General features: G+C 52.4%; 206 protein-coding genes, 7 tRNA genes and 1 other RNA gene (1 of these 214 cut by a window edge). 140 read left to right on the top strand and 74 right to left on the bottom strand.

Annotated elements, in window-relative coordinates; all coding sequences use genetic code 11:
- The 11 genes from ACZ5PT_RS01070 to ACZ5PT_RS01020 all read left to right on the top strand — a co-directional run.
- Window positions 1–183, top strand: the 3' end of a protein-coding gene (locus tag ACZ5PT_RS01070) for a CvpA family protein (RefSeq protein ID WP_464264959.1). It extends 303 nt beyond the left edge of the window; 183 of the gene's 486 nt are visible here — the last part of the coding sequence; the start codon falls outside the window, past its left edge; it ends in the stop codon at window positions 181–183.
- A gap of 7 nt (window positions 184–190) precedes the next feature.
- Window positions 191–2,560 (top strand): endonuclease MutS2, encoded by a 2,370-nt coding sequence (locus tag ACZ5PT_RS01065; RefSeq protein ID WP_464264958.1) that lies wholly within the window; start codon window positions 191–193, stop codon window positions 2,558–2,560.
- Window positions 2,557–4,392, top strand: a complete 1,836-nt coding sequence (gene dnaG / locus ACZ5PT_RS01060; RefSeq protein ID WP_464264957.1) for a DNA primase — start codon at window positions 2,557–2,559, stop codon at window positions 4,390–4,392. Before ACZ5PT_RS01065 ends, dnaG begins: the two co-directional genes overlap by 4 nt.
- A gap of 46 nt (window positions 4,393–4,438) precedes the next feature.
- Complete coding sequence (gene rpoD / locus ACZ5PT_RS01055) at window positions 4,439–6,199, top strand: RNA polymerase sigma factor RpoD (RefSeq protein ID WP_464264956.1); 1,761 nt, start codon at window positions 4,439–4,441, stop codon at window positions 6,197–6,199.
- A gap of 71 nt (window positions 6,200–6,270) precedes the next feature.
- A tRNA-Ile gene (locus tag ACZ5PT_RS01050) sits at window positions 6,271–6,347 on the top strand.
- 206 nt (window positions 6,348–6,553) lie between these two features.
- Window positions 6,554–7,687, top strand: a complete 1,134-nt coding sequence (locus ACZ5PT_RS01045; RefSeq protein WP_464264955.1) for a Nif3-like dinuclear metal center hexameric protein — start codon at window positions 6,554–6,556, stop codon at window positions 7,685–7,687.
- Window positions 7,688–7,727: 40 nt separating this feature from the next.
- Window positions 7,728–8,441, top strand: coding sequence for a zinc ribbon domain-containing protein (locus ACZ5PT_RS01040; protein ID WP_464264954.1), 714 nt, complete (start codon window positions 7,728–7,730; stop codon window positions 8,439–8,441).
- A 15-nt stretch (window positions 8,442–8,456) separates the two neighbouring features.
- Window positions 8,457–8,842: RNase P RNA component class A (gene rnpB / locus ACZ5PT_RS01035), an RNA gene on the top strand.
- A 127-nt stretch (window positions 8,843–8,969) separates the two neighbouring features.
- The gene (locus ACZ5PT_RS01030) at window positions 8,970–9,464 is read left to right on the top strand and encodes a hypothetical protein (RefSeq protein WP_464264953.1); all 495 of its coding nucleotides are present in this window, start codon (window positions 8,970–8,972) and stop codon (window positions 9,462–9,464) included.
- A 12-nt stretch (window positions 9,465–9,476) separates the two neighbouring features.
- On the top strand, window positions 9,477–10,505 hold the full coding sequence (locus tag ACZ5PT_RS01025; protein ID WP_464264952.1) for an LOG family protein: 1,029 nt from the start codon (window positions 9,477–9,479) through the stop codon (window positions 10,503–10,505).
- Between the two features lie 10 nt (window positions 10,506–10,515).
- A complete protein-coding gene (locus tag ACZ5PT_RS01020) occupies window positions 10,516–11,631 on the top strand; it encodes an ATP-grasp domain-containing protein (RefSeq protein ID WP_464264951.1) in 1,116 nt (371 codons plus the stop codon).
- A 21-nt stretch (window positions 11,632–11,652) separates the two neighbouring features.
- Here ACZ5PT_RS01020 and ACZ5PT_RS01015 read toward each other — a convergent pair whose 3' ends face one another.
- A complete protein-coding gene (locus ACZ5PT_RS01015) occupies window positions 11,653–12,102 on the bottom strand; it encodes a DsrE family protein (RefSeq protein WP_464264950.1) in 450 nt (149 codons plus the stop codon).
- Window positions 12,103–12,228: 126 nt separating this feature from the next.
- The gene (locus tag ACZ5PT_RS01010; RefSeq protein ID WP_464264949.1) at window positions 12,229–12,666 is read right to left on the bottom strand and encodes an SH3 domain-containing protein; all 438 of its coding nucleotides are present in this window, start codon (window positions 12,664–12,666) and stop codon (window positions 12,229–12,231) included.
- A gap of 182 nt (window positions 12,667–12,848) precedes the next feature.
- Between ACZ5PT_RS01010 and ACZ5PT_RS01005 the strand changes: the two genes are divergently transcribed.
- Window positions 12,849–13,703, top strand: a complete 855-nt coding sequence (locus tag ACZ5PT_RS01005) for a GerMN domain-containing protein (RefSeq protein ID WP_464264948.1) — start codon at window positions 12,849–12,851, stop codon at window positions 13,701–13,703.
- Window positions 13,704–13,722: 19 nt separating this feature from the next.
- Here the strand turns inward: ACZ5PT_RS01005 and ACZ5PT_RS01000 are convergent, their stop codons facing one another.
- Window positions 13,723–14,079 carry a translation initiation factor Sui1 gene (locus ACZ5PT_RS01000; RefSeq protein ID WP_464264947.1) on the bottom strand — a complete coding sequence of 119 codons (357 nt, stop codon included), beginning with the start codon at window positions 14,077–14,079 and terminating at the stop codon, window positions 13,723–13,725.
- Between the two features lie 29 nt (window positions 14,080–14,108).
- Window positions 14,109–14,312: a hypothetical protein gene (locus ACZ5PT_RS00995; RefSeq protein WP_464264946.1), complete on the bottom strand. Its 204-nt coding sequence runs from the start codon at window positions 14,310–14,312 to the stop codon at window positions 14,109–14,111.
- Between the two features lie 738 nt (window positions 14,313–15,050).
- Between ACZ5PT_RS00995 and phnD the strand changes: the two genes are divergently transcribed.
- Together phnD and ACZ5PT_RS00985 are read left to right on the top strand one after the other, a co-directional pair.
- Window positions 15,051–15,899: a phosphate/phosphite/phosphonate ABC transporter substrate-binding protein gene (phnD, locus tag ACZ5PT_RS00990; RefSeq protein ID WP_464264945.1), complete on the top strand. Its 849-nt coding sequence runs from the start codon at window positions 15,051–15,053 to the stop codon at window positions 15,897–15,899.
- 43 nt (window positions 15,900–15,942) lie between these two features.
- A complete protein-coding gene (locus ACZ5PT_RS00985; RefSeq protein WP_464264944.1) occupies window positions 15,943–17,697 on the top strand; it encodes a methyl-accepting chemotaxis protein in 1,755 nt (584 codons plus the stop codon).
- Between the two features lie 228 nt (window positions 17,698–17,925).
- Here ACZ5PT_RS00985 and ACZ5PT_RS00980 read toward each other — a convergent pair whose 3' ends face one another.
- From ACZ5PT_RS00980 to ACZ5PT_RS00940, 9 genes are all read right to left on the bottom strand, one after another.
- Window positions 17,926–18,453 carry a phosphoribosyltransferase family protein gene (locus ACZ5PT_RS00980; protein WP_464264943.1) on the bottom strand — a complete coding sequence of 176 codons (528 nt, stop codon included), beginning with the start codon at window positions 18,451–18,453 and terminating at the stop codon, window positions 17,926–17,928.
- Window positions 18,450–19,370 (bottom strand): ABC transporter permease, encoded by a 921-nt coding sequence (locus ACZ5PT_RS00975; RefSeq protein WP_464264942.1) that lies wholly within the window; start codon window positions 19,368–19,370, stop codon window positions 18,450–18,452. The genes ACZ5PT_RS00980 and ACZ5PT_RS00975 overlap by 4 nt, the downstream gene beginning before the upstream one ends.
- Window positions 19,363–20,433 carry an ABC transporter permease gene (locus ACZ5PT_RS00970; protein WP_464264941.1) on the bottom strand — a complete coding sequence of 357 codons (1,071 nt, stop codon included), beginning with the start codon at window positions 20,431–20,433 and terminating at the stop codon, window positions 19,363–19,365. The genes ACZ5PT_RS00975 and ACZ5PT_RS00970 overlap by 8 nt, the downstream gene beginning before the upstream one ends.
- Complete coding sequence (locus ACZ5PT_RS00965; RefSeq protein WP_464264940.1) at window positions 20,424–21,947, bottom strand: ABC transporter ATP-binding protein; 1,524 nt, start codon at window positions 21,945–21,947, stop codon at window positions 20,424–20,426. Before ACZ5PT_RS00965 ends, ACZ5PT_RS00970 begins: the two co-directional genes overlap by 10 nt.
- A 117-nt stretch (window positions 21,948–22,064) precedes the next feature.
- The gene (locus ACZ5PT_RS00960) at window positions 22,065–23,144 is read right to left on the bottom strand and encodes a BMP family ABC transporter substrate-binding protein (RefSeq protein ID WP_464264939.1); all 1,080 of its coding nucleotides are present in this window, start codon (window positions 23,142–23,144) and stop codon (window positions 22,065–22,067) included.
- Window positions 23,145–23,251: 107 nt separating this feature from the next.
- Window positions 23,252–24,556, bottom strand: coding sequence for a M23 family metallopeptidase (locus ACZ5PT_RS00955; protein WP_464264938.1), 1,305 nt, complete (start codon window positions 24,554–24,556; stop codon window positions 23,252–23,254).
- A gap of 120 nt (window positions 24,557–24,676) precedes the next feature.
- A complete protein-coding gene (lpdA, locus tag ACZ5PT_RS00950) occupies window positions 24,677–26,089 on the bottom strand; it encodes a dihydrolipoyl dehydrogenase (protein ID WP_464264937.1) in 1,413 nt (470 codons plus the stop codon).
- Window positions 26,090–26,140: 51 nt separating this feature from the next.
- Window positions 26,141–27,334, bottom strand: a complete 1,194-nt coding sequence (odhB, locus tag ACZ5PT_RS00945; protein ID WP_464264936.1) for a 2-oxoglutarate dehydrogenase complex dihydrolipoyllysine-residue succinyltransferase — start codon at window positions 27,332–27,334, stop codon at window positions 26,141–26,143.
- Window positions 27,335–27,345: 11 nt separating this feature from the next.
- Complete coding sequence (locus ACZ5PT_RS00940; protein ID WP_464264935.1) at window positions 27,346–30,015, bottom strand: 2-oxoglutarate dehydrogenase E1 component; 2,670 nt, start codon at window positions 30,013–30,015, stop codon at window positions 27,346–27,348.
- Between the two features lie 257 nt (window positions 30,016–30,272).
- On the opposite strand from ACZ5PT_RS00940, the gene ACZ5PT_RS00935 reads away from it, so the two are divergent.
- Window positions 30,273–30,455 (top strand): hypothetical protein, encoded by a 183-nt coding sequence (locus ACZ5PT_RS00935; RefSeq protein ID WP_464264934.1) that lies wholly within the window; start codon window positions 30,273–30,275, stop codon window positions 30,453–30,455.
- A gap of 70 nt (window positions 30,456–30,525) precedes the next feature.
- Here the strand turns inward: ACZ5PT_RS00935 and ACZ5PT_RS00930 are convergent, their stop codons facing one another.
- From ACZ5PT_RS00930 to ACZ5PT_RS00910, 5 genes are all read right to left on the bottom strand, one after another.
- Window positions 30,526–30,897: an acyl-CoA thioesterase gene (locus tag ACZ5PT_RS00930; protein WP_464264933.1), complete on the bottom strand. Its 372-nt coding sequence runs from the start codon at window positions 30,895–30,897 to the stop codon at window positions 30,526–30,528.
- The gene (lipA, locus tag ACZ5PT_RS00925) at window positions 30,890–31,771 is read right to left on the bottom strand and encodes a lipoyl synthase (RefSeq protein ID WP_464264932.1); all 882 of its coding nucleotides are present in this window, start codon (window positions 31,769–31,771) and stop codon (window positions 30,890–30,892) included. Before lipA ends, ACZ5PT_RS00930 begins: the two co-directional genes overlap by 8 nt.
- 127 nt (window positions 31,772–31,898) lie before the next feature.
- A complete protein-coding gene (gene rd, locus ACZ5PT_RS00920; protein WP_464264931.1) occupies window positions 31,899–32,057 on the bottom strand; it encodes a rubredoxin in 159 nt (52 codons plus the stop codon).
- 95 nt (window positions 32,058–32,152) lie between these two features.
- The gene (gene elbB / locus ACZ5PT_RS00915; protein ID WP_464264930.1) at window positions 32,153–32,812 is read right to left on the bottom strand and encodes an isoprenoid biosynthesis glyoxalase ElbB; all 660 of its coding nucleotides are present in this window, start codon (window positions 32,810–32,812) and stop codon (window positions 32,153–32,155) included.
- A gap of 87 nt (window positions 32,813–32,899) precedes the next feature.
- The gene (locus ACZ5PT_RS00910) at window positions 32,900–33,493 is read right to left on the bottom strand and encodes a helix-turn-helix domain-containing protein (RefSeq protein ID WP_464264929.1); all 594 of its coding nucleotides are present in this window, start codon (window positions 33,491–33,493) and stop codon (window positions 32,900–32,902) included.
- A 173-nt stretch (window positions 33,494–33,666) separates the two neighbouring features.
- Between ACZ5PT_RS00910 and ACZ5PT_RS00905 the strand changes: the two genes are divergently transcribed.
- The 4 genes from ACZ5PT_RS00905 (at window position 33,667) to pgeF (ending at window position 36,623) form a co-directional block, all read left to right on the top strand.
- Window positions 33,667–34,407, top strand: a complete 741-nt coding sequence (locus tag ACZ5PT_RS00905) for an HAD family hydrolase (RefSeq protein ID WP_464264928.1) — start codon at window positions 33,667–33,669, stop codon at window positions 34,405–34,407.
- Window positions 34,408–34,555: 148 nt separating this feature from the next.
- Window positions 34,556–34,825 carry a hypothetical protein gene (locus tag ACZ5PT_RS00900; RefSeq protein ID WP_464264927.1) on the top strand — a complete coding sequence of 90 codons (270 nt, stop codon included), beginning with the start codon at window positions 34,556–34,558 and terminating at the stop codon, window positions 34,823–34,825.
- Window positions 34,826–35,809: an RluA family pseudouridine synthase gene (locus tag ACZ5PT_RS00895; protein ID WP_464264926.1), complete on the top strand. Its 984-nt coding sequence runs from the start codon at window positions 34,826–34,828 to the stop codon at window positions 35,807–35,809.
- Window positions 35,810–35,831: 22 nt separating this feature from the next.
- Entirely contained in the window at window positions 35,832–36,623 is a 792-nt protein-coding gene (pgeF, locus tag ACZ5PT_RS00890) for a peptidoglycan editing factor PgeF (RefSeq protein WP_464264925.1), read from the top strand.
- A gap of 271 nt (window positions 36,624–36,894) precedes the next feature.
- Here pgeF and ACZ5PT_RS00885 read toward each other — a convergent pair whose 3' ends face one another.
- Both ACZ5PT_RS00885 and trkA read right to left on the bottom strand, forming a co-directional pair.
- The gene (locus ACZ5PT_RS00885; protein WP_464264924.1) at window positions 36,895–38,340 is read right to left on the bottom strand and encodes a TrkH family potassium uptake protein; all 1,446 of its coding nucleotides are present in this window, start codon (window positions 38,338–38,340) and stop codon (window positions 36,895–36,897) included.
- Window positions 38,341–39,693, bottom strand: a complete 1,353-nt coding sequence (trkA, locus tag ACZ5PT_RS00880; protein WP_464264923.1) for a Trk system potassium transporter TrkA — start codon at window positions 39,691–39,693, stop codon at window positions 38,341–38,343.
- 117 nt (window positions 39,694–39,810) lie between these two features.
- On the opposite strand from trkA, the gene ACZ5PT_RS00875 reads away from it, so the two are divergent.
- Entirely contained in the window at window positions 39,811–40,107 is a 297-nt protein-coding gene (locus ACZ5PT_RS00875; RefSeq protein WP_464264922.1) for an HNH endonuclease, read from the top strand.
- A gap of 58 nt (window positions 40,108–40,165) precedes the next feature.
- Here the strand turns inward: ACZ5PT_RS00875 and glgA are convergent, their stop codons facing one another.
- From glgA to ACZ5PT_RS00850, 5 genes are all read right to left on the bottom strand, one after another.
- Window positions 40,166–44,809 (bottom strand): glycogen synthase GlgA, encoded by a 4,644-nt coding sequence (gene glgA, locus ACZ5PT_RS00870; protein ID WP_464264921.1) that lies wholly within the window; start codon window positions 44,807–44,809, stop codon window positions 40,166–40,168.
- A gap of 6 nt (window positions 44,810–44,815) precedes the next feature.
- Window positions 44,816–45,856, bottom strand: coding sequence for a galactose-1-phosphate uridylyltransferase (locus ACZ5PT_RS00865; protein WP_464264920.1), 1,041 nt, complete (start codon window positions 45,854–45,856; stop codon window positions 44,816–44,818).
- 21 nt (window positions 45,857–45,877) lie between these two features.
- A complete protein-coding gene (locus ACZ5PT_RS00860; RefSeq protein WP_464264919.1) occupies window positions 45,878–48,019 on the bottom strand; it encodes a glycoside hydrolase family 57 protein in 2,142 nt (713 codons plus the stop codon).
- Window positions 47,989–50,508, bottom strand: a complete 2,520-nt coding sequence (locus ACZ5PT_RS00855; RefSeq protein WP_464264918.1) for a sugar phosphate nucleotidyltransferase — start codon at window positions 50,506–50,508, stop codon at window positions 47,989–47,991. Before ACZ5PT_RS00855 ends, ACZ5PT_RS00860 begins: the two co-directional genes overlap by 31 nt.
- A 111-nt stretch (window positions 50,509–50,619) precedes the next feature.
- A complete protein-coding gene (locus ACZ5PT_RS00850) occupies window positions 50,620–50,976 on the bottom strand; it encodes a response regulator (protein WP_464264917.1) in 357 nt (118 codons plus the stop codon).
- A gap of 135 nt (window positions 50,977–51,111) precedes the next feature.
- On the opposite strand from ACZ5PT_RS00850, the gene mnmL reads away from it, so the two are divergent.
- The 3 genes from mnmL (at window position 51,112) to ACZ5PT_RS00835 (ending at window position 54,929) form a co-directional block, all read left to right on the top strand.
- On the top strand, window positions 51,112–52,029 hold the full coding sequence (mnmL, locus tag ACZ5PT_RS00845; protein WP_464264916.1) for a tRNA modification radical SAM protein MnmL/YtqA: 918 nt from the start codon (window positions 51,112–51,114) through the stop codon (window positions 52,027–52,029).
- A gap of 392 nt (window positions 52,030–52,421) precedes the next feature.
- Window positions 52,422–54,467, top strand: a complete 2,046-nt coding sequence (locus tag ACZ5PT_RS00840; RefSeq protein WP_464264915.1) for an ATP-dependent helicase — start codon at window positions 52,422–52,424, stop codon at window positions 54,465–54,467.
- A gap of 60 nt (window positions 54,468–54,527) precedes the next feature.
- Window positions 54,528–54,929, top strand: a complete 402-nt coding sequence (locus ACZ5PT_RS00835) for an OsmC family protein (protein WP_464264914.1) — start codon at window positions 54,528–54,530, stop codon at window positions 54,927–54,929.
- A 10-nt stretch (window positions 54,930–54,939) separates the two neighbouring features.
- On the opposite strand, the gene nudC is transcribed toward ACZ5PT_RS00835, so the two are convergent.
- Both nudC and ACZ5PT_RS00825 read right to left on the bottom strand, forming a co-directional pair.
- On the bottom strand, window positions 54,940–55,818 hold the full coding sequence (gene nudC, locus ACZ5PT_RS00830) for an NAD(+) diphosphatase (RefSeq protein WP_464264913.1): 879 nt from the start codon (window positions 55,816–55,818) through the stop codon (window positions 54,940–54,942).
- Window positions 55,809–56,345, bottom strand: a complete 537-nt coding sequence (locus ACZ5PT_RS00825; RefSeq protein ID WP_464264912.1) for an NUDIX hydrolase — start codon at window positions 56,343–56,345, stop codon at window positions 55,809–55,811. The genes nudC and ACZ5PT_RS00825 overlap by 10 nt, the downstream gene beginning before the upstream one ends.
- 247 nt (window positions 56,346–56,592) lie before the next feature.
- Between ACZ5PT_RS00825 and ACZ5PT_RS00820 the strand changes: the two genes are divergently transcribed.
- Entirely contained in the window at window positions 56,593–56,973 is a 381-nt protein-coding gene (locus tag ACZ5PT_RS00820; protein WP_464264911.1) for a response regulator, read from the top strand.
- A 79-nt stretch (window positions 56,974–57,052) separates the two neighbouring features.
- Here the strand turns inward: ACZ5PT_RS00820 and ACZ5PT_RS00815 are convergent, their stop codons facing one another.
- Genes ACZ5PT_RS00815 through speE form a run of 3 tightly spaced genes read right to left on the bottom strand, consistent with a single transcriptional unit; the run spans window position 57,053 to window position 60,186 of the window.
- A complete protein-coding gene (locus ACZ5PT_RS00815; protein WP_464264910.1) occupies window positions 57,053–57,367 on the bottom strand; it encodes a cytochrome b5 domain-containing protein in 315 nt (104 codons plus the stop codon).
- Between the two features lie 16 nt (window positions 57,368–57,383).
- A complete protein-coding gene (gene speA, locus ACZ5PT_RS00810; RefSeq protein ID WP_464264909.1) occupies window positions 57,384–59,309 on the bottom strand; it encodes a biosynthetic arginine decarboxylase in 1,926 nt (641 codons plus the stop codon).
- A gap of 28 nt (window positions 59,310–59,337) precedes the next feature.
- Window positions 59,338–60,186 (bottom strand): polyamine aminopropyltransferase, encoded by an 849-nt coding sequence (gene speE / locus ACZ5PT_RS00805; RefSeq protein WP_464264908.1) that lies wholly within the window; start codon window positions 60,184–60,186, stop codon window positions 59,338–59,340.
- A gap of 245 nt (window positions 60,187–60,431) precedes the next feature.
- Between speE and proC the strand changes: the two genes are divergently transcribed.
- The 3 genes from proC (at window position 60,432) to ACZ5PT_RS00790 (ending at window position 62,525) form a co-directional block, all read left to right on the top strand.
- Window positions 60,432–61,244, top strand: coding sequence for a pyrroline-5-carboxylate reductase (gene proC, locus ACZ5PT_RS00800; protein WP_464264907.1), 813 nt, complete (start codon window positions 60,432–60,434; stop codon window positions 61,242–61,244).
- Window positions 61,245–61,318: 74 nt separating this feature from the next.
- Window positions 61,319–61,948, top strand: coding sequence for a LysE family translocator (locus ACZ5PT_RS00795; RefSeq protein ID WP_464264906.1), 630 nt, complete (start codon window positions 61,319–61,321; stop codon window positions 61,946–61,948).
- A gap of 106 nt (window positions 61,949–62,054) precedes the next feature.
- A complete protein-coding gene (locus ACZ5PT_RS00790) occupies window positions 62,055–62,525 on the top strand; it encodes an RT0821/Lpp0805 family surface protein (RefSeq protein ID WP_464264905.1) in 471 nt (156 codons plus the stop codon).
- Between the two features lie 239 nt (window positions 62,526–62,764).
- Here ACZ5PT_RS00790 and ACZ5PT_RS00785 read toward each other — a convergent pair whose 3' ends face one another.
- From ACZ5PT_RS00785 to ACZ5PT_RS00750, 8 genes are all read right to left on the bottom strand, one after another.
- Window positions 62,765–65,371 (bottom strand): PAS domain S-box protein, encoded by a 2,607-nt coding sequence (locus tag ACZ5PT_RS00785; RefSeq protein ID WP_464264904.1) that lies wholly within the window; start codon window positions 65,369–65,371, stop codon window positions 62,765–62,767.
- A 194-nt stretch (window positions 65,372–65,565) separates the two neighbouring features.
- Window positions 65,566–65,883: a c-type cytochrome gene (locus ACZ5PT_RS00780; RefSeq protein WP_464264903.1), complete on the bottom strand. Its 318-nt coding sequence runs from the start codon at window positions 65,881–65,883 to the stop codon at window positions 65,566–65,568.
- Between the two features lie 32 nt (window positions 65,884–65,915).
- Complete coding sequence (locus ACZ5PT_RS00775) at window positions 65,916–66,794, bottom strand: c-type heme family protein (protein ID WP_464264902.1); 879 nt, start codon at window positions 66,792–66,794, stop codon at window positions 65,916–65,918.
- A 36-nt stretch (window positions 66,795–66,830) separates the two neighbouring features.
- Window positions 66,831–67,400: a DUF8082 domain-containing protein gene (locus ACZ5PT_RS00770; protein WP_464264901.1), complete on the bottom strand. Its 570-nt coding sequence runs from the start codon at window positions 67,398–67,400 to the stop codon at window positions 66,831–66,833.
- Window positions 67,400–67,768 (bottom strand): response regulator transcription factor, encoded by a 369-nt coding sequence (locus tag ACZ5PT_RS00765; protein WP_464264900.1) that lies wholly within the window; start codon window positions 67,766–67,768, stop codon window positions 67,400–67,402. Before ACZ5PT_RS00765 ends, ACZ5PT_RS00770 begins: the two co-directional genes overlap by 1 nt.
- A 260-nt stretch (window positions 67,769–68,028) precedes the next feature.
- The gene (locus tag ACZ5PT_RS00760; protein ID WP_464264899.1) at window positions 68,029–68,844 is read right to left on the bottom strand and encodes an inositol monophosphatase family protein; all 816 of its coding nucleotides are present in this window, start codon (window positions 68,842–68,844) and stop codon (window positions 68,029–68,031) included.
- Between the two features lie 2 nt (window positions 68,845–68,846).
- A complete protein-coding gene (locus ACZ5PT_RS00755) occupies window positions 68,847–69,977 on the bottom strand; it encodes an AI-2E family transporter (protein ID WP_464264898.1) in 1,131 nt (376 codons plus the stop codon).
- A complete protein-coding gene (locus ACZ5PT_RS00750; protein WP_464264897.1) occupies window positions 69,974–70,504 on the bottom strand; it encodes a cyclic nucleotide-binding domain-containing protein in 531 nt (176 codons plus the stop codon). Before ACZ5PT_RS00750 ends, ACZ5PT_RS00755 begins: the two co-directional genes overlap by 4 nt.
- Window positions 70,505–70,657: 153 nt before the next feature.
- Between ACZ5PT_RS00750 and uvrC the strand changes: the two genes are divergently transcribed.
- Both uvrC and ACZ5PT_RS00740 read left to right on the top strand, forming a co-directional pair.
- Window positions 70,658–72,484, top strand: coding sequence for an excinuclease ABC subunit UvrC (gene uvrC / locus ACZ5PT_RS00745; RefSeq protein WP_464266779.1), 1,827 nt, complete (start codon window positions 70,658–70,660; stop codon window positions 72,482–72,484).
- Window positions 72,485–72,687: 203 nt separating this feature from the next.
- Window positions 72,688–74,082, top strand: coding sequence for a tetrathionate reductase family octaheme c-type cytochrome (locus ACZ5PT_RS00740; RefSeq protein WP_464264896.1), 1,395 nt, complete (start codon window positions 72,688–72,690; stop codon window positions 74,080–74,082).
- Between the two features lie 89 nt (window positions 74,083–74,171).
- Here ACZ5PT_RS00740 and ACZ5PT_RS00735 read toward each other — a convergent pair whose 3' ends face one another.
- From ACZ5PT_RS00735 to rlmD, 11 genes are all read right to left on the bottom strand, one after another.
- The gene (locus ACZ5PT_RS00735; protein ID WP_464264895.1) at window positions 74,172–75,347 is read right to left on the bottom strand and encodes a cytochrome-c peroxidase; all 1,176 of its coding nucleotides are present in this window, start codon (window positions 75,345–75,347) and stop codon (window positions 74,172–74,174) included.
- Between the two features lie 379 nt (window positions 75,348–75,726).
- Window positions 75,727–77,541 carry a methyl-accepting chemotaxis protein gene (locus ACZ5PT_RS00730; RefSeq protein WP_464264894.1) on the bottom strand — a complete coding sequence of 605 codons (1,815 nt, stop codon included), beginning with the start codon at window positions 77,539–77,541 and terminating at the stop codon, window positions 75,727–75,729.
- 45 nt (window positions 77,542–77,586) lie between these two features.
- On the bottom strand, window positions 77,587–77,973 hold the full coding sequence (locus tag ACZ5PT_RS00725) for a hypothetical protein (RefSeq protein ID WP_464264893.1): 387 nt from the start codon (window positions 77,971–77,973) through the stop codon (window positions 77,587–77,589).
- Between the two features lie 250 nt (window positions 77,974–78,223).
- A complete protein-coding gene (locus ACZ5PT_RS00720) occupies window positions 78,224–79,630 on the bottom strand; it encodes a sigma-54-dependent transcriptional regulator (protein ID WP_464264892.1) in 1,407 nt (468 codons plus the stop codon).
- Window positions 79,631–79,633: 3 nt separating this feature from the next.
- The gene (locus ACZ5PT_RS00715; protein ID WP_464264891.1) at window positions 79,634–81,640 is read right to left on the bottom strand and encodes a hybrid sensor histidine kinase/response regulator; all 2,007 of its coding nucleotides are present in this window, start codon (window positions 81,638–81,640) and stop codon (window positions 79,634–79,636) included.
- A gap of 140 nt (window positions 81,641–81,780) precedes the next feature.
- The gene (locus ACZ5PT_RS00710) at window positions 81,781–82,575 is read right to left on the bottom strand and encodes a hypothetical protein (protein WP_464264890.1); all 795 of its coding nucleotides are present in this window, start codon (window positions 82,573–82,575) and stop codon (window positions 81,781–81,783) included.
- A gap of 92 nt (window positions 82,576–82,667) precedes the next feature.
- Entirely contained in the window at window positions 82,668–84,188 is a 1,521-nt protein-coding gene (malQ, locus tag ACZ5PT_RS00705; protein WP_464264889.1) for a 4-alpha-glucanotransferase, read from the bottom strand.
- A 111-nt stretch (window positions 84,189–84,299) separates the two neighbouring features.
- Complete coding sequence (locus tag ACZ5PT_RS00700; protein ID WP_464264888.1) at window positions 84,300–84,674, bottom strand: response regulator; 375 nt, start codon at window positions 84,672–84,674, stop codon at window positions 84,300–84,302.
- A 143-nt stretch (window positions 84,675–84,817) separates the two neighbouring features.
- The gene (gene yedF, locus ACZ5PT_RS00695; RefSeq protein ID WP_464264887.1) at window positions 84,818–85,405 is read right to left on the bottom strand and encodes a sulfurtransferase-like selenium metabolism protein YedF; all 588 of its coding nucleotides are present in this window, start codon (window positions 85,403–85,405) and stop codon (window positions 84,818–84,820) included.
- Between the two features lie 45 nt (window positions 85,406–85,450).
- Window positions 85,451–85,798 carry a hypothetical protein gene (locus ACZ5PT_RS00690; protein WP_464264886.1) on the bottom strand — a complete coding sequence of 116 codons (348 nt, stop codon included), beginning with the start codon at window positions 85,796–85,798 and terminating at the stop codon, window positions 85,451–85,453.
- 74 nt (window positions 85,799–85,872) lie between these two features.
- Complete coding sequence (gene rlmD / locus ACZ5PT_RS00685; RefSeq protein ID WP_464264885.1) at window positions 85,873–87,252, bottom strand: 23S rRNA (uracil(1939)-C(5))-methyltransferase RlmD; 1,380 nt, start codon at window positions 87,250–87,252, stop codon at window positions 85,873–85,875.
- 210 nt (window positions 87,253–87,462) lie between these two features.
- Here rlmD and ispG point away from each other — a divergent pair, with 210 nt between their 5' ends.
- Entirely contained in the window at window positions 87,463–88,533 is a 1,071-nt protein-coding gene (gene ispG, locus ACZ5PT_RS00680) for a flavodoxin-dependent (E)-4-hydroxy-3-methylbut-2-enyl-diphosphate synthase (RefSeq protein ID WP_464264884.1), read from the top strand.
- A 6-nt stretch (window positions 88,534–88,539) separates the two neighbouring features.
- Window positions 88,540–89,649, top strand: coding sequence for a tRNA-queuosine alpha-mannosyltransferase domain-containing protein (locus ACZ5PT_RS00675; RefSeq protein WP_464264883.1), 1,110 nt, complete (start codon window positions 88,540–88,542; stop codon window positions 89,647–89,649).
- 37 nt (window positions 89,650–89,686) lie between these two features.
- On the opposite strand, the gene ACZ5PT_RS00670 is transcribed toward ACZ5PT_RS00675, so the two are convergent.
- Both ACZ5PT_RS00670 and ACZ5PT_RS00665 read right to left on the bottom strand, forming a co-directional pair.
- Entirely contained in the window at window positions 89,687–92,113 is a 2,427-nt protein-coding gene (locus ACZ5PT_RS00670; protein ID WP_464264882.1) for a cache domain-containing protein, read from the bottom strand.
- Between the two features lie 243 nt (window positions 92,114–92,356).
- Entirely contained in the window at window positions 92,357–93,130 is a 774-nt protein-coding gene (locus tag ACZ5PT_RS00665) for an AMP nucleosidase (protein ID WP_464264881.1), read from the bottom strand.
- Between the two features lie 197 nt (window positions 93,131–93,327).
- Here ACZ5PT_RS00665 and ACZ5PT_RS00660 point away from each other — a divergent pair, with 197 nt between their 5' ends.
- The 61 genes from ACZ5PT_RS00660 to ppdK all read left to right on the top strand — a co-directional run bounded on the left by ACZ5PT_RS00660 (window position 93,328) and on the right by ppdK (window position 143,044).
- A complete protein-coding gene (locus ACZ5PT_RS00660; RefSeq protein WP_464264880.1) occupies window positions 93,328–94,221 on the top strand; it encodes an MBL fold metallo-hydrolase in 894 nt (297 codons plus the stop codon).
- A gap of 149 nt (window positions 94,222–94,370) precedes the next feature.
- Entirely contained in the window at window positions 94,371–96,083 is a 1,713-nt protein-coding gene (locus ACZ5PT_RS00655; protein WP_464264879.1) for a proline--tRNA ligase, read from the top strand.
- Between the two features lie 25 nt (window positions 96,084–96,108).
- The gene (locus tag ACZ5PT_RS00650; RefSeq protein WP_464264878.1) at window positions 96,109–97,338 is read left to right on the top strand and encodes a DUF4388 domain-containing protein; all 1,230 of its coding nucleotides are present in this window, start codon (window positions 96,109–96,111) and stop codon (window positions 97,336–97,338) included.
- Window positions 97,335–98,066, top strand: a complete 732-nt coding sequence (gene pyrF / locus ACZ5PT_RS00645; protein ID WP_464264877.1) for an orotidine-5'-phosphate decarboxylase — start codon at window positions 97,335–97,337, stop codon at window positions 98,064–98,066. Before ACZ5PT_RS00650 ends, pyrF begins: the two co-directional genes overlap by 4 nt.
- Window positions 98,066–98,803: a 23S rRNA (guanosine(2251)-2'-O)-methyltransferase RlmB gene (gene rlmB / locus ACZ5PT_RS00640; RefSeq protein ID WP_464264876.1), complete on the top strand. Its 738-nt coding sequence runs from the start codon at window positions 98,066–98,068 to the stop codon at window positions 98,801–98,803. The genes pyrF and rlmB overlap by 1 nt, the downstream gene beginning before the upstream one ends.
- 100 nt (window positions 98,804–98,903) lie before the next feature.
- Window positions 98,904–99,473 carry a lipid-binding SYLF domain-containing protein gene (locus tag ACZ5PT_RS00635; RefSeq protein WP_464264875.1) on the top strand — a complete coding sequence of 190 codons (570 nt, stop codon included), beginning with the start codon at window positions 98,904–98,906 and terminating at the stop codon, window positions 99,471–99,473.
- Window positions 99,474–99,779: 306 nt separating this feature from the next.
- Complete coding sequence (locus tag ACZ5PT_RS00630) at window positions 99,780–101,360, top strand: ATP-binding protein (protein WP_464264874.1); 1,581 nt, start codon at window positions 99,780–99,782, stop codon at window positions 101,358–101,360.
- Window positions 101,361–101,645: 285 nt separating this feature from the next.
- A tRNA-Thr gene (locus tag ACZ5PT_RS00625) sits at window positions 101,646–101,721 on the top strand.
- 51 nt (window positions 101,722–101,772) lie between these two features.
- A tRNA-Tyr gene (locus ACZ5PT_RS00620) sits at window positions 101,773–101,857 on the top strand.
- A 120-nt stretch (window positions 101,858–101,977) separates the two neighbouring features.
- Window positions 101,978–102,054, top strand: a tRNA-Gly gene (locus ACZ5PT_RS00615).
- A gap of 26 nt (window positions 102,055–102,080) precedes the next feature.
- Window positions 102,081–102,156: transfer RNA gene (locus tag ACZ5PT_RS00610), tRNA-Thr, on the top strand.
- A 99-nt stretch (window positions 102,157–102,255) separates the two neighbouring features.
- Entirely contained in the window at window positions 102,256–103,449 is a 1,194-nt protein-coding gene (gene tuf, locus ACZ5PT_RS00605) for an elongation factor Tu (protein ID WP_464264873.1), read from the top strand.
- 65 nt (window positions 103,450–103,514) lie between these two features.
- Window positions 103,515–103,664: a 50S ribosomal protein L33 gene (rpmG, locus tag ACZ5PT_RS00600; RefSeq protein WP_072910163.1), complete on the top strand. Its 150-nt coding sequence runs from the start codon at window positions 103,515–103,517 to the stop codon at window positions 103,662–103,664.
- A gap of 32 nt (window positions 103,665–103,696) precedes the next feature.
- A tRNA-Trp gene (locus ACZ5PT_RS00595) sits at window positions 103,697–103,773 on the top strand.
- Between the two features lie 41 nt (window positions 103,774–103,814).
- A complete protein-coding gene (gene secE, locus ACZ5PT_RS00590) occupies window positions 103,815–104,000 on the top strand; it encodes a preprotein translocase subunit SecE (RefSeq protein WP_464264872.1) in 186 nt (61 codons plus the stop codon).
- A gap of 19 nt (window positions 104,001–104,019) precedes the next feature.
- Window positions 104,020–104,553 carry a transcription termination/antitermination protein NusG gene (gene nusG / locus ACZ5PT_RS00585; RefSeq protein WP_464264871.1) on the top strand — a complete coding sequence of 178 codons (534 nt, stop codon included), beginning with the start codon at window positions 104,020–104,022 and terminating at the stop codon, window positions 104,551–104,553.
- Between the two features lie 41 nt (window positions 104,554–104,594).
- Window positions 104,595–105,017 carry a 50S ribosomal protein L11 gene (rplK, locus tag ACZ5PT_RS00580; protein WP_464264870.1) on the top strand — a complete coding sequence of 141 codons (423 nt, stop codon included), beginning with the start codon at window positions 104,595–104,597 and terminating at the stop codon, window positions 105,015–105,017.
- 25 nt (window positions 105,018–105,042) lie between these two features.
- On the top strand, window positions 105,043–105,744 hold the full coding sequence (gene rplA / locus ACZ5PT_RS00575; protein WP_464264869.1) for a 50S ribosomal protein L1: 702 nt from the start codon (window positions 105,043–105,045) through the stop codon (window positions 105,742–105,744).
- A gap of 178 nt (window positions 105,745–105,922) precedes the next feature.
- Window positions 105,923–106,441, top strand: coding sequence for a 50S ribosomal protein L10 (rplJ, locus tag ACZ5PT_RS00570; RefSeq protein ID WP_464264868.1), 519 nt, complete (start codon window positions 105,923–105,925; stop codon window positions 106,439–106,441).
- A 55-nt stretch (window positions 106,442–106,496) separates the two neighbouring features.
- Window positions 106,497–106,874, top strand: coding sequence for a 50S ribosomal protein L7/L12 (gene rplL, locus ACZ5PT_RS00565; protein WP_464264867.1), 378 nt, complete (start codon window positions 106,497–106,499; stop codon window positions 106,872–106,874).
- 248 nt (window positions 106,875–107,122) lie between these two features.
- A complete protein-coding gene (gene rpoB / locus ACZ5PT_RS00560) occupies window positions 107,123–111,229 on the top strand; it encodes a DNA-directed RNA polymerase subunit beta (RefSeq protein WP_464264866.1) in 4,107 nt (1,368 codons plus the stop codon).
- A gap of 77 nt (window positions 111,230–111,306) precedes the next feature.
- Window positions 111,307–115,461 carry a DNA-directed RNA polymerase subunit beta' gene (gene rpoC / locus ACZ5PT_RS00555; protein ID WP_464264865.1) on the top strand — a complete coding sequence of 1,385 codons (4,155 nt, stop codon included), beginning with the start codon at window positions 111,307–111,309 and terminating at the stop codon, window positions 115,459–115,461.
- Between the two features lie 172 nt (window positions 115,462–115,633).
- Window positions 115,634–116,005, top strand: coding sequence for a 30S ribosomal protein S12 (gene rpsL / locus ACZ5PT_RS00550; protein ID WP_464264864.1), 372 nt, complete (start codon window positions 115,634–115,636; stop codon window positions 116,003–116,005).
- A gap of 15 nt (window positions 116,006–116,020) precedes the next feature.
- Window positions 116,021–116,491: a 30S ribosomal protein S7 gene (gene rpsG, locus ACZ5PT_RS00545; RefSeq protein ID WP_464264863.1), complete on the top strand. Its 471-nt coding sequence runs from the start codon at window positions 116,021–116,023 to the stop codon at window positions 116,489–116,491.
- 26 nt (window positions 116,492–116,517) lie between these two features.
- The gene (gene fusA / locus ACZ5PT_RS00540) at window positions 116,518–118,596 is read left to right on the top strand and encodes an elongation factor G (RefSeq protein ID WP_464264862.1); all 2,079 of its coding nucleotides are present in this window, start codon (window positions 116,518–116,520) and stop codon (window positions 118,594–118,596) included.
- Window positions 118,597–118,619: 23 nt separating this feature from the next.
- Window positions 118,620–119,813, top strand: coding sequence for an elongation factor Tu (gene tuf, locus ACZ5PT_RS00535; RefSeq protein ID WP_464264861.1), 1,194 nt, complete (start codon window positions 118,620–118,622; stop codon window positions 119,811–119,813).
- A 17-nt stretch (window positions 119,814–119,830) separates the two neighbouring features.
- The gene (gene rpsJ, locus ACZ5PT_RS00530; RefSeq protein WP_464264860.1) at window positions 119,831–120,139 is read left to right on the top strand and encodes a 30S ribosomal protein S10; all 309 of its coding nucleotides are present in this window, start codon (window positions 119,831–119,833) and stop codon (window positions 120,137–120,139) included.
- Window positions 120,140–120,174: 35 nt separating this feature from the next.
- Window positions 120,175–120,798 (top strand): 50S ribosomal protein L3, encoded by a 624-nt coding sequence (rplC, locus tag ACZ5PT_RS00525; RefSeq protein WP_464264859.1) that lies wholly within the window; start codon window positions 120,175–120,177, stop codon window positions 120,796–120,798.
- Window positions 120,799–120,822: 24 nt separating this feature from the next.
- A complete protein-coding gene (gene rplD, locus ACZ5PT_RS00520; RefSeq protein WP_464264858.1) occupies window positions 120,823–121,446 on the top strand; it encodes a 50S ribosomal protein L4 in 624 nt (207 codons plus the stop codon).
- Complete coding sequence (locus tag ACZ5PT_RS00515; protein WP_464264857.1) at window positions 121,443–121,730, top strand: 50S ribosomal protein L23; 288 nt, start codon at window positions 121,443–121,445, stop codon at window positions 121,728–121,730. Before rplD ends, ACZ5PT_RS00515 begins: the two co-directional genes overlap by 4 nt.
- A gap of 34 nt (window positions 121,731–121,764) precedes the next feature.
- The gene (gene rplB / locus ACZ5PT_RS00510; RefSeq protein ID WP_464264856.1) at window positions 121,765–122,592 is read left to right on the top strand and encodes a 50S ribosomal protein L2; all 828 of its coding nucleotides are present in this window, start codon (window positions 121,765–121,767) and stop codon (window positions 122,590–122,592) included.
- Between the two features lie 29 nt (window positions 122,593–122,621).
- On the top strand, window positions 122,622–122,903 hold the full coding sequence (rpsS, locus tag ACZ5PT_RS00505; protein ID WP_464264855.1) for a 30S ribosomal protein S19: 282 nt from the start codon (window positions 122,622–122,624) through the stop codon (window positions 122,901–122,903).
- A 31-nt stretch (window positions 122,904–122,934) separates the two neighbouring features.
- Entirely contained in the window at window positions 122,935–123,267 is a 333-nt protein-coding gene (gene rplV / locus ACZ5PT_RS00500; RefSeq protein WP_464264854.1) for a 50S ribosomal protein L22, read from the top strand.
- Between the two features lie 17 nt (window positions 123,268–123,284).
- Complete coding sequence (gene rpsC / locus ACZ5PT_RS00495) at window positions 123,285–123,935, top strand: 30S ribosomal protein S3 (protein ID WP_464264853.1); 651 nt, start codon at window positions 123,285–123,287, stop codon at window positions 123,933–123,935.
- 16 nt (window positions 123,936–123,951) lie between these two features.
- Window positions 123,952–124,374 (top strand): 50S ribosomal protein L16, encoded by a 423-nt coding sequence (rplP, locus tag ACZ5PT_RS00490; RefSeq protein WP_464264852.1) that lies wholly within the window; start codon window positions 123,952–123,954, stop codon window positions 124,372–124,374.
- Window positions 124,364–124,555 (top strand): 50S ribosomal protein L29, encoded by a 192-nt coding sequence (gene rpmC / locus ACZ5PT_RS00485; RefSeq protein WP_464264851.1) that lies wholly within the window; start codon window positions 124,364–124,366, stop codon window positions 124,553–124,555. Before rplP ends, rpmC begins: the two co-directional genes overlap by 11 nt.
- A 16-nt stretch (window positions 124,556–124,571) precedes the next feature.
- On the top strand, window positions 124,572–124,838 hold the full coding sequence (gene rpsQ, locus ACZ5PT_RS00480) for a 30S ribosomal protein S17 (protein WP_464264850.1): 267 nt from the start codon (window positions 124,572–124,574) through the stop codon (window positions 124,836–124,838).
- 9 nt (window positions 124,839–124,847) lie between these two features.
- Window positions 124,848–125,216, top strand: coding sequence for a 50S ribosomal protein L14 (rplN, locus tag ACZ5PT_RS00475; protein WP_464264849.1), 369 nt, complete (start codon window positions 124,848–124,850; stop codon window positions 125,214–125,216).
- 26 nt (window positions 125,217–125,242) lie between these two features.
- Window positions 125,243–125,572, top strand: coding sequence for a 50S ribosomal protein L24 (rplX, locus tag ACZ5PT_RS00470; protein WP_464264848.1), 330 nt, complete (start codon window positions 125,243–125,245; stop codon window positions 125,570–125,572).
- A gap of 12 nt (window positions 125,573–125,584) precedes the next feature.
- Window positions 125,585–126,124 (top strand): 50S ribosomal protein L5, encoded by a 540-nt coding sequence (gene rplE / locus ACZ5PT_RS00465; protein WP_464264847.1) that lies wholly within the window; start codon window positions 125,585–125,587, stop codon window positions 126,122–126,124.
- Between the two features lie 20 nt (window positions 126,125–126,144).
- Complete coding sequence (locus tag ACZ5PT_RS00460; protein ID WP_464264846.1) at window positions 126,145–126,330, top strand: type Z 30S ribosomal protein S14; 186 nt, start codon at window positions 126,145–126,147, stop codon at window positions 126,328–126,330.
- 21 nt (window positions 126,331–126,351) lie between these two features.
- Window positions 126,352–126,750: a 30S ribosomal protein S8 gene (gene rpsH, locus ACZ5PT_RS00455; RefSeq protein WP_464264845.1), complete on the top strand. Its 399-nt coding sequence runs from the start codon at window positions 126,352–126,354 to the stop codon at window positions 126,748–126,750.
- A gap of 16 nt (window positions 126,751–126,766) precedes the next feature.
- A complete protein-coding gene (rplF, locus tag ACZ5PT_RS00450; protein WP_464264844.1) occupies window positions 126,767–127,303 on the top strand; it encodes a 50S ribosomal protein L6 in 537 nt (178 codons plus the stop codon).
- Window positions 127,304–127,330: 27 nt separating this feature from the next.
- Entirely contained in the window at window positions 127,331–127,693 is a 363-nt protein-coding gene (gene rplR, locus ACZ5PT_RS00445; protein WP_464264843.1) for a 50S ribosomal protein L18, read from the top strand.
- 11 nt (window positions 127,694–127,704) lie between these two features.
- Window positions 127,705–128,196 carry a 30S ribosomal protein S5 gene (rpsE, locus tag ACZ5PT_RS00440; protein WP_464264842.1) on the top strand — a complete coding sequence of 164 codons (492 nt, stop codon included), beginning with the start codon at window positions 127,705–127,707 and terminating at the stop codon, window positions 128,194–128,196.
- Window positions 128,197–128,218: 22 nt separating this feature from the next.
- Complete coding sequence (gene rpmD, locus ACZ5PT_RS00435; RefSeq protein ID WP_464264841.1) at window positions 128,219–128,401, top strand: 50S ribosomal protein L30; 183 nt, start codon at window positions 128,219–128,221, stop codon at window positions 128,399–128,401.
- Window positions 128,402–128,417: 16 nt separating this feature from the next.
- Complete coding sequence (gene rplO / locus ACZ5PT_RS00430; protein WP_464264840.1) at window positions 128,418–128,858, top strand: 50S ribosomal protein L15; 441 nt, start codon at window positions 128,418–128,420, stop codon at window positions 128,856–128,858.
- Between the two features lie 3 nt (window positions 128,859–128,861).
- Complete coding sequence (gene secY, locus ACZ5PT_RS00425) at window positions 128,862–130,169, top strand: preprotein translocase subunit SecY (protein WP_464264839.1); 1,308 nt, start codon at window positions 128,862–128,864, stop codon at window positions 130,167–130,169.
- 10 nt (window positions 130,170–130,179) lie between these two features.
- Complete coding sequence (locus tag ACZ5PT_RS00420) at window positions 130,180–130,827, top strand: adenylate kinase (RefSeq protein ID WP_464264838.1); 648 nt, start codon at window positions 130,180–130,182, stop codon at window positions 130,825–130,827.
- A 1-nt stretch (window position 130,828) separates the two neighbouring features.
- Window positions 130,829–131,581, top strand: a complete 753-nt coding sequence (map, locus tag ACZ5PT_RS00415; protein ID WP_464264837.1) for a type I methionyl aminopeptidase — start codon at window positions 130,829–130,831, stop codon at window positions 131,579–131,581.
- A gap of 56 nt (window positions 131,582–131,637) precedes the next feature.
- Window positions 131,638–131,751 (top strand): 50S ribosomal protein L36, encoded by a 114-nt coding sequence (gene rpmJ, locus ACZ5PT_RS00410; RefSeq protein ID WP_464264836.1) that lies wholly within the window; start codon window positions 131,638–131,640, stop codon window positions 131,749–131,751.
- A gap of 20 nt (window positions 131,752–131,771) precedes the next feature.
- On the top strand, window positions 131,772–132,140 hold the full coding sequence (gene rpsM / locus ACZ5PT_RS00405) for a 30S ribosomal protein S13 (RefSeq protein ID WP_464264835.1): 369 nt from the start codon (window positions 131,772–131,774) through the stop codon (window positions 132,138–132,140).
- Window positions 132,141–132,151: 11 nt separating this feature from the next.
- Window positions 132,152–132,547: a 30S ribosomal protein S11 gene (rpsK, locus tag ACZ5PT_RS00400; RefSeq protein ID WP_464264834.1), complete on the top strand. Its 396-nt coding sequence runs from the start codon at window positions 132,152–132,154 to the stop codon at window positions 132,545–132,547.
- A gap of 19 nt (window positions 132,548–132,566) precedes the next feature.
- Complete coding sequence (rpsD, locus tag ACZ5PT_RS00395) at window positions 132,567–133,196, top strand: 30S ribosomal protein S4 (protein ID WP_464264833.1); 630 nt, start codon at window positions 132,567–132,569, stop codon at window positions 133,194–133,196.
- Window positions 133,197–133,239: 43 nt separating this feature from the next.
- The gene (locus ACZ5PT_RS00390; RefSeq protein WP_464264832.1) at window positions 133,240–134,250 is read left to right on the top strand and encodes a DNA-directed RNA polymerase subunit alpha; all 1,011 of its coding nucleotides are present in this window, start codon (window positions 133,240–133,242) and stop codon (window positions 134,248–134,250) included.
- Between the two features lie 34 nt (window positions 134,251–134,284).
- Window positions 134,285–134,758, top strand: coding sequence for a 50S ribosomal protein L17 (gene rplQ, locus ACZ5PT_RS00385; RefSeq protein WP_464264831.1), 474 nt, complete (start codon window positions 134,285–134,287; stop codon window positions 134,756–134,758).
- Window positions 134,759–134,925: 167 nt separating this feature from the next.
- Window positions 134,926–136,284, top strand: a complete 1,359-nt coding sequence (gene mgtE / locus ACZ5PT_RS00380) for a magnesium transporter (RefSeq protein ID WP_464264830.1) — start codon at window positions 134,926–134,928, stop codon at window positions 136,282–136,284.
- 8 nt (window positions 136,285–136,292) lie between these two features.
- The gene (gene recO, locus ACZ5PT_RS00375; protein WP_464264829.1) at window positions 136,293–137,054 is read left to right on the top strand and encodes a DNA repair protein RecO; all 762 of its coding nucleotides are present in this window, start codon (window positions 136,293–136,295) and stop codon (window positions 137,052–137,054) included.
- 89 nt (window positions 137,055–137,143) lie between these two features.
- A complete protein-coding gene (gene glyQ, locus ACZ5PT_RS00370) occupies window positions 137,144–138,013 on the top strand; it encodes a glycine--tRNA ligase subunit alpha (protein WP_464264828.1) in 870 nt (289 codons plus the stop codon).
- Window positions 138,014–138,062: 49 nt separating this feature from the next.
- Window positions 138,063–140,126, top strand: coding sequence for a glycine--tRNA ligase subunit beta (gene glyS, locus ACZ5PT_RS00365; protein ID WP_464264827.1), 2,064 nt, complete (start codon window positions 138,063–138,065; stop codon window positions 140,124–140,126).
- A 311-nt stretch (window positions 140,127–140,437) separates the two neighbouring features.
- Complete coding sequence (ppdK, locus tag ACZ5PT_RS00360; protein WP_464266778.1) at window positions 140,438–143,044, top strand: pyruvate, phosphate dikinase; 2,607 nt, start codon at window positions 140,438–140,440, stop codon at window positions 143,042–143,044.
- A 56-nt stretch (window positions 143,045–143,100) separates the two neighbouring features.
- Here the strand turns inward: ppdK and ACZ5PT_RS00355 are convergent, their stop codons facing one another.
- The 3 genes from ACZ5PT_RS00355 to ACZ5PT_RS00345 form a co-directional block, all read right to left on the bottom strand.
- Window positions 143,101–145,275, bottom strand: a complete 2,175-nt coding sequence (locus ACZ5PT_RS00355) for an EAL domain-containing protein (RefSeq protein ID WP_464264826.1) — start codon at window positions 145,273–145,275, stop codon at window positions 143,101–143,103.
- 9 nt (window positions 145,276–145,284) lie between these two features.
- A complete protein-coding gene (locus tag ACZ5PT_RS00350; protein WP_464264825.1) occupies window positions 145,285–147,381 on the bottom strand; it encodes an HDOD domain-containing protein in 2,097 nt (698 codons plus the stop codon).
- 558 nt (window positions 147,382–147,939) lie between these two features.
- The gene (locus ACZ5PT_RS00345) at window positions 147,940–148,296 is read right to left on the bottom strand and encodes a hypothetical protein (RefSeq protein WP_464264824.1); all 357 of its coding nucleotides are present in this window, start codon (window positions 148,294–148,296) and stop codon (window positions 147,940–147,942) included.
- 503 nt (window positions 148,297–148,799) lie between these two features.
- Here ACZ5PT_RS00345 and ACZ5PT_RS00340 point away from each other — a divergent pair.
- Both ACZ5PT_RS00340 and ACZ5PT_RS00335 read left to right on the top strand, forming a co-directional pair.
- Window positions 148,800–149,030 carry a hypothetical protein gene (locus ACZ5PT_RS00340; protein WP_464264823.1) on the top strand — a complete coding sequence of 77 codons (231 nt, stop codon included), beginning with the start codon at window positions 148,800–148,802 and terminating at the stop codon, window positions 149,028–149,030.
- A 96-nt stretch (window positions 149,031–149,126) separates the two neighbouring features.
- Window positions 149,127–149,372, top strand: a complete 246-nt coding sequence (locus ACZ5PT_RS00335) for a hypothetical protein (RefSeq protein WP_464264822.1) — start codon at window positions 149,127–149,129, stop codon at window positions 149,370–149,372.
- A 350-nt stretch (window positions 149,373–149,722) separates the two neighbouring features.
- Here the strand turns inward: ACZ5PT_RS00335 and ACZ5PT_RS00330 are convergent, their stop codons facing one another.
- From ACZ5PT_RS00330 to ACZ5PT_RS00315, 4 genes are all read right to left on the bottom strand, one after another.
- On the bottom strand, window positions 149,723–150,889 hold the full coding sequence (locus ACZ5PT_RS00330) for a rhodanese-like domain-containing protein (protein WP_464264821.1): 1,167 nt from the start codon (window positions 150,887–150,889) through the stop codon (window positions 149,723–149,725).
- Between the two features lie 295 nt (window positions 150,890–151,184).
- Window positions 151,185–152,069 (bottom strand): Rossmann-like and DUF2520 domain-containing protein, encoded by an 885-nt coding sequence (locus ACZ5PT_RS00325; RefSeq protein ID WP_464264820.1) that lies wholly within the window; start codon window positions 152,067–152,069, stop codon window positions 151,185–151,187.
- Window positions 152,066–152,722: a fumarylacetoacetate hydrolase family protein gene (locus ACZ5PT_RS00320; protein ID WP_464264819.1), complete on the bottom strand. Its 657-nt coding sequence runs from the start codon at window positions 152,720–152,722 to the stop codon at window positions 152,066–152,068. The genes ACZ5PT_RS00325 and ACZ5PT_RS00320 overlap by 4 nt, the downstream gene beginning before the upstream one ends.
- A gap of 38 nt (window positions 152,723–152,760) precedes the next feature.
- Entirely contained in the window at window positions 152,761–153,363 is a 603-nt protein-coding gene (locus ACZ5PT_RS00315; protein WP_464264818.1) for a trimeric intracellular cation channel family protein, read from the bottom strand.
- Between the two features lie 159 nt (window positions 153,364–153,522).
- Between ACZ5PT_RS00315 and ACZ5PT_RS00310 the strand changes: the two genes are divergently transcribed.
- The 19 genes from ACZ5PT_RS00310 (at window position 153,523) to ACZ5PT_RS00220 (ending at window position 178,122) form a co-directional block, all read left to right on the top strand.
- Window positions 153,523–154,692, top strand: a complete 1,170-nt coding sequence (locus ACZ5PT_RS00310; RefSeq protein ID WP_464264817.1) for a rhomboid family intramembrane serine protease — start codon at window positions 153,523–153,525, stop codon at window positions 154,690–154,692.
- A 7-nt stretch (window positions 154,693–154,699) separates the two neighbouring features.
- Window positions 154,700–155,587 carry a radical SAM protein gene (locus tag ACZ5PT_RS00305; RefSeq protein ID WP_464264816.1) on the top strand — a complete coding sequence of 296 codons (888 nt, stop codon included), beginning with the start codon at window positions 154,700–154,702 and terminating at the stop codon, window positions 155,585–155,587.
- 114 nt (window positions 155,588–155,701) lie between these two features.
- Window positions 155,702–157,234 carry an aldehyde dehydrogenase (NADP(+)) gene (locus tag ACZ5PT_RS00300; protein WP_464264815.1) on the top strand — a complete coding sequence of 511 codons (1,533 nt, stop codon included), beginning with the start codon at window positions 155,702–155,704 and terminating at the stop codon, window positions 157,232–157,234.
- Between the two features lie 402 nt (window positions 157,235–157,636).
- Window positions 157,637–158,224, top strand: coding sequence for a Pvc16 family protein (locus ACZ5PT_RS00295; RefSeq protein WP_464264814.1), 588 nt, complete (start codon window positions 157,637–157,639; stop codon window positions 158,222–158,224).
- A complete protein-coding gene (locus ACZ5PT_RS00290; RefSeq protein WP_464264813.1) occupies window positions 158,221–159,288 on the top strand; it encodes a hypothetical protein in 1,068 nt (355 codons plus the stop codon). The genes ACZ5PT_RS00295 and ACZ5PT_RS00290 overlap by 4 nt, the downstream gene beginning before the upstream one ends.
- A gap of 26 nt (window positions 159,289–159,314) precedes the next feature.
- Window positions 159,315–161,315: a phage tail sheath family protein gene (locus tag ACZ5PT_RS00285; protein WP_464264812.1), complete on the top strand. Its 2,001-nt coding sequence runs from the start codon at window positions 159,315–159,317 to the stop codon at window positions 161,313–161,315.
- Between the two features lie 100 nt (window positions 161,316–161,415).
- The gene (locus ACZ5PT_RS00280) at window positions 161,416–161,847 is read left to right on the top strand and encodes a phage tail protein (protein ID WP_464264811.1); all 432 of its coding nucleotides are present in this window, start codon (window positions 161,416–161,418) and stop codon (window positions 161,845–161,847) included.
- Window positions 161,848–161,851: 4 nt separating this feature from the next.
- Complete coding sequence (locus ACZ5PT_RS00275; RefSeq protein ID WP_464264810.1) at window positions 161,852–162,298, top strand: phage tail protein; 447 nt, start codon at window positions 161,852–161,854, stop codon at window positions 162,296–162,298.
- Window positions 162,299–162,347: 49 nt separating this feature from the next.
- Complete coding sequence (locus ACZ5PT_RS00270; protein ID WP_464264809.1) at window positions 162,348–162,503, top strand: DUF5908 family protein; 156 nt, start codon at window positions 162,348–162,350, stop codon at window positions 162,501–162,503.
- 6 nt (window positions 162,504–162,509) lie between these two features.
- Complete coding sequence (locus ACZ5PT_RS00265) at window positions 162,510–163,193, top strand: CIS tube protein (RefSeq protein ID WP_464264808.1); 684 nt, start codon at window positions 162,510–162,512, stop codon at window positions 163,191–163,193.
- Window positions 163,186–164,931 (top strand): type VI secretion system tip protein VgrG, encoded by a 1,746-nt coding sequence (vgrG, locus tag ACZ5PT_RS00260; RefSeq protein ID WP_464264807.1) that lies wholly within the window; start codon window positions 163,186–163,188, stop codon window positions 164,929–164,931. The genes ACZ5PT_RS00265 and vgrG overlap by 8 nt, the downstream gene beginning before the upstream one ends.
- A 32-nt stretch (window positions 164,932–164,963) precedes the next feature.
- Complete coding sequence (locus ACZ5PT_RS00255; protein ID WP_464264806.1) at window positions 164,964–165,242, top strand: PAAR domain-containing protein; 279 nt, start codon at window positions 164,964–164,966, stop codon at window positions 165,240–165,242.
- A gap of 7 nt (window positions 165,243–165,249) precedes the next feature.
- Window positions 165,250–165,669 carry a GPW/gp25 family protein gene (locus tag ACZ5PT_RS00250; protein WP_464264805.1) on the top strand — a complete coding sequence of 140 codons (420 nt, stop codon included), beginning with the start codon at window positions 165,250–165,252 and terminating at the stop codon, window positions 165,667–165,669.
- Entirely contained in the window at window positions 165,666–168,794 is a 3,129-nt protein-coding gene (locus ACZ5PT_RS00245; RefSeq protein WP_464264804.1) for a hypothetical protein, read from the top strand. Before ACZ5PT_RS00250 ends, ACZ5PT_RS00245 begins: the two co-directional genes overlap by 4 nt.
- A gap of 10 nt (window positions 168,795–168,804) precedes the next feature.
- Window positions 168,805–171,432 carry a diguanylate cyclase gene (locus ACZ5PT_RS00240; protein ID WP_464264803.1) on the top strand — a complete coding sequence of 876 codons (2,628 nt, stop codon included), beginning with the start codon at window positions 168,805–168,807 and terminating at the stop codon, window positions 171,430–171,432.
- A 16-nt stretch (window positions 171,433–171,448) separates the two neighbouring features.
- Entirely contained in the window at window positions 171,449–174,091 is a 2,643-nt protein-coding gene (locus ACZ5PT_RS00235; protein WP_464264802.1) for a hypothetical protein, read from the top strand.
- 9 nt (window positions 174,092–174,100) lie between these two features.
- Complete coding sequence (locus tag ACZ5PT_RS00230; RefSeq protein WP_464264801.1) at window positions 174,101–175,564, top strand: contractile injection system tape measure protein; 1,464 nt, start codon at window positions 174,101–174,103, stop codon at window positions 175,562–175,564.
- Window positions 175,565–175,572: 8 nt separating this feature from the next.
- Window positions 175,573–176,922, top strand: a complete 1,350-nt coding sequence (locus ACZ5PT_RS00225; protein ID WP_464264800.1) for an ATP-binding protein — start codon at window positions 175,573–175,575, stop codon at window positions 176,920–176,922.
- A 72-nt stretch (window positions 176,923–176,994) separates the two neighbouring features.
- Entirely contained in the window at window positions 176,995–178,122 is a 1,128-nt protein-coding gene (locus tag ACZ5PT_RS00220) for an eCIS core domain-containing protein (protein WP_464264799.1), read from the top strand.
- A gap of 105 nt (window positions 178,123–178,227) precedes the next feature.
- On the opposite strand, the gene ACZ5PT_RS00215 is transcribed toward ACZ5PT_RS00220, so the two are convergent.
- Both ACZ5PT_RS00215 and ACZ5PT_RS00210 read right to left on the bottom strand, forming a co-directional pair.
- Window positions 178,228–179,310 (bottom strand): diguanylate cyclase domain-containing protein, encoded by a 1,083-nt coding sequence (locus tag ACZ5PT_RS00215; RefSeq protein ID WP_464264798.1) that lies wholly within the window; start codon window positions 179,308–179,310, stop codon window positions 178,228–178,230.
- Between the two features lie 126 nt (window positions 179,311–179,436).
- Window positions 179,437–180,702 (bottom strand): acetate kinase, encoded by a 1,266-nt coding sequence (locus ACZ5PT_RS00210; protein ID WP_464264797.1) that lies wholly within the window; start codon window positions 180,700–180,702, stop codon window positions 179,437–179,439.
- A 298-nt stretch (window positions 180,703–181,000) separates the two neighbouring features.
- On the opposite strand from ACZ5PT_RS00210, the gene ACZ5PT_RS00205 reads away from it, so the two are divergent.
- The gene (locus ACZ5PT_RS00205) at window positions 181,001–181,171 is read left to right on the top strand and encodes a DUF362 domain-containing protein (RefSeq protein WP_464264796.1); all 171 of its coding nucleotides are present in this window, start codon (window positions 181,001–181,003) and stop codon (window positions 181,169–181,171) included.
- Between the two features lie 122 nt (window positions 181,172–181,293).
- Here ACZ5PT_RS00205 and ACZ5PT_RS00200 read toward each other — a convergent pair whose 3' ends face one another.
- Both ACZ5PT_RS00200 and hpt read right to left on the bottom strand, forming a co-directional pair.
- Window positions 181,294–182,451, bottom strand: coding sequence for a DUF3426 domain-containing protein (locus ACZ5PT_RS00200; protein WP_464264795.1), 1,158 nt, complete (start codon window positions 182,449–182,451; stop codon window positions 181,294–181,296).
- A 60-nt stretch (window positions 182,452–182,511) separates the two neighbouring features.
- Window positions 182,512–183,042: a hypoxanthine phosphoribosyltransferase gene (gene hpt, locus ACZ5PT_RS00195; RefSeq protein ID WP_464264794.1), complete on the bottom strand. Its 531-nt coding sequence runs from the start codon at window positions 183,040–183,042 to the stop codon at window positions 182,512–182,514.
- A 163-nt stretch (window positions 183,043–183,205) separates the two neighbouring features.
- On the opposite strand from hpt, the gene ACZ5PT_RS00190 reads away from it, so the two are divergent.
- The 4 genes from ACZ5PT_RS00190 (at window position 183,206) to ACZ5PT_RS00175 (ending at window position 186,473) form a co-directional block, all read left to right on the top strand.
- The gene (locus ACZ5PT_RS00190) at window positions 183,206–183,886 is read left to right on the top strand and encodes a DUF1573 domain-containing protein (RefSeq protein WP_464264793.1); all 681 of its coding nucleotides are present in this window, start codon (window positions 183,206–183,208) and stop codon (window positions 183,884–183,886) included.
- A gap of 237 nt (window positions 183,887–184,123) precedes the next feature.
- Complete coding sequence (locus ACZ5PT_RS00185; RefSeq protein WP_464264792.1) at window positions 184,124–184,558, top strand: Rieske 2Fe-2S domain-containing protein; 435 nt, start codon at window positions 184,124–184,126, stop codon at window positions 184,556–184,558.
- 11 nt (window positions 184,559–184,569) lie between these two features.
- Window positions 184,570–185,670 (top strand): cytochrome b, encoded by a 1,101-nt coding sequence (locus ACZ5PT_RS00180; protein WP_464264791.1) that lies wholly within the window; start codon window positions 184,570–184,572, stop codon window positions 185,668–185,670.
- Entirely contained in the window at window positions 185,667–186,473 is an 807-nt protein-coding gene (locus ACZ5PT_RS00175; RefSeq protein WP_464264790.1) for a cytochrome c3 family protein, read from the top strand. The genes ACZ5PT_RS00180 and ACZ5PT_RS00175 overlap by 4 nt, the downstream gene beginning before the upstream one ends.
- Window positions 186,474–186,742: 269 nt before the next feature.
- Here ACZ5PT_RS00175 and ACZ5PT_RS00170 read toward each other — a convergent pair whose 3' ends face one another.
- The 3 genes from ACZ5PT_RS00170 to ACZ5PT_RS00160 form a co-directional block, all read right to left on the bottom strand.
- A complete protein-coding gene (locus ACZ5PT_RS00170; RefSeq protein ID WP_464264789.1) occupies window positions 186,743–187,612 on the bottom strand; it encodes a chemotaxis protein CheX in 870 nt (289 codons plus the stop codon).
- Window positions 187,613–187,647: 35 nt separating this feature from the next.
- A complete protein-coding gene (locus ACZ5PT_RS00165; protein WP_464264788.1) occupies window positions 187,648–188,007 on the bottom strand; it encodes a response regulator in 360 nt (119 codons plus the stop codon).
- Window positions 188,008–188,121: 114 nt separating this feature from the next.
- Window positions 188,122–188,961 (bottom strand): MBL fold metallo-hydrolase, encoded by an 840-nt coding sequence (locus ACZ5PT_RS00160; RefSeq protein WP_464264787.1) that lies wholly within the window; start codon window positions 188,959–188,961, stop codon window positions 188,122–188,124.
- Window positions 188,962–189,023: 62 nt separating this feature from the next.
- Here ACZ5PT_RS00160 and ACZ5PT_RS00155 point away from each other — a divergent pair.
- Together ACZ5PT_RS00155 and galE are read left to right on the top strand one after the other, a co-directional pair.
- Window positions 189,024–189,100, top strand: a tRNA-Arg gene (locus ACZ5PT_RS00155).
- A 783-nt stretch (window positions 189,101–189,883) separates the two neighbouring features.
- Window positions 189,884–190,897, top strand: a complete 1,014-nt coding sequence (gene galE, locus ACZ5PT_RS00150; RefSeq protein ID WP_464264786.1) for a UDP-glucose 4-epimerase GalE — start codon at window positions 189,884–189,886, stop codon at window positions 190,895–190,897.
- 73 nt (window positions 190,898–190,970) lie between these two features.
- On the opposite strand, the gene ACZ5PT_RS00145 is transcribed toward galE, so the two are convergent.
- Window positions 190,971–191,147 (bottom strand): hypothetical protein, encoded by a 177-nt coding sequence (locus tag ACZ5PT_RS00145; RefSeq protein ID WP_464264785.1) that lies wholly within the window; start codon window positions 191,145–191,147, stop codon window positions 190,971–190,973.
- Window positions 191,148–191,374: 227 nt separating this feature from the next.
- Between ACZ5PT_RS00145 and ACZ5PT_RS00140 the strand changes: the two genes are divergently transcribed.
- The 10 genes from ACZ5PT_RS00140 (at window position 191,375) to ACZ5PT_RS00095 (ending at window position 207,703) form a co-directional block, all read left to right on the top strand.
- A complete protein-coding gene (locus ACZ5PT_RS00140; RefSeq protein ID WP_464264784.1) occupies window positions 191,375–192,721 on the top strand; it encodes a PAS domain-containing sensor histidine kinase in 1,347 nt (448 codons plus the stop codon).
- Window positions 192,722–192,728: 7 nt separating this feature from the next.
- Window positions 192,729–194,942, top strand: a complete 2,214-nt coding sequence (locus ACZ5PT_RS00135) for an ATP-binding protein (protein ID WP_464264783.1) — start codon at window positions 192,729–192,731, stop codon at window positions 194,940–194,942.
- Between the two features lie 199 nt (window positions 194,943–195,141).
- Window positions 195,142–195,960 (top strand): response regulator, encoded by an 819-nt coding sequence (locus ACZ5PT_RS00130; protein ID WP_464264782.1) that lies wholly within the window; start codon window positions 195,142–195,144, stop codon window positions 195,958–195,960.
- Between the two features lie 61 nt (window positions 195,961–196,021).
- Window positions 196,022–197,362, top strand: coding sequence for a response regulator c-di-GMP phosphodiesterase, NosR family (gene nosR / locus ACZ5PT_RS00125; RefSeq protein WP_464264781.1), 1,341 nt, complete (start codon window positions 196,022–196,024; stop codon window positions 197,360–197,362).
- A gap of 67 nt (window positions 197,363–197,429) precedes the next feature.
- On the top strand, window positions 197,430–198,551 hold the full coding sequence (locus ACZ5PT_RS00120) for a response regulator (RefSeq protein ID WP_464264780.1): 1,122 nt from the start codon (window positions 197,430–197,432) through the stop codon (window positions 198,549–198,551).
- Window positions 198,552–198,572: 21 nt separating this feature from the next.
- Window positions 198,573–199,850, top strand: coding sequence for a PAS domain-containing protein (locus ACZ5PT_RS00115; protein ID WP_464264779.1), 1,278 nt, complete (start codon window positions 198,573–198,575; stop codon window positions 199,848–199,850).
- Window positions 199,847–203,266, top strand: a complete 3,420-nt coding sequence (locus ACZ5PT_RS00110) for an ABC transporter substrate-binding protein (RefSeq protein WP_464264778.1) — start codon at window positions 199,847–199,849, stop codon at window positions 203,264–203,266. The genes ACZ5PT_RS00115 and ACZ5PT_RS00110 overlap by 4 nt, the downstream gene beginning before the upstream one ends.
- A 1-nt stretch (window position 203,267) precedes the next feature.
- On the top strand, window positions 203,268–203,705 hold the full coding sequence (locus ACZ5PT_RS00105) for a response regulator (protein WP_464264777.1): 438 nt from the start codon (window positions 203,268–203,270) through the stop codon (window positions 203,703–203,705).
- A 36-nt stretch (window positions 203,706–203,741) separates the two neighbouring features.
- On the top strand, window positions 203,742–206,447 hold the full coding sequence (locus ACZ5PT_RS00100) for a PAS domain-containing protein (protein WP_464264776.1): 2,706 nt from the start codon (window positions 203,742–203,744) through the stop codon (window positions 206,445–206,447).
- The gene (locus ACZ5PT_RS00095; protein WP_464264775.1) at window positions 206,444–207,703 is read left to right on the top strand and encodes a sensor histidine kinase; all 1,260 of its coding nucleotides are present in this window, start codon (window positions 206,444–206,446) and stop codon (window positions 207,701–207,703) included. Before ACZ5PT_RS00100 ends, ACZ5PT_RS00095 begins: the two co-directional genes overlap by 4 nt.
- Before the next feature lie 26 nt (window positions 207,704–207,729).
- On the opposite strand, the gene ACZ5PT_RS00090 is transcribed toward ACZ5PT_RS00095, so the two are convergent.
- The 7 genes from ACZ5PT_RS00090 to ACZ5PT_RS00060 all read right to left on the bottom strand — a co-directional run bounded on the left by ACZ5PT_RS00090 (window position 207,730) and on the right by ACZ5PT_RS00060 (window position 215,386).
- Entirely contained in the window at window positions 207,730–208,575 is an 846-nt protein-coding gene (locus ACZ5PT_RS00090) for an MBL fold metallo-hydrolase (RefSeq protein WP_464264774.1), read from the bottom strand.
- Window positions 208,572–209,645 carry an aminopeptidase gene (locus ACZ5PT_RS00085; protein ID WP_464264773.1) on the bottom strand — a complete coding sequence of 358 codons (1,074 nt, stop codon included), beginning with the start codon at window positions 209,643–209,645 and terminating at the stop codon, window positions 208,572–208,574. Before ACZ5PT_RS00085 ends, ACZ5PT_RS00090 begins: the two co-directional genes overlap by 4 nt.
- Window positions 209,646–209,669: 24 nt before the next feature.
- Complete coding sequence (locus tag ACZ5PT_RS00080; RefSeq protein ID WP_464264772.1) at window positions 209,670–211,580, bottom strand: putative nucleotidyltransferase substrate binding domain-containing protein; 1,911 nt, start codon at window positions 211,578–211,580, stop codon at window positions 209,670–209,672.
- 205 nt (window positions 211,581–211,785) lie between these two features.
- Window positions 211,786–213,483 (bottom strand): VC_2705 family sodium/solute symporter, encoded by a 1,698-nt coding sequence (locus ACZ5PT_RS00075; protein WP_464264771.1) that lies wholly within the window; start codon window positions 213,481–213,483, stop codon window positions 211,786–211,788.
- Window positions 213,480–213,839, bottom strand: coding sequence for a DUF4212 domain-containing protein (locus tag ACZ5PT_RS00070; protein WP_464264770.1), 360 nt, complete (start codon window positions 213,837–213,839; stop codon window positions 213,480–213,482). Before ACZ5PT_RS00070 ends, ACZ5PT_RS00075 begins: the two co-directional genes overlap by 4 nt.
- Window positions 213,840–213,958: 119 nt before the next feature.
- Entirely contained in the window at window positions 213,959–214,723 is a 765-nt protein-coding gene (locus tag ACZ5PT_RS00065; protein ID WP_464264769.1) for an IclR family transcriptional regulator, read from the bottom strand.
- Window positions 214,724–214,969: 246 nt separating this feature from the next.
- A complete protein-coding gene (locus ACZ5PT_RS00060; RefSeq protein ID WP_464264768.1) occupies window positions 214,970–215,386 on the bottom strand; it encodes a (deoxy)nucleoside triphosphate pyrophosphohydrolase in 417 nt (138 codons plus the stop codon).
- Between the two features lie 179 nt (window positions 215,387–215,565).
- Between ACZ5PT_RS00060 and ubiE the strand changes: the two genes are divergently transcribed.
- Entirely contained in the window at window positions 215,566–216,282 is a 717-nt protein-coding gene (gene ubiE, locus ACZ5PT_RS00055; protein WP_464264767.1) for a bifunctional demethylmenaquinone methyltransferase/2-methoxy-6-polyprenyl-1,4-benzoquinol methylase UbiE, read from the top strand.
- Between the two features lie 41 nt (window positions 216,283–216,323).
- On the opposite strand, the gene ACZ5PT_RS00050 is transcribed toward ubiE, so the two are convergent.
- Complete coding sequence (locus tag ACZ5PT_RS00050) at window positions 216,324–219,437, bottom strand: YhdP family protein (RefSeq protein WP_464264766.1); 3,114 nt, start codon at window positions 219,435–219,437, stop codon at window positions 216,324–216,326.
- A 224-nt stretch (window positions 219,438–219,661) separates the two neighbouring features.
- Between ACZ5PT_RS00050 and smc the strand changes: the two genes are divergently transcribed.
- The 9 genes from smc (at window position 219,662) to tyrS (ending at window position 230,371) form a co-directional block, all read left to right on the top strand.
- A complete protein-coding gene (smc, locus tag ACZ5PT_RS00045; protein WP_464264765.1) occupies window positions 219,662–223,204 on the top strand; it encodes a chromosome segregation protein SMC in 3,543 nt (1,180 codons plus the stop codon).
- 36 nt (window positions 223,205–223,240) lie between these two features.
- Entirely contained in the window at window positions 223,241–223,600 is a 360-nt protein-coding gene (locus ACZ5PT_RS00040) for a roadblock/LC7 domain-containing protein (protein ID WP_464264764.1), read from the top strand.
- A 255-nt stretch (window positions 223,601–223,855) separates the two neighbouring features.
- Window positions 223,856–225,085 carry a signal recognition particle-docking protein FtsY gene (gene ftsY, locus ACZ5PT_RS00035; RefSeq protein ID WP_464266777.1) on the top strand — a complete coding sequence of 410 codons (1,230 nt, stop codon included), beginning with the start codon at window positions 223,856–223,858 and terminating at the stop codon, window positions 225,083–225,085.
- Window positions 225,086–225,143: 58 nt separating this feature from the next.
- Complete coding sequence (locus ACZ5PT_RS00030) at window positions 225,144–225,335, top strand: hypothetical protein (RefSeq protein WP_464264763.1); 192 nt, start codon at window positions 225,144–225,146, stop codon at window positions 225,333–225,335.
- Window positions 225,332–225,613 (top strand): cell division protein ZapA, encoded by a 282-nt coding sequence (gene zapA, locus ACZ5PT_RS00025; protein ID WP_464264762.1) that lies wholly within the window; start codon window positions 225,332–225,334, stop codon window positions 225,611–225,613. Before ACZ5PT_RS00030 ends, zapA begins: the two co-directional genes overlap by 4 nt.
- A gap of 378 nt (window positions 225,614–225,991) precedes the next feature.
- Window positions 225,992–226,570, top strand: a complete 579-nt coding sequence (locus tag ACZ5PT_RS00020) for a 5-formyltetrahydrofolate cyclo-ligase (RefSeq protein ID WP_464264761.1) — start codon at window positions 225,992–225,994, stop codon at window positions 226,568–226,570.
- Between the two features lie 30 nt (window positions 226,571–226,600).
- Window positions 226,601–228,160, top strand: a complete 1,560-nt coding sequence (gene rny / locus ACZ5PT_RS00015; RefSeq protein WP_464266776.1) for a ribonuclease Y — start codon at window positions 226,601–226,603, stop codon at window positions 228,158–228,160.
- 102 nt (window positions 228,161–228,262) lie between these two features.
- Entirely contained in the window at window positions 228,263–229,051 is a 789-nt protein-coding gene (locus ACZ5PT_RS00010; RefSeq protein WP_464264760.1) for a TIGR00282 family metallophosphoesterase, read from the top strand.
- Between the two features lie 27 nt (window positions 229,052–229,078).
- On the top strand, window positions 229,079–230,371 hold the full coding sequence (gene tyrS, locus ACZ5PT_RS00005) for a tyrosine--tRNA ligase (protein WP_464264759.1): 1,293 nt from the start codon (window positions 229,079–229,081) through the stop codon (window positions 230,369–230,371).
- The last annotated feature ends 315 nt before the right edge of the window (window positions 230,372–230,686 follow it).

Genomic DNA, 230,686 nt, shown 5'->3' with positions numbered 1-230,686 from the left:
GCCGGTGCCCTGTTCGGGTTAGTGCAGGGAGTGGTGCTGCTGTCGATGATCTTGATGGCACTGAATGCTTCGGTTGTTCCTCCGTCGGCACGGAATCTGCTGCATGAGTCGCAGTTGGCCCCGCCATTTGCCACTTTGGGGACTTCGATATTGACCGGAAGTCGCGAATTAATGGGACGCTGAAGTCGTAATGCTCTGTAACGAAATTGCCCTTGAGCGTCTTGAGTATCCTCGCTTACGATCTTTGCTCGCGGGGCAGACTCAGTCCGAGCCAGGCTATTTGCTGGCGCAGAAATTACTGCCGCTGAAGCAGGACAGTGCCGTCGAAACGGCTTTGGCGGAGGTGGACGAAGCGGTCCGCCTGTTGATAGACGGGCGCGCTCCGGCTCTGGGCGGTTGTTTTGATCTGTTGGCGGTTATCGCACGCGGGCAGGCCCAGGGCAGCTCAATTGCTGCCGAGGATTTGTTGAAGGTCGCCCAGTCGCTGCAGGTTGCCGGTGAGTGCCGACGGTGGGCAGGGGCTTTGGATGCGCAGTCGCTCCTTTCGGGATTGGCTGGCCAGATCAGTCCGCTTCCTGAGTTGCGGCGCAGATTGGTCGAGTCGATCGGGCCGCGTGGTGAGTTGCTGGACAGCGCTTCCTTTGAGCTGGGCGATTTGCGTTACCGCGTACGGCAGACCAGAAACCGGGTTAAGCAGCAGTTGGAACAGTTGCTGGCCAGTGATCAGTATGCCAGCTGTTTTCAGGAAAAGCTGGTGACGGTGCGTAACGGTCGCTACGTGGTTCCGCTCAAAGCTGACCATCGCGGCCAGTTAAAAGGTTTTGTGCAGGATGAGTCGGCCAGTGGTCAGACCCTCTACATCGAACCGGCTAAAGTTCTCGATGGTAATAACGGCCTGCAGCAGTTATTGCGCGAAGAGCAGCGTGAAGAACACCGAATTTTACTGCAACTAGCGGATCTGGTCCGCCGCGATAGCGCTGACTTGCAGCGCAATCAAGCACTGCTGGGCCGGCTCGATCTGCGTTTGGCGGCGGCACGTTTGTCGCGTAGCTACGAGGGGCATTGCCCCGAATTGGTTGCCGAGTCGGTTATCGAATTAAAACAGGCGCGCCATCCGCTGTTGATGGACCGCGATGGTCGGCTTGACCCGGCGCAGGCGATACCGATCGATCTGCTGCTGCCGCTGGACTGTCAGGCGCTGGTGATCAGCGGTCCGAATACCGGCGGTAAATCGGTGGCGCTAAAGACCCTCGGCCTGTTGTTGGTGATGGTCCGCTCGGGGCTGCATATTCCCTGTCACCCTGACAGTCGTCTGCATCTGTATCAGCAGTTGCATGTCGATATCGGTGACGAACAGAGTATCGCCCAGAGTTTGTCGACCTTTTCCGGTCATCTGCTGCGGGTGCGCGAGATTCTCGCTCAGGCGGATTGCGAAACGCTGGTGCTCTTGGATGAGGCCGGCACCGGCACCGACCCCGCGGAAGGGGCCGCATTGGCACAAGCAGTGCTGGATCAGCTTCGTCAACAGGGTGCCAAGACAATGCTGACCACACATTTGGGTCAACTGAAGCACTTTGCTCATGCTCAGCCCGGGGTGGAGAACGCTGCCGTTGAGTTTGATCCGGAGACCTTGGCGCCGAAATTTCGACTGACGTACGGTGTTCCCGGTGCCAGTAGCGCCATGGCGACGGCGCAACGCTTAGGCATGCCAGCGGGTGTTTTGGAACGTGCCTGTCAGTACCTCGGGCAGGGTGAGCTTGACAGCACAGCGTTGTTGGCGCAGTTGAACTCTCAGCAGCAAGAACTGGAAGCACAGCTACTGCAGGCCCGGCAGGCCCGGCTGGACGCCGAGATCGCACAGCGCTTGCGCAAGCAGCAATTGCAGCAGCTCAAGGGGAAAAAGAAAGAAATACTGGCTCGCGCGACCCGGCAGGCCGATGAGTTGATTTCAGCGACGGAAACCCGGCTCAAGCAGTTACGTAAGCGTAAGCAGGTTGCTGCTTCGACACAGGAGTCAATTGCTGATCGTGAACAACTGGCCGCCGCCCGAGAACAACTCAAGCCGTTTAGGCCACAGCGCAAGCGGCAAGGGGCGGTGCCACAGCAGCTTGAGGTTGGTGAGCTGGTGCGTATTTCGGTTTTGGGTGTTGAGGCGCGGGTGGAACGGTTGCTCAGCGACGGCGTTGAGCTGCTTTTGGGCGGCAAGCGGATGCGGCAACCGTTGACGGCGTTGGAACAATTTGAACCGCGACGCTTTGCTGCCAGCTCCAAAGGTGCCAGTCAGGTGACGCGCAAGGTCGTGACGCGGCGGGTTGACTCACGGCTTAAGTTGATCGGCCAGCGGGTTGATGACGCCTTGCCGGACTTGGAGCGCTTTATTGATGACGCCTTGCTGCACAATTTGCGGCAAGTGGAAATTATCCACGGTGCCGGTGAGGGGGTTCTACGCAAGGTGGTGCGCAAGTTTCTTGCGGGTCAATCTGTCGTAACCGCTTTTTACGCCGCGCCGATCGAACAGGGCGGAGATAATGTCACCATTGCCGAATTAGGTGATCAATGAGCAGCGGACAGATAGGAGAGAGCAAGATCAACGAGGTGCGCGAGCGGACCGATATTGTCGAGTTGGTTTCGCAATATGTCACCTTGAAGCGTTCCGGTGCTAATCACACTGGCCTCTGTCCGTTTCACGCGGAAAAATCACCGTCGTTCAGCGTGCACGCCGGTCGGCAGTTTTATCATTGCTTTGGCTGTGGTGTCGGAGGAGATGCTTTTTCTTTTTTGATGAAAATCGAAGGACTCTCTTTCCCCGATGCCACGCGCCGGCTGGCGGAGCGAGCCGGGATTGACCTCGAGGAACGCCAGCTTTCGCCCGAAGAGGAGCAGCGCCAGCAGCACTCCGATCGTCTTTACCGGGTCAATGAACTGGCCGCAGCCTATTTTCATCAGGGCTTGATGGAGCAGTCGACCGGTGAGGTTGGACGGCAATATTTAAAGCGCCGTGGTTATGGGCGCAAAGCGGCCGGGGAATATCAGATCGGTTACGCTGTTGAGGCTTGGGAGGGTTTGGCTAAGCACCTCCAACAGCAGGGGGTCGCTGCCGAAGATGCTCGAACTTTGGGTTTGATCCGACCGCGAAAAGAAGAACGTGGTGATTACGATCTGTTTCGTGGTCGCTTGATGTTTCCGATTTACGATCTGTCCGGGCGTGTGGTTGCCTTTGGCGGTCGGGTATTGGATGACAGTAAACCGAAATATATCAACTCCCCAGAATCGCCGATTTATCATAAAAGTCGGGTTCTGTACGGTCTTTATCAGGCTCGCCAGGCGATGCGGCAAAGTGGGGATGTCATTCTGGTCGAAGGCTATTTTGACCAGCTGGCGTTGTATCGTGCCGGTTTTCCGCAGGTGGTCGCGACCTGTGGCACGGCACTGACCAGTGATCACGCTCGTTTGCTTAAGCGTTACGTACAGCGGGTTTTGCTGTTGTTCGACCAGGACGCGGCCGGCAAGCAGGCGACGTTCAAGGCGATGGCGGCTCTGCAGGAAGAGGGTCTGCCAGCGTTGGTGATTGGCTTGCCGAGCGGCGAGGATCCTGATTCCTTTATTCAGAGTCAGGGGGCGGACGCTTTTCAGTTGCGGCTGGAGCAGGCCCGCCCCGCTATGGATCTGTTTATGGAAGATGCTCTGGAGCAGGCCGGGGCTGGCGTTGAACAGAAGGTTCGGGCTGCAGAGGTCGTTGTTTCCCGGATTTCCGAATTGACCAGTAGCATGGAGCAGGATCTGTACCTTAAGGAACTCTCCGCGCGCAGCGGGATCGACGTGCAGCTGTTGAAGCAGCAGCTGGATGAGGCCGGACGTAAAGTGGCGATTGTGCAGAAACCTTATCGTTCTGAGCCGGTTGTGCCGAACGACTATCCTGTTCCGCCACCGAAGGACGACTATTATTCGCTGGCGCAGACGCGCGCGGTGGTCGAAACTCCGCAGGCCGCCCGGTGGAGCAAGTCGGAGGAGATGTTGCTGCGTGCTGCACAGCTGTTGCCGGAAGAGCGGCCGCGCTTGCAGGGCATTATCGATGAGTTGTTCGTGGCCTCGGCCGCTAAATGCCTGGCAAGGGAAATTGTTGCCTCGGCCAAGGAGCTGACAGATGCTTCGCTGCTGGATGATTTCTCCGATGACTATCGGACGGTGGTGAAGGAGTTTATGCAATCGCCTAGAGAGATGGTAGAGGGGACCTTTGATGCCCTGCTCTGCGCGGTGGAAAAAGAAGCATTGCGGAAAGAATACGAAAAACTTCGTGAGCATATGGAGGTAGCGGCTCGCAGCGGCGATGAAATTTTACAGACAAAATTACAGAGAGAGTTTACTCAGCTGAAGAAGAAGCTACAGTTATAAGGATGGCTTTGTTTTGAATACTAAGCCCAGAGGAGAAGACGCAAAAATGGCCAAAAAGACGAACCCGGAAGAAGTCCAGCAACTGATCGACATGGGCAAGGAAAAGGGCTTTCTGACCTATGATGAAGTGAATGACATTCTGCCTGCCAGCATGGTTTCCTCGGAACAGCTCGAGGATGTTATGACCATGTTCGGTGAAATGGATATTGAAATCGTCGATTCAGAGAGCAAAGCCGGGTCCTCAAAAAGTGATGGGGATGATGACCGGGATGAAGGCGATGTTGAGCTCGAGGCCGGAACCTTAGGGCGAACCAGCGATCCGGTACGCATGTATTTGCGTGAAATGGGCCAGGTGGCACTGCTGACCCGTGAAGGGGAAGTGGAGATTGCCAAGCGGATCGAAGAGGGTGAGGCATTGGTGACCAAGGTTGTCATGCGCACTCCGATCGCTGCCCGCGAAGTGATCACTCTGTTGGGACGACTGGTAAAGGGGCAAGTCAACGTCTCTGAAGTCACCCGCGATTATGATGAGGAAGAGGGCGATGAGGCTGAGGGAAAGCACCGCGACCGGCTGACTGCCCTTTATGAAGAGGTGACTCCGCTTGAGGAGGAATCAGTCGCAATACAGGAAGAGCTTGCTGCCGAGCCACCACCTGCGGCGAAAAAGCAGCAGATCCTTGAAGCTCGGGAGCAGGAGATTCGTCAACTGCTGATTGAACTGTTGCGTAAGGTCCGTTTAAAAGATTTCCAGGTGGCCAAGATTGTTGATCGCCTCAAAGAAATGGGGCAACAGGTCAAAAAAGGGAAGGGCGAGATTACTGCCTGCGAGCAACAGATTGGCAAGCCTTACAAGGAAATTCGCAGTTATCTGCGCAGGATGCGGAAGAACGACGATGAGGCTCATGCGGTCGCTGACGAGTTGAATGTTGCCGGGGACGTGCTGTTGTCGGTCGAAAAACGCTTGAAGGCTGCTAAGCGTAAATTTAAGCGGGTTAAAGATGAGTCCGGGTTTGAGTCTGATGATCTGCTGGAATACCTCAAGGAGGTCTATCGCGGTGAGTGGCGGGCCAAGAAGGCCAAAACGGAATTGGTCGAAGCCAACCTGCGCTTGGTCGTTTCGATAGCCAAAAAATACACTAATCGTGGCCTGCAATTTCTCGATCTGATTCAGGAAGGAAACATCGGTCTGATGAAAGCGGTCGATAAGTTCGAGTATCGCCGCGGTTATAAGTTTTCAACCTATGCGACCTGGTGGATCCGTCAGGCAATTACCCGTGCCATTGCTGACCAAGCGCGGACCATTCGGATTCCGGTGCATATGATCGAAACCATCAATAAGCTGATCCGCACCACCCGGCAGCTGGTTCAGGAGTTTGGTCGCGAGCCGACTCCCGAAGAGATTGCCGAGCGGATGGATCTGCCACTCGATAAGGTCCGCCGGGTGTTGAAAATCGCCAAGGAACCGATCAGTCTGGAAACGCCGATCGGTGAGGAGGAAGATTCTTCGCTGGGGGATTTCATCGAGGACAAGGGCGTTGTCTCGCCGCTTGAAGCGGTCATCAAGGGCAACCTCAGCGACCAGACCTCACGGGTGCTGGCATCATTGACCCCGCGTGAAGAAAAAGTTCTGCGGATGCGCTTTGGGATCGGCGAAAAATCGGACCATACCTTGGAAGAGGTTGGTCAGGATTTCAACGTTACTCGGGAGCGAATTCGGCAGATCGAGGCCAAGGCTCTGCGTAAACTGCGGCATCCGAGTCGGGCGAAGCGCTTGAAGGGATTTGCCTCAACGGAGAATAATAACTAAAAACGTATATTGGGCGAAGTAAGATCTTGACAGGACGCGGGCGTTTTTCTTACTATGTGCGCTTGTGCGAAGGGCCCATAGCTCAGTTGGTTAGAGCCGCCGGCTCATAACCGGCTGGTCCCAGGTTCGAGTCCTGGTGGGCCCACCACTAACCCCCTGGCGGAGTTTTCGCCGAAAGTAGACCTAGGCTGATTGCGTTGAACGCAGATAATCGATTAACACAGATAATACACCCCGGAGATCAGCAGTGGGAATGTATAAAAACCGTGGTCGAAATCGCCAAGGGGGAAAACCAGAACAAACAAGAGTGCACCGGAAAACCGGTGCACTCTTTCTTTTTGCGGGTGTGCCCGTATGTCTAAGCAAAAAACGACTCGCTTGACCGATCTGGTCGGTTTATTAAATACGCTCTATGCCCCGGCCTTGGCAGAGGAGTGGGACAATGTCGGCTTGCAGGTCGGTGACCCTGGTGCTCCTGTCGAGCGCGTGCTGGTGTGCCTTGATGCCGAAGAAATTGCCATCGCCGAGGCGCAGCGCCTTGGAGCCCAACTGGTCATTTCGCATCACCCCCTGCTGCATCGCCCTTTGCAACGTTTGACCCCGGTTGATGAGGTCGGACGGACGCTGTTTCGTGCGATTCGTGGCAATATCGCAGTTTATAGTGCCCATACAAATCTTGATCGGGCCGCCGATGGTCTCAATGACTGGTTGGCCGCGCGTCTTGGGTTGGAAAATTGTCAGCCGCTGGAAAAACCTCAATCCGGTAACTTTTATAAACTGGTGGTGTTTGTCCCCCGCGGTCATGAGACCGAGGTGCAGGATGCAATTTTTTCCGCCGGGGCTGGCCATGTTGGTGAATACGACCGGGTTTCCTTCCGTAGCGCCGGGACCGGCAGCTTTCGCGGTAGCGAAAAGAGCGATCCTTTTATCGGTCGACCGGGTGAAGTCGAAGAAGCCGAAGAATTTCGTCTGGAAACGATCGTTGCTGCTGCTCGTTTGTCCAAGGTGGTGGCCCGGATGCTCAAGGCTCACCCCTACGAAGAGGTCGCCTACGATCTGCTGCCGTTGGCAAATACGTGCAGCGATGTCGGGCTTGGTCGCATCGGTCGCTTGGAATCCGCAGTCACTTTGCAGCAGTTTGCCGAGCAGGTGCGCAAGCAGTTGCATGTTTCCGCTGTACGCCTGGTGGGGGACGCCGAACGTAAAATCAGCAAGATTGCCGTTTGTGGCGGCAGTGGTGCTTCGCTGATCGGTGAAGCGTTGCGGCAAGGTGCTGATTGCCTGGTGACTGGAGATATCAAATATCATGATGCGCAGCGCGCGCGGGCGGAAAACTTAACCTTGATCGATGCCGGACATTTTGGCACAGAACAGTTTATGGTAGCGGAGCTTTCCTTACGCCTACGTCAGGCCTTGGTTGAGCGTCAGCTGCCGATTGAAGTACTCGAAATGACAGCTGAGCAAGATCCCTTTGTGGTGGTCTGCTGACTGTCCAGAACACTTTGCTTAAGGCAGATGGAGGCATAACGTGCACGAGAAGATGAACCTGCTGAAAGAACTTCAGGAGATTGACCAGGAAGTCAGTTCTATCGAAGCGATCCAACAGGGCTATCGCGATGAGTTGGCAGCTTTCGAGTCCGAGTCATCCAGGGTCCAGGGGATGCTTGATGAGTTGAATGCTGAGCTGGCGTTGTTGCAGAAAGAGGAAGCGCAGCTGCAGCAGGACCTGCTCGGGGAACAGGACAATGTTGCTCGGGTTGAGGCTCGCCTGCCGGGCATTCAAACGCAGAAGGAATACGTTGCGGTTCTTAAAGAAATCGACATAGCGAAGAAAGCCAACAAGGATCTCAATGATCTGCTGCAGGCGAAGTTGCAGGAAATCAGTGCTCTGGAGCAGGATCAGCAGGAAAAAGAGAGCGAGCTGAGTGTCATTAAAGAGAATGCTGACGCCCGTGGCGCCGAGCTGTCTAAAATGATGACCGAGAGTGCCAGCGCTCTGAAAAAACGTCAGGCAACGCGCGAGTCGGTTGCTGCCGATCTGCCGGCACCCTTGTTGCGCAAATATCAGACCCTGTTCAAGCGGCGTGGTGGTTTGGCGTTGGCGCTAGCCAGCAACGGAGCTTGTCTCGGTTGCAACATGTCGCTGCCGCCTCAACAGTACAACACCCTGCTGCGGGTAACGGAAATTCAGACCTGCCCACATTGTAATCGTCTGCTCTACGTTGAGCAGCAGGCTAAATAACGCAACGCTTTGGTCGAAGAAGAACAGATGATCGCCGGTTCGCTTTATTGCGGACGGGAGGAAAGTCCGGGCTCCACAGGACAGGATGGTCCCTAACGGGGACCGGGGGCGACCCTAGGGAAAGTGCCACAGAGAGGAGACCGCCTGTTGTTGCTTTGTCGACAGCAGGTAAGGGTGAAAGGGTGAGGTAAGAGCTCACCAGTTCTGGCGGTGACGTCAGAAGCTCGGTAAACCCCATCCGGAGCAAGGCCAAATAGGGGGACGCTTGAGGACGGTCCGTCCGAGGTTCCCGGGTTGGCTGCTTGAGACCGTCGGCAACGGCGGTCCTAGAGGAATGATCATCATCTCGCAGTGGGTAACTGCTGTGGGAAACAGAACCCGGCTTACGGTCTTCTTTGGCCATTTTTTTTCGGCAGCAAGGCAATCATGTCTTGCTGCCGTTTTTGCACTTGACGGGATATTATGCAACAAGAACGCAGCCAGCGGTGGCAGCGACTTATCTCCCAAATTACAGGAGATTATCAATGCTTGCTGAAAAGTGAAAAAGACTGGATTGGCGAGCGGTTGCTGCGGATCGAAATATTACAGCAGCAGCTGAACAGGTTCTTTGAGCAGGGCAGGGGGGTGCAATCCTGTTCTGCTTGCCAGGGCGACTGCTGTGCGATCGGTCATAACCACATGACTCTGGCCAACATGCTCGGCTATCTGTCCAAGGAAGATCAGCCGCCGAACGCCGATTTTTCCAAGACCTGCCCCTTTCTTGGTGAACAGGGCTGTCTACTGACGGTGGGCAAGCGCCCTTATAACTGTATTAGTTTTATTTGTGATATACTCGAGAATTCTTTGACCTCTGCGGAGATCGCTGAATTTTATGCCCTTGAACAGCAGTTGCGCGTCATTTACCTGCAGTTTGCCGAGCGTTATGTCGGTGGTGGAATGACCGGTTTGCTGTTGCAGGAAGCGCGGCTGGCGGGCCGTTCTTTTTTCGACTTGAAACCAAGCGCTGCAGTTCTCGTCCGATAACAGGAGTATGCAATGAAGATTAGCTTCGACCGTACCAATGGGGAGCTTGACGAAATCATCGAAGACCTGATGCGCCGCGCTGATGTCCATCATCCGAAAATGATCCGGGAGATGATTCTCAGCGCGCTTAAATCTGGGCAGGAAAATGATTATCTGGCGGATCAGAAGCTGATGCGTACGACGATGAAAGAGATGCGTTTTACCAATAAGGTCTTTGCTCCCTACCGGCATCGGAAGAAAGTCAGTATCTTCGGTAGTGCCCGCACCGAAGAGAGTGAGCCGATTTACCAAAAATGTGTCGAGTTTTCTCGCCTCCTGGTTGAGCAAAACTACATGGTTATCACCGGCGGCGGCCCAGGAATCATGCTGGCGGGCAACCAAGGCGCCGGTGCGGAAAACTCCTTTGCCGTCAATATCGACCTGCCTTTTGAGCAGAATATGAATCCGGTGATGAAGGACAGCGACAAGATCATCAATTATAAATATTTTTTCAACCGCAAGGTCGCTTTTCTCAAAGAAGCCGACGCGGTGGTCCTGTTCCCCGGTGGCTTTGGGACCCTGGATGAGGGGATGGAAGTGATGACCCTGGTTCAGACCGGTAAGAATCCTCCGATTCCATTGATCATGATCGATGATGATAACGGTGGTTATTGGGACAAATTTTTCGAGTTTACCCGTGATGCATTGTTCAAGCGTGGCCTGATCAGTTTTGAAGATTTTTCACTCTTTACCATCACCAAAGACCCCGTTGAGGCGGTGCAGTATATCGATGATTTCTATCGTAACTATCATTCTCTGCGCTTTGTTAAGGGCAAGCTGGTAATCCGGTTGAATAAAGTGCTTGATACCGACCACCTGCAGGTACTCAGTAGCGAGTTCAGTGAAATCCTTGCTCCCGGTGGCAGTATGCGTTTTACGACCGCCCTGCCCGAAGAACATGATCAGCCCGATCTGTTGCAACTGCCTCGCTTGATGATGGAGTTTAACCGACGTAGTTACGGTTTACTCAAGGCTCTTATTCGCCGAATTAACTCTTTCTGACAGGATCGCGATGCCTGCTTTACAGCAACTGCCGATCAGTACACTGACAGCGGCCCTGCCGCGCAAGGATCTGAAACAGATGCTGCGCTTGGTACGGCTGGTTTTTCGTTTAAGCCAGAGTGAGCAGTATCAGCAGCTGGTGTTTCCGCAATTACCGGAAATTTGCCAGTTCGATCCTGGTCATGCGGCCTTGATGATGGGCTACGATTTTCATCTGACCGCAGCAGGGCCGCGACTGATCGAGGTGAATACCAATGCCGGTGGCGGTTACATCGCCTGGTTGAGTGAGGCTCAGGCCCAGGGGCATGACTCCATTCGCTTGTCAGCAGGGATCGAAAAACGGTTATTCGGCAGCTTTCAGCGGGAATGGCGGGATTTCGCCGCTGGCAGTGCACCGTTGCAACGCGTCGTTCTGGTTGATGAGGACCCGCAGAATCAGCCTCTTTATCCTGAAGTGCTGGCATGTCGGAACTGGCTGCGAGAGCAGGGCTTGTCGGCTGAAATTGCCGCACCTGATCAGCTTCGTGCCGATCAGGACGGGGTTTTTCTGGCTGGCGGAAAAGTCGACCTGGTTTATAACCGGCATTGTGATTTCTTTCTCGAAGAACCGATTATGGCTGGCTTGCGGGCTGCTTACCAAGCCGGTAGCGTATGTCTGTCGCCAAATCCCTTTGTTTACGGCTTGTTGGCGGATAAGCGGCGGATGATTCTCTGGTCGGATGCCGAGCGGTTGTCTGCTTTGGGGCTGAGTCGCGCTGAAGAGCAGTTGCTTCTGGATGTGGTTCCCCAAAGCCGGCTGTTGGCGGAGTGCGATGCGGATGACATTTGGGCAGAGCGGAAAAAACTGATATTTAAGCCGGTGACCCGTTTTGGCAGTCGTGGGGTGTTGATGGGCAAAAGCATTACCCGAAAGCGCTTCGCCGAGCAGGATCCGCAGACAACACTGGTGCAGCAGGTGGTTCCGCCCTCGGTGGAAACCGCTGACGACGGTCAGCAATTCAAGGCCGATCTACGACTGTTTGTTTACCGTGACTGGCTGTTAGGTGTTGGGGCGCGTCTCTATCAGGGGCAAGTCACCAACCTGCGCACCGTCGGCGGAGGTTTTGCCCCGGTGCGCTTGGTTTAGCCTTGCAGGGCGCGACAAAAGTCAGGGCCTGATGTACAGGTAGCCGAGCGACTGCAGGTTGGCGATGCGAGTCACCCCCCCTTCTTCTGCGATCTGAAAGTCTCCGATCAGTTCATCCGTCTCCAATTGTTTGATGTTCATGGTATTGCCGCAGGCGACCAAGGTCACCCCTTGTCCCTGGATGGTGCCGATCAGGTCGATGGCTCTGTCCGAGATGTCTGCCCGGTTGAATGCGTCAAGGGCCGGGCCGTGGACAACCAGAATGATATCCAGCTTTTCTGCTCCGCCGCCACCTTTGAGATGATTGCGAATGTTGTTCAGTGCAAAGTTGACTTTGTCTGTTTCGGAGAGGTGATAGACGACGTGCAGTTTGCCGTCCCAGGTTCCATATTGAGCTTGGCTACTGAAGCCGGTTGCGGTGAAAAATAGTACTGCCAGAACGGTGAGTAGAAGCTGTTTTATTGTCAGCATAAGCCTGCCCCTTTTTTGTCGGATGGTTGTCTGTAATTATAACCGAATCAATCTTTAAATGGGCGCGGCCGAAAAAAAACCGCCCCGGTTAGGGGACGGCTGTGTTGTCTGCTGCAGGGTGCTGATTTATTGAGCGCCCCAGACCAGGTTTTGCCAGATCCAACCGAGCTGACCACTGGCAGAGATGAGCTGAATCCACTCCTGTTCTTGGGTGATGGTCTTGTAGTTATCACCTTTGGTCGCCTTAAAGACGACGGGGAATTCGGTTCCTGGGCCACTACGGACATTGCAGGTACTTGCTGTAACGGTGACGGACTGGTGCCGCCCGGCTAAAGACTGGTGGACATAGCCGGTTCTGCCATCGGCATCCTTCACCTGGTAATAGTTGGAACCGCTGCCCAGAACCTGCAGTGGGGTATAGCGTGGTAGCTGGCGGATGATCTCTGAGCCGGCCACCATTGCGCGGTCACGCAGTTCGGCCGGTTGATGGATAATGCTGACCATTTCCGCCAAGCATGAGCTTGCCAGCAGCAGAAACAGGAAGAGGAAAAGCAGCTTTTTCATGTGACCTCCTTGTTGGGGTAGAATTGCAAATTAAATATGATTATTAGAACAACTTATAATGAGGCTGTCAATTCAAATAAGCCTTGAGGTTGCACGCTGTTGCAAGTAAGTTTCAGGTTCGCGCCGCGCTGTGTTAATCGCCTGTGTTAAGCTCGGGTAAAAGGTTTGAAGGAGATTTATTCATGAAGATGTTTATTGCTTTTTTTCTGTCAATTTTTCTACTCAGTGCTTGTCAGCAACAAGACCCCGCTGCGACGGTTGACGGGAAGGTTTATGCCAGCCCGGCTTACTTGCAGCACTTCGGTGAACCACCGGCGGTACAACAAGGTCATGCTTATGCCCAGGTTGGTTATTTGCCGTTGAACGATCTTTCCGGGCAGGTTCAGCCGTTGCCGTTATTTCTGTTCAGTGAGGGGCAACATCTCGATCGGATTTTGAGTCAGATCTTCAGCGAAAAACTGGTGGGTTCCACACGTAGTCGCTTAACCCAGCCCTTTCGTCAAGGAGTGCGGCTGGAAAAGCTGGATCAGGCCGGTGATACTCTGACGGTCTACTTAAGTGAGCTTCCATCGAGTCAGAACGTCGACCGGGTAGGAATCGACCGGGCGATTGCAGAGACCGCAATCCAGTTTGAGGATGTCAGCAAGGTTCGAGTTGTGTACAACGGCAGCCCTTCGCCTCATCAGCCACTGGAGGGCTACCTAAGTCAGTCGGAGAAGATCGTTGCGGTCGAAGCACCATTATTATTGGATGTCGTCGGCATCTGGGAGGAGGGTGCAACCGATCCCGAAGAGTTGCTAATCAATTTTGATCGTCCCATTACCATCAACAGTTTCCGACTTCTCGATCAGGCGGGAAAGCAGATCGCCGGTAAGTATTTTACCTCGATTCTTGATATGGCTGTCGTGGTGCACCCGGCAGAACCGGCAAAATTTAAAGAAGGGATTCCGCTGAATGTTGTTTGGGATGTCGATGATCATCTCGGTCGGCGCAATTCGGCGATTGATACTCTGCCGCTGACTCGCAGCGCACATTGACGCTTATGAGGGCCGGTGGTTAACCGCCGGCCTTTTTTACGACCCAACCCTTTTTCTGTAATTCCTGCAACAGCAGATCCCGCTGATCTCCCTGGATTTCAATCACCCCATCCTTAACCGTTCCACCCGTGCCGCATTTCTGTTTTAACTCCTTGGCCAGCTTTTTTAGCTCTTCCCCGGCGAGTGGAATCCCCGTAATCAAGGTCACCCCTTTGCCCTTGCGGCCCTTGGTATCACGCTGAATGCGGACGACTCCATCACTCTTTGGGGGGACGGGCTGTTGTTTACAGGTGCACTGCTTGACCGCTTTATTGCACGTGGGACAAATGCGACCTGACTCGCATGAATAGACAAGCTTGCTGTTGTTTCGCGACATGCTGGTTCCAACTTTAAGCGAAATGGGGGTTAAAGTTCTTTTCTGAACTGACATTCGACACAGATTCGTTTCAGTTCAAAGAGACCCGAGTCGGGATTGCGTTGTGGTGTGATGGTCATATGCTGGTTACAGGTGATTTTGTAGCATTCACTGCAGACCAGCCCTTCACCGATATTTGAGCTGTAGTCGCAGATGTGGCACAACCAAGGCGTTTGATGGTCTTCAGTTGCCATTCTCGGATCTTTTCTGTTTAAAAGTGGAAAAGCAGGCCAATTGCCAGAGGGTTTAACCACGTTCATCGGCGTCTTCTGCCTAGTTCAAGATTATCGTGAATCTGTGTTGTTGTCATTTGCCAATTGTCTTGAATGTATTTTCTTTCTCAGGTTTGGCCGCTCGATTTTTTATTGTTTCGGGGAGTGGGTTGTTGGATTTTTCCACTTTTGTTGATAGTAAATAGATCGCCTGCAATATTACTGAAAATAATGTGACATGAGAGTAACATAAGTATCTATGGATGATTGAATAAATATTAGAATGATTGTTGTTTTTTCGCGATGACATTCAACCTTGTCCGAGTTATGTAAGTTTTTTGTGGAGAGATAATCTGCCCGTCTGTAACTTGCTTATTAAAAGTATGGGGTTTTTATATGTACTGAAATTGTTAAGGTTTTGGAAAGATAGGGGAAATATATGTTGCGTAGGCACTGACTTTTTATTCTTGATCAATTGGTCGTGTTTCTTCTTGTCGTGGTTGACACAGAATTTGGATGGTGTAATGTTTGTTGGCGCCAATTAAGCAGTTCACACTGATAGCGTTGTTAAGAAAACAATTATGATGTCTATCATTGCAGATGGTTCGTCTGTGATGAGTCCTTACACAATGTGGCCAGCGGATATTGTCGGAAGGTGGGATTGTTCACCGTATCTGTTCGGCCGCAAAATTCTTACAGCTAAATGAAGGAGATTCTTTGATGTATCAAAAAGTCTGTCAAAAGGTTGCCATCGCCTTGTTGTTACTTACGATGGTATTCGCCGGTCCTCTTTTTGCTGCCGATAATGATGCTTTGATCTTTGGTGTTCATCCCTTTAAAAAACCGACTGAATTGGTGAAAATGTTCAAGCCAGTGGCCGATTTTATTGGCCAGGAATTAGGTAAAGAAGTCAAAATTGTGGTCGGTAAATCGTATGAGGAAACCATGGAAAAGTTTAAGAGCGGGGAATATGATTTTGGCTATTTTGGTCCCGCCCCTTATGCAATTCTCAGTCAGACGTCGCAAGTCGTCCCATTGGCAAGAATACAAAATAAGGGCAAGGGGACATTTAAGGGGGTTTTGGTCGTAAAGCAAGATAGCCCGATTGCAGCATTGACCGATCTCAAAGGGAAATCATTTGCCTTTGTCGATAAAAGTTCGACTCTAGGCCATTATGTCCCCCACGATATGCTCCTCGCTGAAGGGATTTCTCTTGCTGATTTAAGCAAATATGCCTTTATTGGGAGTCACGAAAACGTTGCTAAAAATGTTCTGCTCGGTCGCTTTGATGCCGGAGCTTTAAAGCCTTCGATTGCCAAAAAATATCTCGATCAAGGATTGAAGATTCTTGCCGAAAGCAACCCAATCCCTAATCATCTTTTTCTCTCCAGCAGTCAACTCGACGCTGGGGTACGGCAGCAGGTCAAACAAGCTTTGTTAAAAGCTGATGTGAGTTTATTGACCCCGATTAAAAGCTCCATTACCGGATTGGAGGAGGTTGCTCCCGGAGACTACGATGCTCTGAGGACCTTGCTGGTCAAAATCGATAAGGAAGATCCACCCAAATAGTATCCTGCTGATCCCCCCGGGATATGAAAGGTATTTCAATATTATGTCGAGCATTTACAAGGACTTGAGCCTGACATTGAAATTGCAGCTGCCGCTGCTTTCAATCACAATTTTGATTTTGCTGGTCGGTGGTATTTTCATGCACGATCAGGTCGATACGGCTATGAGCAAACAAAATCAAATATCTCTGGCAGCTTTGAATGAAGAGCGGGATATTGCGGAAGTTGAACTGCTGGAGACTTTGAAGTCGAAAGCTGATGTGGTCGGGAAATTCATGGTCAAGACATCGCCCGATTTTATCCTGTCTTACGATGTTACTGGCCTTGAGGATTTGCAGAAAATTGCCGAGTCTGACCCGGAAGTTGCTTATGCCGTCTTTATGGACTCTCAGGGTGTTTCGCAGACCGGTGCCGAAATACCGGCAAAGGTTAGTGGTATTCTTGAAAGTCGCTATTCGGTGTTATTGGAGGGCGAGGATCTTGGGACCGTCGTCATCGGGATGTCGGAAGACAGTATCCGCCAAGGTGTTGAGGCCAGTCACCAACGGATTATGGTGGCTGAAACAACGGTCACTGCCGAAGGGGCCAAATCGGTCGGTCGACTTGCAAAAATTATGGCTGGCAACTATTTCCTTGTACTAGTCGTTATCGTTGCGTTGGTGCAGTTACTGTTTCGACGGTCGGTAATTTCCCCGTTAAATAAACTCGCCGAGTTGATTGATGAGGTGGGTAAGGGACATTTGAGCCAACGCCTCAAGATGGAACAAAAGGATGAGATTGGCCATATTGCCAGGACGATGGATCGATTGGCCGATAGCTTAGAAAACGAAATGGTGGCTGCTTTGCAGCAACTCGCTGATGGTTCGTTGACGTTCACTGCTCATCCCGTCGATGATCGCGATGTCATTCGTGGTTCCTTGAAAAAAGTGGGTGAGGATTTGAATCAGATTATTTCCGGAATTCAGCAGTCTGGGGAACAGATCGCCTCAGGGGCTGCACAGGTTTCTGATGCCAGTCAATCCCTGTCGCAGGGGGCAACTGAGCAGGCCAGTTCATTGGAGGAAATTTCTGCTTCCATGAACGAAATGACCGCACAAACTAAATTGAACGCCGAAAATGCCGGTCAGGCAAGCCGCTTTTCCAACGAAACCAAAGATGGGGTCAGAAACGGCAATGAACAGATGCAGGAGATGCTCACCGCGATGGCAGATATCAATACCGCCGGAGTTAGTATCTCTAAAATCATCAAGACGATTGATGAGATAGCATTCCAGACCAACCTGTTGGCACTTAACGCTGCTGTCGAAGCTGCCCGCGCCGGTCAGCACGGCAAAGGTTTCGCCGTCGTCGCCGAGGAGGTCCGTAACCTGGCCGCACGCAGTGCCAAGGCCGCGAGTGAGACGTCAGAATTGATAGAGGCTTCTGTGGCGGAGGCTGCCAAGGGAATGGAAATGGCCGGTCGGACAGAAAGCGCTCTTAATGAAATTATGGATAGTATTAGTAAGGTGACCGACTTGGTGGACGGTATCGCTACCTCTTCAAACGAACAGGCACAAGGGATTGCGCAGGTCAATCAAGGGTTGGCCCAGATAGATCATGTTACCCAATCGAATACCGCCAATGCCGAACAGAGTGCTGCCGCATCGCAGGAGCTTTCAGGACAGGCGGCGCAACTTAAACAAGCTCTGACTCATTTTAGACTGACAGCGGAATTTGCCGGTTCTGCACCGCCATCCGCTGTATTTCGTGAGAAAGCCACCCCTGCATCTTCAATCGGTTGGAGTGGGATTGTCAGCTAGCTGTTTTTGCTGAGAATGATAAGCTAGACAGAATGCGGAAAGAAGAGCCGCAAAGGTGAAATTGACCCGTTGCTGGATAGAATTGACCAATTTTAAAATCGGCACCTCACCGTCAACAGTCTTTTAACCAAGGCTGTCGACGGTGAGGTGCCGATTTGTTTTAAATAGCGATGTTACTTGTTGCCTGGGCATCTATTGTCCGGGGGGAAGTTATACGAGCCGGTGTGGCTATTGCTGCAAATCCTCCAGCGTCAGGATTGCGTAAATATCCCGTCGGGCTGACTTGTTAATAATCACCGCACTGCCAACCAGCATCGCTTGCGCCTGATCGATAATCTCCTCGGCCGCCTTAAGGGTTGAGCCCTTGGCAAAGAAGTCATCGATAAACAGGACCCGTTCACAGGGGCGCAAAACGTCTTTTGCAACGTAGATGGTGGTCGATTCCTGTTTGGTGAAAGAGTAACTGGCGGCGGCATAATGTTCACCCATGGTCAGCGGCCGCTTCTTTTTCGCATAGACAAAGGGAACGCCGAGCATTCCGGCAACCGCTTGGGCGAGCATGATCCCGCTGGTTTCGACGGTGAGGATTTTTTCGATCGACTTTTCCGCAAAGTGACTGGCGACATCGATGGCCAGCAGATCGATCAGCTGCGGATCGACCATATGGTTGAGAAAGCGATCAACCTTAACCACCTCGCCATCAATTTTGCCATCGCGTTTGATCCGTTCCAGCAGGGTTTCGGCGGCATATCTCATTTGCGGTCCTCTCGATCATACGGCAGCCCAAGGCTTTCCGGTTGTTGACTGGCGCCTTTTTGCAGTCGGATGGTCGAAATCACCAGCACCAGAATGGTGAAAAAGTAGGGCAACATCTGTAGAACATGTGCGCTGACGGTGGTGCCCATCGCCTGAAAACGCAATTGCATGGCGGTGATGCCACCGAACAGGTAGGCTCCGAGCATCGCTTTCGGGCTTGACCAGCCGGCAAAAATAACCAACGCCACGGCAATCCAGCCGCGGCCGGCCGACATGTTTTCGATCCACATCGGCGTTGAGGCAAGACTCAAATAGGCACCGCCGATGCCGACAATGCCGGAACCGATGGTCACGGCGAGAAAACGGTAGAGGTTGACCGGCACCCCACAGGTGTCAGCTGCGGCCGGATTCTCTCCCAGGGTACGAACCGCCAGCCCCCAGCGGGTGCGGTAGAAGAATAACCAGATGGCAGCGACCAGAAGAAAGCTGAAATAGATCAGCAGGTTCTGGTTGAAAAAGGCCTTGCCGATGACCGGCAGTTGCGACAGCCCGGGAATCGCCACCCGCTTAAATCCTTCGATTGTCAGTCCGACCAGCGGTTTGCCGAACAGTGCGGTCATGCCGATGCCGAACATGGTCAACGCCAGACCGCAGACGATCTGGTTGCCGCGCAGCTGGACGGTGATAAAAGCATGGATTGATCCGGCGATAAACGCCAGCGCAAAGGCGGCGATCACCCCGACCAGCAACGAACCGGTAGCATGGGTGGCGGCAAAGCCTGCGACCGCACCGATCAGCATCAAGCCCTCAATGCCGAGGTTGATGATCCCGGCGCGCTCGTTGATGATCGCTCCTAAGGTGGCAAACAGAATAGGTGTGCCGGCGCGTACCGTCGCATCGAGTAAAATTTCAAGCATGCTTGCCCCCCTTGACCAGTTTCACCCGGTAGAGGACAAAAAAGTCCGAGGCCAAAAGGAAGAACAGAATCAAGCCTTGAAAGGCGTAGACGAACGCCACTGGCAGCTGCCAGAGCAGTTGCAGACTGTCGCCGCCGACCAGCAGGATGCCGAGCAAGAAGGAAACGACAACCACGCCGATGGCGCTGCGTTTGGCCAGCCAGGCGATGATGATCGCGGCGTAGCCGTAGCCGGGGGAGATGCCATGCTGCAGGCGATGTTGCAGACCGGCGACTTCGCCGAAACCGGCGATGCCGGCAATCGCGCCGCTTAAGAACAGCACGGAAAAAATTGCCAGTCCGGTGCGCATCCCGGCGTATTGGGCGGCTTTCGGGTTGCTGCCGATGACCTTGATTTCATAGCCCCAGATGGTCCGTTCCATAAACAGGTAGAGCAGCAGGGCGCAAAATATCGCCAGGAAGAAGCCGCTGTGCAGGCGGGTATCAAAGTATTCAGCCAGTCGGGCGGTGTCGGTGAATTGGGCGGTCAGGGGGAAATTGAAGCCTTTGGGGTCCTTCCACGGACCATAGATGAGATAATCGACCAGCAGGATAGCGATGTAGTTCATCAGCAGGGTGACGATGACCTCGTTGACCTGCCAGCGGGCGCGTAAAAACCCGGCCACCCCGGCCCACATGCCACCGCAAAAAAATGCCGCGCCGAACATGGCGGACATCATTACCCAGTGGTTGTCGATGCCGGAGAACAGTGCCACCCAACTGGCCCCCATTGCACCCATGTAGATTTGTCCCTCGGCACCGATGTTCCAGATCTGCATGCGAAAGGCCAGACTGACTCCGAGTCCGGCGAAGATCAGCGGCGTGGTTTTGACCAGCGTTTCCGACAGGCCGTAGAGGGAACCGAGCGATTCAATGATGATCTCACGGTAAGCCTCCAGCGGATTGACGCCACTGGCCAGCAGTAGAAATCCGGCCACGAACAGGGCGATGGCGATCGACACGATCGGTGCGCTGAAGCGGAAAAACGCAGAAGATATTTCGCGGCGTTCGGTAATCAATTGCATGCAGCACCGCCTTGCTTTTCGCCACTCATCATCAAGCCGATCTCTTCTCGTGTGGTTTCGCGCGGGTCGACGTAGCCGATCAATTGACCACGGAACATGACCGCGATCCGGTCGCTCAATTTCAATAGTTCATCCAGGTCTTCGGCAATCAGGATCGTACTCATGCCCTGGTCGGCCCCATCGGCGATCACTTTGTGGACATATTCGGCGCTGCCGATATCCAGGCCACGGGTCGGATAAAGGGCCACTAGCACCGCCGGTTTTTCCGATAGCTCGCGGGCGATGATAACTTTCTGGATATTGCCGCCGGACAGATGGCGGACAGGGCTGCCGTCCGGTCCGGACTTAATCGAAAATTGCGCGATCTTCTCACTGGCATTGCGGCGGATGGCTTTTTTGTCCTGGAAAATCCAGCGGCTAAAAGCGCCATTCTTGAAACTTTTCATGATCAGGTTATCGTCGACGCTCATATCCGGCGCGATGCCGATACTTTTCCGATCTTCCGGGATATGGGCAATACCGGCGATGTAGGATTTTTTGGCGTCGATGTTGGTGATGTCCCGATCCTTGGCCATGATGCGTCCCTGGCTGGCTGTTTTCAACCCGGTCAGCACCTCCGCCAAAGCTTTTTGTCCGTTACCGGCGACCCCGGCGATACCTAGAATCTCGCCTTTTCTTAACTGCAAATCAAAACTGTCCAGGTCTGCCAGACCGCGATCATTGCGCACCGACAACTGCTGAATGTCGAGGATGATTTCGTCAGACATCTGCAAGTTTTTCTGCCACTGCGGGATTTTGTCCTTACCGATCATCAGCGAGGCAAGTTTGTTCTCGTCGTAATCACCGCGGGTCAGGCTGGTTATGCTGCTCCCTTTTTTGAGGATGGTGACCCGATCTGAAATCTGCATCACTTCGCGCATTTTGTGGGAAATGAAAATAATACTTTTGCCCTGTTCTTTGAGCCGCCGCAGCACCGCAAACAGGCGGTCCGCTTCCTGCGGTGTCAGCACGGCGGTCGGTTCATCAAGGATCAGCAGTCGACAGTCGCGCAGCAACAATTTGACCAGCTCGATCCATTGCTGCGCACCGATGGACAGTTTCCAGACCGGTGTGTCGAGATCCAGTTCGAGACCGAACTCGTCGAGGATTGTTTGGATTTTAGCCCGGTAGTGTTTGCGCCGAAACAGGTTGGGGACATTGTCCAGGGCCAGCAGGATGTTTTCGAACACCGAGTGTGCCGGGACCAGCATAAAGTGCTGATGGACCATGCCGATGCCGCAGCGCAACGAATCACGCGGGCTGGTAAAGTAGACCTGTTGTCCGTCGAGCAGAATGTTGCCATGGTCCGGGTGATAAAGGCCGGTGAGCACATTCATCAGCGTGCTTTTGCCGGCACCGTTTTCCCCCAGCAGGGTGTGGATTTCGCCGCTGGCGACAGAAAAGGAAACGCTATCCAGGGCGATGACGCCGGGGAAGGTTTTGCGAATGTTTTCGATCTGCAGTAAATCGGGCATAAATACTATCGAGACAAAAGGCAAAGGAGAAAGGTTTTCATCACCTTTCCCCTTTGTCTGCGTGGATAAATAAAAGGCACGTCAGTAAATTCTGACGTGCCTTTTCAACAATCAAGCTTATTTGGGGATGGTCCCTTGAACGCCTTCTACGAAGTAGCTCATGCCGAGCAGGTCACCATCAGCGGGAACCTGACCAGCGGCCACCACGATTTTGCCGCTCTGGTCTTTGATCGGCCCGGCGAAGGGATGGAAACTGCCGGATTTGATCGCGGCCGCTTTTTCCGTGACCAGTGCTTGCACCTCTGCCGGTACCTTGGCGTTGAACGGCGCCAACTCGACCAGTCCTTCCTTCATGCCCCACCAGATCTGCTCTGATTTCCAGCTGCCATTACTGACTGCCTCGGCGGTTTTGCTGTAGAGGGCCGCCCAGTTCCAGATCGGCGCGGTCAGAAATGCGTTGGGAGCGAAGCTGCGCATGTCGGAGTTGTAGCCGATAACATAAGCACCGCGCGCTTCAGCGGCTTGCATGGTGGCCGGGGCATCTTGATGCATGGCCAGCACATCAGCGCCAACGTCGAGCAGGCTGTCGGCAGCATCACGCTCGATGCCTGGATCGAACCAGGTTTGGGTCCAGACCACTTTGACTTCGGCTTGTGGGTTGACACTTTTCACGCCGAGCGTAAAGGCGTTAATGCCGCGAATAACTTCCGGGATCGGGAAGGCCGCTACGTAGCCGATGATATTTTTCTTGCTCATTTTTCCGGCCACAATGCCGGAAAGGTAGCGTGGCTCGTACATGCGTCCGAAATAGGTACCGACATTCTCGGCGGTTTTAAAGCCGGAGCAATGCATGAAAACTACGTCTTTATTACGTCGGGCAATGTCGATGGTGGCATCCATATAACCGAAGCTGGTCGTGAAGACCAGATTGGCGCCTTTGCGCACTAGGCCGTTGATAACCCTAGCCGATTCTGCCCCTTCTGGAACCGATTCGATAAAGGTCGAGTCCTTTTTTACAAAGGGAAGTTTTTCCATTTCGATACGGCCCTGGTCGTGGGAATAGGTCCAGCCAGCATCGCCAACCGGCCCTACGTAGATGAAGCCAGCCTGGATCTCTTTTTGATGATGGGCTGCAAAGCTGGTTCCGCTCAGGCAAGTCACAAGCAGAAGTAGCAGGAAGATGGCCGTTTTATTCATTTTCCCATGCCTTTCTTGATTAAAAGGGTCGTCACGTAAAAGACTCTATTTAGGTCAGACTTCTTCACGCTGTCAAGTGCTGCGAAATTAAAATTTGACCGAACCGACTATTGGACCTGCAGTTTGCTGTCAACGTTGTTTTTCAGCCAGTTTTTATCCCACCATTCTAAGGGTTGTACGGCGATCCCGGAGACAAATACTCCGAAGTGCAAATGATCCCCACCTGCCATCCCGGTGGCCCCACTGCGGCCGAGGACCTGATTGCGAACCACCATGTCACCGGGTTGTACGTCGAGTTGACTCATGTGCGCATAGAGGGTTTGCAGGCCCAGGCCGTGATCGATAACCACACAAAGGCCGTAGATACCGAGGTAATCAGCCCAGATCACTTCGCCATCATTGGCCGCCGGGATTTCCGCTTGGGCTACCGAGGCCAGGTCGTAGCCGAGATGAACGGCTTTGTCGACTTTTTTCCCATCGTAATAGTAAGTGCGATGATCGGCAAACAGAGCCAGTTCTGCCGCCCGCGGGAGCCGAGAAAAGTTACTTTCCCAGAGCGGAGCAGCGGACGTTTTCTGCGCAAGTTCGACCATTTTGGCGCGGTTCTGGCGGCGAATTTCACCGTTGACATAAAGGTAGGTATCCAGTGGTTCCCCTGGTTGTGGTACCAACGCTTCGAACTCGGGAGCTTTTTGTTGCAGAAAGGTTTTACTCAGGTTGATCTTCCGCTGGCGGAATTTTTTATTGTTGGTGTGGTAGTAGATTCCAGCTTGTCGTTCATTGCCAGCCAAATCGGTTGCGATAATGCGTGGCACAAAATTGCTCTCGGACATGTCGTAAGGGTAGGCAATGAGGCTGGCATAAAAACCCGAGTCCTGAAGAAACGCAGGGAAAAACAGGTCGCCAATCAAGACCCCGGTTTTTTCCACGTCCTCATTGAGGCGATAGGTCACTAGCCCGCTGCCACCCTTGGTCAAATTATGTGCCTTACTGAGTATCGAAATGATCGGCGGTCGGGTGTCGTAGCTCAGTTGGAAGGTTTGTTGACTGTTATTACCTTTCCCCAGGTGGTAGATCGATCGATCGCCGACGTTGACCTCAATCGCCAGAGCCCCTTGGGCAAGTTTTAAGGAGCCGAGGTTCAGTTCGATATCAATCTGCTTAGCTTCTGCCGGGGCCACCCGGTCGACCAGTGACATGCGGTTGCTGCCTTGGATGACCGTGACTTGAACCTGCTTCAGGCCGGCTCCGGCATCTGTCAGGGTCAGAGATAATTGTGATTTTGCCGAAATGGGACCGTTTGCCGGGGTCAAGCTGATTGAGGGGCCTTCGGTGTCACGGAAGTAATAAACGGCGGCGGCAATCAGGCCGATGAGAATAGTCAGGAGAAATAATTTTTTCAGCGATTTCAATGGTCAACCTCGTGGAAAATAAGTGTTTTAGATGCAAAAAAAACCATCGTGACAGCTTCATGGATAGAGTCACGATGGTTATTTTGATTGTCGACTTTGGACCGGGTTTTGTCAAGCGGCTTAGGCGTGAATGGCCTCTTTATTGACCGCCAGGGCGGCCTCTTTGAGAGCTTCTGCCAGGGTCGGATGAGCGTGGCAAGTAACGGCCAGATCATGAATGCTACCGCCGAAAGAAATGACGATAGTGGCTTCGGCGATCAGTTCGGACGCATGCGGGCCAACGATGTGTACACCAAGGATACGTCCAGATTCCGGATTGGCGAGGACTTTGACGAAACCATCGCTCATTCCGGTGCACAGAGCACGACCACTGGCGGTAAAAAAGAATTTACCTGCTTTGTAAGGGATCTGATCGCGCTTAAGGCCGTCCTCACTGCGCCCGACCGAGGCTACTTCCGGCCAAGTATAGGTCACACTCGGAATCGCCCCGTAATTAACCGCCGACTTTTGTCCGGCCAAGCGTTCCGCAAAGACCACCCCTTCTTCGCTTGCCTTGTGCGCCAGCATCGGTCCGGGAATCAGATCGCCGATGGCGTAGATCCCCGCAGTCGTGGTCTGATAATTTCCATCGACGTCCAATTGACCCTGCTGGTTCGGTTGCAGTCCGACCTGGTCCAGACCTAAATCTGTGGTTTGCGCACGGCGGCCGGTCGCGACCAGCACCTTGTCGCAGATCAGTTGTTGTTCGTCCTTTTCTGTCGTCAGGGTAGCAACAATGCCCTCGGCGGATTGAGTGATTTTGTCGAGCCGCGTTTTCAGATGAATGGTCAGTCCCTGTTTTTTCAGGCTGCGCTGCAACATCTGAGCAAGTTGTGGATCGCTCAGCGGTAGCAGTTGCGGCAGCATCTCAACTACGGTGACTTGAGCGCCGAGTCGACTCCAGACCGAACCCATCTCCAGGCCGATGACCCCGCCGCCAACCACCAGCAGGCGCTTGGGAACTTCGGTTAAGCTCAGAGCATTGCGGGCGTTGATGACGGTTTCGCCGTCAAATGGCAGGTGCGGCAGTTCAATTGCTTCACTGCCGGTGGCCAGCAGAATATGTTTGGCCAACAGCTCCTGTTTCGAGTCATCGTTGGTCACCAAAACCCTGTGTGGATCTGCTGTTTTTTCGCGTAGTGAGGCTTGGCCGGCAACGATGGTAATGCCATTTTTCTTCATCAGGCCGCTGATGCCGCCGGTCAGTTTAGCGATGATTGATTCTTTGCGATTCATCATCTGTGCGAGGTTCAGGCGGGCACCATCGATCTCGATGCCATGCTCGACCAATTCGTGATTAACCTTGGCGAACTGCTCGCTCGATTCCAGCAACGCTTTGCTGGGAATACAGCCTTCATTCAGGCAGACGCCGCCCAGCGTTGCGCGTTTTTCGACAATGGCAACAGCAAAACCGAGCTGTGCGGCACGGATTGCCGCCACGTATCCTCCCGGTCCGGAACCGATTACGATCAGGTCGAAGGTTTGCTCAGACATTTTATTGACTCCTTAAAGGCGGCTGCGGCAGGGTGCTCCGCGCATACCGCATTACATTTCCAGTAACATCTCTTCCGGATCTTCAATATAGGTTTTGATCCGTTTGAGAAAGCCGACCGCTTGCTGGCCATCGATCACCCGATGGTCGTAGCTAAGGGCAATGTTCATGATCGGTCGAACAACAATTTCACCGTCGATGACCACCGCCCGATCTTTAATTGCATGCATACCAAGGATGCCGCTCTGTGGTGGATTGAGGAGCGGGGTGGAGAGCACCGAGCCGTAGATGCCGCCATTGCTGATGGTGAAGGTGCCACCCTGGAGCTCATCGAGGCTCAGTTTTCCGGTTTCGGCGCGTTCGGCGAAGGCGCGAATGGTTTTTTCTATCTCGTCAAAATGCAGCCGGTCTGCGTCGCGAATGACCGGGACCACCAGGCCGCGTTTGCTGCCGACCGCCACGCCGATATCGTAATAGTTGTGATAGACGATGTCGTTGCCATCGATGCGGGCATTAACGGCGGGAAACTCCTTTAACGCTTCGGCGCAGGCTTTGACAAAAAACGACATGAAGCCGAGCGGCACCGCATGCTTTTTCAGAAAGGATTCCTTATGGCTGTTGCGTAAGGTGACAAGTCGCAGCATGTCGATTTCGTTAAAAGTGGTCAGCATCGCCGTTTGTTGTCGCGCCAGCAGCAGGCGTTCAGCGATCTTTTTACGGATCTGGGTCATCGGCACCCGTTTGACCCGTCCCTCATCTTTGTCTGCTGTCGTTGCCGGTGCCGGTGCCGGTACCGGTACGGAAGCTTCTGCTGAGGGCTCTGTGTTCGTGGTACCAGCCGCTGCAGGTAAATCATCGACCAGGATTCGCCCGTCTCGGCCACTGCCTGTGACGGTTGTCAGGTCGATCCCCCTTTCCGCTGCGATCTTTGGCACTGCTGGATTCAGCGGCGGTAATTCAGCAACCGTCGGTGCTTCGGTGGCTGCAGTTTCGGTTTGCTCGGTCGTTGCGCCGGCGGCAGTTTCATCAATGCGCCCAATCACCGTGCCGATTTTGATGATATCTCCCTGTTGAGCCAGGATCGTCAACTTGCCGGAGGCTTCAGCGTTGAGCTCGACGTTGACTTTTTCGGTCTCCAGCTCGAGTAGCAGCTGGTCTGTTTCGACCTGATCGCCGTCTTTTTTAAACCATTGGCCGATTTCGGCTTCGAGGATCGATTCCCCGACCTGCGGGACAACAATATCCATTACCAACCTCTTTAATCTGCAAATGCCTGTTCAAGGATTCGCTGTTGTTCGAGTTTATGAACTCTGTGCGAGCCAACCGCCGGGCTGGCTGAGCGTTTGCGTCCGATATAGACCGGTTCACGGCCGAGAATTTCGGTGAGTTGTGGGCGCAAGTGATCCCAGCCGCCGCTGTTACCCGATTCTTCTTGCACCCAGCAGTATTCAACCCCTGCAGGGAACGGTGCGATGGTTTCTTTGAGCTGTTCCTGGTGCAGCGGGAATAATTGTTCAATCCGGACGATGGCGATGTCGTCCCGGTTTTGAACCTGTCGCTGCTCGAGCAAATCATAATAGATTTTGCCGCAGCAAAGCAGCACCCGACGACAGCTCGTCACCGCCATCTGGTCCGGAATTATTTCCTGAAAATGGCCTTCGGTAAAATCACTGATGGTTGATACGCAAGCCGGATGTCTCAGCAGCGCTTTGGGAGTGAAGACGATTAGTGGTCGTCGGTAGGGTGCAGTCACCTGACGACGCAGCAGGTGGAATAGTTGGGCCGGGGTACTTGGGTTGACCACCAGCATGTTGTTATCGGCACAGAGTTGCAGGTAGCGCTCGATCCGTGCACTGGAATGCTCCGGTCCCTGACCTTCGTAGCCGTGCGGCAAAAGCATGGTCAAGCCGCTGGAACGGTCCCATTTGGTCATGCTGCTGGCGATAAACTGGTCAATAATGACCTGCGCCCCGTTGGCAAAATCGCCGAACTGGGCCTCCCAGACAGTCAGGTCGTTTGGAGCTTCGACCGAATACCCGTAGTCGAATCCGAGCACGGCAAACTCCGAGAGCATGCTGTTGTAGATGGTGAAATGTCCGCCTGATTGGTGGGCGAATTCGTCCAGCGGCGTGTACGGCTTGCCGGTCTCTTTGTCGGCCAGAGTCGCATGGCGGTGGTTGAAGGTACCGCGTCGGGAGTCCTGACCGGAAATGCGAATCCAGGTGCCCTCTGCGACCAGACTGGCAAAGGCGAGCGCTTCGGCCGTTCCCCAGTTGATCTCTGCCCCTTTTTCTACTGCGTCGCGGCGTTTTTCCAACAGCGTCGCTATTTTGTGGTGCGGGGTGAAGCCTTCCGGCAGATCGGTGATTGCGGCGATCAGTCGTTTCAACTCCGGATGGTCGACGGCGGTTTTTATTGGAGCAAAGCTGAAATCCCGCTGAATATTCGACCAGTTTTTCAGGAAGCCTTCTTCCAGTTGCTGCGCGGGGCGCTTGAGGGCCATTTCCAGTTCCTGGTCAACCTCAACCGCCAGTTGTTTGATCTCTTCGAGCGGGATGCCTTCCTGCAGCAGTTGTGACTGGTAAAGGTTGGCGGTCGGTAACTGATTGCGGATCTTCTCGTACATCATCGGCTGGGTAAAGAAGGGTTCATCTCCTTCGTTGTGGCCATGCCGGCGGTAGCAGATCACTTCGATAACGACGTCTTTGCGGAATTGCTGGCGGAACTCCAGGGCTAGATTCGCGGCTTGCAGCAGCGCTTCCGGGTCATCGCCGTGAACGTGCAGGATCGGCGACATCAGCATTTTGGCGATATCGGTTGGATAGCAGGTCGAGCGGGCATCGACCGGCAGGGTGGTAAAGCCGATCTGATTGTTGATAACGACGTGCAGCGTGCCGCCGGTTTTGTAGCCTTCCAGTTGTGACAGGTTGAGGACCTCGGCAACCACTCCCTGTCCGGCAAACGCGGCATCGCCGTGAATCAGCAGCGGCAGAACCCGCTGCTCCCCGTCGCCCTTGAGTCGTTCTTGTCGAGCGCGGCACTTGCCTTCGACCACCGGGTCGACGGCTTCTAAATGACTGGGATTGGAAGCCAGGGAAATGTGGATTTTTTGCTCACCATAATGTCGATCGCTGGAATATCCCTTGTGGTACTTGACGTCCCCTTCACCGATAATCCTGAAGGTTTCGTTGTCGGAAAACTCGGCAAAGATATTTTCCAACGGTTTGTCGTAAATGTTGGCCAGCACATTCAGTCGCCCTCGGTGGGCCATGCCGATAATCACATGCTCCATCGATACGCCGGCCGCGTGTTCAATCAAGTGGTCGAGCAGGGGGATCACCGATTCGGCGCCTTCCAGTGAAAAGCGTTTTTGGCCGACAAACTTTCGGTGGATAAAGGTTTCGAACTTGGTTGCCTGTAGGAGTTTTTTCAGGGTCGCGAGTTTTTTCTCACGATTTAAAGCCAGCAGGTTGCGACTGCCTTCCATTCTTTCCTGTAGCCACTTGCGTTCTGCCATGATCGGGATATGCGTAAATTCGATCCCGAGGGATCGACAATAGGTCTGTTGTAGAACGGCAACGATCTCTTTCAGTGGTGCGTTGGCTAGGATGAAATTGTCCGTCGCAAAGATGCGTTCCAAGTCGTTATCGTCAAGTCCGAATTCCGCTAGTTGCAGCTGAGGATGGTCCAGTTCGCAAGGGGAGAGGGGGTCGACGCAGGCATAGATATGACCAATCTCGCGATAGCGACGGATCAGTGATTGGAGCGCTGCGGGTTTGTGGTCCGGGGCAGCGCTGGTGTTATCGATCCCCAATTCAAAACCCTGAAAAAAAGAGCGCCATTCTTGTGGAACCAGTTGTGGATCTTCCCGGTAGCGGAGGTACTGCGCTTCAATCCACTGCGGGCTGATATTCTCTGTAGAGGTCATCTCTTGCGTTCCCCTTTGGCTCTAAAAAGAGAGATTTGAATGGCTGGCAACTCGGTAAGTATAAATCAGCTGTACTCGTGTCGCAATAAAGGTTCGAAATAACTGGAAGTTCACACTTGCCTAAAAGCTAATCTATGAATTCTTCGCCGGACATTGACTTTAAGCTGTGTCTAATGTTATCTTTGGCTTCAAATATGAATATGCTGTCGAAAGAAGTTTAGTCTGTCGTAGTTTCTTTAGTTGGAAAGGAGTAGGTCATGGAAATCTCAGGAGCAATGGGCACCGCTGCTCAGGAAATGGCCACAAACAAAGTATCGTCGGGATTTGATGCGCTGACCAAAACCCTGCAAAAAACCGAGCAGAACGAGCCAAGTGAGCAGCAGCGGTCGGAAATCGCTGAGCACACCGGTAAAGGGATGAACATCGATATCAAGGCCTGATTTAATTTATCCATTTATTCAGTTTAAGCCCCGTTTAGATGCCCTTGTGAAGGTTGTCTGAGCGGGGTTTTTATTTTATCTGGGCTTGCGTTGGTAGTGCGCATGGCCGGCCCTTATCGTCAAGGCGAACGAAGGTGACCCTGGTACTGAATACTTCTTTTTCGACCTTTGCCCCTGGTTCATCAGCGCGGACATTAACTGTGTAGGCGACCGAGGTCCGCCCCTGTTTGGCCGCTTGCATATGAAAGTGTAAAATGGAGCCGTTTTCTACCCGGTGTTTGAAATGACAGGCATCCATGTTGATGGTGACCAAGGTGCAGCCGGGGAAGTCACGCGATGCGGCCATCCAGGCATTCTCATCAACCCACTTCAGCATGATCCCGCCGAATAAGTAGCCGTGATGATTCAAATGTTCGGGGCGCACCAGGGTAAAGTTATCCATCGGTGACCTCCTTGCGGGCGGCAAATTGTTCTTCGGCATGGTATGAGGAACGAACCAATGGCCCGGCCTCAACATGTTCAAAGCCCATTTCTTTTCCCCGTTTGGCGAACTGCTCGAATTCCGGCGGTGAAACATAGCGCTGCACCGGATAATGATTCACCGTTGGTGCCAGGTATTGTCCGAGTGTGAGTATCTGGCAGTGGTGATCGCGTAAGTCTTGCATGACGCGTAATACTTCATCTTCTGTTTCGCCCATGCCGAGCATCAGTCCTGATTTGCTGATGATCGTTGTCGATAATTCGCGGATCTGCGCCAGAACATCCAGGGATCGCTGGTATTGCGCTTCGGGTCTTACTGCGGAATACAGGCGCGGCACGGTTTCGATGTTGTGACCAATAATATCGGGAGCGGCAGAGACGACTTTTGCCAGCGCGTGCCAGTTTCCCTGGAGGTCGGGAATTAAGAGTTCAATGCGACAGCCTTGAGTCAATTGCCGGATCTGTTCAACCAAGGCGACAAATTGGTCAGCGCCGCCGTCGGATAAATCATCCCGTGTCACCGAAGTGATCACGGCGTGTTTGAGCTGTAAATCTTTGATCGCAGCGGCAACTTTTCGCGGTTCTTGTGGATCGGGGGGCAGTGGTGGCTCGCTGGAGACGTTGCAGAAGTGACAATGGCGACTGCAGTTGGTTCCCAGAATCATGAAGGTCGCTGTCCCTTTGCTCCAACATTCTCCCTGATTGGGGCATGCGGCGCTGCGACAGACAGAGTTGAGTCCTTGCTGACGATGATAGCGGTCGATGCGGGCGAAATTGACGCCAGCAGGGAATTTAACTTTCAGCCAATCGGGCTTGCGAAGGTGGGTTTTGGCCATTTGCAGTTATTCCCAGGAAAGTGTGTTTGTCGATGCGGCCAGCATAGCATGGCGGTTGCAGAATGAAAAACAGGGTCCGATCGCTGTTGGCGCTCGGACCCTGTCAATCTCTCAGTTTTCAGTGCTCCTAGATCGGTTCAAAATTTGATTTATCGACACCGCAAAGAGGGCACATCCAGCTGTCCGGGATATCATCAAAGCTGGTTCCCGGGGCAATCCCATGATCTGGGTCGCCTTGCTCCGGGTCGTAAATGTAGTCACAAATAATGCAGCGGTACTTGTCCATTGGAGTCTCCTTCGGAAAAATTTAACCGAGTCTAGCAGACCGATCAAAAGACGACAAGTAAGGTAATGTTTATTTTTTCCGCATACTCACGCGACCTAAAGCATTTCCAGCAGCGCAGCGACGGTCTTTTCAATTCCATCCGCTGCTTCGCTGATGCTGCCAGCAAGCATGTAGGCCGGAGTCGATATCAGTTTGTTTTCTTGATCGATAACAAATTCGCTGACCGGACAGGCAACGTGGGTGGAGCCCATGGCAGTAACTGCTTGAGCGGTTCCGTCATCAGTACCGATCGTCAACTTGTGAGCCAACTTGTCGTTGCCGAGGACTTTCGAAACCAGTGCCGGTGCAATACAGATAGCCGCAATCGGTTTTTTCGCCGCAACGATCTCTCGAATCAGACGGGCAACTTCGGGTTGAACGTCACAGTCTGTCCCTTTAAAGGCAAAGTCGCAGAGATTTTTTGCCGCGCCGAAACCACCAGGTAGAATCAGGGCATCGATATCGCTGGCCTTGATTTTTGCGATGTCCGTAATATCTCCGCGGCAAATTCGTGCCGATTCTTCCAGGACATTGCGTACTGTCCCTTCAACCGGTTCGCCGGTCAGGTGATTGACAATCCCCTGCTCCATATCCGGGGCCATGCAGACCGCTGTTGCCCCGGCGCGATCAAGGGCCAGCAGGGTGATGACTGTTTCGTGGATTTCACTGCCGTCGTACACGCCACAGCCGGAAAGAATAACACCAACCTTCGCCATGGAATCCTCCTGATAGATGTAAATGGTTAGCAATCAGATAATGGTTATAAGCATAGCAGATAGATTTGAATCAACCGCTGAAGCGGTTCAGTTTCTGGTGTAGAGGACCGCAATGCCATGAGCGATTTCGTCGCCCAAGGCTCTTAAACTGTGAAGTTCGTTCGAATCCCAGTAAACAGAGTCACCGGGTCCAAGAACATGGGTTTCACTGCCATGATTAAGTTCTATCTGGCCTTCCAGAACATAAAGGAACTCTTCGCCGGCATGTTGTACCGGTTGTGATGTGCTGACCTGGGTTGGATCGAATTCGACCAAGAACGGTTCCATGTGCTTATGTTTCTTGCCATACGCCAGAGAATGGTACAAATAGGGTTGCGGTGGGCCGCTTTGACGTGGCCGGCGTTGCAACTTGTTGGAATCCCCCGCACGCACCACAAGGCACTTCTGGGTGTTATCTTCTTCTTCGAAAAAAGTCTGTAGAGGCACGTTAAGGGCCTTGGCAATTCTCAACAGGGTTGCCAGGGGGGGGATGACTTGTTCATTTTCAATCTGCGATAACAGCGGTTTGGAGAGTTCCGTCTCTGCTGACAGATCTTGCAGGGTTAAGCGCCGCTCTTGCCGAAGTTGACGGATTTGGGGACCTATTTGTAGCTCTCTGACTTCTGCTCTGAACTGGTCCATGGTTTCTCCTTTAATATATAATCTGAAACAATTTTTAACGTCCCTGATCGAAACAGTCAAGTAATTAGAAACACTGCAAAGGCTGGAATTGACTGCGGCCTCTGTGCTAAAATCATCAAGAAAGTTTTTTTCATATTAATGCCAGTCGAGTTTTCCGGTTGGCGGAGCCTGTCATGTCAGAACAGCATAAAATTAGCGATTCAATCGATGCGGTTCTTTTCGATCTGGATGGAACTTTACTCAGGGTGCAGATGGAACAGTTTATCCCCCGTTATATTGAAGGGTTAGCCGCTCACTGCCGGGAGCATGTCAAACCGAAAAAGTTTGCCCGAGTGATGCTTGGCGCGATCCGCGGCCTGATTCAGGCCGCCGGTGATGGATTGACGACCAACGAACAGCGAGTTTATTCGACCCTTCAGCAGCAACTGTCAATTCCCGAAACTGTGTTGCGCGATTCTTTTCAGCGCTTTGCCATCGATGGGCTCGATACTTTGCAGGACCTGGTTCACCCCATACCGCTGGCTCGCAAGATTCTCGACGAGTGCCATCGGCAAGGGGTTCCCGTGGTGCTGGCGACCAACCCGGTATTCCCCGAATTTATGATTAAGGCGCGGTTGTTGTGGGGTGATCTCGGGGATATTTCATTTTGTCATCTAACCAGCTTCGAAAACAGCTGCTACTGCAAGCCGCAGGCCGGATATTTTGAAGAGATTTCTGCCCAGGTGGGCGTTAATCCGAAAAAATGCTTGATGGTCGGCAATGATACCAGTCATGACTTGTCTGCCGCGTCGGTGGGGATGAAGACTTTTTTGGTCGATACCTGGATTGTCGAGAGAGAAGAAGCCGAGTGGCCGTGTCCACACCGCGGTGATCACGCAGAACTGTACCGGTTTCTGCAGCAACAGCTGGCATGAAAGCGCAGCGCTTGTGACTCAAGGCAGGACCGAGGGAATCGGGAAAACTAAGATTATTACTTGCTATTTAGAGAAGGTATTAATAAACTGACTACTTATGTTACTGTTTCCTGAAATCACTCATGACGAGGGGCTGGAGGCCTAAGCTATGGCAAGACTGGTTGAAAATCCCGATCTCGCGTTCCGTCTGGCCCGGGCAATTGTTTCTGATATTGCCCTTTACAACCAAGATAAGGTTGCTGAAGGGATCAAGAACGACAGCATTTTTGAGCTGATGGGGGAAGAGCTCGAGGAAGGCCGTGTGCATTTCTTCACCCGTGTCTCCGACGATCTGCCGAATCGTGAGCATCTGTATGAAAAAGCGATTGTTGATGTCATGATCAAACAGGCCGGCAAAATAGAAAGTTCCATCTGGTAGATGTCATCACAACAAAAGCTGAATTACCCGGACGACCGCTGTGGCGAGCGGCTTGATTGTTTTCTCGCCGAGACTTTTCCTGAACTGAGTCGTTCTCAAATCCAAAAACTGCTCAGCAGTCAGCAGATTCTGCTGGATGGAACCCCTGCTAAAGCAAGTTATAAGCTCAAGGGAGGGGAGTCTATTCTGGTTAACATCCCCGAACCTGATCCGATTACCGCCATCCCCGAAGCACTTCCGCTCACTGTTCTTTATGAAGACCAACACCTGATCGTGATTGACAAAGCGGTTGGAATGGTGGTACATCCCGCCGCCGGGCACCCTCGCGGCACTCTGGTTAATGCTTTGCTGCATCACTGTGATGATTTGGCCGGAGTCGGCGGGGAACTCAGGCCGGGGATCGTTCATCGGATCGATAAGGACACCTCTGGAGTGATGGTCGCCACTAAAAACGATCAGAGCCATCAGCATTTAGCCGCACAGTTCAAAGAGCATACCGTGAAGCGCCGCTATATTGCTTTGCTTGCGGGCCAAATTCAGGGACAGCGCGGAACCATCGAACAGTCGATTGGCCGCCATGCTCAACAACGAAAAAAAATGAGCAGCAACACCCGTCACGGCAAAAGAGCAGTAACCCATTGGAAGGTGCTCAAGCGCTATGATGTGGATCGATTGACTTTGGTTGAATGCCACTTGGAAACTGGCCGCACGCATCAAATACGCGTCCATTTTTCAGAAATGAATTTGCCTTTGTTGGGGGACCCGCTCTATGGTGGTCGCAATCGACTGAATAATTATTCTGATCAGCAACTGCGGACGTTGGTCGAGAAGCTTCCGGGGCAGGCTTTGCATGCCCAGTTGCTCGGTTTTGTTCACCCGGGCAGTGACGAATTTATGGAGTTTTCCACCGGCTTGCCGCCCGAATTCGCGGCGATCCTCAGCTATCTTGATCAGAAATACGCTACTCCGGAGATCATCGGATAGCATAAAAATAGTGGAGTCAGTAATGAAACTTGAACGCAAGGGAAAGATTTCCTATCTACAGCCAGTCGGCTTGGCGAGTGGCTTGGTCGCCGGATTTACGACCCGCAATGGCGGAATTAGTCGCGCCCCTTATAACTCGCTGAACCTTGGCCTGAATACCGATGATCAGTTGGCCAGCGTCGAGGGCAACCGTTCGACACTGGTGCGCAGTTTTGAGCTGCAGCAACACCAGTTGTTGACCGTCAAGCAAGTGCATGGTAGCGATTTGTTGGTGATTGACGAGCCGAACCTCGATTTGACCCATTATCTTTCGATTGAGGTCGATGGCATTGTCACTAATCAGCCAGGAATTATGATCGGCGTGTTGGTTGCCGATTGTTTTCCGGTTCTGCTCTGGCATCAGGAGCAGGACGTTGTTGCTGCCGTGCATGTTGGTTGGCGAGGTGCAGCCAACGGGATCTTGAAAAAAACGGTCAAGACGATGTGTGATCATTTAGGTTGTTCGGTCGACGGTTTGCGCGCAGCAATCGGACCGGGTATCGGGGCGCACAAATATGAGGTCGATCGGCCGGTGCGCGATGCTTTTCGTCAGGGAAGCGGGTTTTGGAAAGAAATTTCTAAGGAAACCAGCCTCGGTCACTGGCAGTTGGATCTTTCCCTCAGTTGCCGTCTGCAATTAGAACAGGCCGGTTTGAGTCCGCAGCATATTGATCAGGCCGTCGAATGCACCTGTTGTCACGCCGAGTCATTTTTTTCCTATCGGCGTGATAAAGGGGAGACAGGTCGACACCTGGCTTTTATCAAGCTGCCTTAAATTATAAAAAAAGAGGATCGCAATTGCGATCCTCTTTTTTTTGGTTAAGCTATCTCTGCAGGTGCCAGTAAAAAAGCACAATTTAACAAATAATCAGAATTTATTCGCTTCGTTCAGGTTTTTGTCAGAGTGGATCTTTATAGTCAGGGAAATTAAAACCGTACCTGACCAAGAGGCTACGGAGGGGGGAAGCCCCGATCATCTCACCGATGATCGGGGCTTTTCATATTGTGCCTCTTGATGGTCGACCGACCCTGTTTTACGGGGCTGATTATTTGCGCCAGAAAGAGGGGAAGAACAAGACCAGGACAGTGAAAAGCTCTAGTCGTCCCATCAGCATACAAACGATCAAGACCGATTTGCCAAAGCTCGGGATATGGGCAAAGTTGTCGACCGGGCCGACAGTCCCCAGGCCAGGGCCGATATTTGCCAGACAGGCAATCACCGCTGCCCCTCCCGAGACCAGATCCATGCCACTTGCTGCCATGAGCAACGAGGCAAAAACAAAAATACCAATAAACAGGGCGAAAAAGCCGAGGATTGATTGGAGGACTTCTTTGTCCACCGGCCTGTTGCCAAGTTTGACCAGCCTGATGGCGCGTGGATGGATAAGGCGAAAAACTTGTACCTGGGCATGCTTGAAGAGTAGCAGAATGCGGGCAACCTTCATGCCGCCGCCGGTCGAACCGGCACAGCCGCCGACAAACATCAGCATGATCAGGATATATTGCGGTAATATCGGCCAGGTTTCGTAATCTGCGGTACCAAAGCCGGTTGTGGTGATGATCGACGTCACCTGAAAGATGGAATAGCGGAAGTTTTCATCGAGCTGTGGATAGGTGTTGTAGTACCAGTTGCAGCCGACAATGACCGCGGTGGCAACGACGATCAGGCCGATATAGCAGCGAAATTCCTCATTGCGGTGCAGGTCACTCAATTTGCCGCGCAACATTTGGAAGTGCAGGGTGAAGTTAACTCCGGCCAGGAGCATGAAGATGGTAATGACCGCATCGATGTAACTGCTGTCGTAGGCCGCAATCGATGCATTGCGGGTCGAAAATCCACCGGTCGCCAGGGTGGCAAACGAATGGCAGGTCGCATCGAAAAAGCTCATCCCACCGAGCATCAACAGCAGTGTTTCAACTGCGGTTAACAGCAGGTAAACTCCCCAGAGAAGTTTCGCCGTATCTTGAATGCGCGGTCGAAGCCGGTCTGCGGTCGGGCCCGGGACTTCGGCTTTGAATAGCTGCATGCCGCCGACACCCAACATCGGCAAAATGGCCAGCGAGAGGACGATGATTCCCATGCCGCCCAGCCAGTGGGTGAGCGAACGCCAGAACAGCAGGCTCTGCGGTAAGGCTTCAATCTCAGTCAGAATGGTCGAACCGGTGGTGGTGAAACCACTCATGGTTTCGAAAAAAGCATCCAGCGGTGATGGGATCGCCCCGGAGAGGATGTAGGGCAGAGCACCAAACAGGGCAAAGAAGGTCCAGCCGAAGGTGACCACGGCAAAACCTTCGCGGACGGAAAGATCCTTCGGGCTCTGACAACAGCCAAACAACAGCCCGCCGACGCAGAAACAGATCAGCGCTGAATAGATAAATGCCGTCCAGACACCATCATGGTAAAACAGGGAAAAGGGCACCGGGAGCAGCAGGGTTCCGCCGAGGTAGAGAAGCAGGGCACCGAGGATTCTCAGGGTTAGAATGAGATTCATTCAGGAAAAAAACCTTTCGACCTTCTGTAGCGCCTCGGGCAGGGCAAATATCACCACTCGGTCCCCTTCGGCCAGCTGGCTCTCTCCTGTCGGGATTTCGTAGCTGTTGCCGCGCACAATCGCCCCGATTATGGCTCCGCGCGGGAAGTGCAGTTCGCGCAGTGGGATGGCTAATAGTCCGCTGTCTTGTTTGATTTTAATCTCAAGCACTTCTGAATCGCTATCTTCAACCGCTGATAAAGAAATAATCTCTCCACGACGGACAAACTTGAGAATGGTACTTGCTGCGGCCATGCGTGGAGAAACGCAGGCATCAATACCAAGATCTGACGCCAGATCGATAAGTTCCGGTTGGCTAACCAGCGCGAGCGTGCGTTTGGCCGAGTGCTGTTTGGCCAGCAGACAGGTTAGGATATTGGTCTGGTCGTTATCGGTTACGGCGACAAATACGTCTGCACCTTCAAGTCCCTCGTCGAGCAGGGTTTGGAGATCGAGCCCTTCGGCGTTAATGACCACCGCCTTGTTGAGTTGCTCGGCCAGTTTATAGCAGCGATCTTCGTTCTTTTCGATCAGCTTGATGCTGAAATTATGTTGCTCCATATTTCGCGCAATCTGGACGCCGATGCGGCTACCGCCAAGAATAAAGGCGCGGTGGGAAGCTTTGTTCTCGGTCTTTTGTGATTGCAGCATGTAGTTTATTGCCGGCAGTTCGTCCTGGTGGGCAAAAATGTAGATTTTGTCACCGGCCTGAATACAGTCGTCTCCATGCGGGATAATAGTTTTTTTGCCGCGGTTGATGGCGACCACGACAAAACGGTAGATGCCGCGCAATTCCCCCAGCTCGGCCAAGGTCAGATCGCAGATCGGACTTTCCTCGGTGATCCGAAAGCCCTGGAAATGGATCTGCCCTTCGGCAAATTCGGCGACATCAAAGGCCTTTGAGCTGCAGGCCAGCTTGAAAAGTTCCTCGGCGACTGCATCTTCCGGGTTGATCAGCAGGTCAATGCCGAGTTTCTCTTTTGAGAGGATGGCCTTGTTGCCAGTGTACTCGATGCTTTTGGTGCGGGCGACCCGGGTCTGCGTCTGATATTCTCGGGCAAGTAAGCAGGCGAGGATATTGACCTCGTCCATGTTGGTGACCGCAATGAAGATATCGGTATCTTTGATGCCTGCCTGTTCAAGAATCTCGGCGCTGGCACCGTTACCGCAGACGCCGAGGACGTTCATGCGGTCCTGAGCTCGTTCGATGGTTTCTTCATCCTGGTCAACCAGGGTGACGGCATGCCCCTCGCGTGATAAGCGATCACAGAGGAAATAGCCGACCTGTCCGGCACCAATGATAAGGATTTTCATAAGTTATCTCGTAATTGGGACGTTATTTAGCATGTAAGGCAACTTGTCAAGATCGCATATATTGTAGAAATGTGCAATAATCCTGAGACTAACGTAACGGCAAAAAGGCGACCACCAATGATTGAATTTGGGATTGATATCGATGAGGCGACCATCCGCCGGGAACGGGAAAAAGCCAGGGCACTGCGCAAGCAGGGTTGGTGGCAGAACCGCGTTGCCAAAGGGATATGCCACTATTGTGAAAAACAATTTCTGCCCAAGGAATTAACCCTCGATCATCTGGTCCCGGTGGCCCGTGGCGGCCGGAGTACAAAAGGTAACTGTGTCCCGGCTTGCAAGGACTGCAACAATAGTAAACGGGATCTTTTGCCGTTGGAGTGGGAAGAACATTTGCAACGCCTGAATAAACAATAAGCGAAACTTTTCGTGTTAAAAAAGGCTGCCTCTCAGTTCGAGAGGCAGCCTTTTTTTGTTATGCTGCCGGCATCTGCCGGTAATTACGGGCCTTGGTGTAAAGTTCGTGATACTGGTTGGCCGAATTTGCCCAGCTGAAATCTTGATTCATGCCACGTTTTACCAAAGTCAACCAGCGACTGCGCTGTGGGTAGATCGCCAGTGCCCGGTCAAGGGCCTTGAGCAGCTCATCGGCGTTTGAATTCTCAAAGACGAAACCGTAACCACTTCTTGGATTTTCCGTCACATCGATGATCGTGTCGGCCAAGCCGCCGGTCTGGCGAACCACCGGAAGCGCGCCGTATTGCAAAGCGATCATCTGCGTCAAGCCGCAGGGCTCATAGCGGCTGGGAACCAGCAGGATATCGCTGGCGGCAAAAATGCGGCGCGACAGCCCTTCATCAAAGGAGAGGTTGATTGAAACCTGTTGCGGTCTTTGTTGTTGTTGCTCGCGCCAGAATTCTGTTGCCTCGCGATCTCCAGACCCGAGTAGGACAAATTGAATATCGCGTTCGAGCAGCTGCGGCCAGGCTTTCTGAATCAGGTCGATCCCTTTTTGCCGGTCGAGGCGACTGACAACTGCTACGATCGGCACGTCGTGGCGGATTTCCAGGCCGAGCTCTTTTTGCACCAAACGTTTACAGGCCCGTTTGCCATTGAGGTTTTCGGTGTTGTAGGGCGTGGGCAGGGCGGTGTCGAGAGCCGGATCCCAGGAGCGGCGGTCCAGTCCGTTAATAATGCCGTGCAGATCCTCAGCGCGATTCTGCAGCAGACCTTCAAAACCGTGCCCCTGTTCCTTGGTTTGAATCTCCTGGCAATAGGTCGGCGAGACCGTATTGATAACATCGGAGTAATTGATACCGCCTTTTAACGCCGACAGGTCGCCGAAATACTCCATCCCTTTTGGCGCGCTGAGAGAATCGTGCAGGTTGAGCTGGCGGAGGATTTCTGCCGGGAATATCCCCTGATATCCAAGGTTGTGAATGGTCAGCAGGGTGGCAATATTGGCGAAAAATGGATTGTGACGGTATTCCGTGCGCAACAGAATCGGCACAAAGCAGGTCTGCCAATCGTGCAGGTGGATGACATCCGGCCTGAAGTCGAGACGCTTGATCATCTCCAGGACCGCGCGACTGAAAAAACCGAACCGTAAACTGTTATCCGGGTAGTCGCCATCAGTTGTGCCGTAGAGCTGCTCTCGGTCAAAAAGTTCGGGGCAGTCGATAAACCAGAAGGGGACACCGTCGCAGGTGGTCTGCTTGAGACTTCCGCGGTAGTCTTTCCCGTCGAGCTTTATTTCGACGCTTTTACGCCCCTTCTTTAAACTGAATTCGCTCCGTTCAGCGGAGCGGTAGCACGGCATAATGACACGAACGTCATGGCCGAGTTGTCGCAATGCTCGTGGCAGTGAGCCTGCGACGTCAGCAAGCCCGCCAGTTTTGGCAAATGGCGTTGCTTCCGGTGTGACAAAAAGAATTTTCATTGCAAAATCGCCTCCTGAAGCTGCAGGGAGAACCGGCTCTGATGCTGGTTCTCCCTCGAGGCATTGCAAGAAAATATCCACCTGGTAACCGGCCTTTACCGCCAGCCGTTGTGTTTTTGCGATATTAATTAAAATGGGTATTATTGTTTGCGTTAAGCTTTTGAAATCGTGGCGATTGGAATTATTAGAATCAAAGATTAGAAACAGGACAAAGGTATACAATAGCTGGTCCAGCGCCTCTTGGTTGCAGTAGTCAGATTCATTATAATAATTACATTTTAGGAGTTTTCGCCATACTTGCTGGTTATATAACCGATCGAGGAGCTTGTATATCCCAACAGGAGTTGCGAGGTTTTCGCTGCAAACCGACGCGGTGAACTCACTAATGAGCTTATCGCTGAATTGCACGTCGCTGGAGAAATTGACCCGAACGAGCAATTGCACCATGTTCTTGATCGATAAGTGCTGCAGTTCCGGGGCAGCAAATTCTTCGATCATTTTTTTGCACAGCTGGGCAACTTTTTGCTTCGCTCTTTCCGGTCGTGGAATCGTCATTAATTCCTGACCGAGTTGCAGGACCGGTTCGAGCAAAAGGGCCTCACGGTCAGCATAGAGGTTCGGCCGCCCGGTGGTGCCGTGGCGTTGATGGAGCTGCTGCCAACGGCCATCGGTATCTTGAACCGCGTGGAAGTCGGAGAGAACCCTGGAGCCATAAGGTTGCATGGTGAATGGCCCGCCCTTACGTAACTCAGCGGCAGGAAACAGATACTGCAGCTGATGACTCAGGTCGGTTGCAATAAGAAAATCTTCATTTAGGTTTAAATGGCACGCTTGGGAAAAGCTTTGCGCGTTTCCATCCGCTCGCTCAACGGCAGCCCCAATCTGTCCGCTGATTTGATGCGCGGAGTTATTGCAGAGGATCAGAACGTGCTGGTCAGCCAACCGATTGCTGTAGACATAGACATTCTCTTCGATCCCGTACTCGGAGATAAAGTCGAAAAGTTGAAAATCTTCCGCGCCGCTAAACAGTGCCCGCCGACGCAGCAGGGGAAATATTTGCTGCTGATGACGCTCTATCAGCGGCTGATCAATGTCCTCCTGCCAGCGCGGGGTCAGGTACTCCATGCCGTATTTTTCGTGATAGCCTTCGATCTGGCCGTGGCCGAACATCGGCAAACCAGGCATGGTCGCCAACAAGGTGGCAACACAGAAATACTTGTCCTCCTTGCCAAACTGTTCGATGGCCGGTTTTTCATCCGGGTTACTCATGAAGTTGACAAAGCGCTGCAGGATCGCCGGATCAAAGCTGAGGATGTTTTTCAGCGTCTGCCGGTATTTTTCATTCTCTTCCCGCTTGAGCATGTTCATAAAGGCACTGTTGTAAACGCGGTGCATGCCCAAGGTTCTGACAAAATAGCCTTCCATCAGCCAGAAGGCTTCTGCAATCAGCAGGGTGTCCGGTGCTTCCTCGCGAATTCGGTCGACCAGTTCACGCCAGAATTCAACCGGAAACAGGCGCTGAAATTCTGCTGCGCTCATGGCGTGATCGGCCCGCGAAGGAACTCCTTCAGCGCCACCGGGTAACGGATACCAGAGGCGTTGAAAATGCCGTTTCGCCAGCGTCATCGCGGCATCAAAACGGATCACGCGGAATTGTTTGGCCACCCGGATGATCAGGCGGATCATCGCTTCCCGAACCTCGGGCAACAAATAATTCAGCTGAGCCGTATCGTTCCACGGCAGGTGTGTGCCGTCGTTACCGTGATAGATGTAGCGAACCTCTCCGGTGTCGCGCTGCTGATAGCGACAGACGACCGCCGCTTCGCTGTGATCGTAATAGCCATCTTCAATCTGGATTGAATATTCGCGACTTTCACTCAAATCAGAGCCGTTGAAGCGGTAGCCGGGATAGGGGGGCTGCGTTGTCTGGACAAACCAGTCTGGATGTTCTCGTAACCAGGCTGATTCGATGCCGGTATGATTGGTCACCACATCACAGGCCAGGTCGATACCGCGTTGCCGGCAGCGCTGCCGGAGAGTTTCGAGGGCATCATCGCCGCCTAAATCCTCGGCAATGTGGTAATCGTCAATCGCGTAGGCCGAGGCTGCGACCTGAAGCTGTCCGCAGCGGTTTTTGATTTTTAAAGACGCATTTGAGCGTTTCCAGATGCCGATCAGCCATAAACTGCTGAACCCGCTGTTTGATAACTCATCAAGTTCACTATCTGGGATTTGATCAAGACGGTGAATGTGTTGTTTATATTTCTGTGATAGCTGTTGCAGCCAGACATAGGTTGATTTTGCCAGCAGCACGGTGCGCGGCATCCAGTCAACATCAGCGGTAAAGTTGGCATATTCCTGATCGGGAAAGGCTGCTGGGTCAAGGGGGGTGGTCTCCGGTTCGCCGGGAAAGCCGGGGGTGAATCCTTCCCGCTCGAAAATAGCCAAGGCGCCAGAAATCCGCAGGCGCAAGTCTTCTGGCAAAATGGTGGCATATTTTTGCTGCAGCAGCAGCAGTTGTTCTTTTAAGGTTGGCGCCTGCTGGAGCGGTTCGACCAGGCGCGACAGTAAGCTGCGCGGCATCTGGCCAAAACCATCGTCAACCTGCGGCAGAGCCTGATCGATCAACTGCAACTGTTGACGGTAGCCGCTGTTGAGATGGAGTTGCTGTTCTTCCAGCAGCAGGAGTTGGTTGGCTGATTTGAGCGCCGGATTCAGACTCTGGACACGGAGCAGAAAGAGTTCCAGCACCAGATCATTCAGTTGTTGTTGCTCCTCGGCTGCGGCGAGAAACTGCTCAGCATCGACTTTCCCCAAGGCAATCGGCAGGGCTGGGAACAGCTGAATAAATCCCCGCAGGGCTTTTTCCAGTTCTGGCAGCGAAAGTTTGCCATTGTCGGTTGTTAAGCTGTTGCGTGAGATTTGGCAGTTCCGACTGCGCAAAAAATGCTGGCCGATTCGCAGCAACACCTGATTGATGGTTGCGAGCAGTTCCAACTCTGCGGCCGACAGGCTTGCCTCTCCCGAACTGCGCAGGCCCGCGGCGATCAATTGACGCAGATAGGTGCGCGCGGGGGGAGGAGTCTGACGAAATTGGGAGGTTAAATTCAACTGGTTCCAAAAGCTGTAACCGCAATGGAACCCTAGCGGGAAATTTTTTTCGCGGAATGATTCAGTCATCTTGTCTCAATATATTACCGAAGGATCGGCATTGCGTAAAAACTCAGCCGCTTCTTCTGGAGGTGTAGGATTCATCTGAAAGCCCGTTCCCCACTCAAAACCTGCCACGTTGGTGAGCTTGGGAGCGATCTCGATATGCCAGTGATAGTCCGAGGGCAGGGATGCCCAATAGTCAGGTCGTCCCCAGCGCAAATGCATCGGCGGAGCGCTGTGCAGAATAAAGGAGTAGGGAGGGTCGCGCAAAACCGAACGCAGGCGGCCGAGGGTGTCACGCAGGGTGTCGGCCAGAAGTTGCAGTTGCAGATCGGTCTGCAGGGTGAAATCGTGGCTATGTTCCAGCGGCGCGACCATCAGTTCAAAGGGCAGGCTGGAGGCAAATGGAGCGTAGACGAGGTAGTTGCCATCGTCCCGAACGACGCGCTCTTTGGTGCTTCTCTCCTGGCGCAGCAAGTCACAGACCAGGCAGCGCTCTTTGCGTTGGAAATGTTCCCGACAGGTTGCCAGTTCGGTGGTAATCAACGGCGGGATCAGCGGGACGGCAATTAATTGCGAATGTGAGTGGGGAACGTTTGCCGATGCTTCGACGCCGAAATTCTTGAAGACGAAGATGTAGCGGAAGCGGCTGTCCCGGCGCAGGTCGAGCATGCGGGTGCGAAAGGCTTTAAGAACCTCAACCAGCTCTTCATTGCTTAAATCCGCCATCGACCGATCGTGATCGGGATGTTCGATGATGACTTCGTGGGCACCGATGCCGTTCATGCGGTCGTAGAGACCCTCGGCCTGGTTATCTAGTTCCCCTTCAATGCGCAAGGCGGGGAATTTATTCGGGATCACCCTGACTTGCCAACCGGGTTGGTTGGCTTTGCTGCCGTTAGGGCGGTGTGCATAAATCTCCGGCGGAGTTTTTTCTTCATTGCCATTGCAAAACGGGCAGGCGGACATCTCAACTTTGCTCCGCTGCTGCAGAAAATCCTGTGGCCTGCGGCCGCGTCCTTTGGTGATGATTGTCCAATTGTTTTTCAGTGGGTCCCAGCGTAATTCTGACACTTATTGGGTCCTTTCTAGGTTTCAGACTGACCAGTTGTCTTCGTCAAGCGCGCCGCCTCGATAGCAGAAACTGGCGCTACCTTCGGTCGGCCAGCGGCCATTCTCTCGTTCCTCCTGCAGGGCGTGGCAGCTCAGGCTGAGGATTTCGCCAGGCTGCAGTTGTAGTGCCTCCAGCGGCACGGCAATTTCCAGCACCTGACCACTAGCGGCCGTCCCGATCGCAATCTGCTGGCCATCTGCGGAGACTGTCAGCGACAGGTCTTGAAGCTTTAAGCAGAGATGAAAAAGCTTCTGCCCTGAGATGCGCAGTTCGAAGCACCCCTTTGGTCCGCACAGATGCTGCAGGAGTTCTGCTTGATCGAGACGGAAATAGAGCTGGTGCTGATCGTAGCCGTAGAGAATTTCCTGCAGGCTTTCGCGGCTGGCATACATGGCTCCGCCGGCCGAAAGATCGATTCGTCCGGCTGCCAGCCACTGAAAGTAATCACCGATCCGGCCATCAATCTGTGGGGTAAAGCAGGCACTCGGTTCGGTTCCCTCGACGGTGGTGGTTGGCGGTTTAATCCATTGGTGCAGGCGGGCCGGAACCGTCAGCCCTTTAAGGTGGTAGAGCGACTCGAGGTGCAGGCGGAACAGCCGGTCGAAAATATCGGCCTGAGCGGTGACATGTTCATCACCAAACCACCAGAACCAGTCACTGCCCTCGGCCCGTAGCAATTCACGGACCAGTTCCGACAGGGGCTGATCAGGGTGTTGCAGGGCTTGCTCGATTTCGTCGCCGATGATTTCAGCGCGGGTCTTTTGCAGCAGCTCCCAGGCCAGGTTTTCTTCGGGATGGCCGATCCAGGTGGTGAAGTCGGACCTGATCCAGGATCCGGCAGCCAGGCGGGGCAATGGTTGTAGTTCGCTTGCGGCAATGGCGGTTTGGATCGTCGTCATCTCCAGGAGCGGATCATCCTGCAGGCAGCGGTAGAAATCGCGCAGGAACGGGTAACCATTATCGGCATAGCGTTCCCAGCAATTTTCTCCATCGAGAATAATGGCGACAGTTCCTCCGGGGTTTTTTCGCGCGATCTTGTGCAGTCGCGTTTGTAAATCACTGACTGCCTCGGTAGCGTCCCAGCCGGCATAGAGAAAGCCGATCCGGTCGGAGAGTTCCCGGTCGCGGAACAGTAACGGCAACTGATTGTAATGGTAGATTTTGTAGAGTTTGCGGCGATCTTTGAGGCCACCATCAAGGCTGCGGGCTAAAATATCCTCGTCGGTGGCGCCCCAGAGTGCGCCTTCTTCGCGTAGCAGATCGGCGGCAACTTCGCTGACGGACCCTTCGGCGGGCCACATGCCGCGTGGGCGTTTGCCGAGTATCCGGTTGGCGGTCTGCAGACCTTCCCGAACCTGCAGCCGGGCATCTTCGGGATGGCGAAAGTCGGCTGCCGGCAGTGGCAGCCCCGGCGTTGGATTCTGAGCCATGCGTAGATCACAAAGCAGCGGTAGGATTGGATGGGCGTAAGGGGTGACCGAAATCTCGATCTTTCCCTGTTCCTCCAAGGTGCGGTGCAACTCGATGACCCGTCCGACTTCTGCGTGACAGCAGTCAAGCAGTTGCTGTTTCTGCTCCTCGCTGAAGTTTTCTCCCTGCTGCAGCAAGGAGCTGACAATTGTTGCTTTACGTCGCAGATGGGATCCGGTCCAGGCGAGTAGAAACCAGACCTGAAGATCGCGCAGATCCTGGTCACTGAACTCGCTTGAGTCGGGGGACGAGCTACTGCCGCGCAGCTTGTAGAGCTGATGATAGCGGCGGTTGGGCAATATCTGTGTTTCTTCACTGACAGAGAAAAACTGCTCGACAATAAACTGCCGCTCGTTTTCGGCCAGCGAAGCGGGGTCCTGCGCCGCCAGTTCCAGCCAGCGGTCACGGTCGCTCCCATTGGTGTAGCGCTCCAGCTGCTCGAGCAGGGTCGGAACCAAGTTAACGGTGACGCGGGCATCGGTTTCGGCGATGGTTTCAAGCATCTCGCCGTAGTCTTTGACCCCGTGTAGCCAGGTCCATGGCAGCAGTGTCTGGCCGCTGACCGGGTCACGGTAGTCGGGTTGGTGCATGTGCCAGAGAATGCAGACCTTCAGTGGTTGTTTCATGCCGGATTGTTCAACAGGATCAGCCATTGATCAACCTTCTCGCGATATTCCTGCAGCAACGCCTCGACCTTCTCTTCTCTACTGGCCTCGGCCAGAATATACACCAGTGGTCGATATGGATCGGGAACGACCAGCACCCAATCGTCGCCGAAATGCACTTTAACGCCATCGACAAAGGTTGTCTGCAGGTCGATGGTCGCCTCATTCATCAGGCGCATGATGCCGCCTTTGCACTCCCAGCCGCAGGGAAGCTGGATTTTTCGGTAGGGGCGTTGCGGGATCTGTTTGTGCAAACCGGCCAATGTTTCATTCGAACGGCCTAGCAGCTCAAGGGTTTTTGCAATGGCAAACAGGGCATCAAAGTGGGGCTGGAAGGCGGTATAGGCGATCCTGCCAACCATGTCGCCAGCGAGATGGACATTTTTATCCGTGGCGGCGACTCCGAGGGAGCGACCGTCTCCTTTGCAGCGGATGACCTGGATGCGTTTTTCCCGGGTGATCTCCTCAATGGTGTGCGGTGCGGAGATTGGCACTGCAATCGCCCCATCATGTTGGGTTTTTGTGACCAGTGCGGTGAGCAGAGTCAGGGTCTCTATTTCCGAGAGGATGGTTCCGTCACTGTCGATGTAGATCGCCCGTTCGCCGGAAGGTCCGAGCCAGAAACCAGCGGTGGCATCCAGGGCGGTGACGATCTGCCCCATTCGTTGAAGGGGGTCTGTCTGGTCTTCAATCAATGAAGGCATGCGGTTTTCATCGATATGCGAATTCAGTTCAATGACTTCGCAGCCGAGTTCGTTCAGCAAGGCCGGTAACAGTTCAGCTGCCGGTGAATGGTTGAGATCGATGACGACGCGTGGTTTGGTTTTAGCGAAGATGTCGCGGTCGAGGGCGCGCAAAAAACCATCGCGATAGTAATTGTAGATGTGTGGTAATTCGGCAATCGTCCCCGGCTCACTGAAGTGAACCCGACGGAAGTTTTCCTTGTAATATATCCGTTCAATCGACTTTGCTGCAGCGGAAGACAGCTCTCGTCCCTGCTCATCAAAAAAAACGATCTCGGTCGCTGCCGAGTCGCGCGGTGACTGGCGGAAGTGGACTCCTCCGACTTCACCGAAGGTGGTCAGTTTATAGCGCAGCACCGGGAGCGGCAGCCGTTTTACATCGCGAACGTTAATGCCCGCCGAGAGCAGCCCACCAACAAAGGCCCGCTTGAGCATTCGCGATGAACGGATCGAATCGCGACCAGTCAGGACAAAGCAATCCTTCGGCAGGGTTGAGCCGTAGGCAGCACCGAGTTTTGCCGCGAATTCGGGAGTTAACTCAATGTTTGTCAGGCCCTTGACCAAGGCGCCCTCAAAGAGACTTTTACGCCAGGTTTCACCCCAAATCAGATTGCTGTTGACGATCGAACAGTTTTCGATGATTTTGCTCGGCCAGATTTTGACGTCCTGGTTGATCGTTGCTTCGCTGCCAATTTTCGTATTATCGCCGATGACAACTCCGGGTTTTATTGTGGCATCAACACCGATACGGACATTCTGCCCCAGGACTGCACCAGAGATGCGCGCGTTAGCCTTGACATAAACATTATTCCAGAGAACCGTATTTTCCAGCTCCGCTCCGTCTTCGATGACACAGTTACGGCCGACGATGCAATTTTTAAGTTTCGGTATCCCGACCAGACGGGTGTTGTCCCCGAGTACAACCATTCCTTGCATATTTGGCAGCGCGTCTTGATTGATGCTTGCTTCGGCGCCGAGAAAGAGCCCTTTGCAGGTGTTTGAAGCAGTTTCCTCGATATTAACGTCGACCTTTTTGGCGAGGATGTCGCTGCAGGTTTCATGGTAGGCGTCAGTGTTGCCGATATCCTGCCAATAACCTTTTAAGGTACAGCCGAAAAGACGATCTTGTTGCTTTAACATCAAGGGGAAGACGTCTTGCGACCAGTCGCGGTTTTCCCCTTCGGGGATCAGATCGAGAACTTCCGGTTCAAGGATGTAGATGCCGGTGTTGATGGTGTCGGAGAAGACTTCACCCCAGTCCGGCTTTTCCAGAAATTTGGTGATTTCCCCTTTTTTATTGGTGATGACCACGCCGAATTGTAGTGGGTCGGCAACCGGAGTCAGGGTCAGGGTTGCCTGGGCCTGCTTGTCCTCGTGGAACTTGATGGCGTTACTCAGATCGAAATCGGTCAGCAGGTCGCCACTGATAATCATGAAACGCTCGTCGAGGTGTTTGGCGGCGGCTTTGACTGCGCCCGCAGTACCGAGATCCTCAAGGGGGGTGACATAGGTGATGTTGACACCGTATTCACTGCCGTCACCGAAGAACTTTTTGATTGTTTCCGGCTGAAAATAGAGCAACATGACCAGTTCGGTGATGCCGTGCTTTTTCAGCAGATCGACTATGTGTAGCATGATCGGCCGGTTGCACAGCGGGACCATTGGTTTTGGAAGGTTGATTGAGAGAGGGTGCAGGCGGGTGCCAAAGCCACCGGCCATAATGACTGCTTTCATTTGCGCTCCTAGTTCACGATGAGAACGATGTCGGTCAAAAAGTAAGTAACAACAGCTTTTAATCCTGTTAGCTCATTGTCAGGTGGAGGTGTAGATAGCGTTTAAATCGTATTAGCTATTGTTGAGCAAGCGGGCAATCTCAGCTTTTAGCTCGTCAAGGTTCGAGCTTTTTACAATGTAGGCATCTGCCAGCCAGGATGAAAAGTCATCCTTATAACAATTGTAGGCACTGCAGAGGATTACCGGGAGGGAGCTGCGCTCTTTGACGATCGTCTGCAGCATATCGAGACCGCTCTCCTGCTTGATCTGGATATCAAGCACGACCAGGTCTATCTGCTCATTTTCTAACACTGCCGCGGCGGCGGCACAGCTCTCAGCGGTGCTGACTTCGTAGCCTTCATCTGTTAATTCCGCGGCGTACAGCAACCGTAAACCGGGTTCGTCATCCACAACCAGAATTTTAGCCACTGGAGGGACCTCCTTTCAAATGGAAACAAAATATTAATGGGAATCGAATTATAGCATCAAAGCCCGATAAGGCAATGAAATGAATCGCTCAGAAGGGGCTTGCTCTGAACCTCGCAAACTGGCATCATCGCCGGCATGCGCAGGAAAGCTTTTAGTCTCTATTCGACCTACCTGAAACAACACTTCGGCGGACGAGTAAATAAAATTTCTATCGATGCCGGGTTCGGTTGCCCCAACCGTCAAGGCGGTCGGGATGCCCACGGTTGCCTGTTCTGTGAACCCGGCGGTTCCGGAGCTGTCGGTCTCAAGCGGAACACATCGATCGCCGAGCAGTTGGCTCACTCCATGGAAATCATGCGGCGGAAGTACCGGGCCAAGTATTTTATTGCCTACTTTCAGCCCTTTTCCAATACCTTTGCCCCGGTTGATCATTTGCGTGACTGTTACGATCAGGCCCTTGCCGTTGACGATGTCGTTGGTCTGGCTGTCGGTACCCGGCCCGATTGTCTGCCGCCGGAGACCCTTGATCTGCTGGCCGAGTACGAACAAAAGACCTATTTCTGGCTGGAATTAGGGCTGCAGACGATTCACGATCAAAGTCTGAATTACCTTCAGCGTGGTCACGATTATCAGTGTTTTCTCGACGCCTACCGGCAAGCGAAAGAGCGCGGCATCAAGGTTTGTGTCCACCTGATTCTCGGCCTGCCTGGCGAATCGCGCGACGATATTCTGGCGACCGCCGATGAAATGGCGCGCCTTAAGGTCGATGGTGTCAAGTTGCACCTGTTGCACGTGCTGGAGGGGACGCCGCTCGGTGAACTATACAAGCAGGGGCAGGTACCGATCTTTGAAATGCAGGAATATGTGGAGTTGGTGGTTGATGTGATTGAGCGCTTGCCGCCGGAGACATTGATTCAACGGCTGACAGGAGACGGTCCACGGCATATTCTGCTGGCCCCGCTCTGGTCGATGAATAAATGGGAAGTGTTAAACGCCATCGACGATGAACTGTTGCGACGCGGGTCGGTACAGGGAGATAAATACGCAGGGTAACTGTTTAACGGATGATAGAGGCTCGGCGTACGCCCCGTCAGTCGAGGATTTTACCGTGTTTGCGGCGGGTTTTTAGTTTGGCGTCGAGCTGTCGATAACGACTTGCCCGGTTTCCTGAATGGGGGTTGCTCCACCCCAGGAGACCAGCAGCAAGGAAGCCCAAGCCAAGCTTATAAATATAATAGCGATTCGAAACATGGCGCGTAATCTAGCAGACCGAATCGACAGAATCAAGGGCTGAATTCGCACATTAAAATGTATCATGAATCGCAGCTTGCTGCCCCCCCTCAAGGCGTGATATTGTCCCAGTTCTGCGCGCAACTACGAATCGCCGAAGCGATATTTTAGAGCGATTATTTCTAAAGCATGACCCTTGTGAGTAGCTATTTCCCATGTTTGATTTAAGCAGCCTCAATCCACAACAGCGTGAAGCTGTCTCCCACACCGAAGGTCCCCTGTTGCTGCTCGCCGGCGCCGGTTCGGGGAAAACCCGCGTAATCACCTGTCGGATCGTTTATCTGTTGCAGCAGTGCGCAGTGCCAGCGAAAAATATTCTGGCGGTGACCTTTACCAACAAGGCGGCCCGCGAGATGCGCGAGCGGGTTGAAGAGATGGTCGGCCGCAAGGCGGCCAAGGGGATGGTGATTGCCACCTTTCATTCCCTCTGTGTGCGTATCCTCAAAGCCAATATCGAACGCCTTGGGTATAAAAAGAATTTTTCCATCTATTCGGCCTCGGACCAGCAACAACTGGTGCGCCGTTTGTTGCGCGATGAGATCGCCGATTCCACCGGCAAGGATGCCGAGAAGGTGCTCTGGCAGATCTCCGCGGCCAAAAACCGTCTGGTCGGTCCGAGTGAATTCACTTCAAGCAGTCGGGATCCGATCTCCTGCATGACGGCAATCATTTATCCGCGCTATCAGAAAGAACTTAAAGCCTACAACGCTGTCGATTTTGATGATCTTTTGGTGTTGGCCGTTCAAATACTGGAAAAAAATCCCGATCTGCTCGAGCATTATCAGCAATTTTATCGCTACCAGATGGTCGATGAATATCAGGATACCAACCCGGTGCAGTATCGTCTGCTGCGCTTGCTGGCCGGTGGCCATGGCAACCTCTGTGTGGTCGGTGACGATGATCAGTCTATTTATGGTTTTCGCGGTGCCGATGTCGAGACGATTCTCAATTTCGAGCGGGATTTTCCCGGCACCCGTTTGATTAAGTTGGAACAGAACTACCGTTCGACCGGCAATATCCTGGCGGCAGCCAACGCGGTTATCAAGAATAACAATAAGCGCAAGGAAAAGGCCCTCTGGACGGCCGATAGCAGCGGCCCCTTGATCGATTACTTGATCTGTGTTGATGATGAGGATGAGGCCTGCCAGGTGATCGAGCGCCTGCATGTCGAACGGGGCCGGGACCAGCAACTCGAGTATGCTGATTTTGCCATCCTCTATCGCACCAATAGTCAGTCGCGCTCGTTCGAGGAGCAGTTGCGTTACCAGGATATTCCCTACGTGTTGATCGGTGGTCAACAGTTTTTCGACCGCAAGGAAGTCAAGGACGTCATTGCCTATCTCAAGGTGCTGCTCAATCCCTTCGACGAGGTTAACCTGCTGCGGATTCTCAACTACCCCAAGCGCAATATCGGCGCCAGCAGTGCCGACAAGTTAATCCGTTACTCGGCAGAAAACGAAGAACCGCTCTGGACAGTTCTCCAGCAGTCGGAGCGGGTTGCGGATTTGAATCAGCGCACTCACGAAGCGATTGCGGGATTTGTGGCCTTGCTGGAATCCTACCGCAAGCGCTTTCAGTCGCCGTTGCGGATGCAGGAAACATTGCGTGAGATGCTGACGGAGTTAAAACTGGCAGAAGAGATTTACCGCCAGGAAAATGACCCGCAAAAAGCGCGGCGCAGAATTGAAAATCAAGAGGAAGTCCTTAACGCTATGGACTCCTATCTGGCGCGGGAGCCTGAGCCATCTTTGGCCGGCTATCTTGATAAGGTTTCGCTGTTTGATGACGATGGGCCGAAGCAAAACGACAAGGAAAAAAAGCTGCAGCAGAATGCTGTCACTATGATGAGTCTGCATTCGAGCAAAGGACTCGAGTTTCCGGTGGTTTTTCTGGTCGGTATGGAGGAGGGTGTCCTGCCGCATAAAAAGTCGATCTACGAAACTTTCGACATCGATGAAGAGCGCCGCCTTTGCTATGTCGGCATTACCCGTGCCAAGCGACAACTGGTCCTACTCGGGGCACAGCGCCGCCGCAAGTATGGACAATTGGAGCAGCGTGATCCGAGCCGTTTTCTGATCGAAATCCCTGCGGAACTGCTGGTTCGCAGAGATATCAACAAGCCGAGTGTCGGCACTCCGGAACAGCAGGAAAAAAGTGCCAGCAGTTTTTTCAGCGGCATCGGTGACTTGCTGGGTGATTAGCCTGGAATTATACAGGACATCCGCTGGATCGTTCCGATAACAAAAAATCGAGGGATTTTTATGTCTATGCAGATCAGCTTCCCCGGTGGCCTTTCTGTGGCTGCCCAGGTTGATTCATTTGAAATGCTCACTGATCAACCGCTCGCCTCCGGTGGCGACAATAGCGCACCGTCCCCTTATGATCTGTTTCTGGGTTCGATCGGCACCTGCGCCGGCTTTTTTGCCTTGCGTTTTTGCCAGCAACGGGAGTTGTCAACCGACGGCCTCGGCTTGACGCTTGACATTGAACGTGACCCAGAAAGTCGGACATTGCTAAAGGTGCTGATCGAGATTCAACTCCCCAAAGGGTTTCCGGAGAAATATCGCAAAGCGATTGTCAAAGCGACCGATCAATGTTCAGTCAAGCAGGCGATTCTCGCCCAGCCGGAATTCGAAGTGACAACGGTGTCGGGGCTTGAGTGAAAAGCCTTTTTCAGGCTTGTCGATAATCTCCGGCCCGGTCGATCAAATAACGGGCGATACTGCGTTGAGGAGGGATGGTCGGTAATTGATCAATCTTATACCAGGCCGCCGCCTCCAGCTCATCTTCCTGCAGGACAATTTCACCACTGACGTAGTCGGCGACGAAGCCGGTCATTAACTGGCTGGGGAAAGGCCAGCACTGACTGCCGAGATAACGAATATTGTCGATCGCAATTCCGGTCTCTTCAGCGACCTCTCTGGCCATCGCTTCCTCGAGAGATTCACCGAACTCGACAAACCCCGCAACCAGCCCGTAGCGCCCCTCAGCCCATTCCGCTTTGCGGACCAACAGAATTTCATCCCCTTTTACGACCAAACCGATAACGCAGGGGTGGAGGCGGGGGAAATGGTGACTGCTGCAGGGCTTGCATTCTTTGCCCCATTCCTTTCTCAGGCGGGTCAATTGTTCTCCGCAGTGACCACAGAATTTACTGCTGCTTTCCCAGTGATGAATCATCAGCCCGACCCCGGCAAGAGACAGCATTGAGAGCGGAATCTGCGGTTCACTGGCAAGCAAAGAGTGAGAAGTATAATCTTCAGTAAATTGCTCACGATCTTTTAGTATAAGCGATCGACAGGGTCGGCCTTGCCAATTGCCAATATAGAGTGGTGAGCAGTCATTGGTTGTAAATGGAAGTTCTCCGGTTGGCAGTTCTGGACCATTGTCCTCTTTTACGGTCAGTAGTTTTTTGTCATGAAATAAAAGCCAGACCCCAAGTCCACCAGGGTCTTGATCGGGAGTAGAAATTTGAAAACACTTCTCAAGGCTTTGCCGGTTAAAGGGCAGTGCCGAGGTCGATGGGTAGAAGTCTAGTCGGCCTATTTGCATTGTAACTCCTGTTGTAATAACGCATAGCGGAGCAAAGCAATTTGGGTTTTGGCGTCGATTATTTTCCCCGCAGGGATCAGCGTTAGCGCCTCATCCAGTTCCATGATGAGCGGCTCGATGAATTCATCCGGCTCGAGAGCGGTGGTTGTTGCGGTGAGATCAGAGGCAATGAACAGGTGGATCTGCTCAGTGCAAAATCCGATGGTGCTGTAGACTGCCCCGAGCGGTTCAATTTTAGCTGCGCAATAGCCGATCTCTTCTTGCAATTCACGGCCAATGCAGTCTCTGCCATCTTCGCCCGCTTCGAGCCTTCCCGCGGGGATTTCGATGATGAAGTCCTGAGCGGCAGGTCGGAATTGGCGAATCAAAATAATGCGCCCATCAGCGAGGACCGGCAGTGCTGCAGCACCGCCCGGATGCTGGATAATTTCAAAGAGTACCTCTCGTTGATCTGGCATTTGGTGGGTTTCGCGCGCCAGGTCGAGAATGCGCCCCCGGTAAAGAATTTCTTCCTTAAGTTTAGACACAAGCAAATCCTTTCATTTAGATCGCGAGTGTAGATGAAATGGAGTTAACAGACAATCCTCTAGAGATGAGATTCTTGAACTGCATAAACTGCCACAACAAAGACTTGCGCGCGGAGGAGGAATCATTGTTATTATTACTGCTGCGGAAATGGACGTAAATATGTGTAGAGTTCCATGAGGAATCTGTTATAATTTCGAAGTTTTAAATCCTCTTTCTCGTTTGCATAACCAAAGGATTGTTGCGACAATGGCGACTGAGTTAAAAGGTGGGGGGAGAATCCTCTACGTTGACGATGAGGAAGGCTTGGCCCTGCTCGGGGAAGAATTTCTCGGTGATTTTGGTTATCAGGTGACCAGTGCCTTTGGTGCAGATCAGGCTCTGGCCGAGTTCCAACAGGCTGATCCGCCTTTTGATCTGATCGTGACCGATGAAACGATGCCCGGCATGAGCGGTATCGAGTTGGCGCAGAAAATCTTCACGATCTCACCAGCGATTCCGGTGATCCTCTGTTCGGGCCATTTATTGACGATGGAAGAGCCTGGGATGGAGCAGACCAACATTGTCGCGGTGCTAATAAAAACCGATGTCTGTCTGAAATTGCCCGATCTGCTGGAGCAGTATCTCTGATTTTTATCGATTGGCTCGCAAAGACGAAAGCCGCTTCCTATCTGGCGGCGGCTTTTTTACGTCTGGTTTACCTCAGTTGTTAGATGAACAGCGCAACCAAAACCAGAATGACGACCACCGCACAGATAATCAGTGGCACTGGCAGGCGCTTTTGCGGTGTTGCTACGACCGGGGCTGTCAATTTACCGACCACCGGAAAACGTTCGACGACGGAGCGTACGTGCGGAGCTGATTTCAATGCTTCAGTCAGGTCTTGCCCCGCTTGGTGCATGCCGACATGATTCCCTTGTTGCCACTGTTGGCTGCTGCTGACGTCGTAAATAACATCACCGACGGCGACATACGCCGGTTGGTCATTTTGACCGTTAAAAGTTGCAAGTTCTTCGATTGTCATCTGTACCCCCTTGCTGTCATTGCTCCATAGAGCGATTGAAGTAGGTCGAACCGTGTAAACGGTCAGAGAATTCAGTTAAAATTTGCTGGCGTTCTGCCAATTGGATCTTTCCCTGCCGTACCGCCTGTTCGGCTTTACGCCGGAGTCCTTCAAATAACGCCTTTGGGTCGTATTCGACAAAGCTGAGTACTTCGCCGATGCTGTCGGCGGAAAGTTCGCTGGTGACATCGAAACTGCCATCAGCATTTATCCTGATACTCAGAACATTGGTATCGCCGAACAGATTATGCAGGTCGCCCAGGGTTTCCTGGTAGGCCCCCATCAGGAACACGCCGAGGATATAATCCTCGCCATCGTTGAGCGGGTGCAGTGGCAGGGTGTTTTGTTCCCCAGCACCAAGAATAAAGTTATCCAGTTTACCATCGCAATCACAGGTCAGGTCCGAGATGATCGCATCGCGGCATGGCGTCTCGTCAAGGCGATGGATCGGCAGCACCGGATAGGTTTGGCCGATCGCCCAGGTATCAGGCAGGGATTGAAAGACGCTGAAATTGCCATAGTAGATATCGGCCAGTTGTCGCTGCAGGTCGCTTAATTCCATCGGGATCGATGCCAACTTATCCAGTTGCCCCGCGACCTGTCGAGCAATACTGAGAAACAGATTTTCCGCCAGAGAGCGATGTCGCAATGAGATACCGCCGTTGCGGAACCGTTCGCGGATCAGATCCCGGTTTTGCAGCGACTCTTGATATCGGGCCACCAGGTTATTGTCTGCTGTCAGGGAATGCAGTTCGAACTGCCGGGTTACCAGCGCGGGAACGTCCTCCGGACAATTGTCCGGCAGCGACAACGGTTCAAAGCGCAGCACATCGAGGATGTTAAACAGCAGCATGGTGGTGTGGGCAACGGTCGCCCGTCCCGATTCAGTCACTAAGGTTGGATGAGGAACATGGGTGTTATCGAGTGTTTGCGCGACGGTTTCAACCAGTGCCTGGCAGTAGTCGGCCATGTCGTAATTGCGTGAATGGCAGTGTTTGCTCTGGTTGCCGATGTAGTCGACCGCCAGGCCGCCGCCCAGGTCTAGGTATTGCAGCGGAACACCTTCGCTGACCAGGTCGGCGTAGAAGCGGCTGGCTTCACGGACGCCAGTGCGAATCTCTTCTATGTCCGGAATTTGTGAACCGAGATGACAATGGAGCAATTGCAGGCAGTCGAGCATGTTCGCATCACGCAGCTGATCGACCACCGCGACCAGTTGCGCCGTGCTCAGGCCGAAGCTGCTGCGGTCACCGCTGGTTTCAGTCCAGAGCCCGCCGACCTTGGCAGAGACTTTGATGCGGACGCCGATGCGTGGCTGGATGCCGAGCTGCTGACTTCTCTGTAGAATTAATGGCAGTTCGGATGGCGATTCAATGACGAAAATACAGTGGATACCGAGCTTGCTGGCCCACAGGCCAAGGTCGATAAATTCATGGTCCTTATAACCGTTGCAGATCAACAAACCGCCGTCATTGAGGTTCGCCATGGCGAGCAGTAGTTCCGGCTTACTGCCGGCTTCGAGGCCATGTCCGTAACGCTTGCCAAAACGACTGATCTCTTCAATCACCTGGCACTGTTGGTTGACCTTGACCGGAAAGACCCCCTGGTAGCGGCCCTGGTAACCGGCGGCGGCAATGGCGCTGGCAAAGCTGTCGTTAAGGAGACTGATCCGCGCATCAAGCAGATTTTCAAAGCGTAGCAGCAGCGGGTTGGCGTGTCCGCGTGCGGTCGCACCGGCGACGATGTCGGTTAACGGAATCGCCACCTCACCAGAGGCAAAGTTTGCCTTTACCGTGACTTTTCCGTCGGCGGAAAGATCGAAGTTACCGCCCCCCCATTGGCGGATGCCGTAAAGGTCTGCGGAGTCTTCGACGGTCCAATCTGCTTTGCTGCGTGGATTCATCCTGGTGTTTCTCCTTTTATTGCCGGGATTATTTTATGGCAATATTTTCTCTGGCAAAGGTTGGCAGCATGAACGCACCCAGATGCAGGTCTTCGTTGTAGTATTTGGTGTAGAAGCCACGGTTTGCCGCACGCTTACGGTCAAAGTCCTTGACCGGATGGTGCTTTTTACTGGCGAAGGCGAAGCTCCAGAAACCGCTCGGATAGGTCGGGATAAAGGCCTGATACATTTCGACGATCGGGTAGACGGCACGCAGATTCTGATACATGTTCTGCTGGATTTCGGCATGATAGAAGGGCGACTCACTTTGCGCCACCATGATGCCATCATCTTTTAAGGCACCGAATACCAACCGGTAGAAATCCTCTTCGAACAGACCAACCGCCGGACCGATCGGGTCGGTTGAGTCAACCAGAATGACATCAAATTCATTTTGGTGCTCACGGATATAGGCCAGACCGTCATCGACATGGAGTTTGACCCGTGGGTTCTTGCCGTCGATTTCACAAGCCATGCTCGGCAGCAGTTCGATCGATTTTTCGATGACCAGACCGTCGATTTCGCAGAGGGTCGCTTCTTCGACTTGCGGGTGCTTCATGATTTCCCGAATACTGCCACCGTCACCGCCGCCGATAACCAACACCTTCTTCGGGCACGGGTGGGTAAACAGCGCCGGATGGACAATCATGTCGTGGTAGATGAATTCGTCCCGCTCGGTGACCATCACCAGTCCATCAAGCAGCATCATCCGGCCATATTCCAGAGTGTCAACAATGTCAAGTTGTTGGAACTCGCTCTTGCCGGAGAAGAGGGTGCCGGTAGTTTTCATGGTGATGCCGACATTTTCACTATGTTTTTCAGTGTACCAGAGGTCCATATTGTCAATCCTTAGCAAACGCGATGCGGTTGTTGGATCTGCAGCGAGAGACCTTTTTCGTTGTCAGATCCGCGTCTGTATGCAGCTATTGTTGATTAGCTGTTAACTATACTTGGTTGTCAGTGTAGTCAAGTGTTTATCTTAGCAGCGGCTGCGTTTATTGCTTCTGAGGGTGTTTTTTTTTCGTTGCTGTGATAAACAAATCGGATCGTTTGAAATTTTCCAATCGTGAAAGGATGCAGCAGATGACCAATGTTCAGAAAATCGGTTTTATCGGTGGCGGTAATATGGCGGAAGCTCTGATCAAGGGCCTGCTGGCTGGTGGTTTTGCCACTGAGCGGATCATGGCCTCCGAGCCGAGTGAACTGCGCCGGGAACATTTAGAGGAAGTTTACGGCATCGAGTTGACCACTGATAACTCACAATTGATGAATAAGTGCGAGATCGTGGTGCTGTCGATCAAACCGCAAATCGCCGATGAAGTGCTGGCGGAAATTTCCGCAGCCTATAGTGAAGAGAAGCTGTTGGTCTCGATTTTGGCCGGTGTTTCCAGTGCCGGTATCGAGAAGCATTTTCCCGGTTCTCCACGGGTGGTGCGGGTGATGCCGAATACGCCGGCCTTGGTCAGTGAGGGAGCCAGCGCCATCTGTCGCGGTCATCACTCCAGCAAGGACGACCTCAATCTGGTGAAGCAGTTGTTCGAGTCGGTCGGCACAGTGCAGATCATCGATGAGCGGCAGATGGATGCCGCCACTGGTCTTTCCGGTTCCGGACCGGCCTATATTTACACGGTCATCGAAGCGCTGGCCGACGGTGGCGTTCGCGAAGGATTGCGCCGCGATGTTGCCCATGCCCTGGCCGTACAGACCGTTGTTGGTGCCGCGTTGATGGTGCGCGAAACTGGAGAACACCCGGCGATTTTACGTGACCGGGTCTGTTCTCCTGGTGGTACTGCGATCACCGGTGTCAGTACTTTGGAGAAAAAGGGACTGCGGACCACGTTGATGGAGGCGGTTTCTGCTGCTGCTGCACGTTCGCGAGAACTGGGCGGCAACTGATTTTTATCCCAAAATCTAAAAACTCGCCCGTTTCGGAACTGTTCCGACGGGCGGTTTTTTTTCTGGAGTTTACCTTGTTGACGCAACTGCTGATTTTTATTATCCCAGTCACCCTGCTGACCATCACCCCTGGTGTCGATACCTTGTTGGTGATCCGTAACACCAATCGTGGTGGTTGGCGCGATGGTGTCGTGAGCAGCCTGGGGATCTGCAGTGGTCTGTTTGTGCACGCCCTGGTTTCGGCGGTGGGGATTTCGCTGATCCTGTTGCAATCCGCTTTGGCTTTTAATTTGTTGAAATTTGTCGGTGCCGGCTACCTGGTCTGGCTTGGTGTTATGAGTCTTCGTTCGGTTGTGAGGCATCAGGAATCCCTAAAAGTAGCAAAAGCCCGTGCTGAAAATTTTCAGCTGCGCCGTTCGTTGCTCGAGGGGCTGTTGTCTAATGTTCTGAATCCCAAGACCATCATCTTCTACATGGCTTTCTTGCCGCAATTTATCGACCCGGCCGGTTCCGCGCTGCAGCAGTCGTTATTGCTGGCAGCGGTTCATTTTGTCATCGCCATGCTTTATCAGTGTTTGCTGGCACTGTTGGTTGAACGAGCCGGCAACTGGTTGGCGAATGTCCGTGTGCGGCGCTGTCTCGATGGCTTGACGGGGACGATCATGCTCCTGTTCGGTTTGAAACTGGCGCTGGAGTCACGTTAAGCGCTTCTCCCATAAATTGTTTTTAAATCAGGTAGAATAATATCAGTAGCTCAGCCGAGGCCGTGCATCTATGAATGATCGGCGGCCATCCCAAAGGAGAAGGCAAATGAGAAATATCCTGATATTGCTGATGGTTTTATCGTTTCTGCTGGTTGGTTGCACTCAATATATGGGCCAGAAGGAAGGGGCCGGAACCTTGCTTGGTGCAACGGCCGGAGCGGTGCTTGGCTCCAATGTCGGCAAAGGGAAGGGGAATGTTGTTGCGATTGCCATCGGGACCTTGGCAGGTGCATTTTTCGGTCAGGAAATCGGTCGTTCATTGGACCGCGCCGATCGGTTAGCCATGGGACAGAATGCTCAGTATTCTCTGGAATACACCCGCAGCAATGAGACGACCCAATGGAATAATCCCGATTCCGGTAACAGCGGTTCGATGACGCCGACCCGGACTTATCAGCAAACGGCCGGGCAATATTGTCGTGAATATCAGCAGACGGTGATGATCGGTGGTCAGGAGCAGATGGCCTACGGGACCGCCTGTCGACAACCCGATGGCAGCTGGCTGATTAACAACTGATCGTTTCAATCTCCTGTTTTGAGCAGGGCGGCGTTGTCCGCCCTGTTTACCCTGCCCTGCACTGGCGGTTGCAGCTCCTATGCTTTGGCAAGACACCTATATGCCCTCCTAGCATATACGGCTCATTTTCATTGCCTTTGCACTATATGTCGGGTTTGGATCGTTTGCCTGCGGCCTCGATGTCCGGTTTTGCTGCTCTTTTGTTACTGAAACGACCGCACCTCGCTAGAAAGTAATCGTCAATTTGCGTTGAAAATTTCCCTTATCGCTATGGCCAGTTGATTCTTTTCCAGCGGTTTACTGAGTAATCGTTTCGCTCCATATTGCTTGAAATTGTCCTTGTTGATCAGTTCGCTGAACCCGGTACAAATGATCACCGGTAGGTCTGGACGGATGCGTAACAGCTCTTTGGTTAAATCGGTTCCGGTCATATAGGGCATGGTTTGGTCAGTGACCACCAGGTCGAATCCCTGCGGATCTGCCGCGAATATTTCCAAGGCTTTACGGCTGTCGATTGCGACCTTGATTTTGTAGCCGAGGGCGCTGAGTAAATCGCGCCCGAGTGCTGCTAGCATCGGTTCGTCATCAACCATCAAAATGCGTTCTTCTCCCGATGTGCCGCTAAGGTTAGATTTATGGGGGGCTTCAGTTGCTTCCAGGGCTTTGGGGAGGTAGATACTGAAGCAACTTCCTTTGTCAGCTTCTGTCTCGACTAAAATGATCCCCTGGTGATCCTGGATGATTCCGTGGACCACAGATAACCCCATACCGGTTCCATTTTCCGTTATTTTGGTGGTAAAGAAGGGGTCAAAAATGCGTAACAGAATATCCTCGTTAATGCCGGTTCCCGTGTCGCGGATCTGCAGCAAGACGTATTCGCCGACCGACAGTTCGGCATGCTCGGCTGCCAGGTGGGCGTCGATCATGATATCGCTATAGGTAACTGTCAGAGTTCCACCCTTCTGCCGCATGGCGTGATAAGCGTTGGTGCAGAGATTCATCAACACCTGATGCATTTGCGTTGGATCAGCCATCACTTTGCAGTCGTCTGCGGCGATCTTCTCCACAATTTCTATTGTTTTTGGCAGTGTGGAACGCAGCAGCTTGACGCTTTCTTTGATGATCGGTTGCAGTGAGATGACCTGCTTTTTTTGACTTGATTCTCGACTGAAGGTCAGAATCTGGCTGACCAGTTCCTTGGCCCTGCTCGCTGCTTGCTCTATGGTCTGCAAATGTTTGAAGGCTTTTGAATCTACTTCGACTTGTCGTGTTGCCAGCTGGGTGTAGCCAAAAATAATACTGAGAATATTATTGAAATCGTGGGCGATGCCGCCCGCCAAAGTGCCGATCGCTTCCATCTTTTGTGTTTGGACCAGTCGGTCCTCAAGCTCTTTGAGCTCAGAGATGTCAATCGACACACCCAGTCTGCCGTAGAGATTTCCCTGCTCGTCGAACAGCGGATAGAGGGTGAACCATGCCGGGAAAATTTCTCCAGATTTACGGATTAAGTTGACCCGACCTGAAAATGTGATTTCATTTGAGCGCATGTGGGTTTGCAGATCGGCGATGTTAGCACCCGGTGCGTGTAAAATACTGACCGGTTGGCCGATGGCTTCTTCTTTTTTATAGCCGAAGATTCGCTCTGCCCCAGGACTGAACTCGAGAATCGCTGAGTCTTCGGTTGTTTCGGCAATGATAAAAGAAACATTCTGCGCCGCCTGAAAAATATCACGGATTCGTTGTGCGGTTGCCATGATTTGTTTTTCGCTCTTTTTTTCGTCTGTCCGGTCGTAGAATAGGATCTCTTCAGTCAGTTTCCCGTCGACCATGATGATCCGCTTTTTAACTGCGACGGATAACAAGTCGCCAGAGGGGCCGGTTAACTCGATTTCTTTGCCGGAAATGGTGGTTTTAAGGTCCGCTATATTTGGCAGTATTGCTTGCTCGGCACCAATGAGTTCAGCGCGCGATCTGCCGATTAATTCACTCAGCTTCTGGTTAGACTCAATAATGGTTCCCTGCGCCTGATCTACAATTGCAATGCCGTATTCCGCCCCGTTAAACAGGTCATGATAACGCGCTTCGGAATTTGCCGCTTTCGCGCGGGATTCCTCCAGCTTGAAGAACTGCTTGCGAATGACATTCATTGCCCAGAAGAGCAGTCCAAGCCCCAATACCCAGAGGAGTAGCAGGGTTGTTATGAGGCTGGTCCGGACGCGGTGGTAGGTTGCGAGATAAGGACTAATCGGCACAGTAAAGCTGAGCCCGCCGCGAATATCCCCCACTTTATAGCCCTGCGAAAGGTGGCATCTGAGGCAATTTTCCTCGGTGACCATTGGGTAGATCGCTCTTAAAAATGGCTCGCCATCGATATCGACTATTTCTATGACCTTTTCTTTTTGTCCAGAGTCAAACAGTTTTAAATTCCTGCTTTCCCATGAATCGGCGCGATTCTCCGATCGCAAGGGCATAAGACTGGTGATGTGCCCCTGGACGCCAAAATTTTCCTGCGCAAGTTCATAAACCTGACGGGTCATGTAGGCTGGATTGAGTAGCGTAAGTTGTCTCCCCGAAGGGGTGCGGATGTCACGCTCTTCGATGTCGCTCAGGAAGGGGTTGGGTTGGGTCTCCTTGGTTACCGGGACATATGTTCCGCCATGCTGCGAGGACCAGCGCCGATAAGTAATGTCCTTGTTATAGCTGGTATCAGCAAGAATTTCGGCGTGCTGGGAAATCCGCGCTTTGTATTCCCTTAAGCCAACCAGCAACAGGACAATAATCATACCTGTCCACAAGCTCGTCAGCAGGATCCATGGCGCAAAAGTCATCAACCGCTTATCCGGCATGCAGGTATCCTTACTCAGGGGGTGGGGTAGTATAAATTCTTACCCACAGTCGTAAGCTTGTCAAATCCCAGTATTCATTTAGATTTTGCTTGCTGCGATTTTCTGCCTTAAGGATATCGCTGGCGAGGAGTTGAAACTGAAAAGGGTTGCCGATAATCGGCAACCCTTGGTGATGGCGGAGGTGTTGCTGCGTGTTAACCGCAGGTTTCAATCGCATCAGCGTCAGCAGCGAAGTCTTGTAGAAATCTCAGCAGATTGTCACGGTCTTTGTTGCTCATGTCATTGATGATGTCCAGGTCGGCTTCATGTTTGTTTTTATCCATGAAGCGTTCCCATTGCGACATGGTTTTATTTGATGGCGCAACTCGTCCACCGTGTGCTCCGCTGATGTGACAGGAGCGACAGAGTTTATTATAGGTTTTCTTGCCTTTGCGGCTATTGGCCGCAAAAGCGGTACCACAAAGGCTGATAACCAGGGAAGCAACGAGCAGCAGGGTCAGCATCTTTTTCATATGAGAGTCCTTTTGCGCAACAACGCAGTGGTTTATTTTCTGAGAATATCCATCGCTTTTTCCAGCGAAACCTTCATGCGGTTGAACGCGTCGGCCAGCAGCTTGATCTCATCGTTGGTGTCGACGTCAAACGAACGGTCCATTTTGCCGCGGCTGATGTCTCCAGCAACATCAACGATATTCTCAATCGGTTTGATCACGCTGCGGGTAATGGTGTAGTCGATAATTGCCAGGGCAAAAAAGAACAACAGGCTGACGACCGCGGCCAGAGCCCCTAGTTTCTGCATGGTCAGATTTTTTGCATTTTCGGTCGGGACGTAGACGATCCGGGTGCCAACGATATCCCCTTCTTCATAGCCGTATCCGGAGGTGCTGCCGTATTCGGCGACCTGTTTTTCGTGTGCTTCTTCCGGTGTGTCGTGGCACCAGATACAACTGCCGCGCGCTTCAATCGGTGTTGCGGTTGCGTAGAAGCTTTTTCCTGCGCGCGTGGTAAAACCATCCCAGCGCTCAAAGTCACCATTGTCAAACCCTCCGATCAGTTTTTGTTCAAATGGGTCCGCAAGGTTACTGGGATTGAGAGGGTTATGGGAGGCGACCCGGTAGATGTATTCCGGGAACTTTTCCTGCAATAAGAGTGCTGTTTTTGCCATCATCACAGACCCGACCGTGGCTTCCGGAAAGTAGAATTCATCAGCCATTTCTTGCAGTCTGGGGCGGACAAATTTGGCCATATATGCCTGGTTGGCCGTCATTGTCGAAATAAAAAGTTCGGTCTTTTCGGCCGCTTCTCTTCTGGTGTCCTTTTCCAATAACAGGTAGCCGATACCGATGACACCGACCAGTGAGGTGATGTAGCCGATGGCCATAATGACAAGAATTCTTTTGCGGATACTCATATTTTTCAGCATGTAGCAGGCTCCTGTATGGATTGCTTGGGAGAGTGGTTAACGCGTGTAACTTTCAATGAACCTACTGCGGTCTTCATCCGTAACTTCTTTAGCTAAAGCCTGAACAAAGACGTTGAAGCTGGATTCAGGCATCGGATCGCCGAGTGTGTGGCTTATTGCTGCTGCGGCTCGTTCAGCGAGAATCGTTCCCAGGGGACCGACAAGGTCGATAAATCCTTCGACAACAGCGGTAACTTTTTCTGCCGCGAGGGTTGGGCCCTCCTGGACGACAGGCGGCGCTGCTTGCTCCAGCGGTGGTGCCTGCACGACAGGCTGCTGAACGACTGTGGCCGGTTCCTGACTGACCGCCGCCAGCAGGCTCTGGTGCAGCGGAAAGTCGACCCTTTTGCGGACCGGATAGCCAGCGATAAAATTTGCCCACTCCACAACTTTGCCAGTTAACGACTTGAGAATCAGTTCCGGTGCCAGGCGACCGTGCGATATGTGCACTGCCTGCCCATTATCAACCAAAATTTTACACAGATGGACGTCACCAGTAAATTTGATGACCAGTTGACCTTGGTGCCCCGTTACTAGATGCTCGCGAAAAGCTTCCATCAGGGTCATTATGCACCTCCCAGCTGTTTTTTGATCTCCAATAGCAATTCCATCGGTTCATAGGGCTTGGTGATGTAGGCATCGGCGCCCTGTTTTTTCCCCCAGAACTTATCGCTTGCCTCTGATTTTGAGGTCAGCAGGATGATTGGCGTTGCGCTTAAGTTCGGATCGGTTTTGAGGGAGCGACAGACTTGAAAGCCATTTTTCTCCGGCATGATGACATCGAGAATGATGAGATCAAAACCTCCCTGCCGGGCAGTCTGCTCAGCGGCCTTACCGTCACGGGTGGTGACTATCTCGTGTTGTGTGGCGCTGAGAATTTCTTGAAGGAAGGCCAGTTCCGTTTCGCTATCTTCGGCAATGAGAATTTTAGCCATGGCTTGCTCCTTTAAATGTCCAGGACAACGCGCGTGTTTAACTTTTTTAGCACGAATTATGCCCAAAACCTTTGCTTAGTTAATACCCCTTAAGAATGTGGTAATGGCCTGAGTATAATGATTTTTGACATTTTTTCAACCAGCTATATGAACGAATTCTAAAATAAATGACGCGAAATGACGCAATAATAAGATTTTCGCCAAGAGATTATCAGCTGCTGGAAACGTTGCTTTTTGCTGCGGGTGCAGGGGAAGGAGATTCAGGTTGTCGCGGATTGAGTTGTTGCAGAATAATGCGTGGCCACCAGCGGTAATAATTCGCTGTGGACCTCGGGAATACCGCAGATCAGCAAGCGATCACGATAGGGTGAAAATTCACTGCCATACTGGTTGCTCATCAGGCAGCCGGTTTCGTGCATAAACAACAGTGCTGCCGCAACATCGTAGGGTTGCAGATCGCTTTCCCAAAATCCTTGCAGAAAGCCGCTGGCCACATAACTGAGATCAAGGGCGGCGGAGCCGAAGCGGCGGATGCCACGGCTGGCGTAGAGAACCTGCTGAGCACAGGAAAAAAAACTGTCGGCCAGGTCCTTGGAGCGATAGGGGAAGCCGGTGCCGATCAAGGCTTGTTGCAGCGGCATGTTGGTGACGACCGGGCAAGGTTGGCCGTTGCGTTGCAAGCCATGCCCGCGGCGGGCGCTGTAGCATTCATCCGATGCCGGGCGCAGTACGACGCCCAGTTCGCTGCGGCCGTCTACTTCGAGTGCAACCGAGATGCAAAACTGCTCCAGACCGCTCAAAAAGTTGGTCGTGCCATCAAGCGGGTCGATGACCCAGCGCAGATTTTCATTGCCACTGGTGCCGGTCTCTTCACCCAAAAAGCCGGCTTCCGGAAGCAGCTTGCGCAGGCCATCGATCAACAGCTGTTCGGAATGCAGATCGACCTCAGAGACAAATTCACGGGCAAATTTTTCCTCTCCGCCACCGGGAGGCAGCGCCCGAAAGCGCCCTCGTTGGTATTGCGCGGTTTGCCGGACCAAGGTAATGACGTGGGAGAGCAGTTGCTGGTCGATCATGGTCAGTGGTACCCATCCCGTTTGCCGACGATCTGCGTGTGGGGGGAGAAGGTGCGGCGGTATTGGCGGATTTCGATAATGATAATGTTGATGATACTGACGATCGGCACGCCGATAATCATTCCCAACACACCGTACAGTTTACCGCCCATCACGATAGCCAAAATGACCAGCAGCGGATGCAGGTTGGAAACCCGCGAAATGAGAATCGGGATGAGGATGAAATTGTCGAGAATGATCTGCGCGATCAACAGGTAAACGCAGAGGATCCACCAGAACTGACCACCCATGCCAAGGTCGACCAGGGCGATGATCAGGCCGGGGATCATGCCGACAATCGGCCCGATATAGGGAACCAGGTTAGTCACTCCGGCAATAGCGCCGAGAACTGGAGCATAGCGGATGTCGGTTAACGACAGGCCCATCCAGACAACGGTACCGATGATCAGCGCTTCGAGAATCCGGCCACGAATAAAGTGCGCCAACTGCCAGCTGACGTGATCGTAAATATCGAGCACCATTTCGAAGTAGCGGTTGGGGGTGAAGGAGATCAGCCCGCGCATAATGCGGCGGCTGTCACGTAAAAAGAAGAAGGAGAACAGCGGCACCAACAGGAAAAGGCTACCGATGCGCAGTGCTGATTTTGGTGTCTGCGCCAGAATCAGGCCGATCAAGCCCTCGGTCGAGCTGCGCAGTTTGTCCGTCAGATCGTAACTTTTGATAAAGGGGAAATGGGCTTGCAGAGAGGTCAGCTGAATGTTGAAATACTCGACGGCGCGACCAAAATAGCGTGGAAAATCAGCCTTCAGTGCCGGGATCATGCCTTTCCAGTTGGGAGGACCGATCAGCATTAACAGCAGCAGCGCCAGGATGAAGACCAAGGAATAGACAATAAAGATGCTTGAGGTCCGGCCGATCTTTTCATTTTCGAAAAACTGTACCGCCGGATCGAGCAGGAAGGCGACAATTAACGAAATCAGGGTCGGCAGGAACAGGCCGTCGGTGGCGGCGCGCAGCATGTTGGTGACGGTCGATGCCGAGGAGAAGATGGAAATTCCCGAGGCGATCGCTGCCGTCAGCACAAAGTAGAGCAGTACCACCTGGGCGCGGCTAAAACCGCTTTGCTCGGTCATGGCTGTGGTTGCTCCTGATCGGTGGTCGCTTGTTGCCGCTTCAGTTCCTGGGTGAGCAAATGGCTGCGGTGCAGGCGATCGCTGATCACCCGGGTCAGGCCGAGGAGGATGTTCGCTGCGATGGCCGGGTACTTCCGCACCGCTTCGAGCATGTCGGAACGGAACAGACCGACCAGAACCGTTGTGTCGGTGGTCCGCGCAGAAGCGATCCGCGGTCGCGAAGCGGTCAGGGCGACCTCACCAAAAAAGTCACCCGGCTCCAGAGTTACCTGCTCTATCTCGCGGCCGCGCTCATCGCGGGAGTAGATCACCACTTGCCCGGAGCGGATGGCGTACATCCCTGATCCGATATCGCCCTCTTCAAAAACGGTCTCGTCGGCTTCGTAGTTGCGGACATGAACAATGGTTTCGAGAAAATTGAGTTCACGTTTTTTCAGTTTGCTGAAAATTGGCACCGTGCCGAGAAAATAGGCCAAGGTTGCTTCGTAGCCGGAACTGCGAAAGATGTTACTCCAGAATGGATTCACTGTGTGCCCTCTTGAAATTCATCAGAAACTGGACCTGCCGAGAGTCACGGCAGAAGAAAGGGTATTATAGCAGTCTGTTATATGAGTACCAGATAAAAAGAAATGTCGCACTGCAGCCTTTATCCGCCGGTTGATATTGTCTATGCTAGGCCCATGTTGACGATCGATTTAAGCACATATCCAGCCGCACCCGGTGTTTACCAGATGTACGGTGAAGGCGATGAAATCCTCTATGTTGGCAAGGCGAAGGTGCTGCGCAACCGGTTACGTAGTTACTTTTCCCGTGGCGGCGACGGCCGGGCACAGATTCCGCTGCTGATGGAGAAGGTGCAGCGGATAGAGGTGATTGTTACCGACACCGAGAAGGAAGCGCTGCTGCTGGAAAACACCCTGATTAAAAAGCATCGGCCGCGCTACAATATCGACCTGCGGGATGATAAAACCTATGTTTCTGTACGGATCGATCTGCAGGAAGAGTTCCCGGCGCTACAGGTGGTTCGGCAGGTCAAAAATGACGGTGCGCACTATTTCGGCCCCTATTCCTCTGCCGGTGCCATCCGCCAGACATTGAAGGAAGTCTACCGGATTTTCCCGTTGCGTCATACTGCTATCGAGCGCTGCCGAAAACGTTCGCGGCCCTGCCTGTTTTATCAGATTGGCCAATGCAGTGCTCCTTGTCATGGGAAAATAAACCGGCAGGATTACCAGCAGTTGGTTTCAGGAGTGATCGATCTGCTTGAGGGCCGCGAAACGCAAGTGATTGTGCAGTTGCAGCAACAGATGTTGTCGGCGGCCGAGCAGATGCGTTTTGAGGATGCGAGCCGTTTTCGTGATCAGATCGAGTCGATTAAAAAGAGTGTCGAAAAACAAAAAGTGACTGATTATGGCGGCGGCAATCAGGATGTGATCGGCCTTCACCGCGACGGTGGCGAGGTCGAGGTGGTGCTGCTGTTTATTCGCCAGGGGCAGCTGATTGGGCGCCGCAGCTACCCACTGCAGTGGACGCTCGATTTGCCGGAATTACTGTCCGGGTTTTTGCAAGAGTATTACTCGCGCGACGTTATTCTGCCTGATCAGTTATTGCTGCCGTTTGAATTGGAAGATCAGCTGTTGCTGGCCGAGTGGCTGAGCGATAAACGTGGCAGAAAAGTGACCCTGCTGGCTCCGCAACGGGGAGAAAAAAAGCGCCTTTGTCAGCTCGCGCAGCGCAATGCCATAGAATCTTTCCGGCAGCGCGGCAGTCGTCGCGAAGCGCGGGAACAGTTGCTGAACGAACTGCAGAGCAAGTTTCATCTGCCACAGCTGCCGCAGCGGATCGAGTGTTTCGATATCTCCAATGTTCAGGGTGATCATGCCGTCGGCAGTATGGCGGTTTTACTCAACGGAGAACCGGCCAGCGCCGAATATCGGCGTTTTAAGATCAAAACCGTAGTCGGTGCGGATGATTATGCTTCCTTGGACGAAGTGCTGCGCCGGCGATTGCAGCGTGGCCTTGCTGAGCAAAATCTGCCGCAGATGATTCTGATCGATGGTGGTAAGGGGCAGCTCGGTATTTTGTCGGACGTTCTTGCCCAGTTCGGGTTGGCTGATCAGGTCGGTGCGGTCGGAATTGCCAAAAGTCGGGTGATTGCCAATGTAAAGGGCAAGGCGATTGAACGCAGTGAAGAGCGTTTCTTTTTACCCGGGCGGAAAAATCCGGTCAGTTTCCGTAGCGGTTCAGCGACCCTGTTTTTACTCGAGCGCTTGCGTGACGAAGCGCATCGTTTCGCCATTACCTATCATCGCAAGTTGCGCGGCAAGGCGAGTTTGGGCTCTCTCCTGGAAAAAATCCCCGGAGTCGGACCGGCGCGGCGCAAGGCATTAGTCAAACATTTCGGTAGCTTGAAGCAGCTTCGGGGCGCTTCTCTTACGGATTTGCAGCAGATGCCCGGCTTGCCAGCGCGACTGGCTGAGACCATCCATCAGTTTCTTCATCAATAGCGACCTCCTCAGTTACTCCTCTCTTCACATATGTGTACTTTTTGTGGATTCCTGGAAAAACGAACACTTATCGCAAGAGTGTTAAATATTATCCTTTAGGGAATTTCTGGTTGACTCCGCAAGGCGAAAAGTATAAAACCATATATCAAGATAACTGAATATGTGGTTGCGCGAATTGATCGCGATGAAAGGGAGTTAAGACCATGCAAAAATCAGCTTTTCGTCTATTGCAATTCGGCCTGCTTTTGCTGTTGAGCGGGTTGCTTGTCGCCCCGGCTTTTGCCGGCAGTCACAAAACGCGGCTCCAGGGACCGATCAATGAACCACAGGATGTGACCCGTCAGTGCTTAACCTGCCACAAAGGTGCCGGCTACGATTTTATGCAGACCTCCCATTGGAATTGGAGTCTTGAGCAGGAAGTTGATGGCAAGACGGTTAATCGCGGTAAAAAGAACGCCCTCAACAATTACTGCACATCCGTGGCTGGCAACGAAAAATTCTGTTCCAAGTGTCACGCCGGTTACGGTTTAACCGACGCCAAGAGTTACGACTTCAAAAATCCTGAAAATATCGATTGTCTGGTCTGTCACGATACGACCGGGACCTACAGCAAGGGGACCAATCTGGCCGGCTACCCGAAGGCAAAGGTTAAGCTGCTCTTCGTTGCCCAGAATGTTGGCACTCCAAGCCGACAAAATTGCGGCGCCTGCCATTTTTACGGCGGTGGCGGCGATGCCGTCAAACATGGCGATCTTGATTCCAATATGGCCTTCCCGGAAAAAAACATGGATGTCCACATGGACGCCGAAGGCAATGATTTCCAGTGTATTGAGTGCCATCAGACCGAGAATCACCTGATTACCGGTAACTCCCTCGGTGTTTCTCCCGGCGGTAAGACCCAGTTTGGTTGCGAACAGTGCCACTCTGGTGTGATCCATGGCGAGAGTTTTATTGAGGCGCATGTCAAAACAGTTGCTTGCCAGACCTGCCACATCCCGACCTTCGCCAAGGAAAAGGCGACTAAAATTTGGTGGGATTGGTCCAAGGCTGGTGAGGATCGTCAATTTGAAGAGAAGGATGAAAACGGTCACCTCACCTACGTGAAGAAGAAGGGGGAGATGAAATACGGTAAAAATCTTACTCCCGAGTATCGTTGGTACAATGGCAATGCCGGAGCGTATCACTTAGGTGACAAAATCGACCCGAGCGCTGTCACCAGTATCGCTTATCCGCTCGGTAAACGTGCCGATAAAAACGCCAAGATCTATCCGTTTAAAGTCATGCGCGGTAAGCAGATTTACGACACGGTGCATAAAACGTTGATCACTGCCAAGGTGGCAAACGAAGGTGGCTACTGGAAGGATTTTGATTGGGACAAGGCCGCCCGTCTCGGTAGCGAAGCCAGCGGCCAGCCCTACAGCGGTGAGTACGATTTTGCTGAAACCTCGATGTACTGGCGGCTGAATCACATGGTCGCACCGAAGGAGCAAGCTCTCGGCTGTCTCGACTGCCATGGCGACAGTGGCAGAATGAGTTGGGGAGAGCTTGGCTACAAAGGTGACCCGATGTCCAACGCCGGCTGGGGACGTTCCAAGTAGACTCAGTACCCAACTTGCTGGGTTAGCGATAGTTTGATGTAAAAAAGGCCTCCAAATGGGGGCCTTTTTTATTATTCATGGCTGGAGGCTTAGTTCAGCGGAGTCATGACCGGCAGAACAAAGTTAGACGGAGTCTGATTGCCGTAGCCGTCATTGAGGGTTTTTAAAAAGGCCACCAAATCTGTTTCATCTTGCGGGCTCAGACCGAGATCGCCGAGCTCGCCGGGCTCGGCAATCATTACATTCTTGGCGACTTCTGGGGCGGCCCAGTCCGCCTCCGGAACATCACGGGTATTTAAAAAATTGACCATGGCATCAAGGGTGGCGAATAACCCGTTGTGAGAATAGGGGGCGGTGCGCTCAATATTGCGCAACGATGAGATCCTGAATTTTCCATTCTCATTCGGAAACAGGATTTCGCCATCGGGATCTGTTCTTCCGCCAAGACCGTTATCGGTGGGGTATTCGTCGAACATCTCATGGCCGTTTGCGGGAACACCAATATTCTCATAGGTGAACTTGGTGAATAAGGGCGGGATGATCTTTCCGTTGTTCGTTATTTCCGCCTGACTCGGGTGACAGCTCGCACAGGCACTATCAAACACAGCCAGACCGTCCATCTCGTTTGTGCTCAGGTTTGCCTTGCCGGCCAGGAAGTAATCATACTTTGAGGTGAAAGGAACAAACTCGAATGTCTGCTCAAATTCGCCAATGGCCTCGGCCACCTTGTCATAAGCGACCGATGCCTCGGCGGTCAGCAGGTCAATATTGTAAACCTGGTTGAACAACTTTAAATAATCATCCGCTCTCTTGTTGTTCGGATCGATCATCGCGGCGATAACTGCGGCGTCATCGGCCATCGCCATTTCAACGGAATTAAGGAAAGGCCCTTTGGCCTGGTCCTTGAGCGTATCCGCTCTGCCATCCCAGAATTGTCCACCGATGTAGCCATCGATAGTGTCCAATTCGAAAACGGGAATAAAGGCGGCGTAAGATGATGTCGGTGCATTGCGTCCGCCATTCAGGGTTTCGTCAGAGCCGAGCGATACGGGATTATCCTCGGGCAGGGCAGCATTTAGGGGGTCCGCATAACCGGCGCTCGGATGGTGGCAACTGGCACAGGATTGGTTCTGGTAGAGAGAAAGGTGCTTGTCAAAGTAAAGCAGTTCACCGAGCTTTTGGGCTGGGGATAAGCCGGCCAGTGCTTGCGAGGCAAACAGCAAACAGCAGACTGCAAACAATGTGAAGATTCCGCACTTTTTCATTTTGACCTCCTTGTAATATGGAGAAGAGACAACCCCTTCACCGCTAACAGGAGTTCTTGATCGCGTCGGTTCGTTTTTGGGAAAGGTGCAGCGAAATGGGCATTTAATTCGCGGCTTTCCCCTGAGTTTGTGATCGGCTATATCGATTACAACCCACCTTCGCTGCGGCATCAGTTGTTTTATCTATTTAAGTCTGGTTCCACTTAATGGAAACCGCTGGCGTAGGTTATTCCCCCCTTCCATATCGTGCCCTAGATGATGAAGAAGAACTCCATACTAGTCCCAACGTCTCTAACGTGAAACGGTTGACAAAAAAGAAAGGCCCGGCGCGCTGTGACAGCGCGCCGGGCCTTATTGATGAAGGGTGTGAGTTTAGCGGTTAGAACCGACCGAATTCGTTATCATCCAGGGCAATGGCATGCCTTGGCGTCGCTTGTGGCGTCTGTCCCCAACCTGTTTGTTGGGTGGTGCGAATTGCCGGTCGAGGTTGCTGAGGGCTTGTCGGATGTGGCACTGGTTGTACAACCTGTTGCCCTTTGAGTTGGAAACGATTCAGCATATTGAGCAATTCAGCGGCTTGTCCGGAGAGCTCTTCGGAGGCGGCAGCACTCTCTTCAGCGGTTGCAGTGCTCTGCTGAATGACCTGATCTATCTGGCCGAGCCCTTCGTTGATCTGTGCAATCCCTTCGGCTTGTTCGCCGGAAGCGGCAGCAATTTCTTCCGCAAGGTCTGAAACCTTGGTAATCCGTTCATTGATGGCCGAGAGCGAATCGGCGGTTTGGTTGGCAATTTCAGCGCCACGCTCGGTTTTTTCTACCGACCCTGCGATCAGATCAGCCGTTTCCTGGGCCGCCTTAGCACTTCTTGCCGCCAAGTTGCGGACCTCTTCTGCGACCACGGCAAATCCTTTACCGTGCTGGCCAGCACGAGCTGCTTCGACTGCGGCATTGAGAGCCAGCAGATTGGTCTGGAAGGCAATCTCATCGATCACCTTGATGATTTTATTGATGTTCTGACCGGCATCGCTGATGTCTGACATGGCCGAGACCATCTGCCCCATGCGTTGATTGCCCTCTTCGGCGGTCTGCTTCGCCTCACTCGAGAGCCGATTGACCTGGTTGGCATTTTCGGCGTTCAGCTTGGTCTGTCCTGACATCTCGTGCAGCGAGCTGGAAATCTCTTCAAGGGATGCGGCGGATTCAGTTGCCCCTTGCGACAACGATTGAGAAAAATCAGCGACATTAATACTGCCAGCGGAAATCTGGTGCCCGGCTGCTTGAATAGCGCTCATGATGTTGTTCAGGTCGACTTCCAGTTTCTTCAGCGCACCGCGGATTTCATCTTGATCGTCGCGGGGATTAATATCGAAATTCAGATCACCGTTGGCCAGTTTTTGCAGAGCATCGATCATTTCACCCTGCAAGCTGTTGGCGAAGCTGTCCATGGCATGAGCCATCCGGCCGACCTCATCCGTTTGCTTCATGTTCAGTCGCAGGGCCAAGTGGCCTTTTTCCATTTCTTCAACCATCTCGACGGCTTTATGCATCGGGTTAGAGATCGCCCGGGCAAGGAAGAAAACCAGTCCCGTGGAGAGTAAAATAGCAACCAGCAGCACTGCTAGGACTGAGTAGAAGACTTTGTTGATCTCAGCGGCGATATCATCTACATACATGCCGCTGCCGATAATCCAGTTCCAGCTGGGGTGTTTCTTTACATAGGAGAGTTTTGGTTGGGGTTTGTCCATCCCCGGTTTTGGCCACTGATATTCAACAAATCCGAAGCCGGTTGACGAGGTCGCTTTAACGAACTCCTGAAAGATATAGACACCGTTGGGATCTTTGCTGTTGCTTAGATCTTTTCCATTAAGCGCCGGTTTGATCGGATGCATGATCATTTTCGGCTGCGTATCATTGATCCAGAAATAGATATCGCCTTCAAAACGCAAATTGTTAATCGCGTCCGTTGCCAGTTGTTGGGCTTCCTCTTTAGTTCGCTCAGCTCCAACCGATTTGCTGTAGTGGTCGATGATTCCCCAGGCCGTATCGACGGCGGTGGTCAGTTGATTTTGTCGTCCCGCATTGATCTGGTCCCGATAGCTCGTATAGAGCCAGAAAAGGCTGACCGCGAAGATCAGGATCAATACGCCCGAGACAAGGTAGATCTTCTTGCCGATGTTGAGATTTTTGATGCTCATTTTTGCTCCTTTATGGACTGGCCGTTACGAAACCTGGAAGTTTGCTTAACTCGAGCTACCGAGAATAGTGTCAATCTTGGCGTGTACAGCGTTTAGTGGGCATTGATGAATAAATCTTTTAAGTTTTGTTCGGCAGTTAATCTGGTCAAACGAAAGCGGTTTATCCTGATTGATTAGCAAGATCGGTAACATGGCATTGCAGCGATCAAGCTTGTCGAGCAACGCAACAAACTGTTTTTGTGATTCGCTGCCAACGATCAATAGCAGGCTGACTGCAGAGGGGCCTTGTTGCCGTTGGGCCAAATAGTTAAATGCTTCAGCCTCATCAGAAATATGGGCGATCCTATAATTGGACAAACGCAATAGGAATATAAGATTATCCGTCGGCTCTGTCCGCTTAGATAAAAACAGTATGTCAGAATAATTATTCATAGAATGCCAAGTCCTACGCCCGATTTGTTACTGATACAGGAGCAAGTACAGTGCCAGATATGTGAAAAAATGCTAACTATTGGGAATGGCTAATATTGTGTGGAGGGGTGGCCCCGTGCTGTTTTTTCGAGGGGGTGTAGCTGAGGTTTCGCTGCAACCGGAAATACTTTCTAAGTATCCGAAAGTACATCCTATTTGGGGCGTAACCATGTGGCTCGGTGTGCCTTTAGTTACGCCCCCTTTTGCTTGCTTAGGACACGTTCTGGTATTTTTTTAGACGCTTACTCAGCCCCGGTCGACTTATCCCGAGGAGGGCAGCGGCAATTGTCTGGTTCCCTTGCGAGCGGCGCATCGCTTCTTCCACCAGCTGTCGACCGGCTTCCTCAAGCGATGGCAGGGTGTCGGGAAAGTGCAATGTTCGTTCTTGCGGATTTAAGCCTGTGGTCGACTGAACCGGAGACCCGATTAGCTCGCGGAGGCTTGTTAGGGACAGCGTTCCTTTCTGGTGGGTTCCCAAGGCGTTGGCCAGCATTCCTTCGAGTTCGCGGATATTTCCGGGAAAATGGTAGGTGCCAAGCAGAACCGCAAGTTCAGCCGGGTAATCGGGCATTGGTTTACCCAAATCGGCAGAAAGTTTAGATAGCAGATGTTCGATCAGCAACGGAATGTCGTCGCGCCGCTGCCGTAATGGCGGCAGGGCGACTTGGTGCGCTGCCAGACGATAGAACAGGTCGCGGCGGAAATTTCCCTGTTCAATCTCCTGTTGCAGGTCGACGTTGGTGGCCAGAACAATGCGGGCTTGAGATTTGCGTGGCCGGTCGGCACCAAGGGGCAGGTATTCCCCCTCTTGCAACAGTCGCAGCAGTTTGACTTGCGAGGCCGGGTTGAGATCTCCAATTTCATCAAGGAACAAAGTACCGTCCGCAGCGCTTTCTATCATCCCGGCACGGGCGTTCTCAGCACCGGTGAAAGCTCCCCTGACATGTCCGAACAGGGTATCTGAAAAGACGTTGTCGTCGAGCCCGGCCACGTTAAGCGCCACCCACGGTCCGTCCGGTCGACCAATGTTGTGCACTGCCTGAGCAAACAGTTCCTTCCCGGTTCCGCTTTCGCCAAGAATCAGCACCGGGTGAGGTCCTGTTGCTACCGCCTCCAGATATTTGAATATGGAAAGAATCTGCGGGTCACGACTGATGATTTCGCTAAATACCTCTGGCTGATTGAGTTGCGTGCTGAGGAAGTGCCGGTTGAGTTGGCGGTTTTCCTGTTGCAGCCGCAGCATTTTGACCGCGCGTTGAATCCCGGCAATTAATTGCTGCTGTTCGACTGTTTTAACAAAAAAGTCAAACGCACCGAGCTGCATGCAGCGGACCGAAAGATCGACCTGGTTTATTCCGCTCAGGACGATGACGGGGATCTCCGGGTAGCGCTCTACAATCAGCGGGAGCAGTTCTTCGCCGGTCATATACGGCATGGTGATGTCGAGAATGAGCAGGTCGAATCGATATTCCTGCAGGGTCGCAAGCACCTGGCGACTGTCGCTGCAGCTGGTGATGTTGGTCATGCCGACGGAGCGCTCCAGGGCCAGCGACAGGCCGTGCAGCCAGGCCGCTTCGTCATCAACCAAAAGAACCGAATAGTCGGAGAGATCTGTCATCGCTTAACCCTTTGTCGGTAGAGGAAAATAGGCACTGGCAGAAGTGCCTTGACCGGGTTGTGATGTGAATTCCATGCGGCCGTTATGCTCCTTGATGATTCGTGCTGAGACGGAAAGGCCGAGCCCGGTCCCTCCGGTTTCGCGTCTGGTGGTGAAAAACGGGTCGGTAATATGCGGCAATTGTTGCGGGAGAATCCCACTGCCTTGATCTGTTACGCACAGATAGATCTCGCCGCTTTTCTTGTCCTGTCCCGTTTTGATCGTGATCTTCTGTCCCCTGTCGGTCAGGGCTTCACAGGCATTAACCAGTAGGTTGACGATCACTTGCTCGGTTCGCTGGGGGGACCCTTTGATCGGCGGAAGGTTGTTGCTGAGTTGTGTATCGAAATGGAAAGTCGCCTTTTTAAGGTGATTGGCCGTCAGTCTGACTGCTGTTTCCACCGCCAGGTTGAGATCAAAATAATCATCCAGCGTGAGACTCTCTTGGGTGGCAAAGGATTTCAGATCATCAACAATCTGTTTAATCCGCTTGGCGCTGTCCTCGATCTCATTCATCAGTTGCGGAAAGGCCTCTGCCGCGCGCTGTGGCTTTAATCCGCCCAACAAATGGTGCGGTTGGTCTACGGCAATTTCTTGTTGCAGACTGATTGCGTCGCTGACGAAGTCGCGGATGGTTGGCAGATTGAGAAGGATCAGTCCGTTCGGATTGTTGATTTCGTGGGCAACTCCGGCAGACAATTCGCCGAGTGCCGCCAGTCGACTGTAGCGGTCCGCTTCGCTGCGCAGGCGCTGTTTTTCTGTGATGTCTTCAATGATAATGATCACTCCACCGATGGCGCCGCTTCTGTCGTACAGCGGAGCAGTCGACGCGCTGATGTCGATCGACTGACCGTCTTTGCCGCGGCGGGATAATTCCAGCCCTTTAAAATCGTTACCGGCCAGGGCACGCTCGAGATTGGCGATCGATTCATCTTCTTTGCCGGGGACTGCCAGCGGATAGGGTTGGCCGATGATTTCAGCATATGTCCAGCCGAAAATTTCTTCGGCCGCTTTGTTCCAGAGAGTGATCCGTAGCTCGGTATCGATGGCTAAAATGGCCAGAGGGGCGGCATTAAAAAGCGCTTCCAGGGTTTCGTTGGTTGTTCGTAGTGTTTCTTCTGAAGTTTTTCTTTCGCTGATATTGCGCATGATTCCACTGATGTGGGTTGGTTGCCCCGAGTTGTTCCGATGCAGCATGGCGTTTAGCGAATAGTAGCTGGTTTGGTGGTCGTTTTCGTTTAGCAGAACTTCAAAATTATCCACCCGTCCCTGTTGTAGCAGCAGCTGAACGAGTTGTTCGCGCTGTTTAGGAATAGCGTAGAACTTCCAGATGCTTTCACCGAGCAATTCGTCCCTTTTGTGATGTGAAACCTTTTCCAGCGAGGGACTGATCTCCCGCAGCACGCCATCGAGGCTTGTCTCAAAATAGACATCCTGAAGGTTCTCGTAAATGGCGCGGTACTTCTCTTCGCTTTTCGCCAGTTGAGCATAGGTTCGTTCCAAGGTTCTGGTTCGCTGCGAGACGATTTCCTCAAGGTGTTGACGATGTTCACGGTTTTCTTGTTGTAAGCGTTTTTTCTCCAGGGCTTTTTCGATGCTGTGTTTGAGGACGCGTAGATCAACGATCGGTTTAAATAAAAAATCGGAGGCTCCATAGCGTAATGCTTCTACGACATCGTTGATCTTGCCGGTACCGGAGATGACGATCACTGGCGTGTCGCTATCGGTTTCGCGCACCAGTTCAAGAAATTGCAGACCGCTGACTTCCGGCATGCGCAGGTCGAGGAGGACCAGGTCTGGCCGGTGTTGCTTGAGCAGCTCCAGGCCGGTATTGCCATTGTCCGCGGCCAAGAGCAGATAGCCATAGTCTTCGAGGAATAGCTTGATGCTGGATCTGACGGTATGGTCGTCATCAATAATGAGGATGCATTGAGGTCCAGAGTTGCCGGTATACTGTGCGGACTGAGTCAAATAGCTGCCCCCAAGGTTAGTGAGCTCTTAATGTTAGCAGGGCCAGCGTGGGGTGCAAGCATAAATAAATCGCTCCGGGCAAAGAAAAAAGGCCCCCGGAGTGGTCCGGGAGCCTTTTGGCAATCTATTTTTTCAGCGAGTTACTCGACAGTGACCTTTGCATCTTCAATGATGACATTGTACTGGTAGCCGTAGCCAAAGTCCTTATCGAGAGTCAGTGGGCCGCTGACCACAACCGTATCACCAACATTGGCGGTGATGGTGGTGGTGACCGTCAGGTCGTGAGTACCAGCTGCTTCGTCACCACTGCCGTCTTGCAGGTGCAGCCAGTTTTTACCCATGATCTGTGGGCTGAACTTCACAACCTTGCCGCGCAGGGTGATTTCTTTGCCGGAAAGGGCATCTTTACCTGTGAAAATTTCACCGACGGTCAAACCACCGTCAGCTTTTGCGATATTGGACAGATCGACATCGACCGGGGCTGCTGCAACATTTGTTGCCGGATGGCCCTCAGGCATTTCAGCACCACCAGCGGCAGCTGGAGAAACCGGGGCGCTGGCATTGAGGACCGAGTCGACAAAATAGACCACCGGAAAATCACGGTTGAGAGTCTTGCTATGATAGTTGTTCATCGGCATGCCATCAGGAACCATGACCGAGTCGCCAACGGCAACAGCGAACTGTGGAGCAGCTGCCCAGATCTTTTCCGTTCCGCTGTCGACCTGAACGTAAGTGTAGCCGGCTGCGTCCATGGTTTCGAGAACCGTGCCGGAGGTGCCACCAGTCTTGTTGACTGCCGGTGCCGGTGCGGACATTGCGGTCGGTGCGGCGGCCTGAGGTGCTTGCGCGGCCGGTGCTGCTGGCTCATCCTTGCTGCAGGCGGTCAGTGTCAGGGCGGTTAGTGCAATAGTCATTAGCGTCAGGGTCTTTTTCAAAATCTTATCCTCCAAGGGATTGAGCCATTTTTGGCTTTGATTATTGGATCAACATTCAGACGATAGCATAGCCATAAAAATATTTACAAGCGCTAAGGAGTTGTTTCCTGCGTTTCTGTGGGATTGCACAGAAGGCGTCCGTACAGATGAGAAACATGGCGTAATTGCTCGGTTATTTCACGGCATGGTTGCTGCGGAAGAAGCCGCCATTGCCAGTTGCCGCGCGCTGTCCCAGGACGGTTCATACGGGCCCCGCCGTCTAGCTTTAGCAGGTCTTGCATCGGAATGACCGCCAGGTTGGCAACGCTGGCCAGAGCGGTTTCAATCAACGGCCAAGGCATATCACGGCAGGGGCGTTGCAAGTAGTCTTTGATCTGGGTTTTTCCCGCGGCGGAAAGTGACTTCCACCAGCCGCAACTGGTGTTATTGTCGTGGGTACCGGTGTATACCACCGAATTCGGGAGGTGATTGTGCGGTAGATAGGGATTTGTCGGACCTGAGTCGAAGGCGAACTGAAGAATTTTCATGCCGGGTAAATTGAACTGATCGCGCAGTTGTTCAACGTCGGGGGTGATCACGCCGAGATCTTCGGCAACGATCGGCAGTTCGGTGAACTTGGTTTGCAGATGCTGGAAAAGCTGCTCGCCGGGGACAGGTCGCCATTTGCCGTTAATGGCCGTTTTTTCCGTTGCTGGAATCTCCCAGCAGGCCGCGAAACCACGGAAGTGATCGACCCGGACCAGATCGAAGAGTTGCAGATTCCATTGGAAGCGTGCATCCCACCAGGAAAATTTATCTGCCGCCATCCGCTCCCAGTGATAGAGGGGATTCCCCCAGCGTTGCCCGGTTTTGCTGAAATAGTCGGGCGGGACACCTGCTACATAGGTGGGTTGATCTTCTTCGTCCAGATGGAATAGTTGACGGTTAGCCCAAACGTCGGCCGAGTTCTCGGCGACAAAGATCGGCAGGTCGCCGAATATCTCGACTCCCTGTTGATTGGCATAGCTTTTTAGTTCGAACCATTGTTCAAAAAAGACAAATTGCAGGTACTTGTGCCAGGCAATTTCATCCTGCAGTTTAATGCCCCATTTATGCAGGGCGGTTTGCTGGCGTTGCCGGACCTCTTTGGGCCACTGTTGCCAACCGCTCTGTTGCTGGTCGTGGCGCATGGCTTCGAAAAAACAGTAATCGTTCAACCAGGACGCCTGCTCCCGACAAAATCGCTCAAATGCTTGTTGGCGGAGTGGGCCGGCTGCTGTTGTAAAGCGGCCTTGCGCTTTGCGTAATAGCTGAGACAAGTTTGCGGCGCTACTAAAACAGACTTTTGCACTGACTTCGGCAGGGGGAGGGAGTTCCTTTTTGCGCAGGTCTCCACACTCGACCAACTTTTGCAGATTGATTAGCAGGGGGTTGCCGGCAAATGCCGAGTAGCAGCTGTAGGGGCAGTCGCCGTAGCCGGGAGGGCCGAGGGGCAGAATTTGCCAGACCGATTGGCCGGCGGCGACCAGCCAATCAACAAAGTCATAAGCTTCTTGGCCGAGAGTGCCGATCGGTTGTGTTCCGGGCAGAGAGCTCGGGTGTAGCAAAATGCCGCTACGACGTTGCTTGAACATCGCTCCTCCTGTCATCTTTTGAATAGGCAGTTTAGCAGCTTCGGGCAGCTTTGCAGGCACAAAAAAAGCTTTCCAGGACTGCGGAAAGCTTTTTGCCGGGTGATTACACCATCAGTTGCCATCACCGATATAGGTTTTGATTAACCTCGCCATTTCTGCTGACCTGAATGGTTTGGTGACATATTCATCAGCGCCGGCTTTTTCCCCACGCTCGATATCTTCCGAGGTTTTTTTAGCTGAAACCATAAAAATTGGCATTTTCGCCATGCTCGGATTACTTCTGATATGCTGGCAAATTTTAAAACCGTCCATGTCGGGTAAAATGACATCAAGCAGAGCCAGATCCGGTTTTTCCTGCGCCAAAGCTTTCAGCGCCTCGACCCCGTTGCAGGCTCGAATCGGCTCATAGCCGAGCAGCTTCAACATCGTCGAAGCAAGTTCTAGAATTGGCTGACTGTCATCAACAACAAGAATTTTCTTTTTCAACGCGCATCCCCCCCCTGCTATTTATCCGGTCGCGATTCCACACGGTAATGTTTAAACGTGAATGTTAGCTCATGGTGTAATGTTTCACAAGGATTATTAATGTCCTGTGCTGCATGGCCAATTGGCGAGCGGTGCAGACGTGGTCAAGGTCTGATGATCCGCCCAGCTTGCATCTGTGTTTCGGCAATCTCCAGCATGTTGGTTGCCCGGCCAACATTGAGTTGGTTCTTTAGGTGGTAGAAATCGAGACAGAGTCCGCAGGAGGCGATATCGACGCCGCGACAAGCCAATTGGTTGAGAGCTTCGAGTGCATCTGAGCCGCTGCAGACCAACTTGACGCCACTATTGACAAACAAGATACTGTCTGGCAGTTGCTCAAGTTCGAGCAGGGTGACAAAGAAATTCTTCAGCAAGACCTGGCCAAATTCCTCATCGCCTTGTCCCATCTGGTCGCTGCCACAGAAAATGACCGTGCGCCCGACAATCTCTGTCAATTCCGACGGTTGGGGTTGCGCCACGTCCGAGGGGCTCAGGGTGAGTTTGTAGTCCGTTCCCTCCTGCTCCGCGTTGGTTTGATAGCCCATTTTTTGCGCCAAGCGGCTGATATTCTCTTTGGCCGTCTGGTCGCCGAGCAGGATGGCGAAGGTCTCTTTCGGATTGGCTAAAATTTGTTTGCGGGTTTCCACTACCGGGTAGGGACATTGAAATTGGCGATAATCCAGTTCGATCATGATTGAGTTTCCTTCTATCCTGTCAGCTTCGAGCTGCGGTTGAAGCTATTCAATATTGTTGTGGCTTTGCATCCGGTCAATATGTCTGACGTACTCGCTCAGGTTGCGAAAACCAAGCAGACGGGCCAGGGGCGGTTGCAACAAAAATGGCAGCAGTAGAAAATAGATGACTGTCGCGACAGCACTCAAAACCAGAGAAAGGCGATAGGTCAGGTACAGTCCAGCTGCGACCATCAACATCCAGCTCGAATCGAGCAGCAGTTTGCCGAACTGTGAGGTCGGATAGGCGACTTTCAATTCGGACGGCGCTAGCTTGCGGCACATGAAGCTGTAGTTGTGGATGATGCCGGCACAGATCAGTAGCACTGCCGCCAGCGTTTCGGTGTTCAGCATCAGTCTTCTACCTTGGATTGTGATTGAAAACCCTAGCTAGTTCCGTACATCTTCCCGAACAAAGACCACATTGCTCACTTCAGTTTCAATTGTACCACTGTTTCCACGTGAGCCGTCTGCGGGAACATATCGACCGGCTGCACGCGTTCGAGTTGGTACCCGCCATCAACCAGTTGGCGCAGATCGCGGGCCAGGCTGTCGGGGTCGCAGGAAACATAAATGATCTGGCGTGGCTGGATCTGACAAAGCGTCTGCAACAGATCTACGGAGCAGCCTTTGCGCGGCGGATTGACCGTTGCCAGTGCCAGTTGGTTGCTCTGCTCCCCCAGCTTCTGCAACTCTTCCGCGGCATCTCCGGCAATAAAGCGACAGTTGAGCTGCTCATTTAACTTGGCGTTGTCAGTCGCGTTACGGACCGCTCCAGCGACATACTCGATACCGGTCACCTGTCCGGCGTCTTTGGCCAGGTTCAGCGCAATGCCGCCAATTCCGCAGTAGAGGTCGACGGCGGTGTCGTTTCGGGTCAGGCCGCCCCACTCGCGCACCATGGCGTAAATCCTGGTCGCTTGCAGGGTATTGACCTGAAAAAAGGCTTCTGGGGAAATTCGCAGGCGGATATCGCCGACCCGCTCGATCAGATCTGGCAGGCCGTGTAGTTTGAGCGTTTCCTGGCCGAGGATGACATTGCCACCAGAGCCGTTGACGTTCTGATGGACGGCAATCACCTCCGGAACCTTGTTCATCAAGCGCTTGCCCAGTTTTGGCAGCTGCTGCAGGTCGCGGAAATTACTGACGAAGGTGACCATCACCTTGTTGTTGATCGGGCTGACCCGGACCAGCAGATAACGCAGCAAGCCATTTTGATGGCGGGCACTGAAAACCGAGATCCCCAGATGCTGTACCTCGTCGCGGACCACCTTCACCACCCGGTTGATCAGCGGGTGATGTACCGGGCATTCGCCGATATCGATAACATCGTGGCTGCCGCGCTGGTAGAGGCCGATCAGCACCTTTTCCCGTTTGCGGCCGAAGACCAATTTGGCACTGGCACGGTAACTCAGCGCTGGCTCCGACGGCAAAGTCGCTTGAACCAGGTCATCCTGCTGCAGGTTTTGAGCGGCCAAAGCGGCGGTGACGCGCTGCTGTTTATATTCGAGTTGCGCCTGATACTTCATGCAGATCAGCGGACAGCTCAGACAAGTGAGATCTTTTTTGCAGGGATTGTTGGCGGTGCGTTGCGTTGCGTTGTGCAGCACTTTGCTCAGGCGGGTGTAGATATGGGTGCGGCCGACGTGCTCAACTTCGGCCAGCACCGTTTCTCCCGGTAGCGCCCCCTGCACCAGGGCAGTTTTACCCTCATGCCGAGCGAGGCCGACCCCTTCGTTGTCGAGACTGTCGATGGTTAGTTTCAGGGTGTCGCGAGCCGGGGCTTTTTTCGTTGGTTGTTTTTTCACAAAAGTATTCGTTTCCGTTTATTTGTTCAATAGATGCTGTCGTCGAGAATCAGGATGCGCAGAGTACTCCCAGAGGCAGGTCGCTGTCAAACACCGACGTACTTGCTTGTCATGGGTAAAGTTGGGTAGACTCTCCGCTCCAGTATTCATGGGCCGCCTGAAGCTGAAGAAAATAGGCATATATTCTCTACAAAAAAAGGAGTTCGACTGTTGCGACGTAAAAGCCGTCAGATCAAACTGGGCAATCTTCTTATTGGTGGCGATGCGCCGATCAGTGTGCAGTCGATGTGTAATACCGATACCCGTGATGTTGCCGCGACCCTGACGCAGATAGAAGCGCTGCAACAGGCCGGTTGTGAAATCATTCGTTGCGCGGTGCCGGATCAACAGGCGGCGGATTGTTTGGCGGCGATCAAGCAGGGCTGCCAGATACCACTGATTGCTGATATCCACTTTGATTATAAATTGGCGCTGACTGCGGTTGAGCAAGGGGTCGATGGCCTGCGCCTGAACCCCGGCAACATCGGCGAGCGCTGGAAGGTGGCCGAGGTGGTCAAGGCCTGCGCCGAACGGCAGGTGCCGATCCGCATCGGCGTTAACGGCGGCTCGCTGGAAAAGGAGCTGTTGCAGAAATACGGTCATCCGACCGCCGAAGCGATGGCCGAGAGCGCTTTGGGGCATATCCGCCTGCTGGAAGATTTGAACTATCAGCAGATCAAGGTCAGTCTCAAGGTTTCCGATATTCGCCGCACCGTTGAGGCCTACTGGCGGTTAGCGACTCAGGTCGACTACCCATTGCATGTCGGCATTACCGAAGCGGGCACCACCTGGGCTGGCACCATCAAGAGTGCCGTCGGCCTTGGTAGCCTGCTCTACGAGGGGATCGGCGACACCCTGCGCGTTTCGCTGACTGGCGATCCGGTCGAAGAAGTGCGGGTTGGTTATGAGATTCTCAAAAGTCTGGAGCTGCGTGAGCGCGGACCGGTGTTCGTCAGTTGTCCGACCTGCGGCCGCTGTCAGATTGATTTGATCCAGATTGCCGAAGAGGTCGAGCAGCGCTTGCACGATCTGCCGAAAGCCTTGACCATCGCGGTGATGGGCTGCGTGGTCAACGGTCCCGGCGAAGCGCGCGAGGCTGACCTGGGTATTGCCGGAGGTAAAGGGCAGGGCTTGCTGTTCAAGCGCGGCGAGGTGGTGCGCAAGGTGCCGCAAAATGAACTGGCCGATGCGCTGGTCGAAGCGGCCTGGCAGATGGTTGAAGAGTTGGCGGGACAGGAATAAGCGCCGATGGAGATCCTGCTGCTTGAACCCTTTCTGGTCGGCTCGCATGCTGCCTGGGCCAGGGAGTACGCCGCCCACAGTCGGCACAATGTCAAAATTCTCGGACTGCCAGGAAAGTACTGGAAGTGGCGGATGCATGGCGGCGCGGTTTCTCTGGCGCGGCAGTTTCTCGCCGAGGGGCATCGGCCCGACCTGCTGCTCGCCAGTGACATGCTCGATCTGACCACCTTTCTGGCTTTGACCCGCAAGATAACCGCCACTCTTCCTGTCGCTCTCTATTGCCACGAAAACCAGCTCAGTTATCCCTGGTCGCCGGATGATGCCGATCCCGGTCTGCAACGTGATGCGCATTATTGTTTCATCAACTATTCCTCTGCTCTGGCTGCCGATGCGGTGTTGTTCAACTCCGATTATCACCGCAACGACTTTCTTGCCGAGTTGCCCGGTTTTTTGCAAACCTTCCCTGATTACAATGAAATCGACAGCGTGCAGTCGATTGCCGACAAGAGCCAAACTCTGCACCTTGGGCTCGACTTGCGCAAGTTTGACCCGTATCGGCCGGTCACGGAGAAGCCCGATCGGCCGCCGTTGCTGCTCTGGAACCATCGTTGGGAGTATGACAAAAACCCGGAAGAATTCTTCCGTGCTCTGTTCGTTTTGCAGGAGCAGGGTGTCGAATTCGAACTGGCGGTGTTGGGCGAATCCTATCAAAAGCAACCGGCTATTTTCGCCGAAGCGCGCCAGAAGTTAAAAAAGCAGATTGTTCATTGGGGCTACGCCAAAAGTTTTGCCGAGTATGCCCAGTGGTTGTGGCGCGCGGATATCCTGCCAGTGACCTCGATCCACGATTTTTTCGGCGCCAGCGTCGTGCAGGCGATCTATTGCAACTGTCATCCGCTGTTGCCCACGCGGCTTGCCTATCCCGAGCACCTGCCGGAAGCTCAGCATGCTCTCTATTTTTATCGCGACTTTGACGATCTGGTCGGACGATTGGTGCAGTTATGTCGGGATGTTGAACTGTTACGCAGTGAAACGCCGCAGTCACATGTCGCTGGCTACGATTGGGGAGAGATGGCGACGGTTTATGATGATTTGTTTGCTGAGTTGGGTGGCTAGGTGGGGCGGCACAAACCTAATGGCCGCTGGCTAATATCTAGGTCACCTTCCGGATTGTGTCCCTGAGCGTATTCAACCAATAGGGTTTCTGGATGAACCCAACCAAACCTTGATTTGTCAGCTTCTGTGTGTCTGCCAGTTCACTGTAGCCGCTCGACATGATGACCTTTATGTCCGGGTTAATCTGCTGCAGTTCGCGTAAACACTGCTCGCCGTTCATTTGCGGCATGGTCAGATCCAGGATCACGAAGCTGATGCCAGCGGTCGAACGATAGACCGCCAGTGCCTCTCTTCCGTCGTTGGCGGTGATGACGCTAAAACCAAGCTCTTCGAGCATCTCTCTGCCAATGCTGCGCACCGTCTCTTCGTCATCCACCAGCAGGACTTTTCCTGTCCCGGTCCAGTCGTCCGGCGGCGGGACGCTGTCAGGGATTTCTACCGGCTTGCCTGACGCGGGCAGCAATACCTTAAAGGAACTTCCCTGGCCCGGTTCGCTGGAAACTTTAATCCCTCCGTGGTGACTGCGAACGATGCCCTGTACCGCAGACATCCCCAGCCCTCGCCCGGTGAACTTGGTGGTGAAGAAGGGATCGAATAGTTTAGTGAGAGTTTCCTTATTCATGCCGCAACCGGTATCGGTGATCTCCAGGCAGAGGTACTCTCCTTGGCGGAAATCTTCATTCCGCCAAGCGGGGTACAGGTCATTTTTGCTACAGGTGGCGCAGCTGGTGATGATGGTGATTTCGCCGTTCTGGTCGGCGATGGCTTCGGAGGCATTTATCACCAGATTCAAGATGATCTGACGTAGCTGCGTGCCGTCAGCTTCAACCGCCGGCAGCGGTTTGGTGAGGCTCAGATGTAATGCAGCATTTTTGGAAATGGAAATCTCCAGCATCGGCAGCATCTCTTCCAGTAATTGGTTCAGGTCCAGACTTTCGACCAGAAACTTGCCTTTGCCTGAATAGGCCAGCATCTGCCGGGCCAGGGCGGCGGCTTTTTCCACCGCCTGCTTGATGCGTTGCAGATGCTCGACGGGAGACGCATCCTTGCTGATACGTCTCAGGGCCATATCGGCATTGCCGGTGATGGCCAGCAGAATATTGTTGAAGTCGTGGGCGATGCCGCCAGCCAATACCCCCAGGCTCTCCAGTTTCTGCACGTGGAGCATCTGCTTTTCGAGATTGATGCGTTTTTCCTCGGCCGTACTGAGGGAGGTGACCATCTGTTCAAGCACCTGGCCAAGTTCCCTGATCTCTGTTGCTCCGCTGATCGGGATTTTAGCTACAGCAAGCCCTTGCTCTTCGATCTCCTTTGCGGACTGTGCCAGATCCCGGAGAGGTTTACTCAATCTCCTCGACAGGGCAATGGCAATCAAAAAAGTGACGAAGAGCGAGCCGAGCCCAAGAAAGAGGATTCTTTTCCGCAGCTGCTTGCCGGGCTGGGCGAGTTCCTCGGTATACATGGAGGCGCCGATATACCAGTCGAGGGGCTCGAAGTAGGTCACAAAGGTGCGTTTGGGGAACCTGAATTGGCCTTCAAAGCCGGGCTTGTCCCACTCGTAGTCGAGAGGTTTTCCTGGAGTTTTCGCCACCGCCACGAGTTCATCGAAGAGGGGTGCTCCAGTTACGGGATTCTTCCGGGGGGCGAACTCCGCACCGGTGATATTGGGATGAACCAGCATCTCCCGTTGGCCGTTAAAGAGGAACATATAGCCGGTTTCAGCCAGCTTGACCTTGGCGAAAATAGTGTTTAATTCGTCAATGATGGCGTCAAGTCGCCTTTGGGTCTCAGCCTCGATGTCATTGATATAAACGCCGGTGCCGATGACCCAGTTCCACTGCTCGAATAGTCTGACATAGGAAATCTTTGGTTGTTCTTTGCTGAGCCCTTGAATGGTCGGTTTGGGCCAGAGATAGTCGACAAAACCCTCACCGTGCTTCAGGCAGAGATCGACCATGGCCACAAAGAGGTTTTTATTGATGCCCAGCGCGGTATTGAAGATGGGATCATCCAGCAGCTTGCCATCCAGTTCCGGCAGGGTCGGGTGCATGATCATGCGCGGGATAGGCTGTCCAAGGTCATTGATCCAGATATAACCAATACCCTCATCGTAACGCAGGCTGTTGATGGCCTGAATGGCGTGCTGCTGGGCCTGCTGGAGAGATTGATTGCCATTCCGGTAATGCTGGTATTCTTCGTCAAGGTGGGTAATGGCCAGGGTGATGATGTTTTTTAGTTCCGCTTTACGTCTTTCAATGGTTGTCTTGCGATGGAAAAGGAGACTTTCGTATTCTGTTTCCACGCTCAGTTCGATGGATTTCAGCAGGTCACGGGCATGCTGCTCCTCGGCGCTGGTGATGGCCTGCTCCATCTCTCTCTGGGCAAAGAAAAAGATAGAGATTGCCGTTATGAAAACTGCAAACCCAACGAGTAGCAGGATTTTCGATCGCAGCGACCGGATCAAACGCCTGTCCTCTCGGGGGAAAGCCCCCTTGTAATGACAGTTTTAGTGCCCCCCCCCCTCCGCTTTATACTATAGCAATAAAGAGCCAAAATGCATGAGCTCGGGTGATTGGACAGTGTGTGGTCAAGGGTACTCGGTCGTGGCCGTTTGCCCTTTTGTGTTACTAGGCATGTACCGTTTCGATGTTTGGGATCGGCCAGAGGTGGCTGTTCCCAGATTTAAACCGCTGTCGGCAATCATTCATCAATACAGAAAATGTTTAATTTTTTCCCCTTTCTCGCCAATCTCAGTCATCGCATCGATGCCGATCTTTAAATGACTGTCGGCCCAGTTCTGCGTTACCAGCAAATCCGATTCCTCGGTCTTCACCCCCTCGGGGGTGAGCGGCACATCTGAAACCAGCAGCAGTGCGCCACGCGCGATCATGTTGTAGTGGCCGACGATAAAAATTGTCGCGGTCTCCATGTCGATACCGATGCTGGTCATTTTGATAAGTTTTTGTCGAAATTCCTCATCGTGCTCCCAGAGGCGCCGATTGGTCGAATAAACCACCCCGGTGCGGTAGTCGTGGCCATATTCGAGGATTTTTTCTGAGACGAACTTGTGCAGCTTAAATGATGGTAGCGCCGGAACTTCGGGTGGAAAATAATCGTTGCTGGTTCCCTCGCCACGAATGGCGGCGTTCGGCAGGATGAAGTGGCCGATCTCGGTCGATTTTTTCAACCCGCCGCATTTGCCGAGAAACAGCACCCCTTTTGGTCCGATGGCGCTGAGCAGATCCATAATCGTGGCAGCGTTGGCCGAGCCGATGCCGAAGTTGATAATCGTCAGGCCACTGCTGTTGGTGGCGGCCTGCATCGGTTTGTTCTCCCCTTGGATATCGCAACCGAACATTTCCGCGAACTTCTCGACATAGTGGCGAAAGTTGGTCAGCAGGATGTAGTCGCCGAAGTTTTCCAACGGCATTCCGGTGTAGCGTGGCAGCCAGTTTTTGGTGATCTGCAGGCGGTCGTTCATGTCGTGGTTCCTTTAGCGTAAAAAGATTCAGGGGGATACCTAGAAGGGTAGGTGGTGTTGGCGAATTTATCAAGCGGCGTTTTTTGTCGCTGGGGGGCGCGGTTATCGACCGAAAAGAACCAGTCATTGCCTGTTCATTAGGGTTCGAGCAGTGCTATACTGACCGCTCTTTTGATAAACGCAGTTGGGAGGTAGCTATGTTTTGTCGATCTTTTTGGGTTGTCCTCATTTCTTTGTTTTTGAGCTGCTCACTCGCCTCAGCCCGCGATTTTTCCAAAGTCGAAATCAAAACTGTCAAACTAACCGACAGCCTCTACGTCCTGTTCGGTGCCGGCGGCAATATTGCCATTTCGGTGGGCGATGACGGCGTCTTTATGATCGACGATCAGTTTGCTCCTTTGAGCGATAAAATTCGTACGGCGATCAATAGCATTACCGAGCAGCCGGTCGGTTATGTGCTGAACACCCACTGGCATGGTGATCACACCGGTGGCAACGAGAGTTTCGGCAAGACCGGCGCGGTGCTGGTGGCGCATGAAAATGTCCGTAAGCGGTTGAGCAAAGGACAGTTGATGGAGTTTTTCAACCGTCAGGTGTCACCGGCCCCGCATGGCGCACTCCCGGTGATTACCTTCAGCCGCGATCTGACCTTTCACCTCAACGGCGAAACGATGTCGGTTGTTCACGTCGACCCTGCTCACACCGACGGCGATTCCATCGTCTCTTTTGAACAGGCCAATGTTATCCACATGGGCGATGTTTACTTCAATCAGATGTATCCCTTTATCGATAATGGCTCCGGTGGTTCGGTTTATGGCGTAATCGCAGCAGTGGCGCAGGTGTTGAAAAAGGCTAATCAGGATACCCGTATCATCCCAGGGCATGGGCCGCTTTCGGATCTGGCTGAGCTGAGTTATTACCACGACACGCTGGTGTCGATCCGTGATAGCGTCCGTGACTTGAAACAGAATGGGGCAACGTTGGAATCCGTGGTCGCGGCCAAGCCGACGGCTGCGTTTGATGACATGCTAGGTGGCGGATTTATCCAGCCGGACAAGTTTGTCGAGATTGTTTATCAAAGCTTGAAATGAGCAAACGGGGGATTTGCTGCTGCGAGTCCCCCGTTTGCTGCCAAGTGGCTTGCTTTTCAGCGGAAAACGCGCTAATTTTCCCTTCTTTCGAATGTCCTCTATGTAAGACCGATATCTTTACCGAACTTAAAAAGAACAGGACCTGTCCCATGCGTTATACCCAGTATTTGTTGCCGACCCTCAAAGAAACTCCGGCCGATGCCGAAGTTATCAGCCACCAGCTGATGATGCGCGCCGGTATGATCCGTAAAATCGCCGCCGGCATCTACAGTTATCTGCCCTTCGGCCTGCGCTCGATCCGCAAGATGGAGCAGATCATTCGTGAAGAGATGAACAAGGCCGGAGCCATCGAGTGTCTGATGCCGATGGCCAATCCGGCCGAGCTGTGGCAGGAATCTGGGCGCTGGGAGAAGTACGGCAAGGAGCTGTTGCGCTTCAAGGATCGCAAGGAGACCGACTTTTGCATGGGGCCGACCCACGAAGAGGTGGTGACCGATATCGTCCGCAACACGGTTAATTCCTACAAACAGTTGCCGCTCAACCTGTATCAGATTCAGACCAAGTTCCGCGATGAGATCCGTCCGCGCTTCGGACTGATGCGGGGCCGTGAATTTATTATGAAGGATGCCTACTCCTTCGATCTGGATGATGAAGGCGCCGATAGCTCTTACCAGAAGATGTATCAGGCCTATCGCAACATCTTCCAGCGTTGCGGGCTGAAATTCCGTTCCGTCGAAGCCGACAGTGGTGCCATCGGCGGATCCTTTTCGCACGAGTTTATGGTGCTGGCAGACTCGGGTGAGGACGCTATTGTCTCCTGCGGCAGTTGTGAGTACGCCGCCAACGTCGAAAAGGCCGAGGTGTTGCCACCGCAGCCGATTGCCGCTGTCACTGGTGAGCCGCTCAAGGTTGCCACTCCCGAGTGCCGGACCATTGCCGAGGTTGCCGAGTTTTTGCAGTTGCAAACTTCGCAACTGGTCAAGACCCTGATTGTTGAGACCGATCAGGGCGCTTGTGTTGCGGTGCTGCTGCGTGGTGATCATGAGCTGAATGAAATCAAGCTGAGTCACGTTCTCGGTTGTGACCATCTGGCGATGGCTGATGATGAGCAGGTGCGCAAGGTGACAGGTGCTCCGGTCGGTTATCTCGGTCCGTTGGGCATGAAGCTGAAGATTGTCGCCGATCAGGCGCTGCTGGCAATGAGTAATTTTGTTGTCGGCGCCAATGTGGCCGACGCTCATTACAGCGGCGTCAATCTGGCTGACTTCGCTGTTGAAGAGTTTGCTGATCTGCGTCAGGCTATTACCGGTGATTCCTGCCCCCGTTGTGAATCCGGCAAGTTCGAGATCTGGCGTGGTATTGAAGTTGGGCATGTTTTCAAGCTCGGCACCAAATATTCTGAGGCGATGAATGCCACGGTGCTCGACGATCAGGGGAAATCCCGTCCGTTGGTGATGGGCTGCTATGGCATTGGCGTCGGTCGGACCGTTGCTGCGGCCATTGAGCAAAACCACGACGAATACGGCATGGCCTTGCCGATGCCGTTGGCGCCCTTTCAGGCCTTGGTGTTGATGGTCAATCCGAAAGACGATGCCGTTCGTGAGGCTTCGGAATCCCTTTATCAGCAACTGCTCGATTCGGGTGTTGAAGTGTTGCTCGACGACCGCAAAGAACGGCCTGGGATCAAGTTCAAGGACGCTGATCTGATCGGCATTCCGTTGCGACTGACCGTCGGCGCTCGGACCCTGAAGGAAGGCAATGTCGAGCTGAAGGTCCGCGCTAGTGGTGATATGTCGCTGCTGCCGTTGGGAGATGCCGTCACGGAAGTTCAGCGCCTGGTTGCCGCCGCCCTGGCGAGCTAATTCGGATATTGCCACTGGGACCACGATGAGCGAGCTTAAAATCAATTCCAACGGTTTGTTGAAATTGCCGCTGGCTATTCGTCAGCAACTCGGTCCAGAGCCCCTGGAGGTGCTGTCAAGCTCTCCGGGGCATCTGTTGATCGGTAGGTCTGAACAGGAAAGTGCGGTCCTGTTCAGCGGGGTGTTGGGTGAAATCACCGTTCCTGATCTGCTCTCTTTTTTCAATATGTTCCGTAAAACCGGGATTATTCATTTCGAACTGCAGGGGGGGCGTAAATCGCTCTACTTTCTGCAGGGCGAGATTGTCTATGCCACCAGCACCTTTGCGGCTGAAGATCTGGGGGAGATTCTTTTTTCTCTCGGTAGGGTTGAGCGTGGCGTTCTGCTGAAAATCCGTCAGCAGGTTAGCGACCGGGCCACGCTGGGCAAGTTGTTGGTCGAACAGGGGGTCGTTTCGCCGAAAGATCTCTGGTTGGCGGCCCGCGGCCAGGTTGAGGGCATCATCTATAATGTTGCCGCCGTGCAGCAGGGCGGCTTTTACTTTGAAGACCGGGCGGTTGACCAGGAGCAGATTCTACGCTTGTCGATGAGCACCCAGAACCTCATTCTGGAGGGTTTACGCCGTCAGGATGAAAGTGTCCTGTTCATGCGCAAGATCATCTCTCTTGACTATTTCCCCATTTCCACCGGCAAGCAGCAGGTCGATCTGGGGCATGATGAAGCGCGCTTGTTGCATTCTGCTGAAACCGGGCAGACGAACTCTCGGGATCTGTTCCGCAAGGTTGGGCTTCGCGAGTTTGACGGGATGCGGACCCTGTATACCTTGTTGGAGAAGGGCTTGCTGCGGATGGAGGATGCTCCATCCACCGAGATTGAGGGGACCTTGGGGCAGGTGTTGGTGATCTACAATAGCTTGCTTAAGGTTCTTTATTTGCGCATGATCAAGGAAGGCTGTGATTTTCAGCAGCAAGTCCTTGGTTTTCTTCACGAGCTACCACAACCCTATTCCTTTGTCCTACGCGACATTGAACTGCTGGAGGACGGAACCCTTGACGGGCACCGGATTGTTGCCAATCTGTCCGGGTTGGAAGAGGGTGATCGAGAAAAATTACTGGCTGATTCGTTGTGCGAATTGGTTTTTATGGAAACGATGGCGGTGCGTCGCGAGCTGGATGCCGAACAGGCCCAGCCGTTGATTGCCCGTGTTCAGGAAATAACTGCCCGGGTTCGGGAGTTGGTCGGGAGGACCGAATGAAACAAAGCGCGAGGCAACGTCTAATTTTTGCTCTGGACGTCGATGAGTTTGCCACTGCCGAAAAATGGGTCAGTCAGCTGCAGCAGAATGTCGGTCTGTTTAAAATCGGCAAGCAACTGTTTACCAAGTGTGGCCCGCAGGTGGTGCAGATGGTGCAGGACCGTGGCGGTGAGGTTTTCCTCGACTTGAAATACCATGACATTCCCAATACCGTAGCCAAGGCGGCGGTTGAGGCCTGCAAATTGGGCGTGCAGATGTTCAATGTCCACGCTTTGGGTGGCTTGGAGATGATGCAGCAAACCGTCGAGGAAGTCGACGCTTACTGTGCTTCTGCCGGCATCCAGCGGCCGATCATGCTGGCGGTGACAATTTTGACTTCGTCGACCGAAGAGACGCTGCGCGGGGTCGGTATTGATCGGCCGGTTACCGAGATGGTGCCGCGCCTGGCTGAGCTGGCCAAGCAGGCCGGTTTTGATGGCGTGGTCGCTTCGCCGCAAGAAATTGGTTTGATTCGCGCTGCCTGCGGTGAGGATTTCCAGATTGTGACCCCCGGGGTTCGGCCGAGCTTTGCCTCGCTGGATGATCAAAAACGGGTCACCACTCCGGCTGATGCCATCTCCGCAGGAGCAACAGCTCTGGTTATCGGTCGGCCGATTTCTGCCGCCGCCGATCCTCTCGAGGCTGCGGGGAAAATTCTCGCTGAGATCGAAAGTGCATTGGAAAACTGATGGCGGATTATCTTTACGGCGTCAACCCGGTTCGTGAAGCCTTAAGTGGTGAGGGGCGCAAACCGCTCGAGTTATTGTTGGCCAGCGGTGAACGCTCGGCCCGTCTGGAAGAGCTGATCGAACTGGCTAAAAAGCAGCAGCTGAAAACTGTTTTTCGCGAACGCCGCGATCTCGACCGGTTGGCTGGTAACAGTCATCATCAGGGCGTGCTGCTGCGTCTTGAACCGTTCGACTACGCCGATCTTGGTGACTTACTGGGCGCATGGCGAAATAGCGGTCGCAGTGCTTTTTTTCTGTTGCTTGATGGCATCACCGATCCACATAACTTTGGTGCGATCCTGCGTAGCGCCGAAGTCGCTGGTTGCCATGGGGTGATTGTTGCTAAGGATCGAGCCTGCTCGGTGACGCCGGTGGTGGAAAAGACCGCTGCTGGCGCCTTGACCTATCTCCCCCTTTGTCAGGTGACCAATCTCTCCCGTGCCATGGAAGGGCTGAAAAAAGAAGGTGTCTGGTGTTATGGCTTAGCCGGCGAAGAAGGGGCGGAGAATCTCTATGCCTCCAACCTGAGCGGAAATCTGGCGCTGGTGGTTGGCAGCGAAGGGAAGGGCCTGCGGGAGAACATCCGCAAGCACTGCGATGGTCTGCTGGCGATTCCGATGCACGGGCAGGTCAATTCTCTTAATGCCTCGGTGGCGGCTGCGGTGGCACTGTTTGAGGTTGTCCGGCAGTCCGGATAAGCGCATGCCGTCGGTCAGCTGCGGCTGAGCAGTAATTGCTGCAGCGATCTGTTATATTTATTGCTATTGTGGAAATTGTTTTTCTTAAGGGGGTTGTCTTATGTTGCGATTTATACAGCTTATTCTCATGGTTCTGCTGGTCTCTCTCCTATGTGGCTGTTTGTCGCCGCGGTCGAAGTCTCCGGATGATCGGCGGACGACTATCGATTACATGAGTCAGTCAACCTTGACCAAGCTCTATCAGCAGCGCCCGGCTGCGCGTGACAATATTAATCGTGCTGATGGCTACGCCGTTTTCAGTAATATTAACGCCCAGTATTTCTTTGTTGGCGGCGGCGGCGGCTACGGAGTTGCGGTAAGTCAGGGTGCCGGCCAGAAAACCTATATGAAGATGGCGCAGATCGATCTCGGTCTTGGCCTTGGTGTACAGGATATCCGCGTGATTTTTGTTTTCCATAGCACCAATGCGCTGGACACTTTTATCAACAGTGGTTGGGAGTTTGGTGGCCAGGCCGATCTCGCCGTCAAGGCTGAAGACAAGGGCGCTTCGGCGACGGGTGAAGTTTCGATTAGTTCCGAAATCGACATGTACACCTTGAGCGCATCGGGTCTGATGGCGAAAATCAATCTGTCCGGTAGTAAATACTGGAAAGATGCGTCGTTGAACTAATCGCCGCAAAAAGGGCCTGCCGATAGGTGTCGGCAGGCCCTTGGATGAGCGTTGTTTGTCCGTTTGTTGTGCTGCGAATCATCTCAACCAAGGGCCGGGCTCTTCGGCCTTCTTTACCTGTCTTATTTTTCTGACATCCTTTTCTTTACTCCATATTTGGTCTATATGCATGCAAGAATGCTTGACATGGGTTCGCCATATGTTTAGCTTTCGAGTTTGATAGCTGCCAATTATTGTTGAGTTGCTGGGTTTTTTTAGCCGCTTGCGTTTTGAGGGCCATTAAGCAAATTAGCTCAAAGGTGTCGTGTGAAGATTAAACTGACAACAAAATTTACCTTTGTGACCGGGCTGGTTCTGTTAAGCATCATGCTGGTGTTTTCCTTTTACAATATCAGGACGCTGGAAAGGCTCTGGCTTGAAGATACGTTGCGCGAGGTGGATGCACTAGGGGAGACGATCATCAGCAGTACCCACCATCAGATGCTTGCCGATCACCGGCAGCGGGCTTTTCAGATGATCGAGGAAGTTGCCCGACAGGACGGCATAGAGCGTATTCGCCTCTTCAATAAGGTCGGGATTATTGGTTTTTCAACGATGAAGCAGGAAGAGGGACAAAAAGTCGACTTGGGGGCCGAGGCCTGTAACGGTTGTCATCGCGGCAAGGGTGGGGCGCAGTTTACCCCTGAGGGGACGGTGTCTAATTCCTCTACTGCGACCCGCAGCCGGTTTTTCACCAATGCCGACGGAGCCAAGATCCTCGGTGTGACCCGGGAAATTAAGAATCTGCGCAGCTGTTCGACCGCCGCCTGTCATGTGCATAAGGACGATTCGGCGGTTTTGGGGATTCTCGATGTTCAGGTGACTTTGGCCGGAATGCAGGCAACACTGGACAGTTATAAGAAAAGTGTCATCGCCTTTACCTTTTTTTTGCTCTGCCTGCTTGGTTTATGTCTTTCGGTTTTGACGCAAAAATTTGTCAACCAACCGGTTGCCGACCTGCTTGAACATACCGGCAAACTCGGCAGTGGGGATTACAGCTCCAGGATTGGAACTGTGCGAAACGATGAGCTGGGGGACCTCTCCAACGCTTTTGATGCTATGGCGCAGAATCTTGAAGAAGCGCATTCTGAACTTAAGGAGTGGGGGGCGACCCTGGAATCGAAGGTTGTTCAACGGACTGAAGAGTTGCAGAGTATGCAGGCGCAATTGATCAAATCGGCCAAGCTGGCCTCGTTGGGCGAATTGGTCGCCGGGATTGCCCATGAGATCAATAATCCATTGTCGGGAATCCTGCTGTTTTCATCTTTAGCGAACAAACATAAAAATGTTGATCCCGAACTGCGCAAAAATCTGCAAGTCATCCAAAACGAAACACAGCGATGTTCGCAGATCGTGCAGGGTTTGCTCGAGTTTTCACGGTCATCGGTGCCGGAAAAGCAGCTCACCTCCTTGCATGGTTTAATTGATGAAACCATCGGTTTGATTGCGCAGCAGCCAATTGCGCAGAATGTCCGTTTTGCCAAGTCCTTCAGTTCAGAGTTGCCAATGGTGCAGATTGACAATGGTCAGATTCGCCAGGTTTTTATGAACCTGATCATGAATGCCTGTCAGGCTATGCCGATGGGGGGGACCTTGACCCTGAGCACCGTATTGCGGGATGAGTTTGCTGTTGCCTCCGTCTCTGATACCGGTATTGGGATTGAAGAGCAGCAGCTGATTAATGTGTTCGATCCCTTTTACACCACAAAAGAACGTGATGGCACTGGGCTGGGACTTTCAGTCTCTTACGGGATTATTGACAATCATGGTGGTCAGATTGAGGTTGAAAGTTGCCTCGGCAAGGGCACAACGTTCACCGTTTGGTTGCCAATCACGCCTGTCGGTTGAGTGGCAAGCGCGATGATGGCCTGCTTGGAGCACGGTATCTGCTTGGCGGGGGGAGGCATGTTCGCCCCGTTTTTTTAGCCTCGGCGGGGGCAGTAAAAATATAGCGGACGATTGAAGCTTTTCCGCGCATTATTATTCTTACGTTTTTTCCCGCTTAGCGCTTGACAAGTTGTGGCCCGATGCACTATAAAATCGTCGCCCCCAAACGTGCGGAAAAAGAGACAAGTTTGACAAATTTTTTTTCTTGCAATCAAAGTTTTCATGGGGTATAAGTCTCCGTCTTGTGCTGGCGTAGCTCAACTGGTAGAGCACCTCACTTGTAATGAGGATGTTGCGGGTTCAATTCCTGTCGCCAGCTCCATATTGGAGTCGACGGGCACAGCCCGGAAGATAGAATAAAAAGAAGTCCCCTGGAGGGGTTCCCGAGTGGCCAAAGGGATCAGACTGTAAATCTGACGTCGTAGACTTCGGAGGTTCGAATCCTCCCCCCTCCACCATTTACAACTTGCCGGATGAAGCCCGGTTGCTGTGCCCCAGGAGGCCGAGAGGTCGTGTGAACTGGAGCAGGGTCGCGCATAGTCCTTCTCCGCAAAGAAAAAGACAAACGGTAGGGTTTGGCGGGAATAGCTCAGCTGGCTAGAGCATCAGCCTTCCAAGCTGAGGGTCGCGGGTTCGAATCCCGTTTCCCGCTCCATGCCCTCTCCGCAGGAAAAGATGTAGGCCCTCATAGCTCAGTTGGTAGAGCGCATCCTTGGTAAGGATGAGGTCACCAGTTCAAATCTGGTTGAGGGCTCCACTTTCCAGTGGAGGTTTTTGTGTTTATACTTAGTGGCTTGATAGTCACGTAAAAACAAAATTAACAACAGACGCTACAGAAAACAAAGGGAGGATTAGCATGGCCAAGGAAAAATTTGACAGGTCAAAGCCGCACGTCAATATCGGGACTATCGGTCACGTTGACCACGGCAAGACCACTCTGACCGCAGCGATCACCAAAGTTCTGGCTGAGCAGTCAGGCTCTGGTATCGTCAAGGCGTTTGATCAGATTGATAACGCTCCAGAAGAACGTGAGCGCGGAATCACCATCGCAACTGCCCACGTTGAGTACGAGACTGAGAACCGTCACTACGCTCACGTTGATTGCCCGGGTCACGCTGATTACGTTAAGAATATGATCACTGGTGCTGCGCAGATGGACGGCGCTATCCTGGTCGTTTCCGCTGCCGATGGCCCGATGCCACAGACCCGTGAGCACATCCTGCTCGCCCGTCAGGTTGGTGTCCCGGCGATGGTCGTGTTCCTGAACAAAGCCGACATGGTTGACGACGAAGAGCTCCTTGAGCTGGTCGACATGGAAATTCGTGAACTGCTTTGTTCTTACGACTTTCCTGGTGACGATATTCCGATCATTGCGGGTTCGGCTCTGGCCGCCCTTGAAGGTCGTGATGACGAAATCGGCAAGAACAAAGTTCTCGAGCTGATGGCTGCGGTTGATGAGTATATCCAGCAGCCTGAGCGTGCGATCGACAAGCCTTTCTTGATGCCGATTGAAGACGTCTTCTCGATCTCCGGTCGTGGTACCGTTGCCACCGGTCGTGTCGAGCGCGGCATCATCAAGGTTCAGGAAGAAGTTGAGATCGTCGGCATGAAAGACACCGCCAAGACTGTCGTTACTGGTGTTGAGATGTTCCGCAAGCTGCTCGATCAGGGTCAAGCTGGCGATAACGTCGGCATCCTGTTGCGTGGCCTGAAGCGTGAAGAGATTGAGCGTGGTCAGGTTCTGGCTAAGCCGGGCAGCATCACCCCGCACACCAAGTTCAAGGCTGAGGGTTATATCCTGACCAAAGAAGAGGGTGGCCGTCATACCCCGTTCTTCAAGGGTTATCGTCCTCAGTTTTATTTCCGGACCACTGACGTGACCGGTATTGTCACTCTGCCTGAAGGCGTAGAGATGGTCATGCCTGGCGACAACATCGCTATGGTTGTTGACCTGATCACCCCGATCGCAATGGATGATGGTCTGCGTTTTGCTATCCGCGAAGGTGGCCGTACTGTCGGCGCCGGCGTGGTTAGTGCAATCGTAGAGTGATCCAGTAACACTTTGTGAGACACTTCCTCCCGGCTTTGTCGGGAGGAAATCTTGAGGTAAGCGCTATGCGTGATATCGTAACCCTCGCTTGTACCGAGTGCAAGCAGCGGAACTATACCACCACAAAAAACAAGAGAAATACTCCGGATAAATTGGAGTTCAATAAGTACTGTCGTTTTTGTCGTAAGCACACTCCGCACAAGGAAACAAAGTAAGCGGAAGTCTGCTGTGTATGTAGGTTTATCGTAGGCCAGTAGCTCTAATGGCTAGAGCACCGGATTCCAAATCCGGGTGTTGGGGGTTCGAATCCCTCCTGGCCTGCCAAACTTAATGAACTACACCTCTTAACAGAGGCCGAGGGACCGATGATTGGAAAAACAAACGAGTTTCTTGCCAACGTAAAAGCCGAGCTGAACAAGGTAACTTGGCCAGCTAAGAAGGATGCATACGCTTCTACTCTGGTTGTTATCGTTCTGGTTATGCTTTCTGCGGTTTTCCTGGGTGGTGTCGACATAGTCCTTTCGCGCCTGATTCGTCTGATCCTCGGTTGAGGAGAAAGAGGTACTTACCATGTCGATGAAATGGTACGGCGTGCATACCTATTCCGGGTATGAAAATAAAGTTAAGCTCAGCCTCGAGGAACGTATCCGTTCCAATGAAGTTGAGGAGTTTTTTGAGGAAGTTCTTATCCCGGCAGAAACCGTGGTTGAGATGCGGAAGGGTGAGCGTAAAACCTCGACCCGGAAGTTTTTCCCCGGTTATATTCTGGTGCGGATGGATTTGAACGACGAGACCTGGCATGTTGTGACCGGTACCGCAAAGGTAACCGGCTTTGTTGGCGGTGGTCAAAATCCACCGGCGATTCCTGACGCAGAAGTGGATAAAATCACTAACCGGATGGAAGAGGGTGTCGAGAAGCCGAAACCGAAGGTTGAATTTGAGGTAGGTGAGACTGTCCGTGTGGTTGATGGTCCGTTTCTTAACTTCACTGGTTTGGTGGAAGATGTACGTCCCGATCGTGGGACTTTGAAAGTTATGGTCAGTATTTTTGGTCGGGTAACCCCGGTTGAACTTGAATTTATCCAGGTAGAAAAAACCAGCTAAACAGGTTGGTATGAACGTTACGTTCGTTTAAGGAGTCAGTAATGGCCAAGAAGATTATTGGACAGATCAAACTGCAGATACCTGCTGGCAAGGCGAACCCTTCGCCGCCAGTTGGCCCCGCTCTCGGTCAGCACGGGGTTAATATCATGGAATTCTGCAAGGCATACAACGCTAAAACTCAGGACCAGGATGGTCTGATCATCCCTGTCGTGATCACCGTTTACGCCGACCGTTCCTTCACCTTTATCACCAAGACTCCACCAGCAGCTGTGCTGTTGTTGCGTGCTGCCAAACTGAAAAAAGGTTCTGGCGTGCCAAACAAGGAGAAGGTTGGTAAGGTGACTGAAGATCAGGTGTTAGAAATCGCTCGCTTGAAGATGCCTGACCTCAATGCCTTCTCGGAAGAGGCCGCGGTCCAGACCATCAAAGGGACTGCGCGCAGCATGGGAATTGAAATCGCTTAAAGACGGCGACCAGTGGAGATAGATCATGGCAACAGGTAAAAATATCAAAAAAGCGAAAGAAACGATCGATCGTTCCCAGCTCTATGGACTCGAGGACGCTCTTGAGCTCATCAAGCAGGGCGCTTTCGCCAAGTTTGATGAAACTGTCGACGTCAGCGTGCGTCTCGGTGTTGACCCCCGTAAGTCCGACCAGATGATTCGCGGCGCTGTCGTGCTGCCGAATGGTTTGGGTAAGACGGTTCGCGTCCTGGTTTTCGCCAAGGGTGAAAAAGCTCAGGAAGCTGAAGCTGCCGGTGCTGATTTTGTCGGTGCAGACGACTTGGCTGAAAAGATCCAAGGTGGCTGGTTCGATTTCGATACCGCAATTGCCTCCCCTGATATGATGGGTGTTGTTGGTAAGATCGGTCGCGTTCTTGGACCGCGTGGTCTGATGCCGAACCCCAAGGTCGGTACGGTTACCATGGATATTGCCAAGGCCGTACAGGAAGCCAAGTCGGGTAAGATTGAATATCGCGTCGAAAAAGCCGGTATTATCCATGCTCCCGTCGGTAAGATTTCCTTTGATGCCGACAAGCTCAAGGAAAATATCCTGTCTTTGATGGACGTATTGATCAAAGCCAAGCCGTCGGCTGCCAAGGGGACCTATCTAAAGAAGATTACCCTCTCCAGCACCATGGGCGCAGGGATTAATCTTGATGTAGCACAACTTCAGGCTCTGCTCAAATAACCGATTCGCGGTTTTTGATGTAGATACAGGCTCAAGGTCAAAGACAGCAGGTATGCTCGTCATTTAATGGTCAAACCACCTGCCGAGGCTGATGGAACTGTGACGACTTTGTCGTTTCCCTTCACCTTGACTTGAGCGGGATGAAAATCCCAAGATCTTAACGAAAGGAGGAGAAACGTTGAATAGAACCGAGAAAGAACAGTTTGTTCAAGAGTTGGCTGGCCAACTCCAGGATACCCCGGCAACTTTTCTGGCCGATTATCGTGGTATCAACGTCGAGCAGGCAACCCAGTTACGGCGTGAGTTGACTCAAGCTGGCGTTCGCTATCGGGTTGTCAAAAACAACCTGCTGAAACTTGCGGCTAAAGGAACAACAGCTGAAGGGCTACAGGACTTCTGTGCTGGACCAACCGCAATCGCCATGTCTGGTGCCGATCCGGTTGCCCCGGCTAAAATCCTTAGCAAATTTGCCAAGGATGTTGAGGCCTTTGAGCTGAAAGCTGGCGTACTCAGTGGTAAGCTTCTATCTGTTGCTGATATCTCAGCACTGGCAGATCTGCCGAGCCGCGAAGAACTGCTGGCTAAGGCACTGAGCTGTATGAATGCACCGGTGACCAACTTTGTTGGTACGATGGCTGCGATTCCGCGCTCGCTGGTACAGGTCCTTAACGCAATCGGCGAAAATAAGGCTGCCTAAAAACAGCACGAATTTAAACACAACGTATTGAAAAACACATATATCGGAGGATAAGATGGCTGAAGTAACTAAAGAACAGGTCGTAGAATTTATTGAGAACATGACTGTTCTTGAAATGTCTGAGTTTGTTAAAGAGCTCGAAGAGAAGTTCGGTGTTTCTGCTGCTGCACCGGTAGCTGTTGTTGCTGCTGCAGCTGGCGGCGGTGAAGCTGCTGCCGAGAAGGATGAGTTTGATGTTGTTCTGACCGCCATTGGCGAGAAGAAAATCAACGTCATCAAGGTTGTTCGTGCAATCACCGGTCTCGGCCTCAAAGAAGCTAAAGAGCTTGTTGACGGCACACCGAACACTGTTAAAGAAGCTGTTTCGAAGGATGAAGCTGCTGATCTTCAGAAGCAACTGGAAGAAGCTGGCGCCAGCGTGGAGCTGAAGTAGTCACTTTTCCACATAGTAAAACTTTAGCCAGGGTCGCCTTGTGCGGCCTTGGCTATTCTCGTTATCAGCCCTGGTGGCAACGCCGGGGCGGAACTGTCTGTTGGCCCTGGCGTTTGACAAGTCACAAGTGCAGCTTGTGACCATCCAGGAATTGTCTGTTATTCCACGGCCTTAGGATGTCTGGCTCGGCACCAGCGTGGGTTGTCATTGTAGTTGACATCCTGTGATCCTGAACCGAAGGAGAAATCATGGCCTATTCGTTTGCGAATAATCCGCTCCTCAGGAAGCACTTCGCGAAGGTTAGCAATATCATTGATATTCCTAACCTTATCGATATCCAAAAAACTTCCTATAAACGTTTTCTACAGGCGGATCTGCCATCCTCGGCGCGTAAGCCGAGTGGATTAGAAGCAGTATTTCGTTCTGTTTTTCCAATTCGCGATTTTAGCGATACCTGTTCCATGGAGTATGTCTCTTATGGTTTGGGTACGCCTAAGTACGATGTTGAGGAATGTCACCAGCGTGGCATGACCTACGCTGCACCAATTAAGGTGAAAGTGCGCTTGGTCACCTGGGATGTGGATAAGGAATCCGGCACTCAGTCGATCCGCGACATCAAAGAACAGGAAGTTTATTTCGGTGAAATTCCGTTGATGACGGAAAACGGCACATTTATCATCAATGGCACCGAGCGGGTTATCGTCAGTCAGTTGCATCGCTCTCCCGGTGTTTTCTTTTCCCACGACAAGGGAAAGAGTCACTCGAGCGGCAAGATCCTGTTTAATGCCCGGATCATCCCGTATCGTGGCTCCTGGCTTGATTTCGATTTTGATCATAAAGATATTCTTTTTGTTCGGATCGACCGTCGGCGTAAGTTGCCGGCAACCGTATTGCTCAAGGCTCTCGGCTATACCACCGAAGAACTTCTCAAGTATTATTATGAGCTTGAAGAGATTCATTGGGACGGTAATGCTTACAGCAAGGCGATCAACTATGATCTTCTGAGCGGCCAGCGGGCCAGTAGTGATGTTGTCTCCGCCGGCGGCGAAGTCCTGGTCAAGGCAAACCGCAAGTTCACTCGTGCAGCGATGCGCAAGATGAAAGAAGAGAACGTCGAGTCGATTCCATTGGCGGTTGAGGGTTTGGTCGGTAAGGTCGTGGCCAACGACATCGTTGATGAATCAACCGGTGAGGTTATCCTTGAGTGTAATGGTGAACTGACCGAGGGCAAGCTAGAAGAGCTGCGCGATAAAGGGATTAATGATTTTACCCTGCTCTTTATTGATAATCTCTATGTTGGTTCTTACCTGAGCGATACCCTTAGGGTTGATAAGGTCGAGACCTCGGATGATGGCATCATCGAGATTTTCCGTCGTCTGCGCCCTGGTGATCCGCCAACAATTAAAACGGCGACCACTCTGTTTGAAAGTCTTTTCTTCAACCCTGATCGCTATGACATTTCGGCGGTTGGCCGTTTGAAGTTGAATCACAAGCTCAAGTTGGATAGCCCTCTCGAACTGTCGACCTTGACCAAGGAGGACATCCTCGAAGTTGTGCGCTACTTGATCGACCTGCGTAACGGCAAGGGCAATATCGATGATATTGACCACCTTGGTAATCGTCGTGTCCGTGCTGTTGGTGAACTGCTCGAAAATCAGTATCGGGTCGGTCTGGTACGGATGGAGCGGGCCATCAAGGAGCGGATGAGTCTACAGGACGTCGATAGTTTGATGCCGCATGACTTGATCAATTCCAAACCGGTTTCGGCTGTTGTTAAGGAATTCTTCGGTTCTTCACAGCTGTCGCAGTTTATGGATCAGACCAATCCGCTCTCGGAAGTCACGCACAAGCGTCGTCTTTCCGCTCTCGGACCGGGTGGTTTGACCCGTGAGCGTGCCGGTTTCGAAGTTCGTGACGTTCATCCGACCCACTATGGCAGGGTTTGTCCGATTGAGACACCTGAGGGTCCGAACATCGGCCTGATAGCGTCGCTATCAACCTATGCCCGGATCAACGAGTACGGTTTTGTTGAAACGCCTTACCGGATCGTAAAAGACGGCCAGGTAACCAACGAGATCAATTACTTCTCGGCATTGCAGGAAGAGGGCCATGCCATCGCTCAGGCGAATGCCCCGATCGATGACAATGGTATCTTCATCAATGAGCTGGTTAACGTTCGTAAGACCGGCGAATTCCTGCTGCTGCCGCCAGATCAGATTGATCTGATGGACGTGTCGCCGAAACAGATTGTTTCGGTTGCCGCTGCGTTGATTCCATTTTTGGAAAACGATGACGCCAACCGTGCGCTGATGGGTTCCAATATGCAGCGTCAGGCGGTACCATTGTTGCGTGCTGATGCGCCATTGGTTGGTACCGGCATGGAGCGGATTGTTGCTCACGACTCTGGTAACTCGGTTGTAGCACGACATAATGGTGTGGTTGAAAACGTCGATGCGGGACGGATCGTTGTCCAGATTGATGATGCGGATATGGATGAGACCGGTACCGGTGTCGACATCTATAACCTGCTGAAGTTCAGCCGTTCCAACCAGAATACCTGTATCAATCAGAAGCCGATTGTCAAAGTCGGTGATCGGATCAAAAAAGGTGACGTTATTGCCGATGGTCCTTCCACCCAATGGGGTGAGTTGGCACTGGGGCAGAACGTGCTGGTTGCTTTCATGCCTTGGCATGGGTACAACTTTGAGGATTCGATCCTGATCTCAGAGAAGCTGGTACAGGATGACCGCTACACTTCGATTCATATCGAGGAGTTCGAGTGTGTTGCCCGCGATACCAAGCTTGGAAAAGAAGAGATCACCGACGATATCCCTAACCTCGGCGAGGATGCCTTGCGCAACCTGGACGAGTCGGGAATCATCCGCATTGGTGCCAGCGTCAAGCCGAGCGACATTCTGGTCGGTAAGATCACTCCGAAAGGCGAGACGCAACTCTCTCCTGAAGAGAAACTGCTGCGGGCTATCTTTGGCGAAAAAGCTGGTGATGTTCGCGATACCTCGCTGCGTGTGCCGCCGGGTGAAGAGGGTGTCGTTATCGGTGCCCGGGTTTTCTCCCGCAAAGGCTCCGACAAAGATGCTCGGACTGAGCAGATTGAAGGGCGCGAGATCGATAAGTTGCTCAAAGATCAGGATGATGAGATTCGTATTTTGCGGACCTCGACTCGCCACATGATCCGCGCTCTGCTCAATGGGCTGACTTCGGCGGTTTCAATTGAGGACGAAGAAGGCAATGTCCTGCTGGCGAAGAAACGTAAGATTACTGAAGAGACATTCGATGGTGTCCCCTTCAGTCGGTTGAGAGAAATCTCTGTCTCTGGTGATGCTGAAACGGAAGAAAAGGTCAGTGACCTGCTCAACCGTCTGGCAGAGCGGGAGCAGTTGATTTCTGCTGTGTTCGAAGACAAGATTGATAAGTGCAAGCGCGGCGATGACCTGCCTCCGGGCGTTATTAAAATGGTCAAGGTCTATATTGCTATCAAGCGTAAGTTGCAAGTTGGTGATAAAATGGCCGGTCGTCACGGTAATAAGGGTGTTCTCTCGCGGATTCTGCCGCAGGAAGACATGCCGTATATGGCGGATGGTACCCCGGTTGAGTTGGTTCTTAACCCGCTGGGTGTTCCTTCACGGATGAACGTCGGTCAGATTCTCGAAATCCACCTCGGTCTTGCCGCACGTGGACTTGGGAATCAGATCCAGAAGGTTCTCAATGAGCAATATTCTGAGCAGGCACTCAAGCAGCAGCTCAAGGATGCCTACCAGGATAAAGAGTTGGATGGTTTCATTGATGCCCTCAACGAAGACGACCTGAAGGTTCTTGCTCGTCGTCTTGAGCGTGGTGTGCCGATGGCCTCCCCGGTGTTTGAAGGGGTTGCTGAGGAGCAGATGAAAGCGGAGATGGCTCGGACCGGATTCAGCACCAGTGGTCAGATGACCCTGTATGATGGTTTGACTGGTGACGCTTTCAAGGAACAAGTTACCGTCGGTATTATGTATATACTGAAACTGCACCACTTGGTTGATGATAAGATTCATGCTCGCTCGATTGGTCCCTACAGTTTGGTCACCCAGCAACCGCTTGGTGGTAAGGCTCAGTTCGGTGGTCAGCGTCTCGGTGAGATGGAGGTTTGGGCAATGGAGGCCTATGGTGCTGCACACGCACTGCAGGAGTTCCTTACTGTCAAATCGGATGATGTCGCCGGTCGGACGCGGATCTACGAAGCAATCGTCAAGGGAAAACACACCCTCGAAGCTGGTTTGCCTGAATCCTTCAATGTTCTTATTAAGGAATTGCAGGCACTCTGTCTCGACGTTGATTTGCTGGAGGAAGAGGGCTGATTCAAGCCCTCTGACTGGCGGCCATTTGGCCAGGCTTTATAAGAAGCGGAACACTCATCCTACAAGGAGGATGCGTCTTGGAAGATATCTTCAGTCTCTTTGAGCGCCCGAAAGATCCATTGAGCTTTAACGCAATCCAGCTATCGCTGGCATCGCCGGAAAAGATCCGTGAGCGCTCTTTCGGAGAAGTAAAAAAGCCGGAAACCATCAACTACCGGACATTTAAGCCGGAACGTGATGGGCTGTTCTGCGCAAAAATCTTTGGTCCAACCAAGGATTATGAATGTAACTGTGGCAAGTATAAGCGGATGAAGCACCGCGGCATTGTCTGTGAGAAATGCGGCGTTGAAGTCATCCCGAGCAAGGTTCGCCGTGAACGTCTGGGTCATATCGATCTGGCCTGTCCGGTAGCGCATATCTGGTTCCTTAAGTCACTGCCGAGTCGCATCGGTGCGCTGATCGACATGACCCTCAAGGATCTGGAAAAGGTCCTCTATTTTGAGGCTTATGTGGTTCTGGATGCCGGTGATACCGGGTTGATTAAGGGTCAGCTGTTGCCGGAAGACAAATATTCCGAAGCGATGGACGAGTTTGCCGGGCAGTTTGTTGCCGGGATGGGCGCCGAAGCGATCCGTGAACTGCTCTCTCAAATTGAATTGGTCGAAGAGAGTCAGCAGCTGCGGATCGAGATGAAAGAGGCGACCAGCGAAGCGAAGCGGAAGAAGGTTTCCAAACGCCTCAAGGTCATCAACTCTTTCCGTCAGAGTGGTAATCGTCCCGAATGGATGATCCTTGAGACCATCCCGGTGCTGCCGCCAGAATTACGTCCACTGGTGCCACTCGATGGTGGTCGCTTTGCAACATCTGATCTGAACGATCTCTATCGCCGTGTTATCAACCGTAATAACCGTTTGAAGCGGTTGATTGAGCTGCGCGCACCGGAAGTCATCATTCGCAACGAAAAGCGGATGTTGCAGGAAGCCGTTGATGCTCTGTTTGACAACGGCCGTCGTGGTCGGGCTATTACTGGCCCGAGCAAACGTCCATTGAAATCACTGTCCGATATGCTCAAAGGTAAGGGCGGTCGTTTCCGCCAGAACCTCCTCGGTAAGCGGGTTGATTATTCTGGTCGTTCGGTTATCGTTGTCGGGCCGGAACTGAAGCTGCATCAGTGTGGTTTGCCGAAGAAGATGGCCCTCGAGCTGTTCAAGCCTTTTATCTATCAAAAGCTTGAAGAGCGAGGTCTCTCGACCACCGTCAAGAGCGCCAAGAAGATGGTTGAGAAGGAAAAGCCCGAGGTTTGGGACGTGCTCGAAGAGGTTATCAAGGAGCACCCGGTTATGCTTAACCGGGCACCAACCCTGCACCGTCTTGGTATCCAGGCTTTTGAGCCGGTCCTGATTGAGGGCAAAGCAATTCAGTTGCACCCGTTGGTCTGTACTGCGTTTAACGCTGACTTTGACGGTGACCAGATGGCCGTTCACTTGCCACTTTCGATCGAAAGTCAGATCGAGGCACGGGTGTTGATGATGTCGACCAACAACATCCTCTCGCCGGCCAGTGGTAAGCCGATTATCGTTCCTTCGCAGGATATGGTTCTCGGTCTTTACTACATGACCCGTGAGCGTCCCTTCGTCGCAGGTAGCGGTAAAATCTTTGCAAACCAGGCCGAGGTGCGGATGGCGTTTGACGCCGGTGTCGCCGATTTGCAGGCCGGAATAAAGGTCCGCATGTCTCCTGAACTGGGAGCGCCGGATGAGTTGATAGCGACAACGGTCGGACGTATTTTGTTGCGCGATGTTGTCACAACCCTGATCCCCTTTAGCCACGTCAACATGGTCATGGGCAAGAAGCAGGTTGCTGATTTGATTGATGTCAGTTTCCGACTTGCCGGTAATAAAGAGACGGTCATCCTGGCAGATAAGATTAAGGAGACCGGTTTTCGCTATTCAACAATGGCCGGTGTTTCGATCTGTCTCGATGATATGGAGATTCCGGAAACCAAGGAAGCTCGGATCAAGGTCTCGTCTGAAGAGGTTAAGGATATTCAGCAGCAATACACTGAGGGTCTGATTACCGATGGCGAACGCTACAACAAGGTCATCGATATCTGGGCCAAGTGTACGGAAGATATTGCCGGCACCATGCTGGGGAATATTGCGGTTGATAGGATCAAGTCAGAAAATGGTGAAGTGGTCGAGGTTTCGTCCTTTAACGCAATCCACATGATGGCTGACTCCGGTGCTCGGGGTTCCGCTCAGCAGATTCGTCAGCTGGCTGGTATGCGGGGTTTGATGGCCAAGCCGGATGGCTCGATCATCGAAACTCCGATCACGGCGAACTTTCGTGAGGGTCTGACAGTTCTGCAGTACTTCATTTCGACGCACGGTGCGCGTAAAGGTTTAGCTGATACCGCGCTGAAAACTGCAAACTCAGGTTACTTGACACGACGTCTGGTAGATGTCGCTCAGGATGCGATCATTACCGAGGCGGATTGCGACACCCTTGATGGGATCGAAGTTTCTTCGCTGACTGAAGGTGGCGAAGTTATTGAGCGTCTTGGTGACCGGATTCTTGGTCGCGTGGCGCTGGATGATATTGTTGATCCGATTACTGATGAGTTGCTGGTTGAAGCTAACCAGTTGATTGATGAGGAACTGGTCACCAAGGTCGAAGAGGCAGGGATCGAGAGAATTAAGATCCGCTCGGTTCTTACCTGTAAGAGTCGTCGTGGTATCTGTGGTCTTTGTTACGGTCGTGATCTGGCCCGTGGTCACTTGGTCAACCTTGGTGAGGCAGTTGGTGTTATTGCTGCTCAGTCGATCGGTGAGCCAGGAACCCAGCTGACGATGCGGACCTTCCACATCGGTGGTACTGCGTCGCGACGTGCTGAGAAAACAGCTCTTGAGGCACGCTTTGATGGTCAGCTTAAATTTCTCAACCTGATCACGGTTGACGACGCCAATGGCTTCCCGGTTGTTATGAACCGTAAGGGCGAGGTGGCCGTTGTTGACAGTACTGGCCGCGAGAAGGAACGTTACGCGGTTGTTTACGGTGCTCGCTTAACTCGACACGAGGGTGGCGAGGTCGCCGGTGGTGATGTGCTGGCCGAGTGGGACCCCTACACTGTTCCGATTATCACCGAGGTTGGTGGTACGGTCCATTATGGTGACATCGCCGAAGGGGTCACCATGGAAGAGCAGGTTGACGAAGTCACCGGCCTTTCCCGTAAGGTTGTCGTTGAAGCAAAATCGGCCGAGAAGCGTCCACGAATCACCCTGAAAGGTGAGGATGGTAAGGCCGCTAAGTTGCCGAATGGGGCTCCTGCTCGTTACATGTTGCCGGTTGGCGCGAACATCTCCGTTGAGGAGGGCGCAGTGATTCATGGCGGTGCCATCCTGGCCAAGATTCCGCGTGAAACCACCAAGACCAAGGATATCACCGGTGGTCTGCCGCGGGTTGCCGAACTTTTCGAGGCACGCAAGCCGAAGGAAGTTGCGGTTATCTCCGAGATCGACGGTATTGTTTCCTACGGTAAGGATTCCAAGGGGAAGCGCAAGATCATCGTTACTCCTGAATTTGGTGAGCCGATGGAGTACTTGATCCCGAAAGGCAAGCACATCTCGGTACACGAAGGGGATTACCTGCGTGCCGGGGAGGAGTTGGTTGATGGCTCCAGCAACCCGCACGATATCCTTCGTGTTCTCGGTAGCAAGGAACTCTCCAAGTACCTGGTTGATGAGGTACAGGAGGTCTATCGTCTGCAGGGTGTTAAGATCAATGACAAACACATTGAGACGATCGTTCGGCAGATGCTGCGTCGTGTCCAGATCAAGGAGGTTGGCGACGCTAACTTCTTGATTGATGATCAGATCGATCGATTCCTCTTCGAGGAAGAAAATGATCGGGTTCTGGCAAAGGGTGGACAGCCAGCGATAGGTGAGCCGATCATGCTCGGTATCACCAAGGCCTCACTGTCAACCGAATCCTTTATCTCGGCAGCCTCCTTCCAGGAGACCACCAAGGTGCTTACTCAGGCGTCAATTCAGGGTAAGGTTGATTTGCTGCGCGGTCTCAAGGAGAACGTCATTATGGGGCGCCTGATACCTGCTGGGACCGGTGTTGCCAAGTACCGTGCTGCAGAGCTGAAAATACCTGAACCCGAGGTGAAGCTCGAAGCGCCGTTAGAGATAGATGAGTCGGAAACAGAGGTTTCCGAAGTAGACGAATGAGTTGGCGCGAAGGCCCCTAATCAGGGGCCTTCCTGCTGTGCAAATACTAATTTAATAACGAGAAGAAATGGCTTGACAAAGCCGGGCTCGATTGATAATGTCAGCGGGTTTTTCGCCTGAGAAAGATCGGGCTTTAGATAGCTGAACTAAGATAAGTTTTGGGAGATTTTAGATGCCAACAATAAACCAGCTGATTCGCCACGGGCGCAAAAAGAAAGTCACTAAGTCGACTGCCCCTGCGCTGAAAAGTTGTCCACAGCGACGCGGAGTCTGTACTCGTGTTTATACCACAACTCCAAAGAAGCCGAACTCGGCTTTGCGGAAAGTCGCCCGGGTCCGTTTAACTAATGGGCTTACTGTGACTTCCTATATTCCAGGTGTGGGTCATAACCTTCAGGAACACTCTGTTGTGTTGATTCGCGGCGGTCGGATTAAAGATTTACCGGGTGTGCGTTATCATATCGTTCGCGGTACTCTTGATCTTGCTGGTGTTAAAGATCGTAAGCAGGGTCGCTCCAAGTATGGCGCCAAGCGCCCGAAGTGATAAGAAGAGGACGTTATGCCTAGAAGAAGAGAAGTCCCAAAGCGGATTATTCTGCCTGATCCAAAGTTTGGTGATCAGTTAGTTGCTAAGTTCGTTAACAACGTCATGAGTGACGGCAAGAAGAGTACTGCTGAGCAAATTGTTTACGGTGCCTTCGATCTGGTTGCCGAGCGTAGCGGTAGCGATCCTCTTGAAGTTTTTAAGGGTGCGATGGACAATGTCCGTCCTGTTCTTGAAGTTAAGTCTCGTCGGGTTGGTGGGTCGACCTACCAGGTCCCGATTGAGGTAAGTCCGTCTCGGCGTACTGCTCTGGCGATGCGTTGGTTGGCTATCCATGCCAGAAAACGCAGCGAAAAGACGATGCGTGAGCGCTTGGCAGGTGAGTTTCTTGACGCATTTAACAACCGTGGTGCGGCAGTCAAGAAACGTGAAGATACCCACCGTATGGCTGAGGCTAATAAGGCCTTTGCTCACTATCGCTGGTAATCCGGCGGTATTGTCAGGAGTAAGTTGTGGCGCGCAAGGTAGCATTAAGTAAGACCCGAAATATCGGTATCATGGCTCATATTGATGCTGGAAAGACTACGACTACAGAGCGTATTCTTTATTATACGGGTGTTTCTCATAAAATTGGTGAAGTTCATGATGGCGCTGCCACTATGGATTGGATGGCGCAGGAGCAGGAGCGTGGTATTACTATTACCTCAGCTGCGACTACCTGTTTCTGGGATGATCACCGTGTCAATATTATTGATACTCCGGGTCACGTCGATTTCACCATTGAGGTTGAGCGGTCGCTGAAGGTTCTGGATGGCGCTGTTGCGGTGTTCTGTTCCGTCGGTGGCGTTGAGCCACAATCTGAGACTGTCTGGCGTCAGGCTGATAAGTATGGCGTGCCGCGGATTGCGTTCATCAATAAGATGGACCGCACCGGTGCTGACTTTCAGCATGGTGTTGATATGATCCGTGACCGTCTCGGTGCGAATCCTTTGCCGTTGCAGTTGCCGATCGGTGCCGAAGAAAACTTCCGCGGTCTCGTCGACTTGGTCGCTATGCAGGCGATTGTCTGGGATGACGAGTCGATGGGTGCCAAGTACGAGGTCGTCGACATTCCGGCCGATATGGTTGACGATGTGCAGGCTGCTCGTGAAGCTCTGATCGAAGAGGTCTCTTCGCATGACGACGCGCTGATGGAGAAATATCTCGGCGGCGAAGCATTGACCGAAGCTGAAATTAAAGAAGCGATCCGTAAAGGGACACGGGACATCCTCTTCTGCCCAGTTTTCTGCGGAAGTGCATTTAAGAATAAGGGTGTTCAGACTCTGCTTGACGCAGTTGTCGCCTATATGCCTTCTCCACTCGATGTGCCCGCTATCAAGGGTATTCATCCAGATACTGGTGAAGAGCAAAATCGCCCAGCTGACGATAGCGCTCCATTTGCATCGTTGGCATTTAAGATCATGACTGATCCCTTTGTCGGGCAGTTGACTTTCTTCCGCGTTTACTCCGGTATCGCTGAGTCTGGCACCACAGTGCTGAACTCGACCAAGGGTAAGAAAGAACGCTTTGGCCGTCTGTTGAAGATGCACGCCAATAAGCGTGAAGAGATTAAGCAGGTTTATGCCGGTGATATTGCCGCTGCTGTTGGTCTTAAGTATAGTACCACTGGTGATACCCTCTGTGATATTTCCAATCCTACCTTGCTTGAGTCGATGGAGTTTCCAGAGCCGGTTATTCACCTCTCTGTTGAGCCGAAGACGAAGAGTGACCAGGAGAAGATGGGCATTGCCCTCGGCAAGTTGCTTTCGGAAGATCCTTCGCTGCGTGTGCGCACTGATGAAGAGACCGGACAAACCATTCTTTCCGGGATGGGCGAGTTGCACCTTGACGTTATCGTTGACCGGATGAAGCGTGAGTTTAGTGTTGAGGCTAACGTTGGTGCTCCGCAGGTTGCTTACCGTGAGTCGATTACTAAGTCTGTTGAAGTGCAGGGTAAATTTGTGCGTCAGTCGGGTGGTCGTGGTCAGTATGGCGATTGTTGGTTGCGTCTGGAGCCAGGTGAGCCGGGTGAAGGATTTACCTTTGTTGACGCGATCAAGGGTGGTGTTATTCCCCGCGAATACATTGGCGCTGTTGGTAAGGGTGCTGAAGAAGCCTCTGAAAACGGTGTTCTGGCTGGGTTCCCGATTGTCGATGTTAAGGTTACCGTTTTTGATGGTTCTTATCACGATGTTGACTCGAACGAGATGGCCTTTAAAATCGCCGGTTCCATGGGCTTTAAAGAGGGTGCCAGGAAGGCCGGACCGGCTTTGCTTGAACCGATTATGGCCGTCGAGGTCGTTGTCCCGGAAGAGTTTATGGGTGATGTCATCGGTGACCTGAACAGCCGCCGTGGCCGGATTATGGGCATGGAAGCTCGGGGCGGTGCACAGGTCGTTAGTTCGCATGTTCCGCTCTCAAGTATGTTCGGTTATGCAACGGATGTACGCAGTGCTACCCAGGGCCGCGCAACCTACTCAATGACTTTTGATCATTACGAGCAGGTACCGAAAGCTATTAGTGAAGAAATTATCGCCAAGGTCAACGGTTAAGGGACCTAGGAGAGGAGACTGTTATGGCCAAGGAAAAATTTGACAGGTCAAAGCCGCACGTCAATATCGGGACTATCGGTCACGTTGACCACGGCAAGACCACACTGACCGCAGCAATTACCAAAGTTCTGGCTGAGCAGTCAGGCTCCGGTATCGTCAAGGCGTTTGATCAGATTGATAACGCTCCTGAAGAACGTGAGCGCGGGATCACCATCGCAACTGCCCACGTTGAGTATGAGACTGCGAATCGTCACTACGCTCACGTTGATTGCCCGGGTCACGCTGATTACGTTAAGAATATGATCACTGGTGCAGCGCAGATGGACGGTGCTATTCTGGTCGTTTCCGCTGCCGATGGCCCGATGCCGCAGACTCGTGAGCATATCCTGCTCGCCCGTCAGGTTGGTGTCCCGGCGATGGTCGTGTTTTTGAATAAGGCCGACATGGTTGACGACGAGGAGCTCCTTGAGCTGGTCGACATGGAAATCCGTGAGCTGCTTTGTTCTTACGACTTCCCTGGCGACGATATTCCGATCATTGCCGGTTCGGCTCTGGCCGCCCTTGAAGGTCGTGATGACGAAATCGGCAAGGACAAAGTTCTCGAGCTGATGGCTGCGGTTGATGAATATATCCAGCAGCCTGAGCGTGCCATCGACAAGCCTTTCTTGATGCCGATTGAAGACGTCTTCTCGATCTCCGGTCGCGGTACTGTTGCCACCGGTCGTGTCGAGCGCGGCATCATCAAGGTTCAGGAAGAAGTCGAGATCGTCGGCATGAAAGAAACCGCCAAGACTGTCGTTACCGGTGTTGAGATGTTCCGCAAGCTGCTCGATCAGGGTCAAGCTGGCGATAACGTCGGCATCCTGTTACGTGGCCTGAAGCGTGAAGAGATTGAGCGTGGTCAGGTTCTGGCTAAGCCGGGCAGCATCACCCCGCACACCAAGTTCAAAGCTGAGGGTTATATCTTGACTAAAGAAGAGGGTGGCCGTCATACCCCGTTCTTCAAGGGTTATCGTCCTCAGTTTTATTTCCGGACCACTGACGTGACCGGTATTGTCACCCTGCCTGAGGGCGTAGAGATGGTTATGCCTGGCGACAACATCGCTATGGTTGTTGACCTGATCACACCGATCGCAATGGATGACGGTCTACGTTTTGCTATCCGCGAAGGTGGCCGTACTGTCGGCGCCGGCGTGGTTAGTGCAATCGTTGAGTAATACGAGGATATAAAGTAATGTCTACCCAGAAAATTAGAATTCGTCTGAAGGCCTATGATCACTCATTACTCGATCAGGCGGTCGCTGAAATAGTTGATACCACCAAGCGTACAGGTTCCCGTTTGGTCGGCCCGATCCCTTTGCCGACCATCATTAACAAGTACTGTGTTCTGCGTGGTCCACATGTTGATAAGAAGAGTCGTGAGCAGTTCGAAATCCGGACTCACAAGCGCCTTTTGGATATTATGGAACCGACCCAGCAGACTGTCGATGCTTTGATGAAGCTCGATCTGTCGGCCGGTGTTGATGTTGAGATCAAGCTTTAAGCGATCAAGACAATAGCGAGTTAAGGGCAACAGCAATGACCAACGGACTGTTAGGGAAAAAGATTGGGATGAGTCAGGTTTACGCCGCCGATGGGCAGCGGATTCCAGTGACCGTGCTTGAAGCCGGTCCTTGTACTATCCTGCAGAAGAAGACTGCCACTAGCGACGGCTATGAAGCCGTTCAGCTTGGGTTCGGCCTTAAAAAGGTCCATCGGACCAATAAGCCGGACATGGGCCATTTCAAGAAAGCCGGCAAGGGTGCATTTACGCTCGTACGTGAGTTTAGTGCCGATGCAGAGTGCCAGATTGGCGAAGAAGTTACCTGTGATATGTTCAAGCCAGGTGATCGCATCGACATTACTGGGACCAGCAAAGGTAAGGGCTTTCAGGGTGTTATCAAGCGCTGGGGTTTTGCTGGTGGTCGTGCTAGTCATGGTTCGATGTTTAAGCGGGGTCCTGGTTCTATCGGGCAGTCTGCTTCGCCTTCGAAAGTTTTTAAGGGCAAGAAGATGGCTGGCCAGATGGGGAACGTACGGGTTACTACCCAGAATCTGATTGTTGTCGATGTCCGCCCGGAACAAAACCTTATTCTTGTACGTGGTGCTGTGCCCGGACCGAAAAATGGTCTGGTCATGATCCGCAAGGGAATTAAGGCCTAAGCGCTACGGACACAGGAGTAGAAAATGGCAACTGTAACAATATTTGATCAGGACAAGAAGCAGGTTGGTGAACGAGAAATCGCAGATGCGATTTTTAATGCCGAGGTAAAAGGTTACCTGCTACACGATATGGTCCGTTATCAACTGGCTGCTCGTCGTCAAGGAACTGCATCGGTTAAAACCCGTGCTGCTGTTGCCGGTGGTGGTAAGAAGCCTTACCGTCAGAAAGGTACTGGTAACGCACGTCAGGGTACAGTGAGTGCTCCGCACTTCGTCGGTGGTGGTGTTGCTTTTGGTCCTCAGCCCCGTTCTTATGCTTTTAAGCTGAACCGAAAAGTTAAGAAATTGGCCTTGTGTAGTGCGCTGTCAGTTCGCTACCAAGCAGAGAAGCTGACCGTAATCAAGGATCTTAATCTTGATGCAATCAATACCAAATCTTTTGCTCAACTGATTCAACGTTTTGAGCTTGAAGGTGTATTGATTGTTATCGACCAGGCCGATCCTAAGGTTGAGCTGTCTGCACGCAATCTTCATAACGTCAAGGTGCTGCGTGCTGACGGTGTTAATGTTTACGACATTCTCAAGTACCCCAACCTGGTTCTGACCGATGCTGCGGTAAACGAGATTGAAGGAGCGCTGGAGAAATGAAACCACTGCATGAAGTTATCCGCAAACCGCTGATTACCGAAAAAGCGAACTTGTTGAAGGATGAATCACAGGTTGTCTCTTTCGAGGTTTCCCGCACTGCGAACAAAATCGAGATCAAGCAGGCTGTTGAGAAGGCTTTTGATGTTAAGGTCAAGGCTGTAAACACAATTCAACAGCGCGGTAAAACAAAGCGTGTTGGTCAAAATGTCGGCCAGCGCAATAGCTGGAAAAAGGCTTATGTGACTCTCGAAGAAGGTCACAATATCGATTTTTATGGTGTGTAAAACTGCGCGCTTTGCAGGTATGGAGTAGCTAATCATGGGTATCAAAAAATATAATCCGACCTCAGCCGGACGACGTCACATGACCTCTTTGACATTCGAAGAGATCACTAAGTCAACGCCTGAAAGATCGTTATTGGCGCCAATGTCCAGGAATGGCGGTCGTAACAACAATGGTCGTATCACCAAGCGTCATACTGGTGGTGGTCATAAGCAGAAGTACCGGATTGTCGACTTCCGTCGTGAAAAGAAGGAAATCACAGCGAAGGTTTCTGCTATCGAGTATGACCCGAATCGTAGCGCCAACATTGCGTTGCTGTTCTATGTTGATGGCGAAAAGCGCTACATTCTTGCTCCTAAGGGTCTGAATGTAGGCGACACTGTCGTTGCGAGTGACACTGCGGATATCACCCCGGGTAACGCGATGATGATAAAGTCGATTCCTCTCGGCACTTGGGTTCACAATGTTGAACTTAAAGTCGGCAAGGGTGGCCAGTTGGCACGTAGCGCTGGAGCCTATGCAGCAATTGCTGCTAAGGAAGGTCGTTACGCACAGTTACGGCTTCCCTCCGGCGAGGTACGTTTGGTGCTGCAAGAGTGCTGCGCGACTATCGGTCAGGTCGGCAACTTGGACCATGAAAAAGTTAAAATAGGTAAGGCTGGTCGTAATCGTTGGCTCGGTAAACGCCCTCAATCACGTGGTGTGGCGATGAACCCGGTTGATCACCCGCATGGTGGTGGTGAAGGTAAGAGCTCCGGAGGTCGTCACCCGGTGACTCCTTGGGGTGTTCCGACCAAGGGCTACAAGACCCGGACCAATAAGCGTACCGATAAGTTTATCGTGCGTCGCAGAAATAAAAAGTAATTTTTAGATACAGGCTCTAGGAGACAACCGTGGCAAGATCAATTAAAAAGGGACCTTACGTCCAAGAATGTTTGTTACGTAAGGTTGACCTCGAAGGTGAAGTGAACCGGAACAAGGTCGTTAAGACTTGGTCACGTCGTTCGACCATTATTCCGGAATTCGTCGGCTCGACTTTTGCCGTACATAATGGTAGAAAGTTTATCCCCGTGTTCGTCAGTGAGAACATGGTTGGTCACAAGCTGGGCGAATTCGCTCCGACCCGGACCTATTATGGCCACGGCTCTGACAGAAAGAGCAAAGTCAGAAAATAAGCACCGCGATTCCTGATAGGAGTTCCGAGGAATGGAAACACAAGCTAAGTTAAGGAACGTCCGCCTTTCTCCACGTAAGGCGAGACTCGTTGTCGATATGGTCCGCGGCAAAGGGATTCAGGAGGCTATGAATATCCTCCAGTTTTCCCCACAGAAAACCGCGCCTATTTTGTCTAAATTGTTGAAGTCTGCTGTTGCAAATGCTGAACAGAAGGGTGTCTCTGATGTCGATCAACTGTTTGTAAAAACAGTGATGGTTGATCAGGGCCCAGTTTTGAAGCGTTTTCTTCCCCGTGCTCAGGGGCGCGCCAGCCGGATTCGTAAACCGACCAGCCACATAACTGTGGTTCTGGACGTTAAGTAAGTCGAGGAGGTGTCCCTTTGGGCCAGAAAGTTCATCCGATAGGATTTCGTCTGGGGATCAACCGGACTTGGGAATCCCGCTGGTATGCAGATAATGATTATGCTGAAAAGCTGCATGCTGATTTAAAGCTCCGTAATTTCTTAAAGAAGCGGCTCTATCATGCTGGTATCTCGAAAATCGAGTTAGAGCGTGCTGCTAATAAGGTCAAAATCAATATTTTCGCTGCCCGCCCTGGTATCATCATTGGTAAAAAGGGTTCTGAGGTCGAAGTATTGAAGAAAGATCTGGCTAAAATCACTTCAGACGAGTGCTTTATCAACATCCAGGAAGTACGTAAGCCGGAAGTTGATGCCCAGCTAGTTGCAGAAAACATTGTGCTGCAGTTGGAACGGCGAGTTGCTTTTCGACGTGCAATGAAGCGCAGCGTTAGTATGGCTCTTAAGTTTGGTGCCAAGGGCATCAAGATTAACTGCGCCGGCCGACTGGGTGGTGCTGAGATGAGCCGTACTGAATGGTATCGCGAAGGTCGCGTACCTCTGCATACCCTGCGGGCAGACATCGATTATGGTTTCGCTGAGGCGAAAACCACCTATGGGATCATCGGTGTAAAAGTGCTCATCTTCAAGGGTGAAGTCCTTGGTAAAGAGAAAGAACAGCCGGCAGGCTGATCAGGAGTAACTTGTCATGTTAATGCCGAAAAAAGTTAAGCGTAGAAAGCAGTTTACCGGGCGGATGACCGGTCAGGCGTCCCGTGGTACAGAAGTTAACTTCGGTGACTTTGGTCTGCAGGCACTTGAGTGTGGCTGGCTGTCAGCTCGTCAAATTGAAGCTGCTCGTCGTGCCATGACCCGTTATATTAAACGGGGTGGTAAAATCTGGATCCGTTCCTTCCCACACAAGCCGCTCACCAGCAAGCCTGCTGAGACTCGGATGGGTAAAGGTAAGGGCTCGCCGGAGAGATGGGTTGCCGTTGTGAAGCCTGGTCACATTGTTTACGAAATGCAGGGAGTCGATGAAGAGACAGCGCGCGAAGCATTCCGCCTGGCTGCTCATAAGCTTCCGATGCGTACCAAGTTTGTAAAAAGAGAGGCTGGCGATGAAAGCTAGTGAAATCAACGACCTCAGTGTCGAAGAGTTGCAGGCAAAGACTGCGGAGTTGCAGCAGGAGCTGTTTAACCTGCGGTTTCAACTCCACACCGGACACTTGGAGAATACTTCCAGGGTTGCTCAGGTGCGGAAGGATGTCGCACGAGTTAAAACAGTTCTAACCGGTAAGCAGAATGCCTAGCGGGTGTGAGGAATCAATGAGTCAAGAACGAGGTAACCGGAGAACCCGGGTCGGAGTTGTGGTTAGTGACAAGATGGAAAAGACCGTTGTTGTACGGGTCGATCGTCTGGTCAAGCACAGCGTTTATAAAAAATACATCAAGCGCAACGTTAACTGTAAGGCTCATGATGAGGCGAACAGTTGTGGCATTGGTGATAAAGTCCTTATTGTCGAATCTAGGCCCTTGTCGAAAGATAAGCGCTGGCGCGTCCGCCAGATCCTGGAGAAGGCCGTTACCGCGTAGGAGTAAGTCATGATTCAGATGCAATCCATACTAAGCGTGGCGGACAACTCCGGAGCTAAGAAACTTTGCTGTATCAAAGTTCCAGGTGGGTCCAAGCGCAAGTACGCCGGTATCGGCGACATTATTATCTGTAGCGTCAGAGAGGCGCTGCCGAATTCGAAGGTCAAAAAGGGCGACGTGGTTCGTGCAGTTATTGTACGGACTGCCAAAGAAGTACCCCGTTCGGATGGTTCTTTTATCCGTTTTGACAATAACTCTGCTGTTGTTGTTAATACTGGTAATGAGCCGCTCGGCACCCGTATCTTTGGCCCTGTCGCCAGAGAACTGCGGGCCCGGAACTTTATGAAAATCGTTTCGCTGGCCCCTGAAGTTCTTTAATTTCTGACAGTTGGAGAGTCAAAGCGATGGCTACAGTAAAACTTCATGTCAAAAAAGATGACATGGTGAAAATTATCGCCGGTAAGGAAAAGGGCAAGACTGGTAAAGTCTTGCGTGTATTCCCTGCTAAAGGCCGCGTTGTGGTGGAAAGCCTCAACGTTATCAAGCGCCATACCCGTCCTAGTCAGGTTAACCCTGAGGGTGGGATTGTGGAAAAGGAAGCACCTCTCAGTCTTTCCAATGTAATGTTGGTATGCGGCTCATGTAATGAAGCTGCTCGGACTGGAGTGCGGAAGCTTGAAGATGGTAGCAAAGCTCGTTACTGCAAAAAATGTAACGCGAGTGTTGATAAGTAAACGGAGAATTCGATGGCCAGGTTGAAACAGGCATATCTTCAGGAGCAGGTTCCTGCCCTGATGAAGGAATTCCAGTACAGAAATGTTATGGAAGTTCCAAAGATCGAGAAAGTTGTTCTGAATATGGGCCTCGGTGAGGCGATTCAGAATCCGAAGCTGCTGGAATCTGCCGTAGAAGAGCTTGAGCGGATAACCGGTCAGAAAGCAGTTATTACCAAGGCCAGAAAATCGATCGCAACCTTTAAGTTGCGTGAAGAAATGCCTATTGGAACCTGCGTTACTTTGCGTCAGAATCGTGCCTGGGAATTCCTCGACCGTCTGATCAATGTTGCTTTGCCGCGTGTCCGTGATTTCAAAGGTGTGTCAGCAAAAGCTTTTGATGGTCGTGGTAACTACACTCTCGGTATCCGTGAGCAGTTGATCTTCCCGGAAATTGATTTGGATGTTATTGCCAAGGTCTCCGGTCTGAATATCACCATTGTAACATCGGCGAAAACTGACGAGGAAGGCCGCGCACTGTTGGCTGGTCTCGGCATGCCGTTTAGAAAATAGACTGGATTGCGGAGGAAATTGTGGCAAAGAAATCAATGATAGCCAAAGCGAAACGGCCGAAGAAATTCGCCGTTCGGGAATACAACCGCTGCCCGCTTTGCGGTCGTCCCCGCGCTTATTACCGTAAGTTTGATATGTGCAGAATTTGTCTGCGGAAACTGGCATCCGAAGGAAAACTTCCCGGTGTTGTCAAGTCCAGCTGGTAACAGCAAAGAGGAGTACCACCGATGTCTATGACCGATCCGATGGCGGATTTGTTGACCCGTATTCGAAATGCTGGGATGGCAAGTCATGCTAAGCTTGATATCCCGTCCAGTAACGTTAAAGTTGCTGTTGCCACTGTCCTCAAGGATCTTGGCTATATTAAAAATTTCAAGGCTATCAGCGATGACAAGCAAGGTGTCCTGCGTATCTATCTGAAATACGATAATAATCAGGAACCGGTTATCCACGAGATCAAGCGGATTTCTACTCCCGGGCGTCGTGTTTATGTCGGTAAGGATGAGATCCCTCGTGTGAAGAATGGTCTTGGGGCATCGATCCTGTCGACTTCCAAGGGTGTTCTTGATGATGTCTCAGCGCGTCGTGAGCAGGTCGGCGGCGAAGTCATCTGTACCATCTGGTAAGCAAGGAGTATCGACAATGTCACGTATAGGTAAGCTTCCCGTCGTCATTCCTGCGGGAGTCAAGGTTTCGCTTGACGGTAATCAGATGACTGTTCAGGGCCCTAAGGGGACCGTTTGCCAACAATTGCATGAGCGGATTACCATTGCAGTTGAAACCGAGCAGATTGTTTTTTCTCGTTCGACTGAAGAAAAACGAGATACTGCTTTGCATGGTCTGACCCGTGCGCTGGTTAACAATATGGTCGTTGGTGTAACTACCGGATTTCAGAAAGATCTAGAAATCAATGGAGTTGGCTATCGAGCTGAGGTTAGTGGTAAGGTTCTGACCCTTGCTCTCGGTTACTCGCACCCCGTTGTGTATGAGTTGCCCGAGGGGATCACTGTAGAGGTAGAGAAGCAGACCAAACTGTCGGTCAAGGGAATTGACAAGCAGTTGGTCGGTTCGGCTGCCGCGAAGATTCGTTCCTTCCGCAAGCCTGAGCCTTATAAGGGTAAGGGTATTAAGTATGCGGATGAGAAGATTCTGCGTAAGGCTGGTAAGGCCGGTAAGTAAGACTATTTTATATTAAGGAGCATGACTGTGAACGAATCCCAAAAACGACGTGTTGCTCGGCTCAAACGCCAGGCGCGTGTTAGGAAAAAAGTGCGTGGGACCACTGAATGCCCCCGGCTCTCCGTCTTCCGCAGCGCCAAGCATATCTACGCGCAAATAATCGAAGATGCTACCGGGAAAACAATGGTAGCTGCTTCGACACTCAGCAAAGATATTGATTTGGCTCAGTGCGGTAATGTGGAGGCAGCCAAGGCAGTCGGTAGTGCTATTGCTAAAAAGGCTCTCGACCAGAATATTTCTAAGGTCGTTTTCGACCGCAACGGTTTCCTGTACCAGGGGCGTGTTCAAGCGCTTGCTGATGCTGCACGGGAAGCCGGATTGAAGATGTGAGGAGTAGGGCTGTGCTGCACATTGATCCTGATAAATTGGAATTGACCGACCGGGTCATTCATATCAATCGTAACTCCAAGGTTGTTAAAGGCGGACGTCGTTTTAGCTTTTCGGCTTTGGTTGTTGTCGGTGATGGTAATGGTCACGTTGGTTACGGACTTGGTAAGGCTAAAGAAGTTCCTGAAGCAATCCGGAAGGGTGTTGAACAGGCGCGTAAGAGTCTGATCAGTGTTCCTATCCAGGATGGCAAAACCATCCCCTATGATGTTATCGGCAAGTTTGGGGCGGGCCGGGTTCTTTTGAAGCCTGCTTCTGAAGGTACCGGAGTTATTGCTGGTGGTGCTGTTCGTCCGATCCTTGAGGCCGTTGGTATTGGTAATATTCTGACCAAATGTCTGGGTTCTAATAACCCACACAATGTGGTTAAGGCGACTATCAGTGCACTGAAGATGCTGAAAAGCCCTGCCGAGATTAGGGCCCGTCGTGGCCTTGATAAGGCCTAGGGTTTTAAAGGAGGACGAGAAAATGGCGACGGAAGTTAAAGTCACCCTGAAGAAGAGTCCGATCGGACGAAAAGAATATTTCAGCAAAGTCCTTAAGGGACTCGGCTTGAAGCGTCTGCATCAGACAGTAGCCCTGCAAGATACCCCGGAAATCCGTGGTATGATCCGCAAGGTTGAACATATGGTTACGGTCGAAGACTGTTAACGCAGAGGACAACGAGATGGATTTAAGTAATCTGAAGCCGGCTCCCGGGTCGACAAAAAATAGAAAGCGTATTGGCCGCGGCCCCGGCTCCGGTACAGGTAAGACTTCCGGTAAGGGACATAAGGGTCAAAATGCGCGTAGTGGCGGTGGTGTTAAGCCTGGATTCGAAGGTGGCCAGATGCCTCTGCAGCGGCGTTTACCAAAGCGTGGTTTTACCTCGCTGAATAAAAAGGTTTACGCATTGGTTAATCTTCGTGACCTTGACGTTTTTGATGCAGGTTCTGTGGTTGGCCTAGAGGCCCTCGGTAAAACCGGATTGGTCAGCGGTATCAAAGACGGTGTTAAGATCCTGGCGGATGGCGATCTGACTAAGCCACTGACCGTTCAGGCTCATAAATTTAGCAAGTCAGCTGCGGAAAAAATTGAAGCAGCAGGCGGCAAGATTGAGGTTCTCTAACTTATGTCGACCCTGCAAAATATCTTTGCTATACCTGAGCTGCGACGACGGATTCTCTTTACGCTCGGCATGTTGGCTGTTTATCGAATAGGCTGCCACGTTCCGACACCGGGAATTGATGCGCAAGTTTTGGCAAAGTTTTTTGAAGGAACTGAGGGGACCCTACTTGGTCTTGTAAGTGCATTTACTGGTGGAGCGTTACAGCAAATGGCTGTGTTTGCTCTTGGTATTATGCCTTACATCAGCTCCTCGATTATTATGCAGCTTTTGACAGTTGTTTTCGAGCCGGTGGAAAAGCTTTCCAAAGAGGGAGAACAGGGTCGTAAAAAAATAACCCAATACACCCGCTATGGAACTATCGTCCTTGCGATCATCCAAGGAACTGGTATTGCGACTGGATTACAGTCGATGGTAGGTCCTGCCGGTGAACCGGTCGTACAGAACCCTGGCATCGGGTTTATCCTGATGACGGTTATTACTCTGACGGCAGGAACTGCCTTTATCATGTGGCTTGGTGAGCAGATTACCGAGCGCGGTATCGGCAACGGTATCTCCTTAATTATTTTTGCTGGTATTGTGGCTGGGATGCCGTCGGCTATTGTCAACTCAGTTCGCTTAGTTGAAACAGGTGCGATGTCTCCGGCGGTGATTATCTTCATCGTTGCTCTGATGCTGGTTGTTGTTGCTGCGATTGTTTTCATGGAACGCGCTCAGCGAAGGGTGCCGATTCATTATGCCAAGCGTGTTGTCGGGATGCGAAACATGGGAGGCCAGGCAAGTCACCTGCCTTTGAAAATCAATATGAGCGGCGTTATACCACCGATCTTCGCCAGTTCTATTATGATGTTTCCAGCTACAATTGCTAATTTTATTGATGCTCCATGGGTTCAGTCGGTATCTGCTGTCCTTGCGCCGAGCCATTGGGTTTATAACCTTTTTTATGTTGCGTTTATTGTTTTCTTTTGCTACTTCTACACGGCTATTACCTTTAATCCGGTCAACGTAGCTGAGAATATCAAGAATCAGGGCGGTTTCGTTCCAGGAATAAGACCTGGCAAGGAAACGGCAGATTACTTGGATATGGTTCTCGGCCGTCTTACATTTGCCGGTGCAATTTATGTGTCACTTGTTTGTGTGTTGCCGACCCTTTTGATCAATCAGTTGAATGTGCCATTCTTCTTTGGCGGTACTTCACTGCTGATTGTCGTCGGTGTTGGCATGGATACAGCGTCGCAGATTGAAGCGCACCTTATCTCTCGATCTTATGAGGGATTCATGAAGGGTGTGACTTTGAAGGGCCGGCACGGTTAAGGTTTATACGATGAAACTTGTTTTGCTTGGTCCTCCTGGGGCTGGTAAGGGAACGCAGGCTGCAATGCTGGTTGAGAAATTCGGCATTCCGCAGATATCAACTGGTGACATGTTGCGGGCGGCAGTCCAGAATCAATCTCCCATGGGCTTGAAGGCAAAGGGGTGTATGGATGCTGGGGCATTAGTTCCTGATGAAGTCGTCGTTGGTATCGTTCACGAACGCCTTCAGCAGGATGATTGTCAGGCTGGTTTCATTCTTGATGGTTTCCCGCGAACGGTACCGCAGGCTGATGAGTTGAAAAAAACTTTGTCGGAATTAGGGAAAGAACTTGATTCGGTTGTCTCTCTTGAGGTAGATATCAATGCCTTGGTCGAGCGTCTGGTCGGGCGACGAACCTGTGGTGCCTGTGGTAAAGGGTTTCATTTGAAGTTTGATCCTCCTGCTGACGACGGTTCATGTTCGGCCTGTGGTGGACAGTTAGTTCATCGTGATGATGATCAGGAAGCGACTATTCGTAATCGTATGGACGTTTATCATCAACAGACTGCTCCCTTGGAGGGCTACTACCGGAAGGATGATTTGCTTCTGGCTATTGATGGTATGCAGGAAATTTCAAAAGTACAGCAGCAGATAATTTCAGCTCTGCAGGCTGGTTGAGTTGATAGTCCTCAAGTCACATAAAGAGCTTGAGAAAATGCGCAGGGCTGGCCGGTTGGTGGCTGAAGTCCTTCAGATGATGCGCGAACAGGTTAAGCCGGGCACGACGACTTTGGAGCTTGATCGGTTAGCCGAAGATCGCTGTAAAAAGTGGAAGGCCCGCCCCGCCTTCAAGGGCTACGGTGGCTTTCCCTTTACTATTTGTGCTTCGCCAAACGATCGCGTGGTACATGGTTTCCCGAATCAGCAACCGCTGCAAGAGGGAGACATTATAAGTATTGATTTCGGTCTAATCATTGACGGTTTTTATGGTGATTCGGCCGTTACAATTCCAGTAGGTGTTGTTGATGAAACAACTCAGCGCCTGCTCGATGTAACAAAAGAGTCTCTCGATCTTGGCATAGCGGCTGCTCAGCCAGGCGGACGACTCTCTGACATATCGCATGCAGTGCAAACTCGCGTTGAGCAAGATCGTTTTAGTGTTGTACGCGAATTTGTAGGACATGGAATCGGTAGCAAGCTGCATGAAGATCCACAGATTCCGAATTATGGGCCACCTGCACGCGGCCCACAACTTAAGGTCGGTATGACCTTGGCGATTGAGCCAATGGTTAATATCGGTTTGCCTGCGGTTAAGGTGCTGGATGATGGCTGGACTGCCGTTACGTTAGACGGTCGTCGCTCAGCACATTTTGAGCATACGATTGCAATTACGGAGAACGGGCCGGAAATTCTGACCTGTTTAGATCATTAAAAGAATTCGATCGATTTTGTCGGTCAATAGAGATATCAGTAGAAAAGGATCTCAAGATGAAGGTTAGAGCTTCGGTAAAGAAAATCTGCGAGAAGTGTAAGGTCGTCAAGCGCAAAGGCGTTATCCGGATCATCTGTGAGAATCCCAAACACAAGCAAAGACAGGGATAAGGCCCTAGGAGGATAAGACATTGGCACGTATTGCTGGAGTCGATTTACCGCGTAATAAACGCATTGAAATAGCCATGACCTATATTTATGGGATTGGTCGTACTAAGTCGCAAAAAGTCCTCGCTGAGGCTAATGTAGATTTTAGTGCACGTACTGACGATTTGACAGAATCCGAATTAGCAAAAATTCGCGAAATTGTTGATCGTGATTGCCGTGTTGAGGGTGATCTTCGTCGTGAGATTACCATGAATATCAAGCGGTTGATGGATCTTGGTTGTTACCGTGGCCTGCGCCATCGTAAGGGGCTGCCGGTTCGCGGTCAGAATACCAAGAATAATTCACGGACTCGTAAGGGGCCGAAAAAGACCGTTGCTGGTAGGAAAAAATAAGCGGAGTTATCATGGCTAAGTCAGGTAAAAAGGTCGTTCGGAAAAAGGTTGAGAAAAAGAACATTGCCAAAGGCATTGTTCATATTCAGTCAACTTTTAATAACACTATTGTGACCATCTGTGATCCAGCAGGTAACGTTGTTGCTTGGTCGACTTCAGGTGCAAAAGGGTTTAAGGGCTCCCGTAAAAGCACTCCGTTTGCAGCTCAGATGGCCGCTGAAGATGCCGCCCTCAAAGCTAAAGAACACGGTATGCGCTCGGTCGAAGCCTATGTGAAAGGCCCTGGCAGTGGACGTGAGTCAGCATTGCGCGCTCTGGCGCTGGCTGGTCTTACAGTAACTATGATTAAGGACGTGACGCCGATTCCTCACAATGGTTGTCGTCCGCCCAAGCGCCGTCGCGTCTAAGCGTTAAGGAGGAATTAAGTTGTCTAGGTATTCAGGTCCTGTCTGCCGTCAGTGCAGAAGAGAAAATTCAAAGCTGTTTCTTAAGGGTGACAGATGTTACACAGATAAGTGTGCCGTTGAGCGTCGTAACTATGCTCCGGGTCAACATGGCCAGCGGCGTACTAAGGTTACCGAATATGGTACCCAGCTGCGTGAAAAGCAAAAGGTTAAGCGTACCTACGGTCTTCAGGAGAAGCAGTTCCGACTGTACTTCGCCAAGGCTGATCGGATGAAGGGCGTTACCGGCGAGAACCTGTTGATGCTGCTTGAGCGTCGTCTCGATAGTATCGTTTATCGTCTCGGTTTTGCTATCTCGCGTGCTCAGGCACGAACTCTTGTACGGCATGGCCATTTCCAGGTTAATGACCATAAAGTAAACATTCCTTCCTTCTTGGTCCGCCCTGAAGATGTGGTCTGTTTGCGTGAGAAGAGTCGCGAAAAGGCTTGCTTCATAGAGTCTCTGGACAGCGTTATGCGCCGAGGTGTTCCTTCCTGGGTTGAGCTTGATCGTGATGCTTTCAAGGGCACAGTGAAGGCCTTGCCGGTACGGAGTGAGTTGACGACGCCTGAGTTCCAAGAGCAGCTAATCGTCGAACTTTACTCTAAGTAATTAAACACCTCATCAGGGAATCTTGAGAGGGAGAATCTGATATATGTACAAAAACTGGAGAGACCTGATTAAGCCAAAGCGTCTCGAAGCGACTGAGTTGACTGATACCTATGGTAAGTTTGTTGCTGAGCCGTTTGAGCGTGGCTTTGGCACAACACTTGGCAACTCGCTGCGTCGAATCCTGTTATCATCTTTGCAGGGTGCAGCAATTACCTCGGTTCGGATCAAAAATGTCCAGCATGAGTTCTCCAGTGTTGTCGGTTTGACTGAGGATGTTACTGATATCATCCTCAATCTCAAAGGTGTTAAGGTTCGCCTGCATGGACATGATCCGCGTAATGTTCGGATCGTTAAAAAGGGTGCAGGAATCATTAAGGCTGGAGATATTATTACCGACAATAATGTCGAGATTCTCAATCCTGATCACCATATTGGAACGTGCGGTGAAGAGACTGATCTTGAGATCGACATGACCGTTGCCATGGGCAAGGGGTATGTTGCTGCAGACAAGAACCGTGATGACACTGCACCCGTTGGGACCATACCAATTGATGCAATCTTCACGCCGATTGTTAAGGTTAATTTCAATGTCTCGAATGCGCGAGTCGGTCAGATTACTGATTACGATAAGCTGACTCTAGAAGTGAATACCGACGGAAGTGTCAATCCTGATGATGCCGTAGCTTATGCTGCTAAGATCCTTAAAGAGCAGTTGCAGATTTTTATCAGCTTTGATGAAACTGATGAGCCGGTGCCACAACTAGAAGACGTTGAAACACATAAGATCAATGAGAATCTGTATCGTTCGGTTGAAGAACTTGAACTTTCGGTACGAAGTGCAAACTGTCTTAAGAATGCACAGATCAACCTGATCGGTGAGTTGGTTCAGAAGACTGAAGCTGAAATGCTTAAGACTCAGAACTTTGGCCGCAAGTCGCTGAATGAGATCAAGGATATTCTTGCTGAAATGGGCTTGAGCCTCGGTATGAAGCTGGAGAATTTCCCTGATCCAGATTACCTGAAATTGATTCAAAAAGGGCAGGACGAAGAATAGTCCCTTTTTAGGTTTGTAGAAAGGAAGCAAAGAAATGCGTCACAATAAAACCGGTAGACGTCTTGGCCGCAAGCCAGATCATCGCCAACACATGATGCGGAACATGGTGACCTCGTTTTTCGAGTGTGAAAAGATCACCACCACCGTTACTCGAGCTAAAGAATTACGTAAGCTTGTAGATAAAATGATCACTCTTGGTAAGCGTGGTGATCTGCATGCTCGTCGTCAAGCGCTGCAGGTTCTTCGTGACCCTAAGGTGGTTGGTAAACTCTTCGAGATGATCGCACCGCGTTATCAAGATCGTCCCGGTGGATATACTCGGATTATCAAGCTCGAAAATCGTAAGGGTGATAATGCACCGATGTCGATTATCGAATTGGTAGAAGAAGAGTTCACTCCCAAAGCTAAAAAATCTGCTCCTGCACCGTCGGTTGCGGCAGAAACTTCTCCAGCTGTAGAGGTTGAAGAAGCTGCTGAGCAGGTTGCCGAAGAGAAAACAGAAGCCTGATTTTATTTGTCAGTATGCAATTTAAGGGGCAAGGAGATATCTCCTTGCCCCTTTTTATTTGCAAATTTTAGCTGCATTGACTCGATTTGAGCTGAATGTTAGTTTCAGGCGATTTATGTTGCTAGGGCCGTGTCTTAGGTCCGTACGAATATCCTAGGAGGGTTGTTATGCACGAACAAAAAATGCAGGTGCTGCAGGGAACTGTCAGCAAACTTTTGCGTCGTGGAGCCTCTGTCAATCTCAAAAAAGCGCTTGGTAAAATACATCCCGCCGATATCGCCCATCTTTTTCGCTATTTCAATTTAAACGAACAGAAAAAACTCCTCTGCTTGGTTTCCGATATGCAGCAGGCGGCAGATGTTGTCACGGAGCTAGAATCTGATTCAGCGGCCAAACTTGCTGAACTGCTTGAAAAGCCATACCTGATATCACTCGTTCATTTGATGGCCGATGATGACAGTGCCGAACTGCTCAGAAGCCTGCCGGAGGAACTGGCAGAGGATATTCTGTCGGCTCTGCATGCAGAGCAGTCTGAAGATGTCGAGCAACTTCTCGGTTACGATGAAGATACCGCTGGTGGGATCATGTCGACGGATGTTTTCTCTCTCGAGCAGGAACTGACGGTCCGTCAGGCGATCGAGTCATTACAGGACTCTGAAGACTATGAGATGGTCTTTTATGTCTATGTCGTGGATAGTCACAATCATCTGGTTGGAGTCCTTTCTCTGCGGCAATTGTTGACCGTTCCTCCCGCGACGCATCTGCGTGATCTCATGTCGACTGATGTGCTGCGCGTACGCACCGATATGGACCAGGAGGACGTAGCCGAGCTGGTTGCAAAGTACAACATCCTGGCAGTTCCGGTTGTCGATGAGCATGGTAAGTTGATGGGTTTAATAACCGTTGATGATGTCATTGATGTTATGCGTGATGAGGCGACTGAGGATATTCTGCGGATGGCTGGTACCAGCGAGGAAGAATTGCTGTATGGATACAAGTCATTTCATGTCGCTCGCTTAAGATTGCCCTGGCTGTTGACTACGCTGGTCGGTGGCGTCGTCACCGGTTCCTTGATGTGGTATTACAAGGCGACCCTTGAGCAGGCCATTATGTTGATCTCCTTTATTCCAGTTATTACCGGTATGGGCGGTAACGTCGGTGGGCAAACATCGACCATCATCGTGCGTGGTTTTGCGACCGGCCGGATCGACTTCTCGATGTTGCGACAGGTGTTCTGGAAAGAATTGCGTGTCGGTTTGATCATGGGAGTGGTCTGCGGTCTGACGATCTGTGCCATCGCGATGGTTTGGCATCAGAACCTCTATTTGGGAATGGTGGTTGGGATCGCCATGGCGGTGGCAATTTCAGTCGCCGCATGTATGGGGGTTTTGGTGACCTCATTTTTCAAAAAAGTTGGTATCGATCCTGCTATCGCCTCAAGTCCCTTTGTCCAGACGGTTAACGATATTACCGGCATCCTGATTTATTTCACTACAGCAACTTTTTTCCTCCAGCATCTCATTTAGGTCACAGCGTGGTAGGCCCCTTCCGTCGTTGCGAGGCACTGGTTCTGCGGCATCTTGACTACGCAGAGGCGGATCGGATTGTTTCGCTGTTCTCTGCCGAATTCGGGTTGCAAAAGGGCTTTGCCCGGGCTGCCCGTAAAAGTCGCAAGCGGTTTGGTAGCGCCTTTGAGCCCTTTAGTCAGATTGTTATTCATTGGCGCGAAGGGCGCGGCCAGTTTTGGTCACTGCAAGAAGCTGAGTTGCTGAATAGTCGCACCGGTCTACGAACGGATCTTAAGCGACTGGCCCTGTCTGGGTATGCTGTTGAGTTAATCGAGTTGCTGGTCGATGAAGGTCAGCCGCAGCTTGAGATTTACCAGCTGCTCTGCGCTTTTCTCGATCACCTCGATCAGGGTGGTGACGCCGATGTTGGTCGACTTCTTTTTGAACTGCGTTTAGTTTACCTGCTCGGCTATATCCCGCATTTACTGCATTGCAGTGAGTGCTTAAAAATATTTGCGGATGAAATTATCCGGTTCGACGCCAGTCGAGGTGGTAGTCTGTGTGGCTCCTGCGCAGGGCAATCCGGGCTTTCTGTCGGTCTTGGAACGATTGGTTCCCTGGCTCGGAGCCTCAATGTTAGCCACTGTTGTTTTGATGGCTTTCGATTGGGCAGACGAACATTGACGGAAGGAGGCATGATCCTTGGTCAAGTTCTGGATTCTGTCCTCCCACGCCAGCCAAAATCCTTAAAATTCCTACAATCGACCCTAGACAACTCTGTTTCTTGACATCTTTTGGGGTGAAAGCTACACTCGCGTTCGGACTGTCAAATACGCATTTTCCGCTGTTGTCAGCGGTATAGTTTTTTGGAGGTAACGTGACTTTTCAGGATCTGATTCTTTCCCTGCAAAACTACTGGGCTAAACAGGGCTGCATTATTCAGCAGCCATATGATATCGAGAAGGGGGCCGGTACTTTCAATCCAGCAACGTTCCTGCGTGCCCTCGGCCCCGAGCCCTGGAACGTGGCATACGTTGAACCATCACGCCGGCCGACCGATGGTCGTTACGGTGAGAACCCAAACAGGTTGCAACACTATTACCAGTTTCAGGTTCTTCTCAAGCCGTCACCGTCAAATATTCAGGATCTTTACCTGGATTCGCTGAAAAGCTTCGGCCTTGATCCCAATGCCCACGATATCCGTTTTGTTGAGGATGACTGGGAATCACCGACCCTCGGTGCCTGGGGTTTGGGCTGGGAGGTTTGGCTGGACGGGATGGAGATTACCCAGTTTACCTATTTTCAGCAGTGCGGCGGCATTGACCTGAAGCCAATTCCCGGTGAGATTACCTACGGTTGTGAGCGGATCGCCATGTATCTGCAGGGGGTCGATAACGTCTATGACCTGGAGTGGATCGATGGCATCAAGTATGGCGACATTCATCATCAAACCGAGGTCGAGTTTTCCCATTACAATTTCGAGGAAGCTGATACCGGGATGCTTTTTCAGCTGTTCGACATGTACGAGAAGGAGTGCGTGAAACTGGCTGAAAAAGACTTGATTTTTCCGGCTTACGACTTTGTCCTTAAAGGGTCACACGCCTTCAATCTGCTTGATGCGCGCAGCGCTATTTCGGTGACTGAGCGCGCCGGTTATATCGGCCGGGTGCGTAACATGTCGAAGCTGTGTGCCGAGGGTTATGTCAAGCAACGTGAGAAACTCGGTTATCCCCTGTTGAAGAAATGATGATCCGTTCAGCAGCTAGCGCTGACTGACGTTTTTATTGGAGAAGGACATGTCTGCAGAATTATTTCTCGAACTGGGTACCGAAGAGATCCCCGCTGGATTTATCCCGCGTGCCCTCAATGATATACAGCGATTGCTCTGCAAAGAGTTGGAGAACGCCCGGATCTCTTACGGTGAGATTCGGACCTTCGCAACGCCTCGGCGACTGGCAATCTCGATTCAAAATGTTGCCCGTCTACAGCAGCGCCAGGAGCTGGAACTGACTGGCCCGCCGGCACGCATTGCGTTTGATGCTGATGGCAAGCCAACCAAGGCGGCGGAAGGTTTTGCCCGCACTAATGGTGTCAGTGTTGCTGACTTACAAACCATCGAGACGGACAAAGGCAAGTACCTGTTTCTTTCCAAGGTGATCGAAGGGGGCGAGTCGACTGCGCAGTTGCCGGAAATCCTACCGCGCGTTATCGGTAAAATTCCGTTTAAAAAGTCGATGCGCTGGAAGGATCTCGATATCCGCTTTGTTCGGCCGATGCATTGGATCGTCGCGACCTTCGGTGGCGAGGTGATCCCTTTTACTTTCGGTGACCTGCACAGCGGTAACCGCTCTCGTGGGCACCGTTTTATGGCTCCACAAGAGTTTATTGTCAGCGGCGCCGAAGATTATATTGCCAATGCTGAAAAGCATCATGTTATCCCGCAGACTGAAAAACGTCGTCAACTGATCGAAGAGCAACTTGCAACGTTGGCCAAACAGCTGGGTGGCAGGATCAATCCCGACGCTGAACTGCTGGAAGAGGTCAGTTTTCTGGTGGAAACGCCGCAGGCGCTGGCGGGCAGCATTGAAGAGCGTTTTTTGCAGCTGCCACCGGAATTGCTGATCACCAGTATGCGCGAACATCAGCGCTACTTTACCTTGCTAGATGAGCAAGGCAAGCTGTTGCCGAACTTTATCACCATCGCCAATACGCACGCGATCGACCCAACGGTGGTGGTTGCTGGTAACGAGCGGGTGCTAAGGGCGCGTCTTGCCGATGCGATGTTCTTCTGGCAGGAAGATCAGAAAAGCAAACTTGAAGATCGCCTCGAGGCGCTGAAAAAGGTTGTCTATCAAGCTAAACTCGGAACCAGTTACGAAAAGGTCGAGCGTTTTACCGAACTGGCAGCGGGGCTAGCGCAGCAACTGTCGCCTGCCGATATCGAGCTGACCAAGCGCGCTGCGATGCTGGCTAAATGTGATCTCGAATCGGGCATGGTTTACGAATTTCCCGAATTGCAAGGGATCATGGGCCGTGAATATGCTCTGCTCGAAGGAGAGGATAAGCGCGTTGCTACTGCAATCTACGAACACTATCTGCCGACTCAAGCCGGTGGTGAGCTGCCCAGCGATAGCATCGGAACCTTTGTCTCTTTGGCCGATAAAATCGATACCATCTGTGGTTGTTTCAGTGTCGGTCTGATCCCGACCGGTACTGCCGACCCTTACGCCTTGCGCCGCTGTGCCATCGGTATTCTGTCGATTATCCTTGATCGCGGTTATGCCGTCTCGATTCCGCAGTTGGTTGAAAAAAGCATTGCCCTGCTCGAGACCAAACGTCAGCGCCCGGCCGTGGAGATCGTCGCTGAGGTGGTTGAATTTATCCGCTTGCGATTGGTCAATATGCTCACCGGACAGGATTATCCTGCTGATGTGGTCGATGCCGTACTGAGTGCTGCATTTGCTGAACCGGTTGATGCTGTCGAACGGGTAAAAGCGCTCGCGGCGCTCAAGGGACGCGAAGATTTTGAGCCCCTGGCGGTTGCCTTTAAGCGCGTCGGCAATATCATCAAAGGTGGTGTCGAGCAAGAGGTTGACGCTGTCTTGTTTACCGATGATTGCGAAAAGGTGTTGTTTGCCGAGCTGCAGCATGTGCAAGCAGCCGTTGCCGAATTGGTGGCACAGGGCAAATACCCGAGCGCGCTGGAAGCCATCGCTGGGCTGCGCGGACCGGTCGATACTTTCTTTGACGGTGTCATGGTCATGGACAAGGATGAGGCGGTTAAAAACAATCGCCTGGCATTACTCACCAGTATTGCCGGGTTGTTCAAAGGGGTTGCTGATTTCAGTCGCATCGCCTGATAGATAAACGGACTGACCGCCCGATAAAGCGGTCAATATTTATTATGTTTTTTGTGGTCGAAGGATGTTTCGGTGTCCTCGGGAGGTTCTTGCGTGCAAAGAATCGATGGACCTGTGCAGAGCTTGGAAGGATATTCTGATGGCTGCGCTATAGGTTTGTTCGCTTCTAGCAATCAAGGGCCAGCTCGGGAACTGGTTCATTTTTCGACCTTTTTATTATTGTAAGTGTGGACGAGACAAAGAAGAGGAGCAGTTTAGTGAAGAAGTATGTATATTTTTTTGGTGAGGGACAGGTCGAGGGTTCCGGGAAGATGCGTAATTTGCTCGGTGGCAAAGGAGCCAATCTCGCCGAGATGCTTTCCATCGGCCTGCCGGTGCCGGCAGGTTTTACTCTGACGACGGAAGTCTGTAACGAGTTCTACGAAAATAATAATCACTACCCCGACGGACTGGTTGATGAGGTCAAAAACGCTCTGGGTAAAATTGAAGAGCTGATGGGAAAGAAGTTCGGTGATCCGCAGCAGCCGTTGCTGGTTTCGGTGCGCTCCGGCGCACGCGCTTCGATGCCGGGGATGATGGATACGGTTCTCAATCTCGGTCTCAACGATCAGACCGTACAGGGGCTTATCGATCAAAGCGGCGACCCGCGTTTTGCTTACGATTCCTATCGGCGCTTTATCCAGATGTACTCGAATGTCGTCTTGGAGATGGACGGCGACATTCTCGAGCATATTTTGGAAAAAATGAAAGAGGATCGTGGTGTTGAGCTTGATACCGATTTAAGTGCTGCCGATCTCAAGCAGTTGGTTGCTTTGTTCAAGCAGAAGGTTCAAGACGAGCTAGGTCAGGGTTTTCCTGAAAATCCAGAGGAGCAACTCTGGGGGGCCATTGGTGCCGTGTTCGGTTCCTGGATGAATCAACGTGCCATCACCTATCGGAAGCTCAATGATATCCCTGCCGAATGGGGGACTGCAGTCAATGTTCAGTCGATGGTTTATGGCAATATGGGTGATGATTGCGCGACCGGTGTTGCCTTTACCCGTGATCCTTCGACCGGTGAAAACTACTTCTATGGCGAGTACCTGGTCAATGCCCAGGGCGAAGATGTGGTCGCTGGTATCCGGACTCCGCAACCGATCAATAAAGTGAATCAGACAGATGATTGTCTGCCTTCATTGGAAGAGGTGATGCCGGATTGCTATGCACAGCTGGTCAGCATTCGTGACAGCCTCGAAAAGCATTATCGTGAAATGCAGGATATCGAGTTTACCATCGAAAAGGGCAAGCTCTACATGCTGCAGACGCGGACCGGGAAGCGGACCGCCCACTCGGCAATCCGTATTGCCGTTGAGATGGTTAAAGAAGGCCTGATTACCCAAAATGAAGCTATTTTGCGTGTCGCACCTGATCAATTAGATCAACTGTTGCACCCATCGCTCGATCCAAAAGCTGAGAAGGACGTGATCGCCAAAGGTCTGCCTGCGTCACCGGGCGCGGCCAGTGGCAAGGTGGTTTTCAGTGCTGATGAGGCCGAGGAAGCCAACCGTCTGAAGCAGAAAGTTATTCTGGTGCGGGTCGAAACCAGTCCCGAGGATATTCACGGGATGAATGCCGCACAAGGGATTCTCACCGCTCGCGGCGGAATGACCTCCCACGCTGCGGTTGTTGCTCGAGGAATGGGTAAGTGCTGCGTCGCTGGTTGTGGTGATTTGAAGATTGACTACGAAAAGCAGCAATTGACCACCAAAGGTGGTGTGGTTGTCAAGCGCGGCGATGTCATTACACTTGATGGTTCAGCTGGTCAGGTCATCCTTGGCGATGTAAAAAAGGTTCAGCCGGAAGTCAGCGGAGATTTCGCTGAATTGATGGTTTGGGTCGATGCTGTTCGTCGCCTGCGGGTGCGGACCAACGCCGATACCCCCAAGGACTCAAGGGTTGCCCGCGAGTTCGGCGCCGAAGGGATTGGTCTCTGTCGGACCGAACACATGTTCTTCGAAGGGGACCGTATCCAGGCGGTACGTGAGATGATCCTGGCTGATGACCTGCAGGGGCGAGTCAATGCTCTGGCGAAAATCTTGCCGATGCAAAAGAGTGATTTTCTTGGCATCTTCCGTGAGATGAAAGGCTTTCCGGTCACCATCCGGCTACTTGATCCGCCGTTGCACGAGTTCTTGCCGCAGAACGATGATGATGTCTCTGCCCTGGCAACCATTGCCGGGATCCGGTTTTCCGAGGTTAAAGAGCATGTCGAGGCGCTGCACGAGTTCAATCCGATGCTTGGACATCGTGGTTGTCGCTTAGGAATCACCTATCCTGAAGTTTACGATATGCAGGTGCAGGCGATCATGGAAGCTGCTTGTGAATTGGTTAAAAACGAAGGCTTTGAGATTGTCCCGGAAATCATGATCCCGCTGGTCAGTCATGTCAATGAGTTGAAAATTCTTCGCGCCAATGCCGTCAAGATCGCTGAAGAAGTCTGTCAGCGTTATGGCGTTAAGGTTGAATACCTGATCGGAACGATGATTGAGTTGCCACGGGCCGCGTTGATGGCCGATAAGATTGCGCAACAGGCAGACTTTTTCTCCTTTGGCACCAACGACCTGACCCAGACCACCTATGGCCTGTCACGGGACGATGCCGGCCATTTCTTGCCGGATTATGTTGAGCGTGGTGTTTTTGTTCGTGATCCGTTTGTTTATCTCGATCGGGCCGGTGTCGGTCAGCTGGTCAAGATGGGCGCCGAAAAGGGGCGTCAAACCCGCCCTGATCTTAAGGTCGGGATTTGCGGAGAGCATGGCGGTGAACCGAGCAGTGTTATCTTCTGCGATGAAATCGGACTCGATTATGTCTCCTGCTCGCCCTATCGGGTACCGATCGCACGACTGGCGGCCGCTCATGCCGTTCTACTGAAGGATTGATAAGCTAAGACAGAAAAAAGGCCCGGCAGAAATGTCGGGCCTTTTTCGTTTAATGCTCAGTTGAAATTTTGATAGTCATAGTTTTTGATGAACTCCAGCATCTTCTGGCTGCCTATCGGTCGACTGTAATAGAAGCCTTGAACAATGCATGACCCCAGTGCTTTCAGGTAGTCGTGTTGGGTCTTGGTCTCAACCCCCTCGGCAATAAAATCAAGCTGCAGACCGCTGGATACATTGACCATTGCCGGAATGATGGTGTTGTCGTCGTCCACTCTGCTGATCTTGCTGATAAAGGACTTATCCAACTTCAACGTGTTCAGCGGCAACTGATCGAGATAACTCAAGGATGAATAGCCGGTACCGAAATCATCAATCGCCATTTTGATGCCGTGGTTGGTCAGCTTGATAATGTTCGTCAGCGTCATTTCCATATTCTGGATCAGAACATTTTCGGTAATTTCAATTTCAAAGGTGTTGAGCTGCAGGCTGTAGTCCCTGATTTTGCTGATCAGGTAGTCGGCAAAGCCATCCATTGCTAGTTGCACCGCTGAGATGTTGATGCAGATCCGGGTGTTAACCCCTTGAATGTGCCAGTTTCTGGCATCCTGAAAAATATTTTCCAAGATACAGTCGCCTAATTCGTTGATCAGGTTTGATTCTTCGGCGGTTTCGATAAAATTACCCGGAAGGACCAGGCCATTCTCCGGGGAGTTGATCCGGACCAGCGCTTCGACAGCATGCAGTTCACCGGTATCAAGGTTGATCTGAGGCTGATAGTATATTTCGATCTGATCCGCATTGATTGCGTTTCTAATCAGGTTTTCGGTGTAAACCTTATTGCTGTTGTTGTCCTGAAGCTTATCGTTGTACAGACAGATATTGTTGCTGGAGGTTGATTTAGAATTACAGACGGCAATGTCGGCATTTCTGATCAATTCTTCCTTGGTTTCTCCGTTTTCAGGGAAAATCGCCAGGCCAATACTGAGATTAATGTGGACCTCGTCATTGTTGTATTGGAGCGGGTACGCGGTTTCCTGGATGATTTTATCGGCGACCGAGATTGCCTCTTGCGGTGTGTTGATTGCGGGGAGTAAAAGGATGAATTCATCGCCGCCGAACCTGGCTAAGAGGCCCCCCTCAAGGGTGTTTTTCTCCAGAATCGCAGCCACCGATTGGAGGACTTCGTCACCAACAACCTGGCCGTAGGTATCGTTAATCAGTTTAAAACGTTCGATATCGACATACAGTAACGCCAGTTTTTCATTCTTCCGTTTTGCGTGACTGATCAACACTGAGAGTTGCTCATTCAGTAGATTTCTGTTTGGCAATCCGGTCAGTAAGTCGTGGTTGTGTTGAAAGCGGATGATTTCTTCTGCACGCTTCTTTTCGGTGATGTCGCGGGCGACACCATAGGTACCAAGGAAGTTTTCACTTTTCTCGGCGCTGCCATTGTTACTCAGCTTGTAGCCGCCGCTGAAATTTCTCTCAATCTGCATCGCCCTGACTTCGACATGCAAAAGGGAGCGGTTGTTTTTGCATTGCAGGCGGAGTTCAACCTTTTTAGTCCCTTTGGGCATCCTCTGCGTGTTGAAAAAATAGTTTGCCCGGTTGAGGTCTTTGGGGAAGACAAAAGCCGAGAAGTGTTTTCCCAGCACTTCTTTTTGTGTGTAACCAAGTGTTTTTAGTAGGTTACGGTTTACAAAGGTGAACAAGCCTTCCTTGTTGAGCATGTAAAGTAAGTCCGGAGAGTTGTGGACGATGAATTTATGCAGTGCTTCTGACTCTTTGATCTTTTCAAGCATCTCGCTATTCTCAAGTTTGAGATTGCGTTTTTCAAGCACGTTCTTAATTGAAAACAGGAGTTCGTCCGGTGTGTAAGGTTTTCTTATGAAGTCTTGCGCCCCACTTGTCAGGACTTGGATTGCCTTGTTGATTTCTAGTTCGCCACTGACAACAATAACGTGTGTTTCGATATCATTACTGTTGATGTGGTTGATAACATCCATGCCATCGATGTTCGGCATGTTCAGGTCAAGGAGGATGAGTTGAAACTCCTGGCGTTCCAGCGTGCGTAGCGCTGCAAAGCCTCCCACGGCAAAGGTAGAGCGCAGCCCGGCAGAGGAGAGGATCTGCTGGAGACTCTTGCAGATGCGTGGATCGTCATCGACGATCAGAATCTCGATCGGGGTTTGGGACGCGCCGCCTCCGGCTAAATATTTCAAGTCGACCATATCAATACTCTACTCTGTTCGCTGCGCGGTGGTGTGTCGTGGAAGCAGGATCTTGAATTCAGTACCCATGTCCCGGCTTGAATAACAGGTAATGCTGCCGGAAATTTCATTAATCAAATCGCTCACAATCGATAAACCCAAGCCGGAGTGTCCTTGTTTGGTGCTCTCGACCGGACTGAAAAGATTCTTCAAAACTTCTGTGGTTATTCCTGGGCCGTTATCTTTAATCGAGATTTCAACAAAGTGATTACCGTTCTGAAAGCAGTTGTCTCTGGTGGTAATGTCAATCATGCCTGAATGGGGTAGCGCTTCCACAGCATTTTTGATGATGTTTATAAATACTTGCTTGAGCTTGTCCTGCGGCAACTGCAGGTTTGGAATCCCTGCGTCCAGCGACAGATTCGAACGGATCCTTTTTTCACTGTAAAGCGAGTTGCTGAAAAAGGTATCCAGCTCACTGAGTAGATTGTTGATCTGCGTCTGGTCCGAGCCACTGACCGGGTGCTCCTGATTATTTGCCATGGCGAGAATCTTTACCACCCGTTCCATTTCTTCTTTAATGAAATCAATTTCCTCTGTCGCCGGGTGATCAGTATCCAGCTTTCTACCGAGGATATAGAGATAGTTATTGATGATTGTTAGGGGGTTTTTGACTTCGTGGACAATTTTATTGAAATCGGTCAGGCTGATGCTGTCATCGGGTTCTTCCGCTTTGCTGATGGTGAAATATTTTTTGCCAATCTCGGTCATTAAAAGTTCAATCAGCGGTAATTTCTCTTTAAACGCAACCAGTTCTTTACGCGCAATGCCAACGGCGAGAACTCCGAGGGACTTATCATTGCTGGCTATTGGTAGGAAATAGGCGCATTCAGATCCCATCACTCTGATAATCTGATTGTCGGCTATGGAGCAGCTGTTGGCCAGAGAGTCTAAGCCGGTTTTTTGATTGAAGCATTTGCTGATGGCGCTGTTCTGGTCCTGAATATTAAATGTAATCTCGTCAAGCATACCTATTTGCATGTCGTTGAGTGGGGCCAGTGATTTTCCTTCGGCACCTCGGCGGATAAAGATCAGTTGCTTCAGATTGAAGAGCAGCTCGAAATTAATGCGGATCTCTTTGTTGAAGCTTTCGCTGTCTTGACTTTCTCCGTTTAAAAAACAGGAGGCCAAGGTGATGTTTTTAATTCGTTCCGACAGCTCTTCGGTCTTTTGTTCGCGCTTTTTCTCGTCACGGACGCTTTTTTTTGTTTCTGCAAAGCTGTTGTCGCTGGCAAAACCGAGTTCAGAGAGGATCTCTTTACTTTCATCCAGAGCCATTGCCAGGCATTCAAGGACGGTATCCTGCGGCAGCTGTAACAGGGTGTTGGCTTTGTCTACTGCTTGTTCGGTGACTTCGCAATCGAGTGGCGCGGCTAAGGTCCGGGCGACCGAAATGATTCGCAGTAGGGTTGGCGAACTGAGCAACTCATTGTCAGCGGCACATTGAAATAGAACAGCGTCCGACATCAGTGAGTCGAGCTTCCAGCTTTCAAGCAGGGCAGCACCAACTTCACAGTGATCGATACCGTAGTTGCCCTGTTCCAGTGCACTAAAATCGTCAACTATCTCAAATTGTTCCAGAATCCCAAGATAGTTCTCCTCGTAGTTGGCAAATAATAGCAGCATACCGATCTGGTGCAATAGGCCAGCGAGATATGCTTCTTCTGTCCTTTGGTAATTGAGCTGCAGGGCCAACTTTTCAGCGAGGTGAGCACAGACAAGAGAACGCAGCCAGAGGTGGTGGATGTTTATATCAATCTTTTTTGCCAGCTTACTGAAAAACTGTTGAACTGAGCTGGTAATGATGATTTTTCTGACATTCTTCAGTCCCAGAATAATCAGCATTCGCTTCAGGTCGGTGATTTCGTTCCATTGCCGATAGAGAGGAGAATTGGCTATTTGGAGAAACTTAGCCGTAAGGGCAGAATCCCTTTTGATGGCCGAAGCGAACATCTCGAAGGTTGCTTCACTGTTGTTACACAAATCCATCAGTTCAACCAGAAGGCTGATTTCTGATGGAAGTGCCTCAATTGAGAAGCTTCTGTCTTTTAGATAGATACGCTGCATCCCTACCGGGAACCTTTTTGCCGATGGTTGGTTTGGTAACTAAATTAAACGGCCAATGGCTTGGAGTTCTTTAATATACAATGATTAAAATATAGAATCAATTAAGTATTATCTCTAGAACGTTTTTATTTTAGCTGGTTGCCAGCCGTTGCTGCAAAATTTCGTTTCCAGTTGCTGTCCATTTTGTCCTGCCGTTCGGCTCATCTACGACAAATATGATTAAGACGTGCTGTCAGCCAGCAACACGTATGCCTATTTTGCTTGTTTGTAAGCTGTTGTATTTGTGGATGTTTATGCGCGGTTCTCTCGTGATGGCGTGATCCTCCGGTAATAGCCTGTTATCATTACGGCATCTCGCCGGAATTTAACCCTGCGGCTGGTGGTGTTTGGCTGGGCTGGGAGGAAAAGTAATTTGTCGAATATTGATGAAAAGTCGCAATCGAAAAGGCTTGAATTACTACGATGGGAGCAGGTTGCACTGCGGTAAAAGTGGGGCTTTATTAAATAAAAGCCCCGACACAATCTGGCGGGACTTTTGTCAACGCTGATGATAGATGATTATTCTGCGGCCTGATCTGTCCGGGGGGGTCTATCGTCCCCCTTTTTATCCGCTGAGATGTGCAAGTTGCAATGAACACAGCGCCGAAAGGGGATGAAGGTCGGTCCGTGGGTGTGAAAGCAGTTTCCACAATCGGGACAGCGCACAACAACGGCCATGCCTACGGTGATGCAGAGCAGGATAATCCAGACAAAAAATACTTTGATGACCGTATCCCATCCCCCTGCTGATTGCAGAGAGACCATCATCGCCGGAACGTAAGCTGCAATCGTTAACCACAGTAGCCAACGCCGCTGCCGGACTTTCGCTAATCCTTCACGGAATTCCAGTGGGTTTACCTCAGGGGTTTCGGCCATCGCTATCTAAGCTCCTCTTTGAGTGTCGGGAGATGTGTGCCTGCTAGGTCAGTTAAGGTGAAAACTGATGGCACAATAGTACTTTTTTTTAAGTTAGATGGCAATCCCAGAAGATGTTACTCGCAAGTGACGCTGGGTGATGTTTTCAACTCCACCGCCGGCTCATGCGCGAGAGGACAATTCATGGGATAAATAAATTATTTACTGAGGTAAATATATATACACCAGTTTTTTTCGATATAGTTTCGCAATAACGGTGGGTTATGGCTTGATTGTTGTTTGCGTTCGCTTGCGCTCTGGCTGCAAGTGTATGTTGGCGGTATACAATCAGTGGCGGGGTTTTTCTGTCGTTTTGTCGTTCTGTGAATTAAAAGGTCAAGAAAAACAGCAGGTTAAGGTAGCTGTGCATTTTTTGTTTTATAGTTGGCATAATCACTGCTCTATAGAATGGACAAGAGGTTAAAAGCCAAGAGAGTTTGTTTGTTGTATCAACGGAGGTCATCATGAAAAGCATTCTACGTATTAGTTTAATTGCCCTGTTTACTTTTTCTTCTGCAGCATTTGCTGCCGGTGGAACGACTGATGGCCAGGGCGGTTTTTTGCTTTCACTCTTTATCGGCTTTTTTGCTCTGATTCTTGTTTTTCAGATTGTTCCTGCCTTTCTGCTCTGTGTGGGAATGATCAGAGGCCTGCTAAATCAGGATCATAAAGAGGTGGACAGCATCAAGAACTGATCGCGACGAATTGTGCCGGGGGAAGGCTGCCAGTGTCCCCCTTGCATATTGAAAATACTGGTAACTTATATGCCCCACTCACTTTAGGAGGAAATCATGAAATCTCTTCTCGTAACCCTGTCTCTCTCGTTGATGGCAGTTTCCCCTGCTTTAGCCGCTGATACTAGCAAGGTTTATAATAGTGGCATCCTCGTGCTGTTGTTTGTCGGTTTCTGTGCCCTGCTGGTTGTTGCGCAACTGTTGCCGGCCGTTATGTCTTTGTTCGGTATGACCAAAAATGCAGCCAAAAATGCGGCCAAAAATTCGACCCGTATGCAAGCTGCACAGGTAAAGAAGCACTAGCATTAATAACACACATTTAGAAATTACATTTTCAAGCAATCGGGCGTCTTTAGTCGCCCGATTTTTTTTGCCCCTCACCTGTCTTGTTCGCAGACCTTTTCCCCGTTCGTCCTCAATTACTGTCTCTCCGGTGATTGCAGTTGCCACAAATAGATAAATAAACGTCTAGATTTATACAATGATGCCGAGATGGAATGAGTCGGGAATTTGTGGTCGGGGTGGCAGCTGTTCGTCGTCCTGATCTGCTTAGCCTTTAGGTGTCGGGAGTTGACGGCAAGTCGGCAGGTTTTTCATAAAAAAGAGCCCCCTCCGTTAAGGGAGGGGGCTCTTTAGGGTGTGCCTGCTACGTTCTAGTGTGCGCTGGCGATTTCGAAGCTGCCATCAGCATTGACCGTGATGGTTGCATCCAGATATTGAAGGTTGTTTTTGTTGACATAGTCAGACTCGCCGAGGATTGCATAGTAAGAGCCACCAGCACGGCCTCCTGTTGCGCAATGCAGAACGACACGGCCTTCTTTGGGTAGCTTGGCAACCGACTCTTTGGCTTTGAAGATGAAATCTTCATCATAAACGTGGATCGAACCGGGGATGTGGCCGGCGGTAAAATCTTCTAGCGAGCGGACATCAACGACAGCCACTTTGCCCGCAGCAACCAACTCTTTGAATTCCTTGGTCGTGATAGCTTCCGGCAGGGCATTGGCCGGGTTTTTTTTTGCGACTACGCCACTGGCTTCATTTCCCCACAGAGGAAGTTTCGCTTTTTTCCAGGCTGGTTGACCGGCAGCGTAAACCGCAACCTTCTTGTAGCCGATTTTCAGGGCCATTTTGGCACTTAGATGGCTCAGCTCACATTTGTAGCCTCCGCAATAGAAAATAAGCGGAACGCTTTTGTCTGCCGGGAGCAGCCCTTTTTTCAGTTCAAATTCGGCTTTCGGCAGTGCGATCGCCGTTGGGATAAATGATTTTTGGTACTTGATCGCTGGACGTGCATCAATCAGAACGTACGGCTTTTGGCTTGGTTTCATGACCAGCTTCTCTACGCCCTTGGTTTCTATTTCGGTGTAGTTGCCGGCTTTGACCCAACCAGGTTGACCTTCATACCAAACTTTTACGTTTGTGAAGCCAGCCTTTAAGGCAATCTCTGCTGATGCCGGGCTGAGTTTACAGTGCAGGCCGCCGCAGTAGAAAATGATGGTTTTGTCTTTTGGTAGTTTAGCAAGGTTTTTGTTCAGCATCGGCTTCGGGATGCTGACAGCGCCGGGGACATGGCCGTCATCAAATTTATTTGCCGGGCGGGCATCGACAATAAAGTAGTTGGCCTTGTCTTCTCCGGCGAGGATTGCTTGAACTTCAGCAGTGGTGATGACCAGTTCTGGTTTTTGTGGCAACGCTTTTTTTTCTGCTTTTGGTGCAACGGCTTTTTCCGCTGTTGGTACCGCCGGAGTAGTGGTTTGACAGCCGGTTACTAAAAAGGTAACGGCCAGAAATCCTGCCAACAAAAGTGTCCATCTTTTCATGCCAGATCATCTCCTGAAATTAGAGTTATATTGCGACCATTAGTGGTCAGTAATGAGGCGAGGCAAATATAGCACAAGTCGCATGAAGTACACCACCTAAATTGCTGTGGTTAGGTGTTTTTTTGTAAACAACTTACGTCGCTAGTTTGTCGGAGGCTGGGTTTGACCGTTGTCACGGCAGTATCTGGGGTTCTGTATGGAAATGATCAACAATGCACATTGCGGTGGCGTGGAAAAGACAAGTGGTGCGCTGTTTTGGTGGGCAGCGTGTTTGCTCAGGAGTCAGTTGTTGATTTTAGTCGCAACTAACCGGGTTGATCAGTTGACGTAAGCTTTCGGCTTGCTGGTGTGATAAACGGGTCGAGGTCTCAGCCAGTTCAACGGTTTTAATGCCGAGCAGGCGATAGAGCGGCAGAAGTCCGGTTGGGGACGTTTTCAGCGCGGCGAGATGGGCTGCCACGGTACCGGAATCGCCGCGAACGATCGGTCCGGTGAGTCCCTGTTCCGCTCCCAATTGTGCCAGATTGTCAACCGAGGCCTGGACCAGTGGCAGGAGCAGATTGATGGCCTGGTCCGGTTCGATGCCGCATTCTTCGAGCAGGGTTGTCGCTGTGGACAGCAGGGTGACTAAAAAATTGGAGGCGATGCAGGCGCTGGTGTGGTAAAGCGCTTTGTCGGCAGACTTAATGCGGAAGGGCTGGCCGCCAAAAGCGTTGACTAGCTTTTCGCCCAATGCGATGGCTGATTCGTCCCCTTCCAGAGCGCAGGGACAGTCGGTCAGGCGCTCGCTGGCTAACTGTCGGTTGGCGAAGGGCAGCAGGGGGTGAATCGAGAGGGTTGCTAGGTTGGATGGAGCGACGCGCATGATCGCGGCCCTGTGCAGTCCGCTGAAATGGACCAACGTTTGTTCTGCTGAGAGATTCCGTAGACCTTGTAGCGTTGTTGCCAGGGCTTCGATCTGATCGTCCGGCACCGCCAGCAAGATGATCTCTGCCTCGACAGCGCTACGCAGTTCTGTACTGGCAACACTGTCGGGACAGCCGATAAAGTGACAGCCAGCAAGCGTCTGTTGCCGATCGCGACCGACCACAGCTTTGAGTCGATAGCCGGCCTTATGCAGCCGGTGCGCAATCGCACAACCGACCTTGCCTGGTCCGATCAGTGCGATGGAGGGTTTCATGCGACCGTTGCCCGCAGGCTACCGACCTGTTCGATTTGACCGATCAGTTCATCGCCACTTTCAATCCGGCTGACGCCAGCTGGGGTGCCAGTGAGGAGAATGTCGCCCGGCTCCAAGGTATAGAAAGTTGAAACTTCGGCAATGATTTCTTCCACCGAGCGCATCATCTGGGCGGTGGTTCCGTCTTGTCGTAATTCACCATTGATTTTCAGCGTCAGGCGGATATCGTTCGGGTTTTTGACCTCGTCGGCGGCAACAAAATCAGACAGCGGGCAGGCGGTATCAAACCCCTTGGCGACCTCCCAGGGAAGCCCTTTTTCCTTCAGTTCGTTCTGCACGTCACGCAGGGTCAGGTCGAGGGCGACCGCGTAGCCGGCGACATGGGCAAGGGCATCCTCTGGTAAAATTTCTTTGCCGGCGGTGCCGATAAGAACGGCCAGCTCCAGTTCGTGGTGGCAGTCATTCGAGTAGCTCGGAATCTGAATCTGTCCACCATCGGCGAGCAGGCTGCTAGCTGGTTTGCAGAAAATAACGGCTCGGTCTGGAACCTGGTTGCCGAGTTCGCGGATATGATCAAGGTAGTTACGGCCCAGGCAGACAATTTTTCCAACCGGATAGTTTTTATTGCTCCCTTTAATGGTGACCTCATGCATTGCCCTGCTCCTTAAGCGAATAGTTTCAGAATAGATCCTCAGGCAGCTTTCGGCAGTGACCAATTATGCCGAATTGCCAGCAACCTCAGTAGTATAACGCTGCTAGCGGATATTAATAGCGCCAATTCATTCGGTATTTGCAACTGCTGTAGAATGACCAGCAGGCTGCCGCCGAGAATGCAGGCCGAGGCATAAATTTCACGGCGCATGATCAGCGGAACCTCGTTGGATAAAATATCGCGCATCACTCCGCCGGCTGTTCCGGTCATCACGCCCATTAGCACGGCGCCTAAGGGGCCGGTTTGAAAGGCGATCGCTTTTCCCGTACCGATAACCACAAAGGTTCCTAGTCCGATAGCATCTAGGTACAATAATGGATGCTCAAATTTGGGCAAGAAACGATGGGTGAAGAAAACCAGCAGGGCAACCACAACCGGCAACCAAAGATAGATTTCGTTGCGCAGGCAAAACGGCGGCAGATCGCCGAGCAGCAGGTCGCGCAGGGTGCCACCACCGATAGCAGTGACCATCCCCAGGACGAGTACACCAAACAGGTCCATGCCGCGGCGAATCCCTGCCCAGGCGCCGGAGGCGGCAAAGGCGACGGTGCCGATTAAATCAAGAATGTAAAGTAGATTCATTTATTGCTCTCCCGCCCGGAAGATAGCGATAAGTTACGGTAAACGCAAGCATCTACTCGTCGCGAGCGGATATCTGCCGCAGCGGCTGTTCCTTTGGATTGCCCCCTGTAGTTATGCTAGGATGGCAGATCTGTAAGCCTTCCGCTATCCGGAGCGACAATGTTTTTTCCCATCGCTGATACGCCGAACCCGCCGGGTCGCCCCTATGTCACTTGGGCGCTGATTGCGCTCAATGTCGGCATCTATCTGTTGCTGACCCTACCGGCTGCTGCCGGCAAGGTCAGCCTGCAGGACCCGGTGTTGCACGAGTACCTGCGGGTTTTCGGTTTGTTGGGCAAGGTCAGTGGCCGGGAGGTTTATCAAAGTCTCAGCTCTTATGACCTGCTGGTCTTCAGGTACGGTTTTCGTCCGGCCGAATTTTCCCTGCTTTCACTGCTGACATCGTTGTTTCTGCATGGTGGCCTGATGCATCTGGCTGGCAATATGCTGTTTCTCTTTATCTTTGGCGACAATGTTGAATTCCGTCTCGGTCGGGTACGTTATCTGCTGACCTATCTCGGTTGTGGTTTTGCCGCCACGCTGTTTTTTGCCTTTTTTGCCACCGATTCACAGGTGCCGCTGATCGGTGCTTCCGGGGCCATCTCCGGGGTGCTCGGCTGTTATTTCCTCTGGTTCCCGCGCAACCGGGTGCGCTGTTTTCTGTTTTTCTTCCCCTTTTTGATGACCAGTATCTATTTGTCGGCGCGGCTGGTGCTCGGTTTCTATTTGTTGATTGATAACCTGTTGCCATTTTTGTTCACTTCCTCTGGAAGTGGCGGAGTCGCATACGGAGCCCACCTCGGAGGCTTTCTTGGAGGTTTGGGGGTCGCTTGGAGCGCTGATCAGTATTATCGGCTGCGTGCAAGCTGGCAGCGACCGGCGATACAGACCCCGCCGCTGTCGTCGGTGCAACAGATTTGCCCAGCGGTTTTAAGCGGGGACATGGCTGGGGCCAGTGATTGCTATCTGGGGATTGAAAGTCGTGAACAACGCCTGCAGGTCGAGTCGGCAGATGTCTTGGCGGTGGGGAATTACCTGCTTGAGCAGGGGCGTTTTCGCGAAGCCTTACATATATTTCGGCGTTTTGTTGCTGAGCGGCAGAACGATCAGCGGATTGATCAGGCCTACTTGGGGGCGGGCAAGGCGATGTTGCAGCAACCGCGCTATCAAACCAGCGCCTATCACTATTTCCTCTCGGCGCTGGATTTGGCCCGTAGCGAACAACTGGCTGCCGAGGCGCGCATGTTATTGCGTTTGATCGAAAAAAGACGGGCTACGGCCGAAAGTTGAGGAGTAAATGTACTCTTTTGATTATGTCGAGCCGGTCTTCCGGCCACCATCTGAAGCCCGCTCGCTGATTTTTCAGATCACGGTCGGTTGCAGTCAGAATCACTGCCGTTTTTGCGGCATGTACAAAACAAAACAGTTCCGTATCCGCTCGGTTGAGGAGATCGCTGCGGACATTGCTGCCGTGCCGCAGCAGCATCGTGCACATTATCAGCGCGTGTTTCTGGCTGATGGCGATGCCTTGGTTTATCCGCAAGAGGGCTTGCTGCGCATTCTCGATCTGCTGGCGGAGAACTTTCCCCGCTTGACGCGGATTGGTGCCTACGCATCACCGAATAGCTTGACCACTAAAAGTGTTGCGGAACTGGCCGCACTGAAAGAGAGAAAGCTGCGCATTCTCTACTTTGGTTTGGAAAGTGGTGATGCCCCCACGTTGCAATTGATCAACAAAGGCTTCGCGCCGAAACGGATGTTGGAGCTTTGCCAAAATGCCCAACAGGCGGGGCTCAAGTTGTCGGTAACCGGGATTCTGGGATTGGCTGGGCGTGCTCGCAGTGCTGAACACGCCGCCGCGACTGCCGAGTGGATTACTCAGCTGTCACCGGCGTATTTCTCTTTGCTGACGATGTTTAAGCGGCATAACGATGATTATTTCGAGCAGATTCAACCGTTGACCAACGCTGGAATTATTGCGGAAGCCTTGTCCATTGTCAGGGCATTGCAGCCGACCAGGACGATACTGCGTTCCAATCATGTCTCCAATATTCTCAACCTGGCCGGTAGTTATCCGAAGGACCGGGACAAGCTTATACGCCAGGCGGAGATGGCCCTGGCCGAAGCGCAGAAAAATCCCACATGGTGTGATCAGGTTCCCGATTATGGCGAGGAGTATTATTGATCGTCTTCCTCGGATTGCTTGGCAGCTTTTTGTTCAAATTTGACACCTGTGCCAAAAAGTGAACGATAAAGCGTCTGTTTGTAGTGTTTTGTTCAGAGAAACAAAGGGGCTAAAATGAAGTTGACCGGTTGCCACATCATTGCTGCAGATTCTCTTGCCGCTGCGGAGCAATCCTTTTATGCCATAAATCCCATCACGGATGAGCGCTTGCCGCCAGCTTTTTGCGAAGGAACGGCTGCGCAGGTTGAGAGTGCCGTTTCTTTGGCTGCGCGCGATTTTGCTGCCTATCGGCACTTGCCGTTATCAGAGCGTGCCGACTTCCTGCTCGCTATTGCCGACCAGTTGCTGGCGCTAAAAGACGATCTGCTGCTGCGTGCTCATCAGGAAAGCGGCTTGCCGGCAGCGCGGCTTGAAGGGGAACTGGGACGGACTGTCAATCAATTGCGACTGTTTGCGGATTTCGTCCGCGACGGGAAGTTTTTGCATACGCAAATTGATCAAGCGTTGCCCGATCGACAGCCATTGCCGCGTGCCGATATCCGCATGACACAGATGCCACTGGGTCCGGTTGCGGTATTCGGCGCGAGTAATTTCCCCCTCGCTTTTTCTGTTGCCGGTGGTGACACCGCCTCTGCTCTGGCGGCCGGTTGTCCGGTGATTGTCAAGGGCCATCCCGCGCATCCGGGGACCTCCGAATTGGCTGGTCTGGCCATCCGTAACGCGATTGAACAATGCGGTTTGCCGCCTGGGGTTTTTGCTCTGCTGCAAGGCAGCACTGCCGCACTGGGAGCTGCACTGGTGCAACATCCGGCGCTGGCGGCCGTCGCATTTACCGGATCGCTTCGTGTCGGTCGGGCGCTGTTCGATCTGGCTGCCGCGCGGGCGCAACCGATTCCGCTGTTTGCTGAAATGGGTAGTGTTAATCCCATTTTTGTTTTACCACAGGCTTTGGCCAACTATGGCGAGCAGCTCGCCAAAGAATTTTCCGCTTCGGTGTCCCTCGGGGTTGGGCAATTCTGCACCAATCCGGGTCTGCTGTTCGCTCTAAAGGGTTCAGATCTCGATGCCTTCGTTCGTAGCGTGCAACAGGTGCAGTCTCAAACTGAGCCTGCCGCCATGTTGCATGCCGGGATAAAGGATAACTATCTGGCCGGTGTCGGTCGTTTGTCGCTGCTGCCTGAGGTTGAGCTGTTTGCTGGCAGGAGCGTCGCTGCAGGCGCGGGATGTTTTGTTTCGCCAGCGCTCTTTTTGACCAGCGCAGCTACCTTTATCGACGACCCTCGCATCGGCGAGGAGGTTTTTGGTCCTTCTGCAGTGATTATAGCGTGCGACTCTTTTGTCCAGATGAAGCAGGCCGCAGAGGCATTAGCCGGCCAATTGACGGCCAGCCTGCATGCAACCGTCAGTGAAGAGGAGCAGTGTCGTGAGCTGTTCGCAATTTTAGAAACTAAGGCCGGGCGCCTGATTCTTAACAGCTTTCCCACCGGAGTCGAGGTTTGTCACGCCATGGTGCATGGTGGCCCCTATCCCGCAACTACCGACAGCCGCAGTACCTCGGTTGGAACGGAAGCGTTGCGCAGATTTCTTCGTCCGATCTGTTATCAGGGATTCAGCGCGTCCCTGTTGCCGGTGGAAGTTACGCCGTGAAGGAACGTTGTTAAAATTTATTCAGTGGCGGCTTGATCGCTGGTCAAGCCGCTTAATTGAAACTTTCTTTTTTTTCGCCTGATTCCCTTTCTGTAGTTATTTAATCAACTTCGCACTCTTGGTCTCTCTTGTAGGTTTCCGCGCAATTTTTCTAATAAAACACCCAGAAGATACTGAAAGTAATCAATATGAAAGCAAAACATTTGACTAATCTCATTGGCAAGAAAGAATTTGCATAAATGGTTGAAGATGATTAGACTTTGATTTTAATTAAAATGACGGTCGGTTCAGTTCTAATCTTTAGTGATGTAATGGCAGTGGGTCCAAACGATTTCTTGGCGATGGACATTTTGTTTGCCTAGTGGATTGCCGCAAGGTCATTTGCTCCGGTAGGAGGGATTGATGATTTATGATGCGCTGGAGATTTTTCGCAGTGAGGCCAACGACTATCTGAAGTTGTTGCCTGAACTGAATGTTTCGGGGAACAAAATTATTGGTCTGTCAAATGTCGCCAAGGAAGATGGCACGATCGAGATCCCGACCAATAGTATCGGGCTCACCTTGGTCAACATTGAAGAAGAACGACTCGGTCGCGATGTCAAACCTTATCGGCTTAATCCCGATCACAGTATCGGGCACCTCAATCCGCAAATACGACTTAATCTCTATATTCTGTTCACCGCCCATTTCAACGATTACAAAAGTAGTTTGCAATATATCTCCGGCCTGATCCGGTTTTTTCAGACAAAAACGGTTTTTAGCGCAGAAAATTCACCCGCCATGCCCGCAGGGATAGAGCGTCTGGTGGTTGATTTACAGCCGCTTAATTTTGAACAGCAGAATAATCTCTGGGCAATGCTGGGGGCCAAATACCTGCCATCGGTCCTCTATAAGGTTCGCACTGTGTGCTTCCAGGAGGGGCAGACCAGGGATCAGCAGGCACCGATCACCTCCATAAAGATCGTTGCTAAAGGCAGGGAGGTCGAATGAAGATCGAATTTCAACCAGCCTTCGCGGTCGATATTCTCCACGATTACTATCCTGATGGCATCAGTCAGGATTTCAGCGTTGTTCCGACTCCGCACTGCCAGCGGATCCTGCAAAAATATGGCCTGCTGTTCAAACCGTCTCCCGCTGGATTTGGCGTTCTCTATGAAACCGCTGGCGGCGCCAAGCCTAAGTGTCCATTTGAACAGCCTCTGAACCTGTCATTCGTGCTGCGCTCGAAATCTGCGTATCTGTACAACTATTCTGAGCTGCCACTCGATAAGTCCTTTCAGCAGGCGTTTGTTCTCAGCAACCGGCAGAAGAATCTCTCCAATGGACAGCGGTTGTTGAGTGCCGATCCGGCTGGCGAATTTCTCTCTGCTCTGGATCTGCTCGACTTACGCCAGCAACGTTTTCAGGTGGCCACTGAAAGTTCAGCAGATTCAGTTCTTTGGGAACTGTTCGACAACCAGCAGGCGCTGTTACAGCGTCAGCGGGTCGCCACGGTGGAAGGTGTTGCAACCTATCTGGTTGATCTCAGTCAACGGCAACCGGGACGCTACCTGCTACGCCGGGACGGCATCGAGTATTTGCATTTTTATGCTGATGAACAACTGACAGGCCGTTCTCCTTTCGGACTGATTGAGATCGCCATCGACCCGTCTGTGACCGATGCGTTTCGTTTTGTCGATGCCGACGGGTCCGTGCTGTTTCGCCGCTACCAGCTGAAACTACCGGTGCGCAAGACGACGTGGGAGTATTTCGTGGTCGCAAACTACGAAACTGAGCTCAAAGCGACAGACCTGACGGTGTCTCTCGATGATCCGCCTGTGACTTTTAATCGCCAGCCGGCAGTGACTCTGGCTGATGGCCGAACGGCAGTTCCTTTTGTTGCCGATCGCTTGCTGCCGCTGACCAAACAGCCGGTTGTGGGGATCACCTTAAAAAAGAAAAAGGGACCGTCAACGGCCCGCTTGCAGATCGACAACCTGCCAAACCCTGCGGTCAACGAGATCATACCAGCGGCGGGCGACAAAGTAATTTCCAGGGTTTACGTGTATGTCTAACCTTTAAACTTGATGAGGGATGGAAAATGGCGACTTACAAAACACCCGATGTTTACGTAGAAGAGATTTCCCTGTTTCCGCCGTCGGTAGCCGAGGTGGAAACGGCCATTCCGGCTTTCATCGGTTACACCGATAAGGCCAGCAAAAATGGCGAACGCCTGAGCATGAAACCGACCATGATCCATTCGATGGTCGAGTTTCAGCGCTATTTTGGTGGCGGTCCACCAATCAAGCCGACGGTTAAGCTGGATGATGGCAACGCTGTGGCCGATGTCGACCTTGGAAGCCTCTATTTCTATCTGTTTGACAGCATGCGCCTCTATTTCGATAACGGCGGCGGCAAGTGTTACATCGTCTCCGTTGGTGATTATGAGTCGGCTCCAACGCTGGGTAATGACAGTGCAGGAATCCTTGGCGGTCTGAAAGCGCTGGAAAAAGAAGACGAGCCGACTATCCTGCTTTGCCCCGATGCGACGTTGCTCTCTGGCACTCAGCTTTACCAGTTTCAGCAGCAGGCTCTGGCCCAGTGCGGCAAGCTGATGGATCGGGTGACGGTTTGCGATCTGCTCGACAGCGGAGATCTTGACGCCGATAAGTCGGCATTCCGCAATAATATTGGCATCAAGAATCTAAAATATGGTGCCTCCTACATGCCCTGGCTTAAAACTTCGTACAGCAAGGCGATCAAATCGCGCCATGTCAGTTTACAACGTGCTTCGACCAGCGGTGCGCTGCAGTTGGAGAATCTGACCACCGACGCCGCCCTCAAAGCCTTTATCCGTGGCGAACTGAATGCCGCGATCACTGCCAACAAGTCTCTGCAGACCGACCTGATCGACAATTTCACCACGACCGGCAATGCAACGCTCAGTGAGCAGTTTGGCGAACTTGATGACAGCTTCAAGGCTGGCCAGCAATATGCCGATGTGGACGCTTTTCAGCCAGCGATCCGGGTCATGTACACCTTGGTGCTCGATGTTTTGCATGCGTTGACCGTCGGTTACCGCAATGGCATTACCGAAACGGCTGATTTCAAGCTGAAAACCGACCTCGACACCATCATCCGCAATAATGGCCTCGATAAGGATTTTCAGCTGCTTCTCGAGCATCACAATTCGTCGCTCGGTTTTAGCAGCGGCAAGATTTTTGTCACCAGCGGTGATCGGCTGACCGCCACCATTGCAGCGCTTAACAGTATTACTGGCAGCAGTCTGACTGTCAGCCTGGCCGACACCGATCTTGATAACCGCTACAACACTGCAGCCGATGCCAACGCCAAAGGGAATATTGCCCTGGAAGCGGTGCATATGGCTTTCGGCGGCCTCAATGCCGCTATCGCCGAGCTGTCGGCTTCCGCCGCTGAATATGAAGCGACCTTTGACGGGTTATTGGCCGAGCGTTTCGCGCTCTATAAAAACATCGTCAAAGGGATCAACGAAAAACTCAGCGTGCTGCCACCCAGCGGCGCTGTCGCAGGGGCCTATGCCTTTACCGACCGCACCCGCGGCGTCTGGAAGGCCCCGGCCAACGTCAGCCTCAGTTCGGTCAACGGTCCTTCAATCAAGATCGACGCCAAACAGCAGGAAGACATGAATGTCGATGTCAATGCCGGAAAATCGATCAACGCCATCCGCCCTTTCAGCGGCAAAGGCACTCTGATCTGGGGCGCCCGAACCTTGGCTGGCAACGATAACGAATGGCGCTACATTTCTGTCCGGCGTTTCTTCAATATGGTCGAGGAATCGATCAAAAAGTCGACCTACTGGGCAGTTTTCGAGCCGAACGATGCCAATACCTGGATCAAGATGAAGGCGATGATCGAGAATTTTCTCATCCAGAAATGGCGCGATGGTGCCCTACAGGGAGCAAAACCGGAGCAGGCTTTCTTCGTTCAGGTTGGTCTCGGCTCAACGATGACAGCGCAAGATATTCTCGAAGGGCGGATGAATGTTGAAATCGGCATGGCCGTGGTCCGGCCGGCTGAGTTTATCGTCCTCAAGTTCTCACACAAGATGATGGAATCTTGATGCCGCCTGCCTGTCTTTTGTGCTTCAGCGCTTGCTGGAGAACAAAATTTGTTGGGTTCAAAAGAGTTTGTTGTTAACGAATTGATAAGGAGACAGATCGATGGCTGATTATCCATTGCCGGTATTCCATTTCTTGGTTGAGTGGGGTGGGAGCAAAATAGGTTTTTCTGAGGTGTCCGGGCTGAATGTCGAAAACCAGGTGATCGAGTACCGTGACGGCGCAAGCCCGACTTACTCGGGCATCAAAATGCCGGGACTGGCAAAGTTGGGCAACATCACCCTCAAGCGGGGGATTTTGCCCAACGACAACGAGTTCTTCGACTGGTTGAACACCACCAGCATGAATAAAGTCGATCGCCGCGATCTGATCATCAGCCTGCTCAACGAGCAGCACGAGCCGGTTGTTACCTGGAAAGTGGTCAATGCCTTCCCGGTGAAGGTCGAAGGGCCGAGTCTCAAGGCGACCGGTAACGAGGTCGCGATTGAGTCGATAGAGATCGCCCACGAAGGGTTGACGATCGAGAACGGTTGAGGCGATGGCGGATTATCCACCGGTAGGATTCCATTTTCTGGTTAAGTTCAGTCTCGCTGGGCTGGGTCAGAAGGACAGTCGTTTTCAGGAGGTTTCCGGCCTGTCTGCCGCGCTGGGCACCGAGGAGCTGCAGGAGGGGGGCGAAAACCGTTTCGTCCATCGTTTGCCGACCCTGCCGAAATACGGCAACCTGGTGCTCAAGCGTGGTCTGTTGGTCGATTCGGGGCTGATTCAGTGGTGTCGTGACGCGATAGAAAACTTCAGTTTCGAACCGACCACCATTGACGTCACACTGCTCAACGAACAGCATCAGCCGCTGGGCTCCGTCTATAGTTTCGTCCGTGCTTGGCCGGTCAAGTGGTCAATCTCGGATTTCAAGGCCCAGGAAAACGGTTTGGTGATCGAAACGCTGGAGCTGTCCTACAGCCATTTTACGCGGATTTCTGCTTAGTTCGTCTGGAACCTTTCCCCCTCGACAGAGGGCGGCAAAAGAGGTGTTTATGCCCGTTCAAGTTAACGAAATCGTTATTCGCGCCGTGGTTGAAGGAGAACGCAGTCCGCGCCCGGATGGCGACCAGCAACATCAACGCGAAGAGATTGTCAGCGAATGCGTTGAGCAGGTGCTTGAAATCCTCAAGAATCAGCGGGAAAGGTAGCCGGCTGTGGCTGAATCGAACAAAGGCGAATTGGAAAAATTGCTGATCAGGGCCTATGCCGCCGCCGATTACAGTGGCAAGCCGGTGGCTGAGTTCAAGGTTGATTTCAATCCCCAGGAGTATCGCCAGGTTTACGACGTCGAGTATCAGCGTCAACAGGGGGAAGGATCGACCGGCAGTCCGGTGGTGTTTCGAAAAATCAAGCCGCAGGAATACCGTTTCAAATTGATGTTCGATGGCACCGGAACCTGCGGGGAGAAGGTCGAAGTTTACGACCGGATTGAAGAGTTTTTCCGCGTCACCGGCTACGATGGTGAAATCCATCGGCCCCGCTACCTGAAACTGCTGTGGGGCAAGCTGGAATCGAAATGCGTGCTGCTCAAGGCCGATATCACCTATAAGCTGTTTTACAGTGACGGGCGTCCTCTGCGGGCAGTGATGGATGCCAGCTTCAGTGAAAATGTCGATGACAATACCCGCACCGCCGAGGCCAACGACAAGTCTCCCGATCTGACCCGGCAGGTTACGGTTAAAGCGGGGGATACTTTGCCGCTACTCTGCTACCGGGCTTACGGCGATCAATCGTTGTACCTGCAGGTGGCCGAAATCAATGGACTGGATGACTTTCGCAGTCTGCAGGTCGGGCAACAGTTGGTATTCCCGCCGCTAGAGAAGAGCGCCAATGGCTAACGAACGTGTCATTCAAACAGCGGCGCCGAACGATCGGCCGACCTTTACCATTCTGATTGAGGGGACGGAGCTCTCGCATGAGTATCAGGTTGCCGCGCTGACGGTGATCAAGCAGGTCAACCGGATTTCCACGGCCAAGCTGTTGCTGCTCGACGGAGATCCGGCGGGCGGTGATTTTGCCGCTAGCAGCAGCGACCAGTTCGTGCCGGGCAAGACGATTGAAGTGACGGGTGGATATCATTCGCAAGAAACGTCGCTGTTCCAGGGAATCATCACCGGACAGGGGATCAAAGCCCGTCAGGGACGACCTTCATTGTTGAGCATCGATTGCCGTCACGCGGCTTTTCGCATGAGTCTCTATCGGCGCAGTGCCTATTTCAGCGAGATGAAAGACAGTGCTGTTTTCAGCCAGCTGATCGACAAATATCGGCTGCAGAATCAGATCGCTGAGACCCGTGTCAAGCACGCCGAATTGGTTCAGTTCGACTGTAGTGACTGGGATTTTCTTTTGACCCGTGCCGAGGCCAACGGTTTTCAGGTGTTGAGCAACGATGAACAGCTGAAGTTGGCCGCGCCCGATTTTTCGACCACTCCGGCGTTGGTCTTGACCTACGGGGCAACCTTACTTGAATTCGAAGCACACATCGATGCTCGCGACCAGTTGGCCGCGGTGATCAGTGAGGGGTGGGATTTCGCTGATCAGGAACTGCTTCGCAGCGAAGGGAAAGCTGACGGTGTGGTCAGTCAAGGGAATCTAAGCTTTGCCGAACTGGCTGGAATTGCCGAGCAGGACGCGCCGGTGCAGAAGCACTGCGGGCAACTGAAAGAACCGGAGCTCAAAGCTTGGGCCGACGCGCAACTGCAGAAAGCGCGCTTGGCAAAAGTCCAGGGTCGCGCCAAGTGTACTGGCGTGAATCTACAACCGGGTGCGCTGGTTGAACTGCAGGGCGTCGGGGAGCGGTTTAATGGTCCGGCTTTTGTCTCCGGAGTGCGGCATGAATTCAGTAGCGGCCCTTGGACGACCGATATTCAAATCGGCATGCCGGCACACTGGTTCGCCGAGAAATATGCCGTCAACAGCCCACCGGCGGCAGGGTTGCTTCCGGCGGTATCCGGTTTGCAAATCGGCATTGTCACCGCCATCGGTGGTGACCCGGATGGCGAAGATCGTGTCAAGGTCCGGATTCCGACGATCTCGGAAACCCATGACGGAATCTGGGCGCGGATCGCCGCGCTGGATGCCGGAGAAGATCGCGGGACTTTCTGGCGCCCCGAATTGAGTGACGAAGTGGTGCTCGGGTTTCTTAACCGCGACCCGCGCGCTGCGATCATTCTCGGCATGCTCAACAGCAGTGCCAAGCCGGCACCGCTGAGCAGCAGCGACGACAATCATGAAAAAGGCATCGTTACCCGCAGTGGCATGAAGATGGTCTGGAATGACGATAAAATCAGTCTGACCATCGAAACCCCGGCGGGGAAAAGGATCGTTCTCGACGAGGACAAAGGATCGGTGTTGGTGGAGGATGAAAACGGCAATAGCCTCACCCTCGATGGCGACGGACTTCAGATCGAGAGCAGCAGCGATATCAAGATAACGGCCAGCGGAGACCTGACGCTGGAAGGAACCAATGTCGCGATCACGGCCAGTGCCAACCTGAATATGGAGGGCAGCTTTGGTGCGGAAATGAGTACCAGCGGCACGGCCGTTGTAAAAGGTTCGCTGGTCCAGATCAATTAAGCAACGACGGTAACATACGAAAGGACCGCAGGATGCCAGCAGCAGCGCGGGTTGGAGATCTGTCAAATCATGGCGGCACCATCATTGGCCCCGGTGCCGCTACGGTCACGATCGGTGGCATGCCGGCTGCTGTTGCAGGCGACAATCATGTCTGTGCCATTCCTGCACCGGTGCATGCGCCGACGGCCAGCCCTTTTTTGATCGGGAGCGGCACGGTTACGATTGGTGGCATGCCGGCATTGCGGGTCGGCGATATCTGTGTGTGCGGTGCCAGTCCTGCGGTCGGTTGTCCGACGGTGATTATCGGTTGAGGTGATTATGGCAAAAGACAGTCAGACAAATAATCCATTCCTCGGCACCGGCTGGAGTTTTCCGCCGCGCTTTTCGAAGATCAAAAAGGGCGTGGAGCTTGTTTCGGGGGAAGAGGATATCCAGGAGAGCCTGCGGATTCTGCTCTCGACCCAGGTCAACGAACGTTTCCTGCAGCCGAAGTACGGTTGCAACCTCGACGAGTTGCTGTTCGAGCCGCTCAACACCACGGTCAAAACCTACATCCGCGGGCTGGTTAAACAGGCGATTCTGCATTTTGAACCACGCATCGAGCTGGAGGACGTCGTGATCGAGACCATTGATGAACCGGCCGGGAAGATTGAGCTGGTGGTTTTTTACCGCGTTCGGGCGACTAACTCGCGCTACAACCTGGTTTTTCCCTTTTATCAGGGTGAGGTCGTTGGATGAGTCACATTGCTCAACAGACATGTCTCGGTAACCTGTTGCGCGATGGCCAGAGTCAGCGCCAGCGGCTACTCCCGGCCCTCGATCCGGGTAGTGCGCCGGTTGATGAACGCGATCTGCAACAGTGGCTCGATTTTGCCGCTGAATATGCCGAGCTGCTGAATTTTATCAACCCGCAGACCAATCAAGTCGATGGCAACTGGAGGTCTTTTTTTGACGCGCTGCCTGCGGACCTCGCCCGGCAGCTGGCCTTTGATATCGATCTGGATGCCGTTGAGCAGAGTTTTGCCGCGCGCGGCGATCTGCCTCCCCACTTAGGGTTATTGGTCAGTTTTTTGCGGCTCTGTCGTCATGCGCGTACGGAACTGAACGGGATTACCGGCCGTCATCTGGAGCATTTTTACCGTACTGTCCTGCAACTGAAGTCGCGACCGTCCCGTTCCGACAGTGTGCATCTGTTGTTTGGGCTGAAAAAACAGGCTACTGAGCAGCTGTTACCGAAAGGAACCCTGGTTTCTGCTGGCAAGGATGCCACTAATAAAGACATTCATTTTGCCCTGGATAACGATCTGGGCGTCTTCCCGGTGAGCATCGATTTCCTGCGGTCGGTGTTTGTGGATGAGACGAACAATCGGTCGATCCATCTGGCACCGATCAGTAATTCGGCCGATGGCCTTGGCGGCGAGTTGGCAGCAGGATCGGCTCACTGGTCCGCATTCGGTGCCGCGACCTTGCCGCAAGCGCAGGTCGGTTTTGCTTTTGCGGCGTCGGTGCTGGAGATGCAGGAGGGCAGCCGAACCGTTTGTGTCGAGATGGCGCTGACCGGTCTGGCAGAAAACTTTGCTAGCACCACCGCGGGGCAGGATGCTTTTCTCGCCTATCTTTCCGGTGCCAAAGGGTGGCTCGGCCCGAAGCCGGTATCACTGCAACCGGTGGTGAACAAGCCGGGGCGTTATCAGCTCGAAATCGGCCTGCTCGACGGTGAAGATGCGGTGGTCGGCTATGACCGTAACCTGCATGGACATCGTTTTGATAGTGACGCGCCAGTGTTGCAGCTGTTGCTCAATCAGGACAAAAGCGATTTTGGCTATGCCGATCTGCAGTCGGTCAAGATAAGTGAAGTGGAAATTCGGGTTACTGTCGAAGGGATTGCCAACCTGCAACTGGAAAATGATTTCGGTAAACTCAATCCGGCTAAACCCTTTATGCCCTTCGGGCCACAGGCTAAAAAAGGCAGCAGTTTTTATATTGGCAATGCCGAAGCTTTTCATAAACGGCTGGAGAATTTTTCTCTAAAACTGCAGTGGTTGAACGCTCCGGGGGATTTTACCGATCACTACAACGATCCCGGTTATCGGGTCAGCAGTAACGCTGCTTTTAGCGCCAAGCTCAGTGGGCGGATCGACGGTCGGAAGAGCGAAACGACGGTTAAACTGTTCGACGATGACAATGCCAGCAAGCAACATTCGATCGCTGTCCCCACTGGCGGCGGTGTCCTCTCGGTTGCCGCTTTACCGCTCAGGCCCGTTATGCAGGCAAAGAATCTGCGTCTACAGCAGACCCGTTGGGCCTTTAAACAAGTTAACGTGGCGCAATTGGTCAGTCCGATCCACTGGTATTATCCGCAGCTGTTTATCCCGTCGACCCCGGCCGCGCGAGTGCGCGATGGCTTTGTCTCGCTGCGCTTGAATCATAGTTTTCTCCATCAGGAGTATTCCGAGCTGTACAGTAAGCGGCTGATTGTTGCCGCGAATACTGCTCCCGCAGAAGAACCGGTTCTGCCGAATGTCCCTTATACGCCAACCCTGGAATCATTAACGCTCGGGTATTCAGCAACCAGCGGCACGCTTGATCTTACCGAGATGAGTTCAGCCGGCCCGCAGCGGGAGGAACTGAGTTTTTTTCAGGTCGGCGCCTTCGGTCAGCGTCGTGATCATGCTGCTTTGCGGCAACAACTGCCGTTTTTGAGTGCCAAAACGGTCAATTTGTTACCGGAGTATCCGAACGAGGGAGAGTTTTATCTCGGTTTTTCCGGGGCGACACCCGGTCGCAACCTGTCGCTGCTGTTTCAGGTGGCCGAAGGTAGCGGCGATCCGGGTTTGGCGAAACCGCAGCTTGAGTGGAGCATCCTGAGCGATAACCACTGGCGACCATTAGCCGCTGACGAATTACTCAGTGACGGCAGTAACGGCCTGTTACGCAGCGGCGTGATCAGTTTTCGCCTGCCGAGCGAAGCGACCTGCAGCAACACCCTGCTGCCTGCCGGACAATACTGGCTTCGGGTCGCAGTCAAAAAGCAGAGTGCCGCTCTTTGTCGCTTGCGTGCTGTCCATCCGAATGCAGTGTTGGCGACCTTTGTCGATGCGGGCAATGATCCCGAGCGGTTGCGCCAGTCGCTGACAGCAAAAAGTATCACCAAACTGCTGAATCCGCTCGGCACGATCAAAACAGTTTCTCAGCCTTACGCCTCCTTTGGCGGACAGATGGCCGAGGATGACAGCGCTTTTCAGGTTCGGGTCAGTGAACGCTTACGGCACAAAAACCGCGCTCTCAGCCTTTGGGATGCCGAGCGACTGGTGTTAGAAAAATTCCCCCAAATTTACAAAGCGAAATGTCTGACACACACCGCTCCCGATTCATGTGAAGCTCCGGGTCATATGACTCTGGTGGTGGTTCCCGATCTGCAGAACCGCAATGCTGTTGATCTGCTGCAACCGCGTGTCGATCTGGATACCCTTGAGCGGATTAAGCGTTATTTGCAGAAAGTAACCGGGCCGACGGTGACTGTACATGCCGCGAATCCGCTGTATGAAAGCATCCGCGTTGCTTTTAAGGTGCGCTTCTGTGAGCAGTTGGATTTTGGTTTCTATCGCAAGATGCTCAATGATGAAATTATCAGCATCCTTTCCCCCTGGGTTTTCGACGACGGGCGCGAAATCATCTTCGGCGGCAAGCTGCACAAAACAGTCATCCTGCAGCAGATCGAGCAACTCGATTACGTCGATTATCTGGCTGATTTCAAACTGTTTCAGGGGCAAGAGTTGAACTTCGAACGAGATCAAGCCCAGGCGAGCGATCCGCGGGCAATTCTGGTTTCGGCGCCTGATCATGATATCCAGAAACTATAAAGGGCTGACCATGGCTGAAAAGCTCACCATCAGCAAACAACCAAGCACCACCCCGGTTTGCAACTATCAGCTGTTGCGCGAGGAAGGGCTGCAGCATATCCAGTTGTTGTCGCGTAAACTCTGGACCGATTACAATATCCACGATCCGGGGATCACCACCCTGGAGTTGCTCAGTTACGCCATCACCGATCTCGGTTATCGGATCGAACAACCACTGCCCGACCTACTGGCCCGTTCACCGCAAGCGATTGCCGAACAAGAACAGGCCATCGCCGCAGCATACACCGAGGAAGAAAAACAAGCCTTAAAGGAACGGCCAAATTTTCCGAGCGCTGCGCAGGTGCTGCCGAGTCGCGCGGTCACTGTTGACGATCTGCGCTGCCTGCTGATCGATCTGCCTAAGGTGCGCAATGCCTGGTTGTTGCCCGTCAGCCAGAGTTACGCGATCAACTCTCAGCGCAGTCGGTTGGAGTTGCTGCAAGCGAACCAGCCGCAACAGCAGGGGCAGATTGACCTCAAGGGGCTTTATCAAGTGTTGCTCGAGTTGGAGGCGACGGTCACACCTGAGGAGGCGACAGCGGTTATTGCGCAGGCGTGGCAACTGCTGCACGCCAACCGTAATCTCTGTGAAGATTTTACCGAGATAAAACGTGTAAAGCAGCGTCATTTTTGCCTCTGTGCTGAAATCGAGGTAGCGCCGGAAGCCGAGATCGATCTCAGCGAAGCGCGGGTTTTCCGGGCGGTGCAGCAGTTTCTCACTCCCGCGGTTCGATTCCATTCCCTGCAGCAATTGCTTGAGAAAGGCGTGCCGGTCGAGAGCATTTACCAGGGGCCGCTGTTGCAGAGCGGTTTTATCGATTCCGCTGAGTTGGCCGCCGCGCAGCTGCGACAGCAGATCAACCTGTCCGATATCATACGGGAGATCATGCAGGTTGAGGGGGTGCGAGCGGTTCGCGAAATCATTATCGCGCCGTCGGCTGAGCCATTGCCGGAGGATGAGGATTGCTGGATTATACCGGTTTGGGCCGACGCTGAAGAAGCGCTTCAGCCGGTCATCAGTGTCGAATGTTCACGCTTGGTTTTCTATAAAGATCTCTTGCCCTTTCGTGCCGATTTCACCCGCGTTGATGGGTTGCTGGCGGCAATGGAAAAGGCGGCACAGGAGAGCCCCGGTAGCGCTGACCTGCCGGTCGACGAAGGCCGTTACCGCAATAACGGTAACTATCGCAGCATCCAGGAAGATTATCCGCGCACCTACGGGATCAGCGGCAGTGGCTTGCCTGATTCGGCGACCACCGAGCGCAAGGCGTTAGGTCGGCAATTACAGACCTATCTGCTTTTTTTCGATCAGGTCCTGGCCAACTATTTTGCTCAGTTGGGACAAACGCGGCAGCTCTTCTCGCTCGATCCAAAAATTGGCCAGAGTTACTTCACACAGGCGGTCGAAGGGGTCCGGGGCAGTGAAGGGCTTTATGCTGATGTCGGCAGATTGCCTGCGGATATCCAGTCAAAGAGTGAGGATGAGGCAACCTTTCTGCGCCGGCGTAACCAGTTTCTTGATCATTTGTTGGCCCGCTTTGCCGAAAATTTCAACGAGTATGCCTGGACCATGTATGCCCACGACCGCAGTAATGCCAGCGCTGAGGCGGCTCGCGCGAAGTGCGAGTTCCTCCGCGAATATCCTCAGTTAAGTGCCCATCGCGGTGGAGCTTTCAACACCGGCCTGCAGAAGGAGCTTTGGGATACCGATAATATCAGCGGCTTGAGTCGTAGGCTCGGCCGACTGCTTGGGATCCGCAATGTGAAACGGCGCAATTTAGCCAACCTGCGCTTCGATATTTATGATGAGCGGGATACCGATGAGAAAAAAGAGTTCCGTTTCCGCCTTCGCGATGACCGTGCTGCTGGCGGTGGCAAGATTCTACTCAGTAGCAGCTGGAAATTCTCCGATTCACGGGCGGCGCGTGTAGAAATGCAACGCGTCCTCTCCTGTGCTCACGACCGTCGCAACTATCAACTGCGAACGGCCCGCGACGGACGCTTCTATTTCAATCTAACCGACGCCAGCGGCGACATTCAGGCGCGCCGGATCGAGTATTTCGCCACGGCAGAGCTGCGCGCTGCCGCTATCGATTTTATCCTCGATCTGCTGCAAGACCGTTTCAGTGACGAGGGATTGTTCCTGGTCGAACATCTGCTGTTGCGGCCGCCGAGGGTGCTTTCGCCGTTGAACGAGGAGTTACCAGCGACCTTTCTGCCGATCTGTATTGGTGAGAGTGGCAATCATAAATACATTGATCCGTACAGCTGTCGGATCAGTTTTGTGCTGCCGGCCTGGCCGGTGCGCTTTGCTGATCTGGATTTCCGCCGCTTTGTCGAAAAAACCATCCGTCAGGAAACCCCGGCGCATATCCTGCCGAAAATCTGTTGGGTTGATCGAAAGCAAATGGCGACATTCGAGCAGGTTTACCAACGCTGGCTGAAGGCGAAGTACGGATTTCGTCGCGGCGAAAAAAACCAGCTGCTGGCCGAGATGGTCAGTACCCTAAGTAAATTACGCAGTGTCTATCCCGAGGCGACGCTAGCGCCTTGTGATTTTATCTTGGACCGCACGGTCCTCGGCAGACGAGATGGGTGATGTTATGGCAGAGTCAATGAATAAACTATCCCAAAAGGTGACCGCGCACACGGTTTTTGAAGAGAACCAGGTGCTGACTTCGCAGCAGTTGAACCAGTTGACCGACTACCTCGACCAGCAGCAACGGCTGACGCGGGCGCGGTTGCTTGGCATCGGCATTGTCTGTGGTTTGGATCTGCGGATGACAGCGTCGTCTGTCAAATTGGGCAAGGGGGTGGCGCTGACGTCCGATGGTGATCTTCTCGATATTGAGCAGTCGCGCAGCTTTGGGCAGTTCAAAAAGTTTACCGATGAGGATGCCCGCTATCCACTGTTTCGTCCGGATGGAAATCCGCTGCCGTTGTTTGAACTGGTGGCAAAGGGCGGTGAGCTGTTGAGCCGTTTTTCGACCGAGACTGGCAATGACCTGAAAGATATGGTCGCGGTCCTCTATTTGGAATCCTATCGTTATGATCCCGATATCTGCACCGGCAGTGGTTGCGACAACAAGGGACAGGAGGCGCGCAACAACCTCAAGGTTTTGCTGGTTGAGGCCGAACATGCCGAATTGTTGTCTGGCGAGCAGGCGTTGGTGGGGCCGCGCTATGCGTTGTTTGCACCGGTGGCAATGCCGAGGGTGATCCTCACTGCGGATGAAATTAATGATTTCCCCGAGCTCGGCAAGAAATTCCGCGAAGTGATCGACGTTGTCCTGCCCGCGCTGCTGGAACAGTTTCAGAATGCCTGGCATCCGTGGCTGCGGCCGTTGTTGCGTGAACGCTACGGCAAGGCCGATCCGACCCTCGTCTGGGGACAAAAACTTCAGGCACTCCTTGCCGGGGTGAAGAGTTCGCTGTTTGGAGTGCAGTATCTCTACGATTTCACGCATGATTTACAACAGGCTTACGAAGAATTCCGGGATGCCCTGTTTGCCGATAATGTCCTCTGTGTGCCGCCGGTGGAACTGTTCCCCAAACATGTTTTGCTCGGTGATCTGCCATCGGCCGCTGAATTCCGCCATGGTTTCTACGCCTCGCCACTGCTCAACTTAAAAGCGCCGGAGATCGAGAAAATCAGTTTTCTGCATCAACGTATCGATCGCATGATCCGGTTGTTCAGTCTGCCGAGCAAAGCGCTGGATATTCGGATTACGCCAAGTCGTAGTGGCTGCGCAGAGCTTGGGGAGCGGGCCGTTCCTTACTACTATAAACCGGAGAATAAACAGCAGCTCACCGACAATTGGAACTTTGAGCTCAGTCGTCGCGGCTTGCAGCGCAGTCTCTATACTTATCATGCGCAAGAGCTGGGAGGAAGCAACGAGGCGCAGACACCGCTCGGGTACGACCTGTGCCCGTATGATTTTTTCCGCATTGAGGGGCATTTAAACGGTCATGTCGAGACCGTCGAGAAGGAGCTTAATAAGCAGATAAAGGACGCCAATCTACCGATTAAATTGCTGACCTTGCAGATTGAAACCGGCCTGCCGCCTTATTTCATCCGTCCGATCGGTCCGTTGCGCGACCTTAAGGTGATGCACCGTCTTTATCGTCAGGACCTGCTGGAAACTTTCAGTAATGTCAGTATTTTTACCGACAAGATTAAGACCGTCGTCAAGGATTCTGATTTGCCGGCTGAGGATGCTCAGGATGAAACAATTTCTTATCAAAGTTTTATCGATTCCAGTGCGACGGCCCTGGGGACTTCTATCTCTAAACTCAGCAGCGGTTTAAAGGCCAGTCACAAGCAGTTTAAGCTCAGTGAGTTTAAGCTGGATTACGATAGTGCGTTGCAGGCGGCAGCCGGAATCAATAAAAAAATTCGCGGTGTCACCTACGCCTCGTCTTTCACTCCCTACGAGACCCTGTTCAACGACAGCAAGTTTAAATACCTCGGCTGGATTGAGGGCGTCCTTGCCCAACGTCTCAAACGGGCGGAAGAACTGTCGATCTTTGCCCAGTTTCTTAAACAAGCCCCGGCAATGGAGCACTTGGCCGGAGTACCAAAGGGGGGGACTTTTATCCTCGTTTATTCCGGCAGCAGTAAACGGATTGTCGCCGACTTCTGTCTGCCCTATTGGCATGTCGATCAACCGGATGTCGAGGAGCCGGAGGATCAGGTTGTGGAGGAAAACGAAATCGATTGGACCTACTGGAATGATGATTTTCTGGTACGGCGACCGGATAATGTTGAGTTGAAAGAGTCCCTTGCCGACCTGCAACGTAAGGTTGATGCTTTTGATTGGCGGCTACTGACTCAGGAAAAAATTGCCGGTTCGATGCTGGTCGCGCAGATTGAGCCACCTGCCGATGTGGGGATGACTTATGGCAGTGACGACCTTGGTGTGAGCGCTGAACTGCTGGCTGGTATCGCTAAGTTTATGGCTGTGGTTGACGCGAAGGTTGCCGCCGGTACCGCCACTGACGCAGACGTGGCGAGGAAGAAAGAGGCTGAAGCCATGAGCGGAAGCATCATTGAGGAAAAAATCGTTTCGATGCAAGAAGGGAGCAAGGATGTGCGCCCCGGTTCGGCAGAAGAAGTCTTTATTAAAGAGGCGATCGCGGTCAGCGAAAAAATGAGCGCCAGCGAACAGCAAAAATTATCCGCTACCTTGGTTGAAGTACAGGGAACGACATCGAAGACTCACCTGAAGGCTTTGGTCAGCGATATGATCAGAGGATAGCGTGAAAAAATGGGGCATCTGATTCATCGTCAGACATTTGAGTTGAAGTTCAGCAGTCAGCAGCAGGCAAAGGATTTTTCGCCTCGCTTGAGTGAGCTGAATCAACAACTGATTCTTCCAGAATTGGAGCGCCTATTTACTTCCCTGGCCGGGGGGAAAGAGCTGCGTTTCGAGCGGCTGGAGATCGATCTTGGCACCTTACAGGAAGCGGAGTTCGCCAGTGCCGGGATCGAACGGCTGCGTCTGCAGATAACAGAAACGTTACAGGAGCGTTTAAATCAACAATCCAGCAGCGAATTATCTGCGCAGGCAGATCGACCGATTGTCTCTGCGGGGATGGCTGCTACGGTCGAAGAACAGAATGACAGCTCTCTTGCTGAGCTAATGGCGACGTTCTTAACATGGGGCTGGCTGCCCTGGTGGAGCGATAAACATACGGTTAAGAATTTGGATCAGCTGCTGCGACATTTTTTGACCGAGCAGCCGAAAGTTGCTATTGAGCTACTGAAAAAGGTACTTGCTGATCCTTGGCAGCGAAGCCGTCTGGTTGAGCAATTTTCTAACCGCAGCCTTATTGCTGTGGTGACGCTATTGGCCGGTTCGTCCACTGGTGAGCAGCTGCTTGTGTTGCGAAAAACAACGCGGGCACTGCTTGTCCAAAATCAGCTGCTGGGCGGGATCGATTCATTCATCTGGTCGGCTCTGCTGGTTTCGTTGCTGGATAATTTGACTGACCGCAGCGATTTGTCGTCGTTGGTCGAGAGTTTTGTTGTTCATTTGTCTGGTCATACGGGACTTGCAGTGCCGCTTATATCAGGGGAGCTGCAATTATTGTTGGCTACGTCGCAGGAGGACAGCGGGGGCCGATTGCGCGCCTTACTGCAACAGATTGAGCAGCAACCGCAGCCCCGACAAATAGAAACAGTGCCGCGCTCGCGTCTGATGCTGCCAGAGGTGAGTGCAGAACAGAGCGTTTGTGAGGTTGCCGTCGACAATGCCGGACTGGTCCTGCTTTGGCCGCATCTCGGGCAGTTGTTTAGCTCGCTTGATCTGCTTGAACCGGCCGATGGTCAGCGACAACGGCCGCGCCCGGATGCCGCCTTGTTGTTGCAGCAGTTGGTGACTGGTCGTCCTGCCGGGATGGAAGCATCCTTGAGCCTGAACAGGTTGCTCTGTGGCCTTCCGGCCAAGGTACCGCTACCGCGCCGCTTGATGCGCAGTGGAAAGATGGATCACGAGGTGGTGCTGTTGCTGGAGACAGTGATCAAACAGTGGTCGGCGTTAAAGAATACCTCGGTTGCCGGTTTACGCAGTTCCTTTTTGCAACGAGAAGGACTTTTACTTGAAGAAGAGCAGTTCTGGCGATTGCGGATCGAACGTAAGGCCTACGATTTGCTGCTCGAGCAACTACCCTGGGGGATCGCTATGATTCAGTTGTCCTGGATGGATAAACCATTGCAAGTGGAGTGGTAGAGACGGCCATGAAGGTGAATCCGTTTGTCCATAATGCCGCAGCGTTAACTGCCGAGCTCGATTGGCTCTTTCAAGTGCTTGAGACGCGGATTAAGGTGCACTTCGGCGAACAATGCGAGCAGCGGGATATTTTTACTCAGCCCCCGACACTGGCGGAGAGTGATTCTAATTACAGTCAGTTTTTGCGCCGCTATAGCCTTAATCCTGCGGAACGATTGGTTCTTGCCTTGACCTTGACACCGCATGTGCGACCGCAGTTGCTCGATGCGTTATTTACCAAAAATTCCACCAGTAACCGTGATTTTGCCGAATTTGGCGGCCGCCGCAGCCACTCCTATAACGGTTTTCTGCCGACCGCTGAAACGGCCCTGTTTCTGCTGGCAGGAAACGATCTGGGGCAACGGTTTTCGTATCACTATTTATTTGCTGCCGAGCATCTGTTTGTCGAGCAGGGGATTCTCGGTTTGGAAAAGGTCGAAACGGGAGAGCCACACCTGAGTGGATTGCTGACGATCAGTCGCGAGGTCCTTGACTTATTGACCACCGGCAAGGTCGGACGACCGATTTTTGGGGCCGATTTTCCCGCTAAACGGATGACGACCGAAATGGAGTGGGATGATCTGGTGCTTGATGCCCAGGTTCTCGATCAGGTGTTGGAGATCAAAGCCTGGATGCAGTATGGAGACCGACTGTTATCAGAGTTGGGTTTGGCAAAAAAACTTAAAGCTGGTTACCGTAGCCTGTTTTATGGTCCGTCCGGGACAGGTAAAACCCTGACCGCCAGTTTGTTGGGAAAAGCTTTTGCGCGGGATGTCTACCGGATCGATCTCTCGGCGGTCGTATCTAAATACATCGGTGAAACTGAAAAGAACCTGGAAAAGATCTTTCAGAAAGCTGAATTGCATAACTGGATTCTCTTTTTCGATGAGGCCGATGCCCTGTTCGGTAAGCGCACCAAAGTTTCCAGTTCCAACGATCGTTTTGCCAATCAGGAGGTCTCCTACCTGTTGCAGCGCGTTGAGGACTATCCGGGGGTGGTGATCCTTGCTTCAAATATGCGCGACAATCTGGATGATGCTTTTATTCGCCGTTTCCAGTCGATTATTCATTTCCCTATGCCGGATGCCAGTGAACGGTACGGGTTGTGGTATTCGGCCTTTTCAGAGAAGACCACACTTGCGGCGGATATCGATCTGAAAGCGCTTGCCAGCCGTTTCGAACTTTCAGGCGGTTCGATTATGAATGTGGTTCGTTATGCGACCCTGCGGGCCCTTGAGAATGGTCGGTTGCAGATCGATAACGTCGATCTGCATGATGGGATTCGGAAGGAATTTCAGAAGTCTGGCAAGACGATCTGAATTCGACTTCTATTTATCGAATTGCGGGTGTGTGGGTGATCACTCCTTGTTATTTAGAAATGAGGTGAGTTTATGTATTCGACCTTGAGCAAAGACAAATTAAAGACAACGGCAGCCAAGCCGCAGACAACAGGGGCTGACAGATCGCGCCAGTCAGCCGATTCCGCAACCGTAAATCTAAGCCGAATTATAAGTGGGGACAAAGTCCAGCCGAAGTTGAAGGTTGGCCCAGCAAACGATCGCTATGAGCTGGAAGCCGATGCCGTTGCCGAACGGATCCTGTCAACAGAGCCTGTTGCGGCTCCTGTCCCGATTCCCTATCCAAACAAAGCGGACAGTGGGAAAGCTTCCTCTGCTGCTTCTCCGGTAAAAATGGAGAAGAAGCTGGTTGTACAAAAAGCGGAGGAGGAAGAGGCGCAGCCGAAGTTGTTGCAACGTCAATCTGAGGAAGAAGAGGAGATGGTACAGCCCCAAAGAGCCGACGGCTTGGCGGTGCAGGCGAGTCCTGATTTTTCGGCACAAGTTAATGGTTTGCGTGGCGGCGGGCAGCCTTTGCCCAAGTCAGAACGATCGTTTTTTGAACCACGTTTCGGGGTCGATTTTTCTGCCGTGCGGGTCCACAATAATGTCCAAGCGGGGAGATTGGCTGGTTCCATCAATGCGCGCGCTTTTGCTGTGGGTGCTGACGTGGTTTTCGGTCGGGGTCAATATGCGCCGGGAACAACTGCCGGGCGCAGACTTATGGCTCACGAACTGACCCACGTGGTACAGCAACGCGGCAATAAACCGGGGGTAAAATCGCACCCGTTGCCGGGGATCTCTCGTGTTGCTGCAACCAGCAGGGTACAGCGTCAAGCGAGGGGCAGTGGTGTTAAGTATGTCGATCGCCTGATCGGTCGCAGTGGGGCCGCACAGCGGGCTAAACTGGCTAAAATGTTAACCTTGACCCTGCAGGCGATCGCACTGGCGGGTCAAGTAAAGGTGGCAATTATCGCTAGAGAGAAACAGCTTGGTCGTCAGTTGCATAAGTTGATTCTGGCGCAAGTCGATTTGCATATGGCGAAATCCATTGTCAACGCTTTTCCACATGCAGGGGGGCGCAACTCAGAGCTTATGGGAGGACCTGAGCCGCAGGGTCAACAACCGCGGCAATCCAATATTTTAGAGCAGAAATTCTCGTCTCCCGGGAGGAGCGAGTAGTTGGCTACTGAGACCGGTCATCGTTCTTGGCTTAACTGTTGGAGGCTGCCACCGGGCTTGTTTCCCGTTTGGCTGCAGGCTTGATAGGGCGCGAAAATGATAACTTTATTCCGGTTGGGTGGTGTCTTCTGCGGGAGAGGCTGGCGTGACTCGGTTCCGTCCCAGTTCTTTAGATTGGTAAAGGGCTTTGTCGGCTAATGCAATCAGGTCCTTCGGTGCTCGTTCTGCTGTCGGCAGCAGGGTGGCCGCTCCCAGGCTGATGGTAACAACTTCGCTGATGTCCGATTTGTGGTGTTTTATAGCCAACTGGGTGATGGCCGAAAGTGCCCGTTGAGCTACCTGCAACGCACCCTCTATGTCAACCCCCGGAAGCAGCATTGCAAATTCCTCACCACCGTAACGGGCAGCGAGATCTGCTGGTCGCAACATCGAATCCGCTAGGGCCTTGCCGATTAAGCGCAGACAATCATCGCCCGCCTGATGGCCATAGTGATCATTGAACTTCTTAAAAAAATCAATATCTCCCAGCAGTAGGGATAAGGGTTGTTGTTCACGGCCAAGTCGCCGCCATTCTTTGGCAAGGGTTTCATCCAGGCAGCGGCGGTTGGCAATCTGGGTCAGCCCGTCAATATGGGCCATTTTTTCCAGCTCGCGGTTGGCTTTTTCCAGCGCCGCTTCTGCTTCTTTACGGCTGGTGATGTCTTTGAACTGTGCGATAATCCCTGGTGTTCCGTCAATGGTGATAAGTGGCGCTGAGGTTTGCAAGAAATGTTTGTATTTTAATTTCTCGCTAGAAAATTGAACGTCACATTCGCGTGTGCTTTTATCTTTGCTGTTCTTGATCGGACAGTTTTCTTGATCGCAGAGGTCGTAATCTAGCAGGGTTGAACAGGTTTTGCCGATCACCTCCGTTGCTGTTTTGTCGATCATCTTCAGCATGGCATCGTTCGCTCGTAGGACGATGCCATCCTCCCTGACGACCCATGTCGCATCGGTATAGGCGGAAAAGATCTGTTCTAATTCCATCTGCGCCATATCCGTGCGCAGTAAATTAGCATTGTTATCACCGAGGATCTGTTCATAGCTTGATTGTGCTTGCTGCAGCTTTTCGCAGGAGTCCCGGAGGGTTTGATTCTCTTCCTGGAGTTGCTGCAGTTTGGCTTGTAGTATGTCGATGGTTTCAGGCATTTCTGCTCCAGATGACAGATGCTTTCACGTACGGAGTGCCGATCCGCCTGCTTAAAATAATAAAATGGAAAACTAAAAAGGGCCAGCAATTATTTGCTGGCCCTTTGTTACTCGGGAGCAACAGAGCTACTTGCGTTGAAAAGTACTTTCCGCAAAGGAGTATTTAAACTGCATGTGGTCGGTGTAGGTTTCTTCGAGGATTGCGACCACATCTTCAGTAAATACCAGCTCCTCGTCAGTCGGGATAACGAAGACCTTGACCGGTGAATCGGCCGTAGTGATCATGGTTTCCTTCTTGCGGGTCATGGTGTTACGGTTCTTTTCCTTGTCCAGCTTGATACCCATATGCTCAAGGTTGTCCAGCGCTTTCTCACGGATCAGCCAGCCCATTTCACCAACACCGGCGGTGAAGACAACGGCATCCAGTTGGCCGAGAGAGGCACAGTAGGAACCGATATATTTTTTCAAGCGATAGCCTTCAATATCCAAGGCCAAGTTGCAGCGTGTGTTGCCTGCCTCGGCGGCTTCGATGACATCGCGGCGGTCGGTGAACTCACCGGTAATGCCAAGAATGCCCGATTTTTTGTTCAGGACGCCGTCAATTTCTTTTGGCGAAAGTCCTTCGCGATCCATGATAAAGGCAGGAATTGCCGGGTCAATATCCCCGCAGCGAGTTCCCATGACGGCACCCTCCAGGGGAGTGAGACCCATGGAGGTGTCGATGGAGATGCCATTTTTGATCGCACAGTGAGAAACGCCGTTGCCGATGTGCATGGTGATGATGTTGCAATCTTTGGGTGCCTTGCCGAGCAGAACCGCAGCCCGTTTGGAGACATAGAGGTGACTTGTGCCGTGGAAACCGTAGCGCCGCACGCCATGCTTTTCGTACCATTCGAAGGGCACCGGGTAGGTGTATGCTTTTTCTGGCATCGATTGGTGAAAAGCGGTGTCGAAGATCGCAATGTGCGGTACGTCAGGCAGGTTGGCCTGAGCGGCTTCGATCCCTGAAATATTAGGCGGATTGTGCAGCGGAGCCAGGTGTTGCACCTCTTTGATTGCATCGAGAACGGTGTTGTCTATCATCACCGAGCGGGTGAACTTTTCTCCGCCATGCACCACACGGTGGCCAACGGCTGAGATTTGAGTCATGTCTTCGACGACGCCGTATTCTTTATCGGTGAGGATTTTTACAATCAGGTGAACGGCGGTTTTGTGATCTGGGCATTCATATTCTTCACGATAGGTTTCCCGGCCGGGAACTTCGTGAATGATATAAGAATCACCGATAGTGACCCGCTCAACCATTCCCTTGGCGATGACTTCCTTTTTCTTCCAGTCGAAAAGTTGGTACTTTACTGAGGAACTACCACAGTTAAGTGCAAGAATATCCATTGTTTATGTCTCCTTCATTGCATGTTGCTTCGATAAAATTTCTTTAGTGTAATAAAAAAATGTTTTATTTTTGCTTAAAAGCCCGATTGAGATATCTGATATGGCGGCAAAACCCCTGTACTCTAAGGGGTTTGCCGAATAAAAAGAGCGTATAGATTAGCCCAGATTACCATATGATGGCAAGGATTTTTCTAGACTGGACAGGCGAGTAAAGATCGGTTAAAGTTTACGCCGTCCTAAATACAACGCCCATCTACGGGGGTTGAACAACTCACTATTTTTGAGGAGGAAAAAACCAATGGCTTATGCAATTTCTGACGAATGTATCGCTTGTGGTGCTTGTGTTGATTCTTGCCCAGTGACTGCCATCGCCGAAGGCGACCCGATCTACGTGATCGACGCTGGTACCTGCACTGACTGCGCTGCATGTGTAGACACCTGCCCGGTGGCTGCAATCGCTGAAGCTTAATTCAAGCGATTCAATGTCAAATGAAAGAAGCGGTGGCTAGCAATAGTCGCCGCTTTTTTTGTTTTTGCGGGCTGGGGTAAGGCGAATCTAATTTTGGGGCGGGGCTGAGCGTTGGGGAATAATTATTGAGCGGCCGGCTCTGAAGACGTGACATCAACACTGAACTCAGAAAGACTTTTCGGCAGGTTGCGAAATGCGATGACAAATGGGATCGCCTGTTTGCTGTTGATATTCATGTTTTTTAGCGATTTTCCAAACTGGTTGCCCATCATCTCTTCAAGTTTATTAAACGACAAGGTCTGCAGTTCTTGATCGCTGATCGGGTTGCCACAAAAGATGGTTTTTTGCAGCAACGCTTTGCCGTTTTGATCAAATATGACACCCTTGACCTGGATTGAGGCGCGCGCTTCGCTGAAGTTATTGGTTGCCTCACCGCGGATGACAAATAACTCCCCAGCCTCTTGGTTCTTGATGAATTTCCCTTCAAGGTTGGTCAGGGCAATCCGGTCGGCTTGTCCTGATTGAAGTTGTTGCTGACCAAAAATCTGCTTGATGACCTGCTCAATCTGTTCAGGGCCATTGATATAATAAAGTGTTCCAGCGACGACCAGCAGGCCAAGAATCAGTAGCAGAAAGATACGCGTGAAACTGGTTGTCGAGCTACTCTTTCTGGGGCTTTCTGTTGGAGTTGGAAGCGCTGCATCAGCTGCGGATCCTTCTTCGGGATTTGGCTCGCCAGCTGGCTCCTCTACTGGTGGACTTGCTATTGCCGCAAAACTTTCGTCTGTCATGCTTTCGGCGCTGTCGGCCGGTACATCTGCTGGGCCGGAAAAGCTGAAAGAGTCCTCTTCCTTGGATTCTTCCGGCAGGTCAGCGGTTGCGGCGATCGCTGCAACTGAGGCGGGTGAAGTTTCGCCAATTTTATCTTTGTCGCCAAAGGAAAAATCTTCACCGTCAGTCTTGGTTGCGTCCAGATCTCGAAACTGGTCGTAACTGAAGCCGTTGCTGGAGTCGACTGTGTCGAGACTCTCCTCCAGGGGGTCGCTGGCTGCGCTGACTGCCTCTGTCGGGGAGGTGGCTTCGGCAACGACTGGCTGTTCCGCTTCTTCGGCGGGCGCGACAGCCTCAACTCTGTTTGTTTGCAGTTCTTCTTCAGCCGCAGGCTTTTCAGCAAGAAAGATATGCTTACAGCGGGCACAGCGTACCTTTGCCCCACTGGCGGGGATCCGTTCTGGGTTGACGCGGAATTTGGTTGTGCATTCGGGACAGACTATAACCATCTGTTTCTCTCCTTTGCCAAGGCCGTGGAACGGACTTTAGGGGACGCTGTATCCTGCCGGTCAATCAGACTCTTCTACCAGATAGATATCCGGCAAGTTACGGTAGCGCTCATCATGATCAAGGCCGTAGCCGATGATAAAGCCGTCGTCCATACTGATCCCAATATAATCGGCTTCGATCTCGACCTCGCGGCGCGCTCGTTTGTCGATGAGCGTACAGATCTTCAGTGAGCGTGGTTGTTGTAATAGTAATTTATTGAAGAGGCATTCCAGGGTGTAGCCGCTGTCGACGATATCCTCAATAATGATGACGTCGCGATCGCGAATCGACATTTCCAGTTCCTTGCGAAACTCGATAATTCCAGAGGTCTGGGTGCCCGAACCGTAGCTGGCCAGACGAACGAAATCGACAACACTCGGCGATTCGATTTCGCGAATCAAATCGGCAATAAACAGGAAAGAGCCTTTTAGTACTCCGACCAGCATGATTTCTTGATCGCCGTAGTCGCGCGTGATTTCTTGTCCTAGCCGCTTGACTTCGTTGGCAATTCTTTCCCGGGAAAACAGGATCTTGCGGTTTTGCTCCGCCATAAAATTTATGTACTCCAAAAGTGATGTGATTGACAGCAATCTATAGCAGGAAGGGTGCGGCCCTGTCAATTGCTACCGAGCGCTCTGCAGGTGTTTTACGCAAGGCTTTATGCTATGATTCAAAGCTGTTAGAACCCTGACCCGAAGAGAAAGGATTTAGACTATGGGGCGTTGTTTGATTGCTCTTTTTTTTGTTTTTTCCAGCATACTTTCTGCGAGTGCCGCTCCGCAGCTGGTTGCGGAACGCTTGAATTACGGTTTTGGCGATATCGTCCAGGGGGAGAAGGTTGAATACGTTTTCCGCTTTCATAATAGTGGCGACCAGATACTAGAGGTCGGAAATGTCCGCAGCTCTTGTGGTTGCACCGCGGCCCTGTTGTCGGCAACGCGTATCGCTCCGGGGGATATGGGGGAGTTGAAAACCACCTTCGACTCGACCCGTTTTAAGGGTGCGATCAACAAAACCGTCAGCTTCGATTCCAATGACCCGCAGCTGCCGCAGGTTTCTTTTGCCCTCTATGGCAACGTCAAGGTTGAGCTGCTGCTCCAGCCGGATCGAGTCAACTGGGGCAAGGTCAAGGCGGATGTCCCACTCAATTCGAGCGTGACAATTGTTAATCAAGGTTCGGTGACGATTAATCTCCAGCCGCCGAAAGTGACCAGCCCGGCGTTTAGCGCCGAATTGGACGCGCTGCAAATCCTGCCGGGAGAAAAGGTTACCCTGCAGATAGCGGCTAAATTCCCCGAGCAGAAAAAACGTCTCGGCGGCTATGTTATAATTGGCACCGATTATCCGAGTGTCCCGCAATTAAGAGTGTCTGTATCGGCTCGTCTGTCCGAATAAAAGAGACTGGTTATCCACTTGATTCAACCTTGAATGATTTAACGTCAAAGCATGGTTGAAAAATATTATCCACTGAAAGCACAGAACTCACGGAAGGATCTTGTTCTTACCAGTTCAGTGTCTTCCGTGTTTTCAGTGGACAAAAAATGAAGAATTAACGCAACACTGATTTTTGGTGGAGCGAAGTCGATAACCATATTGAAGAGTTAACATACTGCTATTTCCCGAGGAGCATCTATGAGCGATATGCCTGCCAAATCGAATGAGCGGAGGACTTTTCTTGCTATCATCCTGGGAGGCATCGGGGTGGTGATTGCCGGTGCTTTCAGTTGGCCGCTGTTTCGTTATCTTTCGCCGATCGATAAGGGCGGCGAAGATCAGCAGGTCCGGGTGCCGCGTAGCCAGATCAGTGTTGGTGGAAGCCACTTTTTTTCCTATCAGGGCCGACCGGCCGTGTTGCTGCAGCCCTCTGCCGGCAACTTTATCGCTCTCAGCGCGGTCTGTACCCATCTGGGCTGTATTGTTAAATGGGTCGATGAATCACAAGAGTTCCTCTGCCCTTGTCACGCTGGCCGCTTTTCCACTGCCGGGCAGGTGCTCGGCGGTCCGCCACCAAAGCCTCTGGCAACCTATGGGGTTTCTGTTGCGGGTGATGACGTTTTGATCGGCTAAGGAGGCCTGGGATGAAGTTACATAAGGACGCTATCAACTGGCTGGACAGTCGCCTCGGTGTGCGTGAATTGCTGCACAGTAATCTCGAAGGTTACCTGCTGCCGCGTAATATCAATGTCTGGTACACCATGGGGGCGGTGCTGATGGCACTGTTCGGCCTGCAGTTTCTTACCGGGATTCTGCTGTTGATTTACTATGTGCCGGACACCGAAAAAGCCTTCGCCAGTGTCGTCAGGATAATGAACGAGGTGCCGTACGGTTGGTTGATCCGCTATTTACACGTGGTCGGCTCCAATCTGATTATGGTCTTTCTGCTGTTGCATATGCTCTCGGTCCTTTTTATGGGCAGCTACAAACGGCCTCGCGAACTGACTTGGGTGTCGGGTTTTCTGCTGTTTAACTTGGGGCTGGTGTTCTGCCTGACCGGTTACCTGCTGCCCTGGAGCCAGCTCTCTTTCTGGGCGACCACGGTCGCGACCGATGCCGCCGGGGCGATCCCGATTCTCGGCGATTACCTGATCGAGTTTTTGCGTGGCGGCCCAGCGGTCGGCGAGGCAACCTTGGGCCGCTTCTTTGCCCTGCATGTCATGGGCTTGCCGATGGCGTTTCTCGGGCTGGTCGGTTTTCATCTGTTTTGTGTCCGCCGGGCCGGGATTTCCAGCGCTCCCTTCGGTGATGACTATCAGCCGACCGAATTGGCCAGCAGTTTTCAGCATCAGGAACATCACGGCGGAGTCCCTTTTCATCCCAATTACACGATCAAAGATATCTCGATGGTATTCTTTGCCCTGGCGCTGCTGGTAGCGATTACCTTCTACGCACCGTGGCTGTTTATTCCTCTGGATGCCTTGGTCCCGGCCGACCCATTTTCCACCCCTGAGCACATCAAGCCGGAGTGGTACTTCCTCTGGGCTTATCAGACGTTGAAAATTTTCCCCAGCGCACTGTTGGGCCTGGCCGCTCAGGGTGCGGCAATGGGCTTTTTGGCCATGTTGCCATTTATTGATCGTAGCCCGGAGCGACGCCCCGCCAAGCGGCCGATTTTTGTCACGCTGTATTTGTTGGGTATTCTGCTGTTTGTTGGCTTGTCGACTTGGGGGCATTACTCATGAAATGTTCTGTGCTGCTGAGAAGTGTGTTGTCGCTGCTGGTCCTTGCGCTGTTGCTCCTGCCGCTGAGCGTTGCCGCAGAAGAGACCGTCTGTATTCAGTGCCATGCTGGTCAGGAAGGTCGTCTCGGGGTGCCGGTCGAGCAGTGGCGCAACAGCGTCCATGCTGCCAACCGGATTTCCTGTCATGATTGTCATGGTGGCGATCCGACCGATTTTGCCATGGCGATGGACCCGGAAAGAGGTTTCGTCGGTGCACCGGAATACAGTGGCGTGCCAGAATTTTGTGGCCGTTGCCACCTTGGGGTCAAAGAGGATTACCTGGCCAGCGCGCATGGGCAGGCGTTGGAGGTTGGCGGTCCGCAGTGTGTTCTTTGCCACGGCAATCATGAAATTCAACGCGCTTCTATCGAATTAATCAATCCCGAGAGTTGCTCCCGTTGTCACGATTATCAGCGGGCCGCAACGGTTAAGCAGGTTATTGGCGATACCGAGAAAAACCTCACCGAGTTGGAGCTGTCGGTCGCAGCTCTGCACCGTATTGGTCTCGATATGGAACGGATTAAAGAGGACGTTTTTGCCCAAAGAAACGGCTTCCGGCGGCTTTTCCATACCGTCGCCCTGGATAAAATCAAGCAACAGAAGGCTGAGTTCGACAAAGGCTTTGCCGTCACCCAACAGCAGGTCAGCGCCTATGAGGACGAGATCGGTCAGCGTAAGCTTGTCGGTGGTGGAATTGTGCTGCTGCTGTTGCTCGGTGGTTGTATCGCGCTACTGATCCGGCGCAGTTATCACGAAGAAGAGTAGGGAGCGGTTGTTGCTCTGAAACCGAGTCTAGGTTGAATGTAAAAAGGCAGTGCCGTTTAAGATGGCACTGCCTTTTTTATATTCAGGTGAAGGAGCCGTTAGTCATCGCCAAAGATTGCGCTGAATTCGCCGGCCGATATCGAGCCCGATTGAGGCGCCAACAACGGAAACCAAGTAAAATCCCATCAGCCCCCCTGGAGCTCAACAGTACCAGCCGAATAAACTGCCGATCGATACTGTCACCATCAACACCAACGGTTTAAGCATGACTAGTTCTCAGGAACGAAAATCGTCAGTTCGAAAACCTCTCCATCGGACAGGTAGATCGGAAACATCAGGCCGGTGTGGTCCTGCGGAACATTGATGCCAGTATTGCTGTCAGTGCGCATCTCCGGTGGTGTTATGTCGATGCTGTGGCCTAACTGCGCTGCTTTGGCGGCGATATTGCCACAGACGATATTGATGAATTCCTTGACCGAATCATCCAGCACTTCGATCGATTCATTCTCTACCGATTCTTCATCGAGGATCGCTTTGGCCACCAGGTTGCGGGTGCTTTCCGAAACGGAAAGCAGGTAGCGCGCACTGACGGAACCAGAAAAGCCCATCTCGGCAATGATTGGACGTCTGGGTAGTTTCTTGATGATCGTGCAGGGACCAGGGCGGAAAGAGATTCCGGCAACGCGCGTCAGCATTTTATAGGTCAGGTCGGCGACCATTTCCCAGATCGGCTGATGAGGGACTCCAGCCGGGATTTCCACCTTCTCGGAAACATAAGCCAGTTGGTCCTGCTTGAATTCTTGCAGATAGTTTTCCAGCTCCTGCTCGGAGAGGGCACCGACCTTGATCAGCGCTTCACCGATGTAGAGGTGGCTGTTGCGCTGCCGGGTGAGGACCTGCTGAACCTGATCGTCGCTAATGACCCCTAATTTGACGGCCATGTCGCCGAAATGCAGGTCTTCACTGCGCTGCGCCTGATGAACCCGGGCAACATCAGCGACTGTCATCAAACTCATTTCGATGACCATTTCGCCGAATTTCAGGTTCGTTTTTTCCTGCAAGTCGACGGCTTGTAGCAGGGCCATCCGAGTAACTGCACCCTTCTCAATCAGGAATTGACCAAAGAATTTGACTGCCATTGCTATTCATTCTCCCTTATCGACCGCAAGGTTGCTTACAGTCGCCGTAACATTTCTAGGACGGAATCTTTCTCGAACGGCTTCGAAATGACGTCTTTTGCGCCGAGCCGGATCGCTTCGGTGTACTTGTCACCGACGCCGCCGAGAGATGTGACCATGATTACATTTAGTCCAGGAGTGAGTTGCATCAGGTTGCGCAGGGCTGTCAGACCGTCCATAACCGGCATGTTCATGTCCATACAGACGATGTCGGGCTTGTGTTGCTGGCAGAGTTTTATCGCTTCTGCCCCGTTGCGCCCTTGAGCAATAACATTGAATTCTTCACCACTGTTGACAATTTTTTCTAGCTGACGGGCAACAGCAATGCTGTCATCCACGATCAGAACGCTTTTCATGTTCTGCCTCCTGTTTCATTGATTTGGGCAAAAGATTAACAGAAAGTTATAAATAATCATAGAGAAAAGTAATCAACTCTAATTGATTGCCGTGAATTCCCGTTACTTATATCACTAGTTTTTTAATTGCTCGTATGCACGCTCGATATTGCCAGGAGTAAAGCTCTGGTAGCCGGGAAGCTTTTCATATTCTGGCAGCTTGAAAGTTTGTTGGGTCACTTCCAGGCTGTCTCCATTTTCAATATGGCGGAGAACTTCGGTCAGGAACTCTTTCAGGTAGTTCTGGAAGATGTTGAGATCCCTGGGAGTGCCGATCAGGCCGAATCCGGGGATGATTTTATCCGCCGGCAGTGCCGCGAGTCCCTCAACGACATGCGCCCAGTCGCGCAGGGAGCCGGCACCGAGAAAACCGACGCTGTTGAAATATAGCAGGTCGCTGGTAAACAGAACCTTGCTTTGCGGGACATAGGCGATCATGTCGCCATCGCTGTGTGCCGGGCCGACATTGGTGAGTATCAGGGTTCTTTCGGTGCCCTCAAAGGTCAGCCCTTCCTTAAAGAAGGTCAGCGGATTTTCCAGCTGGCGCGGCTCCTGTTTCATGATCAGGCGGGTGTCAATGGTCATCGCCAGATCTGCCCTGGCTGGAAAATCGAAATCGATATAGGAGTAGCCTGGGTGATGGTGGGCCAGCACAAAAGCCCGGATCGGGTTGGGGCTGACCTCCGAGGCGGCTGCAATCAGATCGTTGATCGCTTTGCGCGAAAAATGTGCCCCGCACAAGATCACCTGGGTGCCAAGGTCAACGATCATGGCATTTGAGGTCGCCGCACCACCCGGTTGGGCAAGGGCGGCAAAGACACCCTCGGCAACCTCGGTAATCCGGTAGGAATCCTGGGCGATTGCGGGCCTGACCAGGATCAAGCAAAGCAGCACGACGATGGCGTATCGAAACATAGGAATCCTTTTGATTAACAGTTGCATTGTACCTGATTGTAGAGTATATAGTACAGCCTTGTGCGCCCGTGGCTCAGCTGGATAGAGCGCTGCCCTCCGGAGGCAGAGGTCATAGGTTCGAATCCTATCGGGCGCACCAATAAAAAAATCAAACGGTTAGCGATTTATCGCTAGCCGTTTTTTTGTACCTTTTTCTGTGGCGGAACAAAGCTGCTTCTTTTTCTAGCTCTAACCTTAATCCTTCACGGCGCAAAGCTCAATTCCTATAATTCGTTGTCGCTAAGTGGTGCTCAGTTCAGGGCCTGGCTCCAAAGGTGCCGGCCCCTCTCAGAAGTTCCAGATTTATTGAACCCTACAAGGCGTGCCTTAAGGGGCGGTGCATATAATCGGGAGAATTGTAGCCGTTTCGACTTATCAGCCGTCGTTGCGGGATAAACCTCTGGGAAGTGATTGGGCCGGAGATGGGGAGTTGTCGAAGCCGGGAGAGCTTATGCGTCGGGCTTGCAGGCACATGACCTGCTCGCGGGTTCCATAATCTTTGGGAATGGTTTCTATGTGGCTTTCGCCAGCCAAGTAGCGTTTTATTTTTTGCAATACCTCTTCAATGTTTAAGATGATCTTCCGCTCGGGACAGCTGTAGCCTTCTTTGGTTAAGATAACTGAAAACAGTGGCTCTATGGAGTTGCACGCTTCTGTATCGTTGACGGATGTTCACGGGGCCTCCCGGTGGCAGGAAATAATTGACATAGCATTAAGTTGATGTAACCTAGGAGGCGGTAAACCTATTCTCTGGATATCTACTTCGCTCTACCAATAAATCGGTGTTCGTTAATTCTTCAGTTTTTATCCACGGGAAACACGAAAGACACTGAATATGTGTCGGTGAGGGTGGCTTTTTTATTTGTGGTTTGGAGGTGTGGGGATGAGGATTTTGGTTACGGGGGGAGCGGGGTTTATCGGTTCACATACGACCGTTGAGCTTTTGCAGTCGGGTGTAGAGGTTGTCATCGTCGATAACCTGTCGAACAGTTCTGCGGTGGCTCTTGAGCGGATTGCTGAGATAGCCGGAACAGTTCCCCCGTTTGTTCAGGCTGATATCTGTGATCGCGAGTCGCTGCGGAATATCTTCAAGCAGCATCAACCTGAGGCAGTGATTCATTTTGCTGGGCTTAAGTCGGTCGGCGAATCGGTTGCCATGCCGCTGGCTTACTACCAGAACAATGTCGCCGGTACTGCCACCCTCTGCGAAGTGATGGCTGAGTTCGGTTGTAAGCAGTTGGTGTTCAGTTCTTCGGCCACGGTTTATGGCGATCCAGAGACATTGCCGATTACTGAAGATGCACCCACCGGCGCGACCAACCCCTACGGCCGCACCAAGCTGTTTATCGAGGAGATGCTGCGCGATCTGCATGCCTCCGATCCGCAATGGCGGATCGCCATCCTGCGTTATTTCAACCCGGTCGGTGCGCACCCCAGCGGGCGTATCGGCGAAGATCCTGCTGGCATGCCGAATAACCTGTTCCCCTTTATCACCCAGGTTGCCATCGGCCAGCGTCCGCAACTGTCGGTCTTCGGCGACGATTACGATACCGTCGACGGTACCGGCGTGCGCGATTACATCCATGTCGTCGATCTGGCCATCGGTCACCTCCGCGCCCTGGAACGTCTCGCCGCCGCACCCGGGCTGGTGACCTGCAACCTCGGCACCGGTCAAGGCTACAGCGTCCTCGAGATGGTCGCCGCGTTAGCCCACGTCGCCGGTCGTGAGGTGGCGTACCAGATTGAACCGCGCCGCGCCGGCGATATAGCCGCCTGCTATGCCGATCCTGCCTATGCCAAACAGGAACTGGACTGGCAAGCCGAGCGCGGTCTGGAAGAAATGTGTCAAGATGGTTGGCGTTGGCAGCAGGGGAATCCGCAGGGGTATAAGGGGTAGACAGGGACTGGCTCCGCAGGTTCCTGTTCCTCTGGTTACATTAAATCCTCAATAAGTGATTAATCCAGAAATATCAGCGTTTAATTTGAAAAGTTGCTGAGACAATTTGACTAGCCACCGCCGTTGTGGATACCTGGCCGAGTTGATAGGTATCGGCAATTTTCTTCTCTTTCAATATCTCCCGGTTAGATGAAAAAAACGATAAGACACTGTTCTGGGTGTTGGCAACCCGTTGGTGCTCGATTGCCATCGAGGCTGTTTTATTTGAATTCATAGCTCAGAGTTGACTTGGAATCCAGTAGTGTTTTGGTGGTAAAGATGTAATCATTTGTTAAGCTTAACTCGTATGCAAAAATCGCTATGATTTTGCTGCTTGGTGAGCGGCAGGCGGTTGCTCGGCGGGGCTCATCCCATGGCCCTACGGCAGGACTTTGAAGTAGCGTAGCGCGAAGCATTTCTTGCGTGATAGGGATGATGATGAGCGAAGACGGACCGCAGAACAATCTCGATGAGACGCGGCCATCAATTGACTCCTTGGTTTTGCGGTGGGTCATTGAGCAGAACCCTGCATCCATTTTGATAACCGACCCGGACGGAGCGATTATTTATGTCAATCCACGTTTCTGCGAGTTGAGTGGTTATCGTTTCAATGAATTGCTTGGCCAGAACCCGCGAATTTTGAAAGGGGGCGATGGTCACACCGATTATCGGCAGATGTGGGAGGTGCTGACGGCGGGAAAACAGTGGCGAGGGGAATTTCATAACCGCAAGAAGAATAACGATTTCTACTGGGAGTTGGCATCTATCTCGCCGATTCTTGATCCGCAGGGCAACATTACCCATTTTCTTGCCATTAAAGAAGACATTACTGAGCGGAAGCAGGTCGAAGAACAATTGCAACAGACCGTTGCTCGGGCAACTCAAATGGCGGCTTCTCTTGAGTTTAAGAACGCAGAAATTGATCAGCAGCGCCAGGAGCTGGATACCGCTTACCGCGAATTGAAGTCCACCCAGTCGCAGATGTTACAACGGGGAAAAATGGCGTCCATCGGGCAATTGGCGGCCGGGGTGGCGCATGAAATCAATAATCCGATCGGCTTTGTCAGCAGCAACTTGCGCAGCCTGGGCAAATATAATCAACGCTTGGCTGCTTATATCGCTTTGCTGGAGAAGGCGTTAACGGGCAGTCCGGCCTGGAGTGCTCTACAGAGCGAACGGAAAAAGATCAAACTTGATTTTCTTTTGGAAGACAGGGTCGATTTGATTGAGGAATCGCTTGACGGTTCCGAACGGGTGCGGAAAATCGTACAGAACCTGAAAACGTTTTCTCGGATTGATCAGGGGGGCGAACAGGCGACCGATTTGAACGAATGTCTGGAAAGTACCATTGCCATCGTCTGGAACGAAATCAAGTACAAGTCTCAACTGGTCAAGAACTTTGGCGAACTGCCCGACTTGCTCTGCAATCCGAGTGAATTGACCCAGGTTTTTACCAACATTCTGGTTAATGCCGCCCAGGCGATAGAAAGGGACGGTCTGATCAACGTCAGCAGCAGTTGCGCTGGGGGAAATATCATTATCACGATAGAGGATAATGGCAGTGGCATCAGTGAAGAGAATCTTTCGCGTATCTTTGAACCGTTTTTTACCACCAAAGAGGTTGGCAGGGGGACCGGGTTGGGAATGAGCATCAGTTATGAGATCGTCAAGAAACATGGGGGGGATATCCAGATTCAGTCGGTCGTCGGTGAGGGGACCTGTTTTACCCTGGTTTTCCCGTTGCAGAGAGATCCTGCCAACCCGCCCGGTGCGGCGAAGGAGTGATCAGCCTATGTTGCGGATGGTGAAACAACGGATCAGCCTGAAAATGACCTTGACGCTGGTGACCTGCCTGGCGGTGATCCTCGGCCTGTTGAGCCTGTATGTGATCGACAGCCGTCAGCAGGCCATCGAGCAGGAATTGATCGCCAAGGGGCGGATGGCGGCCTTGGTCGGTGCGCAGACTTTCAGTCAGTTTCTGGAAGAAACCGTCGTCGATGGCCACTTGACAGAGGCAGAAATCTTCGATGAAAACTATCAGCTGATCACGACCGGGCCCCTGTCGGGAGCGAAAATCCCCAAGTATCATACGCTCTATGATCGCTATCTGGATTCGCGCATCCGGACCATTGAGGATGCCTTTCTGACCGATAATATGGTGGTTTTTGCCGTGCTGGTCGATCGTAACGGCTATCTGCCGACCCACAACAGTGTCTACTCAAAGCCGTTGACCGGTGACCCGGAACAGGACCGGGTCGGCAATCGAACCAAGCGGCTGTTCAACGATCCGGTCGGACTTGCTGCCGGCCGCTTTCAGGGCGGGGCTGACGAGCCGGTTTTGAAGCAGATCTATCCGCGCGACACCGGGGTGCTGATGTGGGATCTGACCGCTCCGGTTTTTGTTAAAGGGCGGCACTGGGGCGGTTTTCGGATCGGTTTCTCGATGGAAAAGACCGAAGCCAGTATCGGGAATCTCCGGCAAACCGTGGTCTTTGCTTCGCTTGGGGCGCTGATTGTCTGCGCCCTGGTGATTATGTTTTCGGTCGGGAAATACACCCGGCCGTTGCAGGAATTAACCGGTGCCGTGCAGGCGGTCGCCAGCGGGCGGCGCAAAGAAAAGATCGACCTCCAGTCGAGCGATGAAATTGGCGTCCTGGTCGCGGCTTTCAACCAGATGAGCGATACCCTGGAACAGACCACGGTCTCACGTGATTTTTACGACATGCTGGTGCGTTCGATGCATGATCTGTTGATCGTTACGGACAAACAAGGAAGAATCGTCAGCGTCAATCAGGCTAGTTGCGGAGTGCTGGGTTATGACGAAGATGCTCTGCTCACCCTTCAGGTCCAGAATCTGGTGGTCTTACGCGACGATAACCATGATTGGTTCGCCCAGCAGGTTACGGTGTCCCAGAACTATATGGCCGACGTGGTGCTGAAGTCTTTTTCGGGCGATCAGGTGCCGATGGCCATGTCCTGTAGCAGGCTGGTCGATGACGATGCTACTTTAAGTGGTTTTATCCTGGTTTTACAGGATAACAGTGCGCGAATCGAGGCCGAGCAGGCCAAGTCCAAAGCGTTCGAGCAAGCCTTCAAATTCAACGAAGAACTGCGGCGGGTTAATGATGCGATGGAAGAGAAAAACCTGGAATTAGAGGGGGCCTACAAACAGTTGAAGGACAGTCAGGTACAGATTCTGCAACAGGAGAAGATGGCGTCGATCGGTCAGTTAGCGGCCGGTGTCGCGCATGAGATCAATAATCCGATGGGGTTTATCACCAGTAATATCGGAACCCTGGGTAAATATTTTGACCGAATGAAGATTTTTCTCGATCATCAGCAGAAGCTTATTGACGAGAAAACGGTCGCTGAGGATCATCAGGAGATCAAAGCCGAACGGAAAAAGTTGAAGATCGACTATCTGATCGAGGACAGTCGTGATTTGATCGAAGAATCGCTCGATGGAGCGGATCGGGTCAAAGCGATCGTGCAGAACCTGAAGACCTTCTCGCGCATCGACCAGGAGCAGGAACATGATGCGGATATCAATCAGTGCCTGGAAACCACCCTTAGCATTGCCTGGAATGAGCTGAAATACAAAGTGACTCTCGAGAAAGATTTCGGTTCCTTGCCATTGCTGAAATGTTATCCACAGAAACTCAATCAGGTGTTTATGAACCTGCTGGTTAATGGTGCCCAGGCGATCGAAGACAAGGGGATTATCAAAATCCGCACCTGGCATGAGCAGGACGATATCTTTGTTTCCATCAGTGACACCGGTAGCGGCATTGCCGAAGAGAATCTAGTTCGTATCTTCGAACCCTTTTTCACCACCAAGGAGGTTGGTAAAGGGACCGGCTTGGGGATGAGCATCTCCTACGAGATTATCAAAGAACACGGTGGTGAAATTACGGTTGCCAGTACCGTTGGGGAGGGAACCATCTTTACCATCCGCTTGCCGCTGAACACGCAGCAAGAGGGCTCGGCACGAGAGACCGATGACTGAAAAAGTACCGAGCAGTTTTCCGCTGCTGGCCGACTCAACGCCAGTCTGTCTGTTGCTTGATGCCGATCGGCAACTGATTGGGGGATGAGTCTCGCTTATTATAGTCAAAAAGCACGGTGGGGATTTACTGGAGAGCGAAGAGGGCCAGGGGATAACATTTACGCTGGTCCTGCCTTATGGAAGAGGAGAGTGAATTACAATGGGTGAGATGATTAAAATCCTCTGTGTCGATGATGAACCGAATGTGTTGAAGGCGCTGCGTCGACTGTTTATGGATGAGGATAATTACGACATCATGATCGCTGAATCGGGGGAAGAGGGGCTGGCAATTCTGGCCGACGAACCGGATATCCGTCTGGTGGTGTCCGACTACCGGATGCCGGGGATGAATGGTGTGGAGTTCCTGTCCCAGGTTTTTGAAAAGTGGCCCGACACCATCCGTATTGTGCTTTCCGGTTACGCTGATACCGCCGCTGTGGTCGAAGCGATCAACCTTGGGCAGATCTATAAATTTATTCCTAAGCCCTGGAATGATGAAGAACTGAAAACGGCAATCTCGACAGCTCTGCAGCATCAGGAATTGCAGGTACAGAACAATCGGTTGAACGAGGAATTGCAGAAAAAGAACCAGCAACTTGAAGAAATCAACGCAAAGCTGGAGCAGCTGGTCGAACAGCGCACCGAAGCCCTTGAAATTCGCAACCGGGTCCTGCAGATCTCTCAAGGGGTGCTCGATGTCTTGCCGGTGGTGGTGTTTGGTATCGATCCTGAGCAAATGATTGTTCACTGTAATGATTATGCCCGGGACCTTTTTCCTTATAGTGGGATGGGGCCGCTGGGCAATGATCGGCGCGAGGTTTTCCCCCCGGAGGTCAATCAGTTGATCGATCGCCTGGAAACCGAGCGGGCTCCGAAGGCCTACTTGGACGTGCATGGTCGAAGCTATCGTGGGCAAGTCAACCGGTTGCACGAAACCCTGACGCGAGGGGTGGTGTTGGTGCTGATTCCGGAGGGATAACAGGGCGAGGGGCTGAAGCGGTAATAAATTGATTTAGGTCGCCCCATAGAAGGAGCTGGACATGAGTAATGAAATCCCTGTCGATGCCATCATCAAGATTCTGCTGGTCGACGACGAAGTCAATATTACCAAAGCGTTACGTCGCTTGTTGATGGAGTCTGATCAGTATGAGGTCTTCACTGCTGATTCCGGGGCTGCCGGTGTTGCCCTGCTTGAAGAGCAGCCGGATGTTGGAGTGATTATCTCCGATCAGCGCATGCCGGGGATGACCGGGGTTGAATTTCTGGCGCGCGCGCGCGAATTGATGCCGGATGCCGTCAGGATTCTGCTGACCGGTTACGCCGATATCGAAGCCTCAATAGCGGCAATTAATCAGGGGGCCGTGTTCCGTTACCTGACCAAGCCCTGGAATGATGATGAGTTGTTGCTGGTCGTTGGCGAAGCGGCGCGCGGGTTTTGGCTGGTTGCGGAAAACCAACGCCTCAATGTCCTGGTTGCCAAACAGAACACCGAGCTGCAGGATTGGAATGCCCGTCTCAAACAACGGGTCCTCGATCAGACCGCGCAGATTCGCGCCAAAAGTGATGCCCTGGCGGAAAGTAATCACCAGCTACGTGACAGTTTTGATGAGACCATCGAGGCGTTGGCCGGGCTGGTGGAAATGCGTGATCGTCGCGCCCCCGGGCATAGTCGTAATGTCGCTGCGCTGGTCACCGCCATGGCGACCCGTTTGGAAATTCCCGCCGAAGAAATGAGTAAATATCGTTCAGCTGGACTGTTGCACGATATTGGCAAAATTGCCATGTCGGACAGTTTGCTGGTGAAGCCGCGCAATGATCTGGATGAAAAGGAGCGACAGGCCTACCGAAGCCATGTGATCCGTGGTCAAGCTGCCATCGATATGGTCCCCGCCCTGCGTGATATCGGTGTTTTGATCCGCCATCATCACGAATGTTTTAATGGCTCCGGTTTCCCGGAAAAGCTAAGAGGGGAGAAAATTCCCCTTGGGGCGCGATTGATTTGTGCCGCAGATATTTTCGAGCGTCTGTTGATTCAGTACCCTGAGGCCGATGCCTTGGATGCGTCGATCAAGGCCTTGGCTCCTCAGTGGGGCAAGGCACTCGATCCGGCATTGCGGCTTGCGTTGGAAGAGGGAGCCCGTGAAGTTTACCGCCACCTCGATATCTCCGCCGAGGTGCTGGAGGCCAAGGTTTCGCCGAAGGAACTCGAAATCGACATGCAGCTGCGCCACGACCTTTATAGTGGCACCGGGGTCTTGTTGCTCAAACAGGGGACGGTTTTTGACGAAGCCGCCATCGAGGCGGTTCGGCGTTGTTTTATGATCGATCCGTTTGAACGGGAGATCTCCGTTTTGATCGATCGCAGTCAAGAAGAGTGTTGATACCACTGCGCTGTGTGGCGGCCCGAATCGATTGTCAGTAGCACCAAGTCGCGAAGGGGAGATGTGGATGAGCCGTTATTCCGAGTTGTTCCGTGCGATCTATCAGGATATCGCTGAGCGTCCCTTGCCTGAGGACTCTTCGTTCAGCTCCTTCCGCGTCCTGCTGGTTGATGACGAACCCTCGGTGCTTAAATCCCTGCGCCGGGTTTTTCTCGATGAATCCTGTGAAATTCTGACCGCGCCCGACGCCCGACAGGCCCTGCTCCTCCTCGAAGCAGAACCGATTCAACTGGTGATTTCCGATCATCGCATGCCGGGTATGAGCGGCGCTGAATTGTTGCAAGAAATCAAGCAACGCTGGCCCGATATTTTACGTATCATGCTGACCGGTTTTGCCGATATTGACGCCGTGATGAAGGTGGTTGAGGAGGTCGGCGTTTTCAAGTTTATTACCAAGCCGTGGCACGACGACGATTTGCGGATGACAATCCGCCTGGCTTTTAAGCAGTATCAGCTAGAGCATGAGAATCGGCAACTACGTCAGATCAACAAGCAGCAGTGGGGTAGTGTTAAAGATCTTTCAACCCTCTTGCACGATAATCGCGAAGCCCAGTCTAACTTGTTGCAAAAAGGTGGATTGCTCAGCGAAGAACAACTGCAGCAAGTCAAATACGAACAACAGGAAAACGAATCCTTTCTCGATGCCCTGCAACGATTGAACATTCTCACCGAACAATCGATCCGGCAGGCCTTTCAGACCCAACTCAATCTTCCCCTGGCCGATCTGGACGGTGAACCACCGACAGTGGAAATGATCCGTTTTCTGCCACAGGAACTCTGCGAACGGGGACAACTGCTGCCGCTTAAATTAGCTGGGCGCTGTCTGACCCTGGCGATGGTTGATCCTTCCGATATGGTGCTGCGCGAGCATATCGAACTGTTGACCGGTTTGCAGTTACGACCGCTGGTGACCTGTCGCTCGGCGATCGAAGCTTGTTTAGAGAGGATTGTGCCGACAGCGCCGGTGCAAAAAACGATCTCAAGTCCACAAATTCCGCAGTTGCAGGCGGGACTGGTGGCCATCAGGCAGGGGCTGGACAGTGTCGAGGATGCCTTGCAGTCCCTTTCTGCTGAACAATCGAAATGTCCGTTGTGTGGGTCTGACGTCGATCAGACCACTGCCGAATAATCGATCAAAGGACCCGAACCGATGCTCAATGAAGAAAAACGTCGCTTACTGCTGCTCTCGATCATTCTGGTGATTATCAGTATGGTTGCGACCGGTGCCGCGGTGTTTTTGCTTTATCAAGCCTCCTTTGCTGAGCGTCTCGAATCCCTGATCGTCACCGCGCAGAGTCAGGCGCGACTGATCGAGGTGGTCGCACGCCATGATCGTGAAAATAGCCAGTGGATCGTAGATGAAGTGCCCGATTATGATCCTGTTGAAGCCAGTCTGCAGCAGGTGATCGCTGCGCACGAAACCTTTAAAGGCTTTGGGGAAACGGGAGAATTTACCCTGGCGCAGAAAGTTAACGATCAGATTATCTTTCGCTTTCGTCACCATGCGGATTCAGTGACAAAACCTGCGCCGGTTTCGTTCCGCTCTACATGGGCCGAACCGATGCGTCGTGCTTTGAATGGCCGCTCCGGTTCAATGGTCGGGCTTGACTATCGTGGCAAGAAGGTGCTGGCCGCTTACGAACCGGTTAAAGGGATGAACCTGGGCATCGTGACCAAAATCGACATTTCTGAAGTCCGTCAGCCGTTCATTCGGGCGACACTGATCGCTTTTTCTCTGACCTTTGTCTTGATTATGGCGGGAGTGGTTTTATTACGCCGGACTGTCACCCCGCTGTTCAACAGCCTGCATGCAACCACCGAAGATCTAGCGGTGGAGATGGAACAGCATAAGCAGGCGCTCGCGGCCTTAAGGGAGAGTGAAGCACGCTTTCGGCAGATTGCCGATGTCGCCGAAGATGTTTTCTGGCTGGTCGAGTGCGAGAATCCCGACGAGCCGAAAGTCCTCTATGTGAATCTTATGTTTGAAAAGATCTGGCAGCGTTCGAGTCGCGATATCTTGCATAACCCGCAAATCTGGTTGGATCCCGTGCATCCCGATGATAAGGAAGAGGTTCAGACTAAGTATCTGCGCTTCCTGCGTGGCGAAGGGCCATTTGATCTCGAATTTCGACTCTGTCAGCAAGACGGGGCTATTTGTCATATTTGGGTCAAGGGTGGTTTGATTCGTGATGCCAACGGGAAAATTACTCGAGCCGCCGGACTGGCGCACGATATCAGTGCCATGAAGGTTGCGGAGGATATGGTTCAGGCTGCGAACCTGGAGTTGGAGGTCCGTGTTGAAGAGCGGACTGCCGCGTTGAATCGGACCATCAAATTGATGACCGGTCGTGAGATCCGCATGGCCGAATTGAAAAAAGAAATCGCTCAGTTGCAGGTTCAGTTGCAAGCGGCGCGGGGGGAGAAATGACACGCATCTTTTTCTGCCTATTGATCTGCTGTGCCTTGGTTGTTGCCCCAGTCTGGGCGGAACAGCCGGGGGCTTTTGCTGAGCTCGAAACGGTCAGCTTGCAATTGAAATGGAAGCATCAGTTTCAGTTCGCTGGTTATTATGCCGCCGTCGAAAAGGGTTATTATCGCGATGTCGGTCTCAATGTCGAGCTGCAGGAACGAACGCCCGGGCCGGAAAGACCCGGCGATACCGTTTTAGATGGTAGGGCCACCTACGGCATTGAGGGGACCCAACTGCTGATCAACCGCATGCAGGGGAAGCCACTGGTTGCCCTGTCGGCCATTTTTCAACATTCGCCTACGGTTGTCATGGCGCTGCAGGAGAGCCAAATAAAAACGGCAAAAGGCATGGCCGGTAAGCGGGTCATGTCTTTTGGTGGCACCGATATTGAGTTGTACGCCATGCTGTTGCAAGAAGGGGTGCCGGTCGAAAGTATCGCTTGGCAGCCGATGTCATTTGATATCAATTCACTGATTTCGGGTGAAGCCGATCTCTATTCTGGATATCTGACCAATGAACCCTTCTTCTTATCCCAGCAGCAGATTCCGATTTCGATTATCAACCCGATCAACTATGGCGTGGATTTTTACGCTGAAATCTTATTTACCAGCGAAAAAGAAATAGCAGAGCATCCACAGCGCGTCAGGGCGTTTCGCGATGCTTCTTTGCGTGGTTGGCAATATGCCGTTGAGCATCCAGAAGAGATCGTTGACCTGATTCTGCAAAAATATCGACAGGACAAAAGTCGTGAGCATTTGCTGTTCGAAGCCCAGGAAACAATAAAGCTGGTTAAGTCGGAGGTGGTCGCGATTGGCCATGTCAATCCGGGTCGTTTCCGGCATATGGCGGATATTTTGAAGCAGCTGGGGAGGATTGAGTCGACCATTGATCTGGCAGGTTTTGTTTACGATGAAACCCGCGTCGAACCACTGAGCGCAAAAGAACGGACCTGGTTACGGCAGAATCATCGGGTTCAGGTCTTTGTCGCCCATGCCCCACCACTGGTCTATGTGGATGGTGATCGGATTGAGGGGTTGGCCATCGATTACCTGAATCGGTTGGCCAGCGATTACGGTGTGCGGATTGAGTATGTGACCTCGTCTTGGGAAGAAGCGGTTACGGGGATTCAAAATAAAACCGGACCGGATGTGATCCCCCTCATCAGCCCAGATCCTGCGCGACGCGCGCAGATGGCTTTGAGTGAGCCTTTTCTTACCATGCCGTTTGTTATTTTTTCCCTGAAAGATAGTGGGTTTATCGGTCGGATTGAAGATCTCGTCGGGTTAACGCTGGCGATCCCGCGGGGCTTTTTACTGGAATCGATCCTGGCGAAAGACTATCCGGGAATCAACACGATTCTGACCGATACCATGCAGGAAGCCGTTGAACTTCTCGCGACCGGCGAGGTGGATGCCTATATCGGCAGTTTGTTGATGACCAGCCATATCATCAAGGAGATGGGTTGGGAAAATATCAAGGTTGCCGCGCCGGTACCTTTTGTCCCCTCCGAGCATGTGTTGGCGGCGCGCAACGATTGGCCAGAATTGGTCCTCTTGTTCAATCGGATTCTTCGACAGTTAACTCCGCAGGAGCATGCTGAAATCCGTCAGCGTTGGTTATCGATGCGCTACGAGTATGGTGTCACGCAAGGAGATGTTTGGAAATGGGGCGGTTTGGCAGCAGGGCTGTTTCTGCTTGGGTTCATTTTGTTTTCCTTTTGGAACCGCCGCTTACAGAACGAGATCACCAACCGTAAAACGACTGAAGTGAAGTTGGTCAATTCGGTCTTGCAGTATCAGCATCTGGTGCAGACTTTGCCGCATGGGATCATTGAAATAGATCAAGACGGGTTGATTACTTATTGCAATACACCGTTCAGCGCGATGCTCGGTTACCACCCGCGGGAGCTGTTCGGAAGAAAACTTACGACTTTGATGAGCAGCGAAGATCTTCGGCAGGTGCAGCCGATATTGCGGCCAATGGACAACGAACTGGGGCACCAGCGTTTAACCTTGCAGTTGCTCGATAGGCAGCTCAAACCGCATGCCGTTCAGTTTGATTGCGATTACAGTCAGTTCAGCGAAGGCGCTGACCAGATCGTCATTGTCACCGATCTGAGCCGTCAGGAACAGGTCGAAAAGGCTTTGCTGGAAAGTGAAGAGATTTATCGCCATACTTTTGAAAATATTCAGGCTGGCGTTGCTTATCTGACAATCGATGGTTCTTTTACCCGGGTGAACAAATATTTGTGTCGGATGCTCGGTTATTCGGCGACGGAATTATTGCAACTGGATTTTCAGCAGATTACCCATCCCGAAGATCAGCAGGTCGGTCAACAGCAGGTACATCGACTGTTGGCCCATAAAATGGAAACCTTTTCGCTGAGCAAGCGCTATCTAAAAAAAGATGGCAGTATCGTCTGGGGGCTGGTTTCGGTTGTTCTGCTGTCGCACCAGGGTGAAGCGGATCGCATTGTGGCGGTGATTCAGGATATTGACGATATAAAGCGGCAGCAGGAAGAGGTCGCTGAAAAAGCGCTCAACCTTGAATCAATCATCGGACAGAGAACCGCAGAACTGCAAAACCGCGTCACCGAGGTCGAAGAGTTGAACCAAGCGATGCTCAATCTGACCGAGGACTTGCAGGGCAGTTACCGTCAGCTTGAACAGAAAGGCGAAGAAGTTCGCGAAGTGAACCGGGAGCTGGAATCTTTTGCCTATTCCGTTTCCCACGATTTACGCGCCCCTTTGCGCCATGTCCAGGGCTTTGCGGAGATTCTTCTGGAAAGCTCCAAGGACGAACTGGCCGAGGTCAACCGCCGCCATCTGGCGACAATTATGGGGTCTGCCGACCGGATGGGAAAATTGATCGACGATTTATTGGCGTTCTCCCGGGCAGGACGCAGTGAATTACAGCTTAGACCCGTTGACACGGCGCTGATCGTTAAGGAGGTTGTCTCTGCCCTTAAGGATGTCACTGTTGGTCGGGACATCCTTTGGCAGATTTCTGCTCTACCGGTGGTCACTGGCGATCTTGCGACCCTCCGGCAGGTGTTTTTCAACTTGCTTGATAATGCGGTCAAATACAGCGCTCCACGGCAAAAAACGGAAATTCAGGTCACTTGCGAGCTGGCGGCGGAAGAGGTGGTTTTCTGTGTCAGCGACAATGGTGTTGGCTTTGATCCCGAATACGCGCACAAATTATTCGGCGTCTTTAGCCGCTTGCATCGTTCTGACCAGTTTGAAGGGACCGGAATCGGTTTGGCGAACGTTAAGCGGATCGTCAAGCGCCATGGTGGGCGGGTCTGGGCAGAATCGGAATTCGAGGCCGGCGCAAAGTTTTATTTCTCTTTGCCGAATCAGAAAGATATCTGACATGGACGATGTTAAAAGCCTGTTGCTGGTCGATGACGATGTCAATGATATCGAGCTGTTTTTGCGCGCCATGGAGCGTATCGGCATGCAAGATTCGGTGGTAACGGCTCACGATGGTGTCGAAGCGTTGGAATACCTCGCCCGACAGTCAGCGGCAACGCTGCCGAAATTGCTGGTTATCGACTTTAAAATGCCGCGCATGGATGGTTTGCATCTGGTGGAAAAAATGCAGGAAAACGCAAATTACCGCTGGATTCCGAAAGTCATCCTGACCTCATCACAGGCCCGCGAAGATGTCAGTCGCGCGTATGCCGTCGGGGCCAATGCCTATTTATTGAAGCCGGTCAGCTTTACCCAGTTTAACCAAGACGTAGAAACCCTAGCGAAATTCTGGCTGGGGATGAATTTGGTCGATCAGAGTAACGGAAAAACCTTGTAGCTGTATGCTGTATCTCGTTTTGGAGCGGTCATTTTTATGAGTAAACCCTTGCATATTTTACATCTTGAAGATAGCGAGTTGGATGCCGAGCTGGTCAGGCATGCACTGCAGGTCTCTAGCCTTCAATGTCAGATCAATTGGGTGGATAACTTTGCTGCCTATCGACAGGCGCTTGAAGAGCAGAGCTATGACCTGATCCTGGCCGACTACTCCCTGCCCGACTGTGACGGGATGAAAGCGTTTTATGCGGCTAACAGCTCCGCACCCGATACCCCGTTTATTCTTGTGACCGGTGCTCTTGGAGAAGAGTTGACCATCGATACGCTTAAAACGGGAGTAACCGACTACGTTCTGAAAACTAACTTGATCCGTCTGCAGCCGGCGGTGTTGCGTGCGATTGAAGGGGCACGCAACAACCGGGAAAAGCAGCAGGCGATGGTAGCGCTGCGTTTGAGTGAAGAACGTTTCGATCTGGCGGTCCGTGGTTCAGGGGCCGGGATCTGGGACTGGGGTGATGTTGCCAATGAGCAGATGTGGTGGTCGCCGCGAATTTACGAACTCCTTGGCTATGCGGATGGGGAAATTCCCGCCACCCGCCATCAACTGTACGAACTGACGTATCCGGCCGATATTGAGATGGCAACGGTCGCCATCGCAGAACATTTTTCAGAAAAAAAGCCGTACGATATTGAATTACGCCTGCGCCACAAGGATGGTCATCATGTTTGGTTCCGCTCACGCGGGCAGGCCATTTTTGATTCTGCCGGAAAGCCACAGCGGATGGCGGGTTACGTACAGGATATTTCCGATCGTAAGCGGGTGCAGAAAAATTTACTGGCCCGGGAAAAGGATCTTTTACGCGCCCAGGAAGTCGCAAACATTGGTTGTTGGTCACTGGACATTGACGGTGGACAGCTATTCTGGACCTCTGTGGTTTATCGCATCTTTGGTTATACTGTTGATTCCTTTGATGGCACAGTTGCGGCGTCGCTGGAGCGGGTTCATCCTGATGATTTGGCGCTGGTCCAAGACGCTTGGGATGAGGCCCTGAGCAATGGGCGTTGCGACTATGAGCACCGGTTGTTGGTCGAGGGGAAAGTGCGTTGGGTGCGCGAAGTTGCTGAAATTGAATATGACAGAGATCGGCGGCCAGTCAGAGCCATCGGGGTTGTCCACGATCTCACCGAGCAGCGGGCCGCCGAGGAAGAGCAACGCAAAACCGACGAAAAATACCGTACGATCACCGCGTCTGTTCAAGATGCCATTGTGATGATCAACGCCGCCGGACTGGTGACCTTTTGGAATCCGGCCGCGGAAAGAATCTTTGGCTACTGCCAGGCTGAAGTGCTCAATCGGGATATCCATCAGCTGCTGACTCCGGAAATGCTGCGACCGAAGGCGATGGCCGGCATGAAGGCTTTTTCCTCTACCGGTAAAGGCCCCCTGCTGGAGCAGGCGCTTGAAGTGACCGGCTTGGATTTTGAGGGCAGAGAAATCCCTTTGGAGATGTCCTTAAGTGCGGTGTGGCAGGATGGACAGTGGCAGGCGATCGGGGTGTTGCGGGATATTTCCGAGCGCAAAGAGGCTGAGTCTGAGCGGTTAGCCCTTGAGCACCAGTTACTGCAGACGCAGAAGATGGAGGCCATCGGTACGCTGGCAGGTGGCATAGCCCACGACTTCAATAATATTCTGGCTTCAATTCTCGGCTATACCTCGCTGGCTGAACAGCGCATGTTGGAGGGGAGCAGGAGCAAGAGCGATTTGCGGGAGGTGCTTAAGGCCGCCGATCGGGCCAAACAGCTGGTGCGGCAGATTCTCACCTTCAGTCGCAAGAGCGAGCTAGAAATGGAGCCGGTGGCGCTTGATCTGATTATCAAAGAAGTCCTGCAGCTGATTCGGGCTTCTTTGCCGGCCACCATCGAGGTTGAAACCGAACTGCAGGCCGAAGGAGAGGCGATTCTCGGTGATGCCACACAAGTCCATCAGTTACTGATGAATCTCTGTACCAATGCCTATCACGCCATGCCGGAGGGTGGGACTTTACGCCTTGCGCTGCATAAAACAACGCTTGCCGAGGATAATCCCTGGGGTCTTGAAGGCGGTCACTATCTGGAATTACTGGTTGCCGATAGCGGTTGTGGGATCGATCCGGAAATCATCGATAAAATCTTTGACCCCTATTTTACCACCAAGGATGTCGACACCGGGACCGGGCTCGGTTTGTCCGTCGTGCGTGGAATTGTTACCACTCTGCATGGTTTTATTGGCGTGAAAAGCACGCCTGCGGAGGGGACCTGCTTCCGTCTGTTGTTTCCCTGCTATCAAGCAGGTTTTAACGTTGAAAAGGCAGCGCTGCCAGCGGTTGTTCCTGGTGGCTCTGAGCGGATTCTGCTGGTTGATGACGAGATCAGCTTGGCAAGACTCGGCAAGGAATTTCTTGAAGAGTTCGGTTATCAGGTGACCGCCCAAACGAGCAGCTTGGCGGCTCTGCAGTTAGTCCAGGCCGAACCGGATAAATACGATCTGGTGATTACCGATCAGACGATGCCGAGGATGACCGGGATCGAGCTGGCAAAACAGTTGCGACAGGTCGCCCCGGAGCTGCCCGTCATCCTTTGTTCGGGACTGCAATATTCCCTTGAAACCGAAGGCGTTGCGGAGACCTCTATTTGCAAAGTGCTTTTGAAAACCGAGCTGATAGATTGTTTGCCACAATTGCTGCGAGAGGTTTTTGACCAATGACGCTACGGAAGAAGAATATTCTGGTTGTTGATGATGATCTCTCTTTCGGTCGCCTGATGGAGAGAATGTTGCTCGAGAATGGTTACGATTGTGTTTCGGTAACAAGTGGTCAAGAGGCTTTGGTAAAATTATCTCTCGGCTGCTTCGACCTGGTGATGACCGATATCAATATGCCGAAAATGGATGGATTGCAGTTGATCGAAAAGTTGCGGGAACAATTTATCGACACGGCAATTTTGGTCACTACCGGAGTGAGCAATCGTGAGGTAGCAAATCGGGCCTTGGAAATGGGTGCCTATGGTTACCTGCTTAAGCCTTGTGACGATTTTGAAGTTGTCATTCATCTCACCAATGCTCTGCGTCGTGCTGAGCTGGAACGGATTAATCGAGTTTATCAACAGGAATTGGAAGTACAGGTAACGAAAAGGACGGTGGCGCTGAAATTGGCCAACCAGTCGCTGGAAGAAGTAAATCAGATGTTGCGCCAGCAGGAGAAACTGGCCTCTATCGGACAGCTGGCCGCTGGAATTGCCCACGAAATAAAAACGCCGACCGGGTTTGTCGCCAGTAATTTGCTCAGTTTAAAAAAATATCAGCAGCGCATGGTCGATTACATTGCTGCCTTGCAGCGAACCGTTGATACCTCTGCGGCACCTGAAGAGCAGGCAGAGTTGAAAGCACTGGCCCGTAAGCTGAAAATCGACATGATCCTCGATGATGTCGGTGAACTGGTAGATAACTGTAGCGATGGTACCGAACGGATCAAGTTGATAATTAAGGGGCTAAAGGATTTCTCCCGGCAAGATCAGGTTAAGGAGCAAAATGTCGATTTGAATCAAGCCGTCAGGGACAGTTTGATTCTCGTGAATAATGAATTGAAGTATAAAGCCGAACTACAGCTTGAGCTGCAGGAGCTGCCGCCGCTGTGCGGTTACCAGCAACGCTTGGGGCAGGTATTTATCAATCTGCTGATAAATGCGGCACAGGCGTTTTCGCAGCGCGGAATTATCAAGGTTTCAACCCAGCTGGAACATGGCGTGGTGGTTGCGCGGATTGCCGATAACGGCTGTGGCATTGCAGAGGAGAACTTGGCGAAGATATTCGAACCCTTTTACACCACCAAGGAGATCGGTGTCGGGACCGGTTTAGGTTTAAGTATTATCAAGGAGATTGTGGCCGAGCACCAGGGAACCATTGAGGTGGAGAGCACGGTTGGCGTGGGAACCGTTTTTACGCTCCGTTTTCAGCCTCAATAGCATCGGCGTTTGTCGACCCCGCAACGTTATCCTTCAATCTGGACCTCGCACCCGACCGTGGCAAAGAAAAAACGCTCGCCAAAACGTTCGGCCAATTTTTGGGCTTGTTGCAGACCGGTACAGTGTGAGACGCCGATCCGGTCGATATCCAGAGCTTCAAGCCGGTCGAGAGTTCTTTCTAGTTGGGTTTGACTGCTGAACTTCAGATGCGTTCCTCCGAGCAGCAGGTGGATTTTCTGTTGCCCGGTGACTTTTTGGGCGTGCTCAATAATATTGAGCAGCCCGGCGTGGGCACAGCCAAGCAGGATGATCAGGCCTTTATCGCTGTCGATAAACAATGACAGGTCGTCGGCCAGGCGGTCGGTCTCCGTTTTGCCTTCTTCTGAGGTGACTACCAGATTCGGGTCGCCATTTTCAAATTCATTGTTTCTAGGGATTTCACCAGACAGTCTAATCCCGGGGACGATTTCTTGCGGGGCCGAGGCGAGCCGAAAATCCGCTCCCATTTTCTCCAGCTGTTCTTTTTGCCAGGGGATGCCGATGGCGCGCAATTGATTGCCGTTGCTGCTGTGGCGCTGCAGAAATAGGTCCGGGTGGCCGAAGACCGGGGTTTTTTCCCGCTGCTGCAAGACCTGCTGCAGCCCGCCGGTGTGGTCGAGGTGGCCGTGGCTGAGAATAACCCCTTGCAGCTGTTGCAGGTCGATGCCCAGTTTGTCGGCGTTGGACAGCAGCGTTTGCCCCCCGCCGGTATCGAACAGAAAATTCCCCTGTGCGGTCTGCAGATGGCAGGAAAACCCGTGCTCGCCCATCAATCCGGCCGGACTGACGCGCTCGATGCTGTTCTCACACAGGACAGTCAGGCGAATACTCATAGCATTTCATTCTTTCTGGCCGCCGCAAGAAAATCCGCGGTCAACCGGTCGAGGAGTTGATGGCGCCGCTGCTCCGGGAGGTTAGCGATCGATCGGCAGCGGCGATAAAATCCCTGCAAGTCATATTTTTCTTGTTTCATTGCCAGTTTAAACGCCGGGACCCAGCGATGATAACTATTAACCGAGGCGAAGCGGGCGTTATTGAGCTGACTAAACCAGGGATCATAACCTGAGTAGCCATTCCAGCTGTTGCGTAACTGCTGATAGCGTTGTCGCATGCTAGCAAAAATCTCCTGTTTTTGCTGGCGTTTCTGCTTATTCGGCAGTTGGCTGGCGTAGAGCCTTTCCAGTTTGACTCGGGTCGCCAGCAGTAGTAGATGGAATTGTCGTTGCCGCTGCTCTTGTTCCCGGTAGCTCTGTTTCATTTGTGGGTCGTCGGTCTGTTTTAACCACTGTTCGATCCCCAACTGTTCTACGGCCGAGGCATAGGACTCGTTAAAAACGGTGTCGTCGGGAACGTAAAGCTTCTGATGGGCCAGTTCGTGGAAGATCAGCTTGGCAATGGACAGGGTCGGCCAGTTGCTGAAGGTGCTCAATACCGGGTCGTCAAACCAGTTGAGGGTCGAATAGGCAGGCACGCCGACAATCGTCGTGTCGTAAACCTGCTCATCAAGACTGTGGGCGAACTGTTTGGCCTTGTCCTGCTCGAAATAGCCACGGTAGTTGACGCAACCGGCGACCGGGAAGCACCATTGCAGCGGGTCGAGAGAGAACTCTGGCGTGGCGACCACGTTCCAGACCACGTAGGGGCGATCGAGCTTGACGTAGCTCCGGTAGCTGTCATTTTCCGGCAAGAGTAATGCTTGACTGGCATAGTCACGAATTTCCGCGATCTGGCCCAGTTGCTGTTGCAGTTGTTGCGGGGTGCTTTTTTGTTTCAACAGCTCGCTGATCGATTGGCGTTTGCTCATCACCTGCAGGTGCCCGGTTGCCGAGTGCAGGTAGTAATCGAATTCGACACAGGCACACAGAGACAAGAGCAGGATGCCGGAAACGATCAGTCTTCGCATAGCTCTGTCCCGCCGGGTTCGGGGTCAGATATAGGATTTCGAGAAATGCCGTTTGGTGGCATCCTGTAATTTGCTGACCACATGGAATGCTTCCTTAAGTAATTCCTGCTCGCTTTTTGAGAGGTGCGAGGGGTCGAGAAAATGGCTCGGCTTCTGTCCGTTTTCAGCCAGCATGATCTCGTTACGCAAGCGCAGGAAATTAAGTGCTTCGAGGGCCGCTTTGATATGTTCGGCCGTGTCTGTTTCAAATACCTTCTGCTCAACCAGGGCATTGAGCCGATCCTGAGATGTGGTTTGCTGTAGCCCTTTTTCCAGAACGAACATGCGGATGCAGTCGATGATGTAGATGCTGCCGCCCTGTTTGACTGACAGGCAGCCTTTGTGTGGCGCTTCTTTGTTCACCAGGAAACGGCCGAGCAGTCCAATCGGGACTTTATAGCGTAGGTCGAGGGACATCATGTGGTAGAGGAAGCCCTCAAAGCGGCGGATTTCGGAAAACACAATGTCGTGCAGTGCTTGGGCGAGGGACGAATCCCCTTCGAGGGAGACAAAATCGAAGAAAATCGACGAATAGCGGACTTTCTGCGGCTCGGGGTTCTGCACCCAGTCGTGAATCCGCCTGTGCCAGTCGATCAAGCGCCCGCGCCACAGCGGGTTGTTGCACATCACCTTGCCTTCGCAAAGGGGATAGCCGACCTTTTCCAGCGCCGAAATCAGTTTTTCGCTGAAGGGGCCGAAAAATTCGGCAATTTCCGGCAGTCGTTCATCGGGCACATCCTCAAAGATGAAACCATTATCCTGGTCAGGATTGAGCAGCATTTCGCGGCGACCACCGGAACCCATCAATAAAAAGCAGTGTTTGATGGTCGGTTTTCGATAGCCCTCGGCGAGCATTTCAGCAAAACAGATTTGATAGGTCTTTTTGATGATGCTGTGATGGATGTAGGAGATGATCTCCATCACTTCCGGGGTCGAATGGGTTTCGGTCAGCAGTGCCCGGGCGACCGTCTGGATCTCTTTTTTGGTCGCGCTCAGCCCTTCTAGGGTTGTTTCGTCATTGACCGAACCGACCAGCAGCATCGCTTTCTGGCTGCGGTAGCGCATCAGTTCACGCATGGTGACCATGCCGACCAGTTGGTTGTCGTCGACCACCGGCAGGTGTTTGATGCGATGTGCCGTAATGTACGCCATTGCCTCGTACATATAGGTTTTTGGCGAAACAAAGTGGGGGTGCGGTGTCATCACTTCCGCCGCCGTAATGGTGCCGCAGTCGGTTGCGTCGGGGCTGATAACCTTGGCAATCAGGTCACGCTCGGTGATGATGCCGATCGGCAGCAGATTGTCCCCCATCACCATCACCGAACTGACGGCTTTCTCTGTCAGTTGGCGCGCCACATCACGGGCAGTGGTGGTCTGCAGGCAGGTTTCCACCGGGGAGGACATGATTTCGGAAAGCCGCTTTTTAAACGGGTAGGCCTCCATCTGGGTGACGGCGTTACTGGTGTGCTCCTTGACAATGTCGGCGTAGAGGCTGCGGACCCGGGTCAGGACCATGCGGGTGAAAAATTCGCTGACCTGCGGGTAGTCCTTGGCCACTTTTTTTAGTGCTGCGTCCGGGATCAGGTAGCAGGTGGTGGTGGTAACAGTGCGTACTCCGGCAGTGTAGGGCTCGCCGGTAAAGATCGGTGTGCCGCCGAAAAACTGCCCTTGTTTGCGGTAATCAACCACCATTTCTTCGCCGCCGGGAGCGGTGGTGGTGATTTCTACCATCCCCTCGAAGATGACATAGAGGTAACCGGAGGGCAGATCATTCTGATTGACGATGTGGATATTGGCTTCAAATGTCTTTTTGACGGCACTTTCACGTAACTCCTGAAACAGGGCCTCGGGGAGGTGGCAAAAAGGTTCGCTGTCTTTGAGGTGGATAATACCCATGCAGGTGCTCCTCTAAAGGTGTCGTGGAAAAAAGACGAGATCTAACCGATTCTATCATCAATGGATTTGGAGCGGCAAACCCTTTTCGCGCTTTTTGCTCGTGATGAGTAATGGATACTGTTTGTCCGTCACTGTTTTGCGGACGGGGAATGGTGGCCGGGGCAGGCAAGGATGCGCGCTTTGCCCGCCCCGGTGTTTGGAACGGTCAATAGATAAAGGGCCGCTCTTGGGGCTCTTGCTCTTCGACGTATTCGGGGAGGTTGTGGATTTTACGCAGCATGTTGTCGCTGCGGATTATTGTTTCTTCGTCCAGCTTGTCATGCATGACATTGGAGACAATAATATTGATCAAAAAGGCCAGTGGGCAAACGATCAGCGAGCTGGAGGTTGCCGGCAACAGTCCGCCGCCCTGAAATGTTGCAATTTCGGCACTCCAGCCAAACATTGCCAGCAGCGTCATGCCGAGGCCGAAACACATGCCAGCCAATGCACCGTACTTGTTCGCCTTGGAATACCAGATGCCGAGCACGACCACCGGAAAAATGGTGTTGCCGGCCAGGGCAAAGGCCATGGCGACGATCTGCGCGATCAGGGCGATCGGGTTGAGAGCAAAGTAGACAACGATCAGGCAAAGGATCGCGGTGACGATCCGTCCGACCCTCAAGGCTTGCTGGTCGGAGCTATCGGGGCGCCAGATGGTTGCGTACCAGTCGTGGGCAATCGCTGAGGCTCCGGCGACCAGCAGCCCGGCCACGGTTGACAGCCCGGCGGCCAAGGCTCCGGCGGCCAGGTAGCCGATAAAGGCGGAGCCGAGTTCAGCGGTCTCAGGCGCGGAAAGAATGATGACATCGGCTACTTTTGCGCCACCGGTAGGATTCATGTATTTGCCCAGCGTGGCATAGACTGGCGAGGCCCAGTAGAGCAGGCTGATGAAAAACAGACCCCAGAGAACGGATTTGCGGGCGACGTCTTCATTTTTTACCGTGTAGAAGCGGATCAGGATATGTGGCAGGCCGGCAGTGCCGACCATCAGGGTAAAGACCAGGGCGACAAAGTGGTAGAAGTCCCCGTTTCCCCACGGGAGGTAATCCCTTTTGAGGATTTCCGTCGCTTCGGGATCCAGTTGACCCAGGGCCGTCTTGCCCTCCATCAGGTCGCCAAGGATTCGACCATACTCCAATTGCGGGAGGATGCCACCGCCGCCGGCTTTTTTCATCAAAAACCAAAGCGGCAGCAAAAACGCGGAGATCAGCACGACGTATTGGATCTGCTGATTGCGGGTCACCCCGGCCATCCCGGAGATCAGCATATAGAGACAGACCACGGCGGCAGCAAAAAAGACCGAGATGGTGTAGTCCATGCCAAAAATCCAGCCGCAGATTAAGCCAATCCCTTTGAATTGTGCCGTTGAGTAGGTGATGGCGATAATAACGGTCACTGCGGCGGCGATCATGCGGACACCGTGACTGTTGTAGCGATCGCCAAGAAATTCGGGGATGGTGTATTTGCCGAAGCGGCGGATTTGGGCGGCAATTAAGCAGAGTAGCAGCACGTAGCCACCGGTCCAGCCGATAATGTAGCCCAGCCCGAACCAGCCTTTTAAGTAGAGCAGCCCGGCTACCCCCATAAAGGAGGCGGCTGACATCCAGTCCGAAGCAATCGCCGCACCGTTGCCAAATTTGCCAATTCCCTGGCTGGCAACCCAGTAGCCCGAAGTGGTCGACACCTTGGAGAGAAATCCAACCCCAATATAAACACACAGCAGGGCGACCATGATGATGGCCGGGATCAGCTTGAAGCCTGGTTTGATCTGGGAAATTTCTTCTCCGGCGGCGTAGGCAATGCCACAGGTCAGCAGCAGAATCATGGCCGTCAGCAAAAAACGTCGGGTTGGTTTGTTCATCGGCGATCGGCCCTCCCGGAACCTGAGGGGGATTGAACGTCCCGCTGCTGCAGGTGGGTCACCAAGTGGTCCCAGAGGATGCAGTAAAGTTTACAGAGCAGGATGAAGCCGATCGTGCATCCCTGGGCAAGTAGCCAGTAATGCAGGGGGAAGCCGAAGATACTGCGGTCCTGAGTGATAAACGATTCGCCGAGTCCGCTGGGATCGCCCAGCCCGGCCAGCCAGATCAGGGCTGGAATGCCGAAACTGAGAAACGCCCAGACGGCGAGAATGATGCGCACAACTGAAATTTCAGCCTTCATGCTGTCAGTAGATGGGGCGAAAAAGTTGACATGCACTCTTTGCCTTGGGGCCATCCGCAAGCCTCCTGATAGCTAAACGTGTTGATAGATTGCAGGGAATAACTGATTATAAGCGAACAGGATGAAGCAAGATGTAGGGCCTGACAACCCATTTATTATTTCGAATGGATAATTTATCGATTATTTTCGATAAAGTGACTGACGTAGCCCAGTTTCGACGAGATGACGACGCCCGCATCGATCAGTGGAGGGAGGATCTCCCGCCGCAATTTATCCTGCGACAGGCGAAATTCAGGTCCGATCAGACAGAGACTGCCGACAACGTTCCCCTGTTCCTCAAATAGCGGCACTGCTGCTGAAGCGATCCCTTCACCAAATTGACCAAAGTCACAACTGTAGCCCTGCTTGTGGATGCTGGGCAGTTCCGTCTCCAGTCCGGAGAGGGAGCTTGTGCTGCAGGATTTTAAATGACTATTGCTGTGAGCGAGAATGATCCGTCCGGCGGACGGTCCACTGATCGGATAGCGATTGCCGAGCAGGGGGACAATCTTTACCTGTTGCGTGGTGTCGACCATGTCGAGCAGCAGGATTTCATTGTTTTGCGGGACGGCCAGGTAGATGGCTTCGTTACAGCTTCGAGCCAGCTTTTCGATTGCCGGTTTTGCTTTGCGCAGCAGGACCATGTGTGACAGTAACTTCTGCCCCATCTCGTAGGCGCTCAAGCCGAGCCGATACTTGCCAGAGTTAAGCTCTTTTTCGACGTAGCCACGGTTTTCGAATGTTGCCAGCAACCTGAATATGCTGGTCTTGTTCATGCCAAGTTGTTCGCTTAGTTGGGAGATGCGGACATTCCCTTCAAGCTTACACATGATTTCCAGCAGGTCGAGTGCGTTTTCCACTGACTGGATAGAATATGAACCCTTTTCGCGCCGTGGCACGTAATCGCTCCTCCTCGGTTTTCGGTTTGTCCAGCGTGCAATTAAATGAAATCTGCCAAGCGCAGGCTAATACAGTGTTTTATTTATGTCAAATTATTATTCGTGAGAGTTGGCTTTGTTGTCGTTGGTAGTTGTCTTTGCTAGGTTTTGGGTTGGGTGTTTTAGGTAGAATGGTATTTGATTGATTATTTAAGGGCTGATGCTTGGCTGTGTCATCGGTCGGGCAGTAGGCAGGGTGGTTTATCGCTATTGCGCCTGGCGGCTGCATAGTTTGTTGAGGATTGGCTGATCAGCGGGGAGTATCCGGTAGCCGTTTAGTTCGTTTGCATCGACCCAGGCGTGGTTTGCGACTTCCAGATGTTTGATCTCTCCCTCCTGCCAGCTGCAGAGGTAGGCAATAATCAGTACGCTGCCCCAGGCATAATGGTGGTAAACCGTTTCCAACAGCGGACCAATGCCGATCTGAATATCAAGTTCTTCGCGGATTTCTCTTTTTAATGATTGATGTGGCGATTCGCCCGGCTCGATCTTGCCGCCGGGGAATTCCCAAAAGCCTCCCTGTTGTTTGTTGCTGGGGCGCTCGGTTATCAGGATTTTACCCTGATGTTCGATGACTGCTGCACAGACGGCAACAGGGAGCTGTGTTCGGTTTGTGGTCGACATGTTTGGTTGGGCTCTTTTGGTGGAAATGTGAGTTATGCTCCGCTTTTGAAGCAGGGTGAAACAACTGATTTTTGTTGGACCTGTGTCAACTCTATGCTAGAAACAGGCACCGAGTGACGTTGTCTGCCGGGCTTTAGCCGTAGCAGAATTGTTTATATAGGCTGATCAGGAGTTTGTCCATGTTTCAATTATCCGAGAAGGGGCGTGGGGTGCGCCAGATGTTTGATGATATCTCGCATCGCTACGATCTGCTTAATCGCCTGCTCTCCTTAGGTATCGATCGCCGTTGGCGGCGTTTTGCCGTCAGTCAGTTGAGTGTGCCGGCTGGTGGTCGGGTCCTCGATATTGCCACCGGGACCTGCGACGTGGCTTTGGAAGTCGCCAGTCAGACCGATCCGTCGGTAACCATCGTTGGCGAAGATTTTACCCAGGGAATGCTGGTTCAGGGGCAGCCGAAACTGAACGCTTCTGAGCATGGTTCGCGGATCATGCTGGTGAATGCTCCCTGCGAGGAGATTCCGCACCCGGACGCAACCTTCGATGCGATCACCATTGCTTTCGGCATTCGCAATGTGGTTGATCGTCAGACCGGCCTCGAAGAGATGTTTCGGGTGCTCAAGCCGGGTGGGCGGGCAGTTATTCTGGAATTCTCTCAGCCGCGCAGTCAGTTTTTCCGGCGGCTGTATTATTTTTACTTTCAACAAATCCTGCCGGCAATCGGCGGTCTGCTGTCGAAGCGCAGCGCCTACCAGTATCTGCCCGATTCAGTGATTGAATTTCCCAGCCAGGAAGAGTTTTCGCAGATGATGGGAACGGCCGGGTTTCAGCGTCTGCAGCACTGCGATCTGACCTTCGGCATCTCTACCGTTTATGTTGGTGATAAGCCCGCCGTCTGACAAAGAGCTAAAAGATAAGTTCTGAACACAGGAAGAGTCGGTCAGTTGGCCGGCTCTTCCTGTTTTTTTGGTTCACCCCTGAGCAGGGTGCCGATGTCTTTGCTCAGTTTGCCTGGTAGGGTGATGGTCCGTTTGAGGATGCCGAAGACGGTGTTAGAGACGGAATCGATCGGTACGGCAGTGACCTTGGGCGATTCCCCTGAGCCTTCAATCTTGAAGTAAGTGGTCAGGAGTGCCTCGTCTTCGCCGGTCAGAATCCAGCCGGCAATCGGGATTGAAGTGATGATCTTATCAACGGTGCGTAGCGGCATGACGCCGAGGTTGTAGTTGATGCTGTCTTCAAGCAGACTCTGGCTGCCGACCAGCGACATGTTCATGGCTGGGCTGATAATCCGCAGGTCTTCGGTTTTGGCGCGGCCGTTGGCGATCTTTATGCTCCCTTCAAGCAGCGTGAAGGGCATTCCCTCGCGATCCATGTCGGGAAGCTTTCCGGCAAACAGTTGCGAAACATTGAGCAAGGAGAAAACTCTGGCCAGGCTGCGGAATTTGCGCAGTGTCCCGTCTTTAACCTGAAGTGCAATGCCGCCGATCGCATTGTGCCAAAACTTATTATCCGCAAGACTTCCTTCGAGATAAAAATCCCCCCGCAGATTGCCACTGATCAGGCCCCGCTTTTTGAACAGATCCTGGTGCAGAACCGAAGCGTCGAGGTCTTCGGCATGACCAGAGATCTTGAGCAAGCCGTTTTGCTGGTTACGGTCGAACTCGACCCGTGCTTGGCAGGTTCCGTTACCGCTTTGAAAGTGCAGAGGGTAGATGGTGAGAACACCGCCGTGGTCTTTGATCAGTCCTTCGGCATGGTTAAAGTGCAGATTGCCAATCGTCCCTTGGGCGGCTTTTACGCTGATGAGGATCGGTTTGTGGTCGACGACTTTTTTGCCCTTATGGGTTTTTCTCGGGCCAACGAACAGTGCGATGACTTGGTCTATGTTGCCTTTTTCCGCCTGGATATCGAGGGTCACCTGGGGGGTGCTGAAATTGTTCACCGAGCCAGTAACGGTCGCTAGAGTGTCTTTTTCCAGGCGGACTTTAACCGAGTTGAAGTTGATGCCGTTGCGGTCGATCTGCAACTGGCCATTAAGGTCGTAGAGCCGGAGCTTCTGGTTGGCGAAGATCAGGTCTCTTGCTCTGACCTGGTCGCTTTGCAGCTTGAGATCGAGTTGTGGTTGTTGCCAGTTGTTGAGTTGTCCGTTAAGGACAAAGTCGGATTTGCCGAAGCTGGCGGTTAGATTCTGAAAGTGCAGGCCGGTCTGGTCAAGAGCGATTTTGCCGTTGGTGCGATTGAGGTCGCCGACGATGTTGTTCAGATGTGCGCCGACATCGATTAACAGCAGGTCGCCTTTCAGGCCGCTCTCGCTGCGCTCCACCGTTGGGTGCAGGGTGCCCTGGAGTTGCAGTTTTTTCAGCAATGGTGAGTGCGACTGGAGGCTGGCTAGGTTGATCGGATCGATATCGAGGAGAAAGAAGTTACTGCTCGGGTCGTGCGAGAAACAGCCATTTCCCGTAATCGATAGCCCTGGCAGCTGCAACTCCAGTTGGTCCAATTGTAACTGTTCGGCATCGACAAGCCCCTCGAGTCGCAGGCTGCTTTGCTGGTTGGCAGGTTTTTGCAGGATCGTACCCAGCTCGAGTTCCGTCTTGCTGAGATCAGCCTGCAGTACGAAGTCTGGCCGAAGTAACGGGCCGTTCAGTACCAGTGTTGTTGGCAGGGTTCCTGAAAGTTTCCAGCCGCTGGGCAGGTTGCTTTGTTCGAACAGTTCAGTAAGGTTGGGATGTAGTTTTATTTGTAGGTCGAGCTGTGGCTCATCGACCAGGTTTTTTATCTGTCCGGAAAAGGAGATTGGCTGCCGATTGGCGATCAGCTGGCCGTCCTTGATGTCGAGAACCTGGTCTTCAAGCGACAGAACGGCTGAAAAGCCGTCTAATTGTTGCAGCTTATTGCCTGCCCATTTCAGGTTGGAGAGGGTGACCTCCGCGCCGATGCGGGGTAGCCCTTTCATCGGTTGATCCATTTGCCAGTTTTTTTCCAGGATCAATTCCAGACGCTCCAGCTTTCCGGCCTGTAATTTGTCTGCTCCTGGGATATGCCAGCGCTCCAGCAGTTGGGTGGTCAGGGTGACGTCTGTAGCGCCAAATCGTCCGGCCAGCAGTTGCTGCTGCTTTTGTCGCAGCAGGTAGAATTCTCCCGCCAGTGGCAGGCCGAGTAGCTCGCCACTTAGCTTGGTGATCGCTTCTTGTTCCGCTGATGAGGACCAGCGACCCGCGAGGTCGAACAGCGGTTCCCCGCCTTGGCTGTTAATCATGACCGCTGTGAGTTGAGCGCCCTTGGCAGGGATGCCCGTTGCGGAAATGCTCAAGTTGACGTTGGTCGGTAGCTTCTGTTGCTCTGCCGTGGTCAAGGCGCTGGTGGCGAGATTGTCGATGGCGAGTTGATAGCGTAACTCCTCGTTGCGCCAGACTGCCGGGTCCGGTGACGAAGGCAGGGTGAAGTCGATGAGGAAGTTTGCCGGTTGTTGTTGCTGTTGTAGTTGCCCTGAAACGACCAGGTTGGTTGCTTGGTTCGGTTGCCAACCACGCAGTTCGGTGTTCAAGTTTTGCAGATTTAACAGTTGGCGGGAGCCGGTTTTTTGCCGCTGATGGACCTTCAGACTGGCACCGCGGATTGTCAGGACGCTGATACCGAACTTATCGGTCAGTTGGTTGGTGGTTCCCTGCTTCGGGCTGCTGTCGAGCGGTAGCCAGAGCTGCAATCTGGGATTGTTGATTTCCACCCGGTTGAAAATGACTCGCCCATCAAGCAGTGGTGCAATCCGCAAGTTTGCAGTCAGCTGTGGAACCTCTGCAAGCAGGGCCTCTGGCGGGCCGATCCGCAGGTCCTGAAAGGCCAGGGCAATCCCGTTATTGAAAGTCAGTTCGCTGCGGCCAATCTGGACCGGCTGTGCGAGGGTATTGCTCAGCTCCTGTTCAAGCTCCTGGCGATAGTCATCCAGGTTGAGCTGGTTGAGAAAGATGGCAATAAGTAGGCCAGCGATTGCCAGTAGCAGTAGCAGCAGATAAATCGTTCTGCGAAAAAACTTTGCGGTTGATGATTTCATGGATGCCGATGACTGGGAGGTTCAGTTGTTGGTGGCGCCTGGCGAATAACGGAATTATCATAGCGCCTCTCGCCGTACCCGGCAAGGGGCAATAGTTGTCTCCAGAGATCTCATCTTTACATGCTACTGGCCCCCTGATACCATGACGCGCCCGTTTGTTCCGGGCGGGGAAAAGGTGCTTTTACCGATGGCTTTGTCTGTCGCAGGGGTTGTGTTCTGCCAGCATGAAAATCAAACGTCTCGATATCCTCGGTTTTAAATCTTTTGTCGACAAGGTCTCCCTCGATTTTCAGCAGGGGATTACCGGTGTCGTCGGGCCGAACGGTTGTGGCAAAAGCAATATTGTCGATGCCATTCGTTGGGTGATGGGGGAGCAGAATGCACGCCACCTGCGTGGCCGGGCGATGGAAGATATTATCTTCGGTGGTAGTGAGAGCCGCAAACCGCACGGCATGGCTCAAGTCTCAATTGTTTTCGAGAACAGCGCCAAAATCTGCCCGCCTGCCTATAAAGATTATGCCGAGATTATGGTTACTCGGCGCCTCTACCGCAGTGGTGATAGCGAATATCTGATCAATAAAACCGCCTGCCGCCTGCTGGATATCACCGAACTGTTCATGGATACCGGGGTTGGGGCGCGAGCCTACTCGATTATTGAGCAGGGCAAGGTCGGGATGTTGGTCAGCGCCAAGCCGGAAGAACGGCGCGCCCTGATTGAAGAGGCCGCCGGAGTAACAAAGTTTAAGTCACGTAAAAAGACCGCGTTGCGGAAAATGGATGCCACCAAGCAGAACCTGGTGCGCCTCGGCGATATTATCGCTGAGGTGCGCCGCCAGCTCAGCAGCCTCAAGCGGCAGGCTCAGCGGGCCGAACAGTTTCGTGACTATCGTGGCGAAGCAAAGCGGATTGAGCTCTGTCTGACCGGAAATCGATTCCAGTCCCTGCAGGCTGAGATAGCGTTGCTCATCAGTCAGGAAAAGGAACGGGCCACTATTCTTGCCCGCCTTGACGCGCGCTTGGAAGACGGGGATCTGCAGCTGGAAGAAAAACAGTTACAGCTGATGGTTGTCGAAGCCGATCTCAATCAGGCACAGGAGCAGGTTTTTCATCTTGCTTCGCAGATTCAACGGGTGGAAAGCGAGCTGACGCTTGCCACACGGCAACGCGAACATCTGTTGAACCAAGACCAGGAATTGCAGGCCGAGTTGACGTTGCTGGCAGAACGGCTGACCGCGCTGCTGGCCGAACATCAGCAGTTGCAGCAGGAAGATAACAGCTACGCTGACCGACTGGAGACTGTGCAGCAGGATGTTGAGCTGCAGGAAGAAGGCTTGCGGCTGTTTCTGACCCAGGAGCAGGAGCTGAATTCACACCTTGAATTCAATCGGCGCGAATTGATGGAATTGCTTTCTGCGACGAGTCGGCTGGCAAACCGTCGCGATGAGATCGAGCGGCGCTTGCAGGCAGAAGCCGATCGACGCGTACAGGTGCGGGCTGACTCGATCCGTTTTCAGGAACAGCAGCAACAGCTGGTTGAGCAGCAACAGGAACTTGATCGGCGCTTGCAAGGGGTTCAGGAGCAGCAGGAACTGCAGGTAGAGCAAAGCCGTTATCTGCAGCAACAACGGCAGGAAAAGGGACAGCAGGTTGGTGAGCGGGATGCCGCCTTGACTGCGGTTCGACAGCAGTTGGAAAAAAGCCGCTCCCGCCAGGAATCGCTGCAGGAGCTGGCACGCAGTCTCGATGGTTACGCCGAAGGGGTGCGGGTTTTGCTGGCGGAGAAAGATCGTTGGTCACAGATTGCCGCCGACCTGTTTGATGTTGCTTCGGAATATGAGCTGGCGGTCGAGGTGGCGCTGGGTGAGCGTTTGCAAGCGGTGCCGATGGCCGGTGCTGAACAGGCGGAAGAGGCGTTGCTGCTTTTGCTTGAACAGCAGCAGCGGGCAACATTACTGCTGCCGGCAACGGCAGCGACGATACCTTTTGCTGACGGAACCGCTCTGAGTAATCTGGTTAGGGCCAGGTCCGGGATGGAGAAACAGGTTGAACTGTTGCTGGCGGGGAGCTATCTGGTTGCCTCCGTTAGTGATTACTCCGCCAAAAGTTTGCCGGCGGGCCTGCTGCTGGTCGATGGCGCGGGGTGTAGCCTCAGTTGGCGCGGGGAATTGACCGGCGGCGCAACCGTTGTCAGTGATTCCGGCTTGTTGCGCAAGAAGCGCAAGCTGGCAGAGCTGGCCGACGAGGTTGCGCAGCTTGACGAGAGGTTCGCGCGGGGGCAACAGGAGGTTGCTCTGCTGCGCGACGAGCTGGAACGCATTGAGGAAGAACAGGCGGTTGCCGCCAGTGATAGACATCGCCTTGAGCTGCAGGCGATGGAATTGGGGAAGGATCGGCAGGGGCTGCAGGCGGAATCCGTACGTCTTGCCGAGCGGCTCGAGTTGCTCGCTTTCGATTTGGAGCAGGGCGAGGAACTTCAGGCCGCGCTCGAAGAGGAAAAAATCGAGTTGTGCGACGGCAGTCAGCAGTCAGATCAACGTCAGCAGCAGCGGGAGGAGCAGGCTGCCGCTCTCCAGCTGCAACTTACCCGGTTGCGTCAGCAGTTGGACGGCAGCCGCGAGGAGTTGACCGAGCGTCGCGTCGCGTTGGCCGCTATGCTGCAGCAACAGCGTGGTTTGGGTGACACCCTGACCCGCTTGGCTGGTCAGCAACAGGAGATGGAGCAGCGCAGCGCGCAGTTGCAGCAGCGGCAAATTGCGGGCAGCGCAGAGCAGCAAACGCTGTTGCAGGACGACGAGCGTTTGCGGGTCGAACTCGATTTGTTGCTTGACCGGCGTGAAGAACAGCAAAAGGCCAGCCTGGTGGTGCGCGAACGTTACGAACAGCAACGCACCGAACTGGACGAATATCGCGAGCAGTTGCGCGCGGTCCGCTCCGAGGCGGAAGTGCTGCGCAAGGAAGTGGCCCGATTGCAGTTGCGTCATCGCGAGTTGCAGGTGGATGCCGAGCATGTCCGTCAGGGGGTGCTTGAGCGTTATCGTGTCGACCTGCTGGAGCACCAAGTGCCGGAGGCGACCGAAGATGAATTGGATCGACAGCAACAGCAACTGAAACGGTTGCAGAAGCGGATTGAATCTCTCGGCGAAGTCAATCTGATGGCGATCGACGAGTATCGCGAACAGGAAGAACGTTACGATTTTCTCTGCCAGCAGCGGGATGATCTGCAGCAATCACTGAATGACCTGCAAAAGGCCATCAACCAGATTAACCGCACCACTCGGCGACGTTTTAAAGAGACCTTCGAGCTGGTGAACGAAAAGTTTCAGCAGGTCTTCCCCCGATTGTTTCGTGGGGGGCGGGCGGAACTGCGCTTGACCGACGAGGATGACCTGCTGGAGACTGGCATCGATATTATTGTCCAACCACCGGGTAAGCGTTTGCAGCAGATTAACCTCTTGTCCGGTGGTGAGAAGGCATTGACCGCAGTGGCGCTAATTTTTTCTCTGTTTTTGATCAAGCCGACCCCGTTTTGTGTGCTTGACGAAGTTGACGCACCGCTCGATGATGCCAATATCGATCGTTTTGCCGAGATGGTTCGAGAAATGACCGCGCAGTCGCAATTCATTATCATCACTCACAGCAAGCGGACCATGGCGATTGTTGATACGATGTACGGTGTGACCATGCAGGAACCGGGGGTCTCAAAGTTGGTTTCGGTGCGGATGAACGATCAATTGGCAGCAAAAGATCCGGTGGCGGTTACTGCCTAGGTTTGTCTGTTTGGGAAATTTAAGTAAGAGGATACTATGCCGTTTAAGTCGTTATTGAATCGCTTGTTGGAAGATATTCCCGGCGCGCTTGGGGCCATCATTATCGATTGGGAAGGCGAGTCGGTCGATCATGTGGCACGGATGGAAGAGTATGATATCAAGGTGCTCGGTGCGCACAAAGGGATTATCCTGAATCTGCTGCGCGATGCCATGGACAGGACCGACAGTGGCGAACTCGAAGAGGTTTTAATTCGCACCGGAAGAAACAAAACCTTGATTGTCCCACTGACTGTGGACTATTTTCTGGTGTTGACTTTGGGTCCCGAAGCGATCGCCGGTCGGGCCGCTTTTAAAATGCGCAGCTGTGTTGCCGAGTTGCGCACTGAATTTGAATGAATTATTTCAGCCGTGTCGCTGAAAATAGGAGATTTGTAAGTGAAAAGCGAAGATTTTATGCCATGGATTGAAAAAAATGTTTTGCAATGGATTGGGCAATTTGTTGCTTGGTTCGACTCTTTCATTTTTGAGCTGTCACGCATGCTGGCTACGGCCGGTGTGCCTGAGGAATATCAGACCCTTGGGGCCCTTGGCCTCGTCTATCTGGGTGCTGTTCTGGTTGTCCTTTTTGTCATTTTAAGTCTGCTGGCGGTTTTGCGGCGGCCGGGCAAGAAGGCCAAGCGCAAAAAGAAGGCTATTGCCGAAGCCGAAGTTGAAGCCGAAGTTGAAGCCGAAGTTGAAGCCGAAGTTGAAGCCGAAGTTGAAGCCGAAGTTGAAGCCGAAGTTGAAGCCGAAGTTGAAGCCGAAGTTGAAGCCGAAGTTGAAGCCGAAGTTGAAGCCGAAGTTGAAGCCGAAGTTGAAGCCGAAGTTGAAGCCGAAGTTGAAGCCGAAGTTGAAGCCGAAGTTGAAGCCGAAGTTGAAGCCGAAGTTGAACCAGAAGTTGAACCAGAAGTTGAACCAGAACCAGAACCGCTCAGCCTGTTTGAGAAGCTCAAACGCGGATTGGCAAAAACCCAGTCATCGCTGGTTGGGCGCGTTGATAGTTTGTTGCGTGGACGGAGCAAGGTTGACGAGGATCTGATCGAAGAACTGGAAGAGATCCTGATTACCGCCGACTTGGGGATGCCGACAACTCAGAAGTTGATCGGCACTTTGGAGGCTGGTCACGCCAAGGGGACTCTGGAGACGCCGGAGCAAGTTCGTCAGGTTCTGATGGACGAACTGAGAAGTATCTTGCAAATTGAGAGCAAGCCGCTCGATGTCAGTACGGCGAGTCCGTTTGTTATTATGGTTGTCGGCGTCAATGGGGTCGGCAAAACGACCACCATTGGTAAGTTGGCGAATCAATTGGCCAAGGACGGCAAGAAGGTTGTTCTTGGTGCCGGTGATACCTTCCGCGCTGCTGCGGCGGAGCAGTTACAAATCTGGGGTGAGCGCGCTGGCGTCGAGGTTGTGCGACATTCTGAAGGGGCTGATCCTGGGGCGGTTGCTTTTGATGCCGCCAAGGCAGCAGTGGCGCGCAAGGCGGACGTGCTGATTCTTGACACCGCTGGTCGTTTGCACACCAAGGTCAACCTGATGGAGGAACTGAAGAAACTCCATCGGATATTGGATCGCGAAATTCCCGGTGCTCCGCACGAAACGATGCTGGTTCTTGACGCGACTACCGGGCAGAATGCCTTGAGCCAGGCCAAGCTTTTTAACGAGGCGGTGCAGTTGGACGGTATCGCTCTGACCAAGTTGGACGGGACTGCCAAGGGAGGGATTGTGGTAGCAATTGCTGCGGAACTGGAAGTGCCGGTCCGTTTTGTCGGTATTGGTGAGGGGGTTGATGATCTGCGCCCCTTTGATCCGCAAATGTTCGTGTCGGCCCTTTTTGACTAGCTGTTGATGTTGCCTTGGGTTCTGTCTGCCAGGAGTCCGGATCGAAAAGGATTTTGTCATGCAAGATGTTTTGCTGGACCGTTTAGAAGTTACTGTAGATAAAATTCTCCAACAGAATCGTTGTTTGGAGCAGGAATGTCGCCTGCTGAAAAAGGAAAAGATCGCCTGGCAACAGGAGAAAGTTATGTTGCTGGGTGAGGTAGAGCAAGTCCTAACTCGTCTTGACAGTTTGAAATTGGAGGACACTTGAGCCGGACTATTCAGGTAAAAGTTCTTGGTCGCGATTATTCCCTGCGCAGTCAACAGTCCGAAGAGCAGGTTCAGCGGGTAGCCGACTTTGTCGCCGAGATGCTAGCTGAGACGGCCGCTGGGCGGACCGTTGACACCCGGGATTTGACAGCCCTGACCCTGTTGAATCTTGCTGGCAAGTATCTGCAGCTTGTTGATGAGCGAGATCAACAAGATCAGCAGAATTGTCGACTGCAGAATTTGATTTCCCAGTTGGAGCGCGCGGTTTCTGGTTGCTAAAAGCATTAAGAGCAGTATATTATTATCCATTGCGATAAAAAGTGATATTAAAACAACCCTGTTTTTCAGGGCTTTTAGATAGATTGGTACGGTATTTTCGAATGGATACATCGGCTTTGGCTGGTGTTTAAGGTCCCGATTCAGGAACCACGCAGGGGAACTCCCCTATGGGGGAAAAGAAGTTTCATCACTAACCGTCTGCAGCGTGTTTTTGATGTGTCTTTCTACCTGGTTGATATAGTAGTGGTTTCATTGGTTAAATTTCAAGATGCGTCACGGGGCGCGTACAAACATCCATCTCGTCTCTTTCTTAGTTAATGCCTGCCCGTCCAAATTCTTCCTGCCTTGGAAACTTGCGGTTCGCCGGAGTTCTCCGTCATGGGAAAACACGCAATACGACAGCAACTGTTGGCTCGCCGCAAGCAGCTTGCTACTGCGGAGGCTCAGAGTTTGGGCCATTCGGTCCAACAGCGACTGATCGGATCCGAGTGTTTTTCTCGGGCTAAAACTTTAGCTCTTTATAGCCCCGTCAACAATGAAGTACAGACTGATCAATTGCTGAGTGCTGCTCTGTTGCAAGGGCAGCGGGTCTGTTACCCGCGGGTCTGTGGCGATGCGCTGAAGTTTGTAGCGGTGACTTCTGTTGAATCTTTGCTGCCGGGAGCATTCGGTGTCGCCGAGCCGCAGGGTGGATCCTTGGTCCCGGTTGATGGGATAGATCTGGTCGTTGTGCCTGGGATCGCTTTCGATCTGGCTGGCCATCGACTCGGGTACGGAAAGGGCTTTTACGATCGTGAGCTCTCCCGATTTGAACAAGCGGCGGTCAGCGTTGGGCTCTGTTATGACTTTCAGCTTTGCGCGGTCTTGCCGGTCGAAGGACATGATCAGGCGCTTGACTATATTGTGACGGAAAAACGACTTATCCCCTGCCATAAAAATGTGGCAGGTTCACCATAAACTCTGCAAAGGGAGGAACTTACCGTGCAGATGGATCTTTTGATGATTATTGTGGTTCTGGTCGCTTTGGCGGCTGGAGTCTTTCTCGGCATGTTGCTGCGTCGAAAGCTGTCGGAATCGACAATTTCGAATGCCAAGGTCGCAGCGGAACAACTTATTGCAGATGCGCGCAAAGAATCGGAAACAATTTGTAAGGAAGCAACCATTCAGGCCAAGGACGTCGTTCTGCAGGCTAAGGATGATTGGGAGAAGGAAGCCCGCGGGTTGCGCAAGGAAATTCAAGGGCAGGAAAATCGACTACAGCAAAAAGATGAGAACCTTGATCGTAAGCAGGATCAGATTGAGCAGCGTAGTGATGACCTGAATAAAAAAGAGAATCAGTTGCGTCAGCAGGGTGACCAGTTGCAGCAGAAGACGGCTGAGATTGATCAACTGCACGCGCAGCAGCGGACTCAACTTGAGGAAATCTCCGGTATGAGCGGTGAGCAAGCCAAACAGCAATTGCTTGATGCTATGTTGAGCGAGGCTCGCCATGACGCAGCGAAAGATATCAAGAAGATCGAAGAAGAGGCCCGCGAAGTTGCCGATCGCAAAGCCAAAATGATTATGGCTCTGGCTATTCAGCGTTATGCCGGAGATTTTGTTGCTGAAAAAACGGTCAGTGTCGTGCCGTTGCCTTCAGATGAGATGAAAGGCCGAATAATTGGTCGCGAGGGGCGGAATATCCGTGCTATCGAGGCGGCCACCGGAATCGACCTGATTATTGATGATACCCCTGAGGCGGTTGTTATTTCCGGCTTCAATCCGATTCGCCGTGAGGTGGCTAGAATCGCTCTGGAGCGTTTGATTGCTGATGGTCGGATTCATCCGGCACGCATCGAAGAATTGGTCGAAAAGGCCAGTGAAGAGGTTGATGAGTCGATCCGCGAAGCTGGTGAGCAATCAACCTTCGATGTCGGTGTGCACGGAATCCATCCGGAAATCATCCGCCTGCTCGGGATGCTCAAGTATCGGACCTCGTACGGTCAGAACGTTTTGGTCCACTCCATCGAGGTCGCCTTCCTCTGTGGCATGATGGCTGCTGAGCTGGGGATCAACGTGAAGCAGGCCAAACGTGCCGGACTGCTTCACGATATTGGCAAGGCGGTCAGTCATGAGCTGGAAGGGTCGCACGCTGTCAATGGCGGTGATCTGGCCCGCAAGTATGGGGAGTCGGCAAAGATAGTTCATGCCATCTCTGCTCACCACGAGGATGAGAAGCCTGATACGGTGTTGGCGATTCTGGTGCAGGCAGCAGATGCACTTTCGGGCGCTCGTCCCGGTGCGCGCCGCGAAACCTTGGAAACTTACGTTAAGCGTTTGCGTGATTTGGAGCAGATCGGGACATCCTTTAGTGGTGTTACCGGTTGCTTTGCCATTCAGGCCGGTCGTGAGATTCGCGTGATGGTTGCCAGTGACGAAATTTCCGATAGTCACTCGCATGTCCTGGCCAAGGATATTGCACAGAAGATCGAACATGAGATGACCTATCCCGGACAGATCCGGGTCAATGTTATCCGTGAGACCCGCGCCGTCGAATACGCAAAATAAGTCGCCGCGAACAATTTATTTACCACACGCAGGACTCGTGCTACTTTCTCCGTCTGTTGAGAATGGTGGGCGGGTCCTGCTTTTATATTGGGAGAGTACAGCGTGAAGCTGTTGTTTATAGGAGATATAGTCGGCCGTGCCGGGCGCAAGGTGTTGGCTGAACAACTGGGCCGCATAATCGACAAGCAGATGATCGATCTGGTCATTGCTAATGGTGAGAACGCTGCCGCCGGTTATGGTTTGACTGTGTCGGTGTTGCGCGAACTGTTCGATGCCGGGGTCGATGTGGTGACCAGTGGTAATCACATCTGGGACAAGAAGGAAATCACCGATTCTCTGGACCGGGATGGTCGCTTGTTGCGGCCGGCTAACTATCCCCCCGGTTTGCCGGGGCGTGGCGACGGCGTTTACGAGACCGCTGCTGGGATCAAGGTTGGGGTGTTGAACCTTGAAGGCCGGGTGTTTATGAAGAATCTCGACTGTCCGTTCCGTGCGGCCGACGAGTTGGTTGCTGACTTGCGTAAAGAGACACCAATCATCTTTGTTGACTTTCACGCGGAGGCAACCAGTGAGAAGCAGGCACTCGGACATTATCTGGACGGCAAGGTTTCAGCGGTGGTCGGCACCCACACCCATGTGCAGACTGCTGATGAGCGGATTCTGGCCGGTGGGACCGGCTACCTGACCGATGTCGGCATGACCGGCAGTCAGGATGCGATCATCGGTAATCAGAAAGAGCCCGCACTGCAGCGTTTCTTGACTCAGCTTCCGGTGCGTTTGGAGGTGGCGAAAAAAGACCCGCAGCTTTGTGCTGTGGTGCTGAGCATTAACGAAGAGACTGGCTGCTGTGAGGCGATAGAACGCATCCAGGAAAAATCCGTAAAATCCTAAACCTCATTCTATAGATAAGTATTGAAAATGAATTTTGTCGAAGAATTGACTTGGCGCGGCATGATCCACGACATCATGCCCGGGACGGACGAGCAGCTACAGAAAGAAATGACATCGGCCTACGTTGGGATCGATCCGACTGCTGATTCACTGCATATCGGCCATTTGGTCAGCGTGATGATGCTCAAGCATTTCCAGATTGCCGGCCATAAGCCGATCGCGCTTGTCGGCGGGGCGACTGGGATGATCGGCGACCCGTCGGGGAAGTCGGCAGAGCGCAACCTGCTCGACGAGCCGACCCTCCATCATAACGAGGCATGTTTAAAAAAACAGCTGGCGAAGTTTCTCGATTTTGAATCGGATGCCGCCAATGCCGCCGAGCTGGTCAATAATTACGACTGGATGAAGGATTTTAGTTTTCTCGAGTTTATCCGCGATATCGGCAAGCATATTACGGTCAACTACATGATGGCTAAGGACAGCGTCAAAAAACGTCTTGGTGAAGAGTCCAAGATGGGTTTGTCCTTTACCGAATTTACCTATCAGTTGGTTCAGGGGACCGATTTTTTACATCTGTACCGTGAGAAGAACTGTAGGTTGCAGATGGGTGGCTCGGACCAATGGGGGAACATTACAACCGGAACGGAGCTTATCCGCCGCAAGGAAGGCGGCGAAGCCTTTGCCCTGACTTGTCCGCTCATCACCAAGGCAGATGGTGGCAAGTTTGGAAAGACCGAAAGCGGCAACGTCTGGCTCGATCCGAAATTGACGACGCCATACAAGTTTTACCAGTTTTGGCTCAATGTCTCTGACGCTGATGCCGAGAAGTACATTAAAATCTTCACGCTCTTAAGCAGGGAAGAAGTGGCAGTGCTGGTCAAAGAGCAGGACGCTGCACCGCACCTGCGACCGTTGCAGAAGCGTCTGGCAAAAGAAGTCACCTGCATGGTCCACGATGAAGCTGAATACAACAAGGCTGTGGAGGCTTCGGAGATTCTTTTTGGCAAAGCCACGACTGAAAGTCTGGCAAACCTCGATAAGGAGACCTTCCTGTCGGTGTTTGAGGGGGTGCCGACCTATGAAGTCGACCGTGCCAAGCTCGATTCCGGTGTGCCCGTCGTTGAGCTGCTTGCTACGGAAACAGCAGCTTTTCCATCTAAAGGTGAGCTGCGCCGTACGATCAAGGGGAACGGGCTCAGTCTGAATAAAGCCAAGCTGACCGATCAGGAATACCTGGTGACCGGGGCGGATCTGATCAATGGCTCATACCTACTGATTCAGAAGGGCAAGAAAAATTACTATATTGTCGAGGCGGTGTGATTGTGCTCGAGACCTTTCCTGCCACCGCCCCATTATTTCTGTGAAATGAATTATTTTTGCAGGTAGAGCGCCTTGAGACCGATGGTTTTAGGGCGTTTTGCTTTTCTTGATGGTGAAAGAATTACTGCTGCTGGTTTTGGGGCAGGAATTACAGAAGAACGAATTGTCCCGGTTGGTAATCGCCGCTTCTCGCGATTTGTGTCGGCTTGACAGGGGGGAGAAACGCGCTAAATTGGTAGTTTGCGGGTATGGTTAAAAATAGCTTGGTTTTCCTGAAGAAAAGTATTGACGGGTGGGACGGTATTAAGTATAACT

Source organism: Desulfuromusa ferrireducens, from assembly GCF_055389805.1.
Note: the sequence above shows the minus strand (reverse complement) of the source record. Positions and strands in the feature narration are given on the sequence as shown.

Bases quoted from the DNA above. Each gene is read 5' to 3' on its own strand.
- ACZ5PT_RS01065 (WP_464264958.1), top strand. From the start codon at position 191: ATGCTCTGTAACGAAATTGCCCTTGAGCGTCTTGAGTATCCTCGCTTA.
- dnaG (WP_464264957.1), top strand. From the start codon at position 2,557: ATGAGCAGCGGACAGATAGGAGAGAGCAAGATCAACGAGGTGCGCGAG.
- rpoD (WP_464264956.1), top strand. From the start codon at position 4,439: ATGGCCAAAAAGACGAACCCGGAAGAAGTCCAGCAACTGATCGACATG.
- ACZ5PT_RS01045 (WP_464264955.1), top strand. From the start codon at position 6,554: ATGTCTAAGCAAAAAACGACTCGCTTGACCGATCTGGTCGGTTTATTA.
- ACZ5PT_RS01025 (WP_464264952.1), top strand. From the start codon at position 9,477: ATGAAGATTAGCTTCGACCGTACCAATGGGGAGCTTGACGAAATCATC.
- ACZ5PT_RS01020 (WP_464264951.1), top strand. From the start codon at position 10,516: ATGCCTGCTTTACAGCAACTGCCGATCAGTACACTGACAGCGGCCCTG.
- ACZ5PT_RS01015 (WP_464264950.1), bottom strand. From the start codon at position 12,102: ATGCTGACAATAAAACAGCTTCTACTCACCGTTCTGGCAGTACTATTT.
- ACZ5PT_RS01010 (WP_464264949.1), bottom strand. From the start codon at position 12,666: ATGAAAAAGCTGCTTTTCCTCTTCCTGTTTCTGCTGCTGGCAAGCTCA.
- ACZ5PT_RS01005 (WP_464264948.1), top strand. From the start codon at position 12,849: ATGAAGATGTTTATTGCTTTTTTTCTGTCAATTTTTCTACTCAGTGCT.
- ACZ5PT_RS01000 (WP_464264947.1), bottom strand. From the start codon at position 14,079: ATGTCGCGAAACAACAGCAAGCTTGTCTATTCATGCGAGTCAGGTCGC.
- ACZ5PT_RS00995 (WP_464264946.1), bottom strand. From the start codon at position 14,312: ATGGCAACTGAAGACCATCAAACGCCTTGGTTGTGCCACATCTGCGAC.
- phnD (WP_464264945.1), top strand. From the start codon at position 15,051: ATGTATCAAAAAGTCTGTCAAAAGGTTGCCATCGCCTTGTTGTTACTT.
- ACZ5PT_RS00985 (WP_464264944.1), top strand. From the start codon at position 15,943: ATGTCGAGCATTTACAAGGACTTGAGCCTGACATTGAAATTGCAGCTG.
- ACZ5PT_RS00980 (WP_464264943.1), bottom strand. From the start codon at position 18,453: ATGAGATATGCCGCCGAAACCCTGCTGGAACGGATCAAACGCGATGGC.
- ACZ5PT_RS00975 (WP_464264942.1), bottom strand. From the start codon at position 19,370: ATGCTTGAAATTTTACTCGATGCGACGGTACGCGCCGGCACACCTATT.
- ACZ5PT_RS00970 (WP_464264941.1), bottom strand. From the start codon at position 20,433: ATGCAATTGATTACCGAACGCCGCGAAATATCTTCTGCGTTTTTCCGC.
- ACZ5PT_RS00965 (WP_464264940.1), bottom strand. From the start codon at position 21,947: ATGCCCGATTTACTGCAGATCGAAAACATTCGCAAAACCTTCCCCGGC.
- ACZ5PT_RS00960 (WP_464264939.1), bottom strand. From the start codon at position 23,144: ATGAATAAAACGGCCATCTTCCTGCTACTTCTGCTTGTGACTTGCCTG.
- lpdA (WP_464264937.1), bottom strand. From the start codon at position 26,089: ATGTCTGAGCAAACCTTCGACCTGATCGTAATCGGTTCCGGACCGGGA.
- odhB (WP_464264936.1), bottom strand. From the start codon at position 27,334: ATGGATATTGTTGTCCCGCAGGTCGGGGAATCGATCCTCGAAGCCGAA.
- ACZ5PT_RS00940 (WP_464264935.1), bottom strand. From the start codon at position 30,015: ATGACCTCTACAGAGAATATCAGCCCGCAGTGGATTGAAGCGCAGTAC.
- ACZ5PT_RS00935 (WP_464264934.1), top strand. From the start codon at position 30,273: ATGGAAATCTCAGGAGCAATGGGCACCGCTGCTCAGGAAATGGCCACA.
- ACZ5PT_RS00930 (WP_464264933.1), bottom strand. From the start codon at position 30,897: ATGGATAACTTTACCCTGGTGCGCCCCGAACATTTGAATCATCACGGC.
- lipA (WP_464264932.1), bottom strand. From the start codon at position 31,771: ATGGCCAAAACCCACCTTCGCAAGCCCGATTGGCTGAAAGTTAAATTC.
- rd (WP_464264931.1), bottom strand. From the start codon at position 32,057: ATGGACAAGTACCGCTGCATTATTTGTGACTACATTTACGACCCGGAG.
- elbB (WP_464264930.1), bottom strand. From the start codon at position 32,812: ATGGCGAAGGTTGGTGTTATTCTTTCCGGCTGTGGCGTGTACGACGGC.
- ACZ5PT_RS00910 (WP_464264929.1), bottom strand. From the start codon at position 33,493: ATGGACCAGTTCAGAGCAGAAGTCAGAGAGCTACAAATAGGTCCCCAA.
- ACZ5PT_RS00905 (WP_464264928.1), top strand. From the start codon at position 33,667: ATGTCAGAACAGCATAAAATTAGCGATTCAATCGATGCGGTTCTTTTC.
- ACZ5PT_RS00900 (WP_464264927.1), top strand. From the start codon at position 34,556: ATGGCAAGACTGGTTGAAAATCCCGATCTCGCGTTCCGTCTGGCCCGG.
- ACZ5PT_RS00895 (WP_464264926.1), top strand. From the start codon at position 34,826: ATGTCATCACAACAAAAGCTGAATTACCCGGACGACCGCTGTGGCGAG.
- pgeF (WP_464264925.1), top strand. From the start codon at position 35,832: ATGAAACTTGAACGCAAGGGAAAGATTTCCTATCTACAGCCAGTCGGC.
- ACZ5PT_RS00885 (WP_464264924.1), bottom strand. From the start codon at position 38,340: ATGAATCTCATTCTAACCCTGAGAATCCTCGGTGCCCTGCTTCTCTAC.
- trkA (WP_464264923.1), bottom strand. From the start codon at position 39,693: ATGAAAATCCTTATCATTGGTGCCGGACAGGTCGGCTATTTCCTCTGT.
- ACZ5PT_RS00875 (WP_464264922.1), top strand. From the start codon at position 39,811: ATGATTGAATTTGGGATTGATATCGATGAGGCGACCATCCGCCGGGAA.
- glgA (WP_464264921.1), bottom strand. From the start codon at position 44,809: ATGACTGAATCATTCCGCGAAAAAAATTTCCCGCTAGGGTTCCATTGC.
- ACZ5PT_RS00860 (WP_464264919.1), bottom strand. From the start codon at position 48,019: ATGGCTGATCCTGTTGAACAATCCGGCATGAAACAACCACTGAAGGTC.
- ACZ5PT_RS00855 (WP_464264918.1), bottom strand. From the start codon at position 50,508: ATGAAAGCAGTCATTATGGCCGGTGGCTTTGGCACCCGCCTGCACCCT.
- mnmL (WP_464264916.1), top strand. From the start codon at position 51,112: ATGCGCAGGAAAGCTTTTAGTCTCTATTCGACCTACCTGAAACAACAC.
- ACZ5PT_RS00840 (WP_464264915.1), top strand. From the start codon at position 52,422: ATGTTTGATTTAAGCAGCCTCAATCCACAACAGCGTGAAGCTGTCTCC.
- ACZ5PT_RS00835 (WP_464264914.1), top strand. From the start codon at position 54,528: ATGTCTATGCAGATCAGCTTCCCCGGTGGCCTTTCTGTGGCTGCCCAG.
- nudC (WP_464264913.1), bottom strand. From the start codon at position 55,818: ATGCAAATAGGCCGACTAGACTTCTACCCATCGACCTCGGCACTGCCC.
- ACZ5PT_RS00820 (WP_464264911.1), top strand. From the start codon at position 56,593: ATGGCGACTGAGTTAAAAGGTGGGGGGAGAATCCTCTACGTTGACGAT.
- ACZ5PT_RS00815 (WP_464264910.1), bottom strand. From the start codon at position 57,367: ATGACAATCGAAGAACTTGCAACTTTTAACGGTCAAAATGACCAACCG.
- speA (WP_464264909.1), bottom strand. From the start codon at position 59,309: ATGAATCCACGCAGCAAAGCAGATTGGACCGTCGAAGACTCCGCAGAC.
- speE (WP_464264908.1), bottom strand. From the start codon at position 60,186: ATGGACCTCTGGTACACTGAAAAACATAGTGAAAATGTCGGCATCACC.
- proC (WP_464264907.1), top strand. From the start codon at position 60,432: ATGACCAATGTTCAGAAAATCGGTTTTATCGGTGGCGGTAATATGGCG.
- ACZ5PT_RS00790 (WP_464264905.1), top strand. From the start codon at position 62,055: ATGAGAAATATCCTGATATTGCTGATGGTTTTATCGTTTCTGCTGGTT.
- ACZ5PT_RS00785 (WP_464264904.1), bottom strand. From the start codon at position 65,371: ATGCCGGATAAGCGGTTGATGACTTTTGCGCCATGGATCCTGCTGACG.
- ACZ5PT_RS00780 (WP_464264903.1), bottom strand. From the start codon at position 65,883: ATGAAAAAGATGCTGACCCTGCTGCTCGTTGCTTCCCTGGTTATCAGC.
- ACZ5PT_RS00775 (WP_464264902.1), bottom strand. From the start codon at position 66,794: ATGCTGAAAAATATGAGTATCCGCAAAAGAATTCTTGTCATTATGGCC.
- ACZ5PT_RS00770 (WP_464264901.1), bottom strand. From the start codon at position 67,400: ATGACCCTGATGGAAGCTTTTCGCGAGCATCTAGTAACGGGGCACCAA.
- ACZ5PT_RS00765 (WP_464264900.1), bottom strand. From the start codon at position 67,768: ATGGCTAAAATTCTCATTGCCGAAGATAGCGAAACGGAACTGGCCTTC.
- ACZ5PT_RS00760 (WP_464264899.1), bottom strand. From the start codon at position 68,844: ATGATCGACCAGCAACTGCTCTCCCACGTCATTACCTTGGTCCGGCAA.
- ACZ5PT_RS00755 (WP_464264898.1), bottom strand. From the start codon at position 69,977: ATGACCGAGCAAAGCGGTTTTAGCCGCGCCCAGGTGGTACTGCTCTAC.
- uvrC (WP_464266779.1), top strand. From the start codon at position 70,658: ATGTTGACGATCGATTTAAGCACATATCCAGCCGCACCCGGTGTTTAC.
- ACZ5PT_RS00740 (WP_464264896.1), top strand. From the start codon at position 72,688: ATGCAAAAATCAGCTTTTCGTCTATTGCAATTCGGCCTGCTTTTGCTG.
- ACZ5PT_RS00735 (WP_464264895.1), bottom strand. From the start codon at position 75,347: ATGAAAAAGTGCGGAATCTTCACATTGTTTGCAGTCTGCTGTTTGCTG.
- ACZ5PT_RS00730 (WP_464264894.1), bottom strand. From the start codon at position 77,541: ATGAGCATCAAAAATCTCAACATCGGCAAGAAGATCTACCTTGTCTCG.
- ACZ5PT_RS00725 (WP_464264893.1), bottom strand. From the start codon at position 77,973: ATGAATAATTATTCTGACATACTGTTTTTATCTAAGCGGACAGAGCCG.
- ACZ5PT_RS00720 (WP_464264892.1), bottom strand. From the start codon at position 79,630: ATGACAGATCTCTCCGACTATTCGGTTCTTTTGGTTGATGACGAAGCG.
- malQ (WP_464264889.1), bottom strand. From the start codon at position 84,188: ATGTTCAAGCAACGTCGTAGCGGCATTTTGCTACACCCGAGCTCTCTG.
- yedF (WP_464264887.1), bottom strand. From the start codon at position 85,405: ATGATCGAACTGGATTATCGCCAATTTCAATGTCCCTACCCGGTAGTG.
- ACZ5PT_RS00690 (WP_464264886.1), bottom strand. From the start codon at position 85,798: ATGCTGAACACCGAAACGCTGGCGGCAGTGCTACTGATCTGTGCCGGC.
- ACZ5PT_RS00675 (WP_464264883.1), top strand. From the start codon at position 88,540: ATGGAGATCCTGCTGCTTGAACCCTTTCTGGTCGGCTCGCATGCTGCC.
- ACZ5PT_RS00665 (WP_464264881.1), bottom strand. From the start codon at position 93,130: ATGAACGACCGCCTGCAGATCACCAAAAACTGGCTGCCACGCTACACC.
- ACZ5PT_RS00660 (WP_464264880.1), top strand. From the start codon at position 93,328: ATGTTTTGTCGATCTTTTTGGGTTGTCCTCATTTCTTTGTTTTTGAGC.
- ACZ5PT_RS00655 (WP_464264879.1), top strand. From the start codon at position 94,371: ATGCGTTATACCCAGTATTTGTTGCCGACCCTCAAAGAAACTCCGGCC.
- ACZ5PT_RS00650 (WP_464264878.1), top strand. From the start codon at position 96,109: ATGAGCGAGCTTAAAATCAATTCCAACGGTTTGTTGAAATTGCCGCTG.
- pyrF (WP_464264877.1), top strand. From the start codon at position 97,335: ATGAAACAAAGCGCGAGGCAACGTCTAATTTTTGCTCTGGACGTCGAT.
- rlmB (WP_464264876.1), top strand. From the start codon at position 98,066: ATGGCGGATTATCTTTACGGCGTCAACCCGGTTCGTGAAGCCTTAAGT.
- ACZ5PT_RS00635 (WP_464264875.1), top strand. From the start codon at position 98,904: ATGTTGCGATTTATACAGCTTATTCTCATGGTTCTGCTGGTCTCTCTC.
- tuf (WP_464264873.1), top strand. From the start codon at position 102,256: ATGGCCAAGGAAAAATTTGACAGGTCAAAGCCGCACGTCAATATCGGG.
- rpmG (WP_072910163.1), top strand. From the start codon at position 103,515: ATGCGTGATATCGTAACCCTCGCTTGTACCGAGTGCAAGCAGCGGAAC.
- secE (WP_464264872.1), top strand. From the start codon at position 103,815: ATGATTGGAAAAACAAACGAGTTTCTTGCCAACGTAAAAGCCGAGCTG.
- nusG (WP_464264871.1), top strand. From the start codon at position 104,020: ATGTCGATGAAATGGTACGGCGTGCATACCTATTCCGGGTATGAAAAT.
- rplK (WP_464264870.1), top strand. From the start codon at position 104,595: ATGGCCAAGAAGATTATTGGACAGATCAAACTGCAGATACCTGCTGGC.
- rplA (WP_464264869.1), top strand. From the start codon at position 105,043: ATGGCAACAGGTAAAAATATCAAAAAAGCGAAAGAAACGATCGATCGT.
- rplL (WP_464264867.1), top strand. From the start codon at position 106,497: ATGGCTGAAGTAACTAAAGAACAGGTCGTAGAATTTATTGAGAACATG.
- rpoB (WP_464264866.1), top strand. From the start codon at position 107,123: ATGGCCTATTCGTTTGCGAATAATCCGCTCCTCAGGAAGCACTTCGCG.
- rpsL (WP_464264864.1), top strand. From the start codon at position 115,634: ATGCCAACAATAAACCAGCTGATTCGCCACGGGCGCAAAAAGAAAGTC.
- rpsG (WP_464264863.1), top strand. From the start codon at position 116,021: ATGCCTAGAAGAAGAGAAGTCCCAAAGCGGATTATTCTGCCTGATCCA.
- tuf (WP_464264861.1), top strand. From the start codon at position 118,620: ATGGCCAAGGAAAAATTTGACAGGTCAAAGCCGCACGTCAATATCGGG.
- rpsJ (WP_464264860.1), top strand. From the start codon at position 119,831: ATGTCTACCCAGAAAATTAGAATTCGTCTGAAGGCCTATGATCACTCA.
- rplC (WP_464264859.1), top strand. From the start codon at position 120,175: ATGACCAACGGACTGTTAGGGAAAAAGATTGGGATGAGTCAGGTTTAC.
- rplD (WP_464264858.1), top strand. From the start codon at position 120,823: ATGGCAACTGTAACAATATTTGATCAGGACAAGAAGCAGGTTGGTGAA.
- ACZ5PT_RS00515 (WP_464264857.1), top strand. From the start codon at position 121,443: ATGAAACCACTGCATGAAGTTATCCGCAAACCGCTGATTACCGAAAAA.
- rplB (WP_464264856.1), top strand. From the start codon at position 121,765: ATGGGTATCAAAAAATATAATCCGACCTCAGCCGGACGACGTCACATG.
- rplV (WP_464264854.1), top strand. From the start codon at position 122,935: ATGGAAACACAAGCTAAGTTAAGGAACGTCCGCCTTTCTCCACGTAAG.
- rplP (WP_464264852.1), top strand. From the start codon at position 123,952: ATGTTAATGCCGAAAAAAGTTAAGCGTAGAAAGCAGTTTACCGGGCGG.
- rpmC (WP_464264851.1), top strand. From the start codon at position 124,364: ATGAAAGCTAGTGAAATCAACGACCTCAGTGTCGAAGAGTTGCAGGCA.
- rpsQ (WP_464264850.1), top strand. From the start codon at position 124,572: ATGAGTCAAGAACGAGGTAACCGGAGAACCCGGGTCGGAGTTGTGGTT.
- rplN (WP_464264849.1), top strand. From the start codon at position 124,848: ATGATTCAGATGCAATCCATACTAAGCGTGGCGGACAACTCCGGAGCT.
- rplX (WP_464264848.1), top strand. From the start codon at position 125,243: ATGGCTACAGTAAAACTTCATGTCAAAAAAGATGACATGGTGAAAATT.
- rplE (WP_464264847.1), top strand. From the start codon at position 125,585: ATGGCCAGGTTGAAACAGGCATATCTTCAGGAGCAGGTTCCTGCCCTG.
- rpsH (WP_464264845.1), top strand. From the start codon at position 126,352: ATGTCTATGACCGATCCGATGGCGGATTTGTTGACCCGTATTCGAAAT.
- rplF (WP_464264844.1), top strand. From the start codon at position 126,767: ATGTCACGTATAGGTAAGCTTCCCGTCGTCATTCCTGCGGGAGTCAAG.
- rpmD (WP_464264841.1), top strand. From the start codon at position 128,219: ATGGCGACGGAAGTTAAAGTCACCCTGAAGAAGAGTCCGATCGGACGA.
- rplO (WP_464264840.1), top strand. From the start codon at position 128,418: ATGGATTTAAGTAATCTGAAGCCGGCTCCCGGGTCGACAAAAAATAGA.
- secY (WP_464264839.1), top strand. From the start codon at position 128,862: ATGTCGACCCTGCAAAATATCTTTGCTATACCTGAGCTGCGACGACGG.
- ACZ5PT_RS00420 (WP_464264838.1), top strand. From the start codon at position 130,180: ATGAAACTTGTTTTGCTTGGTCCTCCTGGGGCTGGTAAGGGAACGCAG.
- rpmJ (WP_464264836.1), top strand. From the start codon at position 131,638: ATGAAGGTTAGAGCTTCGGTAAAGAAAATCTGCGAGAAGTGTAAGGTC.
- rpsK (WP_464264834.1), top strand. From the start codon at position 132,152: ATGGCTAAGTCAGGTAAAAAGGTCGTTCGGAAAAAGGTTGAGAAAAAG.
- ACZ5PT_RS00390 (WP_464264832.1), top strand. From the start codon at position 133,240: ATGTACAAAAACTGGAGAGACCTGATTAAGCCAAAGCGTCTCGAAGCG.
- rplQ (WP_464264831.1), top strand. From the start codon at position 134,285: ATGCGTCACAATAAAACCGGTAGACGTCTTGGCCGCAAGCCAGATCAT.
- mgtE (WP_464264830.1), top strand. From the start codon at position 134,926: ATGCACGAACAAAAAATGCAGGTGCTGCAGGGAACTGTCAGCAAACTT.
- glyS (WP_464264827.1), top strand. From the start codon at position 138,063: ATGTCTGCAGAATTATTTCTCGAACTGGGTACCGAAGAGATCCCCGCT.
- ppdK (WP_464266778.1), top strand. From the start codon at position 140,438: ATGCGTAATTTGCTCGGTGGCAAAGGAGCCAATCTCGCCGAGATGCTT.
- ACZ5PT_RS00355 (WP_464264826.1), bottom strand. From the start codon at position 145,275: ATGGTCGACTTGAAATATTTAGCCGGAGGCGGCGCGTCCCAAACCCCG.
- ACZ5PT_RS00350 (WP_464264825.1), bottom strand. From the start codon at position 147,381: ATGCAGCGTATCTATCTAAAAGACAGAAGCTTCTCAATTGAGGCACTT.
- ACZ5PT_RS00345 (WP_464264824.1), bottom strand. From the start codon at position 148,296: ATGGCCGAAACCCCTGAGGTAAACCCACTGGAATTCCGTGAAGGATTA.
- ACZ5PT_RS00340 (WP_464264823.1), top strand. From the start codon at position 148,800: ATGAAAAGCATTCTACGTATTAGTTTAATTGCCCTGTTTACTTTTTCT.
- ACZ5PT_RS00335 (WP_464264822.1), top strand. From the start codon at position 149,127: ATGAAATCTCTTCTCGTAACCCTGTCTCTCTCGTTGATGGCAGTTTCC.
- ACZ5PT_RS00330 (WP_464264821.1), bottom strand. From the start codon at position 150,889: ATGAAAAGATGGACACTTTTGTTGGCAGGATTTCTGGCCGTTACCTTT.
- ACZ5PT_RS00325 (WP_464264820.1), bottom strand. From the start codon at position 152,069: ATGAAACCCTCCATCGCACTGATCGGACCAGGCAAGGTCGGTTGTGCG.
- ACZ5PT_RS00320 (WP_464264819.1), bottom strand. From the start codon at position 152,722: ATGCATGAGGTCACCATTAAAGGGAGCAATAAAAACTATCCGGTTGGA.
- ACZ5PT_RS00315 (WP_464264818.1), bottom strand. From the start codon at position 153,363: ATGAATCTACTTTACATTCTTGATTTAATCGGCACCGTCGCCTTTGCC.
- ACZ5PT_RS00310 (WP_464264817.1), top strand. From the start codon at position 153,523: ATGTTTTTTCCCATCGCTGATACGCCGAACCCGCCGGGTCGCCCCTAT.
- ACZ5PT_RS00305 (WP_464264816.1), top strand. From the start codon at position 154,700: ATGTACTCTTTTGATTATGTCGAGCCGGTCTTCCGGCCACCATCTGAA.
- ACZ5PT_RS00300 (WP_464264815.1), top strand. From the start codon at position 155,702: ATGAAGTTGACCGGTTGCCACATCATTGCTGCAGATTCTCTTGCCGCT.
- ACZ5PT_RS00295 (WP_464264814.1), top strand. From the start codon at position 157,637: ATGATTTATGATGCGCTGGAGATTTTTCGCAGTGAGGCCAACGACTAT.
- ACZ5PT_RS00290 (WP_464264813.1), top strand. From the start codon at position 158,221: ATGAAGATCGAATTTCAACCAGCCTTCGCGGTCGATATTCTCCACGAT.
- ACZ5PT_RS00285 (WP_464264812.1), top strand. From the start codon at position 159,315: ATGGCGACTTACAAAACACCCGATGTTTACGTAGAAGAGATTTCCCTG.
- ACZ5PT_RS00280 (WP_464264811.1), top strand. From the start codon at position 161,416: ATGGCTGATTATCCATTGCCGGTATTCCATTTCTTGGTTGAGTGGGGT.
- ACZ5PT_RS00275 (WP_464264810.1), top strand. From the start codon at position 161,852: ATGGCGGATTATCCACCGGTAGGATTCCATTTTCTGGTTAAGTTCAGT.
- ACZ5PT_RS00270 (WP_464264809.1), top strand. From the start codon at position 162,348: ATGCCCGTTCAAGTTAACGAAATCGTTATTCGCGCCGTGGTTGAAGGA.
- vgrG (WP_464264807.1), top strand. From the start codon at position 163,186: ATGGCTAACGAACGTGTCATTCAAACAGCGGCGCCGAACGATCGGCCG.
- ACZ5PT_RS00255 (WP_464264806.1), top strand. From the start codon at position 164,964: ATGCCAGCAGCAGCGCGGGTTGGAGATCTGTCAAATCATGGCGGCACC.
- ACZ5PT_RS00250 (WP_464264805.1), top strand. From the start codon at position 165,250: ATGGCAAAAGACAGTCAGACAAATAATCCATTCCTCGGCACCGGCTGG.
- ACZ5PT_RS00245 (WP_464264804.1), top strand. From the start codon at position 165,666: ATGAGTCACATTGCTCAACAGACATGTCTCGGTAACCTGTTGCGCGAT.
- ACZ5PT_RS00240 (WP_464264803.1), top strand. From the start codon at position 168,805: ATGGCTGAAAAGCTCACCATCAGCAAACAACCAAGCACCACCCCGGTT.
- ACZ5PT_RS00235 (WP_464264802.1), top strand. From the start codon at position 171,449: ATGAATAAACTATCCCAAAAGGTGACCGCGCACACGGTTTTTGAAGAG.
- ACZ5PT_RS00230 (WP_464264801.1), top strand. From the start codon at position 174,101: ATGGGGCATCTGATTCATCGTCAGACATTTGAGTTGAAGTTCAGCAGT.
- ACZ5PT_RS00225 (WP_464264800.1), top strand. From the start codon at position 175,573: ATGAAGGTGAATCCGTTTGTCCATAATGCCGCAGCGTTAACTGCCGAG.
- ACZ5PT_RS00220 (WP_464264799.1), top strand. From the start codon at position 176,995: ATGTATTCGACCTTGAGCAAAGACAAATTAAAGACAACGGCAGCCAAG.
- ACZ5PT_RS00215 (WP_464264798.1), bottom strand. From the start codon at position 179,310: ATGCCTGAAACCATCGACATACTACAAGCCAAACTGCAGCAACTCCAG.
- ACZ5PT_RS00210 (WP_464264797.1), bottom strand. From the start codon at position 180,702: ATGGATATTCTTGCACTTAACTGTGGTAGTTCCTCAGTAAAGTACCAA.
- ACZ5PT_RS00205 (WP_464264796.1), top strand. From the start codon at position 181,001: ATGGCTTATGCAATTTCTGACGAATGTATCGCTTGTGGTGCTTGTGTT.
- ACZ5PT_RS00200 (WP_464264795.1), bottom strand. From the start codon at position 182,451: ATGGTTATAGTCTGTCCCGAATGCACAACCAAATTCCGCGTCAACCCA.
- hpt (WP_464264794.1), bottom strand. From the start codon at position 183,042: ATGGCGGAGCAAAACCGCAAGATCCTGTTTTCCCGGGAAAGAATTGCC.
- ACZ5PT_RS00190 (WP_464264793.1), top strand. From the start codon at position 183,206: ATGGGGCGTTGTTTGATTGCTCTTTTTTTTGTTTTTTCCAGCATACTT.
- ACZ5PT_RS00185 (WP_464264792.1), top strand. From the start codon at position 184,124: ATGAGCGATATGCCTGCCAAATCGAATGAGCGGAGGACTTTTCTTGCT.
- ACZ5PT_RS00180 (WP_464264791.1), top strand. From the start codon at position 184,570: ATGAAGTTACATAAGGACGCTATCAACTGGCTGGACAGTCGCCTCGGT.
- ACZ5PT_RS00175 (WP_464264790.1), top strand. From the start codon at position 185,667: ATGAAATGTTCTGTGCTGCTGAGAAGTGTGTTGTCGCTGCTGGTCCTT.
- ACZ5PT_RS00170 (WP_464264789.1), bottom strand. From the start codon at position 187,612: ATGGCAGTCAAATTCTTTGGTCAATTCCTGATTGAGAAGGGTGCAGTT.
- ACZ5PT_RS00165 (WP_464264788.1), bottom strand. From the start codon at position 188,007: ATGAAAAGCGTTCTGATCGTGGATGACAGCATTGCTGTTGCCCGTCAG.
- ACZ5PT_RS00160 (WP_464264787.1), bottom strand. From the start codon at position 188,961: ATGTTTCGATACGCCATCGTCGTGCTGCTTTGCTTGATCCTGGTCAGG.
- galE (WP_464264786.1), top strand. From the start codon at position 189,884: ATGAGGATTTTGGTTACGGGGGGAGCGGGGTTTATCGGTTCACATACG.
- ACZ5PT_RS00145 (WP_464264785.1), bottom strand. From the start codon at position 191,147: ATGGCAATCGAGCACCAACGGGTTGCCAACACCCAGAACAGTGTCTTA.
- ACZ5PT_RS00140 (WP_464264784.1), top strand. From the start codon at position 191,375: ATGAGCGAAGACGGACCGCAGAACAATCTCGATGAGACGCGGCCATCA.
- ACZ5PT_RS00135 (WP_464264783.1), top strand. From the start codon at position 192,729: ATGTTGCGGATGGTGAAACAACGGATCAGCCTGAAAATGACCTTGACG.
- ACZ5PT_RS00130 (WP_464264782.1), top strand. From the start codon at position 195,142: ATGGGTGAGATGATTAAAATCCTCTGTGTCGATGATGAACCGAATGTG.
- nosR (WP_464264781.1), top strand. From the start codon at position 196,022: ATGAGTAATGAAATCCCTGTCGATGCCATCATCAAGATTCTGCTGGTC.
- ACZ5PT_RS00120 (WP_464264780.1), top strand. From the start codon at position 197,430: ATGAGCCGTTATTCCGAGTTGTTCCGTGCGATCTATCAGGATATCGCT.
- ACZ5PT_RS00115 (WP_464264779.1), top strand. From the start codon at position 198,573: ATGCTCAATGAAGAAAAACGTCGCTTACTGCTGCTCTCGATCATTCTG.
- ACZ5PT_RS00110 (WP_464264778.1), top strand. From the start codon at position 199,847: ATGACACGCATCTTTTTCTGCCTATTGATCTGCTGTGCCTTGGTTGTT.
- ACZ5PT_RS00105 (WP_464264777.1), top strand. From the start codon at position 203,268: ATGGACGATGTTAAAAGCCTGTTGCTGGTCGATGACGATGTCAATGAT.
- ACZ5PT_RS00100 (WP_464264776.1), top strand. From the start codon at position 203,742: ATGAGTAAACCCTTGCATATTTTACATCTTGAAGATAGCGAGTTGGAT.
- ACZ5PT_RS00095 (WP_464264775.1), top strand. From the start codon at position 206,444: ATGACGCTACGGAAGAAGAATATTCTGGTTGTTGATGATGATCTCTCT.
- ACZ5PT_RS00090 (WP_464264774.1), bottom strand. From the start codon at position 208,575: ATGAGTATTCGCCTGACTGTCCTGTGTGAGAACAGCATCGAGCGCGTC.
- ACZ5PT_RS00085 (WP_464264773.1), bottom strand. From the start codon at position 209,645: ATGCGAAGACTGATCGTTTCCGGCATCCTGCTCTTGTCTCTGTGTGCC.
- ACZ5PT_RS00080 (WP_464264772.1), bottom strand. From the start codon at position 211,580: ATGGGTATTATCCACCTCAAAGACAGCGAACCTTTTTGCCACCTCCCC.
- ACZ5PT_RS00075 (WP_464264771.1), bottom strand. From the start codon at position 213,483: ATGAACAAACCAACCCGACGTTTTTTGCTGACGGCCATGATTCTGCTG.
- ACZ5PT_RS00070 (WP_464264770.1), bottom strand. From the start codon at position 213,839: ATGGCCCCAAGGCAAAGAGTGCATGTCAACTTTTTCGCCCCATCTACT.
- ACZ5PT_RS00060 (WP_464264768.1), bottom strand. From the start codon at position 215,386: ATGTCGACCACAAACCGAACACAGCTCCCTGTTGCCGTCTGTGCAGCA.
- ubiE (WP_464264767.1), top strand. From the start codon at position 215,566: ATGTTTCAATTATCCGAGAAGGGGCGTGGGGTGCGCCAGATGTTTGAT.
- ACZ5PT_RS00050 (WP_464264766.1), bottom strand. From the start codon at position 219,437: ATGAAATCATCAACCGCAAAGTTTTTTCGCAGAACGATTTATCTGCTG.
- smc (WP_464264765.1), top strand. From the start codon at position 219,662: ATGAAAATCAAACGTCTCGATATCCTCGGTTTTAAATCTTTTGTCGAC.
- ACZ5PT_RS00040 (WP_464264764.1), top strand. From the start codon at position 223,241: ATGCCGTTTAAGTCGTTATTGAATCGCTTGTTGGAAGATATTCCCGGC.
- ACZ5PT_RS00030 (WP_464264763.1), top strand. From the start codon at position 225,144: ATGCAAGATGTTTTGCTGGACCGTTTAGAAGTTACTGTAGATAAAATT.
- ACZ5PT_RS00020 (WP_464264761.1), top strand. From the start codon at position 225,992: ATGGGAAAACACGCAATACGACAGCAACTGTTGGCTCGCCGCAAGCAG.
- rny (WP_464266776.1), top strand. From the start codon at position 226,601: ATGGATCTTTTGATGATTATTGTGGTTCTGGTCGCTTTGGCGGCTGGA.
- tyrS (WP_464264759.1), top strand. From the start codon at position 229,079: ATGAATTTTGTCGAAGAATTGACTTGGCGCGGCATGATCCACGACATC.